The 230686-nt window shown below is 45.7% G+C and carries 200 protein-coding genes and 1 tRNA gene; 99 read left to right on the top strand and 102 right to left on the bottom strand.

Going from position 1 to position 230686, the window contains the following annotated elements:
- The first annotated feature begins 176 nt into the window (after positions 1-176).
- Positions 177-1109: a methylated-DNA--[protein]-cysteine S-methyltransferase gene (locus tag QUB77_RS02240; RefSeq protein WP_333173287.1), complete on the top strand. Its 933-nt coding sequence runs from the start codon at positions 177-179 to the stop codon at positions 1107-1109.
- Between the two features lie 335 nt (positions 1110-1444).
- On the opposite strand, the gene QUB77_RS02245 is transcribed toward QUB77_RS02240, so the two are convergent.
- Positions 1445-1669 carry a DUF433 domain-containing protein gene (locus QUB77_RS02245; protein ID WP_333041786.1) on the bottom strand — a complete coding sequence of 75 codons (225 nt, stop codon included), beginning with the start codon at positions 1667-1669 and terminating at the stop codon, positions 1445-1447.
- Positions 1670-1964: 295 nt separating this feature from the next.
- On the opposite strand from QUB77_RS02245, the gene QUB77_RS02250 reads away from it, so the two are divergent.
- Complete coding sequence (locus tag QUB77_RS02250) at positions 1965-3317, top strand: cytochrome P450 (RefSeq protein WP_333173289.1); 1353 nt, start codon at positions 1965-1967, stop codon at positions 3315-3317.
- A 226-nt stretch (positions 3318-3543) separates the two neighbouring features.
- Entirely contained in the window at positions 3544-4755 is a 1212-nt protein-coding gene (locus QUB77_RS02255; protein WP_333173292.1) for a transposase, read from the top strand.
- Between the two features lie 11 nt (positions 4756-4766).
- On the opposite strand, the gene QUB77_RS02260 is transcribed toward QUB77_RS02255, so the two are convergent.
- The gene (locus QUB77_RS02260) at positions 4767-5090 is read right to left on the bottom strand and encodes a hypothetical protein (RefSeq protein ID WP_333173295.1); all 324 of its coding nucleotides are present in this window, start codon (positions 5088-5090) and stop codon (positions 4767-4769) included.
- Between the two features lie 307 nt (positions 5091-5397).
- Positions 5398-6333: a class I SAM-dependent methyltransferase gene (locus QUB77_RS02265; protein WP_333173298.1), complete on the bottom strand. Its 936-nt coding sequence runs from the start codon at positions 6331-6333 to the stop codon at positions 5398-5400.
- A gap of 331 nt (positions 6334-6664) precedes the next feature.
- On the opposite strand from QUB77_RS02265, the gene QUB77_RS02270 reads away from it, so the two are divergent.
- Positions 6665-7567: a hypothetical protein gene (locus QUB77_RS02270; RefSeq protein ID WP_333173300.1), complete on the top strand. Its 903-nt coding sequence runs from the start codon at positions 6665-6667 to the stop codon at positions 7565-7567.
- A 419-nt stretch (positions 7568-7986) separates the two neighbouring features.
- A complete protein-coding gene (locus QUB77_RS02275; RefSeq protein WP_333173425.1) occupies positions 7987-8928 on the top strand; it encodes a glutathione S-transferase C-terminal domain-containing protein in 942 nt (313 codons plus the stop codon).
- 151 nt (positions 8929-9079) lie between these two features.
- Here QUB77_RS02275 and QUB77_RS02280 read toward each other — a convergent pair whose 3' ends face one another.
- Complete coding sequence (locus tag QUB77_RS02280; protein WP_333173303.1) at positions 9080-9649, bottom strand: transposase; 570 nt, start codon at positions 9647-9649, stop codon at positions 9080-9082.
- A 295-nt stretch (positions 9650-9944) separates the two neighbouring features.
- Entirely contained in the window at positions 9945-10871 is a 927-nt protein-coding gene (gene thyD / locus QUB77_RS02285; RefSeq protein WP_333173305.1) for a thylakoid membrane protein ThyD, read from the bottom strand.
- A 147-nt stretch (positions 10872-11018) separates the two neighbouring features.
- Between thyD and QUB77_RS02290 the strand changes: the two genes are divergently transcribed.
- Positions 11019-12650, top strand: coding sequence for a DUF3352 domain-containing protein (locus tag QUB77_RS02290; protein ID WP_333173308.1), 1632 nt, complete (start codon positions 11019-11021; stop codon positions 12648-12650).
- Between the two features lie 78 nt (positions 12651-12728).
- Here QUB77_RS02290 and QUB77_RS02295 read toward each other — a convergent pair whose 3' ends face one another.
- From QUB77_RS02295 to QUB77_RS02310, 4 genes are all read right to left on the bottom strand, one after another.
- Positions 12729-12908, bottom strand: coding sequence for a hypothetical protein (locus QUB77_RS02295; RefSeq protein ID WP_333322820.1), 180 nt, complete (start codon positions 12906-12908; stop codon positions 12729-12731).
- Between the two features lie 25 nt (positions 12909-12933).
- Positions 12934-13131, bottom strand: coding sequence for a hypothetical protein (locus QUB77_RS02300; RefSeq protein WP_006632682.1), 198 nt, complete (start codon positions 13129-13131; stop codon positions 12934-12936).
- Positions 13132-13327: 196 nt separating this feature from the next.
- Positions 13328-13744, bottom strand: coding sequence for a tetratricopeptide repeat protein (locus QUB77_RS02305; protein ID WP_006632681.1), 417 nt, complete (start codon positions 13742-13744; stop codon positions 13328-13330).
- A gap of 246 nt (positions 13745-13990) precedes the next feature.
- The gene (locus QUB77_RS02310) at positions 13991-14344 is read right to left on the bottom strand and encodes an iron-sulfur cluster assembly accessory protein (protein ID WP_333173311.1); all 354 of its coding nucleotides are present in this window, start codon (positions 14342-14344) and stop codon (positions 13991-13993) included.
- A gap of 245 nt (positions 14345-14589) precedes the next feature.
- On the opposite strand from QUB77_RS02310, the gene QUB77_RS02315 reads away from it, so the two are divergent.
- The 8 genes from QUB77_RS02315 to QUB77_RS02350 all read left to right on the top strand — a co-directional run bounded on the left by QUB77_RS02315 (position 14590) and on the right by QUB77_RS02350 (position 23889).
- Positions 14590-16242, top strand: a complete 1653-nt coding sequence (locus tag QUB77_RS02315; RefSeq protein WP_333173313.1) for a DUF6930 domain-containing protein — start codon at positions 14590-14592, stop codon at positions 16240-16242.
- 101 nt (positions 16243-16343) lie between these two features.
- Positions 16344-16598, top strand: coding sequence for a hypothetical protein (locus tag QUB77_RS02320; protein WP_333173316.1), 255 nt, complete (start codon positions 16344-16346; stop codon positions 16596-16598).
- Positions 16588-16959 carry a type II toxin-antitoxin system PemK/MazF family toxin gene (locus QUB77_RS02325; RefSeq protein ID WP_333173318.1) on the top strand — a complete coding sequence of 124 codons (372 nt, stop codon included), beginning with the start codon at positions 16588-16590 and terminating at the stop codon, positions 16957-16959. Before QUB77_RS02320 ends, QUB77_RS02325 begins: the two co-directional genes overlap by 11 nt.
- A 60-nt stretch (positions 16960-17019) precedes the next feature.
- Positions 17020-18456: a 9,9'-di-cis-zeta-carotene desaturase gene (zds, locus tag QUB77_RS02330; protein ID WP_333173427.1), complete on the top strand. Its 1437-nt coding sequence runs from the start codon at positions 17020-17022 to the stop codon at positions 18454-18456.
- Between the two features lie 102 nt (positions 18457-18558).
- Positions 18559-19005, top strand: a complete 447-nt coding sequence (locus tag QUB77_RS02335) for an SRPBCC family protein (protein ID WP_333173320.1) — start codon at positions 18559-18561, stop codon at positions 19003-19005.
- Positions 19006-19111: 106 nt separating this feature from the next.
- Entirely contained in the window at positions 19112-21112 is a 2001-nt protein-coding gene (locus tag QUB77_RS02340; RefSeq protein ID WP_333173322.1) for a serine/threonine-protein kinase, read from the top strand.
- Positions 21113-21199: 87 nt separating this feature from the next.
- Positions 21200-21273, top strand: a tRNA-Val gene (locus QUB77_RS02345).
- Positions 21274-22110: 837 nt separating this feature from the next.
- The gene (locus QUB77_RS02350; protein ID WP_333173324.1) at positions 22111-23889 is read left to right on the top strand and encodes an SWIM zinc finger family protein; all 1779 of its coding nucleotides are present in this window, start codon (positions 22111-22113) and stop codon (positions 23887-23889) included.
- A gap of 57 nt (positions 23890-23946) precedes the next feature.
- On the opposite strand, the gene QUB77_RS02355 is transcribed toward QUB77_RS02350, so the two are convergent.
- Entirely contained in the window at positions 23947-24558 is a 612-nt protein-coding gene (locus QUB77_RS02355; RefSeq protein WP_333173326.1) for a 2OG-Fe(II) oxygenase, read from the bottom strand.
- 411 nt (positions 24559-24969) lie between these two features.
- Positions 24970-27180 (bottom strand): ATP-binding protein, encoded by a 2211-nt coding sequence (locus QUB77_RS02360; protein WP_333173328.1) that lies wholly within the window; start codon positions 27178-27180, stop codon positions 24970-24972.
- 357 nt (positions 27181-27537) lie between these two features.
- Here QUB77_RS02360 and QUB77_RS02365 point away from each other — a divergent pair, with 357 nt between their 5' ends.
- The 6 genes from QUB77_RS02365 to QUB77_RS02390 all read left to right on the top strand — a co-directional run bounded on the left by QUB77_RS02365 (position 27538) and on the right by QUB77_RS02390 (position 35897).
- Positions 27538-27897 (top strand): group 1 truncated hemoglobin, encoded by a 360-nt coding sequence (locus QUB77_RS02365; RefSeq protein ID WP_333173329.1) that lies wholly within the window; start codon positions 27538-27540, stop codon positions 27895-27897.
- A gap of 575 nt (positions 27898-28472) precedes the next feature.
- Positions 28473-30809, top strand: coding sequence for a glycoside hydrolase family 31 protein (locus tag QUB77_RS02370; RefSeq protein ID WP_333173331.1), 2337 nt, complete (start codon positions 28473-28475; stop codon positions 30807-30809).
- Between the two features lie 288 nt (positions 30810-31097).
- A complete protein-coding gene (locus QUB77_RS02375; protein ID WP_333173333.1) occupies positions 31098-32246 on the top strand; it encodes an AAA family ATPase in 1149 nt (382 codons plus the stop codon).
- Entirely contained in the window at positions 32243-32854 is a 612-nt protein-coding gene (locus tag QUB77_RS02380; protein ID WP_333173336.1) for a hypothetical protein, read from the top strand. Before QUB77_RS02375 ends, QUB77_RS02380 begins: the two co-directional genes overlap by 4 nt.
- Positions 32855-32960: 106 nt before the next feature.
- A complete protein-coding gene (locus QUB77_RS02385) occupies positions 32961-34826 on the top strand; it encodes an ABC transporter ATP-binding protein (RefSeq protein WP_333173338.1) in 1866 nt (621 codons plus the stop codon).
- A gap of 474 nt (positions 34827-35300) precedes the next feature.
- The gene (locus QUB77_RS02390; RefSeq protein ID WP_333173340.1) at positions 35301-35897 is read left to right on the top strand and encodes a Uma2 family endonuclease; all 597 of its coding nucleotides are present in this window, start codon (positions 35301-35303) and stop codon (positions 35895-35897) included.
- A 130-nt stretch (positions 35898-36027) separates the two neighbouring features.
- Here the strand turns inward: QUB77_RS02390 and QUB77_RS02395 are convergent, their stop codons facing one another.
- The gene (locus QUB77_RS02395; protein ID WP_333173342.1) at positions 36028-36447 is read right to left on the bottom strand and encodes a hypothetical protein; all 420 of its coding nucleotides are present in this window, start codon (positions 36445-36447) and stop codon (positions 36028-36030) included.
- 293 nt (positions 36448-36740) lie between these two features.
- On the opposite strand from QUB77_RS02395, the gene gnd reads away from it, so the two are divergent.
- The 4 genes from gnd (at position 36741) to QUB77_RS02415 (ending at position 40373) form a co-directional block, all read left to right on the top strand.
- The gene (gene gnd / locus QUB77_RS02400) at positions 36741-38195 is read left to right on the top strand and encodes a decarboxylating NADP(+)-dependent phosphogluconate dehydrogenase (RefSeq protein ID WP_333173344.1); all 1455 of its coding nucleotides are present in this window, start codon (positions 36741-36743) and stop codon (positions 38193-38195) included.
- A gap of 236 nt (positions 38196-38431) precedes the next feature.
- Positions 38432-38902: a restriction endonuclease gene (locus tag QUB77_RS02405; protein WP_333173346.1), complete on the top strand. Its 471-nt coding sequence runs from the start codon at positions 38432-38434 to the stop codon at positions 38900-38902.
- A 75-nt stretch (positions 38903-38977) separates the two neighbouring features.
- Positions 38978-39391: an alternative ribosome rescue aminoacyl-tRNA hydrolase ArfB gene (arfB, locus tag QUB77_RS02410; protein ID WP_333038823.1), complete on the top strand. Its 414-nt coding sequence runs from the start codon at positions 38978-38980 to the stop codon at positions 39389-39391.
- A gap of 316 nt (positions 39392-39707) precedes the next feature.
- Complete coding sequence (locus QUB77_RS02415) at positions 39708-40373, top strand: sulfotransferase family protein (protein WP_333068930.1); 666 nt, start codon at positions 39708-39710, stop codon at positions 40371-40373.
- Positions 40374-40532: 159 nt separating this feature from the next.
- Here QUB77_RS02415 and QUB77_RS02420 read toward each other — a convergent pair whose 3' ends face one another.
- Both QUB77_RS02420 and QUB77_RS02425 read right to left on the bottom strand, forming a co-directional pair.
- The gene (locus QUB77_RS02420; RefSeq protein ID WP_333173348.1) at positions 40533-41123 is read right to left on the bottom strand and encodes a helix-turn-helix transcriptional regulator; all 591 of its coding nucleotides are present in this window, start codon (positions 41121-41123) and stop codon (positions 40533-40535) included.
- Positions 41124-41450: 327 nt separating this feature from the next.
- A complete protein-coding gene (locus tag QUB77_RS02425) occupies positions 41451-41732 on the bottom strand; it encodes a helix-turn-helix transcriptional regulator (RefSeq protein ID WP_333173350.1) in 282 nt (93 codons plus the stop codon).
- 7 nt (positions 41733-41739) lie between these two features.
- Here QUB77_RS02425 and QUB77_RS02430 point away from each other — a divergent pair, with 7 nt between their 5' ends.
- The 3 genes from QUB77_RS02430 to QUB77_RS02440 are packed head-to-tail and all read left to right on the top strand — an operon-like array spanning position 41740 to position 43136.
- Positions 41740-41985 carry a hypothetical protein gene (locus QUB77_RS02430; protein ID WP_333173352.1) on the top strand — a complete coding sequence of 82 codons (246 nt, stop codon included), beginning with the start codon at positions 41740-41742 and terminating at the stop codon, positions 41983-41985.
- The gene (locus QUB77_RS02435; protein ID WP_333173355.1) at positions 41969-42967 is read left to right on the top strand and encodes a hypothetical protein; all 999 of its coding nucleotides are present in this window, start codon (positions 41969-41971) and stop codon (positions 42965-42967) included. The genes QUB77_RS02430 and QUB77_RS02435 overlap by 17 nt, the downstream gene beginning before the upstream one ends.
- 7 nt (positions 42968-42974) lie before the next feature.
- Complete coding sequence (locus tag QUB77_RS02440) at positions 42975-43136, top strand: hypothetical protein (protein WP_246276752.1); 162 nt, start codon at positions 42975-42977, stop codon at positions 43134-43136.
- Positions 43137-43501: 365 nt separating this feature from the next.
- Here the strand turns inward: QUB77_RS02440 and QUB77_RS02445 are convergent, their stop codons facing one another.
- Positions 43502-47050, bottom strand: a complete 3549-nt coding sequence (locus QUB77_RS02445; protein ID WP_333173357.1) for a PAS domain S-box protein — start codon at positions 47048-47050, stop codon at positions 43502-43504.
- A gap of 417 nt (positions 47051-47467) precedes the next feature.
- Here QUB77_RS02445 and QUB77_RS02450 point away from each other — a divergent pair, with 417 nt between their 5' ends.
- Positions 47468-48718 (top strand): alpha/beta hydrolase, encoded by a 1251-nt coding sequence (locus tag QUB77_RS02450; protein WP_333173360.1) that lies wholly within the window; start codon positions 47468-47470, stop codon positions 48716-48718.
- Between the two features lie 86 nt (positions 48719-48804).
- Here the strand turns inward: QUB77_RS02450 and QUB77_RS02455 are convergent, their stop codons facing one another.
- The 4 genes from QUB77_RS02455 to QUB77_RS02470 all read right to left on the bottom strand — a co-directional run bounded on the left by QUB77_RS02455 (position 48805) and on the right by QUB77_RS02470 (position 55578).
- A complete protein-coding gene (locus QUB77_RS02455; RefSeq protein WP_333173362.1) occupies positions 48805-53736 on the bottom strand; it encodes a CHAT domain-containing tetratricopeptide repeat protein in 4932 nt (1643 codons plus the stop codon).
- Positions 53737-53794: 58 nt separating this feature from the next.
- Positions 53795-54556, bottom strand: a complete 762-nt coding sequence (locus QUB77_RS02460; protein WP_333173364.1) for a DUF1822 family protein — start codon at positions 54554-54556, stop codon at positions 53795-53797.
- Positions 54553-55248, bottom strand: coding sequence for a hypothetical protein (locus QUB77_RS02465; protein WP_333173367.1), 696 nt, complete (start codon positions 55246-55248; stop codon positions 54553-54555). The genes QUB77_RS02460 and QUB77_RS02465 overlap by 4 nt, the downstream gene beginning before the upstream one ends.
- A 66-nt stretch (positions 55249-55314) precedes the next feature.
- Positions 55315-55578: an HNH endonuclease gene (locus tag QUB77_RS02470; RefSeq protein WP_333173369.1), complete on the bottom strand. Its 264-nt coding sequence runs from the start codon at positions 55576-55578 to the stop codon at positions 55315-55317.
- A 1059-nt stretch (positions 55579-56637) separates the two neighbouring features.
- On the opposite strand from QUB77_RS02470, the gene QUB77_RS02475 reads away from it, so the two are divergent.
- The 3 genes from QUB77_RS02475 (at position 56638) to QUB77_RS02485 (ending at position 62894) form a co-directional block, all read left to right on the top strand.
- Entirely contained in the window at positions 56638-58812 is a 2175-nt protein-coding gene (locus QUB77_RS02475; protein ID WP_333173371.1) for a glutamine synthetase III, read from the top strand.
- 207 nt (positions 58813-59019) lie between these two features.
- Positions 59020-60021 carry a BMP family protein gene (locus QUB77_RS02480; RefSeq protein WP_333173373.1) on the top strand — a complete coding sequence of 334 codons (1002 nt, stop codon included), beginning with the start codon at positions 59020-59022 and terminating at the stop codon, positions 60019-60021.
- Between the two features lie 41 nt (positions 60022-60062).
- Entirely contained in the window at positions 60063-62894 is a 2832-nt protein-coding gene (locus QUB77_RS02485) for a PAS domain S-box protein (protein ID WP_333173376.1), read from the top strand.
- Positions 62895-63191: 297 nt separating this feature from the next.
- Here the strand turns inward: QUB77_RS02485 and QUB77_RS02490 are convergent, their stop codons facing one another.
- From QUB77_RS02490 to QUB77_RS02515, 6 genes are all read right to left on the bottom strand, one after another.
- Complete coding sequence (locus tag QUB77_RS02490; protein WP_333173377.1) at positions 63192-64562, bottom strand: cation:proton antiporter; 1371 nt, start codon at positions 64560-64562, stop codon at positions 63192-63194.
- Positions 64563-64727: 165 nt separating this feature from the next.
- Positions 64728-65501: a 1-(5-phosphoribosyl)-5-[(5-phosphoribosylamino)methylideneamino]imidazole-4-carboxamide isomerase gene (gene hisA / locus QUB77_RS02495; protein WP_333173380.1), complete on the bottom strand. Its 774-nt coding sequence runs from the start codon at positions 65499-65501 to the stop codon at positions 64728-64730.
- Positions 65502-65626: 125 nt separating this feature from the next.
- Positions 65627-66304, bottom strand: a complete 678-nt coding sequence (locus QUB77_RS02500) for a TIGR02117 family protein (RefSeq protein WP_333173382.1) — start codon at positions 66302-66304, stop codon at positions 65627-65629.
- Positions 66305-66318: 14 nt separating this feature from the next.
- Positions 66319-67521 (bottom strand): glycoside hydrolase family 10 protein, encoded by a 1203-nt coding sequence (locus tag QUB77_RS02505; RefSeq protein ID WP_333173384.1) that lies wholly within the window; start codon positions 67519-67521, stop codon positions 66319-66321.
- A 131-nt stretch (positions 67522-67652) separates the two neighbouring features.
- On the bottom strand, positions 67653-68915 hold the full coding sequence (locus QUB77_RS02510; protein ID WP_333173387.1) for a serpin family protein: 1263 nt from the start codon (positions 68913-68915) through the stop codon (positions 67653-67655).
- A gap of 302 nt (positions 68916-69217) precedes the next feature.
- Complete coding sequence (locus QUB77_RS02515) at positions 69218-70663, bottom strand: amidohydrolase (protein WP_333173392.1); 1446 nt, start codon at positions 70661-70663, stop codon at positions 69218-69220.
- Between the two features lie 210 nt (positions 70664-70873).
- Here QUB77_RS02515 and QUB77_RS02520 point away from each other — a divergent pair, with 210 nt between their 5' ends.
- The 5 genes from QUB77_RS02520 to QUB77_RS02540 all read left to right on the top strand — a co-directional run bounded on the left by QUB77_RS02520 (position 70874) and on the right by QUB77_RS02540 (position 75276).
- Positions 70874-71644: an isochorismatase family cysteine hydrolase gene (locus QUB77_RS02520; RefSeq protein WP_333173394.1), complete on the top strand. Its 771-nt coding sequence runs from the start codon at positions 70874-70876 to the stop codon at positions 71642-71644.
- A gap of 213 nt (positions 71645-71857) precedes the next feature.
- On the top strand, positions 71858-72310 hold the full coding sequence (locus QUB77_RS02525) for a cupin domain-containing protein (RefSeq protein WP_333173396.1): 453 nt from the start codon (positions 71858-71860) through the stop codon (positions 72308-72310).
- A gap of 361 nt (positions 72311-72671) precedes the next feature.
- Entirely contained in the window at positions 72672-74297 is a 1626-nt protein-coding gene (locus QUB77_RS02530; RefSeq protein ID WP_333173398.1) for a CocE/NonD family hydrolase, read from the top strand.
- Positions 74298-74316: 19 nt separating this feature from the next.
- Entirely contained in the window at positions 74317-74676 is a 360-nt protein-coding gene (locus QUB77_RS02535; RefSeq protein WP_333173400.1) for a DUF952 domain-containing protein, read from the top strand.
- A 6-nt stretch (positions 74677-74682) separates the two neighbouring features.
- Entirely contained in the window at positions 74683-75276 is a 594-nt protein-coding gene (locus QUB77_RS02540; protein ID WP_333173402.1) for a restriction endonuclease, read from the top strand.
- A gap of 11 nt (positions 75277-75287) precedes the next feature.
- Here QUB77_RS02540 and QUB77_RS02545 read toward each other — a convergent pair whose 3' ends face one another.
- On the bottom strand, positions 75288-76268 hold the full coding sequence (locus QUB77_RS02545) for a site-specific DNA-methyltransferase (protein ID WP_333173405.1): 981 nt from the start codon (positions 76266-76268) through the stop codon (positions 75288-75290).
- A gap of 104 nt (positions 76269-76372) precedes the next feature.
- Positions 76373-77626 (bottom strand): CCA tRNA nucleotidyltransferase, encoded by a 1254-nt coding sequence (locus QUB77_RS02550; RefSeq protein ID WP_333173408.1) that lies wholly within the window; start codon positions 77624-77626, stop codon positions 76373-76375.
- A gap of 108 nt (positions 77627-77734) precedes the next feature.
- On the opposite strand from QUB77_RS02550, the gene QUB77_RS02555 reads away from it, so the two are divergent.
- The 3 genes from QUB77_RS02555 to tsaB all read left to right on the top strand — a co-directional run bounded on the left by QUB77_RS02555 (position 77735) and on the right by tsaB (position 80615).
- Positions 77735-77983 carry a Ycf34 family protein gene (locus QUB77_RS02555; RefSeq protein ID WP_333055539.1) on the top strand — a complete coding sequence of 83 codons (249 nt, stop codon included), beginning with the start codon at positions 77735-77737 and terminating at the stop codon, positions 77981-77983.
- Between the two features lie 257 nt (positions 77984-78240).
- The gene (locus QUB77_RS02560; RefSeq protein ID WP_333173410.1) at positions 78241-79953 is read left to right on the top strand and encodes a serine/threonine-protein kinase; all 1713 of its coding nucleotides are present in this window, start codon (positions 78241-78243) and stop codon (positions 79951-79953) included.
- 2 nt (positions 79954-79955) lie between these two features.
- On the top strand, positions 79956-80615 hold the full coding sequence (gene tsaB, locus QUB77_RS02565) for a tRNA (adenosine(37)-N6)-threonylcarbamoyltransferase complex dimerization subunit type 1 TsaB (RefSeq protein ID WP_333173412.1): 660 nt from the start codon (positions 79956-79958) through the stop codon (positions 80613-80615).
- A 150-nt stretch (positions 80616-80765) separates the two neighbouring features.
- Here tsaB and QUB77_RS02570 read toward each other — a convergent pair whose 3' ends face one another.
- A complete protein-coding gene (locus tag QUB77_RS02570; protein ID WP_333173414.1) occupies positions 80766-81029 on the bottom strand; it encodes a hypothetical protein in 264 nt (87 codons plus the stop codon).
- A 114-nt stretch (positions 81030-81143) separates the two neighbouring features.
- Between QUB77_RS02570 and QUB77_RS02575 the strand changes: the two genes are divergently transcribed.
- Positions 81144-84959, top strand: coding sequence for a tetratricopeptide repeat protein (locus QUB77_RS02575; protein ID WP_445251888.1), 3816 nt, complete (start codon positions 81144-81146; stop codon positions 84957-84959).
- A gap of 726 nt (positions 84960-85685) precedes the next feature.
- Here QUB77_RS02575 and QUB77_RS02580 read toward each other — a convergent pair.
- Positions 85686-86507: an SDR family NAD(P)-dependent oxidoreductase gene (locus QUB77_RS02580; protein WP_333173113.1), complete on the bottom strand. Its 822-nt coding sequence runs from the start codon at positions 86505-86507 to the stop codon at positions 85686-85688.
- A gap of 771 nt (positions 86508-87278) precedes the next feature.
- Entirely contained in the window at positions 87279-88712 is a 1434-nt protein-coding gene (locus tag QUB77_RS02585) for a carotenoid oxygenase family protein (protein WP_333173111.1), read from the bottom strand.
- Between the two features lie 186 nt (positions 88713-88898).
- On the opposite strand from QUB77_RS02585, the gene QUB77_RS02590 reads away from it, so the two are divergent.
- The 7 genes from QUB77_RS02590 to QUB77_RS02620 all read left to right on the top strand — a co-directional run bounded on the left by QUB77_RS02590 (position 88899) and on the right by QUB77_RS02620 (position 96493).
- Positions 88899-89936, top strand: coding sequence for an LD-carboxypeptidase (locus tag QUB77_RS02590; protein WP_333173109.1), 1038 nt, complete (start codon positions 88899-88901; stop codon positions 89934-89936).
- A gap of 97 nt (positions 89937-90033) precedes the next feature.
- A complete protein-coding gene (locus QUB77_RS02595; RefSeq protein WP_333173130.1) occupies positions 90034-90792 on the top strand; it encodes a class I SAM-dependent methyltransferase in 759 nt (252 codons plus the stop codon).
- A gap of 221 nt (positions 90793-91013) precedes the next feature.
- Entirely contained in the window at positions 91014-92015 is a 1002-nt protein-coding gene (locus QUB77_RS02600; RefSeq protein ID WP_333173107.1) for a cytochrome c oxidase subunit II, read from the top strand.
- Between the two features lie 78 nt (positions 92016-92093).
- Complete coding sequence (ctaD, locus tag QUB77_RS02605) at positions 92094-93899, top strand: cytochrome c oxidase subunit I (protein WP_333173105.1); 1806 nt, start codon at positions 92094-92096, stop codon at positions 93897-93899.
- Positions 93900-94021: 122 nt separating this feature from the next.
- Positions 94022-94645 (top strand): heme-copper oxidase subunit III, encoded by a 624-nt coding sequence (locus QUB77_RS02610; protein WP_333173103.1) that lies wholly within the window; start codon positions 94022-94024, stop codon positions 94643-94645.
- Positions 94646-94735: 90 nt separating this feature from the next.
- Positions 94736-95089 carry an HNH endonuclease gene (locus QUB77_RS02615; RefSeq protein ID WP_333173101.1) on the top strand — a complete coding sequence of 118 codons (354 nt, stop codon included), beginning with the start codon at positions 94736-94738 and terminating at the stop codon, positions 95087-95089.
- A 171-nt stretch (positions 95090-95260) separates the two neighbouring features.
- The gene (locus QUB77_RS02620) at positions 95261-96493 is read left to right on the top strand and encodes a hypothetical protein (protein ID WP_333173099.1); all 1233 of its coding nucleotides are present in this window, start codon (positions 95261-95263) and stop codon (positions 96491-96493) included.
- Between the two features lie 11 nt (positions 96494-96504).
- Here QUB77_RS02620 and QUB77_RS02625 read toward each other — a convergent pair whose 3' ends face one another.
- From QUB77_RS02625 to QUB77_RS02640, 4 genes are all read right to left on the bottom strand, one after another.
- Entirely contained in the window at positions 96505-96804 is a 300-nt protein-coding gene (locus tag QUB77_RS02625) for a (2Fe-2S) ferredoxin domain-containing protein (RefSeq protein ID WP_333173096.1), read from the bottom strand.
- 135 nt (positions 96805-96939) lie between these two features.
- Positions 96940-97914 carry a cysteine synthase A gene (locus QUB77_RS02630; RefSeq protein WP_333028087.1) on the bottom strand — a complete coding sequence of 325 codons (975 nt, stop codon included), beginning with the start codon at positions 97912-97914 and terminating at the stop codon, positions 96940-96942.
- Positions 97915-97979: 65 nt separating this feature from the next.
- Positions 97980-98564, bottom strand: coding sequence for a Uma2 family endonuclease (locus QUB77_RS02635; protein WP_333173094.1), 585 nt, complete (start codon positions 98562-98564; stop codon positions 97980-97982).
- A gap of 185 nt (positions 98565-98749) precedes the next feature.
- A complete protein-coding gene (locus QUB77_RS02640) occupies positions 98750-99388 on the bottom strand; it encodes a peroxiredoxin (protein ID WP_190661218.1) in 639 nt (212 codons plus the stop codon).
- Positions 99389-99548: 160 nt separating this feature from the next.
- On the opposite strand from QUB77_RS02640, the gene QUB77_RS02645 reads away from it, so the two are divergent.
- The 4 genes from QUB77_RS02645 (at position 99549) to QUB77_RS02660 (ending at position 102340) form a co-directional block, all read left to right on the top strand.
- Entirely contained in the window at positions 99549-99824 is a 276-nt protein-coding gene (locus tag QUB77_RS02645; protein ID WP_333173128.1) for a hypothetical protein, read from the top strand.
- 95 nt (positions 99825-99919) lie between these two features.
- Positions 99920-100282, top strand: a complete 363-nt coding sequence (locus QUB77_RS02650) for a cupin domain-containing protein (RefSeq protein WP_333173127.1) — start codon at positions 99920-99922, stop codon at positions 100280-100282.
- Between the two features lie 556 nt (positions 100283-100838).
- A complete protein-coding gene (locus QUB77_RS02655; protein WP_333173090.1) occupies positions 100839-101720 on the top strand; it encodes a ChaN family lipoprotein in 882 nt (293 codons plus the stop codon).
- 38 nt (positions 101721-101758) lie between these two features.
- Positions 101759-102340 (top strand): NAD(P)H-dependent oxidoreductase, encoded by a 582-nt coding sequence (locus QUB77_RS02660; RefSeq protein WP_333173088.1) that lies wholly within the window; start codon positions 101759-101761, stop codon positions 102338-102340.
- Between the two features lie 508 nt (positions 102341-102848).
- Here QUB77_RS02660 and QUB77_RS02665 read toward each other — a convergent pair.
- Together QUB77_RS02665 and QUB77_RS02670 are read right to left on the bottom strand one after the other, a co-directional pair.
- Positions 102849-103679 (bottom strand): inositol monophosphatase family protein, encoded by an 831-nt coding sequence (locus tag QUB77_RS02665; RefSeq protein WP_333173086.1) that lies wholly within the window; start codon positions 103677-103679, stop codon positions 102849-102851.
- 80 nt (positions 103680-103759) lie between these two features.
- Entirely contained in the window at positions 103760-105193 is a 1434-nt protein-coding gene (locus QUB77_RS02670; RefSeq protein ID WP_333173083.1) for a BCD family MFS transporter, read from the bottom strand.
- 141 nt (positions 105194-105334) lie between these two features.
- Here QUB77_RS02670 and QUB77_RS02675 point away from each other — a divergent pair, with 141 nt between their 5' ends.
- Together QUB77_RS02675 and QUB77_RS02680 are read left to right on the top strand one after the other, a co-directional pair.
- On the top strand, positions 105335-106279 hold the full coding sequence (locus tag QUB77_RS02675; protein ID WP_333173125.1) for an aldo/keto reductase: 945 nt from the start codon (positions 105335-105337) through the stop codon (positions 106277-106279).
- Positions 106280-106512: 233 nt separating this feature from the next.
- Positions 106513-107028: an isoprenylcysteine carboxylmethyltransferase family protein gene (locus QUB77_RS02680; protein WP_333173081.1), complete on the top strand. Its 516-nt coding sequence runs from the start codon at positions 106513-106515 to the stop codon at positions 107026-107028.
- A 39-nt stretch (positions 107029-107067) separates the two neighbouring features.
- Here the strand turns inward: QUB77_RS02680 and QUB77_RS02685 are convergent, their stop codons facing one another.
- From QUB77_RS02685 to QUB77_RS02705, 5 genes are all read right to left on the bottom strand, one after another.
- Entirely contained in the window at positions 107068-109905 is a 2838-nt protein-coding gene (locus tag QUB77_RS02685) for a tetratricopeptide repeat protein (protein WP_333322823.1), read from the bottom strand.
- 234 nt (positions 109906-110139) lie between these two features.
- Positions 110140-110724: a hypothetical protein gene (locus QUB77_RS02690; RefSeq protein ID WP_333173077.1), complete on the bottom strand. Its 585-nt coding sequence runs from the start codon at positions 110722-110724 to the stop codon at positions 110140-110142.
- An 87-nt stretch (positions 110725-110811) separates the two neighbouring features.
- Positions 110812-111666: a tetratricopeptide repeat protein gene (locus QUB77_RS02695; RefSeq protein ID WP_333173074.1), complete on the bottom strand. Its 855-nt coding sequence runs from the start codon at positions 111664-111666 to the stop codon at positions 110812-110814.
- A 128-nt stretch (positions 111667-111794) separates the two neighbouring features.
- Complete coding sequence (locus QUB77_RS02700) at positions 111795-113429, bottom strand: protein kinase domain-containing protein (RefSeq protein ID WP_333173071.1); 1635 nt, start codon at positions 113427-113429, stop codon at positions 111795-111797.
- Positions 113426-115072, bottom strand: a complete 1647-nt coding sequence (locus QUB77_RS02705) for an NB-ARC domain-containing protein (RefSeq protein ID WP_333173067.1) — start codon at positions 115070-115072, stop codon at positions 113426-113428. The genes QUB77_RS02700 and QUB77_RS02705 overlap by 4 nt, the downstream gene beginning before the upstream one ends.
- A gap of 225 nt (positions 115073-115297) precedes the next feature.
- Between QUB77_RS02705 and QUB77_RS02710 the strand changes: the two genes are divergently transcribed.
- From QUB77_RS02710 to QUB77_RS02720, 3 genes are all read left to right on the top strand, one after another.
- Positions 115298-115888 carry a C39 family peptidase gene (locus tag QUB77_RS02710; RefSeq protein WP_333173065.1) on the top strand — a complete coding sequence of 197 codons (591 nt, stop codon included), beginning with the start codon at positions 115298-115300 and terminating at the stop codon, positions 115886-115888.
- A 206-nt stretch (positions 115889-116094) separates the two neighbouring features.
- On the top strand, positions 116095-116922 hold the full coding sequence (locus tag QUB77_RS02715) for an N-acetylmuramoyl-L-alanine amidase (protein WP_333173063.1): 828 nt from the start codon (positions 116095-116097) through the stop codon (positions 116920-116922).
- Between the two features lie 99 nt (positions 116923-117021).
- Positions 117022-117276: a hypothetical protein gene (locus tag QUB77_RS02720; protein WP_333173060.1), complete on the top strand. Its 255-nt coding sequence runs from the start codon at positions 117022-117024 to the stop codon at positions 117274-117276.
- Positions 117277-117578: 302 nt separating this feature from the next.
- Here QUB77_RS02720 and QUB77_RS02725 read toward each other — a convergent pair whose 3' ends face one another.
- A complete protein-coding gene (locus QUB77_RS02725; protein ID WP_333173058.1) occupies positions 117579-118193 on the bottom strand; it encodes a pentapeptide repeat-containing protein in 615 nt (204 codons plus the stop codon).
- Positions 118194-118266: 73 nt separating this feature from the next.
- Here QUB77_RS02725 and QUB77_RS02730 point away from each other — a divergent pair, with 73 nt between their 5' ends.
- From QUB77_RS02730 to QUB77_RS02755, 6 genes are all read left to right on the top strand, one after another.
- Complete coding sequence (locus tag QUB77_RS02730) at positions 118267-119700, top strand: hypothetical protein (RefSeq protein ID WP_333173055.1); 1434 nt, start codon at positions 118267-118269, stop codon at positions 119698-119700.
- Positions 119701-120096: 396 nt separating this feature from the next.
- On the top strand, positions 120097-121680 hold the full coding sequence (locus QUB77_RS02735; RefSeq protein ID WP_333173054.1) for a chloride channel protein: 1584 nt from the start codon (positions 120097-120099) through the stop codon (positions 121678-121680).
- A 62-nt stretch (positions 121681-121742) separates the two neighbouring features.
- Positions 121743-122642, top strand: coding sequence for an Rpn family recombination-promoting nuclease/putative transposase (locus QUB77_RS02740; protein WP_333173051.1), 900 nt, complete (start codon positions 121743-121745; stop codon positions 122640-122642).
- Positions 122643-122700: 58 nt separating this feature from the next.
- The gene (locus tag QUB77_RS02745) at positions 122701-123282 is read left to right on the top strand and encodes an HAD family hydrolase (protein ID WP_333173048.1); all 582 of its coding nucleotides are present in this window, start codon (positions 122701-122703) and stop codon (positions 123280-123282) included.
- Between the two features lie 217 nt (positions 123283-123499).
- Positions 123500-123937, top strand: a complete 438-nt coding sequence (locus tag QUB77_RS02750) for a J domain-containing protein (protein ID WP_333173046.1) — start codon at positions 123500-123502, stop codon at positions 123935-123937.
- Between the two features lie 90 nt (positions 123938-124027).
- Positions 124028-124300, top strand: coding sequence for a DUF3143 domain-containing protein (locus QUB77_RS02755; protein WP_333039717.1), 273 nt, complete (start codon positions 124028-124030; stop codon positions 124298-124300).
- A 145-nt stretch (positions 124301-124445) separates the two neighbouring features.
- Here the strand turns inward: QUB77_RS02755 and QUB77_RS02760 are convergent, their stop codons facing one another.
- The 3 genes from QUB77_RS02760 to lysA all read right to left on the bottom strand — a co-directional run bounded on the left by QUB77_RS02760 (position 124446) and on the right by lysA (position 127762).
- A complete protein-coding gene (locus QUB77_RS02760) occupies positions 124446-125192 on the bottom strand; it encodes an isoprenyl transferase (protein ID WP_333074010.1) in 747 nt (248 codons plus the stop codon).
- Positions 125193-125212: 20 nt separating this feature from the next.
- Complete coding sequence (gene cdaA, locus QUB77_RS02765) at positions 125213-126106, bottom strand: diadenylate cyclase CdaA (protein ID WP_333173043.1); 894 nt, start codon at positions 126104-126106, stop codon at positions 125213-125215.
- 237 nt (positions 126107-126343) lie between these two features.
- A complete protein-coding gene (gene lysA, locus QUB77_RS02770) occupies positions 126344-127762 on the bottom strand; it encodes a diaminopimelate decarboxylase (RefSeq protein ID WP_333173122.1) in 1419 nt (472 codons plus the stop codon).
- A 179-nt stretch (positions 127763-127941) separates the two neighbouring features.
- Between lysA and rimI the strand changes: the two genes are divergently transcribed.
- Positions 127942-128553 (top strand): ribosomal protein S18-alanine N-acetyltransferase, encoded by a 612-nt coding sequence (rimI, locus tag QUB77_RS02775; protein WP_333173041.1) that lies wholly within the window; start codon positions 127942-127944, stop codon positions 128551-128553.
- 365 nt (positions 128554-128918) lie between these two features.
- On the opposite strand, the gene QUB77_RS02780 is transcribed toward rimI, so the two are convergent.
- The 4 genes from QUB77_RS02780 to QUB77_RS02795 all read right to left on the bottom strand — a co-directional run bounded on the left by QUB77_RS02780 (position 128919) and on the right by QUB77_RS02795 (position 134051).
- Positions 128919-130838 (bottom strand): pentapeptide repeat-containing protein, encoded by a 1920-nt coding sequence (locus tag QUB77_RS02780; RefSeq protein WP_333173038.1) that lies wholly within the window; start codon positions 130836-130838, stop codon positions 128919-128921.
- 129 nt (positions 130839-130967) lie between these two features.
- Positions 130968-131285: a hypothetical protein gene (locus QUB77_RS02785; RefSeq protein ID WP_333173035.1), complete on the bottom strand. Its 318-nt coding sequence runs from the start codon at positions 131283-131285 to the stop codon at positions 130968-130970.
- Between the two features lie 162 nt (positions 131286-131447).
- On the bottom strand, positions 131448-131918 hold the full coding sequence (locus tag QUB77_RS02790) for a hypothetical protein (protein ID WP_333173032.1): 471 nt from the start codon (positions 131916-131918) through the stop codon (positions 131448-131450).
- A 69-nt stretch (positions 131919-131987) separates the two neighbouring features.
- Positions 131988-134051, bottom strand: a complete 2064-nt coding sequence (locus tag QUB77_RS02795) for a histidine phosphatase family protein (RefSeq protein WP_333173029.1) — start codon at positions 134049-134051, stop codon at positions 131988-131990.
- Positions 134052-134763: 712 nt separating this feature from the next.
- Here QUB77_RS02795 and QUB77_RS02800 point away from each other — a divergent pair.
- From QUB77_RS02800 to QUB77_RS02810, 3 genes are all read left to right on the top strand, one after another.
- Positions 134764-137241 (top strand): ATP-dependent Clp protease ATP-binding subunit, encoded by a 2478-nt coding sequence (locus QUB77_RS02800; RefSeq protein ID WP_333102280.1) that lies wholly within the window; start codon positions 134764-134766, stop codon positions 137239-137241.
- 407 nt (positions 137242-137648) lie between these two features.
- Complete coding sequence (gene lepB / locus QUB77_RS02805) at positions 137649-138242, top strand: signal peptidase I (RefSeq protein WP_333173025.1); 594 nt, start codon at positions 137649-137651, stop codon at positions 138240-138242.
- 246 nt (positions 138243-138488) lie between these two features.
- Positions 138489-138812: a DUF1825 family protein gene (locus tag QUB77_RS02810; RefSeq protein ID WP_190661255.1), complete on the top strand. Its 324-nt coding sequence runs from the start codon at positions 138489-138491 to the stop codon at positions 138810-138812.
- A 155-nt stretch (positions 138813-138967) separates the two neighbouring features.
- Here the strand turns inward: QUB77_RS02810 and QUB77_RS02815 are convergent, their stop codons facing one another.
- A complete protein-coding gene (locus tag QUB77_RS02815) occupies positions 138968-140887 on the bottom strand; it encodes a transglycosylase domain-containing protein (protein ID WP_333173022.1) in 1920 nt (639 codons plus the stop codon).
- A 308-nt stretch (positions 140888-141195) separates the two neighbouring features.
- Here QUB77_RS02815 and tyrS point away from each other — a divergent pair, with 308 nt between their 5' ends.
- The gene (gene tyrS / locus QUB77_RS02820; protein WP_333173018.1) at positions 141196-142428 is read left to right on the top strand and encodes a tyrosine--tRNA ligase; all 1233 of its coding nucleotides are present in this window, start codon (positions 141196-141198) and stop codon (positions 142426-142428) included.
- Positions 142429-142470: 42 nt separating this feature from the next.
- Entirely contained in the window at positions 142471-143181 is a 711-nt protein-coding gene (gene pyrF / locus QUB77_RS02825; protein ID WP_333173016.1) for an orotidine-5'-phosphate decarboxylase, read from the top strand.
- Positions 143182-143355: 174 nt separating this feature from the next.
- On the opposite strand, the gene QUB77_RS02830 is transcribed toward pyrF, so the two are convergent.
- The 3 genes from QUB77_RS02830 to QUB77_RS02840 all read right to left on the bottom strand — a co-directional run bounded on the left by QUB77_RS02830 (position 143356) and on the right by QUB77_RS02840 (position 145745).
- Positions 143356-143715: a transcriptional regulator gene (locus QUB77_RS02830; RefSeq protein WP_333173014.1), complete on the bottom strand. Its 360-nt coding sequence runs from the start codon at positions 143713-143715 to the stop codon at positions 143356-143358.
- Entirely contained in the window at positions 143708-144046 is a 339-nt protein-coding gene (locus tag QUB77_RS02835) for a type II toxin-antitoxin system RelE/ParE family toxin (protein WP_333173012.1), read from the bottom strand. Before QUB77_RS02835 ends, QUB77_RS02830 begins: the two co-directional genes overlap by 8 nt.
- 160 nt (positions 144047-144206) lie before the next feature.
- Positions 144207-145745, bottom strand: a complete 1539-nt coding sequence (locus tag QUB77_RS02840; RefSeq protein ID WP_333173010.1) for a serine/threonine-protein kinase — start codon at positions 145743-145745, stop codon at positions 144207-144209.
- A 271-nt stretch (positions 145746-146016) separates the two neighbouring features.
- Between QUB77_RS02840 and QUB77_RS02845 the strand changes: the two genes are divergently transcribed.
- Positions 146017-146544, top strand: a complete 528-nt coding sequence (locus tag QUB77_RS02845; protein ID WP_333173008.1) for a hypothetical protein — start codon at positions 146017-146019, stop codon at positions 146542-146544.
- A 62-nt stretch (positions 146545-146606) separates the two neighbouring features.
- Here QUB77_RS02845 and QUB77_RS02850 read toward each other — a convergent pair whose 3' ends face one another.
- A complete protein-coding gene (locus tag QUB77_RS02850) occupies positions 146607-147293 on the bottom strand; it encodes a uracil-DNA glycosylase (protein ID WP_333173006.1) in 687 nt (228 codons plus the stop codon).
- A 168-nt stretch (positions 147294-147461) separates the two neighbouring features.
- Here QUB77_RS02850 and QUB77_RS02855 point away from each other — a divergent pair, with 168 nt between their 5' ends.
- The gene (locus tag QUB77_RS02855) at positions 147462-148133 is read left to right on the top strand and encodes a phosphoribosyltransferase family protein (protein ID WP_333173003.1); all 672 of its coding nucleotides are present in this window, start codon (positions 147462-147464) and stop codon (positions 148131-148133) included.
- A 42-nt stretch (positions 148134-148175) separates the two neighbouring features.
- Positions 148176-148466, top strand: a complete 291-nt coding sequence (locus QUB77_RS02860) for a hypothetical protein (RefSeq protein ID WP_190661269.1) — start codon at positions 148176-148178, stop codon at positions 148464-148466.
- Between the two features lie 128 nt (positions 148467-148594).
- Here QUB77_RS02860 and QUB77_RS02865 read toward each other — a convergent pair whose 3' ends face one another.
- Both QUB77_RS02865 and QUB77_RS02870 read right to left on the bottom strand, forming a co-directional pair.
- The gene (locus tag QUB77_RS02865) at positions 148595-148966 is read right to left on the bottom strand and encodes a VOC family protein (protein WP_333173001.1); all 372 of its coding nucleotides are present in this window, start codon (positions 148964-148966) and stop codon (positions 148595-148597) included.
- 46 nt (positions 148967-149012) lie between these two features.
- On the bottom strand, positions 149013-149630 hold the full coding sequence (locus QUB77_RS02870; RefSeq protein WP_333172999.1) for a histidine phosphatase family protein: 618 nt from the start codon (positions 149628-149630) through the stop codon (positions 149013-149015).
- A gap of 55 nt (positions 149631-149685) precedes the next feature.
- Between QUB77_RS02870 and QUB77_RS02875 the strand changes: the two genes are divergently transcribed.
- A complete protein-coding gene (locus QUB77_RS02875; protein ID WP_333172997.1) occupies positions 149686-150156 on the top strand; it encodes a hypothetical protein in 471 nt (156 codons plus the stop codon).
- Between the two features lie 101 nt (positions 150157-150257).
- Here the strand turns inward: QUB77_RS02875 and QUB77_RS02880 are convergent, their stop codons facing one another.
- Positions 150258-150584, bottom strand: coding sequence for a hypothetical protein (locus QUB77_RS02880; protein WP_333172994.1), 327 nt, complete (start codon positions 150582-150584; stop codon positions 150258-150260).
- 417 nt (positions 150585-151001) lie between these two features.
- On the opposite strand from QUB77_RS02880, the gene QUB77_RS02885 reads away from it, so the two are divergent.
- From QUB77_RS02885 to QUB77_RS02900, 4 genes are all read left to right on the top strand, one after another.
- The gene (locus QUB77_RS02885) at positions 151002-151337 is read left to right on the top strand and encodes a hypothetical protein (protein WP_333322825.1); all 336 of its coding nucleotides are present in this window, start codon (positions 151002-151004) and stop codon (positions 151335-151337) included.
- 306 nt (positions 151338-151643) lie between these two features.
- The gene (locus tag QUB77_RS02890; protein WP_333172989.1) at positions 151644-152471 is read left to right on the top strand and encodes a PHP domain-containing protein; all 828 of its coding nucleotides are present in this window, start codon (positions 151644-151646) and stop codon (positions 152469-152471) included.
- 200 nt (positions 152472-152671) lie between these two features.
- Positions 152672-152881: a CsbD family protein gene (locus tag QUB77_RS02895; RefSeq protein ID WP_333068835.1), complete on the top strand. Its 210-nt coding sequence runs from the start codon at positions 152672-152674 to the stop codon at positions 152879-152881.
- Positions 152882-153252: 371 nt separating this feature from the next.
- A complete protein-coding gene (locus QUB77_RS02900) occupies positions 153253-153477 on the top strand; it encodes a DUF433 domain-containing protein (protein WP_333172985.1) in 225 nt (74 codons plus the stop codon).
- Between the two features lie 7 nt (positions 153478-153484).
- Here QUB77_RS02900 and xseB read toward each other — a convergent pair whose 3' ends face one another.
- Both xseB and xseA read right to left on the bottom strand, forming a co-directional pair.
- Positions 153485-153712 carry an exodeoxyribonuclease VII small subunit gene (gene xseB / locus QUB77_RS02905; protein WP_333172983.1) on the bottom strand — a complete coding sequence of 76 codons (228 nt, stop codon included), beginning with the start codon at positions 153710-153712 and terminating at the stop codon, positions 153485-153487.
- Positions 153709-154878 (bottom strand): exodeoxyribonuclease VII large subunit, encoded by a 1170-nt coding sequence (xseA, locus tag QUB77_RS02910; RefSeq protein ID WP_333172980.1) that lies wholly within the window; start codon positions 154876-154878, stop codon positions 153709-153711. Before xseA ends, xseB begins: the two co-directional genes overlap by 4 nt.
- A gap of 251 nt (positions 154879-155129) precedes the next feature.
- Here xseA and QUB77_RS02915 point away from each other — a divergent pair, with 251 nt between their 5' ends.
- On the top strand, positions 155130-155870 hold the full coding sequence (locus QUB77_RS02915) for a hypothetical protein (protein WP_333172977.1): 741 nt from the start codon (positions 155130-155132) through the stop codon (positions 155868-155870).
- Here the strand turns inward: QUB77_RS02915 and gmk are convergent.
- The 7 genes from gmk to QUB77_RS02950 all read right to left on the bottom strand — a co-directional run bounded on the left by gmk (position 155867) and on the right by QUB77_RS02950 (position 164477).
- On the bottom strand, positions 155867-156436 hold the full coding sequence (gmk, locus tag QUB77_RS02920; RefSeq protein ID WP_333172975.1) for a guanylate kinase: 570 nt from the start codon (positions 156434-156436) through the stop codon (positions 155867-155869). The two genes, QUB77_RS02915 and gmk, sit on opposite strands and share 4 nt — an antisense overlap.
- A gap of 78 nt (positions 156437-156514) precedes the next feature.
- Positions 156515-156781: an extracellular matrix/biofilm regulator RemA gene (gene remA / locus QUB77_RS02925; protein ID WP_333046047.1), complete on the bottom strand. Its 267-nt coding sequence runs from the start codon at positions 156779-156781 to the stop codon at positions 156515-156517.
- A gap of 1154 nt (positions 156782-157935) precedes the next feature.
- Positions 157936-160038, bottom strand: a complete 2103-nt coding sequence (locus QUB77_RS02930) for a M3 family metallopeptidase (protein ID WP_333172971.1) — start codon at positions 160036-160038, stop codon at positions 157936-157938.
- 207 nt (positions 160039-160245) lie between these two features.
- A complete protein-coding gene (locus tag QUB77_RS02935; protein ID WP_333172969.1) occupies positions 160246-161076 on the bottom strand; it encodes a hypothetical protein in 831 nt (276 codons plus the stop codon).
- A 979-nt stretch (positions 161077-162055) separates the two neighbouring features.
- Positions 162056-162499, bottom strand: coding sequence for a hypothetical protein (locus QUB77_RS02940; protein ID WP_333172967.1), 444 nt, complete (start codon positions 162497-162499; stop codon positions 162056-162058).
- A complete protein-coding gene (locus QUB77_RS02945; RefSeq protein WP_333172965.1) occupies positions 162480-162956 on the bottom strand; it encodes a type II toxin-antitoxin system antitoxin SocA domain-containing protein in 477 nt (158 codons plus the stop codon). The genes QUB77_RS02940 and QUB77_RS02945 overlap by 20 nt, the downstream gene beginning before the upstream one ends.
- A gap of 147 nt (positions 162957-163103) precedes the next feature.
- Positions 163104-164477: an NB-ARC domain-containing protein gene (locus QUB77_RS02950; protein WP_333173119.1), complete on the bottom strand. Its 1374-nt coding sequence runs from the start codon at positions 164475-164477 to the stop codon at positions 163104-163106.
- Between the two features lie 261 nt (positions 164478-164738).
- Here QUB77_RS02950 and QUB77_RS02955 point away from each other — a divergent pair, with 261 nt between their 5' ends.
- Entirely contained in the window at positions 164739-167906 is a 3168-nt protein-coding gene (locus tag QUB77_RS02955; RefSeq protein WP_333172962.1) for a DEAD/DEAH box helicase, read from the top strand.
- A 138-nt stretch (positions 167907-168044) separates the two neighbouring features.
- On the opposite strand, the gene QUB77_RS02960 is transcribed toward QUB77_RS02955, so the two are convergent.
- Entirely contained in the window at positions 168045-168488 is a 444-nt protein-coding gene (locus QUB77_RS02960) for a type II toxin-antitoxin system VapC family toxin (RefSeq protein ID WP_333172960.1), read from the bottom strand.
- Complete coding sequence (locus QUB77_RS02965; protein WP_333172959.1) at positions 168488-168751, bottom strand: hypothetical protein; 264 nt, start codon at positions 168749-168751, stop codon at positions 168488-168490. The genes QUB77_RS02960 and QUB77_RS02965 overlap by 1 nt, the downstream gene beginning before the upstream one ends.
- 287 nt (positions 168752-169038) lie before the next feature.
- Between QUB77_RS02965 and QUB77_RS02970 the strand changes: the two genes are divergently transcribed.
- Both QUB77_RS02970 and QUB77_RS02975 read left to right on the top strand, forming a co-directional pair.
- Complete coding sequence (locus QUB77_RS02970; protein WP_333172956.1) at positions 169039-169299, top strand: hypothetical protein; 261 nt, start codon at positions 169039-169041, stop codon at positions 169297-169299.
- Positions 169300-169354: 55 nt separating this feature from the next.
- Positions 169355-169711 (top strand): hypothetical protein, encoded by a 357-nt coding sequence (locus QUB77_RS02975; RefSeq protein ID WP_333172953.1) that lies wholly within the window; start codon positions 169355-169357, stop codon positions 169709-169711.
- A gap of 99 nt (positions 169712-169810) precedes the next feature.
- On the opposite strand, the gene QUB77_RS02980 is transcribed toward QUB77_RS02975, so the two are convergent.
- The 6 genes from QUB77_RS02980 to QUB77_RS03005 all read right to left on the bottom strand — a co-directional run bounded on the left by QUB77_RS02980 (position 169811) and on the right by QUB77_RS03005 (position 175784).
- Positions 169811-170104, bottom strand: coding sequence for a TIGR03792 family protein (locus tag QUB77_RS02980; protein WP_333172951.1), 294 nt, complete (start codon positions 170102-170104; stop codon positions 169811-169813).
- A gap of 26 nt (positions 170105-170130) precedes the next feature.
- Positions 170131-172338, bottom strand: coding sequence for a PAS domain S-box protein (locus QUB77_RS02985; RefSeq protein ID WP_333172949.1), 2208 nt, complete (start codon positions 172336-172338; stop codon positions 170131-170133).
- A gap of 423 nt (positions 172339-172761) precedes the next feature.
- On the bottom strand, positions 172762-172947 hold the full coding sequence (locus QUB77_RS02990; RefSeq protein WP_333172946.1) for a hypothetical protein: 186 nt from the start codon (positions 172945-172947) through the stop codon (positions 172762-172764).
- Positions 172922-174130, bottom strand: a complete 1209-nt coding sequence (locus QUB77_RS02995; protein ID WP_333172944.1) for an AAA family ATPase — start codon at positions 174128-174130, stop codon at positions 172922-172924. The genes QUB77_RS02990 and QUB77_RS02995 overlap by 26 nt, the downstream gene beginning before the upstream one ends.
- A gap of 70 nt (positions 174131-174200) precedes the next feature.
- Positions 174201-174746 (bottom strand): RNA 2'-phosphotransferase, encoded by a 546-nt coding sequence (locus tag QUB77_RS03000; protein WP_333172942.1) that lies wholly within the window; start codon positions 174744-174746, stop codon positions 174201-174203.
- A gap of 354 nt (positions 174747-175100) precedes the next feature.
- Positions 175101-175784: a methyltransferase domain-containing protein gene (locus QUB77_RS03005; RefSeq protein ID WP_333172941.1), complete on the bottom strand. Its 684-nt coding sequence runs from the start codon at positions 175782-175784 to the stop codon at positions 175101-175103.
- 515 nt (positions 175785-176299) lie between these two features.
- Here QUB77_RS03005 and QUB77_RS03010 point away from each other — a divergent pair.
- The 4 genes from QUB77_RS03010 (at position 176300) to QUB77_RS03025 (ending at position 181432) form a co-directional block, all read left to right on the top strand.
- The gene (locus QUB77_RS03010) at positions 176300-179170 is read left to right on the top strand and encodes a diguanylate cyclase domain-containing protein (protein ID WP_333172938.1); all 2871 of its coding nucleotides are present in this window, start codon (positions 176300-176302) and stop codon (positions 179168-179170) included.
- Positions 179171-179316: 146 nt separating this feature from the next.
- Positions 179317-179898, top strand: coding sequence for a Uma2 family endonuclease (locus QUB77_RS03015; protein ID WP_333172935.1), 582 nt, complete (start codon positions 179317-179319; stop codon positions 179896-179898).
- A gap of 117 nt (positions 179899-180015) precedes the next feature.
- Positions 180016-180309 carry a hypothetical protein gene (locus QUB77_RS03020; protein ID WP_006632553.1) on the top strand — a complete coding sequence of 98 codons (294 nt, stop codon included), beginning with the start codon at positions 180016-180018 and terminating at the stop codon, positions 180307-180309.
- Positions 180296-181432: a DUF6745 domain-containing protein gene (locus tag QUB77_RS03025; RefSeq protein ID WP_333172933.1), complete on the top strand. Its 1137-nt coding sequence runs from the start codon at positions 180296-180298 to the stop codon at positions 181430-181432. Before QUB77_RS03020 ends, QUB77_RS03025 begins: the two co-directional genes overlap by 14 nt.
- A 600-nt stretch (positions 181433-182032) precedes the next feature.
- On the opposite strand, the gene QUB77_RS03030 is transcribed toward QUB77_RS03025, so the two are convergent.
- The 5 genes from QUB77_RS03030 to QUB77_RS03050 form a co-directional block, all read right to left on the bottom strand.
- Positions 182033-182878, bottom strand: coding sequence for a nitrate ABC transporter ATP-binding protein (locus QUB77_RS03030; RefSeq protein WP_333172931.1), 846 nt, complete (start codon positions 182876-182878; stop codon positions 182033-182035).
- 174 nt (positions 182879-183052) lie between these two features.
- The gene (locus tag QUB77_RS03035) at positions 183053-185053 is read right to left on the bottom strand and encodes a nitrate ABC transporter ATP-binding protein (RefSeq protein WP_333172929.1); all 2001 of its coding nucleotides are present in this window, start codon (positions 185051-185053) and stop codon (positions 183053-183055) included.
- Positions 185054-185331: 278 nt separating this feature from the next.
- On the bottom strand, positions 185332-186177 hold the full coding sequence (gene ntrB / locus QUB77_RS03040; RefSeq protein WP_333172927.1) for a nitrate ABC transporter permease: 846 nt from the start codon (positions 186175-186177) through the stop codon (positions 185332-185334).
- Between the two features lie 64 nt (positions 186178-186241).
- Positions 186242-187645 carry a CmpA/NrtA family ABC transporter substrate-binding protein gene (locus tag QUB77_RS03045; protein WP_333172925.1) on the bottom strand — a complete coding sequence of 468 codons (1404 nt, stop codon included), beginning with the start codon at positions 187643-187645 and terminating at the stop codon, positions 186242-186244.
- 780 nt (positions 187646-188425) lie between these two features.
- A complete protein-coding gene (locus tag QUB77_RS03050) occupies positions 188426-191191 on the bottom strand; it encodes an HAD-IC family P-type ATPase (protein WP_333172923.1) in 2766 nt (921 codons plus the stop codon).
- 419 nt (positions 191192-191610) lie between these two features.
- Between QUB77_RS03050 and QUB77_RS03055 the strand changes: the two genes are divergently transcribed.
- Positions 191611-191793, top strand: coding sequence for a hypothetical protein (locus QUB77_RS03055; protein ID WP_333172920.1), 183 nt, complete (start codon positions 191611-191613; stop codon positions 191791-191793).
- A 78-nt stretch (positions 191794-191871) separates the two neighbouring features.
- On the opposite strand, the gene QUB77_RS03060 is transcribed toward QUB77_RS03055, so the two are convergent.
- Complete coding sequence (locus tag QUB77_RS03060) at positions 191872-193230, bottom strand: CHASE3 domain-containing protein (protein WP_333172919.1); 1359 nt, start codon at positions 193228-193230, stop codon at positions 191872-191874.
- A gap of 546 nt (positions 193231-193776) precedes the next feature.
- Between QUB77_RS03060 and QUB77_RS03065 the strand changes: the two genes are divergently transcribed.
- The gene (locus tag QUB77_RS03065) at positions 193777-194799 is read left to right on the top strand and encodes a cysteine peptidase family C39 domain-containing protein (protein WP_333172917.1); all 1023 of its coding nucleotides are present in this window, start codon (positions 193777-193779) and stop codon (positions 194797-194799) included.
- Between the two features lie 237 nt (positions 194800-195036).
- Here the strand turns inward: QUB77_RS03065 and QUB77_RS03070 are convergent, their stop codons facing one another.
- Positions 195037-195525 (bottom strand): hypothetical protein, encoded by a 489-nt coding sequence (locus QUB77_RS03070; RefSeq protein ID WP_333172914.1) that lies wholly within the window; start codon positions 195523-195525, stop codon positions 195037-195039.
- A gap of 270 nt (positions 195526-195795) precedes the next feature.
- Positions 195796-196824: an isochorismatase gene (locus tag QUB77_RS03075; protein ID WP_333172912.1), complete on the bottom strand. Its 1029-nt coding sequence runs from the start codon at positions 196822-196824 to the stop codon at positions 195796-195798.
- A 78-nt stretch (positions 196825-196902) separates the two neighbouring features.
- Here QUB77_RS03075 and QUB77_RS03080 point away from each other — a divergent pair, with 78 nt between their 5' ends.
- Both QUB77_RS03080 and QUB77_RS03085 read left to right on the top strand, forming a co-directional pair.
- A complete protein-coding gene (locus tag QUB77_RS03080; RefSeq protein WP_333172909.1) occupies positions 196903-197634 on the top strand; it encodes a TVP38/TMEM64 family protein in 732 nt (243 codons plus the stop codon).
- Between the two features lie 16 nt (positions 197635-197650).
- Positions 197651-199186, top strand: coding sequence for a mercuric reductase (locus tag QUB77_RS03085; protein WP_333172906.1), 1536 nt, complete (start codon positions 197651-197653; stop codon positions 199184-199186).
- A 347-nt stretch (positions 199187-199533) separates the two neighbouring features.
- Here the strand turns inward: QUB77_RS03085 and QUB77_RS03090 are convergent, their stop codons facing one another.
- The 3 genes from QUB77_RS03090 to QUB77_RS03100 form a co-directional block, all read right to left on the bottom strand.
- Positions 199534-200118, bottom strand: a complete 585-nt coding sequence (locus QUB77_RS03090; protein WP_333172904.1) for a Uma2 family endonuclease — start codon at positions 200116-200118, stop codon at positions 199534-199536.
- 91 nt (positions 200119-200209) lie between these two features.
- Positions 200210-201058 carry a phosphatase domain-containing protein gene (locus tag QUB77_RS03095; protein WP_333172901.1) on the bottom strand — a complete coding sequence of 283 codons (849 nt, stop codon included), beginning with the start codon at positions 201056-201058 and terminating at the stop codon, positions 200210-200212.
- Positions 201059-201282: 224 nt separating this feature from the next.
- Entirely contained in the window at positions 201283-202368 is a 1086-nt protein-coding gene (locus QUB77_RS03100; RefSeq protein ID WP_333172898.1) for a T4 RnlA family RNA ligase, read from the bottom strand.
- A gap of 190 nt (positions 202369-202558) precedes the next feature.
- On the opposite strand from QUB77_RS03100, the gene QUB77_RS03105 reads away from it, so the two are divergent.
- From QUB77_RS03105 to QUB77_RS03120, 4 genes are all read left to right on the top strand, one after another.
- Positions 202559-203119 (top strand): hypothetical protein, encoded by a 561-nt coding sequence (locus QUB77_RS03105; protein ID WP_333172896.1) that lies wholly within the window; start codon positions 202559-202561, stop codon positions 203117-203119.
- Positions 203120-203266: 147 nt separating this feature from the next.
- Positions 203267-204319, top strand: a complete 1053-nt coding sequence (locus QUB77_RS03110; RefSeq protein WP_333172894.1) for a hypothetical protein — start codon at positions 203267-203269, stop codon at positions 204317-204319.
- Between the two features lie 93 nt (positions 204320-204412).
- Positions 204413-204649: a type II toxin-antitoxin system prevent-host-death family antitoxin gene (locus tag QUB77_RS03115; protein ID WP_333127586.1), complete on the top strand. Its 237-nt coding sequence runs from the start codon at positions 204413-204415 to the stop codon at positions 204647-204649.
- A complete protein-coding gene (locus QUB77_RS03120) occupies positions 204646-205083 on the top strand; it encodes a type II toxin-antitoxin system VapC family toxin (RefSeq protein WP_333172890.1) in 438 nt (145 codons plus the stop codon). The genes QUB77_RS03115 and QUB77_RS03120 overlap by 4 nt, the downstream gene beginning before the upstream one ends.
- A 34-nt stretch (positions 205084-205117) precedes the next feature.
- Here the strand turns inward: QUB77_RS03120 and QUB77_RS03125 are convergent, their stop codons facing one another.
- Positions 205118-205573, bottom strand: a complete 456-nt coding sequence (locus QUB77_RS03125) for a type II toxin-antitoxin system antitoxin SocA domain-containing protein (RefSeq protein WP_333172887.1) — start codon at positions 205571-205573, stop codon at positions 205118-205120.
- Between the two features lie 164 nt (positions 205574-205737).
- Positions 205738-205863 carry a hypothetical protein gene (locus tag QUB77_RS03130; protein ID WP_333172884.1) on the bottom strand — a complete coding sequence of 42 codons (126 nt, stop codon included), beginning with the start codon at positions 205861-205863 and terminating at the stop codon, positions 205738-205740.
- A gap of 233 nt (positions 205864-206096) precedes the next feature.
- On the opposite strand from QUB77_RS03130, the gene hemC reads away from it, so the two are divergent.
- The gene (hemC, locus tag QUB77_RS03135) at positions 206097-207068 is read left to right on the top strand and encodes a hydroxymethylbilane synthase (RefSeq protein ID WP_333172881.1); all 972 of its coding nucleotides are present in this window, start codon (positions 206097-206099) and stop codon (positions 207066-207068) included.
- Between the two features lie 356 nt (positions 207069-207424).
- On the top strand, positions 207425-208252 hold the full coding sequence (locus QUB77_RS03140) for a trypsin-like peptidase domain-containing protein (RefSeq protein WP_333172878.1): 828 nt from the start codon (positions 207425-207427) through the stop codon (positions 208250-208252).
- A 321-nt stretch (positions 208253-208573) separates the two neighbouring features.
- On the opposite strand, the gene QUB77_RS03145 is transcribed toward QUB77_RS03140, so the two are convergent.
- A complete protein-coding gene (locus QUB77_RS03145; RefSeq protein WP_333172876.1) occupies positions 208574-208747 on the bottom strand; it encodes a hypothetical protein in 174 nt (57 codons plus the stop codon).
- A 45-nt stretch (positions 208748-208792) separates the two neighbouring features.
- Here QUB77_RS03145 and glgA point away from each other — a divergent pair, with 45 nt between their 5' ends.
- On the top strand, positions 208793-210220 hold the full coding sequence (gene glgA / locus QUB77_RS03150) for a glycogen synthase GlgA (RefSeq protein WP_333172874.1): 1428 nt from the start codon (positions 208793-208795) through the stop codon (positions 210218-210220).
- 253 nt (positions 210221-210473) lie between these two features.
- Here the strand turns inward: glgA and QUB77_RS03155 are convergent, their stop codons facing one another.
- The 3 genes from QUB77_RS03155 to rnc (QUB77_RS03165) all read right to left on the bottom strand — a co-directional run bounded on the left by QUB77_RS03155 (position 210474) and on the right by rnc (QUB77_RS03165) (position 213063).
- Positions 210474-210902, bottom strand: a complete 429-nt coding sequence (locus tag QUB77_RS03155; RefSeq protein ID WP_333172872.1) for a DUF1824 family protein — start codon at positions 210900-210902, stop codon at positions 210474-210476.
- A 219-nt stretch (positions 210903-211121) separates the two neighbouring features.
- Positions 211122-211814, bottom strand: a complete 693-nt coding sequence (gene rnc, locus QUB77_RS03160) for a ribonuclease III (RefSeq protein WP_333172869.1) — start codon at positions 211812-211814, stop codon at positions 211122-211124.
- 46 nt (positions 211815-211860) lie between these two features.
- Positions 211861-213063 carry a ribonuclease III gene (gene rnc, locus QUB77_RS03165; RefSeq protein ID WP_333172866.1) on the bottom strand — a complete coding sequence of 401 codons (1203 nt, stop codon included), beginning with the start codon at positions 213061-213063 and terminating at the stop codon, positions 211861-211863.
- A 274-nt stretch (positions 213064-213337) separates the two neighbouring features.
- Between rnc (QUB77_RS03165) and QUB77_RS03170 the strand changes: the two genes are divergently transcribed.
- Both QUB77_RS03170 and QUB77_RS03175 read left to right on the top strand, forming a co-directional pair.
- Entirely contained in the window at positions 213338-213697 is a 360-nt protein-coding gene (locus QUB77_RS03170; RefSeq protein ID WP_333172864.1) for a hypothetical protein, read from the top strand.
- A gap of 74 nt (positions 213698-213771) precedes the next feature.
- Entirely contained in the window at positions 213772-214026 is a 255-nt protein-coding gene (locus QUB77_RS03175; protein WP_333172862.1) for a hypothetical protein, read from the top strand.
- 109 nt (positions 214027-214135) lie between these two features.
- On the opposite strand, the gene QUB77_RS03180 is transcribed toward QUB77_RS03175, so the two are convergent.
- Entirely contained in the window at positions 214136-214345 is a 210-nt protein-coding gene (locus QUB77_RS03180) for a hypothetical protein (protein WP_333172860.1), read from the bottom strand.
- A gap of 61 nt (positions 214346-214406) precedes the next feature.
- Here QUB77_RS03180 and QUB77_RS03185 point away from each other — a divergent pair, with 61 nt between their 5' ends.
- A complete protein-coding gene (locus tag QUB77_RS03185) occupies positions 214407-214550 on the top strand; it encodes a chlorophyll a/b-binding protein (RefSeq protein ID WP_015176459.1) in 144 nt (47 codons plus the stop codon).
- A 192-nt stretch (positions 214551-214742) separates the two neighbouring features.
- Here QUB77_RS03185 and QUB77_RS03190 read toward each other — a convergent pair whose 3' ends face one another.
- From QUB77_RS03190 to QUB77_RS03225, 8 genes are all read right to left on the bottom strand, one after another.
- The gene (locus tag QUB77_RS03190; protein ID WP_333172855.1) at positions 214743-214955 is read right to left on the bottom strand and encodes a hypothetical protein; all 213 of its coding nucleotides are present in this window, start codon (positions 214953-214955) and stop codon (positions 214743-214745) included.
- Positions 214956-215061: 106 nt separating this feature from the next.
- A complete protein-coding gene (locus QUB77_RS03195) occupies positions 215062-215280 on the bottom strand; it encodes a hypothetical protein (RefSeq protein WP_333172851.1) in 219 nt (72 codons plus the stop codon).
- A 460-nt stretch (positions 215281-215740) separates the two neighbouring features.
- The gene (locus QUB77_RS03200) at positions 215741-216133 is read right to left on the bottom strand and encodes a response regulator (RefSeq protein ID WP_190655560.1); all 393 of its coding nucleotides are present in this window, start codon (positions 216131-216133) and stop codon (positions 215741-215743) included.
- Between the two features lie 359 nt (positions 216134-216492).
- Positions 216493-219060: a PAS domain S-box protein gene (locus QUB77_RS03205; RefSeq protein ID WP_333172849.1), complete on the bottom strand. Its 2568-nt coding sequence runs from the start codon at positions 219058-219060 to the stop codon at positions 216493-216495.
- Positions 219061-219428: 368 nt separating this feature from the next.
- On the bottom strand, positions 219429-221675 hold the full coding sequence (locus tag QUB77_RS03210) for a glycoside hydrolase (protein WP_333172846.1): 2247 nt from the start codon (positions 221673-221675) through the stop codon (positions 219429-219431).
- A 227-nt stretch (positions 221676-221902) separates the two neighbouring features.
- Complete coding sequence (locus tag QUB77_RS03215) at positions 221903-222139, bottom strand: NifU family protein (RefSeq protein ID WP_006632519.1); 237 nt, start codon at positions 222137-222139, stop codon at positions 221903-221905.
- 282 nt (positions 222140-222421) lie between these two features.
- The gene (locus QUB77_RS03220; RefSeq protein WP_333074135.1) at positions 222422-223072 is read right to left on the bottom strand and encodes a DUF3386 domain-containing protein; all 651 of its coding nucleotides are present in this window, start codon (positions 223070-223072) and stop codon (positions 222422-222424) included.
- A 225-nt stretch (positions 223073-223297) separates the two neighbouring features.
- A complete protein-coding gene (locus QUB77_RS03225; RefSeq protein WP_333172844.1) occupies positions 223298-224557 on the bottom strand; it encodes a transposase in 1260 nt (419 codons plus the stop codon).
- Between the two features lie 306 nt (positions 224558-224863).
- On the opposite strand from QUB77_RS03225, the gene QUB77_RS03230 reads away from it, so the two are divergent.
- Positions 224864-226414, top strand: a complete 1551-nt coding sequence (locus QUB77_RS03230; RefSeq protein WP_333172842.1) for a PAS domain S-box protein — start codon at positions 224864-224866, stop codon at positions 226412-226414.
- Positions 226415-226838: 424 nt separating this feature from the next.
- On the opposite strand, the gene QUB77_RS03235 is transcribed toward QUB77_RS03230, so the two are convergent.
- Together QUB77_RS03235 and QUB77_RS03240 are read right to left on the bottom strand one after the other, a co-directional pair.
- Positions 226839-227648: a GAF domain-containing protein gene (locus QUB77_RS03235; RefSeq protein WP_333172840.1), complete on the bottom strand. Its 810-nt coding sequence runs from the start codon at positions 227646-227648 to the stop codon at positions 226839-226841.
- A 1014-nt stretch (positions 227649-228662) separates the two neighbouring features.
- Positions 228663-230561 carry an ATP-binding protein gene (locus tag QUB77_RS03240; RefSeq protein WP_333173117.1) on the bottom strand — a complete coding sequence of 633 codons (1899 nt, stop codon included), beginning with the start codon at positions 230559-230561 and terminating at the stop codon, positions 228663-228665.
- Positions 230562-230686: the final 125 nt, after the last annotated feature.

Raw genomic sequence — 230686 nt, forward strand, 5'->3', positions numbered from 1 at the left:
TTTCTTCAATCTCTTCAATCTCTTCAATCTCTTCAATCTCTTCAATCTAAAATCTAAAATCTAAAATCTAAAATCGACTGATTGCATTCACCGCAAGAAACGGGTGGCTTTGAGCCTACTCTATGGCTAAAGTGAGGAAACATCAAAATTCCTTTGACTTACACTAGATGATTTCGATGCAGAATGCGAGTGTCTATGCTAGCGAAGATTATCACCGGATTGCTCGGGCGATCGCCTTTATGCGACAACACCACCTAAACCAGCCGAATCTGGCAACTGTGGCCCAGCACATAGGACTGAGTGAATATCATTTTCAACGGCTATTTACTCAATGGGCCGGCATTAGCCCCAAGCGGTTTTTGCAATATCTGACAGTTGAATATGCCAAGTCAAAAATCACTCAGACTAAAAGCCTTCTCGACCTAACATTGGACGTGAGACTATCGAGCCCCGGACGATTGCACGATTTATTTGTGAACTTAGAGGCAATGTCACCAGGGGAGTTCAAAGCAGGCGGAGCAGGTTTGCAAATTCGCTATGGCATTCATGATACCCCGTTTGGCACATCTCTAATCGCGACAACTACCCGCGGTATTTGTAATCTTTATTTCTTGGATACAACAGACGAAGAAACCGCCGCACAAAGACTGCGATTGGCCTGGAAAAATGCTGAAATTATCCGCGATGAGCAAACCACTCAATCATTGCGTGACCTGATTTTCAATTCAGAAACTCTCAGCGAGCAAAAACCACTAACGCTCTTGGTAAAAGGCACTAACTTTCAGATTCAAGTTTGGCGAGCACTTTTGAAATTGCCATTTGGTGCGATCGCCACCTATCAAACTATAGCTCAAATGGTAGCACGCCCAACTGCTGCTAGAGCTGTAGGAAATGCGATCGGTAAAAATGCGATCGGCTATCTAATTCCCTGTCACCGAGTCATTCGAGAATCTGGGGAACTCGGCGGCTTTGGCTGGGGAGTAGAGCGTAAAACAGTCATGTTAGGTTGGGAAGCTAGCCGTACAATCTGCGGAACCACCCTCGCAGGAATAGAGCGATCTAACGGTGTCAATCACCCGCCGCAGACTACCTCCGCTACCAACACATAACCTCTGTGCGATCGGGTGCATGGGCGTTATTGTGCTGCGTAGCCTAGAGAACTTTTAATAACCTCCGACTTCAATCACCGTTCTTTTTTCCCGACCGAAAGCATCCAGGATACAAGCCCCCGGATTCATTCCGAAAGCAGACTCAGGACCGGGGAAATAAAAAACCTGTATCCGATGAAACTTGCCCCCCGAATTTATCCGTGGGGTCAATGCTTCAATTCTTTAATCTAAAATCTAAAATCTAAAATCTAAAATCGATTGACCATCCCATCTCAACAACTGTGCGTATCTCGTAATCAGCAAGTTCACGCTTTAAAGGTCGTGGGGCACATTCATCAAGCAGGATTCGCATAGGCTGTCAGCATTTCCTTGGCTAATTCAAGAGCTGCAATTGTCTGTTCCCGACTAACACTAGGGAAATGGTCTAGAAATACCTCTAATGAATCACCAGCCTTAAGATAATCAAGTAGGGTTCTCATTGGTACACGAGTCCCAACAAAAACAGGGGTTCCCCCCAGAATATCGGGGTCGCTATGAACAACACGGGATGTTAATGTCATAACAAATTTAGCCAACTGGCTACCAGCTTTTACAACAATTGTATCCCAAAGTCATTTAATTTTCCTGAGCAGAATGCCCAAAGGAGCGCTAGCATCCATTTCATCTAAACCTACAACTGTTAGCAGTTTAGGCTGGGAAGCTAGCCATACAATCTGCGATCGATCCCGATAGCATTACTATTTTTGCTACTGGCCTTCGCAATCGATCGCAGATAAATTTCAGGGTGCAAGGTCGATCGAGGAATTCGCAATATGTCAAAATACACTAGAAACATTGTGTATCGCCAGTTTTTCAATGACGCTGCCTACCGGATCTCGTTCTCCTGCTTTGTTCCAAACGCTTTCGCTGGTAGCTGACCCGATCGCATTTTTCGATCGCTATTCTGCCAAATACGGCGATACATTTACCGCCCGCGTGTTGGGGCCCGCTTCGCCCCCCGTGGTGTTTCTGGGCAGTCCAGAAGCGATTCAGGCGGTGTTTACGACCTTAGCCGATGCCTTTGAGTTTGGCAAAGTGACCAACATATTTCGCCCGCTGGTGGGAAATGAATCCCTAATTATGAATGAAGGGCCGCGACATCTGCGACAGCGACAGCTATTAATGCCCGCCCTCCATCGGGAACAGTTGCACAGTCAAGGGCATTTGATTGTTGATTTGACGAAAAAGCAGACGATCGACTGGAAAGCCCCAGATGCGATCGCAGTGCGCGAAGAAATGTCAGAAATTTCGCTGCAAGTAATCTTGCAAGTCGTGTTTGGATTAGTGCCGGGAGAGCGCTACGAACGCCTGAAATACTTGCTCAGCAAGCTTTTAGAGGCGATTACCTCTGAACTCTACTCCATGCAATTTTTCTTTGAACCGTTGCAGCAAAATTTGGGACCTTGGAGCCCGTGGGGGCAGTTTTTGCAGCAGATGGCGCAGATTGACTCGCTGATTTATGCGGAAATTGCCGAGAGGCGATCGCATTCTCTCGATTCGTCTCGCACGGATATTCTGTCAGTGTTGATGATGGCCCGCGACGACACGGGCGAATCCCTCGGCGATCGAGAATTGCGCGATCAGTTGATGACGCTGTTGTTGTTGGGACATGAAACGACTGGATCGGCGTTGACTTGGGCGTTTTACTGGCTGCATCAGTTTCCCGAATGCCTTGCTAGGTTGCGGAAGGAATTGGATGAATTAGGCGAGAATCCCGATCCGATCGCGCTTTCGCAGTCGCCCTACTTAACAGCAGTCTGCAAGGAAGCGCTGCGCGTTTATCCAATTGCCTTAATTTCGCAGCCGCGCAAGGTGAAACGGACGATCGAACTCGAAGGCTATACATATCAACCGGGAACGATTTTAATCCCCTGTGTCTATTTGGCGCACCGTCGCCCTGAAACCTACGAAAATCCCGCTCAATTCAATCCCGATCGCTTTTTAGAACGCAAGTTTTCCGCCTCTGAATTTTTACCGTTTGGAGGCGGGAGTCGAAGCTGCATCGGGATGGCGTTATCGATGTTTGAAATGAAGCTGGTTTTAGCAACGGTGCTGTCTTCGCGTGAGTTTGTATCGAATCTCGATCTGCCAATTCGTCCGGCGCGCCGGGGAATCACCTTTGTGCCGCCCGATCGGTTTCGATTAAAGGTTGTGGGCGATCGGCGTTAGATTCATTGAAAAGCCGTGTCAAGCAAGATATGTTATAGAAATCGAACATGAAAACCCCCTGACTTTAGTCCGGGGATGAAAGGGAGAAGGAGGCTTTAGCCTCCCAGTATCTTTCATTAGATCTTAGGATTGCAACTTAGGATACAACTCTGTAAAGTCTTGTAAACACTTTGATGATATTAAGCTAGTGCTGTTAGCATAAGAATATCGTGATGAGGTCGAAGTCATGCTAGTTTTTGAATTCAAAGCATACGGAAAAAAGCAGCAATTCGATGCTGTAGATGAAGCAATTAGAACAGTGCAGTTCATCCGTAACAAAGCATTGCGCTTTTGGATGGAAAACCAAAAAGTCAACAAGTATGACTTAAATAAGTACAGTGCTGTTTTAGCTAAAGAATGGACGTTTTGCGATGAACTCAACAGCATGGCTCGACAATCAAGCGCAGAAAGAGCGTGGTCGGCAATCGCCCGATTCTACGACAACTGTAAAAAGAAAATCCCAGGAAAAAAGGGTTTTCCGCAGTTTCAGAAAGACAATCGGTCGGTCGAATATAAAACGACCGGGTGGCGGATGGCAACTGACCGAAAATCTATCACTTTTACCGATAAAAAAGGCATCGGAAAACTCAAGCTGAAAGGAACGCGAGACTTACATTTCTATCAGCTTAGTCAAATTAAGCGAGTGCGCTTAGTCAAACGAGCCGATGGATACTACATCCAGTTTTGCGTTCAAGTTGACCGTTCCGAGAAGATTGAAGTTACAGGTAATTCTATTGGATTAGACGTGGGGCTCAAAGAGTTCTACACAGACTCCTTAGGTGTTACAGTCGAAAATCCGCGTTTTCTGGGCAAAGGAGAGCGCCGACTAAAGAAAGCCCAAAGGCGCCTTTCAAAGCGAGTCAAGGGTTCAGAAAATAGAAAAAAAGCTAGGGTAATTATAGGGAAACGCCACCTCAAAATAAGTAGACAGCGTAAAGATTTTGCCGTGAAGTTAGCAAGATGCGTCATCCAGTCAAACGACTGTGTAGTCTATGAAGATTTGAGGATCAAAAACATGGTGAAGAATCACTGCTTAGCTAAATCGATTAACGACGCATCTTGGTATATGTTTCGAGTGTGGATGGAATATTTTGGTAAAGTATTCGGAAGAATTACAATTGCCGTACCAGCCCACGGGACGAGTCAAGAATGCTCTAGCTGCGGAACCATTGTTAAGAAAAGTCTATCAATGCGAACTCACGCTTGTCGGTGTGGATGTGTATTAGATCGCGATCGCAACGCAGCTAAAGTAATCCTAAGTCGGGGATTGAGTACGGCGGGGCACGTCGGAACTTGGATCTCAGATCCGAACGCTTGTGGAGAGTTGACCGCTACCGATGTTGAAGTAATTCTGCATCGGCAAGTCGATTCTGCGAATCAAGAATCCCCTCGGCTTTAGGCCCGGGAGTGTCAATCGATGAAAATCCCAGCAACTTTGTCTCCATTCATCGTCATGTGTACCACAAATTCATCTCCACCATTTTCAAAACTCAGCTTCCACAAATAAATCTGACAATTACCTTGTTTTAGCTCACCAAAATAATTAATTGAGTATCCCTTTTCCAGGCGGGAAGCGAGTTGCTCGCTAACATCGTCAAACATTTTTTGTGTAATGCTCGCTTTGTAGCCTGCATCGCCCACTGTTGTAAAAAGCTCGTAATTTTTCGATGCCGTGGCCTCCAAGATAACCTGCAAACAATCAATGACCTTTTGAGAGGGGGCTGTCAAGTTCATGATGATGTCCTTTAGTTAGGGTTTGATCAAAATCAGTAACAAATGGCGCTGTTAATAGTTCCTACGTCGGTCTAATATCAAATCCGGTGTGCATGGGAATTATTTATCCGTAGGGGGCGCGAGCGCAGAAATTTTAAAATCCACAGATTAGACTATTTACACTCATGCACCACCCCAAGAACTGAATAATATCGATGCAACTTTACTATTTATAGCAGTTTTCAATCGAATTAAATAAAGACAGCTTTAGACACGGCAGTGCCGTGTCCTACCCGATATCTTCTGTAGTGCACTATACTGAAAAGCGCTACATTGCCTCAGCAACAATAGTGCGGTGTCGGACTGTATTGCAAGTAATTGTCGGCTGGGCAAAACCAGAATCAACTAAAGCTTGCTCCATATCCAACCCAAAATACTGATCCAAATAAGGCTCCGTACTCTTGAGCAAAGTCAAAATATAAGGAGGCATTTTGGCATAAACTTCCGACTGAGGATTCATATCCATAATTGTCAAATGTCCGCCAACACGCAGCAAACGCCTAGCTTCCCGGAATATTTCTCTAGTAGCTTTCTGCGGCAATTCGTGACAAACTAAACACATAGAAACTAAATCAAAAGCCGCCGCCGGTAAACCAGTAGATTCAGCAGCAGCGTGAACCCAAGTCGGAGACTTTTGATTGGAAAATTCAGATTCTCGCTGTTGCGAACGGTATTTAGCAACTGCTAAAAAATAAGGCGACAACTCCACCCCAGTCATCTTCGCTTCCGGGTAAACCTCCCCAAGAGCAAAGGTACTCATTCCCACACTGCATCCCAAATCAACAATATCCTGCGGTGAAGAAGCAATTTGAGATTTGATGACTTCGTGATAGCTGGCGCGGAGTTTAGCATCGCCTTCTGCACCTGCTTCCGGCCAAATTCCCGCATGAACTGTACGGGCGGCAACTTCAAATTCTGTAGCAGCTTCCCAGCTCATATTACCTTTTTCATAAGCGTGAAATGAAGTTAGATAATATTTCGGGTAAACCAGATCGGGATTTTGGACGCTGAGCAATTCTGCATCCCAATTCCGGGACAAAAGTGCTTGGACTTCTTGTCGCCAATGCACTCCGATTTTTTCGGCTCTTTTCATCATCATTTCCCGCGCTTGGTGCTTGGCTAGATTAGCTAAAGGTTTGATGGAAAGGACGCCATTTACTAAACGCGAGGCTACTCCGGGACTTTTGTTAATTGCAACAGTCATCTTTTAGGTTTTTCTATTTTGCGCCCTCTATTTTAACACGTTTGGGCGATTTGGAGGTGGTCAATATAATGAAACTTAACTTGGTGCCGGCGAGTGAAATGCAAATGTTTGGTGAAAAAGATTTTTTTTATGAACCGCAGAGGGCGCAGAGAACGCAGAGGAGCGAGAAGAAAGAAAAGATCGGAGGATTGTAAAACTGGCTCTAGTCGTGTAATATTTATTTGCGCCTACCTACTTCGTTCTGGGGAATTTACCCGCAATCGGGAATCGGATTTGCCGAAGTTGGAGTATTTGGAAGAACACTTTAAATCGGGCTATTCAGGAGTTGGTGATGAGCAAATCTATTGTGGAATTGGTTGACAATTTGCCGTCGGGTGGCGTCACTGTGAAGATGTTAAAATCTCTCGATTTTGTGGTTCCGGGCGAGTGGAACAATCTAACGGGTTTTGATAATACTATTGAAGCGGTTACAGGGGAAACAAAGCGCAAATTAGTTGGGAAAATTCGCGATCGCGCGATCGAGCTTTACGCCAACCCCAACGAGCCATATCAAGGCGTAGTCAGGCTTTACCAGTTAGCAGACAGCGCCGACAGTGCGTTAGGTGCAACGGCTATGGCGAATAAAATCGGCGAAAACATCGGCTTTCTTTCCTTTCTCAACCGCCTCACTCCCAAAGCTGACACAACTCAAACGATCGACTTGTGCATCAAAGTGGCGATCGAGCTAATTGCCTTCTGCCAACTTAACAATATTTCCCTTGACAATGTAGGAAGCTTTGGTAATTATTTATCAAATTACAAAAGCGAATCTGTGATGCGGATGGCTGCTTTAGTGTGTGCTGACGGTTTAATTCCCCTTGGCCCGGACTTCATTAGAGTAGCACAAAATACCCTAGGCGGATTGAATCCTTCAACCTTGCAGCAAAACTCAACGTTCCAAAATATCAGCAACCTAATTCCGGGCGCAAATAATTCACAAAAGTTCGGATTTGTGACAGCAACTTTTGCCTCAGCGCAAGGTTGGATGAACAATTTAGTACAGTCTCGCGGCTTAACTCCCGCCCTAGTTATGGGCAATCTCAAGCAATACATTGATGTTGCCGATGACAAATTGGATTATGTGGCGGCGTTTTTAGACATGAGTACTAATTATTACGAACATACGGGTATTCAGACGGTTGCTCGCCGATTGATCGATCGAGCTTATGCTGAAATAGCCTCTGGCAGATTCTAGAAAAGTCGTCGATCATCATTCTCAAGAACAGGCTTTCCGGCCTGTTCCACAAAAATTAAATTTTATTGGGGGGTGGGCTTCTAGCCCGCCCTGAAGGGCATTATTGCAAATGATCCAAGATATAAAGGGAACAAACCTCGTCGCTCATCATTTTAAAAAACAGGCATCTTGCCTGTTCTACAAAAATTAAATTTATTGTGGGCCGTTGCTCCTAGCCCGCCCGGAAGGCGGGAGTGCATTATTAATTGCTGAAACCATTGCTTACTTTGCCTTCTTCCTTCTTCCTTCTTCCTTCTTGCTTCGGCTGTGAGTTAAAATAAGCAGATTATGTTTAGCAAACCTCTTTTAATCGCCTTGTGAAAAACAAATCGCTTCCTTCATCCGTAACAGTCAAGCTAGGGAAATTTGTCTGGACATCAATGTGGCAATTAATGATGTCAAAACTAGCGCCGCCCGATCGCACCGGAGCATACATTCGCCCCAGCAGCAGTTTCCGCAACTTTGTCAGCACTGCACCAGACAACCCTCACGGGCCCGCTGCGGGACGCTATCGCCTCTTCGTGGGTAAAGGGTGCCCTTGGGCGCACCGCACTCTGGTGACGAGAGCGCTCAAAGGGCTGGAAGATGCGATATCGGTGTCGATTGTCTATCCCTCTGAAGGGGGAATGTGGGTGATGGAGTCGGAGACTTTTGGCTGCAACACGATGCCGGAACTTTACCAGTTGGCTTTACCGGGCTATCAGGGGCGGTGTACGGTGCCGGTGCTGTGGGATGAGTCGAAAAAGACGATCGTCAATAACGAGAGTTCGGAAATTATTGTGATGCTAAACTCGGAGTTTAACGAGTTTGCTAATAATCCTCAAATGGATCTTTATCCTCTGGATTTGCGAGAACAAATTGACGAGTGGAATGAGAAGATTTACCAATCGGTGAATAACGGCGTTTATCGCTGCGGTTTCGCGCAATCTCAAGCTGCTTATGACTCGGCTTGCAGTGAATTGTTTGCTGTTTTAGACGAGATCGATCGCTCGCTCTTGAGGAGTCGCTACCTTTGTGGCGATCGGGTGACTTTAGCAGACGTGCGGCTTTTTACTACTCTATTCCGTTTTGATGCTGTTTATTACAGCTTGTTCAAATGCAATGTGCGCCGCATTCAGGATTACGAGCATTTGGGAGCTTATCTGCGCGATTTGTACCAGTTACCGGGAGTTGCTGGCACTTGCGATTTGGAGGCTGTGAAACGCGATTATTACGGCAATTTGTTCCCGCTGAATCCCGGCTGCATTATCCCCGCTGGGCCCGATCCGGCGAGTTTACTCAAAGCTCACCATCGCGCAGGGCTCAGAAACCGGGTTTCTTAACAAAATCCGGCGTGAAGATGCCAGAATTATCGCAGAAACCCGGTTTCTTGGATGGTTGGGCGATCGCGCAGGGAATCAGAAACCGGGTTTCTTCACTTAATCGGGCGTGAGGATACCAGAATTATCGCAGAAACCCGGTTTCTTCAACCTTTTATTCTTCAAAGGTTAAATACTGGATTAATTTATCGCTTTTGGAATGATATTTTAAAAATAAACGATAAGCATCTGCTGAGTGAAATTGCGATCGCATTCCATCTATTTTAGGTAAACTCCCTTGGCGCAAATCAATATATTCTTGATAGCTGGAAAACTCCCCATCGTCGGCTTTTTCAACTATATTAGCACAGACTAGATTTAAATGAATATAGCGAGTGAGGTTTAATAAATAGTCTTCTCTCTCTACATGAATCGCCTGAAACCTTCCCTGAAACAGTGAACCCACTCTTTGATAGCGTTTATTGATAGCCTTAGCATAAGACAGAGTAAATGACTGCATCAGCTTGGAAAAATCATTCGTTTGCAGGTAAACTAATAAATGATAGTCGTTCGGCATCAAACAATAAGCAATAATATCGACACCATGAGTAATCAGATGGTTTATTAATTGACGTAAAAAATAAATATAGTTTTCTCGCTCAAAAAAGATAAGCTGACGGTTATTACCTCGGTTATAAACATGGTAGTAATTACCCGCTTGGAAGATAATTTGGCGACGTGGCATATCAGAGGATAGGTGAGTGGCTAGCGGAAGGGGAGGGCTCAGAAACCGGGTTTCTTGCCCAAATCTTCGGCGAAGATGCCAAAATAATCGCAGAAACCCGGTTTCTTGGCTGAGGCTGAGGGGCGATCGCGTGGGGCTCAGAAACCGGGTTTCTTAACAAATCGGGCGTTATCATGCCAAAATAATCGCAGAAACCCGGTTTCTTGGATGGTTGGCAGGGACTCAGAAAAATCCGGCGTGAGGATGCCAGAATTATCGCAGAAACCCGGTTTCTTGGACAACGAAGATTCGACTTCTAACTTCCCGATAAAATCTCTTCGAGTGCTAATTTCAGCGTCGGGTATTGATATTGAAAACCACTAGCTAAAGTTTGTTTAGGCAACACTTTCTGCCCTTCCAAAACAAGTTTTGCCCCGTCTCCCAACAGCATTTCTAATGCAAAACCTGGCACCGGCAACCAAGAAGGTCGCTTTAAAACTTCCCCTAAAGTTTGACACAATTCATTCATCCGCACCGGATTCGGTGCTGTCGCATTCAAAACACCTTCAACTTGCGGATTTTGCAAAGCGTACAGAATTAAATCAACCACATCCTCGCGATGAATCCAAGAAAACCACTGTTTCCCAGTGCCGAGGGGGCCGCCTGCAAATAGTTTAAAAGGTGGCAGCATTTTTGCCAGCGCGCCTCCCATTCCCAAAACTATCCCCAGCCGCAAAATTGCTAGCCGCGTTCCCGCATTTTTGGCAGGTTGGGCGGCTGCTTCCCAGTCTTTGCAAACTGCAGCTAAAAAATCGTTTCCCGCAGGGCTCGTTTCGTCAAACTCAGCGGTTTCGCTGGTTCCGTAATAGCCGATCGCCGATGCGCTAACAAACACAGATGGTCTAGGATTAGCATTGACGATCGCCTCGACCAATTTTGCCGTCGTCAGTTTGCGACTGTCCAGAATCGCTTGCTGGCGCGCCTCCGTCCACCTTTCCTCTGCAATCGGCACTCCTGCTAAATTGACAACAGCGTCGCAGCCAGCGATCGACTTTTGCCAATCACCAGACTCCGCTGGAGTATACGCGACAACTTCCAAATTTGGATAAGCTGAAGCGGGAAAAACTCGGCCAGCCTTCGCCGCATCCCTGCTCAAAACCACCACTTGATGTCCCGCAGCTTGCAGTTTCTCCACCAGCCGGCTACCTACAAATCCCGTTGCTCCAGCGATCGCTACTTTCATCTTTTACCAATAATGCACAGTTCTAGCAGTTTAGACGATCGTCCAAACTTGTTTTGAATTATACAAAACTAGAGCGTCGGCCCGCTCGCCTCCCCACAAGCTTTCTGTATTTTGATTAAACTGATATGGACGCGAGGAACACAAACCATGCCAGCAAAAAAATCAAAGCTTCTAATTGCTGCCTCCACCGTCGCAGCAGGTAGCGCTGCGGTCTACTTTTACTTCCAGGGTTTGAGCCAACAAGTATCCAACCCTCAAGACAGCGCCAAAGTTGTGCCCGACGAAGCAATGATGGCCGCGTTTATCTCCCCCAATCCCCAAGCGTTGGCCCAGTTACAGCGATTTGGCACGCCAGGAGCTCAAAAGTTGATCGGTCAGGGTTTGCAGGGCTTTCAAGAACAAAGCTTGGCAGGCACTCAAATCGATTTTGACAGGGACTTAAAGCCTTGGCTGGGGGGGGTGATGGTTGCTTTGCTGCCCCCTGATGCTGCGACGAATACAGAGCCTCCAAAACTGCTGGTAGTAGTCAGTGTGAAAAATAAAATTAGCGCTTGGAATTTTGCTAATAAATTAAAATCTCAGCCCGGTGCAACTACTCAAGAAACCGAGTATAAAGGAGTTAAAATTTCTGAGATTGCAGAGCCAACTGGCAAGCGCTACAGTGTGGCTTTGCTGAACGACCAATTAGTGATGGCTCCTTTGAAAAAGCCTGTGGAATTGGCGATCGATACTTTTAAAGGAGAACCCTCCCTCGCTACGCAGCAGAGTACAACTAAGTTTTTTGCAGAGAGTGCTGGTGTCAAGAATCCGATCGCAACTGTTTATATTGCTCACTATCCGGTGGCTATTGAGCAATTGAAAGCTAATGTGCCCGCAGATATCCAGTTGCCTTGGACAGTGTTTTCGCAGTTCAAACAAGTTAAGTCTTTGGTAGCGGGAATTGGAGCAGATAGTGAGGGATTGAGGGTAAAAACTATTGCTCAGTTAGACCCTAAATTCGTGCAGCCAAATCCACAATTCGCATCGAAATTGTTGCCCAGATTTCCCGATGAAACTATTGCTTTAGTCGGCGGCAAGGGAATCGATAAAATTTGGTCGCAAGCAACCGCTGAGGCAAAAGATAGCCCGGAAGTTGACAGGGGAGTTCAGCAGGTGAGGGATAGTTTTAAGCGGTTGGATCTGGATGCGGATCGAGAGGTTTTTGGTTGGATGAACGGGGAATTTGCGATCGGGGCGATCGGTTCCAATCAAGGGATTCTGTCTCAGTTGGGGATGGGGGCGGCGATGATTTTTGAAACCAGCGATCGCCCTGCTGCAGAAGCAACTCTGAAAAAACTCGATGCGATCGCCAAAAGCAATCCTACAGTCAGCGTCGCCCCTAGAACCGTTGAGGGCAAAGAGGTTACGGAGTGGCAAATACCCCAGCAAGGAACTTTATTCGGACACGGTTGGCTGAATGAAAATTCTGTGTTTGTAGCTTTCGGCGGGCCTTTAGTTGATGTGATTACTTCGACGCCACCGCAACCGCTAAGCAGCAGTCCGAGTTTTCAGGCGATCGCTACTTCTTTACCGCGGGCAAACCAAGGTTACTTTTACATAGATATGGAAAAAACCATGTCTTGGGCTAACCAATATTTGCTCGCAGTACAGCCAAATTTAGTTTCGCCGCCTGCCGCTGAATTGCTGAATTCTCTCCGAGGAGTTAGCGTAGCCACAGCTTCTACGAAACCGACAACTGCTGAGTTGGAGATGCTTTTTGCCTTCAAATCTAACCGGTAATTTTTCCTTCTATCCTTCTATCCCTTAATATCGTTTCCGGTTGCATCGGAATAATCAAATCGAGTCAACAGTTAACACTCAACCATTCAGTTTTTCGACCCGCCCGTCAACGCCGTCAACGCCGTCAACGCCGTCAACAATTCCGCAGGAGTGCAACCGGAATTGATATAAATCCCGATTCACTGCGCGTGGCCGGAGTTTTTCCTGACCAAAAAAAGATGCTGCCCTCCACAGAGGGCAGCTACTCAAATAAAGCATCTTAAAGTCTCTCAAAACTTCAGAATTAACCTTCAGACATTCCCGATTTATTCGGCAATTGCAAGTCATCAGGATCTACATAGTGACAAACTGCTTTGTCCATGCAAATCAAGGCCCAGCCGGATTTATCGATGCTCATCAACTTGTAAGAAGCTGGCTGAATAAAGAAACCTTTGTGGTTGCGGGTTGCTGGTTTGATGTTAACGTGGCTGTCAGTGCTCATGTTTTTACAACTCCTAGTATTATGGTAGAAAAATCTGAAAACCGCTGAGCGGGTTTGTCAATCGTCTAAGTCTTCAAATACTAGCACTGACTTCCTGAGTTTTCCATAAAGTTATTTATTGATTTATTACGATATCGTAATAAACCGCAAAACCGATTTCTTCGATCCCCGCCCAAAAATCGACTTGTTTGCGTGGTTACGGCTCCAGAAGCCACTGTTTAACGCGGGCGAGACTCTTCCAGTCGGGTTTTCTCTTTAATCCTTCTTCAAAATTTTTTTTAACTTCGTCTAGCAACTCTTCGGAAGCCATCACTAATTGCTGAGCCACTTCTACGTGGGGGCGCACTCCTTTATCTTTGAGATCCAGGATCGCTACTGCTAGGTTGATGCGAGCTTGGGGGTCGTGAGGGTTCAATTTAACGGCTGTTTTCGCTGCCTTTTGAGCCGGTGCAGGTTTATTTTCCAACAGGTAGAGCCACGCGAGGCTAGCCCAGGCATTGCCATTTTTGGGAGCTTTTTCGCACACTTCTTTAAACACGGGGATCAGATTAGCCGGGGCTTCGCCAGCTTGGTAGCGATCGAAACCGTCTTTAAACAATTCTTCAGGGGTCATTCGATTTTAGATTTTGGATTTTAGATTTTAGATTGATTGAAAGCATCCGTGCGGGACACTCCTAAGTCAATCCGAGGTTCTGCAATTTGGGATTTTGGATTCAATAATTGCTTGAAAGCATTGGGTGCGGGACAAAGGAACCCAATCTGATGCTAATGGTCGATCGCCATTGTCGGTGAACGGTGAGCAATTAGCTTCAGACCAATTACCGATGCCCCATGCCCGTGCCCCAAGCAATTTTCCCCTTTAAGCTGAAAAAGAACTGCCACAACCGCAAGTTTGAGTAGCGTTGGGGTTGGTAAACTTAAAGCCGCCCCCGATCATAGCATCGCTGAAGTCGAGAACCAAACCGTAGAGATAAAGAATGCTTTTGCGATCGCAAACTACCTGAAAACCGTCGTAGTCGAACACTTCATCGTCGGATTTCACAGTGCTTGGATCTGCGAAATCCATCACGTAGGACATTCCAGAGCATCCGCCCTGGCGCACCCCTACCCGCAAGCAGAGGTCTTTACCTTGTTTTTCTCTCAGGGCTAAAACTTGACGGACAGCAGAGTCCGTCATTTGAATTCCCCGCTTTTGTGAAGTGGCTTGAGTCATAATGTGCCGAACTCCTGAGATTGTCTAATGCTAAGAGTTTAATCTTATGCCTCCATTGTACAGGCATTCGCCAGAAGGCATGGGGTTAGATGGTGAAGGCAGAATTTTTACCTTCTAATTTTTAATTCCCGTGGGGCCTAGTTCCCCAGCTTGATGTCCTCTCCCCCTATAGGGTTTATGATTGAGAAGCAGCGGTTGACCGGCTACCGGCACCGCAACAATGCTTCACCCAACGGGCTTACTCTATGGCAGCGCTGAATCGCTCTACTCTTCGTCGGCTACAAAACTTACCTCAAATTCCCAGCGTGTGGGAGGGCGATCGCCGACCCTTATCTAATGCTGACTCACACATGATGCTAGATGACGATGACGTTCTCGAAGCTGGTGGCGAGTGCATTCTCTGGGTGGACGGTTCTGAAGGCGTCGTGAGGGCTATGGACATGGTAGGCCCAGATGCCGGCCCAGAGGCGATCGTCCGGGCCCTGCTACGGGCAATGGAACATCCCCAAAGTCCGGCTCCCGCAGTCCGCCCCCAAAAAATAGTAGTTAAAAACCGAGAAATTCAATTTTATCTGCGGGGCGTACTTCAAGATTTAAGCATTTCCATTGACTACGTGCCGGAATTGCCCTTAATTGACGAAATATTTCGCGGCATGGAAGAGGTCGCAATCAACAGACCTCCTGACTTACCCCCCCAGTATGCTGAAGTTTTAATGGAAAAAGCGGCTCAAATTTGGCAGGACGCTCCGTGGCGGACTTTGAGCGAACACCAAATTATATCTATTGAAATCAATCAGTGGGATGTCGCCAGCCTCTACGTGTCCGTATTGGGGCAAGGCAGAATGGATTACGGAGTTTTACTTTACCGTTCTCTAGAATCCTTGAAACGGTTTCGAGAACGAGTCGTCAATAATGATGAATCTTTTGAAGATTTAGAACAGGCTTTTTTAGGGCAAGACTGTTTGTTTCTTACCTTTGAAAGTGCAGCAGATATTGATGAGGACGACGAGGACGAAATTGATTTAGCAGATTTGCCTCCATCGGAAATTGAACCAAATTTCGGCAACCTACATCCTTTAGAAGGATTGCGATCGATTCTTTACGAAGAAGAAGCCCTCACGATGTTAGTTGCTCTCGAAGCATTTCATCGCTTTTTCCGCAACGGTCGCCGGAAATTGGGATCAGACACTTTTCCCACTCTTAGCAGCCGCTACCGCATCCCAGTTCCGCAGGCTGACGGAGAAATTCAACAAGTATCCGTTAAAGTTTCGACCATGCCCGAAGTGTCAGACGAATTATTACAGATGCTCGGTGATGACGATGATGACGATGATGACGATGATGATGAATTTGACAAGCCACTGCTGCGGGACGATTTGGTGCCGCAAAATTCATTTTTGAGTCTCGGCGCCGTACCTTGGGAAACGGTAGAGTTCCTGCGCCAAAGTGTGCAGTTTCACCAAGGTGCAGAAATTGATATTAATACCGCCGGAGATGGTTTGCCGGTGGTGATGATCCAAACTTCTCATCCGAAGGCAAAAACTATGATTCAGGATTTGAAAGAAGCTGGAGGCGTGAAGGGGATTGGTTTTAATCCGGGCGAAAATCCTTTTCAGGATGAGCAATACGACTTGGGTATTTTGCAAACTAAAAATGGTGAACTGTATTTGTTTGGAGAGTTTAATGAAGACGATCCGGTGCATCAGGAGGCCCGCAAGAAGTGGGATCGCCGCTGTAAATTAACCAACGGTTGGTGCGGTTTGATTATTGCTAAAGGGTTGATGGGTGCTTCTCGCGGTCAGCCTCAGTTTAAGGATATGATCGCTTTGCTTGAGGTGCGTTGGGTGTCTGCTAAAGACTTGGGAATTGGGCCACTTCAGTTGATGCCGATGTTTTGAAGGAAGAAGGAAGAAGGAAGGAGGAAGAAGGAAGAAGGAAGAAGGAATATGTAAGGTGCGCAATGCGCACCCTACTTAGTGAATTATTAAGGATAATGATTATGTCAAATTCTACTCAAAAGCGAGAAGTGTTAGTCGCCCTTGATGCTGAATTCGCGGAGAAAATAGATCAGCTTACTGATGATTGGACGGAGGCGATCGAACAAGCTCTCCGTCTCTGGTACGCTAAGCAAATCGAAGATAAGTTGCGGAAGTTTTATCAAAACCGCAGCCAAGAAGATATTGAGGATGAAAAAGAATGGTTTAATTTGGTAGAGGAACAGATAGAAGAAACATGGAGCAGCGATGGACTCTAACTCAACAGCGAACACTTATCCTCGCCAAGGTGAGATTTACCTTTCAAGAGCTTTGCGTCAGTTAGGAGATACCAAAAAAAGACCTGTAGTTGTGGTTTCTCCCGATATCCGCAACGAGTTTACGGATTCTGTCATTGTTGTTCCTTTCACCAGTAACCTTGCAGGAGTAGAAAATCCTACTCGCGTCTTGATTCCTGCGGGTGAGGGAGGATTGCAAGCTGATTCTCTAGCTGTATGTGAAAACGTTTCTGCTTTGCGACAGACATTTCTAGAACAAGGCCCTTACGGTCAAATTAGTGCTGTGTCTTTGGTCAGAATTCAGAGGGCTATGCAAGTGTCGATCGGCATTTATGAACTTTGAATGTTTCGGAAATTCTAAAATTTGTTACAATCTGTAAAAATACTGGAAAGGATAGGTAAAATGCGGGTTGCGATCGCAGGTGCGGGACTAGCTGGAATGACCACAGCAGTCGATTTAGTGGAGGCCGGCCACCAAGTAGAAATTTTTGAATCCCGCCCCTTTGTCGGCGGAAAAGTCGGCAGTTGGGTAGATCCCGACGGCAATCACGTTGAAATGGGTTTGCACGTCTTCTTCGGCTGTTATTATAACTTATTTGCCCTGATGAAAAAAGTGGGAGCGTTTGACGATTTGCTCCTCAAAGAACACGTCCACACTTTTATCAATCGAGGTGGCGAAACTGGTTCTTTAGATTTTCGCTTTCCAGTGGGTGCTCCTTTGCACGGATTGAAGGCGTTTTTCACGACATCTCAGCTATCCGTACAAGACAAAATTCAAAATGCGATCGCCCTGGGAACTAGCCCCATCGTCCGAGGTTTGATAGACTTTGACGGGGCAATGAAAACTATCCGCGATTTGGATAAAATTAGCTTCGCTGACTGGTTCCGCAGTCAAGGTGGGAACCAAAACTCGCTCAAAAGAATGTGGAATCCGATCGCCTACGCACTGGGTTTTATCGACACTGAAAATATTTCTGCCCGGTGTATGTTGACAATATTTCAATTCTTTGCATCAAAAACAGAAGCCTCTGTCATGCGGATGCTGGCCGGTTCTCCCAACGAATATTTGCACAAACCAATTGTGGAATATTTGGAAAAGAAAGGAGCAAAAATTTACACGCGGCGCAGAGTCCGAGAAATTCAGTTTGAAGAAGGCGAAAAAACCCGCGTGACAGGCTTGGTGGTAGCTAACGGCGAAACAGAAGAAAATATTACCGCAGACGCTTACGTTTTCGCCTGCGACGTGCCGGGAATTCAGAAAATATTGCCCCCAGCTTGGCGCAAATGGTCAGAATTTGACAACATTTATAAGTTAGATGCGGTGCCGGTTGCTACAGTACAATTGCGGTTCGACGGTTGGGTAACGGAACTGGAAGACGAAGCCAAGCGCAAACAGTTGAGTCATGCTGTAGGAATCGATAATTTGCTATATTCAGCAGATGCAGATTTTTCTTGTTTTGCAGATTTGGCGCTGACAAGTCCCAAGGATTATTATCAAGAAGGACAAGGCTCGCTGCTGCAGTTGGTGCTGACACCGGGAGATCCGTTTATTAAACAAAGCAATGAGGCGATCGCCCAACACGTACTCAAACAAGTTCAGGATTTATTCCCCTCAGCGCGGGAATTAAACATGACTTGGTACAGTGTAGTTAAGCTCGCTCAATCTTTGTATCGCGAAGCACCGGGAATGGATGTTTTCCGCCCTGCTCAAAAAACTCCGATCGCCAATTTCTTTCTAGCAGGAAGTTACACTCAGCAAGACTACATTGATAGCATGGAAGGAGCGACACTTTCAGGCCATCAAGCGGCTAAGGCAATTCTCGAAGCTTACAGTCATTAGTCATTAGTCGTCTCTCGTTTTCTCTGGTTCCCAGGATCTGCCGGGGAACCAGAAAAAAACAATTCTTCAATCTAAAATCTAAAATCTAAAATCTAAAATCGCATGACTGATTGGTTAGAACACAGTGTCCAAGTAGAAGTGGCAATTCCCATCGAATTAGCGTGGCAACTCTGGTCAGATTTAGAGCAAATGCCGCGCTGGATGAAGTGGATAGAATCTGTTCATGTTCTCGAAGAAGATCCAGAATTGTCTCGCTGGAAACTCGCAACTGGCGGGTTAGAATTTAGCTGGCTTTCTCGGATTCTCAAAGTAGTACCGAATCAGATAATTCAGTGGGAATCGGTAGACGGTTTGCCAAATCGAGGTGCCGTAAGATTTTACGATCGCAAAGACAGCAGTATCGTCAAGCTGACAGTGGCTTACGGAATTCCCGGCTGGCTGGGAAAATTGATGGATAACCTATTTCTGGGCCGAGTGGTTGAATCGACAATTCAGGCTGACTTGGAAAGGTTTAAAGAGTATGCTCTGAAAGTGAAAGCGACATCTTAAATTCTGAGGACTAAAGTCGTTTGGTTTTTAATTGTAACGCGAGAGTCGATCGCCCCCCGGCCTCAGTATCATAAAGATGTGCTGCTGATTCCTTCTCGGTTCAGTTATGAGTTACTGCCTAAACCCCGCCTGTCAAAACCCGCAAAATGCCGATCGTACCCAATTCTGCCTGAATTGCGGCTCCAAACTGTTGCTGAGAGAGCGTTACCGCGCCATCAAACCCCTGGGGCGCGGCGGTTTTGGTCGCACTTTTTTAGCAATAGACCAAGACAAACCCTCAAAACCCCGCTGTGCAATTAAACAGTTTTTCCCCCTATCCCAAGGTACCAGCAGCAGCGAAAAAGCAGCAGAATTATTCAACCGAGAAGCGGTGCGGCTGGACGAGTTGGGGAAACATCCGCAAATTCCCGAACTGCTGGCGCACTTTCAGCAGGAACGCTATCAGTATTTGGTACAGGAATTTATAGAAGGTCAGAATTTACAGGAAGAGTTGGCGCGGACTGGGCCTTTTAGCGAAAGTCAGATTCTCAGTCTGCTGAAGGATTTATTGCCAGTATTGCAGTTTGTGCACGATCGCAGTGTAATTCACCGAGATATTAAACCGCCCAATATTATCCGCCGCCGCCTTTCTCAAACTCCCATCATTTATACTTACCCCACCTTAACCGGGGAATTAGTTTTAGTTGATTTTGGCGCTGCAAAACTTGTGGAGGGTTTGAGAGAAACCGGTACAGTCATCGGTTCTCCAGAATTTGTGGCGCCGGAACAAATTAGAGGTCAAGCGGTTTATGCCAGCGATTTGTACAGTTTGGGAGTAACTTGCATTTATTTGCTGACTCAAATATCTCCTTTTGATTTGTTCGATCTCAATCAAGATGCTTGGGTTTGGCGAGACTTTTTGAAAGTTCCAATCGATCCGAAATTAAGTCGCATCCTCGACAAAATGATCGAATCAAGTCTCAGTCGGCGCTACAAATCTGTAGCTGAGGTATTGAAAGATTTGCAGCCTCAGTCGGCGGGGGCGGGCACGGGGACACCGCCCCTACCACCGCCTAAAATTTCCGTGCCGCAGAGAACGCCGGCGGTGCAGAATGCAGTGCCGCCAACGGTTGCAGGCACAATCATACCTGTGCCGCCGATGCAGCGGGTTGTACCCGCACGCGCGCCTACTTGGAGGTGTGTTCATACTCTGGTAGGGCATTCTAATGCTGTTACGTCGGTAGCTTTCAGTCCTGATGGCGCGACTTTAGCTAGTGGCAGTGAGGATAAGACGATTGAGATGTGGAAGTTGGATTCGGGTAAGCGGTGGTACACTCTGACGGGTCATTCTGACTGGGTGACTTGTGTGGCGTTTAGTCCTGATGGCGCGAGTTTGGCTAGTGGCGGCCGGGACAAAATGATTCATATTTGGGATTTGAATAAGGGTAAGTGGTGGTATGCTTTGGCTGGTCATTCTGACAGGGTTTCTGCTGTGGCGTTTAGTCGAGATGGTCAGGTTTTGGCTAGCGGCAGTCGGGACAAAACTGTGCAGTTGTGGAATTTGAATAAGGGAAGGCGGATGTCGGCTTTGACTGGTCACGCTGGCGGGGTGGAGGCGGTGGCTTTTAGTGCTGGCGGGGAGTTTTTGGCCAGTGGGAGTCGGGACAAGACTGTGCAGTTGTGGGATTGGCAAAATAATCGATCGATTTGTACTCTGGCAGAGCACGGGGATTGGGTGCGGGCGATCGTTTTTGCTCCGAACTCCCCCAGCCCCCCCTTGGTAAGGGGGGGAGTAGGAGAAGGATTGATTTTGGCGACGGGGAGTCGGGATGGTACGGCGAAGCTGTGGCGGGTGGATGCACAGGGGCGAGGGGCGCTGTTGCGGAGTATGAGGGACAATTCTGGGGATGTTTTGTGTGTGGCGTTGAGTCCCGATGGTCTGGTTTTGGCGACGGGGAGTCGGGATGGCACGATTTATTTGTGGGATGCGGGCACGGGGGGTTTGCTGGAAATTCTGACGGGCCACGGGGGAGAGGTTTTGTCGGTGGCGTTTAGTGCTGATGGGGGGAGTTTGGCTAGCGGTGCGGGCGATCGAACTGTGAAGATTTGGCGGGGGATTGGGCATTAGGGGCGATGTCAAGAGTGCCCGCTTAAAAAATTCTCATATTTATGCTTGACAGGCGATCGAATGTTCTGCTACATTAGGAATTCGTGAGGACGCATAGCTCAGTTGGTTAGAGCACTACGTTGACATCGTAGGGGTCACTGGTTCGAGTCCAGTTGTGTCCATTAATTTCCCTGATTTATAAATCCAGAGTTTTAGGTTTGCCACCCTAGCAAAATTTTTGTTTTCCGCTCATCCTTCGCTCAGTCCGACTCTTCTAAGTAGCTGAGTATCTGCAAAACTGCTTCCATATCAGCCAAGTCTGCCCTCGACTTTTTGCGCCGCCCTTTCAACCCACATTCTGCAGATAGGAAAGCAGATTGAAGAATTAGAAAAATGAAGAACGGGCGTTGCTGGATTAAGGTATGATAAGCGCGCTCGCTCTTCATCTGACTCGATGGTAATGATTAATTTAATAGGAAACGGGAACACTATTAAACCAAAGAATAAGCTGTTGCGGGATTTAAATTGTCGGTCAAAAAACAATAAAAGTCTTGTGGGGTGGGCGTCCCGCCCGCCCAGAATATGCAATTTAAATGCGCGACAGCTTAAACCCAAACAACCCGGTTTCTCGTTGTCGCGATCGAGCTAAAATGGCCAAATTACGTGAAGAAATTGGGTTCTTGCGTCCTGGACTGTCAGCCTAACATTTCTCTAGCCATACCCCATTAAAAAGGATGCAAACACTACTAATTTCTCACAAATTCATTAGTTTTTTTAGAGGTATTTTCTATTATAGCGATCGCTAATTAGCTAGGTGCAAACCAATTTTACCTTGTCACAGAATGTAAAGCTATAATACACGATCGGTTGCTTCCTTAAGCTGCAAACGTTCTCAGTGCTTGCTTTACAGATTTTTGAAATAGATGGAAACCTCAAATCGAAACGCAATTAAATTCTAGAGCAAGTGTATTTCTCAGGTAAAATCGAGTCTAATCTTTTAATTGCTGAGGCATCGTCTCATGCCCATTCCCAAACTCAGTGAAACAACGATCGAGCTTCACACCTCTGCCCAATCCCTCAAGCGGGGTGAAGCTTACTATTTAGCTGGCAATGTTACTAGGGCAGTCCGGCGTGGCAATATGGTGCAAGCAGTAGTGGAGGGTTCCGAAGTAGAACCCTACCGTGTTACCCTGCCCTTTGATGATGCTGGATTAGCATCTACATTATTCTGCACTTGTCCTTACGAGAACGGTGGGTGGTGTAAACACATTGTGGCGACGCTGTTATTGTGTCTGCGGCAACCAGAAATAATTGAGCAGGGCCCGACATTGGAACAATTACTCGATCGCCTCAACGATGTACAAACCCAGCAATTAATACAGCATTTAGTAAAAAAAGAACCATCACTCATTGATGCGATCGAACAATACATTAACTTAAGTGCTATTCCTGCACCTTCAAACCAACCAACCAAAGCACCCCGCCACACCTCCATCGATCCTGCTCCATTGCGGCACCAAGTACGACGAATTTTGCGAGAGGCTGTGAGGTATTTGGAGGATGGATGGGAGGAAGACCCGATTACAGAAGAACTTTTAGATGTAATTCAGCGAGCCCAGGAATTTAGCGCACAGGGGGATGGCAACAACGCCTTAGTAATTTTAGAAGCCATCACCACAGCCTGCGTTGAAGATTGGAATGATGTAGAAGAGTTTGGCGCTGAAAATTATGAGATAGCTAACGCTTTGAATGAAGCTTGGACAGAAGCCATTTTGACGGCTCAACTAACTGCTGAAGAAGAAATCGATCTCCAGGTGATGTTAGAAGCTTGGCAAGATGAATGGAATTGTGATTTTAGCATGAGCTTGGAAGCTTTACGCCAAGGTTGGGACGACCCCCTACTCCAACAGGTACTTGAAGGAAACATTACTGGGTCAGGAGTTTGGGGTGGTGACGCACCAAAATGTGCTCGCGACTTAGCATTGATTCGCTTGCAAATCCTCGATCGCCAGGAACGCGATCGAGAATACTTATACTTAGCCCAAGCAGAAGGTTGTGCTCAACAATACTTGACGATGTTGACTCGTTTGGGGAGAGTAGAAGAAGCAGTGGAAGCTGCTGCTACCCAGATGCAATCAGCAGAAGATGCTTTTGCTCTGGTTCAAACTTTAAAGCAACAGGGAGCCTTAGAACAAGCTCTGAAAATTTGTCAAGCTGGGTTAAATTTGTCTGGTCATTGCCATTACGAACTGGCAATCTCGATGAGTGAGTTGGCTGTTGAGTTGGGGGACGACGAAGTTGCGTTAAATGCTCGAATCCAGATATTTAAAATCAAACCGTCTTTTAGAGATTATAGTTTAGTGAAGGAGTTAGCAAAAGATAATTGGCTAACTTTGAAATCTGACTTGTTAGCAACTCTGAAAAGTAAGGAAACTTGGAATTTTACTGACGCGCAGGTTGATATTTTTCTGGATGAGGGAATGATTGAAGATGCGATCGCCCTTGCTGATGACTTGGGTTATTACCACTCAGCACTGATTCACCGAGTAATGGGGGCTGCTATCAGCCACAGCCCCGATTGGGTAATCGCCAATGCTTGTCGGCGTGCTGCATCGATTATGGATCAAGGGAAATCAAGCGAGTACAATCTGGCGATTAAGTGGTTGGAAAAAGCCCGCGCTGCCTATTTACAAACTGGGCAAAATCTTCAGTGGTCTGCTTATCGTTCTCAACTGATGCAAGTACACAGTCGCAAGCGGAAGTTGATGGAAATGCTCAAAAGTCCCCATTTAGATTGAGCCTTAAGTTTACAGTAAACCCAAGTGAAAGCGACCCAACCCAGGAACGAATACACCTTACTTAATTTTTGCTTTCACCGCCCTAGATTCCACTGTGAATTCTGGAATATCTTGCAATTCTGTTTCGCTCAAACTGTACTGTTCGCAAACCAAACTCAAACGAGTTCCGGTACTTTTAACAGCGTTGACAGAGTGAGTCAAATCTCCTTGAAAATAGATCAGCGAGTTGGCTTGCGGCTTAATCTGCCCGACTTGCTGTTTGTTGCGCCGCAGTATCAATTCTCCCCCTTGCAAGTTGGGCGGTACTTGTACGTACAAAACGCTGACGGCTGCAGGAGGTTCAACTGTTTTGCAGTACGATCGCAAAGATCGATCGATATGCGGATCGACGCGGGAACCTTTACCCAGCAACAAAGGGTTGAGGTAAAAAGCATTGCATTCAGGCAGTAATGCTTGGTCTAGATAGGGTTTAAACAAGGGAAACCGCCGTTCTACTTCGGCGATTTCGGAACGTTGAAACACCACGGAAAACCCTTTTGTGCCAATGAAATCGCGGTTGAGGTTGTTGATTGCTAGATAGGGGGATGCTAGAATTGCTCCTCGCAAGTCGTTGAGGTAGTCGATCGAGAAAGCGTTAGGATGTTGGCTGTAGTATTTCAAGGCACTCAAAAATCATCAAAGTTTAAGGAAACAGCAGATAGAAATGCAGCAATTGCTCAGATTTGGGATTGCTTCGTTCCGCGCGGAGGACATCATAATGTTGATTTAAGTCCGCGTACTTAAATCAAAGGTTTTTCTTAACTGCGGGCGATCGCCCGGAAGTGTCGCAACCGACTAGCAACGGCAGAATATCAGTATACAGGCGATCGACCGTTAGTGCGATCGACCGATGGCCAAACTCAGACCAACAAATCCTTTAACCCGCTATAAGTAAGGGGGAGGTGCGCCTTACGCACCCTAGGAGGGGATGCGATCCGTCGGCGCCCAGAGGTTTTTGATTTATTAATGAACTAAAAACTTGTTAACTTTTTAATTTCACCCTCACAACTCACAAATCCAACTTAATAACTATTTTTAGTATTAGCTAGCGTGACCAATTTTCTGTCGAACAGGAATCTCGATCGCAAACTCTGTTCCCTCACCCAGAATAGAAAAACAATCCAGCTTGCCCCCATGTTTTTCAGTAACAATTTGATAGCTGATCGACATCCCCATTCCCGTTCCTTTGCCAATCGGTTTAGTTGTGAAGAAAGGATCGAAAATGCGCTGCTTAATCTCTTTCGATATACCCGAACCGTTATCGACGATCGCAATCTTCACCCACTCAGCATCGATTGCAGAGGTTCGGATGGTAATTTGACTGGGATTTTCTTTAATTTCCTGGTACTTCCGCCGCGCATTACTCTCTTCCAAGGCATCAATAGCATTGGAGAGAATATTCATAAACACTTGATTGAGCGGGCCTGCATAGCACTCCACCAGCGGTAGAGAAGCGTAGTTTTTAATCACCTGAATTTCCGGTCTTTCTGAGCCAGCTTTGAGGCGGTGTTGCAAAATCATCAGAGTGCTGTCGATCCCTTCATGAATGTTTACTGCTTTAATATCAGCTTCGTCGATGCGGGAGAAATTGCGGAGGGACAGCACAATGTTCCGAATGCGAGCGGTGCCGGTTTGCATGGATGACAGCATTTTTGGCAAATCCTCTTGAATAAATTCCAAATCAATCTCTCCGGCTTCGGCTTGAATTTCATCCACCGGATGTGGATAGTGTTGTTGGTAGAGTTGCAAAAAATCTAACAAATTCCGGGTGTATTCTTGGACGTGAGCCAGGTTTCCGTGAATAAAGCTGACTGGGTTGTTAATTTCGTGGGCAACTCCAGCCACCAGTTGTCCCAAACTAGACATTTTTTCACTTTGAATCATCTGTGCCTGGGTGCGCTGCAATTCCTTTAATGCGGTTTTGAGTTCAAGGGTACGTTCTTCTACTCGCGCTTCTAGTTCTGCATTGCTGTTTTCTAAAGCGATGAAAGATTCGCGCAATTGCCCTCCCATGTGGTTAAAAGAGCGGCCGAGAATGTTGAGTTCTGCGATGTTGCCTGGTTCTACGGTGTGTTCTAAATCACCGGATGCTATTGCTTGACTTGCCTGATTCAAGCGCCGGATGGGACGGGCAATCCAGCGGGAGGTGAAAATGCCGATCGCCGTTGCCACTGCCAGCGCCCCCAAACACAGGATAATCGTGGTTATGGTGTTGGCATGAATCTGTGCCATGAAACTGCTTTCCGGGATGCTAGTTACTACCAACCAGTCCAACCCATATTGGTCGCGCCAGGGCGCAATATGCGTGTGATATTTTTCTCCTTGAAAATCGACGTTCACTTCTTGATTATTGGTAATAGTCTGAAAGTCGGGAATCTGTTGCTGAAGCTGCTGGGCAATACTCCGTAAAACCGGGTTAGAACTGTCGGTAGCCTTGAGGCGCTTAATTTCTTTATTGGCTACGATAAAAGGCTGCTCTTGGGAGGAATTGGCAACCAACATCCCATTGCGCTCCATAATAAATACTTGCCCGGAGCGGCTGACATCTAAGTTTCGCAAAAATTCGCTCAGTTTTGATAGATGGATATCTGCCTCCACCACGGCAATGAGTTTTTTGTTGTCATCATAAACTGGACGACCTGCTGATGCCGCAATGTAGGGCAGATAACTGGGATTGTAAAAGGTATAAATCCCACTCCATATCGGTTTTCCTGCTTTCACAGGTTTAGTATACACAGGCTCGTTGAGGGTATCCCACGGACTTGTGTCCAAAATGCGAGTCCGGTTGCCATCGTTGTCGGTTGAGTAACTAGTCGTATTTTCGGGCAGGCTTGGGGTTTTGGTTCGTGAATCCTCGATGACAATATTACCATCGTAGCGACCCGCTCCTGCGGCTTCGCCGGTGGGAAGGTTTACGCTAATGTAGGTCAGGTCGTAGGCTTGCATTTGATGCCAGAAGTATTTGCCGAGGGTTTTGCGATCGCGCAAATCGAGCAATCCCATGCGAATTACATCAGCATTGATCTGGATAACTTGCTGCGGAATCGACAGATAGGCATCCAAATGGTGAGATACCTCGCTGCAGGTGCGCTTGATTAACTGCTCACCTAGATCGTGAACCGCTTTCTCACCATTTTTGAACGATATGTATCCCACCAGCCCCACAGCGCCAAAAACTTGCAGTAGGAAGGGAACAATCAAGACAAGCTGCAACGGCAATGCCCGGACTTTGCTGGATGAAGGCTTTTTCATGAGTTGTAAATCAGGGATCGAGAACTACAGCTACAACTCCAGCTTGCAACAATTTTTGCTGATCGTCCAAATTTCGATCTGCCCTCAACAGGATCATCAAACGTTTTTGATTGATGAGTTGGAGGATTGGCAGGTGCGATGAGGCTTTTGTTTGCTAATGCCCAAAGTGCGATCGGCTTAACAGGTTAAGACTTATAGGCGATCGTATAAGCTACTTTAAAAGAGTTATGCGTTTCTGATGTTAAAATATTTGCCAGATAGGAATTAGATAAAATTAATATTTCACAGCGTCAAGAAAACCAAAGCTGGTAGCTATAATTAAAGAGTAAGTGAAAAAAAACAACTCGCTCAAACGATATGGCAACAACATTGTACGAGAAAATGGGCGGAGAGCCAGCCATTAAAGAGATTGTGGATGATTTTTACCGCGATGTTTTGGCTGACGAGACAGTGAGCCACTTCTTCGATCATACAGATATGGAAAAGCAGCGCCGCCATCAAACTGCTTTTATCTCCTATGCCCTCGGCGGCATGAAGCAATACTCAGGCCGTTCAATGGAGAAAGCACACGCAGGCTTAAATTTACAGCCTGAACACTTTGATGCGATTGTGAAGCATTTGACCGATGCCATAATTGCCCACGGGGCCTCCCAAGAGGATCTCGATGAAGCGCTAGGTAAGGTCGCGGCTTTGAAAGAGGCTATTTTGTACAAGTAAGATCGAGTGAATGCAAGAGGGTTTTTGCAGCCACTAGAATAGTGATAAAAGTGGAGATTTCGTAATTTTGCAGCGAAAGCTCCACTTTGTTGTTGGCCGCATATATATAATGAACTGCGAAGACGCGAAGGAAGAGAAGAGTACACAATTGAGGCGAGCAGTCCTATAGTTATTTAATCGGTATCCCGTAGGAGTCGTGGGAAGCAATCGCGCGATCGATACAGTAGTAGATTTAAGTTATTTCTGACATCTTGTACCGTTATCAATAACAGGCAAGATGCCTGTTCCACAAAGACTAAATTTTCTTGTGGAACAGGCATCTTGCCTGTTCATAAAGCCTGATTGAGAAGGGTGCAAGGTGTCAGTTATTTTTGACTGGGTTTATTGATACCGGTTTTCTTTTTTATTGTAGCTTATGTGGCTAGCCACGGTATTGCTGAAGTAGATTTTACCGTATTTGTTCATTTACTTGAAATGCTGAGAAGTTATATTCATCCTTTAGCTAGATGACGGTAGTCAAGTGCGGCTTGCACGATCGGTTTACCAATTGCAAATTACCAATTACCAAATCGTATATGCCGCAATACTTCGGAAAACTTCAAAAAACCGAACAGCCTTGGTCAACAATCGGTTCGGTAGAATCCATAAATAAAACCGATCGCACCTTTCACTTTAATTGCGGTGAAACTTCCCTAAACCTCAGTATCCTCGCGCCGAATTTGATCCGAGTGCGAATGTCCCCGACAGGTGAATTCAAAAGCCGATCGCACTCAATAACTGTCCCTGACGAAGAGTGGGAAATTACACCATTTGAAGTGCGAGAAACAGACGAAAAGATAGAAATTGAAACATCACAAATATTGATTTCTGTCAAGCGATCTAGCTCTGCAATTGAATGCTTTGACAAATCGGGAAAACCCTTTGCTAGCGACTGCGATCCCAGTATGGGATGGCGCACGGGCGCAACCGCAGGCTGGAAACGCATCGAAGCAGACGAACACTTCTACGGTTTCGGACAACGCACCGGCTTCCTCGACAAACTCTCGGAAGTCAAGACAAATTGGACAATAGACGCGCTTGACTACAATTCCCTCAGCGATGAAATGTACCAGGCGATCCCATTTTACATCGCCCTGAATCCCGATCGCGCTTACGGCCTCTTTTTCAACACTACATTTTGGAGTCAGTTCGACATCGGCGCCCAACAACCGGGAGTTTTGCGGATGGAAACCAGAGGCCCGGAACTCGATTACTACATCATTTACGGCCCGGAACCCGCCCAAATTCTCGCTACCTACACGCAGTTAACCGGCCGGATGCCGCTTCCGCCAAAATGGGCGCTGGGATACCACCAATGCCGCTGGAGCTACGACTCCGAGGACGTTGTGCGGGAGTTGGCGAAGGAATTTCGCGATCGCGCCATTCCCTGCGATGTCATCCACCTCGACATCGACTATATGAACGGCTACCGCATTTTTACCTGGAGCCCGAAGCGTTTCCCCGATCCCGCGAAACTGATCGCAGACTTGAAAGCAGCCGGTTTTAAGGTTGTCACGATTGTCGATCCCGGTGTCAAGTACGAACCGGAAGGAGATTATGAAGTATTCGATGAGGGTGTGGAGAATGACTATTTCGTCCGCACCGCAGAGGGAAGGCTATTCCACGGTTACGTTTGGCCCGAAAAAGCGGTGTTTCCCGACTTCCTGCGGCCAGAGGTGCGCCAGTGGTGGGGCGACTTGCACAAAAACCTTACAGATATGGGCGTTGCGGGGATTTGGAACGACATGAACGAACCTTCGATCGCAGAACGGCCTTTTGGCGACGGCCACCAACACATCTGGTTTCCCCTGGATGCACCGCAAGGCCCGGAATCCGAGGGCGCCACCCACGCGGAAACGCACAATTTGTATGGGTTGATGATGGCGAAAGCTTGTTCGGAAGGGTTGCAAAAAGTGCGATCGAACGAGCGATCTTTTGTGCTGACGCGATCGGGTTTTGCGGGCATTCAGCGTTACTCCTCGGTATGGATGGGCGACAATCTATCGCAGTGGGAATACTTAGAAATGTCGCTACCGATGCTTTGCAATATGGGGCTTTCCGGCGTGGCGTTTGTCGGTTGCGACATCGGGGGTTTTGCGGAGAATGCAACCGCTGAATTGTTCGCGCGGTGGATGCAAATGGGAATGCTGTATCCCTTGATGCGCGGTCATTCTGCGATAAATACGGCCCAACACGAACCGTGGGTTTTTGGCGATCGCACTGAGAAGATTTGCCGCGAATACATGAATTTGCGCTATCAGTTGTTGCCTTATATTTACACGTTGTTTTGGGAAGCAGCGACGACGGGAACACCGATTTTGCGACCGTTACTATATCAATTTCCGCGCGATCGGGCAACTTACCACCTTTACGATCAAGTATTACTCGGCCCGTCGCTGATGGCTGCACCCGTTTACCGGCCAGGAGTTGAACACCGCGCTGTGTATTTGCCGGAGGGTACTTGGTTTGATTGGTGGACGGGCGAATGCTATCAGGGCCCGATGCACATTTTAGCTTATGCACCTTTGGAGAGAATGCCGCTTTACGTGCGGGGCGGGGGCATAATTGCGATGGAACCCGTGAGGCAATTTGTCAGCGAAGAACCGCTTGAGTCATTAAAAATGCGAATTTGGCCCGGAAGTGGTGAATGGACGCTTTATGAGGACGACGGACACAGTTTTGAACATGAAAAAGGTGTCTGGGCAACGACTAATTACAAAGTGTATTTGGAAGAGGAAAAAATCATCGTTGAAATTGCCGCGCGCGAGGGTCAATTTTCGATTTCTGAACGCGAAGTTATTGTGGAAGTTGTTGGCGTTGGCGAACAGCGATTTACAGATGACGGTACGGTGCTGCGTTTGACATTTGGATAACTTTGGCATAAAGCGGTTTATGCTATGGTGGGATTCATTCAGGGCGATCGCTCGATCTGGTAGAGTTTGAGAGGGAAAGGGCGATCGTCTGTGATTCCATTGTGGCTATATAAAATTCATTTCAAGGGTAGCAAAGATGTTAATGGGTTAGAGAAATCCCAAAAAAATATCCAAAAAATTCGGCAAAGGGGTTGGATAAATTGTAAAGTCAAGGTTTTGAGGATAGTGTTTCCCCTGAAGACCGAAATAATTTTAAAGTATTACAAGAACAATGGAAAATTTATCAGTATGATTATCTCCCATATAGCTCTGAAAAATTGGCGCAATTTTCAGTCAGTGGATGTTGATTTGCGCGATCGCGTTTTTGTGGTAGGCCCTAATGCTTGTGGTAAGTCAAACTTTCTCGATTCATTGCGCTTTTTGCGGGATCTGGCTAAAGCAGGAGGCGGATTGCAGAAAGCCGTGAGCGATCGACGTGGCGTATCAAAAATTCGCAGTCTTTATGCGCGCCGTTATTCAGATGTAGAAATAGAAATTCACCTTTCCGAATCTAATGCCCAACAGCCATTATGGAGGTATGGGCTGGGAATTAAACATAGAAAAGGCGGCAAAAATGAGCCGATTGTTGCCTACGAACGAGTTTGGAAAGGTGAGCGCCAAATTGTCAATCGGCCTACTCAAGAAGATGACAAAGATGAGCTACGTCTCACCCAGACTTATTTAGAGCAAATTAATGCCAATGCAGAATTTCGAGAAATTGCTAAGTTTTTAGAATCGATTTTATATTTACATTTAATTCCTCAGTTAGTTCGCCATCCCGAAGCTTTTGCTACCCCTGGACTTTCCGAAGATCCTTTTGGGAGAACTTTTTTAGAGCGAGTTGCTAAAACTACCGTAAAAACCCGAAAATCGCGATTAAAAAAAATTGAAGATGCTTTAAAGCTGGCTGTTCCACAATTGAAAAACCTCACAGATACCAAAGATGTGATGGGAGTTCCGCATTTGGAAGCTGTTTACGAACATTGGCGGCCCGGAGCAGGAAAACAACGGGAAGACCAATTTTCTGACGGAACGTTACGGTTAATTGGTTTGCTCTGGTCGCTGCTAGAATCCGATTCATTATTGTTACTAGAAGAACCAGAACTTTCCTTAAATTCGGCGATTGTTAGCAATTTACCGTCTCTGATTTATCGCCTTCAGCGCCCGAGAAAGCGACAGGTTATTCTTAGTACCCATAGTGCGGATTTGCTCTCAGACAAAGGCATTGGTGGCGAAGAGGTGCTGCTAATGACACCGACTCCTGAAGGAACTCAGGTAAAACTTGCTTCAAGTAATGAACAAATCAAAATGCTATTAGAAGGAGGTTTAAGCATAGCTGATGCTGCACTTCCTCTTACAGCACCGCCCGACATCGAACAAATGAGTTTATTCAAATGACGGATATTCCCATCAATTTAGTGTTTGAGGATGCACTGAGTGAAGCAGTTCTTAAACAAATGCTCAAACAGTCTCAACGTCCTTTTTCAGTGGGACAGTGCTTGAATCAGAGAGGATATGGCAAAATTAAAAAGATTATTTCTGGGTTAAATTATGCGGCCAAGGGAATGCCATACTTAGTATTAACTGATTTGGATAATGCAGAATGCCCGTTAGTAATTATTTCGGAGTGGTTCACTCAACCAAAACATCCTAATCTGCTGTTTCGGATTGCTGTTAAAGAAGTGGAAGCGTGGTTACTTGCACATCGAGAGGGCTTTGCCCAATTTCTGGGTATTTCAGTAGACTTGATTCCTGGCGACGCGGATCGAATTGCTGACCCCAAGCAGCTTTTAATCAATCTGGCTAAAAAGTCAAAGAAGCGAAATCTGCGGGATGCGATCGTCCCCAATCGCAATAGTACGGCAAAAATTGGTAAAGACTACAATGGTCAACTGATCCAGTTTGTCAATCAAAGTTGGCAGGTTGCGTCAGCACAGACTAATTCCCCCAGTTTGGAACGAGCTATGAATGCGATCGTAAATTTTCAACCAACTTGGGAAACTTGAGGAGAAAAACCAATCCTGTACCCTCTCAATGGTTGGCAAACAGTTAATAACTACTGTTACAATATACCGTCCGGGGATGAGTAGACCCGACACCTACCCACAAACTATGCAACCCATCCAAATTACCACCTTCCAAGCTTTGTGGCGCAGCCTGGGCCTGATAATCAAAGCCGCACCAATAGAACTCCGCAATTTAATAATACTCAACATCATCGGCGGTGCTGCCCCATCTGCCGTGCTTTTTTTAGATAAATTAATCATTGATGAAGTATCTAGGTTGCTGTCGCAAACCCAAACAGCACAGCCATTTGCTTTGATGCTTTCCCGGCCAATATTGCTGTGGAGTATTGCCGGAGTCTTAAGTCTCAGGTTAGTCGGCGATGCCCTAGACACAATGGGCTCTTTTGTCTCGACATCTTTGCGCGATCGCGTTCAAGGCTTTGTCGAAGGAAAAGTCATCGAAAAAGTCGCCAATTTCGACGATATTGCCCTGTTTGAAAACCCTGAACTATTAAATATAGTAGAACTAGCCAAAACTGGAGTATTCAAAATACAGCAACTAGCCTTTACCATCAGCATGACAGTCACGGGAATTTTTATATTTATTCCATCGATAGGTCTTGCTGCTGCGATAGCTTGGTGGGTGCCAGTGCTGATGTTGATTTCATCCTGCCCCTCAATTTACATCCAAAGAAAATATAGCAAAATCATCTGGAGAGTTCAAAGAAAGCAAGCTAAAATAACTCGTGAAATGAACTTATCCGCTAGAGTCTTGACGGGCGAAGAATATGCTAAAGAATTGCGTTTGTTTGGGTTGCAGGAACTTTGGCTCAAACGCTGGCAGGGTCAGTTTTTGCAGTTTTTTAGCGAGATGCAGCAAATCCGAAAAAAAGGAGCAATTGTTTTACTTTTGTGGTCAGTGTTTAGTAGAATCGGAGTAGCTTTGCCATTTGTTTATGTGGTAATGGGAGCTTTGGGTGGTCGCTATACTTTGGGAGATTTGGCGCTTTATTCGGGTTTGATTGTTCAGGTGGAGCAAAGTTTGCAATTACTTATAGGCAATTATGCTAATTTGTACGATATCTCTCTCGGTGTTAGTCCAATTTTTCAACTTTTGGAACTCAAGCCAGAATTGCAGTCTCCGCTTGGGGATGTAGTATCTCGCCTGCCTAATTTACCAGAAGGCGGGCAAGATTCGGGCTTGACAAAAGATAAAATTGGCATCGAGATTAAGGATTTATCTTTTTGCTATCCCGGTAGCAATAAAAGCACGGTTGAAGATATCAACTTAACGATTAATCCGGGTGAAATGCTAGTGCTTGTTGGTGAAAATGGCGCGGGTAAAACAACCCTTGGCAAACTCCTCGGCCGCCTGTACGACCCGACAAGTGGTACGATCGCCTGGAATGGCAAAGATTTGCGATCGTACTCTCTAGCATACGTGCGATCGCGCATCGCCGTCGTCATGCAAGATTACGCCCGTTTCCCCTCCACAGTCCGCGAAAACGTCGGTTTCGGCGACTTGCTTTCACTGTCAGATGACACCGCAATTAACGAAGCTATTTCCGAAGCAGGAATTAGCGCAAAAGTAAATAGTCTTTCCGCAGGTTTAGAGACTCCGTTGGGGAAACAATTAGAAGACGGCATAGACTTATCGGGGGGACAGTGGCAAAGAATTGCGATCGCCCGCGCCTTAATGCGGCTTTCTACAGCCGAAGTGCTCATTTTTGACGAACCAACCGCCGCCCTCGACCCCAAGACAGAACACGAAATTTACAGCATCTTCCGCCAAATAGCCGCCGGGAAAACAACCATAGTCATCAGTCACAGATTGGGATTGGCCAAAATTGCCGATCGTATCGCCGTCATGGAAAACGGTAAAATAGCAGAAATAGGAACTCACGACGAATTGATCGCATCAAACGGAATTTATTGTGCGATGTTCACCCGTCAAGCTAGCAGCTATATTTAGAGTCAAATCAACAGTCAGCCAGGGGTTTTAACCCCTGTCTCATAGCGAAATTCGGTTGAAACCGACTGGCGAGATATTGCAATGCTTGTTCAAAAATGTGTCTTTCAGTCCTCTTTGAGAGGACTTTTGCTATGAGACGGGGGTTTTCAACCCCCGGCGGACTTGTGGGTTAGCGTGGGGAATTTGGCGCGGGTGATTGTAATAAATTATCGCGGATTTGCGATCTAATTTCTCTCGTTAGGTGGCGAGAAACCGAGTTTCTGCGACAATTTTCAGTTTAGTACGAGAAATATCGGAAGAAACCCGGTTTCTGGGATTAGCTGCGTGGCGAGAAACCGGGTTTCTGCGACAATTTGCGCCTGAGCACGAGAAATATCGGAAGAAACCCGGTTTCTGAGCGTGCGATCTTTTTGGGAAAATTGTCGGAAACTGCGATCTATAATAAAACCAACCTAGTTGGCGATAATATCAACGATGGAAACTATAACTCTCAACCTACCTGCCGCCGTCGCTTTAACCGACGAACAATTTTATCAATTGTCCATCGCTAATGAAGAGTGGCGATTAGAACAAACCCCCGAAGGAGAACTAATTATTATGCCTCCAACAGGCGGCGAAAGCGGCATCAGAAATTCTGATCTCAACCTACGAGTCGGCTTGTGGAATGAACGGACTCAATTAGGAAAAGTCTTTGACTCTTCCACCGTCTTTCAATTACCCAACGGTGCGAAGCGTTCTCCCGATGTTTCTTGGGTACTCCGAGAACGCTGGGAAGCATTATCTGCAGAAGATAAGCGCAGGTTTCCTCCCCTGTGCCCGGATTTTGTAATAGAACTGCGATCGCAAAGTGATTCCCTAGAAACATTGCGGGCTAAAATGCGGTATTATCGAACTAACGGCTGTCGCTTAGGTTGGCTAATTGACCCCCAAACGCCTTTAGTAGAAATCTATCGGTTGTCTGAAGATGTAGCAGAAGTGATTAATTTCTCTTTTGACCAACCGCCTACACTTTCGGGTGAAGATGTACTTCCCGGATTTCTTCTAGATATTACACCTATTCTCAATCCTTGAATTTCAATCCATTTTCTTTAGTTAGCTGACGAGAAACCGGGTTTCGGCGAATAATTTGGGTTGAGTACGATAAATATAGGAAGAAACCCGGTTTCTGAGATGAGCCTCCATCCACAAAAATGATGAGCAATTATCTCCCCGTCAGCGTATCCGCATAAGGATCGGGCAAAGCTTGCTGCACTTCAAGCGACAAAGAATCTCCAGTCAACGGTTGGCTAATCAAATTTTTTTTTACCCCATCCCCCCGGCGATCGCGCTCTTGCAGCTTCAGCAATTCCTCTTGATAAACAGCAACAATTCGCCCTAAACTCAGCACTAAATCATCCCAATTATCATCTCCCACCAACTTCTCAGAAATTCCCTCAAATAACTCTCCCGCTTGCCTTTTTTGAACATAAGCTTTCAACAGCTTTCCCGACTTTTGCAAAACGGCCTGATAAATATCCCCATCAGACCACCACAGCCCCTGTTGACTCAGGAGCCAAGTCAAAATATACTCGCGAGCGTGTTGCTCCTTCACCCAAGCCGCGAGATACTGCAAATCTTCCATAGTTACAACAGTCTCCTAAATCTTCCTTAAAATGTCCGCTTGTTTGTATCTACCGTTACTGCGATCGACATAATACCTGCCTTATCATCACCTGCCCGCGTCATTAATATCGCTTAAATCTTAAAAAAACCCTACTGATTTACCAAACAGCAATTCTGAGAATATAAAAATAAACCTAAACCTCCTAGGTCTATTGTCCAATACTTTTAGTCCACCGGAAAGCGGTACACCCCGCCTCGCTTTCCTCTCTCGCAAACCTATCCTCAAGCGGGAACAACCAGCGGGTTATTAGCATGACAAAGCAAAATTTTGGTTTAATCGGTCTAGCCGTGATGGGCGAAAACCTCGCGCTCAACGTCGAAAGCAGAGGCTTCTCCGTGGCTGTGTACAACCGCACCGCTGCTAAAACCGACGACTTTATGGCACAACGCGCCCCCGGCAAGAATATTGTAGCCACCAAGACTCTGACAGAATTCGTCGATGCCCTAGAAACCCCGCGCCGAATCTTAGTCATGGTGCAAGCTGGGAAACCTGTAGATGCGGTCATCGACCAACTCAAACCCATGCTGTCACCGGGCGACATGATTATTGACGGCGGCAACTCGCTCTACGACGACACCGAACGCCGCACCAAAGATTTAGAATCGATGGGACTGGGATTTGTCGGCATGGGCATCAGCGGCGGCGAAGAAGGCGCGCTCAACGGTGCGAGTTTGATGCCCGGTGGCACCCGTACTGCTTACGGTCTACTAGAGCCAATTCTCACCAAAATTGCGGCTCAAGTAGATGACGGCCCCTGCGTCACATTCATCGGCCCCGGTGGCGCTGGCCACTACGTGAAGATGGTTCACAACGGCATTGAGTACGGTGATATGCAGCTCATTGCTGAAGCCTACGATTTGCTCAAAAACGTTGGTGGGTTGGACGGCAAGCAGTTGCAAGAAGTTTTTGCCGAATGGAATACCACAGACGAACTCAACTCGTTTTTGATTGAAATTACGGCTAACATTTTCAAGTACATTGACCCGGAAACTAAGCAACCCTTAGTTGAGGTAATTATGGACGCAGCCGGTCAAAAAGGCACCGGCCGCTGGACTGTTATGAGTGCTTTGGAATTGGGCGTGAGCATTCCCACAATTATCGCTGCTGTGAATGCCAGAATCATGTCTTCTTACAAAGACGAGCGCGTTAAAGCTTCCCAAGAACTGACCGGGCCTAGCGGCAAGTACGAAGGCGATACTAAAGAGTTTGTGAACAAAGTTCGGGATGCCCTTTACTGCTCGAAGATTTGCTCCTACGCGCAAGGCATGGCACTTTTGAGCGCGGCCTCTAAGTCTTACGGTTACGACTTGAGTTTGAGCGAAATTTCCAGAATTTGGAAAGGTGGCTGTATTATTCGGGCTGGCTTTTTGGACAAGATTAAAACAGCTTTCAAGGACGATCCCACGTTGCCGAATTTGCTGTTAGCGCCGGAGTTCAAACAGAGCATTCTCGATCGCCAATCGGCTTGGCGAGACGTGTTAGCTACTGCTTGCCAACTGGGGATTGCAGTGCCAGCATTTAGCGCCTCCCTGGACTATTTCGACAGCTACCGCCGTGCTCGATTGCCGCAAAACCTCACGCAAGCTCAGCGCGATTATTTTGGGGCTCACACCTACGAACGCACCGACAAACCGCGCGGCGAATTCTTCCACTCTGAGTGGACGCAGACTGCTAAAGAATCGCTGCAAACCGGTACTACCGATTAATTAATTTTTGTAGGGTGCGTTTCGGCGCACCTTACTAATTATTCTGGGGTTGCAAATTGTTTAGACGTTTGTTTTGGAGATAGGTTTTAATATATTCGTCGTTAAAGAGCGATCGCGTCGTTTATAGTAATCTATGTAATATCAATTCCGGTTGGATCGGAATGATTGTTGACTGTTGACTGTTGGCTGTTGACTCGATTTTATTATTCCGATGCAACCGGAAACGATATAATTTTATGAAACCTTTTATAGTCAGAGCTGCTGCCGTTCTAGGTGAAATTGCGATCTCAGTATTGGATACATTGAAAGAAGAAGAGTCAAGAAAACGTTTATTAGACAGTGGTATTCTGGAAGTAGATGAAATGACGGGAAAAGAGTTTGAAAATTTTCTCTATTTCCATTTTATAAACGGTGGCTATAGTGTTACTTTAACTCAAGATAGTCAAGATTATGGGGCGGATTTAATTTTATACAAAGATGGGTTAAAAACCGTGGTTCAAGCGAAAAGAAGCAAAAATCCAGTTGGGATTAAAGCAGTTCAAGAAGTAGCAGGAGCCGTCAGACATTACAAAGGAAATAAAGGCAGAGTCATCACCAACAACCGATTTACAGAAAATGCTTACAATCTTGCTAAATCTAACGACGTAGAGTTATGGGATAGAAAAAAACTCATCGAATTCATCTTGACAGCTAAGAATTGTAAATAATTTATATACTAAACTAAGTTATATATAAAAGATGCACTGCTTTCCCAGTATCTTTAATTTCACTGATGATGAATCATGCTACAAATTTCTAATACAGTGTTCATAGACGATCGCGAAATCGAGATTAGTGCCATTCGCTCTCAAGGCGCGGGGGGGCAAAATGTAAATAAGGTGGCCAGTGCGATTCACTTGCGCTTTGATATCCCAGCTTCTTCATTGCCCGATCGCTACAAGGAGCGTTTGTTGCAAATCAACGACCAGCGCATCACCTCCGAAGGTGTGATTGTGATTAAAGCGCAGGAACACCGCAGCCAGGAACAAAACCGGGAGGAGGCTTTGAGACGGCTGCAAGAACTGATTAAAAGTGCGATCGTCATACCGAAAAGGCGCAAACCCAGCAAAGCAACTCGTAGTTCCCAGCGCAAGCGTCTCGACAGCAAAACCAAGCGAGGGCAGATTAAAGCTTTGAGAGGGAAAGTCACGGATTGATCGATGAAAGATCCTTGTCACCCTCTAGACATCGATCGGTTGCAGTTAATTCCGGTCGAAATGGATGATTGCAGGCTCAGTTGCAGTTAGCCCTGGGTTTGTGTTGCAGTTAATCCTGGCTCAACAGTAATTTCAGTTGCAATTAATCCATCCTCAAAAATCGCAGCCTTGCAGGGACAGAGCGTTTAGTATTGCAGGTCGCTACACCTAGGGGGGAAAATCTATACCCTAGTACCAGAACTGTTGCGCGATCGCCCGATCTACAATTGAGGCAGTGGGCTTCGACTTTTAATGGAAGCAGAATATTGAGGAATTTATGGCAATTAAGGTGATTGGTGCAGGTTTTGGACGAACGGGAACGCTATCTATCAAAGCTGCTTTAGAAGAACTCGGTTTTAGTAAATGCTACCACATGGTAGAACTTCTAACACACCCTTCTGATGTAAAGTTCTGGGAGGATGCCAGCCAGGGAAAACCAGTCAATTGGGATGCTTTGTTTGATGGCTACCAAGCAATAGTAGATTACCCAGGTTATCGTTACTACAGTCAACTTATGCAGCACTATCCTGATGCTAAAGTTCTGTTGAGTATTCGAGATGCAGATAGTTGGTATGAGAGTACCTTGAAAACAATCTACCAAGCAGGGCCAAAAGGTTGGGAGAAGCTAAAGATGGCTTTATCGCTCCCATTTTCTCCAAAGCTGCGGAATCTAGTTCGCATCTTCCGCATGGCAGATAAAGATGTTTGGGGGAAGGATTTTCAAGGGAAATTTGAGGATAAACCCTACGCGATCGGAATTTTCAATCAACACATTGAAGAAGTCAAACGTTTGGTTCCACCAGAGCGCCTGTTAGTTTACCAAGTGAAGGAGGGTTGGGAACCCTTGTGTCACTTCCTTGGCGTATCTGTTCCTCCTGACAAGCCTTTTCCACATCTCAACGATCGCGCCACATTTCAACAGGCATCAAAAGAGCTTTACTAGCATTGAAGTTCCTGCCCAATTAAAAATTACTTATTATCACGATGTACCTTTCCCCCCCTTCCAGGGGTAGGTTCGATCTTGGTCGGGTTAAGGTCGATCGACCTCACAGCCTGACTCAAAATTGTATCAAATGTCAACACCATGATTTAGCTGTGCTTGTTAGTTGTCGTTCGGTGAGGGCTCACGACTTGGTAAGTCATCGGGAATTTTAGTTACGTCTAATCCTAAAACCTCAAACATAGTTTTTAGAGAAACCTGGTACAGGTTAGCCAGTGCAGCTACGTTTTCAACAGTTGGCATAGACTTTCCTGATTCCCAGTCAGCTTGCATCCGCTCAGAAACGCCGATATGTTGTTTGACTTGAGGGCGGGTTAGCCCAGCTTGTTCTCTGAGAAGCCTTAATGGAGACTTTTCCTTTTCTTGCGAATTTTCGGCCACAATACCTGAAGCTTGTTTCACGGCTTCTAGCTTCTTGACCTCCGCCGAAAGATGAAGTACACTTAATGCTTGTAGGTCATCGGGAATTTTGGCTACGTCTAATCCCATACATCTAGCAAGTGTTTTTAGAGGTACGCCTAGCTCGCGCGCCAGAGCAATGACGCGATCGAAGCGAGGAATGGATTCCCCTCGTTCCCAATCGCCAATAATGCGAATTCCTACCCCCATTCGACGACTAAGTTCGGGCTGGGTCAAATTTGCACTTTCTCTAAGGTTTTTCAAGGTTATCGTTTCTCGATCTTCAGCTTCCATTAATTATAGCAGTTAATTGCTAGCAAAATAGTGCTTGACATCCTTGGTATCTGGCACTAAACTGCTAGTAGATAGGAAAAGCAAGGGCGGCCGGGCGAGCCTCCTTTCGTCAAAATGCAGGTTTGAAGAACCGCCTGATTTTTCGTGTCTATCAATTGTGCTTGCATACCCAAGCGTATTTTCGGGGGTTGGGCGCATACCTCAAGCCCCTTTTTCTCAACGCCGAGGAGGTGGTGTTATGTAAAAGGTCGATCGACCTCACAGGACAACACAACTCAAAATTGTATCAGCAGTAAGAATTTTTTAACTGTTGGTTTAATTTAATTGCTAATTCGGCCCAAAGCTCTCTGGAAGTTCATCTATTTTTTCTATTTTTAGTTCTCGGCAAATAGCTTTCAACTGAAAGAGAGAAAATTTTGGTTCTGTGGCTCCAGATATCCATCTATGATACGTGGCCCTGGGAATCCCACATCTAAAAGCAAACTCATCTTGTGATAAGTCTGTTTTGTTGATTCTTAGGGCTTCCAATGGTGAATTGCCCTCCTGTCTTCGTTCTTTTCTTGATGACATTGTAACATAAATCTCAATTTGAGATGTCATACTTGACATAATTAAATTGACATCTCATAATGAGACAGAAGTAACAGAACAAAAGCTGGTCGGTCAGGCCGAACAGCCAAAACGTGCAGTTTTGAATAACCGCTTTGAGGTGATGCCATGTAAAAGGTCGATCGACCCACAGCACAACCCAACTCAAAATTGTACCAAAGATCCCGACCAAAACTTCAACTTTGCGATCGCACAACTTCCGTGCTATCGTGCCCTTTCTCGAACCATTCCAGATCATGTCCACATCAATTGACAACTTCTACCTAGGCGATGTCGCCTCCAACTTTCACTTTGCAGGCCCGCTGCTAGACTTTGAAGAAGAAATCCAGAATCAATCTCCCTTTCACGATTTAGACTACCTGACAGGCGAAATTAAAAGGGGATTTCTCGACTACGTGCGGCAAGGAATCATGCTGGACGCCATCCGAAAACTGCGATTGTACAAAGACAAGTTCAAAACTTTTAAAAGTTACTGCGAACAAGCATTAGGCAGGCAGTATTTTTACTGCACGCAAATTATCAAAGCTGCGAGTATTTGCCTGCGCTTAATTAAAGCTGGATTTGAGATTTTGCCTAGCTGCGTCGCTCAAGTTGTCCCTTTGTTCAAACACGCAATTACCGACCAATATGGCGACTGTCGTTTACAGGAAAAGTGGCAAGAAGTTGTCGATGTCATACCAAAAGAAAGGATTACCGCAGTAACTATTGCCGAAACAGTTGACAACAATCCCAACCTCCGGCTCAAACAAATTCGCATTAAAACCGACACCTACGCCATTTTAACGAAAAAAGCAGCCGCAGCCGGACTGTCAATTTCCGAATTTTTGGCAAGGTTGGTTGGCGAATACAATCCCAGAAATTTAGAGCAGCCAGCGGAACATACTCCCGAACAAGAGGAGATTTTAGACCAATTAGACGCGGAGTTTAAGAAGCCGGCAACGGAACAGACTTCAACTTCTGCCCCAGGAAAAGTTAAGTCTAAAGGTTTTGGAGTCAAAGTTGGCCCTAAAGGTGGTAAAAGGGAAGTTAAGGCGAAAACTTCGGAAAGGGAAGTTAAGGCAAAAACTTCGGAAGGTGAAGTTAAGTTCAAAAATCGGCAAAGTGAAATCAAAGCCGAGAAACAGTCGAATTCATTTAATGAGAAAAATCATGAAGTCATCTGCCCAAAATCCAATCATGCGTCAACTGAAATTAATGGAGGCTCAACTGAACGAAATTCAGTGCCACCTTATTAAAGCCACTGTGTTGAATTGGTGGCAAATAGTTTTGCCTGACGGACAAAAGATTGCGATCGAGCACGCGGGCGGCGGACACTGGATTTTTCGGGCTAACGGGCTGGAAAAATCTCATCCAGAAGTGCGGCTAGCGGTGTTAAGGGCGATCGCCGAGGGCTGTCGCCGATAAGTTACGGCTAAGGACACGGCGCAGTGCCGTGTCCTGAGATGGACTGGCGATCGGATTTGATATGATTTGGAGATGCTGGGGGCGATCGACATTAGTTGCGTTTACAGTCGGAATTTCCCAACTGTGGGGCCAAGTTTAAAGTTCCCGCGTTGTGGGCGGAGGGTTGGTGTCAACGATGTTTTGGGTTTTGGGGAGCAATGCCTTAGCAGAGCCTGTTCCTACATCGAGGCCAAGCAGCATTAGGCTAGCCCTCAATTCGTGACATTTTCCCAGACTATACTCAAAAGACTTCTCCAATAATCAACTTGAAATCCTTGTACCGAGGTAGCTGAAGCTTAATTTGCGGAGATGTTTAATGCTCTGCCTTACTCTATTCGATGAAGCATTTGCTCAATTGTCTCCACTAACGTTTCAGGCTCAACGGGCTTGGGAAGATGCTTTTGAAATCCGGCTGCTAGTGCTTGCTGTTGATTAGTCTCACCTGCATACGCTGTCAGAGCGATCGCGGGAATCTGCCCTCCATCATCTGTCGATAGTTGTCTGATTTGACGAATCAACTCATAGCCATCGATTTGTGGCATCCCAATATCAGCAATCAAAACATCTGGCTTAAATTTAGTCAGTTGTTGTAGCGCCTCTGTGGCTGAAGATACATAGATCACGGTGGCTCCCGCTTGCTCCAAAATACATTGAACTAACTCTAAATTGTCTACTTCGTCATCGACGGCCAGGATACATAATCTAGCCAAGGGTGAAGTGTGAGCATTGAGTGATAGATTGTCCTTGCGATCGCTGTTTGCATCATTGCTTCTGGCTAATAAGGGAAGTGTGACAGTAAATGTTGCTCCCTGTCCTTCTCCAAAACTTTCGGCTTTGACAGTCCCACCATGTAGCTCAACGACGTGACGCACGATCGCTAATCCCAGCCCTAACCCACCAAATGTTCTCGTAATACTGCTATCGGCTTGCCGAAATGTGTCAAATACATAGGGAATAAATTCTGGCTTAATCCCTTTTCCTGTATCCCTGACTTGAATTTGAGCAAAGGAATCAATCCTTTTTAGCTCAACTTCAACTCGACCTCCAGTTGGGGTGAACTTAATGGCATTGGTGAGCAAATTCCAGACAACCTGTTGCAATCTGGTAGCATCTCCTAACACATCGCCGACATTGGGTTCTAGGTGAGTTTGAATTTGAATGTTTTTCGCTTCGGCGGCTAAACGAACTGTTTCGATCGCAGCTTTAAGAGTTGTTTTCAAATTAATAGGAGTAGAGTCCAAACTCAGCTTGCCTTGCAGAATGCGAGAAATATCCAGCAAATCCTCAATCAGTTGAACTTGCAACTGGGTATTGCGTTCAATCGTTTCGAGAGCTAGCGCCGTCTTGCGAGAATCCAGGGTTCCCCTTCGCAGCAGTCGAGTCCAACCCAGAATCGGATTCAACGGAGTTCGCAATTCGTGCGACAAGACAGCTAAGAACTCATCTTTAATTCGGTTAGCTGCTTCTGCTTGTGTCCGTGCTTGCGATTCTGACTCGTAGAGACGTGCTCGGTCGATCGACTGCGCCGACTGCTGTGCCAGTGCCAAAACAAAAGCCCGATCGCTCTCGGAAAGTCGGGGAACAGTCGAAAAACTCAGCGATAGCCCACCAACGGCTTGTCCTTCAATCAACAATGGCACGGAAATCCAGGCTTCTGAGCCAGCCTTGGCATACGCTTCGGCTAAATGAGGATAACGGGCAATTCGGTTTTCAATAGTTTCTACCCAAACAGGTTGCCCACTTCGCACAGCTTCTGCGAGAGGATAGGGTGCATGAATTGAAAAACTACGCAGAAAGTCTTCTACGTGTTCATAGCCAATGGCTTGAATAATCTCCAGTTCGCTCGCATCCTGGTTTAATACCGCAACCAAACCACAACTTGCTCCGAGTGCGGACATTCCCTGTTCAATAATCACCTGAGCCACTTGAGCCGAAGTTAGGGATTCAGACAAAGCCGTCATCACCGCCAGCAGTCGAGCCGTCCGGTTAGCAGCGAGTTCGGCGGCTAATTTCGCTTGTTGTGTTTCATTATAGAGACGAGCGTTATCAATGGCGATCGCTGCCCGACGAGCCAAATCTTCAGCTAGGGCAATGTCTTCTAGGCGATAGCGGCGATCGGATTCAGTAAACACAAAGGTAATGCTACCCAACACGCGCCCGCGTGCTTGTAGGGGTGCAATGATGCAGGACTTTAACCCAACTCCACGTAAGATTTCCAGGTATTCAGCATTCGGCACTGCGGCAACTAACTGTTCATCTGTAATCTCAATCCCAATTTCAACCTGTCCTGTTTGCATCACTTTAGCAATGCCATACCCATCATTGAGATGTCTGGGAAAGCGTTGAGCCAACTCCCAGCCAAACTTGACTTTTTCGGGATCACAATGAGCCACCGCAACACGACCAATTGTGCGATCGTCATTCAGCAGATCGACACTACACCAATCTGCAAAATAAGGAACTGCCAGCTTTGCAACGCTTTGGAGAGTTTGTTCATACTCTAGTGAAGAGGAAAGGATAGCACTCACTTGGGCTAAAAATGCTGATTGTTGTTGAGAAACCTCTGCTAAAGCACGGGCTGCCTGTTCTTGAACAAGCTGTACTCGTTCGTCTTCGGTTTGCTTGCGTTCAGTAATGTCGCTGAAAGCAGCAATGATATTGATAATTTGTCCCTCCGCGTCAAACAAAGGGGAAGCATTGATCGAGAGAATCCTGCGAGTTCCATCGGCATGGCAAATACCATGTTCTATACCATAAACAGGCTCACCAGTTTCCATCACCCTCGCAAACGGCAGTTCATCTTCTGGGAAAGGATGACCATCCACAGTTGTAATGAACCAGGATGGATCGTTATAACCTCGCTCCACAATGTCGCTGCTAGTTAATCTTAAAATCCTCTCTGCTGTCCTATTTGCGGCAATAATCTGTCCGGTAGAATCTAGAATAATGATGCCATCAGGAATAGTTTGGAAGATGCTCGATAATTGCGCTTCACGCTCACGCAGAGCAGTTTCTGCCTGCTTGCGTTGTGTAATGTCGTGCATCACGACCACTGCACCCTGTTTTTCGCCATTGGCGGCAATAATCGCCTGTCCAGTTGCTAACAGCATTCGCGCAGTTCCCTGCTGCGGAACAATCATCATTTCCACATCACGAACGTTGTGCCCTTGCAATGCCTGGAACAGGGGAATATCCTCTGTATTCATCCGTGTTTTGCCGTCGGGCAAATACAAGTTATAATACTGGGCCCATTGCTCCGGTGGAACTGGCTGCTGAGGTACTCCATGAAAATCTTTAGCTGCTTGGTTAAATACCGTCAATATGCCCTCGGCATCGCACGCTACAATGCCAGCTTGAACGTTGTTTAAAATTGCCTTCAAAAAGTCCTGTTCTTTTTGAAGAGTGGCTTCCACCTGCTGGCACTTGGCGATTTCGGCTTTCAATTGTCGATCGAGTTGAGATGTTTGAGTTGTGTCTTGGAAGTAAATAAGTAAGCCATCTTCACTCTTGATGAGGCGAATTCTCAACCACTTGTTGACTGAGGGGTAATGTTCTTCAAACTCGATCTCTGTTGGCGTTACTATCGCTTGATGACAATACTTATATAGCTCAGAAGTAAGATCGATCGAAAATATAGTCCATATATTTTTGCCTATCAGGTATTGCCGCTTTTTGTTTAAAAGCTGCTCTGCTTTATGGTTGACATAGGTGCAGTGCCACTCTGAATTAATAGAAATAAAGGCCTCTGCCATGTGATCGACTATCACCGCAAATCGTCGTGCTTCGAGTGCTTGGCAGTCCGTACATAGCTCTTGAGAAAAATTTACAGTAAGCTCTTCTCGATCATTCAAGGAGTGTGTACGTTCTACATTCATTGCGGTTAGTCCTGCCTATTTACCTATTATACCGATCCTAAATCATTTGTGTAATTATTGTAGGGGCAAAACCCACGCCCGGTTGCCCCGCCTTGGCTGGCGTAGGCACTCTTAGCATTACCCGTACATCTTTTTACGACTCCTGCAAGGATTGCTATAGTATTTTTAGTCAGTTATGGTTCCGATTATTTTAGATTCTAGCAAGCGGTGAAATCACTGTTTAGAAATTTGAACCTCCTTAACACTATATAGTGTTTATGCGTAAATCCTGATAAAATTAGAACGCTACAAAGCCTTTTCGCAGCAGGATGTGATGGAGTCGAAGCTGCTGGTTTGGTAAGACCAGATGCGATCGACTTACCAATAAAAACCGCCAGATTAATTTAAACTGATTAAAAATTAGGCTGCGAAAATCCGATGATCCACAAGAAGAACCGCAAAAAGTTACCTTTATTCGCAGCATTCTTAGTCTCGCCATTTATTTCTTGGTTCCTGAGTGCGATCGCACTATTTCTCAGTCTCTGGGTCATCGTACCAGCACCCACGATGTCCCTTTACCCTTTGGCGGTGGGAGCACCCGAAATCAGTCCTTGGTTGGTCGGTATCAATACGATCGCCCTTGTGCTGAACTTGCTCAGACGGCATCAAGGCAAAGTCTACATTATTTTACTGATTTGTAACCTGTTCGCCCTCATCCTGAGCCTGCTACCCCTGATGCAGTTTCCCGCAGCCAATGCAGCCATAGCTACCCAAATGCAAGCAGTTTTAGGGGAAAACTATTTAGCAGCAATTCCTCAAGCCGATCGCGCGCAGCTACGCCCTCAACCGTTTATCCTCGCAGATGCGTTCCGAGGAATTCCCATCAGAGACGTTAGGATCGATCGCACTATTGGATTTGCCAACCCTGACGGAGTTTCACTGCAACTAAACCTTTACCGGCCGATGCAAATTGGCAAATATCCAACGATTATCACCATCTACGGAGGAGCTTGGCAAAGAGGCAATCCCGATTACAATGAGGAATTCAGCCGCTACATGGCCGCCCAAGGCTATTGTGTGGTTGCAATTGATTACCGCCACGCTCCAAAATATCGATTTCCTGCTCAGCTTGAGGACGTACAAGCCGCTCTTTCCTATATCAAAACTCATGCTGCTGATTGGGAAATCGATCTCGATCGCATTGCTTTGATGGGAAGGTCTGCAGGTGCCCATTTAGCAATGCTAACTGCTTATGATTCTAGTGTGCTTCCCATAAGAGCAGTGGTGAACTATTACGGGCCAAATGACCTGATCCGGGGATACAATGACCCACCTTTTCCTGATGCCATAAACGTTCGAGCCGTCTTGCGTGCTTTTCTGGGAGGGACGCCAGACGAACTCAATGAGCTTTACCGTCGGGCTTCTCCCATAAATTATATTAAACCGAATCTTCCCCCTTCTCTACTGGTTTATGCAGGTCGCGACCATATCGTTCAGGCTAAGTTTGGTCGATCGCTATACGAACGATTGCGAGCCACGGGCGAGCGGGCTATTTTGCTCGAAATTCCTTGGGCTGAACACGCCTTTGATGCAGTTTTTAATGGGCCGAGCAATCAATTAGCTTTGTACTACACAGAACGCTTTTTGGCTTATGCTCTGAAGTCTTCGGATTACCAACGAGTTAAATAAAAGTTGAAACTTTATCATTAATTATCGCACCAACCTTGTAAGGATGCGGGCATAACTTTTGTTGACTATTTAAATGTAATTTAATTTTACCGAATCCCAGTGCAGGTAAAAGGTGCCCAGTAAAAAGGGTGAGAAAAAGGCTTTGATTCTTGACAATATTTATCTAAATTTTTGAGAGAGCCATAAATTTGTGTACCAATTATCTTATAGTTTTCGTATTCTTCATCGTATTGCTGATAGTCTGAGGAACCGGATGAGCAAGCATCTCGTTCTGCCTGGGATATTTTGCGGAGCGCGTGGATTTCTATAAGTTTGTGTTTCAAAAGTTCTGTGAGTTGGGGTTTATAACTAGCAGCTAGGGTATCGCCAGTAAGCTCTCGCAATTTAACTTGAGCTTGTCTAATAGCTTCTGTGCGATTCTTTCCCTGCTGCCACTCTTGATAGTAAAAAATGGAGAAAAGCGCCGTAGCTAAATCATCGACAGCCCAAAGCGTACTGATAACACTTCTGGCTCCCGCTGACAAGAAACCCGTTGAAAAACTAAGGATATCGCCAGTAATGTCAGTCAATCCCAATCCTGTTTCGCAGCAGGAAAGAAATACATCCGACAACTGAGGGAAACGCCATCCAGGAGTCATTAGCTGACCTAAAGTAATGCAGCCATCTCCTAAAATTAATGTCGATTCTAAGGGATTGTCGAGGCGGGACTGGGCGTGGTGGCTAGAGTGGAGGATTTGGACGGTTTGCGCCAGTTCTCGATAGTTACTAACTGTAGCTTGATGGCGACCTTTTAAGCGTCGATCGTCTGGGATACTATAAAGAACTGCCAGTTGCTCTCCTTCAAAGCTGGCACAAGGCAAGTCGCCCGTCGCATCTTCAATAGTGCCGCAGTTCAGATTACTGGCTAATGAAGGGCGTTGCTGGCAGAATTGTAGGACTTGACAACTAGGTGCATAACGAATGAGAAATTTGTCTCCTAAATAGCGGTTATCTCCGATGGGTAGTGCAGCGAAGGGGATGTGATGAAGGGCATAATGAGGAACTATAATCAGTTCGGAAATTCCTTCTAAATGCCACAAAATTAGGTCATTAAAATTTAAATTTTTTGCCAGTTCAGTTAGCATCCCTACTAACTCTTTTTTCCAAGAATCTTTATCCTCAACATATTGTCCTAACCAATTTTGGAAAATCCATCCGTGCAAAGCATCCAATCCTAAATCGGTGCAATTGTGTAGGGTAATCTCATTTTGCCGCACGACGAAGATCAAGGTGTCGCTTTCAGTGGTATAAAAGCTAAGAATAGCTGTAGTGGGTTTGTCGATCAGCTTCTGAATGGATGGGAAGTTGAGAGGATTGACTCGAATTTGACCAGCCAGAACCGGATCGAGACGGCGAAGTTGTTCCCAAATTTGGAGTTTTTCAGTTTCAAGAAAGTCAATTGTTTGATTGTAAGCTGCTAGTGCTGCGCGACTGTTATCAAGTTTGCTGTTATCAAAGTCGTTGCTAGGTTGATTGCGCCCTCGTTCCTTGTCAATTTGCTGCTGTAGCCGTTCAAAATCCTGTAAATACTGTTGAATTTCAGCAGGAATTTCTGCACTTGAATAGAGATCATTGCTTGCCATTAAGTCTACAAGGCGTTTTGAGCGCGATCGCTCTACGTATTCAACAGCTTTATCTAACTGCTTATTATTGATGCAAGCTTGCACGATGTTTGCATAAATGTCGATCGCCTCTGACAAAATTTCTTGGCGGCGAAATTCAGAAGTTGCCCAAGTACGGCTGGTTTCTACGGCTTCGATCGCGATACCGTATCCCTCAATGGCTAACTGCCAATCTTTAATTACAAATGCTATGTTTCCAAGGGTTTCTCCAGCCTTCAAGCATTCAAATGGAAAAGCTGTTGGCGTACAAACTTTCAAAGCAGATTGATAAGATGCGATCGCTTTTTCGCGTGATTCCACCATTAAGTAACATTTACCCAGATTCATTTGAGCCATAGCCCACTCTCTAGGAAAATCATCGGGGTTAAAGACTTTTAAAGCAGCTTGATGGGCAGCAATAGCTATTTCTAAATTCTCATTTCGATCGCCGTTAAGTCGATGCACGTAAGCGTTGCCCAGATTCGTTTGCACTCCTGCCCAATCTGCGGGAAACTCGTCTTGAGTGTAAACTTGCAAAGCTTCTTTGTTAGCTGCGATCGCCTTTTCAACATTTTCTACCCGATCGCCATGAAGCCGGTGGCGGTAAGCAGAGGCAAGATTCATGTGAGTTTGCGCCCAAAGTTCCGGGGATTCTTCGCGGGTGCGGAATAACAGGGCATTTTCATAACAGGCGATCGCTTGTTCCAAGTTTTCTGCCCTGTCGCCACAAATGCGATCGCGGTAAATAATACCCAGATTGTTTTGGACTTGAGCCCATGATTTCGGATTTGCTTCGCGGGTGTAAACTTCCATTGCTGCCAAACAAGCGGTTCTTGCTAATTCGGCATTCTCTAATCTATCTCCGCGAATTCGATTGCCATAAGCAAGAGCCAAAGTATTTTGAATTGCTGCCCACATTTCTGGAAAGGATTCGCGGGTATATACTTGTAGGGCATTTTGGCAGCAGGCGATCGATCGTTCTTGATTTTGGGCCCAATCTCCTTTAAAACGGTGATGATAAGCACTGCCAAAAAACATCTGACAATTTGCCCATTCTTCTGGAGTAGATTCGCGGGTTAAGACAGTAGCAGCAATTTCATAACCTGCGATCGCAATCTCTAAATTATTAGCTTGATTTCCTTTTTTAAATTCATGGATGCACAGACTTAAACCTATAATGCCAGCAGCAATTTCTTTTTTCCGTTCTGGTGGCACTTCAGATAGCACAGCAAACGAGCGAGATCGCAACACCTTAATAAAGTGTTCATCAAGTCGATCTTGGTTAGCTTCAAGCACAATGTTAACTTTTGGCAGTCCCCTGAAAAAATGCTTGTCGAGTCTATCTGGGTTTGTTTCCACCAACCTGTCAAGGGTGTCGAGTCTATCTGGGTTTGTTTCCGCCAATCGATCGACAGTTGGGAAATTTCTTTGACTTTCGTTAAGAGCTTTGAATAATTGAAACAATAAACGAGCGCGAGTTTCCTTTTGGATGGAATCCCACTGTTCGGGAAATTTTTCTTGAGTAAAAACAGCGGCCGCAACTTCGTAGCCTGCCTTAGCAATCTTCCAGTTGTTCTCTTCATCGCCTTTATCAAAATGTTGAATCAGGCTGCTAAACTTGAGAATTGCCGCTGCTAGATTGATTTCTTCTGCTGGGCCTAATTCAGATAAGAGTAATTCTTCAGATAAGACTAATTGTATATGGTTTAATCTTTCTACTAAACTGTCGTTCAGTTGCTCTAGGTTATCTTCCAGAAGTTGGTAGAAGGCTTGCGGATTAGTCTCGCTTTCGATAGCTGTTTGCAAAGCTCGATCTAGAAACTGCCCTAATGAAGTTATTTGCTGGATTTGAACATTTTGCAGTAGGTCTAAAATAAAAGGAGAGCCTGAGCGAGCGGCATATTCTCTGGCTTTTTCGCGTTCTCCACAGGCGAGGCAAAGCGTTACTATTTGTAGGTAAGCATAATTTTTTAGGGAAATTTGTTGATGTAAAGATTCAGAATCACCCCAACGGCTGAGCATCTCTACAGCTTCAATTACAATCTCAAAACCTTCAAAAGCTTCTGCCTTTTTGCCAGTAGCCAATGCTACCTTTCCCAACTCAAGTCCGGTTTCGATGCACTCTCTAGGGAATGAAGCAGGTGTAAAGACTTTTAATGCCGCTTCAAAACAGGTTAAAGCATTAGCAGTTTGTGCCAATTTGCGGTAAGCAAAACCCAAATCTAACTGGGTTTTAGCCCATCTTTCTGGATAGGTTTCGAGAGTATAAATTTGTAAGGCTGCTTGGTAGGCTGCGATCGCCCGTTCCTGGTTCTGGATTTTGTCCCCTAAAATCCTTTCGCTATAGGCAAGACCAAGGTGAAATTGGCTACTAGCCCAATCAGAATCAGTGCGAACTTTTAAGGCAACTTGATAACAAGCGATCGCTTTCTCGAAATTTTGCGCTCGCTCTCCTTCAACTCGGCGAGTGTAAGCAAGTGCCAGGTTATTTTGTAGTGTTCCCCAAAGTTCAGGATCTCGATCGCGGCTAACAACTTGCAAGGCTGTTTCATAACAGGCGATCGCCTTTTCTAAATTCTCAGCTTTATCTCCGACGATTCTGTCACTGTAAACAAGACCGAGGTTATTTTGTACCATCGCCCACTCTTGGGGAGAAGTATCGCGAGTGAAAATTTGCAAAGCATTGGTGCAAGCGGTTAGGGCTTTTTCAATGTTTTCGGAGCGCTCGCCCCAAATCCGATTCCGGTAAGCAGGGGCTAAATCAAATTGGATTTGCGCCCATACTTGTAGGTAAGCCTCACGAGTAAAAATTTTGGCAGATCCTTCAAAACCTGCGATCGCAATTTCCAGGTTAATTGCCCTATTGCCCAGTGGAAACAGCCAGAGCATTTTGCAGAAAGATATCAGAAAAAGTGCGATCGCTTTTTTTAGTTTTGGCTCGCTTTTCAGGAGCGTGTAATTTATCCAAATACAAAAGTGTCGCAAAAAAACTTCATTGTTAGTTGCTAAAAGCTGGTAAACAGTTTGTTGGTCACTTGGGTTTAGCAGAATTGTCCGCAATACTTCCCACAAGAAAGCTGGAGCTTTAACAAAAGAGCCTGTTACTGGCGACCCATGTGTTTCTATGTAAGAACTGTATAAAAAATCAGCCAAATCAATTAAAAATTCAGCACTATAAAACTCCCTCTGTCCTACCAGAATTGTAGCGACCATTTCCATCATTTCGACCAAACCAACATCTACCAAATCCGCGTGCTTCCTTAAAATCTTGAGTTCCTTACCGCGAGGACATTTGAGAAGCGCTTGAATCAGCTTGAAATAAGCTGTCTGACGTTTTGTCGTTTGGGGAGCTTTCTTCGGGCCGAATCCTTTTGCCATATTCTTTACAGGTTACGAAGGGGAGACTACATATATACATCAGCCATCCGCTCCAAAATTACGCAGCATCTCTCCATATTTCTGCTAACTTCTCCAGCAGTGCTTCGGCTAAATCTTGTAAATCAGTGTCGGCGCTATCTGCACTTTCACGAGTAAACTCCCCTCCTGCGGTACTTCCAGCTAACATCTCTCCCGCTGCGTACCGCCACTCGTACTCCTCGCAAGTTCGATAAATACGCTCTAATTGGGCAACAATATTGCTCCGCGATTGAGTTTCTATCTGATCTCGCACTTGTACCGCCACCGGATCGTCTGTTTCTAAGAAGGCGATGGCTTCTTCTAAACGAGTAATCTGTTCAATTAAAGTGTCGATCGGCATTAATTCTGCTACCGCTAACTGTTGCGGTGGATTTGAGCTATCTAAGCTGGGAGCAAATCCCAATAGTTGTACGGAGTCTAAGCAATCGCTAAATTGTACTCCCACATATCCAATCCGATTTTCTATTACTTCTTCGGGTAAGAAGATGGTTTTTTCACCCGGTAAAACTGGGCGGCATTCTAAGGAGCCAATGCCAGGAATTACCAAGTCACCGACATTAGCTAGCGCCGTTTTTGCTGGATTGAAGCTATCGGAAGAATTCAAATCTGTTTCAATTAGCAGCCATTTTAAATAGCTGTGAACTGCGTAAACTGCCAGTGCATTCAAGTAAACTCGTTTTCCTTTTTGGACTGTACTTTGAACGGCTGCCAACTGTCGGGCCCTTTCGTGAGCTCTTAACTCTAGCGGTACTGTTAATAGAGGGATTTCTGCGATGTTCATGGTTGTGATTCCTGTTTATATCCTATAGAAAGGGCTATTTCTTGCAACAAAGGTTCGCATTTTCTCTTCCAGTGAGAATTAAGAGTGGTGTATTTGACATTTAACTCATTTGCTAAGTCTCGAAATGTGTCAGGCGGGTCTTTTAGCACTCTTCTTTTGCTGAGTAATTGGCAGTTGCACGTCGGGTAAGAACCAGGGCAGCTATTTCTTAGCTTCCCTTCTGGATCTTGCTCGATATATAGTTCTAGTTCGAGACCAATTCGCTGAGTGGTTTCTTTCTGAGCGTTTTCAATCATGCCATCCAACCCACTGAGCGTAAAATCTGGTAATAGTTCGAGCCGAGTTGTTTCCCCAATATCTGCTGCGAGCGGAGCATCTAAACTAAGAGGAGCATCTTTGTCAGGAGAATATAAATCTTGAATTCGCCAACGCAGGTAGCCGTTAATCCAGTTAACCAAACTTTTTGAAACAGAAGATTGGCGCGACTCAAATTTAGCAATCTCGCGACTGGCCCATTCCAAAGTAAGGTTGAGGGCAGCAGGATAATTTTGATGCTCTGATTTTTTGAGTCCTGGTAGTTGTTGAATTTCCAATAACAGCTTGTGCATGGTTGTTCGCCATTTTCTACTGTTAGCTGGGTTGTGGCGCACCTCTGCTATTAGAGCGCTTAACCGTCCATCTAGGTCATCCATGCGACTTTTTTGAGGAGCAAGTTAGTTTGTTTATTAGCTAGGAAAATTCGCGACGGTGCGAAAATCCTAAGCTATTTTCTCATGTGGTTGAGCTCTTTGTGTGCGTAAGTTCTTGCCGGGAGGAGGTTCGAGGCTATTTCCACGCGAATTATTGCAACTGAAGCAGGCTAAACGCAGGTTGGAGAGTGCGTTAGACCCGCCTCGGCTTTTCGGGAGTAAGTGTTCGATAGTTCTTTCTGATTTCTGCATCGACTTGTTGCACCAGTGGCAGCGGTTTCCGTACAGTTCCAGAAGTTGGCGTCTCTTGTTGCGTCTTGAAGCTGGGGACATAAAGCTTTGGGAGGCTCACGGCTGTTACGTGTTCATTTACGTATCAGCTACCTGCTAAAAATTTACGCAGCAGTTTCTAACAGAGGGATAACACTTTCCTTAAGTCTTTTCATCACATTGAAAGGAACTTAGGATTGAGAATTAAATAACTTAGAATTTTGATGGTTCTTGTGGGATGGGCGTCCCGCCCGTCCAGAAAGGGCGGGCGGGACGCCCAACCCCTACAGCCCACTTTCAAGAGTGTAAATTATTTAATTCGCGATCCTTAAATACGCAGTTATACGTCTGTCGCTTGTTGTATAAGAGAGTCGGTGATTTTGTGAGAAGTTAAATTTTTAGTCTGATGACGATTGCTCAAAAGTTTGAAAAAGCGAGATCCCTTTCTTCCCAAACTATATATAGTGTGCCTGGGTAAGTCCTGTAAATGTACGATCGCCCCCCTGTTTCAGCGCCCCGCCTCCTGTTACACTGGACTCCTGCGGTTGTGTGCGATCGGTGCGATCGACCTTTCTGAAAAAAAAACAGAATTCTGTAGTCTACGATACTTTTATTTCATTAATGATTGTTTAGACTCTCCAAGTGTAGATTGTGAACTCTCCATAATTCTCCAAAACCCCTAAACGAGTGCGTTGTTTGCTGGACTGCGATTTATCGATCGTCGAACCGTTAAAAACCATAAGTAGTTTTGACCTGAATTCATCGGAATTGATTCGCACAAAATTTTTGAGCTGACCAGAGTGAAGATTAGCTACTAAATCTGTGGCAGCGCAGGCATCTATCATTTTGACTCAAATTAGTACAGGCTCTTGTCATCTATTTTATTGCTGCTAATAACCGAAATCCAACCGCATCTCACACTGGATTGTCACGCCCGATGGACGGCGAAGTAATTCCGCCTCGCTCCTCCAATCTTTTAGAGCCTGCCAAAAAAGGCATCCTCCCAAAAGTTAGCCTTGACAAAAAATCTTGGGTAAATCCAACATATTCGTCAATCGTTAGACTTTGGCTAACATCTATTTTTTCTCAAATACTCGTCCCGCAATACCAATAAAAATAACCATGAGTGGAAACGAATCGCGCGTTCAAGCAATTTCTCAAATCGTCAACCGCAAACTGATGCCTAGTCGGCCTCCCAAGCGGCTAGAAGATATGTGGGCAACAGACGTTTTTACACTGAGCAAGATGCAAGAAAGTCTGCCCAAAAGCATTTTCAAATCAGTAAAAAACACCGTTCAAACCGGCCAAAAACTCGATGCTTCCGTAGCTGATGTAGTTGCAGTAGCAATGAAAGATTGGGCTATTTCCAAAGGAGCCCTGTACTACGCCCACGTATTCTACCCGCTAACCAACGGCACCGCCGAAAAGCACGACGGTTTCATCTCAGTACAAGGCGACGGCTCCGTCATCTCAGAATTTGCAGGCAAAGTTCTCGTACAAGGCGAACCCGATGGTTCCTCATTCCCCAACGGCGGCATCCGTTCCACCGCCGCCGCTCGCGGATATACAGCCTGGGATGTCACCAGCCCTGCTTATGTCATGGAAACAGACAACGGCATGACATTGTGCATTCCCACTGTTTTCATCTCCTGGACAGGTGAAGCCTTAGACAAGAAAACGCCGCTTTTGCGTTCCATTGCCGCCATGAACAAAGCAGCAACCCGAGTGTTAAAGCTATTAGGAAATACCGAAGTTGCTCCGGTCAATTCCAGTTGCGGTTCCGAACAAGAATACTTCCTAGTAGATGCCAATTTCACCAACAACCGCCCCGATTTACTGCTAGCAGGTCGCACCCTGTTTGGCAAACCTCCTGCGAAAGGTCAGCAATTTGACGACCACTATTTTGGAGCGATTCCAGAGCGCGTTCAAGTCTTCATGCAGGAAGTAGAAGAAAAAATGTACAGGCTGGGAATTCCTGCCAAAACCCGCCACAACGAAGTAGCTCCCGGTCAGTTTGAAATTGCACCAGTTTTTGAAGCTGCAAACGTCGCTAGCGACCACCAACAATTAACCATGACAATTCTCCGCAACACAGCGAAGAAACACGGTTTTATGTGTTTGCTGCACGAGAAGCCTTTCGCCGGCATTAACGGTTCCGGCAAACACGTCAACTGGTCGGTTGGCAATGCCACCCAAGGTAACTTGTTAGACCCAGGCGATACACCGCACTCGAACATACAATTTCTAGTTTTCTGCGGCGCTGTGATTCGCGGAGTTCACAAATACGGGCCGCTATTGCGCGCGGTAGTTGCTACTGCCAGCAACGACCACCGATTGGGTGCAAATGAGGCTCCACCAGCAATTATCTCTGTCTATTTGGGTTCGCAATTAGAAGATATCTTCGGGCAAATTAGCCGGGGAGAAGTTAAGGACTCTAAAGGTCGGGGAATTATGAACTTAGGTGTAGAAACACTGCCTACTTTCATGAAGGATGCTGGAGACAGAAACCGGACTTCGCCCTTTGCCTTTACTGGCAACCGATTTGAATTCCGGGCAGTAGGTTCCGGTCAGTCTGTTTCCGGGCCACTGGTGGCGATGAATACAATTCTTGCAGACTCTTTGGACTGGATTGCTAACAAATTAGAAAGCGATTTGGCTAACGGAACTGAACTGAATGCTGCCATCCAAACCATTCTCAAAGAAGTGATGGACGAGCACGGTGCGGTTGTATTTGGTGGCGACGGCTATTCGGAAGAATGGCACAAAATGGCTGTTGAGGAACGGGGTTTAGCTAACTTGCGGACTACGGCCGATGCTTTGCCCGTGCTGAAGGAAGGATACATTGAAGACTTGTTTGAAAAGACAGGTGTTCTGACTCCCGTTGAATTGGAAAGCCGTTACGATGTTTATGCAGAGCAGTATTTGCTGGCAATTGAAGTCGAAGCAAAACTGGTAATAAGCATGGCAAAAACCATTATTTACCCCGCAGCGGTGAGGTATTTAGCTGAAATTTCCGGCACGGTTTCTAAGTTGAAAGAAATTGGGATTGAACTGGAAAAGGAAACTGCCGAAAAAGTAGCGGTGCTGGTTAAGTCAATGATGGATACTGCGAGCAAATTGAGTGCTGCTTTGAGCAAGCACGATTTTGCTTCGACAGAAGACCATATGCAGTATGCTTCGCAAACAATTCGTCCTTTGATGGATGAGGTTCGCAAGTATGCCGATGCTCTGGAAGGTGAAGTGGCTGATGATTTGTGGCCTCTGCCTACTTATCAGGAAATGCTGTTTGTTAAGTAATAGCAAACAAATTCGGTTAATTGCAGGTTAGAGTTGTAAGGACACGGCAGTGCCGTGTCCTTACTTGTTTTTGAGCTTAAATGAGTGTGACGCTGCATCTGTCAGAGTTATTAAATGCGAGCGAGAGTAAGAGTTGTGAAGAGTGTTGAGATACCGTTCAACAAATTTATAGGCGTAGAAAAAGTAATATTGCAGCGAAAAGCTATTATGCGAATTCAATCTCTCTTGAAACAAATGACTCTGGCGGCTCTAGCTCTAATTTTTGCGATAAGTTGCAGTCAAGAGACTCCGAACGTAAACTCTTCCCCTGAAGCAAGTACCTCTAGCAGCTTTAAAGTGGGGTTGGTCGTCACAGGACCTAAAGACGACAACAGTTGGGCTCAAGCCTGCTTTGAAGGGTTAAACCTAATCAAAGATAAATTTAATGCTCAGGTAGACTTTACTGGCATTGACGGTGAAGATAGTGAAGCTACCCTTCGCAAATATGCCCAGTCAGGCTATGACCTCGTAATTGCAGCCAGTGGTGGCTATATCAAAGCTGCCGAAAAAGTCGCTAAAGAATTTCCGCGCACGAAATTTGCCCTGATTACGACGCATCCAGGGAATAACAGAAATTTGGGGGCTGTTGCCTTTCGATCGGGTGAGGTGGGGTACCTCACAGGCGCTTTGGCTGCCATGAAGACCAAGAGCAATAAAGTTGGCTATATTGTGGGTGCACCTTATCCGGTTTACAAAGAAGAAGAAGCCTTGTTTAGGCGCGGAGTGAAGGCAACGAATCCCTCTGTTCAAGCTTCGACTGCTTTTCTCAACAGTTGGATTGATACGGACAAAGCCACCAAAGTCGCAACGGATATGGTTGCCTCTGGAGTAGATGTTTTGGCAATCAACGCGGATGAGGCAGGGTTAGCCGCGCTACAAGCCGTTACGCAAAAGCCAGGAGTCCTTGTGATTGGTTGGGGAAAGGATCAGTACAAACTGGCTCCCGGCAAAGTCCTAACTAGCGTTCTGGAGGACATTCCCAATCTGGTGCTCAATGCGGCCGTGTTAACTCAGAAAGGTCGCTGGGAAGGAAAACTTTACAAGTTTGGGCTCAAGGAAAAGATCTATGACTTTGCCCCTTTCCGTGGCACTCTCACCTCTCAGGAAGAGGACACTTTCAAGAGCCTTCGAGAAGCTGTGACGACTGGCAAAATCGATGTTTCTCCTTAGTGCGCCGATTAATTGATTTACCAATATTGAGCCTAAATCCGATGAAAAATCAACGCCAAGATCGCACTCAGCAGATTGCCACAAGCTCCCGTTCTCATCCCTGGCAACGCTTCTTCTCTATTGCAAATCAGCTCCGCTATAATTTGATATTTTTGGTTCTCCTGAGCATACTGCCCACAGGTGGCTTGCTGATCTACCTCAGCTTTCAGGCGCAGATCCAGCAATCGCGATCGCTCCAACAAGAGCGTAGTCAGATAGCAGCAGGGCAGATTGATAATTATCTAGATGACTTGACACAAAAACTGAGCTATTTAGCTAGGGTCAAAGGACTCACCAACTTTCAACATCAAGTGCAGCAGAGCCTGTTGGAAGGGTTGACTCGTCATAATGATGCTTATGAAGCCGTTGCCATTTTGAACCAGAAGGGACAAGTTGTCACGTCAGTTTCACCCTACGAACCGCTCAAGTTAGAAAATCCAGCCAATTCGCCACTGTTTATTCGTGCCTTTAAACAACAGGAAGATTATGTCAGTTATGTAGAAATTGATCCTAAAACTCACCAACCAACCACCATTCTGGCGGTTCCGATTCGGAATGAGCGAGATGAGGTGGATGGGGTGCTATTAGCAAAGATAAATCTCAACTTTCTCTGGTTTGTTGTTTCCCAAACGGAGGTGGGCAAAACGGGTTATGTTTATGTAGTCGATGAGCGTAATTTTATGATTGCTCAAAAGGGTAGTAAGCCAGAAACTTTTCAACTTCAAGATATTTCTCAGCGCCCCTTCTTTCAATTCTTGAAAGCATCCGAAGATACTAAGCGCCTTAACGTTTATCAGGGTCTAAAGCAGGTAAAAGTATTGGGAGCCAGTACCTTAATTCCGAGCGTGAATTGGAATGTGGTTGTAGAACTGCCAACGGCTGAGGCCTATGCTCCCGTTTACCAAATGCTCTCAATTATGGGAGGCTCATTGGCGGTGGTGACGATCCTTGCTGTTGGCATTGGCTTTCTATTTATTCGGCAAATTGTGGTGCCGCTACAGCGCTTAACTACGGCAGCTACTCAACTCAGTGCGGGGCAATTAGAGACGCGGGTCAACATCGACAGCCAAAACGAATTGGGGACATTGGCGATCGCATTTAACAATATGGCAACCCAGTTAGAGGAACTGATTACAGCAGTTGAAGTGGAACGGAATTTTGTTTCAGCTATTCTTGAAATTGCAGGTGCCCTGGTAGTTGTACTCGACCCGCAGGGACAAATCGTTCGCTTTAACCGAGCTTGCGAACAAATGACTCATTACTCGTTTAGTGAAGTGAAAGGGCGCTACATTTGGGAATTGTTCCCGAACTCAGACTTAGCAGGACTTGCCAAAACTACTTTTGAGTCTTTACAATCTGGTAATTTTCCCCAGCAGTATGAAGGCAGTTGGGTGAGCAAAGATCAACAACTCACAGTGATTGCCTGGTCAGATACTGCTTTAGTGGATAATCGAGGTGAAATTGGGTACATCATCAAAACAGGGATTGACATTACTCAACGGAAACAGGCAGAAGAGGAACTCAAAGCGTCGGAACAGCGACTATCTTGTCTATTTCGCCAAAGTGCACTAGCAATTGTGGAATGGGATTTAAACTTTAAAGTCAGGGCCTGGAATCCAGCGGCAGAGCAGATTTTTGGTTACACGGCTCAAGAGGCGATCGGACACCATGTCACAGAATTAATTGTACCTGCGTCTGCCAGAGAGATAGTCGATCAAGTTATGAACGAGTTGTTGATTGAGACCGGAGGAATCTACAGCGTCAACGAAAATATTACGAAAAACGGCAAAACCATTATTTGCGAATGGTTCAATACGCCTTTAGTAGGGGAGGGTGGAAAGATTGTTGGAGTTGCATCTTTGGCACTGGATATTACTGAGCGCAAGCAAGCCGAAGCTGCGTTAAGGCAAGCAAAAGAGGAAGCTGAGGTTGCACTCAAAACCTTACAGCAAACTCAGGCACAGCTTATTCAGGCAGAGAAAATGTCAGGTTTGGGGCAACTGGTTGCTGGTGTTGCTCACGAAATTAATAATCCAGTCAACTTTATCTATGGCAACCTGAGCCATACTTCTGACTACACGCAAAATTTACTAGAGTTGATTCAGCTTTACCAGCAAACCTATCCAACTAATACCCAAATTCAGGAAAAAATTGAAGAGTTCGATCTGGACTACATTAGTGAAGATTTGCCCAAAATCCTGACTTCAATGAAGGTAGGAGCCGATCGCATTCGTCAAATTGTCCTGTCGCTACGAAACTTCTCGCGGCTCGATGAGGCAGACAAGAAGCCCGTTGATATCCACGAGGGAATTGACAGCACATTGATGATTTTGCAAAATCGACTGAAGGCAAAACCGGAGCATCCTGCTATTGAAATTTTTAAAGAGTACGGCGATTTACCGCTAGTAGAGTGCTATGCCGGACAGTTGAACCAAGTCTTTATGAATATTCTGGCAAATGCGATTGATGCTTTAGAAAACTACGACAATCAGCGTTGTCTAAAAGACATCCAAAAGAATCCCAGTCGCATCACTATTCGGACTAAGCTAGTTACAAACGAAACTCAGGCCGGTTATTCTAAAAACGTGGTGATTCAATTTCAAGATAATGGGCCTGGGATGACGGAAACTGTTAGACAACAGGTGTTCAATCCCTTCTTCACCACGAAACCAACTGGTAAAGGAACTGGATTAGGGCTATCCATCAGTTATCAAATTGTAGTTGATAAGCACGGTGGCTTAATCCAGTGCTTCTCTCAACCCGATCAAGGAACAGAGTTCCGCATTGAAATTCCTGTTTTGCAAAGCGGTGCTGTAGCACTTGTTGGTAAATAACTGCGATCGCATTCCTCATATAGAGCCTTTCTCAGAAAGATGAGGTACTATCCGGCATAGGGCATAGGGCATAGGGCATAGGGTATAGGGCATACCTCACTTTTTTGAGAACCGCTATAGCGTTTCTGATGATAGACACCTATGAACGGCATTGTGGGTTTTGAGAGGGATGTTATATCATTCGGGTGCAACGGGAATTGATATGAGTAGCAATGGAGACGATCGCCGGAAAGTGGTTCTATAATACCAGCCGATCGCCCCCAACCACCTCAAAACCGACTTAATATCATCGGCTAATCAAACGATTTGCTGGCTAGAAGGTTCCCCACTAGCAGGAGGCTCTACCGTATCGCCAAAGGCAATCCGCAGAAAAGGCGGAGCCAAAAAAGTCGTCAGAATCACCATAATAATAATCGACACTTCCAACGGTTTATCCAAAACCCCACTCGCCGAACCGATGCCGGCAAATACTAAGCCGACTTCGCCCCGAGGAATCATCCCCACTCCGATCGCCAATCGATTGATTCCTGGCAGACCAAACACCACCCAACCAGTCACCAGCTTGCCAAAAATCGCAACCACAATCAAGAATACGGCAATCAAAAGACCAGCCCGATTATCCGGCACTGTTGGGTTCAAAACCCCCAAATCCGCCCGAGCTCCCACGGTTACAAAAAAGATGGGAACCAGGAAATCCGCGATGGGTTTCACCAGTTCATCCAACTCGTTGCGGGCATCGCTTTCATCCAACACCAAACCAGCCGCAAACGCACCCAAAATCGCTTCGAGATGAATTGCGTTCCCCAGAAAAGCCATGAAGAAAGCAAAGATAAATGCCGGGATGACTATATTGCCGCGAGTTTTGAGTTTCTCCACGACCGCAGTGAAGGTTTTGTTGAAGATACCGCCCAACAGAATAGAACCCAACAGAAACGCAGTTGCACTGACAATCAAATAGATGACATTAACAACATCAATTTCACCGGTTTTCGCTAAACTGGCGACAACAGCCAGGACAATAATTCCTAGCACATCATCAATCACCGCTGCACCAACAATGATTTGACCTTCTTTAGATTTGAGTTGTCCTAATTCCGACAAAACTTTGGAGGTAATTCCGATGCTGGTTGCTGTCAAAGCAGCCCCCGCAAAAATCGCCGGAATCGCCGCCGTGTGGAAAATGAGCATCAAACCCGCAGTACCGGCAGCAAAGGGAACTGCCACGCCCACACAAGCGACAACGACAGCTTGAACGCCCACTTCCTTGAGTTGTCTGATATCCGACTCTAAGCCAATTTCAAACAGCAGAATAATTACGCCCAATTCAGCTAGCACTGAAATAACTTCACTCTGCGATTCAAACACACTGGTAAGCGCGGCAGGAGACAGATGATTAATCGATTGCAAAACTGTCATAATCCCTGAGTTGGATGCTGACAGCCCTGCTTCGGGAAAAACGACTAGGTGTAAAGCAGATACGCCAACAATTACCCCTGCTACAAGTTCACCCAAAACAGGTGGGAAATCGAAGTTTCTAGCCGCTTCTGCGCCTAATTTACTGGCGAGATAAATCACTACCAAAGTGAGCAAAACTCCGCTGAGGACGATCGGCGAATTTTCTGCCTCGACTGTTGCTAACAAAGGTATGGGAGCAACTAGGGATGCCATTCCAGAACTTAAAGCTGTAATTGTATTGTTCCAAAACATGGTTAAGATGATGGTAAGAAAGACGATTCTACGCTGACTGTTGACTGTTGACTGTCAACTGTTGACTGTGATTCGGAAAATTGATAACTGTTACATATTGGGTAGCCACTTAAGTCAACATGACTATTAAGCAAAACTTGAAGAACCCAAATCTGGCGGTACATCCTGCCAGCGCCCTTGTCCGACTGCTTGAATTGCTTCTTTTAGCAAGATATCGCCGGTATAAATTGCCCTACCGACGATCGCACTTTTGACACCAATTGGTTCCAAAGCCAGCAAACTTAACAAATCGGCGATCGAACTAACGCCACCGGAAGCAATCACCGGAATCGAAATAGCGTTAGCAATTTCGCGCAAAGATTCCAAATTCGGCCCTTCCATAGTACCGTCGCGGTGAATGTCGGTGTAAATAATTTCAGCCGCCCCTAACTCGGCCATTTTTTGTGCCAATTCTGTGGCTAAAACTTCCGAAGTTTCTAGCCAGCCTCTAGTAGCAACTTTACCATTTCTGGCGTCGATGCCGACCAGAATTTGAGTGGGAAATTCGGCGCACAATTCGCCGACTAATTGCGGTTGTTCGACGGCGACAGTGCCAAGAATGACGCGCCGGACGCCTAAATTGAGGATACCAGCAACAGAAGCGCGATCGCGCATTCCCCCACCTACTTGACAGGGAACGTCTACTGATCGGACGATCGCTTCAATGGCTGCTTGGTTGACTGGATGACCTGCTTTGGCGCCATCGAGGTCTACTAGATGCAGCATTGTCGCGCCTTCATTTACCCACTGTCTGGCGACTTCGACGGGGTTGTCGTTAAAAGTTTGAGACTTCCCGTAGTCTCCCTGATACAATCTGACGCATTTTCCCTCCAATAAGTCGATCGCGGGAATTACATTCATAATTTTTCCTCAAATTGGTAATTATACCAGCTAAAACTTGAGGCAAGCTCCCCACCCATACATAATCATTCATTATAAATTTTATAATCTAAAGGAAATATATTATTACGATTACCTAATACCATTTATTTGTGACATTCGCAAGCGCTATTAAGATGAAACATAATCGCCGAAGAAAGCGTTGACCATAAAGGAGTATTGACCTCGGCTTTTTGCAAAGCTTCTGCCGTCCAGTCGTTGCAAGTTCTCAAAACATAGTAACTGCCTTTTGCTTCATAAAAACTGTCGCTGTTACCGTAGCCGTAGCTAATTTTCATTTTCTTACCTACTGCGTCTAATTGAAATGAATTTTTAATAAAATTTACTATTCTCCAATAATTTTTGCCGCTAATTCTAACACATTTGGTTTCTATATCTGGGGGGACAATCCGATAACTTTGAACGTGTACGGTAGACGGAGTAGCGATAAATAGGGCTTTGAAAGCTGTAACTGGGTTAATACTTCCTGATGTGGAAGTTTCCAGCATAAAAGCTCTATCTCCCCACCCAAAAGACAAGTATTTATAATCAGAAGTGGCATCCCGCCCTATTTCAGTTAGCGGTAAAAATTGATTCCAGTCAAAATATTCATTTTTAACGGGAACGATGATTTCGGTGTGGATACCTTGGTTGGAAATGTATAGAGAGATTGTGCAATCTGCTTGCGAGTAATTTCCCCACTTTCTGGGAGTGAGATAGCCAATTGTTAAGAAAGCGCTCAAAAATAAGATGACAATTCCTAAGCGCTGTATGATTTTTCTCATTTTAACCGTGGGTTTCAAATTCTGGCTTTGGAGGGCGGGCGCTGCATCTTTGTGGGAAAGAATTCTTGCAAAGCAGAATTGCGCTGTTCGGGGGTTTCCCTCGCCCAATTCGACAAACTTTCGTAGAAAAAGAACGACACGCCAGCGAAATCTCTTTTTCGCACTTCTTGCACTTGTTCTTGAATTTGTTTGAGGGGGACTGAATTATTTTTAAGACCTGTTAAAATGCCGATCGCAGTTGGAATGTTAAATTTAGCCAATTTAACTTCTTCCCGTTCTAGTTCGGCACTAAAACGCTTGATATCGCTGCGATAAACCTGCAACACAATTTCTTGGATGTAGCCGCGTCTTTCCCAGGTAAACCAGTCCTGCAAGTGGGCGGGTAAAGAAAAGTGAAAAGGGTTCGGAGATAAGCTGACAATACATTTTTCTTTGCGGGATTTGATGGCGCGGGAAACTCGCCCCACGAAGTCGTTGATTTTGTCAGCGCGCCAGCGCACCCAGAAGGTTTCGCGGGGGTCGTCGGAGGGAGGACTTTTGATTTGTTCCTGATACATTGACACTGTTAACGACTCATAGCCAAACTCTACTGGCAAGCCGAAATGGTCGTCAAATTGAATGCCATCTATATCATAATTATCGACAATTTCTATGATTAAATCTAAGATAAATTGCTGAACTTCGGGATGAAAGGGATTCAGCCAAACTCGATCGTGTTTGCCTTCTTTCCAAATAGTTGAACCGTCGCGTCGCTGCGCCAGCCAATCGGGGTGAAGTGCGGCTAATTCCGATTCGGCCGGAGCCATGAAACCAAACTCAAACCAGGGGATTACTGCTATACCTTTTTGATGGGATTGTGCTATAATTTCTTTGAGAATGTCTCGGTCTTTCAATCCGGGCGATGGGTCGATCGACTGTCCGAATACTCGTTGGGCAGCAGCGCTCGGATAAAGCGTATAGCCTCCTTGCCAAACCGTGGGATAGATGGTATTGAAATTGAGTCGATCGAGTCGATTTACAGCGTCAATGATGTTGTTGCGGGAGAAAATAACGTCGCTGTCGATGTTAGTCAGCCAGACGCCGCGCAATTCGGTTGTTGGGGTTTGGGGGCGGGTTTGAGCCAACAGACGCGGGGATAATATGGCGGAGGAGGTAAGGGCGATCGTAAAAACAACTATTAAAGCCAGTATCCGCTGCCATTTGTGCAATTTAATCATCAATTTGTCGGAAATATGATTATTTTTAGACTGATATTTTACCGTATAATTAGCTTGTTAGGGTGCGTCAGCGAGGGTTATTTTATTAAAAGTCGATTGAACATTTCCTGACCCACCTACTACTTTTGATATTATTTCGGGTCAACGATTGTACCCATAAATAATATTGTTCCTGTAGTATTGTCTCGAATGGCACAAAAGAATGGACGGTTTACATTCATTTGAAAAGGCGATGCAGATCTGGTTAACTGGATAGAAGTGATGGCGGCTGCTTCTGTGCCTTCTTCGTTAACTTCGACAAATGTCTTATGTTTTACTGAGGCTACTGCTACGTTGTCATCAGTCATCGGAGAAAAATCGGCTTTTGAGATATCAAAAATTCCTGCCATGCCCAACGCTGTGAGTGTGTTTTGGAGTTCAACTTCATACTCTATTTGGAAGCGGGGTATTTCAATTGTAGCATTTATGTGTGTAAATTCTTGCATCCATTCATTCCAATTTTCTGCTGTTAGTTGCTGCAAGAAAGTTTCCAAGTTGCTATTTAATCGGGGCAAAAAAATATACATACTCAGAGAACCTTGTTTGCCGTAAGGTAAACTAACTGCTTCAAATTTGTCTGTTTCGTAGTACCAATAAAAGCCTTTCTGAGACATCATCGGATGCTGTTTTGAAATGCCATTGGGTAAAAAGAAAGTTTTGTTGGCAGTTTGAGATTTATCAAAGGGGGTTTTCCAGTTGCCTTTGAAATAGATAGCATTAATCAAAAATAAGACTTCACCGGGGGTAATTTTATCGACAATTTTATCAATTTTCCCTTGAGTTTTTTGGCTCACCCAGTTGTTAATGATGCTAAGAGCTTGCGGATTCATAAAGTCTAGTTCGGTAAGATTAGAATTGTAATATTGTTGATTTGTTTGCATAAATTCTGGTTTTAAGGAGAAGCCTTGTTGCGCCCAAAGCGAGTTAGCAATTAATACTTGGACATTGGAATCAACTTTCTGAAAACTATTTTGCAAAGCTTGATTGGCTGCGTTAATTTCTTGGGGAGTCATTCCCGTTAATTCGAGAACTTTTGTCATTTCTTGTTTGGTTTCTCCGCTAACTCCGTTGTATGCCATTGACAGGGCGAGGGCAACAGAAGTAGGGGAAATAAAGATATTTTGATTCGGCTGTTGTTTGGTGAGGGTGTTGAACAAGTTAAAACCAAATTTGGTATTAGCTGCAACAAGTCTGGCGTCTACATTTCTCTGGTTGTTAGGGGGTGTCATCGCTACAGCTTTTGAGTGATTAGGATTGGCGAGGTGGATGGGGTTAATTTTCAGTGACGGCGCTAATTCTGCGAAAATTGCTAATGTAATGATGGCGACAGTAGCCAGCCTGCTTTTCCATGACATAAGAGTTATCTTTGGTTGATATTTTGGGTGGTGTTGTTTCACATTTTTACCTCTTTATTTTGTGTGTATCGACTGAGAACTAAAATTTTTGAGAGTTTAATATAGTAAGGAGTGTAGGGGAGCATCTCATATTTGTAAAAACACTTCTTCTGGCTCCTTCCTTCTTCCTCTTTTCTCCTGGCTCCTGACTCCTGACTCCTAACTCCAATTTTGGGCTTGGCTGCTTTCATTGAGATGCTCCCGAGTGTAGTCCTTGCTATAAACAGTTTGCTAACTATTTTTAGGAATAGAGAGGATAGCTTTTAAGAGTAACCTGGCAGTTTCATCACTTGGCGGTAGTGCGCTTCAATCTCGCTCACCGTTTGCGATTGACGCTTCCCCGTCCACTCGCTGCGATCGAATAATTCCCGCCTCAAAGCATCAACATCGATCGTTTTCACCTTACCTTCGGCGACAATTTGCTTGCCGTTTACCCAAACGCTGTCTACCGCATTAGTCGGGCGTCCCAATATTAGTAAGCCAATCGGATCGGTGCGCGGCAGCAATGATAAACTTGTTAAATCATACAGCACAAAATCGGCTTTTTTACCGACAGTTATAGAACCCATTTCATCGGCAAGATTCAAGCCTTTTGCTCCTCCCATCGAGGCCATTTCTACTGACTGGCGCGGTGTAATCCATTGGCGGTAATCCAAATCCGTGATATTGTGCAAAATCGAACCAATTTTAATCGCTTCCAGCAAATCTTGAGAGTCATTGCTAGCAGCGCCGTCGCAGCCAAAAGATACGTTGACTCCCGCTTGACGGTATTTCAAAATTGGTGCAATCCCGCTTCCCAGGCGCAAGTTGCTGAGGGGATTGTGTACGACTGTCGCTCCAGTTTCTGCCATAATCGCAATGTCGGAATCGTCCAGCCAAACGCAGTGCGCTAAGGAAGTTCGCGGACTCAAATAACCAATTTTTTGCAGGTGTTCGACAGCGCTACAGCCGTATTTTTCGTAAGCTAGTTGTTTTTGAGCGGGGGTTTCCAAGAGGTGGGCGTGACGACAAAGATTGTAGCGATCGCTCAATTCGATGCAGCCTTCAAACAAAGCATCGGAACACAGTTGAATTCCCGTCGGCGCCAACAACATATTAACACCTTTTTCGGGATTGTGAAACTGTTTTATGGCTGTTTCCATTAATTCCAAAGTTGCCTTAGTCGATCGAAGGTAAGCGCTGTGTTCGAGGCCACTATCGCCCGCAGGCATTCCCGCTGTCAGGGATTCATCTTGAATTAACGGCCCGATAAAAGCGCGGATACCGATTTCTTGATAAGCGCGAACTGCGGCGGCGATTGTCTCTAATTCCTGCCCCGGAATCAAAACTAAATGATCGACTACGCTTGTACCGCCTGACAGCAATGTTTCTACCGCAGTTCCCAAGGCGCTCAAATAAATTTGTTCGGGTTCTAGAGGCGTAAAATCGTACAATTCGGCAATCCACAACTCCAGCGGCAGAGGGGGAATTATGCCTCGTTGCCACATTTCTGAAGAGTGAGTGTGCGCGTTGACAAAACCTGGCAGCAGCAGCTTATTTTTGCCGTTAATAACTGTTTCACCCCCCCTCTCCGTCCCTTGGTAAGCGGGGGAATGAGAGGGGAGGTTATTGGGCGCGATCGCACTTATGCAGTTATCCACCACTTGCACATCTGCGGTTTCATAACCGCTATCAACCGGAATTAAAGCATTTTGAATTGTAAAGCTCATAGATTTACCCTTTTTGTAAACTTATATTTATTTTTATTGTATGATTAGGCGCTAACATTGGCGAGTGACCAACGATAATAAAGTTAATAAATCCTAAACTTTATCAAAAAGTTACCCCGGATACTTAATTATAACAAAGATTTAAGATATGACAAGTTAGCAACCCTCAAATAGTTATAAGATTAAAATTGTTTTTGACTCACAATCTATATGAATCCTGATTCTCTCCGCACCTTGGGCGTACCCCCGAATGCTTGGAAAGTTGATGCCAAAATTGCCGATATCACCCGATCGCCGATCGCGCCTCAACCTGTTACCCTGGAAACTGAAACTAAAACTCTGCGTTTGGACTTAGCAAAAGCAGCAATGTTGGTGATAGATATGCAAAACGATTTCTGTCATCCCGACGGTTGGCTAGCACATATCGGCGTAGATGTAACGCCCGCCCGAACTCCAATTAATCCTTTAACAAATTTGCTGCCAAAATTGCGATCGCACGCAGTACCAATTATTTGGATAAACTGGGGAAACCGCCCGGATTTACTCAATATTAGTGCAGCTTCCCGTCACGTTTACAATCCCACAGGATCCGGCGTAGGTTTGGGAGATCCGCTGCCAAAAAACAACGCACCTGTACTGATGGCAGGGAGTTGGGCGGCGCAGGTTGTCGATGAATTAAAACCCAAACCGGAGGATATTTGCGTTGATAAATATCGGATGAGTGGCTTTTGGGATACTCCTTTAGATAGTATCTTGCGGAACATTGGCAGAACTACACTTTTCTTCGGAGGAGTAAACGCCGATCAGTGCGTCATGGCTACTCTGCAAGATGCTAATTTCCTCGGTTACGACTGTATTTTAGTCAAAGATTGTACAGCTACGACATCTCCAGAGTATTGCTGGCAAGCTACTCTTTATAACGTTAAACAATGTTTTGGCTTTTTGTCGGATTCTCAGGCTATGTTAGAAGCAATTAAATAGCAGTCATCAGGGGAGTATCCCTCTGGAGTATAAAAAGCGTTTTTTAGGAGTGCGAGAGTCCCGTACAGCAAAGCCTATATATCTCGCTTCCTGTTCTGATAGCGAACTCTCCTGTGAAATCAATAAACTTTGGAGGTTGAGCGGCGGACTAATGACTCTGGATTCTCACTAATGACAGCAGAAACATAACCACTGACAACTAACAATAAAAAAATGACAAACCAGTGCGTGATTCCTGTTATAAAGTCTCCCAAAGACTACCAAGCATTTCGCATCAGTCCCGGCGATAGTAATAGATTAGCTATCGTCTTCGATCCGGTAATAGCTAATGTTTCATTAACAGTTTGCGTGGAGATTTTCGATGTGGGGGGCAAAACTCCTCCCAACCGCCATCAATTCGCAGTAGAAATGTTTTTTGTACTCAAAGGAATAGGGCAAGCAACCTGCGACGGCAAAACAGTTAGTATTCAACCTGGAGATAGTTTGTTAGTGCCTGCAACAGGCACTCACGTAATTGAAAATACGGGCAGTGAACGTTTGTACACTTTGTGCATTATGGTGCCGAATGAGGATTTTGTGGAACTAATTCGCAGCGGTACACCAGTCGAACTCGATGAGGAGGATATGAGAGTTCTGGGGCGATCGGATGTACTCGTACCATGCTAGGTTTGTAGTATAGCAGTTTTTAATTGGATGAAATACAGAACACGGCAGTGCCCAAAGCGTGTCAACTTAAGCTATCAGTCCGCCAGTCCTTCCGCGCACCCGCTATTCCGCCAGGGACTGAAGTCCCTGTCTAATAGTTAAAGTCTTCTTGCATAGGACTAATGAGTTGAAAAGTGTTTTTCTTAGTCCTCTTGAGAGGACTTTAGCTTTGAGGCAGGGGTTTCAACCCCTGCCGGACTAGGGGTTGTACGTTAATTTTACACCAATGGGCAGTGCCGTGTCCCTACGAACAATCATCAGGTTTGTAGTAAGGACTTCAGTCCTTTATCTGAACTTTTTCAGTTGATGTTATTTAGGATTTATGCTGAAACTTCGCCCGAAAGAAACAGCGTCAATGCTAACTAAAGATGGGGTTCGTTTAGATGCTGACATCTACCGCCCCGATGCGGAGGACAAATTTCCGGTATTGTTAATGCGGCAACCTTACGGAAGAGCGATCGCCTCTACAGTAGTATATTCCCATCCCGCATGGTACGCCAAACACGGCTACATCGTTGTCATCCAAGACGTGCGGGGACGTGGCACTTCCGAAGGCGAATTTAACCCTTTTGTTAGCGAAACACAAGACGGTTTTGATAGCGTCAATTGGGCAGCTAATTTGCCGGGAAGTAACGGGAAAGTCGGAATGTACGGTTTTTCCTACCAAGGCATGACTCAACTCTACGCGGCGGCTGCTAAACCGAGGGCATTAATCACAATTTGTCCGGCAATGGTAGGCGGCAATTTATACGCAGATTGGGTCTATGAAGGCGGCGCGTTTTGTCTGCAATCAAATCTCGGCTGGGCTATTCAGCTAGCCGCAGAAACCGCTCGCTTAAAAGCGGATATTTCTGCCTATCAAACCTTTTATGCAGCTTCGAGAAATCTCCCGCTATACGATACCGTCCCCGCGCGTCCTGAGATTATTAAAAATCTGGCTCCAGACTCATATTATCACGATTGGTTGCATAATTATCGACCGAGCGAGTATTGGGAAAAGTTATCGCCAAACATCAAAGATGTAGACTTGCCAATGCTGCACGTTGGCGGTTGGTTTGATACTTATTTGCGGGGAACAATTCATCTTTACAAGGAAATGGCGAGCCGGAGTTCTTGTCCGCAGCATTTGATAATTGGCCCTTGGGCGCATTTACCTTGGGGGCGAAAAGTTGGAGAGTTGGATTATGGTTTTGCAGCTTCCAATCCTGTTGATGAGTTGCAAATTCGCTGGTTCGATCAATTCCTGAAAGGAGTTGATACAGGAATATTAAACGAGCGACAGATTTCGCTATTTGAGATGGGGAGGAATGATTGGAGAAAATTTGATAAATGGCCTAATAATAATCATAAATCTTATTTTTTAGCAAGTAATGGACTTGTCGCGATGAGAGAAGATGCGGGTATTTTAACAGAGAGTTGCGCGGATGTTTGCACGGATGATATATTCGTACATGACCCTTGGCGGCCGGTGCCATCCTTGGGAGGTCACGCTGGATTTCCTGCAGGTGCGATCGAGCGATCGGCTATTGACTGCCGCACCGATGTTTTAACATACACTTCGGCACCGATAACGGCAGATTTGCACGTTGCAGGAGATATAATTTTGGAAGTATTTTGTACTGCCGATGCGCCGACTTTTGATTTGTGTGCGATACTTTCTGAGGTAAAAGATAGTGGCAGTGTCTACAATTTTACTCAAGGTTACGTCCGGGTGAGTTCAGGTGAAACACCTGTAAGAATTGTGCTGCAAGCAACTTGTATGCAAATTGCCAAAGGTAATGCGTTGCGTCTGAGTTTGAGTGCGGCTTGTTTTCCCGCTTACGACGTGAATCTGGGAACGGGTGCGCCGGACGGTGAAGCGCGGGCGATCGATGCTAAAATTATCACGCTGACAGTAAGTTGTGGCGGGAATTGTCCGTCTCAAATTTTGCTGCCAATTGTCCATTAAACCTAGAATTTATTCAATTATGAGCATTATTTTTCACATCACCCGCAGCCAACAGTGGGAAGAAGCAAAACAAGTTCAATCCTATCGCGGCGATACGCTAGATACTGAAGGATTTATCCACTGTTCGACTCTGACACAAGTTCTTAGATCTGCTAATAAATTTTTTGTGGGACAAACAGGATTGCTGCTGCTTTGGATTGACTCGGACAAAGTGCAAGCTGAACTTAAGTATGAATATGCTGCCGGTGAGAATTACCCGCACATTTACGGGCCGCTGAATGTTGATGCTGTGTTGAAAGTTGTTGAATTTGAACCGGGTGTCGATGGCAAATTTGAATTACCAGAAGAACTAACAGCAAGTATAAATGACCAGGCTTAGTACGCTGTGAAGATAGTTCAAGAAGTATCACTTATTAGTCGCGGTAACTTTGAGGAGTCACAAGAATGGGGAGTTATTAAAAATGAAATACGGATTGCTATTGATGCGATCGCCTGGCCTGTAGGTGCATCAAACTTTACGATCAATCCCACCAGGCACGGAAACGGTGTCAAACCTATCAAAAATGCTTGTATGGCTGCTCTTCACGACAATTTTGGATGGCAGCTTGAAACTAAAATCAGATTTGCAACTAGAGCGCCTGGACGAGTAGATGCTACCAAAATCTTAGACAATCATTTATTTGCCTTTGAATGGGAAACAGGAAATATCTCATCAAGTCACCGTGCTGTTAATAAGCTGGTTCTCGGTATTTTACGAGGAATTTTTTTGGGGACGGCATTAGTTCTGCCCAGCCGTAAACTGTATCCTTATTTGACTGATAGAATTGGCAATTATGAGGAACTAGAGCCTTACTTTGATGTCTGGCGTGCTGTTAACATACAAGAAGGTTTTTTAGCCATATTTGTTATTGAACATGATGCCCTGGATAGCAGCGTACCTACAATTACTAAAGGCACAGATGGTCGCGCTTTAATATAAAATGTTAGTTGTCAAGAAAACAATTCTAGTTGGATTGACTCGTTTTGTTTAACTTTATTTTTGGTCTTTCCCCTGGCTGATTCCCAGTTTTCAACTTTTCCATTTGCCAAGTCTTGTAACCGCTTCACTGCTGGTTCAATATCGCCGATTTCTGTACCCAGCCAATACCTACCCAACTTCTCTGCTGCATAAAATGTAGTGCCCGAACCTCCAAAAGGATCGATTACAACTTGTCCCGGATTCGATGCCATAGCAATGATACGTTCCAGCATGATGGGAGCTAATTCGTTGGCTCCCCTTTTCTTGTGCTGTCGGTGTCTTACTGGCGGAATATCTGTCCACATTTCCTCAATTAAATTCCACAGATTTTCTTCTCGAATATCTTCAGAAGCATTTTCCCAGACATCTTCGGGAGCATCCCAAACATCCATTAAGTTAATACCTTGAGGATTTAATTTTTTGCGGTGTCCGCCGTAATCTTTAATCTCTCCTCCGCAATGCCGGCAGACTTGAATCGGCGTATAAACTTTATTGAAAACTGCTGGTTCGCCTTTTGTGTAGTAAAGCAATCCGTAGTGTGCGGGAGACATTTTTTTGCCGCGAGGAAAGGCTTTAGGCATTCTACAAGCTATCCAGTGACGAAAGTTCATTCCCTCTTGGTTTAAATATGCACCGTACTCAATGCACCATTTAGGTAAGTTAAAAATAAATAGACTTCCGCCCGGTTTAAGCACTCGAATACTTTCTTTAAGCCACTGTTTCGACCAACCAAGATAATCGCTGGAATTCAGCATATCGCTCGTACCGTTACCGTAATCTTTGCCGAGATTAAATGGCGGATCAGCAAAGACAATATCTGCACAGGAATCGGGAATAGCACCTAAAAACTTGAGACAGTCTTCTTGGTAGAGAATGCCGTATTTGCTTTGATAAACCTCTCGCAATCCCCGTTCGGCGGAAATCACAGGTGATATCAGACTCAAAGGTTGCATTTAATAATTTTTATTTGACAAGCATCACTTCAATAATAGTAATTGTAGCGACGATTGTCAAGAAAATATTTGAGCGATCGCACTGTTGCGATAGTTGCAAAATATCAATGAACATCAACCAACTCTGCCGCCAATTTCAGCGCATCTTCGCGAGTCGCAATTCTCCCCTCCACCCGCGCTAATTGAATCTCCATTAACACTTGACCGATGCGCGGACTTCTCGGCAATTTTAAATATTCCATTAAATCATTGCCGCTAACTAATGGTGTGGGATGAGCAATAATATCATCAGCATCCAGATAGCGATTAATTAACAGTGAAATATCCTCAACCGCAACTCCCGCCGCCACTGCCAAAACCGCTAAAACGGGAAATACTATTCCCACATCCCGAAACAAAAAATACTGTTCTCGCAAAGACATTTCCGCGATGGGTTTGGCTTGCAATTGTGGCAAGTATTTCAAAAGCCCGATCGCACTTTTAATCTCCGCATTGCTGTACTTCAACTGCTGCAACTGGGTTTCAGCAATTGTCGGGTCGGAATCTGCCAGAATAGCCAACTTCCCAACCGCCAACAACGGCGTTTTAATCGTATCTCGAATCGATCGCGAAAATTCTCTCCCAAAATCTGGATAAATTGCCGCTAATTTGTCAGCAGACGCATCAATTTTTGTCAAAATATTAAAACGGTCGATCGCACTTTCAAACCAAATCGAAAACAAACCGTCTTCGCAACCGCGACAAATCCAAGGAACACCGTCAGGATTGCTCAACAAATAACCCAATTCCGTCCGCACCCGTTCCACCGCTACCCGACTCAACAGCGGCGCTAATTCCCGAATGGCCGATTGAGTTTCAGGTTCGATCGCAAAACCTAACTGCGCCGCTTGGCGGTAAGCTCTTAATAACCTCAGCGGATCGTCCTCCAAATTTGACCGCGAAACCATCCGCAGCAAACCCAACCGCAAATCAGTTTGACCGTCCAAAGGATCGATGATTTCTCTTGTAAAAGGATTGTAGGCGATCGCATTTATCCGAAAATCTCGGCGCAGCAAATCCCCCTCCAGACTCCCCCCTTCCGCTTGCGCCAAATCCACCGTACCGCCCGCAAACACCACCCGCGCAATTTGGCGTTCCGCATCCAACAAGACAAATCCACCTTTCGTGCGATCGGCAATTTTTCGAGCAGTCTTCACGGCCCGTGTTAGCATGACAAAATCCAAATCAAAATAGTGCGATCGCCTCCCCAGCAACGCATCCCGTACCGCACCGCCCACCAGATAAGCAGGCGGTGTCAGCAGTTTCAAATCAAACGGCCAAGTATCAGGAGATAATAAAGAGGGCAAATTAATCGGCATTGCAACAAAAATCTACTTTCCTTACAAACAATTAAACTCTTGCTACGCTAGATTAACAGAAAGCTCAAATTTCACCAATCTTTTTGAAATGCACAGAGGATATCAAGAATGTGTATTTGTATTAACTGCCACTATGTAGACCGCTGCTTCACCTACCACGCCGTAGAAGAACAGCACGAACAGCTTCACCTCACCGAAACACCCGATTTCGACCCCGTAGAACCCACCATCAACGTCAACATCCGCCCCCGCCAAGACGAAATTGAAATGGAATGGGATGTAGTCGGCTGTCAGAGTTTCAAGCAAGAGACCGGCAAATGGGCCTCATTGCGGCCAGGCGAACTCGTCCCGACTTAAGGAAGAAGGAAGAAGGAAGAAGGAAGAGGGAAGAAGGAAGAAGGAAGAAGGAAGAAGGAAAAAAATAAAACGCTCTCTTTTTCTTGTTTCTTCTTTTTACCCAAGTTTAAATTTCCCATTTCCAATATTCAATTCCCAATTTTCAATTCCCGATGCCCGATGCCCTATTTGGCCGATGCCCGATGCCCAATCCCCCATTCCCCATTCCCCATTCCCAATCTAAAATCTAAAATCTAAAATCTAAAATCTAAAATCCAATGAGCTATTGCTTAAACCCAACTTGTCGCAATCCGCAAAACCCAGGTGATGCAGAATTGTGCCAAAGTTGCGGGTCAAAATTGTTGTTAACTCTTGACGCAGAAACGCCATCAGCATCTCGCTACCGAACCATAAAGCCGATCGGGCAAGGAGGCTTTGGCCGAACATTTCTAGCAGTTGATGAAACCAAACCCCTGATTTTTTCGCAGTGCGTAATCAAGCAATTTTTGCAGCAAAATACCGCAGCCGAAAAAGCCGCTCAACTATTTCACCAAGAAGCAGCCCAGCTAGAAACCTTGGGAAAACATCCCCAGATTCCAGAATTAATCGCGCATTTTGAACAAGACGGGAGACAGTATTTAGTACAAGAATTTATAGACGGCAAAAACCTAGCCAGAGAATTAGAACAAAAAGGAGCATTCACCGAAACTCAAATTCGGCAAATTCTCAACGATTTATTGCCAGTGCTCCACTTCGTCCACAAATCCAAAGTCATTCACCGCGATATCAAACCAGAAAATATCATTCGCCGCCGGCTATCTCCAACTCCTTTACCCGCCTTAGAAAATTCCTATCAACCCTCTCCTTTCCAAAAAGATATTGTTTTAGTAGACTTTGGTGCAGCTAAGAAAGTAACAGCAAACGGCTTGCAGCCAACTGGTACAATCATCGGCAGTGCTGCTTATACAGCCCCAGAACAATTGATGGGGAAAGCTGTTTTTGCCAGCGATATCTACAGTTTGGGCGTTACCTGCATTCACTTGCTGACAGAAATTCCTCCCTTCGATTTGTTCGACAGTACAGAGGATTCTTGGGCTTGGCGAAATTATTTGAAAACCGCTGTTAGCGACGATTTCGGCCGCATCCTCGACACCATGCTTCAAAGTGCCACCAATCGGCGCTACAGTTCAGCATCAGCAGTCATCCGGCACTTGAACCCCAAACCGGTTTATTTAGACGCAGAGCCTGTGCTAGACGCGCCGGAAACGCCCGCAGAACGGGTGCTTACACCTGCGCCCGGTGTGTCGCTTTTCACTCGCCAACAGCAAGCCGAAATTCAGCAAGCTTTGCAAGAGGATCTCGCCCCGTACAATGTTACAATCCAAGTCAGTCAAGCCAAGCAACAGCTCAATATCGTCATCAACAGAACCGAAGACAACCCCGTTTACTATCCGCACTTATCTCAAATAATTGCCACCAGACTCACCGATTTGCAGTTAAATAAAGTCGCAGCCGTGAAGCTGTTGGGAAGAGTCAACAATTCTCGCCGCCCCGAGTGGAAGCAAATATTGCAAATCGATCCCAAGATTAAATTGAGAAACAAACTCGTGCGGCTGCAACACAATCAATTACTCAAGAAAATCGCCCCTGTTACTACCCAAGAATTTTGGCTGCCGAAGTTGAAAACTCAGGATTTTTGGATAGATGCGCTAATGTTTGGCTTAGTTTGGTTTATCTTTGGCTCTCAAATAGTCATTTTTAATTCTTGGTTTGCGCTAATAGTTACGTCTGGTTTTATGACGGTCAAGCATCAAGTTTCCCAAAACAAAGAATTTGCCAATAAAAATTTATTTGCAAGTTTAGTAGTGCTGTTTTTGATGACTGGTGGCATGGGGAATTCCAGGATTTTAAATACGGGAATATTTGGCATTCTTTTGGGTTGCTTAGTTGTGGCTTTGCCTCTGTTTTTTGTTAAGGAAAATTATCAGTAATCGTGAATAGCAATCCCCAAGACGGAACATCTGTTAAAAAATACGGCTTAGCCCTGCACACAGCTAGTCGCGAACTCGGTTTAGCTATCAGCAATTTTGCCGGGGATTCTCGCTGCCAAACTTGGAATTTGGATCGCGATTTAGCCACTCATTTGCATCAGTATTTGGTCGAGTTTATTGGGCCGCAAACTTGGGCGGATTTGGCTTTTATTGCGGTGGCGAAGGGGCCCGGAGGTTTCACGGGGACTCGCATGGGTATGGTGACGGCGCGGACTTTGGCTCAACAGTTGGATATTCCGGTTTTTGCGGTTTCAACTTTGGCGGCTGTCGCTTGCAGTAGCAGTAAAAAATCTATCTCAAATCAGGATATGGCGCTGCAAATGCCTGCACAGCGGGGTCAATTGTTTGGGGCGGTTTATTCAGTTAACAAAGATTCGGGTTTAACTGAATTGTTTACCGATACGGTGATGACTCCTGAATCTTGGCAGGAAAAGTTGGATAACTGGGGGAATTCTTATCAGTTAATTGAAGTTGGTAGCGAGTTGGGTTGGTCGGTTTCTAATGTGTTGGAATTGGCTTATTTGGAGTGGCAAATGGGAAGTCGTCCTGATTGGTCGGATGCTTTGCCTTTTTACGGGCAACATCCGGTTAAGGGACACTGAATCTAGGGAATAGGGCATTGGGAATAGGGCATTGGGCATTATTTCGTTTCAGTTAAATCAACTTGTAGAGTGCGTTTTTTTTCCGACCATGCCCGATGCCCGATGCCCGTAAATGATTTATAAGCAATTAAGCAGACTTGATATCGTTGTTTATTTCAGGGCGATACAAAGTTCGAGGCAAAAAGTTAATGTTAGGGGGTCTGGGCTTTCGGTTCGCAATCGATCGATCTCAGCTCGATCGCAGCCGCGAGATTCCATAAAATCGAGCATCCAGTTCGTTATTGTAGCGAGATCGATGTATTTTGCTCCGAGACAAACAGGGCAAATTTCTGGGCTGAGGGTACCGGTGCCGCCGCATTCGGGGCAATCCCAGTGGGTTGTTACGGGCTCGGGGGTAGTTAGGATGTTGTTCATGCTGGGAAAAAGTACGCGCGGCGTAGCTATCGCGCAGGAAATCGCACTACTCGTTCACTCTAGCAAAAATGCCGATCGCCCTTACTTCTTCCTGACTTTACACTAAGCGAGCTAGTGAGTAAGATTGACAAAAATACAAAAGGGGTGGCTATGTTCGATCGCACTCAATGGTTTTTGGCTGGTATGTCGATCGCACTTTCGGTTCAGCTAAGTCAGCCAGTTGCAGCAGCCGTGCCCGTTGGTAAGGTCGTACAAACAGCACAAACTAACAGTAGCGAGGCTGCCCAAAAAGCTTTCCAAGAAGGAGCACAACTCTACAATCAAGGAACGGCCCAAGCAAAAAGAAGTGCGATCACTAAATTTGAAGAAGCATTAAAACTGTTTCGGGCAGTAGGCGATCGCTCTGGGGAAGCCAACACCCTCACCTGGCTCGGCGGTATTTACTCAGAATTGGGAGAACAACAGAAAGCGCTAGAGTATTACAGCCAGTCCCTTCCCCTTTTTCGAGCAACAGGCGATCGCGGCGGGGAAGCTACCACCCTCAACAACATCGGCTTAGTCTACTCAGATTTGGGAGAAAAACAGAAGGCGCTAGAGTATTACAGCCAGTCGCTTCCCCTGAGACGGGCAGTAGGCGATCGCTCAGGAGAAGCTGCCACCCTCAGCAACATCGGCAATGTCTACTCAGATTTGGGAGAAAAACAGAAAGCGCTAGAGTATTACAGCCAGTCGCTTCCCCTGAGACGGGCAACCGGCGATCGTCGTGGGGAAGCTACCACCCTCAGCAACATCGGCGCTGTCTACGATGGTTTGGGAGAAAAACAGAAGGCGCTAGAGTATTACAGCCAGTCGCTTCCCCTGAGTCAGGCCGTAGGCGATCGATCCCTTGAAGCTAGCATCCTCAACAATATCGGCAGTGTCTACAATGATTTGGGAGAAAAACAGAAGGCGCTAGAGTATTACAGGCAGTCGCTTCCCCTTAGTCGGGCAGTGGGCGATCGCGCCAAAGAAGCTACCACCCTCAACAACATCGGCTTAGTCTACTCAGATTTGGGAGAAAAACAGAAGGCGCTAGAGTATTACAGCCAGTCGCTTCCCCTGAGTCGGGCAGTAGGCCATCGCCGCGGGGAAGCTCTCACCCTCAACAACATCGGCAGTGTCTACTCAGATTTGGGAGAAAAACAGAAGGCGCTAGAGTATTACAGCCAGTCGCTTCCCCTGAGTCGGGCAACCGGCGATCGTGGCGGGGAAGCTCTCACCCTCACCAATATCGGCAATGTCTACTCAGATTTGGGAGAAAAACAGAAGGCGCTAGAGTATTACAGCCAGTCGCTTCCCCTATTGCGGGCAGTAGGCGCTCGCTCCCTTGAAGCTGTCACCCTCATCGGCATCGGCGGTGTCTACTCAGATTTGGGAGAAAAACAGAAAGCGCTAGAGTATTACAGCCAGTCGCTTCCCCTGAGTCGGGCAACCGGCGATCGCCGTGGGGAAGCTCGCATCCTCAACAGCATTGGCCAAGTCTACGATGATTTGGGAGAAAAACAGAAGGCGCTAGAGTATTACAGCCAGTCGCTTCCCCTGAGTCGGGCAACCGGCGATCGTGGCCGGGAAGCTACCACCCTCAACAACATCGGCGTTGTCTACTCAAAATTGGGAGAAAAACAGAAAGCGCTAGAGTATTACAGCCAATCCCTTCCCCTGTCTCGAGCAGTAGGCGATCGCATTGGGGAAGCGGGCACCCTCAACAACATCGGCTTAGTCTACTCAGATTTGGGAGAAAAACAGAAAGCGCTAGAGTATTACAGCCAGTCGCTTCCCCTGAGTCGGGCAGTCAGCGATCGTGGCCGGGAAGCTACCACCCTCAACAACATCGGCTTAGTCTACTCAGATTTGGGAGAAAAACAGAAAGCGCTAGAGTATTACAGCCAGTCTCTGCCGCTATTTCGAGCAGTAGGCGATCGCAGTGGAGAAGCTATGACCCTCAACAACATCGGCGCTGTCTACTCAGATTTGGGAGAAAAACAAAAAGCGCTAGAGTATTACAGTCAATCTCTGCCGCTATTTCGGGCAGTAGGCGATCGCCGCGGGGAAGCTATGATTCTCAACAACATCGGCGGTGTCTACTCACAATTGGGAGAAAAACAGAAAGCAAGAGAGTATTACAGCCAGTCGCTTCCCCTGAGTCGGGCAGTAGGCGATCGCAGTGGAGAAGCTGCTACCCTCTCTGGTATTGCCTATGCCAAACGCGACCAAAACAATCTTACCGAAGCCCTCAACGACATTGAATCCTCTCTCAAAATCATCGAAAACCTCCGCACCAAAATAGCCAGCCCAGAACTCCGCAGCTCATACTTTGCCACAGTACAAAACTACTACGAATTCTACATCGATTTGTTAATGCAACTGCACAAAACTCATCCTAAATCCGGTTATGATACAAAAGCCTTAGAAGCCAGCGAACGTTCCCGCGCCCGCAGCCTCCTCGAACTTCTCTTTGAAAGTAACGCCAACATTCGCGAAGGTATTGACCCCGATTTACTGCAACAAGAAAAGAGCTTGCAACAGCAACTCGATGCCATTGAAAAGCAGCGCATCGAAACAATCAGCAGCCCCAACCCCAATCAAACTAAAATCGCTGAAATCGACAAACAGCGCCTCGCACTTTTGGAACAATATCAGCAACTTCAAACCAAGATTCGTACCGCCAGCCCCCGCTACGCTGCCCTCACCCAACCCCAACCTTTAAAGCTGCCAGAAATTCAGAAACAGATTCTCGATGAAAACACGATTTTATTGCAGTATTCCCTCGGCCCAGACCGCAGTTATTTGTGGGTTGTGACATCAACAGGACTAACTAGCTATGAATTACCAAAACAGGTTGACATTGAAACAGCAGCCCGCAATTTCCGAGACGCAGCGACTAGCCCAATCCAAAGAGATATTCCCCAACAAGTTGCCGAAGCGAGTGCCAATCTGGGCAAATTAATTTTACAGCCCGCCGCAGCCCAATTAGGAAACAAACGCTTATTAATTATTCCCGACGGCGTGCTGCACTATACCCCTTTTCCCGCGTTAATTATTTCCCCAATCGCCGGACAAAATACCAATGTCCCCTTAATTGCCTCACATGAAATTATTACCCTGCCTTCCGCCTCAAGTCTCGCCATTTTACGGCAAAATTACGGAGATAGAAAACCGCCGGGCCAAACTTTAGCAATTTTAGCAGACCCTGTTTTCAGTCCTGAAGATGAAAGAGTTAAAGGACAAGTTACCCAAGCAACAACAGAAAAATTAGAAGCAAACAACCTCGGTTTAAATCGATCACTTCGTGCTTCTAATCGGGGATGGCCGCCAGAACGTCTACCATTTAGCCGCCAAGAAGCCCAAACAATATCCAGCTTATTCCCTTCAGCTTCTATCCGTCAAAAGATTGATTTTGATGCCAATCGCACTACTGCTACCGATGGCAGTTTAGCCAATTATCAAATTGTTCACTTCGCCACCCACGGCATGGCCAACAGCAAAAATCCCGAACTGTCAGGAATTGTGATGTCTACGGTAGATAACAAAGGCAATCTTGTCAATGGTTTTTTGCGCCTCACGGATATTTTTAACTTGAAACTGGCGGCAAATTTAGTGGTTTTAAGTGCTTGTCAGACGGGAATGGGACAGAATGTTAAAGGCGAAGGAATGGTGGGATTGACTAGGGGTTTTATGTATGCGGGGGCGCAGCGGGTGGCGGTGAGTTTGTGGAGTGTGGATGATGAAGGAACTGCTGTGTTAATGCAAAAGTTTTATCAAAAAATGCAGGAACAAAAGTTAGCACCTGCGGCAGCTTTGAGGGCGGCGCAGATGGAAATGATGCAGCAGGAAAAATGGAAATCTCCCTATTATTGGGCTGCTTTTACGTTGCAAGGGGAGTGGAAATGATATACAGCACTTTTGCTGGTAAGTAAGTACATAGCCCTTCTAGGGACAAGGCAATGCCCATTGGTGTCAACTTAAATTTAAATTGGTAGTCCGACAGTCCGACAGTCCGATAGTCCGACAGTCCGACAGTCCGATAGTCCGATAGTCCGACAGTCCGATAGTCCGATAGTCCGATAGTCCGATAGTCCGATAGTCCGATAGGGAATGAATTCCCTGTCTAATAGCTAAAGTCCTCTGAAGAGGACTAATAGAGCTCTTGCAAAAATCCTTTTCATCAATTGATGGGACGGGCAAGATGCCCCTCCCACAAGAGTTATTTTTTTTGTGGGAGGGACATCTTGCCCCTCCTAATTATTTTTGCAAGAGGACTCATGAGTTTAAAAATTCGGCGTTGCTGGGCGTTGCTGAATACAGGTAGGAATTCATATTTTCCAATTGCGATAAGACCACTAGGGTGAGTTTTGTAACATCAAGCAAAAAGTTGATTCCTACGCCAGAATCAGCAACGTCAAAATTCTTTTTCCCAGTCCTCTTCAGAGGACTTTAGCTATTAGACAGGGAATTCATTCCCTGGCGGACTGGCGGACTAACGGGTGGGCGGGCTGACAGCTTAAGTTGACACCAATGGCCGAAGAGCCCGGAACGGGCATCTTGCCCGTTCCACAAAAGAATGAGTTTTCTTGTGGGGAGTAGGGGTTGGGCCGAAGAGCCCGCCCAGAAAAGGGTTTATCGCCCGCTAGCTAAAGCCTCCCGCAATTTGCGGCCCCGCGATTTATCCCGAAGTTCGGGAGTCGCCATCCGCAACACAAAATCGAGCAACCAAGGCGCAATTCGGTGACACCAAACTGCTAGATGACTTTGCCATCCTACCAAGATTTCCGGTGCATCTTTGTGCAATCCCGCGACAAGTGCTAGGGCAACTTTTTCGGGAGTTGTGGGCACTACCCACCGGAATTGTTCCAAGTCTCGCACCATGTCGGTATCTGTTAGAGATGGCAGCAAAGCTGTGACTCGAACATTGTACTGAGTTAACTCGCTGCGTAAAGCTTGGGTGAATCCCAAAATGGCAAATTTGGTAGCAGAATAAGTCGCCATTGTGGGCGCGGCAATTTTTCCCATTAAGCTCGAAACATTGACGATTGTTCCTTCTTTTTGAGTCGCCATTCGCCGAGCTATCAAGCGGGTAATTGTGTAGGTTCCGAGCAGATTTAAGGCGATTTCTTCCTCGATTAATGGCAGCGGGGAACGCAAGAAAGATGCTTGGTGCGCGACGCCTGCACAGTTGACTAGCAGGTGAATCGGGCCGCTATCTCGCCAAGCTTGGGCGATCGCAATATTCACCGCTACTGACTGAGTTAAATCCAAAGCTAACGGCACTACTTCTGTGCCAAAAAGATCGATTTCCTCTGCCAGTTCAATTAATTGCCTGCGGTTGCGCGCCACAATCAACAAACGTTTGACTCCTTGTCTCGCTAATTCCAGGGCGATCGATCGCCCAATTCCGCGCGAAGCTCCTGTAACAAGAGCTGTTTTTCCTTGAAGTTGCATAGATTAAACCTTTTGGTAGATACTCACCGCGGCACGGAGTTATGAGTTGTGAGTTGTGAATTATTAGTTATGAGTTGAATGTTTTGGCGGTAACAACTCATAATTCATAATTGTTGAAAAGGCTATCTTGTTTCGATAGACTTCATTTACTTGTGGGGTTAACTCAAAACCCAAAACTTTTGAATCGCTAACGTGCGCGTGAGTTGAACTAAACTTGGGGTTTGCCAGGAATCAGTCAATTATCTGGTCATTTAACCTCATTCCAGCAGACAAAGCTGAGATGGGCAAACCTAGTCGGGAATCATGCCAAAGCGGGCTTTATTACCGCTTTTTCTTCAGTCCGCGAAGGCGGACTTTGCCTGTGTAGCCGCGAATTTATTCGCCGGGATTGGTTTGAGTCCGCGAAGGCGGACTTTGCCTGTGTAGCCGCCAATTTATTCGCCGGGATTGGTTTTCTTCACTCCGTGGCGGCGGACTTTGCCTGTGTAGCGGCGAATAAATGAACCGGGAATATTCGCCGGGATTGGTTATTCGCCAGGGCTTAATTACCCCTCTTTTTTTAGTCCGCAGAGGCAGACGATATCCTGTGCAACCGCGACTTAAAATCGCCGGGGATTCGTGCGAATTGGCACAGGATAATTGAGCAATGCAGATTATCAATTCCACACCTCCTAGATATGAGAATTTCCTATCTACACACACCTTAACAATTTGACAGAGAAGCGGCAACAATTTTTAATAAATCTTCCGCAACACTTCTTTACAATTTTCTCAGACAGCCGATTTCCAAGTGCCGTGAAAGCCCAAAGGTATGACACCGGGCAATTCTAGCTTGCAAACAGGTTCGCGGGAAAGTCCGTCGCTGTCAAATATCCAGACTTCGCTGCTGTCAGAATTGCCGTCATAAATAACTGTTACTATCCAACCTTTCTCCGACGAAGTATCTGGAACGTAGATGGGCTCTGCGGGATAGCGATTTTCGCCCAAGTCGGCAATTGTGAGATTGCGGCTTTGCGTGTCCAAACGGGCGATCGCACCGTAACGTTCGGCTACAATATCAACGTCAGGCCGATACATTGCCAGATAAATATATCGCGAGTCTTGCCCTATTTCTGAAGCAGGTACCGTCGGAAACTCGCAAGGTTGATCCAGCAATTCTTCGGCTGCTGTCACTTTGCCAGTTTGAGGATTGAGATGCACCCGCCACAGGGAACCCTCCGCATCGGTGAGAGTTTCGCCCGCCGCTACTTCTTTGAGCCGCTGATTAGTTTGAAAGTCACCGAAGCGCACAAAATCAACCGCTACCGAACCATCTTCCTTGACAAAACCGTTAGCAAAATGCCACTGAAACCAAGCATCGGTTTGGCCGCGACTAACTAAAGAGAGAGTTTCCGAGTCAATAACTAATATCTGGGTTCCTAACTCCGGTTTCCATTCAAAAGAGTCGCCGAAACTGCTAATTCCCGCTAACACTGGCAAAAATTTGAGTCGCACCGGCGGTACAAAAAATATGAGATACTTTCCAGCTAAAACAAAATCGTGGATCATGGGAATTCCATCTAAAGCAACAGTTGCTTGTTGCACAATTTTGCCTGTAGGATCGCTTTTATACAGATTCAACTTTGTACTGGCACCCGGTGTAGTTCCAAAGTTAAAAATATTGCCAGTAATCGGGTCACGCTTGCAGTGAGCGGAATAAGAAGATCCACTCTCTAAACTTCCTAAATCGTCCGTTCCGCGAGTTTCCAGAGTTTGCAAATCGAGGCTGTGAGGCCAGCCGCCTTCCCACAAAGCTAAAAGGCGATCGGGCAAAGCTAAAACTGAAGTATTGGCGGCATTTTTAACAGATTTAGTCCACCGCAACCACAGAGGCACCGGTGCTGTCATGCCATAATTACTGTAGAGAAATTTATCAGCTTTTTCCTCAGCTTGATATCCCGCTGTTTCCACGTAGCGATAGACAGCCGCAGCACCGACATCGGTAAAATGTACTGCCAAAATTGCACCATCGCCATCAAACCAGTGTCCCGCATTCATGCCACCGCGTTGCAAACGTGCGGGCCCGTTACGGTAGAGAGTGCCCCGCAATCCTGCGGGAATTTTACCGCTTTTAACGGATAACTGAGTCAGCGGAAATTCCGCAGCCGGACGGGCTAAAGCTTGAGCCCAAGATTTTTTAGATGAGATTTTAGTGTCTGTTTTCATTTGAAACTGGCAATTTTAAACTGATATGGCAGAAATTTTCCTTTACAATTATAGCAAAAATCATCTATAACAGTTTTCGCGTGATCCATTCATCAAGGAATTAACAATCCCCCAATCTAAAATCTAAAATCTAAAATCTAAAATCTCAACCTGTACCTCACTGAATCGAACAAGGGTATAACACCTATGACTCTCCGCCGCCGTGCTCTGCTGACAACTTTTGGGCTGACTGCTATTGGTACTCAGCTTGCGCCGTTAGCGAACCCCTCGAAGAGGATCGCCCAAACCAATTTATCTCCCAAAAGTGCGATCGTTAAGCCGCGCCGCCTGCAAGTTGGCGATACTATAGCTTTAATCAATCCTGCCGCTTTCAACTACAAAAAAGAAATAGAGGATTTTTTTAAAGTTATCGAAAAGCTGGGTTTAAAAGTTAAATTGGGAGAGCATTTTTACGAGCGCTACGGCTATTTAGCAGGCAAGGATGCCGATCGCGCCGCCGATGTCAACGCAGCCTTTGCAGATGACTCAGTGCGAGCTATTTTTACCGGGATGGGCGGCTGGGGCTGTGCTCGTATCTTGCCGCTCCTGGATTACAATATTATCGGCAACAATCCCAAAATTATTATGGGATTTAGCGATATTACTGCGCTGTTATTGGCGATTTATGCTAAAACTAATAGAGTTACTTTTCACGGCCCTTTAGGTGCGTCAACTTGGAGTCCCTTTACAGTGGATTACGTCAAAAAAGTTTTGTTTGACGGAGGTTCTGTGACGATGCAAAACTCCAAAAGCGTGCAAGTTCAAACAATCGGGCGGGGCACAGCTAGGGGAAAACTAATCGGCGGCAATTTATCAGTAATAGCAGCAATGGTGGGTTCTGCATATTTACCGCAGTGGGAAAATAGTATTTTATTTGTCGAGGAAGTTGGCGAAGAAGTTTATCGCATCGATAGAATGTTGACTCAGCTCAAATTAGCCGGCATTCTCGATAAAATATCCGGTTTTATTTTCGGACAGTGTACCAAGTGCGAAGCTGAAAAACCGCAAGAGTCCCTAACCTTACCTCAAGTATTGTCCGACCACATTCGCCCTTTGAAGATTCCTGCGTGGTACGGTTCAATGGTGGGACACATCCGGGAACAGTTCACTTTGCCGATCGGTCAAGAAGTCGAAATCGACGCTGACTCTGGTACAATCAGATTATTAGAATCCGCTGTCAGCTAAATCTTAAACTATTCTCGATATTCGCTCGCCTCTTCCTCTGGTTCTGCATTACCGCGCAGAGCCTGGTAATGAAAAAATTAAACATACAATTAGGACGATCGTGAAAAACCGACAATTCATCCAACCCCTAGCAGCAATTATCTTAGCAATAATTTGCCTGTTGCCCCTCAATGCCTGTGCAGCCGTAAGTAAAACCGCAAATGGCGTCCCAATTTATCAGCAGCGAACCGTCCACAATCCCGACGGCACCGGCAAATTTTACATGGGTCGAGAAATTGCCCAAGTCATGGGATATCAAGGCGCTGGTTGGCTGGAAAGACCGTCTCGCGGCATGGAAGAAAAATCAGCTAGATTAGTGAACAATCTCGATTTAAAACCAACCGATATTGTAGCAGACATTGGAGCGGGAACGGGATATTTTAGCTTCCGCATCGCTCCCTTAGTTCCAGAAGGAAAGGTTTTGGCAGTTGACGTGCAGCCGGAAATGATAGATTTTATTAAATTGAATAAACAAGAAAAAAATATTGCTAACGTTGAGCCAGTTTTGGGAAGTATCGACAATCCTAATTTGCCGGAAAATAGCGTGGATTTAGTTGTGATGGTCGATGCTTATCACGAATTTGCATATCCTAGAGAAATGATGCAAGGAATTGTGAAAGCACTCAAACCGGGAGGCCGCACGGTATCGATCGAGTATCGCGGCGAAAACCCGCTGATTCCCATTAAAGGTTTGCACAAAATGACGCAGAAGCAGGTGAAAAAAGAAATGGCCGCCGTCGGTTTAGTATGGAAAGAGACAAAAGATATGTTGCCCCAGCAGCATTTGATGGTGTTTGAGAAAAAATCTCAAATTTAGCAGCCAAACAGAGCGATTATTTACCATTTTTAATCAGTTTTGTCAAGGTACAAAAGACGTACTTGTGAGTCGCGCGGGCGATCGGTCAAACATACTAAGCCTTAAGTAACCCTTAAGATGGACATTTTACTAAAAATACCATTTACAATTAAAAATTGATAACCCAGAGGCGCTTCCTTCATTTTACAAGCGAAGAAGTGTCGCTATTAAGAAGTACCAGCGTGAACATTCCAAGTTCCATCCTCACCATGCTCGCCGGCATCGTAGTGACTCTGATCAGTCTCTGGTACGGGCAGAATCACGGTTTACTGCCGATCGCCGCCTCTGATGAAGCATCCGAGATCGACGCACTCTTCAATACAATGATGACCATTTCCACTGGATTATTTATCATGGTTCAGGGAGTGCTGATCTATGCTGCAATTAGATATCGCCGCCGTAAAGGAGACAACACAGACGGCCCGCCTTGGCATGACAACTTTCCCTTAGAAATTCTTTGGACAGCCGTGCCGGCGGTGATTATTTTAGGTATCGGAGTCTACAGTTTTGAGATTTACAACTCAATGGGAGGCCTCGATCCGATGGGGAATCACGATCACGGCACCATGCAAGCGCACTCTAAAATGCGCGGAAGTGCGATCGCAGCCACACTCTCAGATACACCCCAAAACGCCCCTCAAATTCCGTCTCAAAAATTCCTTGCTTTAGGCGTAGGCGCTTCCCCAGAAAATGAAGACAAACCAGCAGATTTAGTTGTAAATGTCATGGGTTTGCAGTACGCCTGGATTTTTAGCTATCCAGAAAGCGGCGTTAGTTCCGGCGAACTGCATATGCCAGCCAACCGCGACGTACAGCTAAATATCTCAGCCCAAGACGTGCTGCACGCATTTTGGCTGCCGGAATTTCGCCTCAAACAAGATGCAATTCCCGGGCGGCCGAGCGAACTGAGATTTACAGCAACTAAAACCGGCGAATACCGGGTTGTTTGTGCTGAATTGTGCGGCGCTTATCACGGAGCGATGAAAGCTTTAGCAGTCGTTCACACGCCCGAAGAATTCGACACTTGGCTGCAAAGCCAGCAAGTTGCTAGTAGTCAAAACTTAGAGCAAGCAGTTGCAGTCAATCCTGGGGAATTGTCAGACGGAGAATTTTTGGCTCCCTACGTCAGGGAAATAAAAATTAATTCCGAAGCCCTCGAACAACTTCACCCAACTCATCACTAAAAATAGTCATTAGTTCTGGCCACTGGGTATTTTATCCGGGGCTAATAACTAATGACTAATAACTAATGACTAATAACTATGACACAAGCACAGTTCCAAGAAAGTGCAAACACTGAGGCTCGCGGAACAGCGCCCGCCGATAGACATTGGCGCGACTACTTCACTTTTAATACCGACCACAAAGTCATCGGTATTCAATACCTGGTAACAACATTTATTTTCTATCTAATCGGCGGCGTGATGGCAACCTTGGTGCGAACAGAACTCGCCACCCCCGACGCCGATTTTGTCACCCCCGAACTCTACAACAGTTTATTTACTGTTCACGCCACGGTGATGATCTTCTTGTGGATCGTACCCGCCGGAGCCGGATTTGCTAACTTTTTGATCCCCTTAATGATTGGGGCCAAAGACATGGCATTTCCCCGACTGAATGCGATCGCCTTTTGGATGATTCCCGTAGGTGGCGTGCTGCTGTTGAGCAGTTTTTTGGTAGGAGCTCCACAGGCGGGTTGGACTTCCTATCCGCCTTTGAGCTTAGTTACTGCCCAAGCGGGAGAAGAAATTTGGATTCTCAGCGTTTTGATTCTGGGAACTTCTTCGATTTTGGGGGCGGTAAATTTTGCCGTTACCATCTTTACCATGCGCGTTCCTAGCATGAGTCTCAATGAAATGCCTTTGTTTTGCTGGGCGATGATTGCGACTTCAGCGCTGACTTTGATTGCTACTCCAGTGTTAGCCGCCGCTTTGATTTTGCTGTCGTTTGACTTGTTAGCGGGGACGGCATTTTTTAACCCGACCGGCAACGGCGATCCGATCGTCTACCAGCATTTATTCTGGTTTTATTCGCACCCGGCAGTTTACATTATGATTATGCCCTTTTTCGGGGTGATTTCAGAAGTTTTGCCAGTGCATTCCCGCAAGCCAATTTTTGGTTATTTGGCGATCGCATATTCCAGTCTCGCGATCAGCTTTTTGGGCTTGATCGTGTGGGCGCACCATATGTTTACCAGCGGCACTCCCGGCTGGCTGCGGATGTTTTTTATGATCACGACTATGATCATCGCCGTACCAACTGGGATTAAAATATTTAGCTGGTTGGCAACTATTTGGGGAGGCAAACTCCGGCTTGTCAGCGCGATGCTATTTGGGATGGGTTTTATCTCAACATTTGTGCTCGGCGGCATCACCGGAATCATGGTGGCTTCCGTACCTTTCGACATTCACGTTCACGACACTTATTTTGTCGTCGCTCACCTGCACTACGTGCTGTTTGGCGGCTCAGTGTTTGGCATTTACGCTGCTTTTTACCACTGGTTCCCCAAAATGACGGGGCGGATGATTAATGAATTTTGGGGTAGAGTTCACTTTGTTTTAACTTATGTTGGCTTTACTGTAACTTTCCTGCCGATGCACGCTTTGGGGATGCAAGGAATGCCCCGGCGGGTGGCAATGTACGACCCAAAATTTACCACAATTAATGTCATTTGTACTGTCGGTGCTTATATGCTGGCAGTGTCTACAATCCCCTTTATCATTAATGTGATTTGGAGCTGGATGTACGGCCCGAAAGCAGGTGACAATCCTTGGCAAGCTTTGAGTTTGGAATGGATGACGACTTCGCCGCCGCCGATCGAAAATTTTGAAGGAGTGCCGGTATTGGCAACTGGGCCTTACGATTACGGCATGGAAAAAATTCAGAATACAGGGGAACGTCTCAGGCTCAAGCTGAGGGAAAATGCCACCCGCAACGCCCAGAAAACAGGTATTCCTATTGCGGAGGCTCAAGCTTCAACTTTCTTTGGCGGTACTGCAACTTTGGTCGCTCCTGAATCAGAGGTAAATGCTGATTCTCCTGCTGATGAAAGTCAAGATGGCGAATAGCTATTAGTCATCAGTCATTGGGCATTGTTGACTGTTGACTGTTGACTGTTAACTAATGACTGATGACTAATGCCAACTGCCAACTGCCAACTGACAACTGACTTCTTCATTACCAATTTCTTATGCAAATTCCAGCGATCGATCCGACAAAAACAGCCCTAAATTACCACCACGAGGGCGAAGTAGAAGCGCACGGTGTCGAGCATCCCGACCACCGAATGTTAGGTGTAATTGTGTTCCTGTGCGCTGAAGGCATGATATTTTTCGGTATGTTTGCCGCGTATTTGATTTATCGGGCGATGGCCCCCGTGTGGCCTCCTGAAGGTACGCCGGGACGAGAGTTATTGCTGCCGGGAATCAATACGGTAATTCTGATTGCTAGCAGTTTCGTGATTCACAATGCGGATACTGCAATCAAAAAGAATGATGCCACCGGAATGCGGAATTGGTTGCTCGTAACTATTGCTATGGGCGCAGTTTTCTTGGCAGGTCAGGTTTACGAATACACTCATTTAGAGTTTGGCTTGACGACGAATTTGTATGCCAGTTGCTTTTACGTTTTGACGGCTTTTCACGGCTTGCACGTTACGTTTGGAGTGCTGCTGATGGCGGGGGTGGTGTGGCGATCGCGCGTGCAAGGTCACTATTCTAGCGAGCACCACTTCGGAATCGAAGCGACTGAGATTTACTGGCACTTTGTGGATGTGATTTGGATTGTTTTGTTTTTGCTGCTGTATATTTTGTGATCCCAGAGGCTTTTCAACCTCTGCCACAAGAGATTTGTATGACCCCCAATTGGGGGTTTTTTTATTGTGTGAAAAGTGCGATCGACTTTTATGCACATCCTCAAAGCCGATCGCGCTAAACTAAAAGTAGCAATTCTCTTATCCACCAGCATTGAGAAAATTATGCAGTGCGAATTGTGCGATCGACAAATGGAAGCATTAACCGCCCATCACCTCATCCCCAAACAAAACACCAAGCGGAAAAACGAAGATCCCAGCCCGACAATAGACATTTGCTCAGCCTGTCACCGCCAGATTCACTCTCTATTTGAGAACAAACACCTCGCCCAAGAGCTCAATACCCTGGAAAAGCTCAAAAATGACCCTGAACTCCAGAAATTTCTCTCTTGGATTAAGAAACAAAAAACCGACAAACGTATTCAAGTACGCGGCAAAAAAGCTTGATTGCAGAGCTCGAACTCAGATATATAGTCCTGGCCGCAGTTACTGTCTGCCGCCCGGTTTCTTCATTAATTTTTCGTTTTCTAACCCAAAATTTTATAGAGAAACCCGGTTTGTTTGCGTAAATCCTAGTATAGTGATTTACTTATTGGTAACAAGCTGCCAACTATTATCATGAACCTCACCTCCCTCGAACTCGCAAAAGACCGAGCGCGCATCTACAAAAACTACCTCCAAATGGAAATAGATGCCAAAGCGAACATAAACAAACTAGCCTTTTTAGATCGGGGCATTGAAAAATCTTCTTACCAACAACACATTAAAAACTATCCCGATTATCTCAAACAAAAACCCGACGGCTTAAAAGTAATTAGCTCTATTCCCGGACCCAATAATCCCCTCAAACTTACCCCGTTTCCCAGCCTGGGAGAACTACCTCAAATTAACTCTCAAGCTTTAACTTTTCTCCACGAAGACATCAAAGAAGCCTGCGTTTGCATTGGTACTTTTGTAGACGGCAAAATTCAGGCGCAGTGGCTGGGAAAAAACGCACTTACCAATGCTGAGCAGTGGAGTGCCACTAAAATTATCGCACTCCTTAATATCGTCAGTCAAGTAAATAGCAAATATCCCGACTGCGACATAGACAACTGCGTTGTTAGAGATGGCAACGGGCTAAAACACGATTTTTACTTTTACGATGTAGCCAAAGACATGATTAACTATGCCTCAAATATAGGAAGTTCAAACTCCTTAGCTGCGATGTTCAAACGCTTCGATACTCGCATAGGACTAGAGCAATGGCTGAAGAGCGCTACTGGCAATAATGACCTAATTTTTCGCGGCGATTACGGCGAAAATCCTTATCTCAACAACCCCAAAATCTTCGATCTCACCAAAAAACAAGTGTTGCTAAGTGCCGCAGTAAACAGCACCAAACAAAAAAATTCCGTATCTGCTTATGACTTGACCAGGCTGATTTCCATGTTAGGATGGCACTTCCACATCGAACAGCGAGCGCGCATGAAAGCATCTCAGTGGAACAGCTTAGAAAGCATTGTCAGAGCAATGGGACACGACACGGCTCGATATGTGGACGTAGCAATTAAAACTTTGGGGATGGATAGCCTTATCACTTCCCCAGTAATTATCTCAAAATTGGGTTACGGACTGAGCTCGATCAGGGGAACCCTAGAAACAGTTTATGTGGCTTTAGTGCGGTTTGTTGACGAACGGCCCAAAGCGGCGGGAAAGCCGGCAAAACTCAGAACCTTAGCCATGACTTTGCGGGCAGAAAAAGCTGTAGGCGGTTCCAGCAGTGTCGATCGCTTGGCGATCGAACTCGACGCCAGATTTTGCGCCGAAGTCACGGAAATTCTCCGCCGGTTGTTTGCGGAGGAATTTTAAAGGGCGATCGACTAATTAGAAAGTCGGTGAAACTTGCGGTAAAGCATCCTCTCCACCGGCTTTCCTCCCCGCAAATGTTGCTCAGTTATTGCCGCAACTTCTTCAGGGCAAACGCCGTTGTACCAAACCTCTTCTGGCAGCACCAACACCATCGGCCCGTTGCCGCACTGTCCCAAACAACTGCTAGCAACAACTTCAACTTCTGAGGGCGACAATTTCTGAAAAGCTGCCAGTACCTTTGCTGAATTTTGCTTGCGACAAGTGCGGTTTTGGCAAACAAGAACTTGCCTAGAAGATTCGATCATTTTCATATTTTTTTACTTGACATTCTGCTACATATATGCTATTTTTTTATCATGGGAATAGGTGCGGCCATATATAATCAGTTGGTAAGGTGCGCAATGCGCACCCTACGGTTAATTTGGTGATCGTTACGCACCATAGGATTAATCGGGTGACAAACCTTTTGAGGCCAACCATTGTCGATCGAACAAACGCGACTGATACCGAGCCCCGCCGTCGCAGAGTACCGTAACAATCGTATGTCCAGGCCCCATTTGCTTCGCTAAAGCCACGGCCGCCGCCACATTAATCCCCACAGAACCGCCCATAAACAGCCCTTCTTTCCTCAGCAGTTGGTAAATCACGCGGACAGCTTCAGTATCGTTAATTTGAATCGCGTCGTCTACCGGGGCATTCTCCATATTTGCAGTGACGCGGGTGGTGCCAATTCCCTCAGTAATCGAACTGCCTTCAGTCTTAATTTCCCCAGTTTTGAAATAACTGTAAAGCCCGCTGCCCATCGGGTCTGCCAAGACAATTCTCACAGCAGGATTTTTTTCTTTCAAAAACATTCCTACGCCAGCAAAAGTGCCACCGGTACCAGTAGCTGTTACCCAAGCATCAATTTTCCCGTTTGTTTGTTCCCAAATTTCCGGGCCAGTTGTCTCGTAATGAGCTCGGCGGTTGGCTAAATTGTCAAACTGATTTGCCCAGACTGCATTCTCCATTTCCTCCGCCAATCTTCCCGACAACTTGACATAATTATTCGGGTCTTTGTAAGGAACAGCAGGAACAGTCCGAACTTCAGCGCCCAAGGTTTTCAAAGCATCGATTTTTTCTTGAGATTGGTTATCGGGAATCACAATCAAACATTTATAACCTTTCGCGTTGCAAATGTGTGCCAAACCGATGCCAGTATTGCCCGCAGTGCCTTCAACAACGGTGCCGCCCGGTTTCAGCAAGCCTTTTTCTTCTGCGTCTTTGATGATGTATAAAGCGGCCCTATCTTTAACGGAACCGCCGGGATTTAGAAACTCTGCTTTGCCGAGAATTTCGCAGCCGGTTTCATCGCTGAAGCTGTTTAAGCGAATTAGTGGTGTGTTGCCGATTGTGCCTACAAAGCCGTTTTTAATATCCATATTTTTGGCGTGTGTGTATCCTATGATTAATTTTTACAATAAGTTGATATTTATTGCTAGCAGTTCTACCAAATTTTGCTCATATTGAGTATGAATCCCGGCAAAACGGGGTCGCCGCTGACTGTAGCCGGATTCTCCAAACATTCTTCTGACCAACCAGGACGGTAAATATAAACTCGCCGATTTTTGCGGTCAATTAACCAGCCTAACTGCACTCCTGGTTCTCTCATATATTCTTGCATTTTTTCTTGCAATGGCTTGAGATTGTCAGAAGCCGACCTCAGTTCTACTACAAAATCCGGGCAAATAGGTGCGAATTTATCTTGCTGTTCTTGAGATAAAGCATTCCACCGTTCCAGTTTAATCCAAGCAGCATCCGGCGATTTTTGTGCACCTGTTGACAGAGTAAATCCTGTACTCGAAGTAAACACTAAACCAGTACCATCTTGTTCTGCCCAAACCCACAGTGGCCCAAATATATTACCTTCTCGATTTCCAGTCTCCGAACCAGTAGGGGGCATAATTAGCAATTCTCCCGATTTGTTGCGTTCAATGCGTAATTCACTATTGATTTGACAGAACTCGAAAAACTCGTCGTCTGTCATTTGCAATTTGGGCGGGATTCGCAACACAATTGTTGATGACACCATTTTGCCTTTCCTCAAATCTAAAGTGTTTACACAAGATTGCCCAATTTCTTTGTTGGTAGTTAGGACTTTAATCCTCATTAGGATAAGGATTAAAGTCCTAACTACAAGCGGGTTTTAGGCGCTAATCATAGAGGTAAGGTGCGCAGTGCGCACCCTACATGGTTGTGCGTCCAGGAATGCTAAACCTATTTATTCGGCTGAGGAGTCATCCGCAAATAAGGCTTAATCGGCGTATAACCTTTAGGAAATTTCTCTTCCAACTCTTTCGGGTCGGTAATCGAAGGTACGATTACGCAATCGTCGCCATCTTTCCAATCAACTGGAGTCGCAACGCTGTATTTGTCGGTAAGTTGCAAGGAATCAATTACTCGCAAAATTTCATTAAAATTGCGACCAGTGCTCGCCGGATAAGTAATGCTCAAACGCAATTTCTTTTGCGGGTCAATCACAAAAACTGTGCGGATTGTTAAGTTGTTCAGCGAGTTGGGATGGATCATGTCGTAAATGTCGGAGACTTTACGATCGCCATCTGCTAAAATCGGATAATTGAGGGTGACATTTTGAGTTTCCTCAATATCTTTAATCCAGCCCATGTGAGAATCCACATCATCGACGCTGAGGGCAATGGTTTTGACGCCACGCTTTTCAAATTCAGACTTTAGACGGGCCACTGCACCGAGTTCTGTGGTGCACACTGGAGTGTAGTCTTTCGGGTGGGAAAACAACACGACCCAGCTATCGCCAGCCCAGTCGTAGAAATTGATTTCCCCTTCAGACGAAGCTTGGGTAAAGTTGGGAACTGTATCGCCTAATCGCAGAGTCATAACTGATTTCCTCTAATTTTATTTAAGGACTGTTCCTTATCATGCCATAATTGCCCGGTTTCTCGATCGAGCTGTAAAGGATTCTAAACTTTTTGGTCGATCGATCGGCAATTCCACTACTGTAATGTATGTGTGGCTTATACCGCTAAATTTTCTTGCTATGCTTTACTTTTTGCTGAAGGCAATACAGCCTATTTTAGTCCCGCTGTGTTTTGTGTCCGCCTGGGGTTTAGTTTTTTTGCTTTTTTTGAGTGTCGGGCGTGCTGTCACCGACTCCCTGCGTCGAGCTCAGCGGATGCACCAAATCCCTTGTGCTAACTGCGTATTTTTCACCGGCGACTACCACCTCAAGTGTCCCGTTCAGCCTACAATAGCTTTATCTGAAGATGCGATCGACTGTCCTGATTATCGAGGGCATTCGGGAATTTACGGTTAAAAAATCCGGCCGCCGCTTTACATATTTCTTAACATCTCTGGCTCTTTCAATTAAACTTAAGTTGTGGTAAAGAGATTTTCAGGAGTGTGGAAACAATGCTCATTCAAAAGCTAAATGCCTGCGACGAGTTTATTGCTGGTGACGGTACTCAACTGCGAGAATTACTGCATCCAGACAAACAAGCTGTGGATTTGCGTTACAGTTTAGCCCACGCCACTTTGCCACCGGGACAAACTTCTGCGCTGCACTCCCTGACAACTTCTGAAGTTTACTACATCATCAGCGGCGTTGGGGAGATGCACATCGACGACGAAAATCAATTCGTGGAAGCCGGAGATGCAGTTTACATTCCGCCAAACGCCAAGCAGTTTATTTACAACTGTGGCACAGAGCCGCTAATATTTATTTGTATCGTCGATCCCGCGTGGCGAAAGGAAGACGAGACAATTTTCCAGTAATTTTCTAGTTTTTATTCTCGTATACTCGTTACCCAGCTCTGCCCGGTAACGCATATCTAGAGGCTCTGCCTCTACTGAAAAAAACATCACAAGCCGAAAATCAAAAATCTCTTTTAACAACAACAGCACCCAGCCATATGTACCGAGTGATTTCCTCTTTTTTCAACTTCGATGTGGAGTTGCAATAATCCTCGGATTCAGTTGCATTGCTCCCCTCTAATTAGTTGAGGAAGTGTCAGCTTTGTTGGTGGGTGCTGCTATTGGTTTTTAATGAGACAGATGTGAGATTAAACAGCGTTTTTACTCCTTAGATTCTATTGTGAACTTCGCTGTGGTATCTAGAGGTTGTATCTGTCAGAGAAGCTTTTTGTTCGCTTCATATTATTAATTTAGCACCTTCTTCTAGAAGCGCAAGTACCTGCAACTAAACTTTACATTTTTAGAAGTAAGGGCGGATAATTATGAACTTAAATTAAGCATTGAGCTTTCTAGCTGCTCAGCTAAAATAGTAGAGTTCGCCTGTGCTTGCTGCTGCGAGAAACGGCATAATATTTGTATGAAAACAACCAAACTCATCAAACTGTGCGCCTTATCGATCGGCATCTTCCTGCTGTGCAGCAGTGCAGTAACAGCGCAAACGACGGCGAACCCTCAAGCGTGGCAAACTTACACTAACCAAGAGATTCTACAACAGTTGGTACAGGCGAAAGTCGTTTATCTGGGTGAAACCCACGATAGCGCAGAAGACCACCAAGCTCAACTAAAGATTATCCGAGAAATGCAGCGGCAAAATCGGAAAATTGCGATCGCGATGGAAATGTTTCAGCGTCCCTTTCAAAGCGCGATCGACAACTACTTAGCAGGTAAACTGACTGAACAGCAATTAGTCGAGCAAACAGAGTACGATCGCAGATGGCGCTTTCCCTGGGAATCTTACGCCCCCATTTTGCGGTTTGCCGCATTAAATCAACTACCAGTCCTCGCCTTAAATACACCATCCGAAGTAACGAGAAAAGTTGCGTCTCAAGGTTTAGAAAGCCTGACTGCAGAGGAAAAAAAGCACATTCCGCCAATATCGGAAATTCGCACCGACAACGCCGAATATCGGCAACTGCTGCTAGAAGTTTACCAGCAACACCAAAAGGCTGAACAGGGAAATAGTACGGGTTTTGAAAGATTCTTGCAAGCCCAAGTTTTGTGGGACGAAACTATGGCGGAAAAAATAGCCCAATTTATTCAAGCCAATCCCGACTATCAAGTTGTCGTGTTGGCGGGTAAAGGACACATTATGTACGGTTACGGCATTCCCAGTCGCGTCGAGAGGCGTTTGGGGGTCGGGAATGTAAAAGTGCGATCGGTTTTATTCAATTCCATTGAAAATCTTCCTTTGTCGGCCGATAGACCCATTGCTGACTTTGTTTGGAATCACTCGCAATAGTACAATTATACGCGGAAGCAATAATCAGGAAAAAATCAATGACAAACAGACCAAAAATACTTGCATTTGCCGGAAGTACCCGCGAAGCATCCTATAACAAACTGCTGGTAAAAGTTGCGGCGGCTGGGGCTACGGCGGCGGGTGCAGAAGTTACTTATGTAGATTTGCGCGATTTGCCGATGCCACTATTTGACGAAGATTTGGAAGCAAAAGAGGGAATGCCAGAAAATGCCCGCAAATTGAAGGAATTGATGGTAGCGCATGACGGGTTTTTGATAGCTTCCCCTGAGTATAACAGTTCAATTACGCCTGTGTTGAAAAATGCGATCGATTGGGTATCGCGCCCAGCACCGGGTGAACCGGGATTGGTGGCATTTACTGGCAAAGTAGCGGTAATTATGAGTGCTTCCCCAGGCGGAATGGGCGGTTTGCGGGGATTAGTGCATTTGCGATCGATCCTGGGGAATATTAACGTATTGGTACTCCCCGATCAGAAAGCAATTCCCCAAGCTTTTGAAGCATTTAATGCTGACGGTACTATGAAAGATGCCAAACAGCAGGACGCTGTGGAGAATCTCGGTGCTAAGTTGTCTAATGTGCTGTCGAAATTAATCGCCTGAAGCACTAAATTCATTTTGCAGTAGGGACACAGCAATGTTGTGTCCCAATCCCAGCATCTGTTATTTGGCTGGCTGCATCAAGTGCGATCGCAAACCGCAGACTTTTCCGAGTTTCTTCCAAAGTTTATTCTTGTATCTTCCCACAGGCTAACTCTTCGACCTAGCCAATATACCACTCATCTACTTTTTCCCACACCGCAGTAAATCTATTTACTCTTGTGCCTCTACTTGAAAACGGGTATAATTTTATTTCATAGAGATAATACGTAGTGGAAAACTTACCACAAATTGTACCGAAACCGCATCACCCGATCGACGTAAAATAAAACCACCCGATCGCAGATTGGCAGAAATAGACAAGAGTAGGCATACTTGAACCATCGGTCATCGGTCGGTATATTTCTTCCAAACAGCACGGCAGGCGTGGGAGACTCCTCCGTTACGCCTGCCCTGCAGTTTTATTTAATAATTGTTCGATTTCCTACGGGATAGCTTCGGTTCACACAAATCACCCCATTTTTTTCTTTTTCCAAGCCTCGACAAACGGCAAAAACACCGACACCAACTCCTGCCGATTCATCACCAAAGTCGGATAAGAAACCCTACCGTAATTCTTACCCACTTCCAGCGGAAAAATTGCCTGGGGTTCCAGCGGCAACCAAACCGCACCAGCAGCCTTCACAATTACCCAACTCCCCGCAATATCCCAAATTTTCGGCGTCGCTTCCACCCCTCCCAACACCGCACCCGAAGCCACCGTCAAAAAATTGTAACTAGCCATACCCAACATCCGAACTTTACTCGGAAGATGAGGCCCCATTCCCACACTCCGCGAACACAAATTAAAAAAATGATTCCCGCTCATTTTATCAGCACTCGGTCGAATTTTCTGCCCGTTTAAAAAAGCACCTTGAGGCATATTGTCAAACATGCCGCCCGCCAAATCAGGTGCAAAAAAACCGTGAAAAGACTGATTAATTGGTGGCAAATGCACGCAGCCAAAAACCGGAGTTCCGCGATACAACAAACCCAAAGAAATACCCCAAATCGGAATTCCCCTAGCAAAATTAGTTGTAGCATCGAGAGGATCGACAACCCAACACCATTCAGTATCGGGGAAAACGTGTTCTCCTTCCTCGCTCAAAATTCCGTGACTGGGAAAAGTAGATGCGATCGCACTTCTAATTTCTGCATCCGCCCAATTATCGGATTTCGTCACCAAACTCCCGTCATCCTTTTCATCCGCTTGCGCGGAACCGAAATCTTGCAACAACTGCTGTCCGACTCTCTCGACAGTAACCCGTGCAAAACTTAAAATAGAATCCCAAAAATTAGTCATTAGTTATTCGTTATTCGTTACTTCGTTATTGATTATTGGAACTAACAACTGCCACAAGCCACCGACTAACTGACAAAACCTTAGTCTAATTCATTTTCAAGAATAGTAGCGATCGCACTTTTAGCATTATCCTGAAACTCCCGAACATCCACCCTACCCAACAACCAAACAGCCAGAATCATACCCACCGCCGGCACCGCAAACACCAACCCATAAGCCAACATCGGCATCCCAAACACACTTCTGCCTAAATCCAAAATAGCACCGCCAGTAATCGTCGCCACACCCCGCGCCATCGCCTGCGACAAACCCCAAGCGCCAATAAAAGTCCCAGCAGTTTCCGCAGCAGTCAAATCCAACATCAAACTCAGTGCACCAGTCGTCGTAATTCCCGAAGCTAAACCAAACAACATTAAAGCCGACTTAAACACAATTGGATTTCCTGTAAATCCAGATAAAATAATTAAACCAAAACAAGCAGCCACCGACAAACAGCCCAACCTAATCGTATTTTGCTTGCCAATGCGCGGCACAATTAAAAAACCAGTAGTAGCCAAACCGATTAGAGTACCAGTACCGTAAATAGCATTCAACCGCGTAGTTTCCGAAATCGGCATCTTAAAAATTTCCCCGCCGTAAGGTTCCAAAACAGCATCCTGCATAAACAAGCAAATTGTCATAATCAGCAGGAAAGTAAAAAACAAACCAGTTTGACGGCTAGCAGTCAAAATCCGCAGCGCACTTCCCAGAGTAATTTTATCTTCTCGATTCATTGCGGACGATCGCACCCCGTACCGCGAATACTTTTTCTCAACGCCAAAAGTTGCAATACCCACCAACAGCAAAACCAGCGCCGGCACCTTCACAAACAAACCGTTAATCGAAGCCTGCAAAACTTCCCGTGGCACATCCCCATCAATTTGCTTCAGCAAACCGCTGCTAACAATCGCCCCGATAATAATACCAACCATCAGCATCGACCACACCACCCCCACCAACTTCGATCGATCTTCTTCATCCGAAACATCCACCAACAAAGCCGCAAAAGGAGTCGAACTCGAACAAATAGCAATACCGTAAAGTGCAAAAATCAAACCCAACAAACCCACCCAACCGTAAGTAGGAGTCGTCCACCCCACAGCCTCCAAACTGCTGCCTAAGCCCCACATCACCTGTACCGCTAAAAAAGCAGAAATCACAAACAAAACGCTTCCTACCCACACATAACCCGTGCGGTGATGGCCAAACAAAGGCTTAGCATCAGACATCTGTCCGAACCACACCCTAGCCGGGGCGACAAACTGGTGCATCGCCAGAGTGCCCGCCACCACAGTAGCCGGAATCGCCAACTCCTTAATCATGACGCGATTGAGTACCCCCAGCGTCAAAATCGACATCATGCCCAATCCCATCTGAAACAAACCCAACCGGAACATAGTCAGCAGGGTAACTCTCTTGATGGCAGGAGTCGCGGAATCTGTTAATCTTGAATCTGGCAAACGGTCGATCGACATAACTATTCAAATCAATACAGCATTTGGATTTATAGTAACTGAGATATCGCCACCAGCCGCCATTCCTCCCCAGGCTAGAAGCTCGATCGCGATTATTTATATAAAAATAATAGACAATAAAGAATTGTGGATTTACCAACCGTGACAACCATTACCCTAGGACAAAATGGCCCAGCCGTCATTCCCCTGTGCGTCGGAACTTGGGCTTGGGGCGACAAACTATTTTGGAACTACGGCAGCAACTACGGCGCCGCCGAAGTCGAAGCAGCATTCAAAACATCCCTAGACAGCGGAGTCAACTTTTTCGACACAGCCGAAGTCTACGGTAACGGCTTGTCAGAAGAATTACTGGGGCAGTTTCTCAAAAAAACCACCCAACCCGTGCAAATAGCCACCAAATTCGGCCCCGTACCTTGGCGGATTACAGGAAAATCAGTTTCCGACGCTTTGAGTGCCAGCTTAAAACGCTTGCAAGTAGAACAAATAGCCCTCTACCAAGTGCACTGGCCATTCACTTTTTTACTGAGTCAAGAAACCCTGATGAACGCCTTAGCGGATGAAGTAAAACAAGGCAGAATTCAAGCAGTAGGAGTCAGCAACTATTCAGTAGAACAGATGCGGCAAGCCCACAAAATACTAGCAGCCAGAGGCGTTCCCCTAGCAACAAATCAAGTCCGTTACTCCTTGCTGTCGCGACAAGTAGAAAAACAAGGAATTGTGAGCGCAGCGCGCGAATTGGGAGTCACAATTTTAGCGTACAGCCCCTTAGCCCAAGGATTGCTTACCGGCAAATACACAGCCCAAGAACCACCTACAGGAGCCCGCAAAATGGACTCCCGCTTCAGCAAAAGCGGTCTCGAAAAAATTGAATTAGTCATGTCTACCCTGCGGAAAATGGGCCGAAAGCGCGATCGCACGCCCGCCCAAGTTGCCCTAAACTGGTTAATATGCCAAAACGGAGTCATCCCCATTCCCGGCGCCAAAACCCCCAAACAAGCCCAAGAAAATGCAGGCGCGTTAGGTTGGAATTTGAGCCAAGATGAAGTCAACCAACTAGAACTAATGACTCGTCCCTGGCGAGAATAAATTTGTTAATTGTTGACTGTTGACTGTTGACTGTTCGCTGTTCGCTGTTCGCCGTAGGTTGGGTTTTACTTCACTCTACCCAACCTACAGTTCACATTCTTCTCCCCTCTTCCTTCTCCCTCCTTCCTTCTTCCCTCTCCCCTCTTCCCTCCTTCCTTCTTCCTGACATCCGTTACATCCGTTACATCCGTTACAGAATCCGTTGCCGAACTTCCCTCTTCCTTCGTCTTACTATGAAAATATTAACTGACTGGGGTTTCACACGCGAAGGCTGGCGCAACAACAGCCGCGGCGAATATTTAGTTTTGCTTCAAGGAGGATTGCTCACAGGATTTGTAATCTTACCAGTTTATCAACTGCCAGGATTAAAAATTCAATCAACCCACTTACTTTATATTATCTGGTTTCTAGCAAGTATTCTCGGCTTAACCGGATTAATTTTCATCATCAAAGGATTGATAGACTTAGGAAAAAACCTCACACCTTTACCATATCCCAGAGAAGACGGAGAATTAGTCCAAACAGGCATTTACGGAATTGTGCGGCACCCATTATACAGTGGCTTAATTTTAGTAGCCCTCGGCTGGACACTTTTTCAAATGAGCATATCCCACTTAATAGCCAGCGCACTATTAATAATACTTTTCGAGATCAAAGCCAACCGAGAAGAAGCCTGGTTAACCAAAAAATATCCAGACTATTCAGAGTACCGCCAGCGAGTAAAAAAACTAATTCCCGGAATCTATTAACAGTTCGATCTAAAAACCTCGCTGTCAACAGTCAACTATCTAAAGACCGTTACCAATTAGAATAAACGGTGCCCAGTAGTATGGATGATGCAAACGACTGGCCACTGACGGTTTCAAACCGCTGCGAGTTTGAGCTAAAATTGATAAATTGGCAGATCGACCGAACACCGAATCATCACCTGTAATTAAGGCAATTTGCGCTTTTTGCAAAGCTTCTGCCTTTTTATTTCCCGACAGCAACGCCGTATAAAAAGCTGTCATCAACGCTTGAGTGCCACCATCATCTACTTTCCATAAAGATGCGATCGCAGCTTTTGCCCCTGTTTCCTGTATCTGGTAGCCAAAACCTAAAATTTCTTCTCCATTACCTAGTTTACCACCTTTCCCCGTCTCGCAAGCACTCAATACTACCAAGTCTACATTTAGTAGGTTTAAAGTTTGAATATCGGGCAGGGTAATTACACCCCCATCACCTAGCAAAATAAACGAATCTTCTGGTTGTCCGGTAACAAACATAGCATGAGTTGCCAAATGAATAATGTTATAATCTGGCAAACGCGGAATCATTGTGGCACGATTGAATTCCCGATCGATTAATTTGGTAGTTCCCGGCACCATCGCAGCTAAATTTTCCACTTCCAGCCCCGCAAATTGCAAGCCAGAAAAAGCAAATCGAGTAGCTCCGCGATCAAAACTATGACGACGCGCACCAAAAGCACCAGCTAAAATGCGAGGTTTAGCAGCAGTTTCTCCATTGAATTTTGTGAGGCTCGTAGCAGTAATATTATTAATTGCAAACCGCTGCCCCAACCATTGTTTACCATCATATAAAGCTGCTAGGGGAATGTAGCGCAACTGTCCGTCAGGAGCATAAATAATGCTTTTAGCTTGTGCTTCAGTCAGATCGTCTTCTAGGGGTTTGATTAACCAATTATAAAGTTTATTAGCTGGGATTTTGGCATCGGATTTGGGATCTTCCAAAGCCATGCGAAATTCCAGAATTGCTTGATTGAGTTCTTGTTTTTTAACTGCTACAGTACGTCGGAATGGGGGAGAGTCAGCAGTTGTTATTACCAATTCTAAACGGTCTTCTAAAATTAAAGGCTGAATCAATACGGCTTTTTTTTCTAACCGCTGCAATAGGTCTCCCCGTATGGTATTTAGTTGAGCTAGATTCACAGTTTGTACTCTAGCATTAGGGCTAAATTGTTGGACAATAGCAACAATTTCAGGAGAATTAATAAATTCGTTGAATGTGCCGCGCATTTCCTGCTGCATTTGCCTGAGATTTGCAATTTCTTGTTGTTGCTCCGGTGTGCGATTAGCTGGAGTAATTTTTTCTAATTCAGCCAGCTTTCTGCCTACTTGAATCTCTCTATTTAAAATTTCATTGTGCCTATCTCGGATTTGCTGTTCTTGAGGAGTTAAGGGAATACCTTGTGCTGTTTGTTCGTTTCCCCGAACGGAACGGAGATAATCTTCTATTTCTTGAATTTTGAGTAAATCGAGGACTTTTTGTGCTTCTAAAACTCGGTCTTGTTGCAGTAATAAATCGGCGAGGAGGCGGTAGGTATCGGCGACAGTTGTTGTATAAGAAAGCTGTTGTTCGGGGGGGAGAGAGCGCAAATCGCTGCGAATTAATTCGGTAACATTAACGGATAATTTATAAAAGGCGATCGCTACTTCTGGTTGATTTTGTTTCGCCAATACTTCCCCTATGTTACTAAGAATGAGGCGTTCTGTTGAACGATCGCCAATTTCTCTAATAATTCCTAAAGCTTTCTGGTAAGAATTTAATGCTTGGTCAAATTGATTTAAACCTTGATAAACACTACCAATTCGATAGAGTGTTCTCCCAACCCAAGCCTTTTCTTCAAATTCGTGAGAAATTGATAATGCTTCTCTCAGCACTTCTAATGCTTGAACGTACTGTCCTTGCTCGGAATACACAGAACCTATATGATTTAAAGTACGACCAATACTTGCACGTTCGCTGAGTTGCCTCTGAATCAATAACGATTTTTCATAGAAATTCAGAGCTTTTGAGTATTCTTTGAGTTTTTCATAAACCGTCCCAATGTTCAGAATAGTTATTGCTTCGCCGGAGCGATCGTTCGCTTTTTGACGAGCAGCTAAAGATTGCTGAAAAACTACCAAGGCTTGAGAATGTTGTCCTAGATCACTGTAAACTAATCCAATATTATTTAAAAGGCGACCCATAGCCGATATATCGTTAATTTCTTGACTTATAGCCAGACTTCTTTGATAAAATTTAAGTGCCTGAGAATATTCAGCCAAACCTTTATATATTATCCCCATTCCATTGAGAGAGTTCGCAATATTGACTCGATCGCCAAGTTCTTCATGAATTACTAAAGCTCGTTGATAAAACTCAAGAGCTTGGTAATATTGTCCTTGTCGGAAATAAGTTGTGGCTATTACAATAAGAATTTCGCCAACTTTTACTTTGTTATTTAATTCCTGATTAATAGCTAAAGATACTTGCAAAAATTGGAGGGAGCGAGAATATAAATTTAGGTTAATGTAAATTATTCCAATTGCATAGCTAGCTTTGCCAATACCTTGGCGATCGCCAATTTCTTGGTAAATTGCTAAAACTTGTTTATAAATCTCTAATGCTTCTTGATATTGATTTTGGTCATATTTTTGCCTGCCCGTTTCAAATAGTTTTTTAACATCATTTTTTGGTTCCCCAGTTGTTGAGTTTTGTGTAAAATAAAAAAGTGCTGGTTTGCGATCGGAATTTATTATAACAGATTCATCCGATTTAGTTACTATCGGTACGCCTGACAATTGCCCGATTGATAAGTTTAGCGTCACTAATAAAAAACTTACATGACCAGATTTAAAAAACATATAAAAGCGTAATATCTACTTTTAAATAATACAAATGCTTCTCCTAAACTTGTCTAATTACAAATATTTGAGCAATGATTGTTTCACGATCGATAAGTTTTTTCATTCATCTAATACCAAATCCGCTTCGATTTTGCTTGATATTTTCCTAGGAACAAAGTGCTATCAAAACGGATTTGATATGACTCATTTTTTAAGGAGAAGGCGAGGGGGGTGAAGGAGGTTCAAGTTCCATTAACTATCAGGGGTTGGCGTTGGGGGTGGATGGTCTACTCCCTTTTTTGCTGCTTCTGCTCCTCTTCTCATTAGTCGAGCGATATCAGGGGTTGGCGTTGGGGGTGTATCGTCTACTCCCTTTACTGCTGCTTCTACTCCTGCTTCTGCTCCTCTTCTCATTAGTCGATCGCTCTCAATTATCAGACGAGAAGCTAGTGGTGGTTTTCCTAGGTCTGACAGTCCTTTTTCTATTGTTATTTTTAGTCTATTTGTATCCTTTTCAGGAGCAGGAGGTGGTGGCGGTTCAGCATCCGATCCTGAATCTGGTTCTAATAATAGTGAGAGGGGCTTTCGCGATTCTATATTTGGTCGAGAATCTGATTCTGATAATAGTGGCTCTAAGGACTCTAAGGATAGCCTACATATATCGGTAATAGTAGCTAGAGTGTATGCTAAACCGCTTAGATCGCCCATTTTCTGATAAATAGCTAAAGCAGCTTGGCAAAGTTGTAAAGCAGCACTATAGTTTTTTGCTTCAACCTCCTTGTAAGCTTCCTGAAATAATTCCTCAGCTACCTGACTGGCAGATTTGTCATCGCTCATTTTCGTTCTTGCCTCTCACCTCATGATTTCCAATTTCATACTCACTCTAAAAACTGTTCTCCGGAAAAAATCAAAATTTTCTATAAATTAACTCCCCAATCCTCCGGCAAAGCGTTGCGGTTTTGCCAAACTTGCCTTGAGTTTGGCAATCTGCGTTTCAATTTCCTTGACTCTTGGCGTATTTCCTAAAGCTTTGTGACTGTTTATGGCTTGCGTCAACCAGCGAACAGCTTCTTGCTTCTCGCCGATCGCCCCGTACAACTCCCCCAAAGCCTCCTCTAACTGCGCTTGCTCCCCGATGTCTTTGGCTGCACTAGCTAATTCCTGTGCTTTTAGATAATTGCTCTCTGCCAGCAATGTCACCCCTTCTTGCCAGTATAAATCGCCGAGCTTGCGATAGGCAATAGCTTCTTGAAAACCCGGTGCTACCAATGCTTCCAATGTCTCGATCGCCTCTGATTTCAAATCCGAACCGATGTAAAAATAAGCACCTTGCAAAGCTTTGGTTTTCTCGGCAATTGTTTGACTGTTAATTAGCTCGATCGCCCCTTTCACCAGTTGCTTTTGGGTCGTTGGTAGCATTCTGAAGCTGCGATCGCCCAGTTTTTCCTCCTCAGATGTCCTGCCGTTCTCAGCTTTTACCACCAGTAAATACACAAATCCCGGTTCCAGTTGTGGTGTTCCCGGATACACTACTTCATTTCCATTAACTTTTGTTTCCCAAATTGCCCGATCGCCCTTCACTAAACTCACAGTATAATTATTAACACCGGGAACTTTATTCCAACGCAATTTCGGGCGATCGTTCAGCAATAATGTACGCCGAGGACTGATAATATAAGGAATTAAGACATCAAGAGGCCCGCGAGGATCGGCAGTATAATCGTCACAATTAGCCAGGAAAATTTCTTGTTGAGGAGCCTCTGAAACTTGTGGAGTCAATCCATTAATTACAGGATAAACCTTTGATGCTGTTGTTATCAAGATTACAGGCAGTAACAAAAAACTCAAGAAATAAGTATTTTTTTTTATACCGATTAATGTAAACTTGGATAGAGGATTATTTTTCATTACTTATTACGTAAATTATTTACAGCCGGAGTTAACTGTAAGTCGTCAAATTTTTTGCTGAATTCTTGCAGCACCCATCTCTGTTCTTCAGGAAATTCATATGGCAATTTATCAGAGCATTTTTTCCAATTGGATATAGATGCTTGTTTATTGCCTTGACGTTCTAAAAGAACAGCTTCCAAACAGTAAGCAACAGAGCGCTCGCTAGCAATATTAATCGCTTTCGTCAGGTTATTGTTAGCCTCTTCATATCGCCCTAACTCCAACTGCGCCCAACCTAAATTTTTGTGTATAGTGTACGTTGTCTTAATATCTGTGGCAAGTGGTAAAGCTTTTTCTAACAGCGGTAGAGCTTTCGCATATTGTCGATCTAAAATTTCCAGCCGCGCCAAATTATTTAAAGCTTTATTAACACCTGCATTGAGCGCAATTTGATATGCAGCGCGAGCCTTTTCATACTCTTGTTTGTCTTCATAAATTACGCCTAAGTTATAGTTAACTCTTCCATCATTTGGTTGAAATAATAGAGCTGTTTTATAATATAATTCGGCAGTCTCTAAACGTTTATTTACGTAATTACTCAAACCTTTTTTGTTAAGATAAAATACTATTTTGGGTGATAAGATCCACCAACTACCTAGCAAAAACAAGCTAGCTAGAGCTAGTTTACCTACCCAGTTAAAACTTAGCTTATCTGCGTTCGCATTCGTTTTACTTCGCTCGATCGAGGAATGAATTTCTGGCAAGGATTTCGCCAAGCTTTCCAAGGGCGATCGCGAGTTTACCCCTGCCAAAATTTGCAATATTTCCTGGCAAGTTTGCGGTCGCTTTCCGGGAAAAATTGCCATCATTCGGTCGAGCGAATCTGCCAGATGCGGTGAAAGTTGCGTTGCTTTATCTCGCCATATCAATTCACCAGTGTCAGGATTTTTAGGTAAATCGATGGGCACTTTTCCTGTCAGTAAATAAACCAAAGTACGTCCTAAAGCAAAGAAATCAGATTGCGGTACTGCATGACCATCTGCTTGTTCGCTTGGCGTATAACCAGCGGAAATAATCGCCGTGCCTGTATAATTTTCTTTTTGTTGCCGCAAGTAAGTTTCTGTTACTTCTCGCACCGCACCAAAATCAACTAATAGCACTTTTCCATCCGGCTTTAACATGATATTGGACGGTTTAATATCTCGGTGAAAATACTGTTGATCGTGCAGTAAATTGAGAATTTTTGTTAGTTGAGTTAACCACTCAATGGCTGTTTCTGTAGTTATTGGTTGATTGGCTCTTGCTAACATCCACTCTTGTAAATTTTGACCTGGTATTTTCTCCATTACCAGACATGGTAACGCTTTGCTACTACCTTCAGGCCAAGTAAAATAGCCGTCTGTTTCTACACGAGGAATGCCAGGATGCCTTTGGCTCATTAAGAACTCTGCTTCTCGCTGAAATAAAATGGTGGCTTTTTGCTTAATATCTGGGTTATTAAACTTATCCAAATTCAAAACTTTTAATACTTTGGTAATACCACCATCATCTACTTCAAAAATATCGCCAAAGCCACCGCCACCAATCCGAGCGATCACTTGATAGCGACCTTGAAGTAAAAACCCTGGATAAATTAAGCTACTTGAAGTCATCTTTCTGTTTCTCCCAGCAGTTTTAAAATATTTTTTTCAGCGTACTTACCAGCTTGAGAAGGAGATTTACGCAATTTTAATAAAAGTTCTTCTAGCTGCTTTTGAAAAGGACTCCCCAGTGTCAAGTTCAAACGCTCTCTAATTATATTGAACATCGGGTTTTGCTGAGTAGTTTTAGCACCCTCTATTTCCGGCTTTTCATCTAAACCATGACTTCCGATTAAACCTAGGTTTTCGAGAGATTCCGCTTGCATTGCTTCTCGAAGATTTTGACATATTTGTTCAACCAGTTTATGAGTAACATATTTCATCATCACAGGTTCGAGAGTGAATTTGGATTCAGCACTAGAAGGGGAAAGCTCTTTTTCGATTAAGGAACGTCTTACCAAGGATTCTAATACTGTTAGTAATTCTGAACTAGAAACGCCGGCTGATAATTTTGCTTTCAATTGGTTCAAGGAAATCGGCTGCTGTTCTATTGCCAGCCAGTACATCACAGCTTTTCCTACATCTGATAACCGCTGAAAATGTTCGTTAAGTAAATTGCCAAAAATATCGCCAATAACTAAGGAGCTTTGAGCGATAAATTGACTAATATTGCCATTAAACAACTCTTGAATTGTGGTACCAGTAAATTTCAGTGCAGCAGGATGACCTCGGTATATTTGTATCAGTTCATCTAAGCCGTTTTCTGAGGCAGAAAACCCAATGGCCGCCAAAAGCATTTTTGCCTCTGTTTGTTTTAAGCCTTTAACTTGTAATGTACGCACAGGTAAGGTTTCGCCTGCTAAAGAGGATATCTCTACAGGTTTTTCTCGCGAGAGGAGTAACAAGCAACTTTGATGCCTTTCTTCTCCGATTCGCCGCAGTAGTTGACCGTACCCTTGATAACCGTCTCGGTAGTACCCAGCAATGTCTCCACTTCGCAAAATCATTTCCCAATCATCTAGGATTAGCAAACAACGGCGATCGCGCAAATTCTTGAGCAGGGAAGAAATTTGCTCGTCTACAGTGGTTGGAAGTTGCGTGTCTTGGGAACTGCTTGCAAATGCGTTCAACTCACTCAAGATTGTCAGCAAGGGAGGTGCTTGGCGGAGACTGCGCCAAATTAAATATTCAAATCCACCCTGAATTTGTTCTCCCAGTTTAGCAGTCAGAGCCGTTTTACCAATACCTCCCATACCCAACAGCGCCACCAAGCGGCACCGATCGCGGAGTATCCATTGACTGAGGGTGTTGAGTTCTACGGCGCGACCGACAAAATTTGAGGCATCCGGTGCTTCACCCCAATCTTGGCGTAAAGGAGTGCCTGTATCCTGTATTTCTGGTGCTAAGTCAGAGGTTATAGGTGCAGTTGGCTGTGCGACTGTCTCTGACTCCAAGAGCGATCGCCTTTCCAATGCCGCTTGAAAGTTTTTTTTACTGACCCTTTCCCCCAAAGCTTCAGAAAGCAGCTTCCATAACTTGGGGCCAACATCTTGCATCAGGTATTCGGCAGCATATCCGTAAGTCTCTGCAATCTTATGATACTCATGACCGTGCCAAGATCCTGTCAGAATTATTACTTCTATATCTTTTAAGTGTCTGTTTGTTTTGGCAAATACGGCGGTATCTGCGAGTTTCAGCCCTTCTTCAAAATTCATAAGGTTAAAAATTTTTCATTGGATCTTGAGTATAACCTGAAGTTTACTGAGGTTTACTTAGTTAGACTGAGGTTGCCTCAGTATTTTTATTTTTGTATTGAACTTTAACAACTTAAGTTATCTATATAGACCGTACAATAACAACTCGCTACTGTAGACATATCAGCTCAAACAAACGATAGGAAGCCAAATCAATCATTTACAACACTTACCTGGAGATAAATTATGACTGTTAATCATAACGTTCCGTATTTCAGTCAAGAAGATAACGAGATTCAGCCCTGGCGCACTTGCGGTGCTACAAGTGCGGCAATGTGTCTGAAATACTTTCAAGTTGCAGATTTAGGTTCCTTTCCACAGTACGAAGATGATGTGAAAAAACGTTTCGATCGGCTGGGAATAGCTCACGGTTCTCCTGATGGCATCAAAAGATTGTTAGAGGGTTTAGGGTTGAGAGATAATTTGACATTGAAAGGGAGTCTTTCAGACATCACTCGCTCTCTCGATTCTGGCGAGATCTGTATATTGCATGGCTATTGGACGAATTCGGGTCACATTCTAGTTATTCGCGGTTATAACGACAAGGGGGACTTTTTTGTGAACGATCCAGCCGGAGAGTGGTTCCACTCAGGCTATCGGAAAAATTCCCCATCTTCACCAGATAACAAGGGCGAAAACAAGTTATACAGTCGTAAATTGATATCCTCCGCTGGCAATGCTTTTAATTTGCGTGAAGCTTTATCTTTTTATGACAATTGGGACAGTAGCAAAATTGACTCTACTGCAACAATGTGGCTGCATCGAATTTCCAAATAACGCTAAATAGTTCCTGCGTTTGCGATTGATATCGCTTCCAGTGGATTACCCCTAAAAAAGATTTGTAGTGAAGACTTTAGTCCGCATTTTTACAAAATCTGCAACAAAGGACTTCAGTCCTTACTACAAACATTAGCATAAACGGAAGTTGCCCCCTCCGTGAGGTAACTTCCACCTAAAAATCAAACAATTCGGAGTCATTTTTTATGCCATTTACAGCAAAAATTGTAACAGCAGAAGCGTGGGGAGCCAGACCGCCAAAATCTGGAACGTTTCCTTTCCACAGGACTATTCCCCCCTATATCATCGTCCACCATACAGACAACCCAAACCCTCCCAACGATGCCTCAAAAGGCACGCTTGAAGGAGCCATTCAGTTAGCGCGAAACATTCAAAATTTTCATATGGATAAGCGTGGCTGGTCGGACTCAGGACACAATTTCTTAAATACAACTGGAGGGTTGATTTTAGAAGGTCGGCACGGTTCTGTAGAGGCTGTGAAAAAAGGATTTTGCATCCAATCAGCCCACGCGGCGCAAGATCCGGGAAAACTAGCCAACGGCAATCAATCTCCCGGCATTGAAAATGAAGGAAATTTCATGACTTTCCCAATGAGTCCAAAGCAATGGGAAAGCCTTGTAGAACTCTGCGTTTCATTGTGCGATTCTTGCAAGATTAGTCCGCTCAATATTAAAGGACACAGAGATTTCAGCAATACCGATTGTCCGGGCGATTGGCTGTACGGTCAACTGCCTCGTTTGAGAAAACAAGTTGCTGATAAACTAGGTATGCGATTCACTCCCGAACAACTCGAAAACGAGTCGCAATTTGTGGCTCTAAGCTTTGGCTCAACTGGTCCAGCGGTTATCAAAATACAACAGCGATTGCGCGATCTGGGATTTAATCCAGGAGCAGTTGATGGTCTATTTGGTGAAAATACAGAAGCGGCTGTAAAAGCTTTCCAGCGTTCTGTTGGACTTGAAGATGATGGAAGAGTTGGTATCAACACTCGAACTAAGTTAGGGCTGAGTTAACTTTTCTTGAATCCTTAAACTCAAAAACTCTTGCGGGCAGGCATTCTGTCTGCCCAAGACTTGCTTTTCACTTCTATGTTTCTTGAGGAGGTTAATCAAATGACACATTCTTCTAGCGCTGAGACTCAACTCAATGCTTCCGATCGCGGAAAAGATTTTGCACATATTTTGCAAGAGGATAATGGAAAATACTCGACAATGCGAGCCATGAGTGTTATTGCGCTGATTGCAGCGATTGTGTTTGGCGCAATAACACTAACTAGCAAAAATTCTGAGGGCCAATATATCACAACTGCTTTTTTAGTTGGTGCTTTCGCGCCAAAAGCTGTTCAAAGATTTGCAGAACGTCTGTAAGTAAAGTTGGTATGACTTACGCACAGGGGCTTAGAAACCGGGTTGTTTTACGAAAATACGCAGGTTGTGACCCGCAGATTCGGTAAAAAACCCGATTTCTGAAGTCGGAGTGCGTCCAAGACTGGCTAAGTTAGATAGATGATTAAAGCAGCCGACGCGCTTGTATAATCTGCTCTATTAGGATGACGATCGCACCTCACCTCTTCACTCCCTCACCCAATAACGGGAAATGAAGGTTGCAGGTGCGATCGCCATCTGCTCTGATTAATGACAACTGTCAACTGTCAACTGACAACTGACTTTCATTCATGCCGCGTACCATCAGGCATCACCGCACCCTTTAAATTCGCCCCTTCTAAATTAGTATCCAACAGCCAAGCATTTCTCAGATTAGCACCCTTCAAATTAGCATCTTCCAGATTTGCCATCCACAGATTAGCACCCTCCAAATTCGCCCCTTCCAAATCAGCGTTAACGAGAAAAATACCTTTCATAAAAGCACCTCTTAAGTTAACATTTCTCAAATTACTCTCTCCCCAATAAGCATCCTCTAAAAACGCATTTTCTAAATTGCTTCCCTCCAAATTTGCCCCAGCCAAATTGCTGCTGAGCAGGTAAACCCCAGCCAAATTTGCCTGTTTCAAGTTAGCATTTACCAAATGCGCGCTCCACAAATTGGCATCTTTCAGGTTGGCTTTTTCTAAATTGACGCCTTCCAGAAAAACTTCGCTCAAATTCGCCCCTGAAAGATTGCAACCTTGACATTCCCTCGCTGTCAGCAATTGCCGGACTTGATGCTTGACTGACGAACGGTTCGCTGCGAAAATGATTAAACCTGTAGCTGCTAAGGCAATAATACTAAAAGTCGCCATCCCGATCGCACTTAAAATCTTCCTTTGTCCCGCGCCTCGAAACATCCGCTTGCAGCCCCTAAAAATATTTCGATAATTGTTCGTATTTATAACCTAGTTCCTTCCTTCCCCTGCCCCTATGAAAAAACAGTTAAAATTTAAATTCCTGACGCTCGCACTTATTGCAAGCTTAGCAATAATCGGTGTCGGGTGCGATCGCCTTTTCAAAAAACCCTTTCAACTTCCCGCCTCAGCCAAACAAGAACCCTGGCCCATTCAAACAGGCCTCCGAGCAGCCATCCTCCGCGACAACATACCAACAGTCAACCGCGTAGTTTTAGTACCCGACGAAGCCACCTTCTTAGCAGCAATCCAAAAATGGAATCTCCAAGGAAACTGGCCTATTCTCATCGAAGACAAAAAATATACGCCCATGTTTTTGCAGCGCTTTAAACCCGAAGAAATAGTCCGTTTGCCAAGCATCAAACAGCAACTGCCAAAAAATCAAAAACTCCAACAATTAATGCTGAACGCCTCAGCAGCAGCTTGGAATGCCACCGATACTCAAACCTTAAAGGCAAAATGGAAGCAACTCGGCTGGGAACCCCCTGGAGTAGTAATCACATCAGAAAATGACCCCGCACGCTCAGCAGCAGTTGCCTTAGCAGCCGCTCACGGTCAACCTTTAGTATTTCTAGAAGGCAACTTCGGAAAACCCAACGATACCCTCAATAACACACAGTGGAAAAATCTGCAACTAGCAGTTACAAAAGCTGTCGAATCAACTGGATATTTTTACTCTCAACTCGCAGACGCGATCGACACAATAACCATTGTACGCCAACTAGCAGTCAAATATCAATCTCCTGAAAAACCAGACGAACAACTAGCCGTTACTGACGGTTTGGGAAGACACCCCAACGGCGAACGCTGGGCGGCTGTCGGCTGGATTTACGGTTCCGAGGTACGATCAATCTATCAAGCCATGTGTGCCATATTTCTCGATACCGAAACCGCCATGCTTTATGACACTTACCCCAAGGAAGGAAATTGGGCAAAATATGAAATGGAGGAAGCAGCTAGCGGACTAAAAAGCATAGGTTTAAATGTCGAAGTAGTGCATAAACCCGAATCTAACCTGGAAAAGTGGCGGAGTTTAGCCTCAAAACCGTGGACATTTGACTTAATATTAATGAATTCCAAAGGCTATCCAAAATCATTCCAAGTCGGCAACGGCGACGCTTCAGTTGAGGACATACCAAAACTCCAATTCCCCGCAGCAATCCACATGATCCACAGTTGGTCAGCAGCCGCCCCAGATGACACAAACACCGTTGCCGGAAGGTGGCTAGAAAATGGTGCTTACGCATATATTGGCAGCGTCAACGAACCTTTTTTATCTGCATTTATTCCACCTAAATTAATGGTCGATCGCCTAAAGCGAGGAGCACCCTTTTTAATCGCAGCACGCCAGCTAGAATCCCCTCCCTGGAAAGTCGCCACCATCGGCGATCCGCTAATGTCGATCGCCAAACCCAGACCAAGAATCCCGCCCAATCAACAACCGATGTGATATTATGCGCGAGCGAGGGATTTAAAATTGGAGATTTGAGATTTGTGGTTGTAAGGTAAAATCTCAAATCGCCAATTCTTTAATTTGAAAGTTGTTTTTTACTGAGTTATATGATATTACCCGTTCACTGATGCGATCGGCCTAACCACCCAAACTATAAATATAGTTAATTAGCATTATCGCCAGAGTATATCTAAGTTTGAATGTAACTGAGCATACAATCACGCCAAATCCGCCGCTCCTCAGAATCAGTCATTCCACCCCAGCGGCCCGCCCCAAAAATTTACCCTAAAATACGCCTTAATTAAGTTGTCAATTCCCCTAAAATCACTCAAAATGAAAATAAGAAATAAATTGTAATATTATATAACTTCTCACAGAAGAATTAACCGCTAAATGAGAGCCATCCCTCCTGTGGATCTGCCGCCACCCGGGCCAACCGCAGCAACTCCCCAAGCCTCCCGACTAAGCCCGCTATTCAACCGCCTGCACCCCAGCCCAGAAACCCTCCTGCTCATCCTCTCCCTAGTCATCGGGGGAGTTACGGGCGCAGGCGTCGTCACCTTTCACTACCTCATCCACTTCATCCACAGCGTGATGCTGGAAGACTTCATGGGGGCGATCGCGTCGAAAGGCTCTTGGACGCTAGCCTGCATTCCCACCCTCGGTGGAGTCATCATCGGGCTGATGCGGTGGCGGTTTCGGGACTTTGGCCCGAATATGTCTTCCTTAATTGCAGCCACCCGCGGCCTGCAAGAACTCTCCCCCCTCAAACCCATCACCAAAATGGTGGCAGCCTCAGTTTCCCTCGGCACCGGCGCCTCCCTCGGCCCGGAAGCCCCCAGCGTCGAAATCGGCGCTAATTTTGGAATGCTGCTGGCTCAAGTCTTGCAGCTCTCCCCAGAACGGCAGCGCTTGCTCCTCGGCGCCGGAGCTGCTGCAGGTTTATCTGCCGGGTTTAACTCTCCCATCGCCGGAGTGTTCTTTGCCTTAGAAGTCGTGCTCGGCAGCACCTTCGCCACTTCCTCAGTTAGCGTAGTCTTGCTCTCCGCCGTAGTTTCCGCGCTCATCGCTCAAATCTGCTTGGGATCTCAGCCGGCCTTTTCTTTGCCAGTCTACGATGTCCGCAGCCCCCTAGAACTGCCTCTGTACATGGGATTGGGACTTTTGGCGAGCGGAGTCTCCCTAGCCTACACAGAAGCAATTCAATTGGCCGATGGCTGTTTTCAAGGAAAAATCCGAGGATTTACTTGGCTCGGACGAATGCCCCGGCCGCTTCATCCCATCATCGGCGGGGCCTGCGTCGGCTTAGTCGCCCTGCAATTTCCTCAAATTTTGGGTGTCGGCTACGAAACAGTCCAAGCAATGCTCCAAGATGTTAAATTTTCCTTGCCTTTGCTGCTGCTGCTGCTGTTTGTCAAACTGGCGATGACCGCAATCAGCCTGGGCAGCGGTTTAGTGGGCGGCATCTTCGCTCCGGCGATGTTTTTGGGAGCTTCCCTGGGTTCGGCTTACGGCCTGTTTTTGGAAATGCTGCCGGCAATGAGCGATCGAGTCGCAGGCCCTGCCGCCTACGCAATGGTGGGAATGGCCGCCGTCCTCGCCGGCAGCGCCCGAGCACCGCTGACAGCCATCCTATTAATGTTTGAATTAACCCGCGATTACCGGATTGTCTTGCCTTTGATGGCAGCAGTCGGATTGAGCGTTTGGCTGGTGGAGTGGGTAAACCGTCGATCGACAGCCCACAGCCTCAACCTTCAGCAAATGGGCGTAGACGTGGCTGTCAATACACCGATCAAAGCCAGAGAACAGTTGCAAGATTGGGAAGATGTTCTGGGCGATCGTATCGTCACAGAACTGATTTCTTGCCAACTTCCCACCGACGGCGAACACAGGGACGATGAGCCTATGCTGGCGATCGCTAATGCACATTTGCCGGAAAATGTCAAACCATTACCTGAAACAAAATCAGCAGTTTGACCCCGGTCCAATCCCGTTGGTTCGTCACAAAACCAATAACTTCAAAGCTAAATCTGACAACTATGATATTTATCAACCCTAAAACCGATTACGCCTTCAAAAAAATATTCGGTTCCTCAGAAAGCAAAGACATTCTAATTAGCTTTCTCAACGCTCTAATTTATGAAGGCAATCCCACCATTGAAGACTTAGAAATTATCAACCCGAATCTGCCGCCCAAACTTGAAGGTTTGAAAGATAGTTATCTGGATGTGAAAGCCAAACTCAGCGATGGCACTTTAGTAATTATTGAAATGCAGGTGCTTAACGTACAGTCTTTTGGGAAACGAGTTTTGTACAATGCAGCGAAGACTTACGCTTTTCAATTGGAAGCAGCCCAAGGATATCGAATGCTGAAGCCAGTAATTGCTCTGACAATTACTGATTTTGAAATGTTTCCTAACAGCCCAGAATTTATTTCCCGATTTGTCTTCAAAGAAGTCAAGACAAATTTGACTTATCCCGAAAACGAGCTGGATTTAGTGTTTGTAGAGTTGCCCAAGTTTACCAAAGGACAGGAGGAACTTGAAACTTTAGCAGACAAATGGATTTATTTTATGAAAAATGCCAGAAGTCTGACATCGGTTCCAGAAACAATGGATAGCATACCAGAAATACATGAAGCTTTTAATATTGCGAATCAAGCCAGTTTGAGCAGAGAGGAAGTGGAAGATTTGGACAGAAGAGAACAGTTTATTTATGACCAACAGGGAGCAATTATTAAGGCTGTTCAGGACGGCATAGAAAAAGGCATAGAACAAGGACGAGAACAAGGCATAGAACAAGGACGAGAACAAGGAATGCGAGAAAAGGCGATCGCGATCGCCAGACAATTAATTTCACAGCTAGATAATGCAATGATTAGCCAACTTACCGGGCTTAGCCTTGAGGAGGTGCAAAATTTGCGATCGGGCGATTCATAGTTTAAAGTAATTGGGTACAGGGAGTAGACCTAGACATAGTGATGAACGATTTTTGATTGTGGATTCTCTAAAAAAACTATTGATACTCGATATTGATGAAACTTTAATTTATGCTACCGAAGCATCTCTACCTCGGCAAGCTGACTTTTTAGTGGGGCAATATCAGATTTACAAACGACCGTTTCTTGATGTCTTTTTGAAAAAATGCCTAGACTGGTTTGAGGTTGCAGTTTGGACATCTTCTACGCCGTCTTATGCGAGCGCAATTGTGTCAGCCATCTTTGAAAATCCTAAAACTTTATCCTTTGTGTGGGCAAGCGATCGCTGCACAGTTGCTTGCGATATTGAATGCTGGGAATATTACAATCGCAAAAATATAAAAAAGGTCAAGCGTAAAGGATATCGTCTAGAGTCAATCATTGCAGTAGATGATACGCCTCAAAAGTGGGAGCGCAGCTATGGCAATCTGGTGCGAGTAAATCCCTTTGAGGGGGATGAGACGGATGATGAATTGAAGTATTTGCTGCTTTACTTGGATAAACTCAGATATGAAGAAAATATCCGCAGTGTCGAGAAAAGGTTCTGGCGAAATCGGCTTACCCGATCAATCGGTGAGTCAGATATCTCAAACACGCAGTAAGTGGCATCACAAATCGATGAAGCGGACGGCCTGAATATCTTGGTGCTGAGTTTGAGGTTACTTGCCGTCGCTGATCACCCACCCTCAACCCCTCGACATCGCAGACAGTGGCGCTACCCTCAACTCTGAGCTAAAATAATCAAAAACTATTCACAACAAGCCCAGAGGCGCTGAGGTGACTCTTAACGAGGGAACTGCACAAAACCAAAGTCAGAAAATGCCAGGAAAAGCCCCCTTGGGTTCCACTCATTACAGCTTGTTAGGGCTGCATCCTTCAGCCTCAGCGATCGAAATTCGGCGATCGTACCGGGAACTGAGCAAACTCTACCATCCCGATACCACCAAGCTGCCTCCCGCAGTCGCCACCGCTAAATTTCAGCAGCTCAACAACGCCTACGCCACCCTCAGCAACCCAGAACGTCGCCTCGCCTACGACCTCAAAATAGGCTATTCTCGCCAGAACGTGATTGGGCCACCCCCAGGCTTCAATACTCCGGTTTCGGGATCGGGCAAAAAAACTTACAACTCCGCTTACCTAGATCCCACGGATCGACCTCTTTCCCCCGGAGAAATGTTCGCTCTGTTTATCATGGGAGCTAGCTTAATCGGATGTTTGGTACTGGCGATCGCGATCGGCTTAATTCGCGGCAATTAAAGCCTCAAATCCCAAATCTCCAATTTAAAATCGGAAATCCTCAATCCGAAATCCCCAATCTAAAATCTAAAATCTAAAATCTAAAATCCCATGACTCTTCCTTCCGCTGACACTCCTTTGTACAACCATCCACTCCCGGAAATCGAGCAGTGGCTAAAAAGCCGAGGCTGCCAGCAAGATCGGCGAGAACTCCACTGCTGGCAGATCGAGCAACTTACATGGAAAGCAGAACTCTCCCTCGATATTGACCAACTCACCGTCCGCTACATCGATGCTGGAGCCGACGGCCAAGACATTCAGCGAGCATTCAAATACTCGCTCTCACGTCAGGACATTGAAGCGGCCGTTTTCTCCGGCCCCTAATTTGATTTTAGATTTTAGATTTTAGATTTTAGATTGGAGGACAAATCTAAAATCTAAAATCGTTATGTTGAGCAGGAGATGACCTACTGGGAAACAGAAAAATCAACCAAAAAATCTAAAATCTAAAATCCCAAATCCAAAATCGTTAGACTTTGCCAAATCGGCGGTTGCGTTGCTGATAAGTAGACAAAGCGCGGTGAAACTCCGATCGATCAAAATCCGGCCACAGCGTCTCAGTAATGTAAATTTCCGAATAAGCCATTTGCCATAGTAGAAAATTGCTCAACCGCATTTCCCCACTTGTCCGGATCAGCAAATCCGGGTCACAAACATCAGCAGTATACAAATAGCGTTTAAATAAAACCTCATCAATCTCCTCCGGCTGCAACTTGCCCTCTTTCACCTGAGTGGCGATCGCCCGACAAGCTTGTACAATCTCCTGACGCCCCCCGTAATTCGTCGCCACCGTAAACAAAATCCCCTGATTGTGCTGAGTGGCCGTCACAGAACGCTCGATTTGGGCCTGCAAAGACTTCGGCAAAGCCTGCAAATTCCCCATAAATTGAATTTGCACGTCCTCGTCCACCATCTCGCGCAATTCTTGCCGCAACTTTCCCTCAAACAAACTCATTAAAAAATCCACCTCTCCGGCCGGCCGCCCCCAATTCTCCGTCGAAAAAGCATAGGCCGTTAAAGCTGGAATCCCCCAATCTTTGCAGCAGCGCAGCAGTTCCTTCAAAGTGCTAGCTCCTCGGCGGTGTCCCGCAATCCGCGGCAACCCCTTCTTCTGAGCCCAGCGCCCGTTCCCGTCCATAATCACTGCTATGTGCTTAGGCAGTAGTTCTTGTTGCAGATCCTCCGGCAACTTTTCCAAGCAAATTCCTTGACTCATGGTTTCTCCCGATTACCCGACTAACGGCGCAGTATCCGTTTTAATAGCGTCACTCCCTTCAATCCTATCTGGCGTCCGAGATTGCCGATCGGAATTGGAGCCACAGCTCTTTCTCCTTCGGACGGAAACAGCTTTGCTTCCAGCAATTCCTTAAGTTTGTTGCTAGTCAAAGGTCGATTTAAAGTTCCCATCTGGGCTAAAGAAATAGAACCAGTTTCCTCCGAGACTACCACGCACACGCAAGCTTGCACCCGTTCCGTAATTCCCATCGCCGCCCGGTGGCGGGTTCCCAACTGCCGCGACGCAGTGCGATCGGACAAAGGCAAAATTACCCCCGCCGACACGATCCGCGAACCTCGAATCAAAACAGCTCCGTCGTGCAGCAAAGTTTGCGGCTGAAAGATAGTCTGCAACAATTCTTTAGAAACTTCAGCATTTAGCTTTAATCCCGGCACTGAAAAATCCCGATCGTCGATCGGGGAATCTGTTTCTATAATTAGTAAAGCGCCCGTGCGGTTTTGCGAAAGTTCTTTTACTGCGTCCACAATTTCATCTATTACGCTGTCCGGTTCGGGAGTTGGTCGGCGATCGCGTCCAAACAATTGCCGAAATTCCCCCCGACCCAATTGTTCCAGAAATCGGCGAAACTCCGACTGCAATATTACCGCCATTGCCACAGCCGAACCAGTCACCAAGCTGTTGAGGGCAACGTGCAACAGCCTCAATCCAGCCCAGTTGCTCACCGCCGCCGCCAGCATCAAAATAATAAATCCCCGTACCATCCACAGCGTTCTGCGCTCGCCAACAATGACGAGCACCAAATACGCAAGCGCAAATACCAGTCCAATATCGATCCCTTGAATCAATAAGGACTGAACCAGGGCCAAGTCAAAGCCAGATTGTTGATTGTTCATGGTTCATCGAACGCTACCGCCTGTGAACCGCGAACCGTGATGCACTCGAACCCATGAACCATGAACAGTTGTTATAAGGAATATGCTGAAAATCCCCGTGTTTTTAGACCGGGGAGTGTCAATCCAATCGCGTGACTGAACAAGGCAAAAGTTAAAAGTGAAAAAGCAATCATCATTAAGTAAACATGGATTGTCTTTCTTTTAACTTTTAACTTTTAACTTTTAACTTTTAAGTTTTTACTTTTGAGATCCGAGTCGTTCAGGAAGGCGGTCAAGCCTCAGCAAATCCTGGTAAGTTTCCCGCTGTATAATCGTGTTAACTTCCCCATTTCTCACTAAAACCGCAGCCGGTCGGGGCACTCGGTTGTAGTTAGAAGCCATGCTGTAATTGTATGCCCCTGTAGCCGTAACCGCGAGGACATCTCCTGCCTGACACTCTGGCAATTTGGCATCTTTAATCAGAACATCGCCTGACTCGCAGTGTTTCCCAGCAATTGTCACTGTTTCCGTTAAGGGAGCAGACATTTTACCGGCTGCGAGGACTCGATAAACTGATTGATAGGTAATAGGACGCGGATTGTCCGACATCCCTCCATCCACAGCTAGATACGTCCGCATTTGGGGAATGACTTTTTTAGAGCCAACGGTGTAAGCTGTAACGCAAGCTGTACCGACGAGCGATCGACCCGGTTCGCATAGCAATTTCGGTAATGGCAATTTCTGCCGCTCGCAAGCTGCTACCACTGCAGAGCAAATTGTACGAGCCCAATCTTCTATGCTGGGAGGATCGTCCGCTTCAGTATAGCGAATGCCCAACCCGCCGCCAATATTAATTTCTGTCGCTGGCAAACCATAACTCTGTGCTTTTGTCAAGGCCTGAATTATGACTTCGGCTAAATCGTCATGGGGTTGCAGTTCAAAAATCTGAGAGCCGATGTGAGCGTGCACTCCCACGCAAAATAACGACGATTGTTGGCTGATGAATTTAAATACTCGATCGAGCGAATTAGGATCAAAGCCAAATTTACTATCGATTTGACCCGTTTGAATGTACTCGTGGGTGTGACACTCAATTCCAGGAGTAAACCGCACCATAACTCGTGTCGGCCCACCTGTGAGGCTGCTGACACCCAATTCTCCCAATTCTGCTAGAGTCTCTAAATCCCGCCAATTGTCGGCTACGGTAATGCAGCCGTTTTCGACAGCTAGCTGGAGTTCCTCGCGGGACTTGTTGTTACCGTGGAAGTAGATTTTGTCGGGACTGACGCCGGCTTGCAGTGCAGTATAGATTTCTCCGGCGGATACGACATCTATCCCTAAACCTTCCGAAGCTGCGATCGCGCAAACTGCCAAACAACTCCAAGCTTTAGAAGCATAGAGCACTTGAGATTCGCCCGGATAGTAACGCCCGAAAGCATCCCGGTACTGGGTGCAAGCAGCCCGCAGCGTTTCTTCGTCTAAAATGTACAACGGCGAGCCAAATTGCTCCACCAAAGCTGTCACCTCGCAGCCTCCGATTTCCAACCGATCGCTGCTGTTAACACTGGCTGTCAGCGGTAACAGTTCTTGATTGGGCGATCGAGTTTGCAGGGCTTGTTGAGACTCAGACAGATACTTAAGTCCCGATTCCACCCCGATAGATTGAGTTGATACCATCGCGCAATAACTATCCTTACGGTCTTTCCCAGTGTACAATTGACGGCAAGCAATTGGGTCAGTTGCCCCCAGATTCATTCCGCAAGCAGGCTGACTGACTGAGACGCGCTCGAACTCCGCATCCTTGCAGTGAGTAATGATCAAATCTAAAATCTCAAATCTCAAATTTAAAATCGGCTGTGCGTTTTCTACAAATTAAACATCTCGCGGCAGAACACCTCAACAGTGCAGTCGAACTCGATCGACTTTGTTTTGGCGGACTTTGGGCGATCGAAGGCTACAGGCGCGAGTTAGACAGTCCTAACAGCGATTTATTAGGTCTTTGGACATGGGAAACTGAGGACTGTGAATCAGATCAAAACCTGGCGGGCACGGGGACACCGCCCCTACAGATTCCGCAAACTCTCATTGGTATCGGTTGTTTGTGGGCGATTTTAGAAGAAGCTCACATTATAATGCTGGCAATTCATCCTCAGTTTCAAGGTCAGGGTTTGGGACAAGCTCTGCTTTTGGCTTTGCTAAAATCGGCTTGTGACAGGCAATTAGAGCGATCGACTTTAGAGGTGCGGGATTCTAATTTAGTGGCAGTTTACCTGTACAAAAAATTTGGTTTTAAAGAGGCTGGACGGCGCAAGCGATACTACGAAGACACCGGAGAAGATGCTCTGGTAATGTGGCGCAGCGGTCTGGAAAAACCAGATTTTCAGCGATATTTGGCGGATGAGAAAGTGCAGATGTGCGATCGGCTGCATCAGAAAAACTGGCATTTGGCGATCGATAGTGGCTCTTAATTACCTGTTATGCTTAACTTGTAATTAAGCATCATAACTTGGCTGTACAATAAAGGGTTCTAGCCGTGGGTCGCCCGTATTTTTAGCCTCAAACGCTAAGGATAATGACTACACTTATTACCTAGCAAAGCTTTTAGGCTAGCGGACAAGTCTGTTTAGGATACCAAGTAAGGAAGAAGCACATTTTAGCACAATTTGTATTTTTAGTAGGTTTTTATGTTAGCCCTTTTTGTAGATGTTTGCACTCATTGAGATGCACCCTTTCGCATATCGCATTTCCGTAAGCCAAAGCTTTTCTACTAAAAGGGTGACGACAATTTTAGTAGAAAAGCAGACAAAAATATCATCAAAAAGCTGGCGTCAACTTATTCGTTTTTGACCCCATCTTCCAGAGACTTATACTTTGAGCCATCAGGCATAACAGCACCTGTGAGCAAAGCACCACTCAGGTCAGAAATGCTAACTTTAGCACCTTTTAGATTTGCACCACTTAGGTAGGCACTATTCAGATTAGCACCACTCAAACTAGCATTCCTCAAATTGACGCCACTCATGTTTGCGTTACTCAAGTCCGCACAAATTAAATTAGCGTCACTGAGGTTGGCATTACTGAGATTAACCTGACTCAAGCGAGCAAAACCTAGCTTGGCATGGCTGAGATTAGCACCCGCAAGTTTAGCTTGACTGAGGTTAGCATTATCGAGGTTGGCATGGCTCAAATTTGCATTACTGAGATCGGTCTTACTCAAATTAGCTGCACTCAGATTTGCCCCAGAGAGATTAATAGCTATTAACTCTGCATCAGGAGAATCCAAACCTCTCAGAGAAACACCATCTGAGTTCAAATCTTGGAGTGCCAGAATTCTTGCATAGCTAACTTTTACGCTGTGTGCTGCATCGATCGTACTCCAAGCTTGGTAGTGAAATTGCTTCCGGCGATCGGGCGCTTCCTTAATGAATAAAATTAAAGCAACGACTATACTAAGAGCCTCAACACTCTGCAAAACCTCTCCAATCAGAGAGTTATCATCCGCCGCCACATAAATTATGATGAACACAACTGCTGAAACACTAGCCACTAACCACGTGGGTTGTGTCCAAAAATTATCAATGAATTTTTCTAAAATTCCTTTAAGAAATTCACCTAATTGCTGAACGAATGATTGACCCTGAAATTGCTGATAACTATCAGTTATTTTCGAGAGCGTTTTTTGGATAATTTCACCATCGAACTGAATTGATACTAAAGGCTTTTTCTGTTCCTCGGTTGGTGGCGCGATCGGCTTAGATTCGTTCAGTAATTGCGTTTCTAATTCTTTTGGCTGATGGTGGATGACATCTTTTTTATCTGCGACAACATTTGGTGAAGAATCTGCACCTGCGCCTTTTAACATCAAACCAGTAATTTTTCTGTAGGCATCTGTCCACGCCCGCTTTACTTCGGGAGTCCAATCTTCTTGGAGATACTGCTCAAAAGCCATCAGCAGTGCGTCTCCAACTGGCCCATAATATTTGGGAATTACCCCATAGCCGATGTGTCTGCCTCCCAAGGCGTTGAGAACAGGCCCTAAAGCTTCAGGAGAGCGGAGATTTTCTACTACCAATACCAAAGCATTTATGAGCTTTTTCTGTTGCTTTTCTATATCAATATTCGCAAAGAGCGGTTGAAATTCCGGGTGAGAGAGGAAGAGGTTTTCGTAGAAGCTAGCGGCAAATTCATCAGCACGAGGTTTGATTTTATCGAAACTGCTTTCCAGTACCTCTACGGCTAACTCTGGCTCTTTTTCGGGAATGGATTCTAGCTGGTGATTAGCTGCTATACTTACCTGTTTATCGGGAATAATCTCTGTTTCTAATTGAACTTCTTCAGGTGTAGTTTCTACACCTGCGCCTTTTAACATCAAAGCAGTAATCGCTCCGTAGGCATCGATCCATGCTTGTTTGACTTCAATAGTCCAATCTTCCTGAAGATACTCCTCAAAGGTCATTAGTAGCGCTTCTCCAACGGCCGGGTAAGAATTGGCGATCGCTCCATAACTGACGTGTCTGCCTCCCAGTGCGTTGAGAACTGGCCCTAAAGCCTCTGGAGAACGAAGATTTTCTACTACCAAAACCAGAGAGTTAAGCAGCTTTTTCTGTTGCTTTGCCATATCGGTATTGGCAAACAGAGGTTTTACTTGTGGATAAAGTTTAAACAGGTTTTCGTAGAAGCTAGCGGCAAATTCATCAGCACGAGGTTTGATTTTCTCGAAACTTTGCTCTAAAAGTTTAACATTTAAAGACATATTGTTGTTTCTCTCTTGAAATTTGACTATCCCTTGTCTTTAGACAGGTTTTTTAACCCAGATCTGATGAATGTTTTTGATAGAGTATGTGGAGCCTGAGAGTTTCTTTGCTGACGCTAGGGTCAGATATTACCAACTTAAATTTTCCAACTCTTGCCGCAGGGTAGCCATAAAGTCTTCTGCATCCTTGATGCCCATTTCTCCTAAAGCTTTCCACTCTTCACTGCTGTAATCTAAATCGAGTCCCATCACGTCTTGCGTCCAATAGGGCAAATTAGATGGGTTTTCCATTAACTCACAGGTTATTTTTAAGATTTCTGTTCCGGTTGTCTTTTGTCTAGCTTTTGTCGCCAAGCAAAAGGAGAGCAATTTAGCTAAATTACTTTGTGGTGGAATGGCTATTAGAAATGCCATGTTTTGTGCGAGTACAAACTTGTCTAATTTCATTGGATATTTTCCTCTTCCTAGTTTTAAGGTACTTACGCAAGTATTTTTTTTATTTCACTGAAAACCACAGGACTTACATCGTATAATTTTCTTAGTTTCAGAGTCTTTGTAGTTAACGCAGGTAGCCGAACATTCCGTAAGTATTGCACCATCCGCTGCTGTCTAACAGAGAATTTCTATGGAATCAGGCAGTTGTATCAGCCATGAGTGAGCGCTTTGAGCGATCGCGTACCGATAAGGAATAATTGCGTCATGAATACTGCGGTAAACCCAGTTGACAAACAGTATAGCTTCTTTGTTGACTTCATCCGAGTAAAAGATCGAAATTGATACTCTTGCCTCATATTGAATTGTGGTGTCAATCACGCCTTCATGGCTGTCGGCTGTGACATCATGGGCATGAATGAGTTTCCAAGGAATGCCCAACTTTGATTCATTCGGTGTAACAGCAAAATGCTCATTATTCCAACCAGTAGCGACGAGGCGTCCATCACGCTTTTTAACTTGGAGTGTCTTGCCCATTGCTTCGATGCGCTGGCAGACTTCTTGCAACGATTTGAGAGCTATTTTTGCCAGAGAGCGTTTCCTCGGTAGATGTAAATAAAAGGGTAGAGTTGGTTTTCGGTTGTGCAAATTTCCTAGGTTTTGTGCCTTGACTACCCCTACCCTAAGCAAAGATGTTATGGCTTATTGAGCCATAGTTTAGATTTGAGCAACGTTAAGGTTAGCAACCAACCCATAGGTGGATACATACTCTTCTAATTCTGCTAAATCAACTGTGCCATTTTTATCGGAGTCAAGAGTATTAAAAAGATAATCAGTGATATAGCTTCTGACTTCTTCAGAGCTACGTTCGCCTGTTGTCATATCTTCGATTAGCCCTAACAACTCCATAATCTCGGTTTTATCGAGCGACTTACTTCCATCCGTATCTAATTGCATGAAAAGCTTTTTGATATCTTCTGTTGCCACTCTCGAAGAACGCAGTGTTTCTCTCAGTATGTCATTACCAAATGAATTCATGAACAATATCTGTTCGATGAGTGGTATGCAGAAGAACCCCAGGGCTGCCCAAAAAATTGCATATCTTACGGCTGCGGGATTTGCAGTTGCACTAACTCCGATGAAAAGAGCCGCCCAAAGGAAAAAGTTTGGATTCACAAGCAAGATATAAGCATCCCGAGCTTCTGCCTTACTTAGCTTGCCCTTTGTAAATACTGAGGTTAATACAGCCAAAACGCGCATTGAGACAAAGACCAAAGTTCCCAATGCTAGCTGTTGCAGACAGGCTAGGGAGCGGTTCGGATCGGTTGAAGAAAATATATCCGAAATGAAGGTTGATGGAGTAAACTGAAACCCTGTTGCCAAGGCCATGAATGCGACAGCAAGCACTCCGATGAATTTCCAGTTTTTACTGTGGTGGTTTGATTCCACCGGGGATTTGTCGCGCCAAAACTGGGCGATCGCACCCGGTATTGCCAGACCTACAATTAGAATGATGCCGAAAAACATCAGGCTGTCAACATTAATGGGTAAATTGGCAACCTTCAATGTAGCCAGAAGCGCCAGTGGAGCAACGATTGATAACGTTCTTGACAATAAAGCCGACGGATAAAGATTGCCGCCCCAAAGCACGGATAAAACTGGGGAAGTAAGGGCTGGGGGAACCATCCAAAACAGCACCCACAAAACTTTGTACAAATCCGCTTCAGTCTGATACAAAAATCCAGAAAATATTAAAAATAGCCCAACTACCCATCGCACTGCCATCCACCCGTAAACTAGATACTTCACAGTAGAGGTTACTTTGCGTTTACTCGCGGCAAAGTCAATGTCTAGGTAGGTATAAAACGTTGAGGCGGCAAGACACGCAACGATTATCGATCGAAATAGGACTGACGGAATTCCTGCTTCTGAGGTGCTGATTGCCCTTGCTAAGCTTCCCAGCAAGAAGGCAGTGGCATAGATCAAAATCGCCCACATAATCGAAAGATCGTTGATCTCTTTCCGCACAGAAGCGGCACCACCAGATTCCTTGTCGCGAAACTTGACGAGATCCACACCGCTGAGAGCTTTACCATTGGGAAGTTTCAGGTGTTTATAAGCTGTCGGCGGCAGACCGCTTAAATAAAGTGCTAGAGGCTCCAATACATATTGGTGGCACACTACTAGAACTGTTTCACCGCGTTCCAAGTGCGGTACTATTTTGTCTTCGTAGAAACGGGCAGCGCGAGAATAAACTTGGGCAATCTTTTCGCCCGCCGGAGGTGCTTCGTTGTGCGAGTGCAACATTTCCTCAAAGCCTTCGTAGCCGAGTGCTAGACGCAGCAAATTTAGGTTGCGACCCGCAAAAATGCCAAAGGATTTCTCGCTAATTCGATGATCTATCTCAACGGGGGTATTTGGTGATTTTAGTGCTTGACTTTCAGCAAGGGCTATTTCACAGGTTTGCCTAGCGCGTCTCATGTGGGAGACATATACTGCGTCAAACTTTGTACCTTTTTTCTTCAGGTCAACACCAGCACGGCGTGCCTGCAATCGGCCAAAGGATGTGAGGTCAACATCCAGAACTCCTGCAAAAATGTTGCGTTCGTTACTGGTACTTTCACCGTGCCGAATAAAGTAGACACGTCCTAGGTGTTCTGCATTGAATTCTTTTGGTGAAGCTGCAGAAGTTGTTGTGGCTGCATCCTGGACTTTACTTGTAACTTCGATCGCTCCATTTTCGGTACTTTGTACCCCATCATCTAAGTTTCTAGTGTTCATTATTTACTTTCACTACGCCTTAAACAGGATTTAGATTCTTTTCCACGATTGAAGTTAGAGACTTTTAAGTCAGACGAGTTAACGACCCAAGCACTCTGCTACGAAAGCAATGTCTTGAACCGTGCAGAGTAGAGTATAGTCTGAGGCAAACTCCTCGGAGTGTAGCAACACTCACTAATTGCTCAGGAGCGAGCGCACAACTGACAACAGGAAGAATACCCAAATCTTCAACGAATCGGGGGCAAAATTTTAGATAAAGAAAGCCCAGCTCGCTGTCGCCATCCCAAACCAGCATATTCGGGAGATGGGCAACAGCTTAAGGGTGAGTTTAGGGGATCGATCGTGAATCTAACTAATAAGTTTTGTACAAAAGCCGTCCTGTACTTCGAGAATTATCACCTTTGCACCTGCAGGACAGCCAAAAAGATTGTGCTAGAATCCATCAATACGCAGTCGTAGGTTGGGCACGGGCCGAGAAGAGCAATCTTCTTGCAGTCTAGGGGAGGTTGTAGGTCAGCCACCATTTGGGTCTTCCCAGTTGAAAGCCACCCTGCAACATGAGCCTGGAATCTGCAACCGCAGCCGAGTGCGGCAGATAGGTTGGGAGTGTCGCGCTAGAATAAGCAGTACGAGTTAACACTCGAACACAAACGCTCGTTGTGCGAGCGTGACCTCGAAACGGGCACATAGCAGCAGGTGATGGGAATAAATCATGTTTGAACGCTTCACAGAAAAAGCAATAAAAGTAATCATGTTGGCCCAGGAAGAAGCTCGCCGCCTGGGTCACAACTTCGTAGGGACAGAACAGATCCTCCTGGGTCTGATCGGAGAAGGAACCGGGGTTGCAGCTAAAGTCCTCAAATCAATGGGCGTCAACCTGAAAGACGCGCGCATTGAAGTGGAAAAAATCATCGGGCGCGGTTCCGGCTTCGTAGCAGTCGAAATTCCGTTCACCCCCCGCGCCAAGCGGGTTCTAGAACTATCCCTAGAAGAAGCTCGCCAACTCGGACACAACTATATAGGTACTGAACACCTGCTGCTGGGCCTGATCCGCGAAGGTGAAGGAGTAGCGGCCAGAGTCTTAGAAAACCTGGGAGTAGACTTGTCGAAAGTCCGCACCCAAGTGATTCGGATGCTGGGAGAAACCGCAGAAGTCGCAGCCACTGGCGGCGGCGCTCGCACCAAAACCCCAACCCTGGATGAATTCGGCGCCAACCTGACTCAAATGGCGGTCGATGGCAAACTAGACCCAGTAGTCGGACGCCAAAAAGAAATCGAACGGGTAATTCAAATCCTCGGTCGCCGCACCAAAAATAACCCGGTGCTCATCGGGGAACCCGGAGTAGGCAAAACCGCGATCGCCGAAGGTTTGGCCCAGCGCATCGCTAACAACGACATCCCAGATATCCTTGAAGAAAAGCGCGTCGTTACCCTCGACATCGGCTTGCTGGTGGCCGGGACGAAATACCGGGGCGAATTTGAAGAACGCCTCAAAAAAATCATGGACGAAATCCGCACAGCGGGTAACGTGATTTTGGTGATTGACGAAGTGCACACTTTGATCGGTGCAGGTGCGGCTGAAGGGGCGATCGACGCGGCAAACATTCTCAAGCCGGCTTTGGCAAGAGGCGAACTCCAGTGTATCGGCGCTACTACCCTCGACGAGTACCGCAAGCACATCGAGCGCGATGCAGCCCTAGAACGGCGCTTCCAGCCCGTGATGGTCGGCGAACCGACCGTTGACGAGACGATCGAGATTCTCTTCGGTCTGCGGGAACGCTACGAACAGCACCACAAGCTGAAAATATTGGATACAGCCCTCGAAGCTGCAGCCAAACTCTCGCATCGGTACATCTCCGATCGCTTCCTACCAGACAAAGCAATTGACTTGGTAGACGAAGCAGGTTCTAGAGTCCGCCTGATCAACTCCCAACTGCCTCCCGCAGCCAAAGAACTTGACAAAGAACTCCGCCAAGTCCTCAAAGATAAAGACGAAGCGGTGCGTTCTCAAGACTTTGACAAAGCCGGCGAATTGCGCGATCGGGAAATGACCATCAAAGCCGAAATTCGCGCTATTTCCCAAGCCAAAAAAACCGACTCTGCCCGCACCGGCGAAACCGACCCATCGCCAGTAGTTACTGAAGAAGACATTGCTCAAATCGTGGCAAGCTGGACGGGCGTACCGGTTAACAAACTGACCGAATCCGAATCCGAAAAGCTCCTGCACATGGAAGATACCTTGCACCAGCGCTTGATCGGGCAGGAAGAAGCAGTGAAAGCCGTTTCCCGCGCCATCCGTCGCGCTCGCGTTGGCTTGAAAAATCCCAATCGCCCGATCGCCAGTTTCATCTTCTCTGGCCCCACAGGCGTCGGCAAAACCGAACTTACCAAAGCCCTAGCAGGCTACTTCTTCGGTTCCGAAGACGCGATGATTCGGTTGGATATGTCCGAATACATGGAACGGCACACCGTCTCCAAACTCATCGGTTCTCCGCCTGGGTACGTCGGCTACAACGAAGGCGGCCAACTCACAGAAGCAGTCCGCCGCCGTCCTTACACCGTCGTGCTGTTCGACGAAATCGAAAAAGCCCACCCCGATGTCTTCAATATGCTGCTGCAAATATTGGAAGACGGCCGCTTAACAGATGCCAAAGGTCGCACCGTAGACTTCAAAAATACGCTGCTGATTATGACCTCAAACATCGGTTCTAAGGTGATTGAAAAAGGCGGCGGCGGCCTCGGTTTCGAGTTCAGCGACAACCAAGCCGATGCTAATTACAACCGCATTCGTTCTTTGGTTAACGAAGAACTCAAAAACTACTTCCGCCCCGAATTCCTCAACCGACTCGACGAAATTATCGTCTTCCGCCAGTTGAACAAGGAAGAAGTCAAGGAAATCGCGGTCATCATGCTCAAAGAAGTGTTCAGTCGTTTGACAGAACAGGGAATCACCCTGGAAGTGACCGAAAAATTCAAAGAACGGCTGGTAGAAGAAGGCTACAACCCCAGCTACGGAGCCAGACCCCTGCGCCGCGCTATCATGCGGTTGTTGGAAGACAGTTTGGCTGAGGAAATCCTTTCTGGCCGCATCAAAGACGGTGACACCGCTGTTGTGGATGTGGGCGAGGACGGAATTGTTAAGGTGCTGCAAGGTCAAAAGCGGGAATTGCTGCCCCAAGGCGCTGAGTAAGTTTGAGTAAGTGCGATTTCGAGTTAAGTTTGGAAATAACCAATCTCGCAGTCGAAAACAACTCAAAATCTTCACATAGAAAAGGTAGAGAATTTAAATTCTCTGCCTTTTTTATGAGTTAATATCAAGGGTAGACATTATTGTAGAAATTTTTGATTGATAAGGAAACCGCAGATAAACGCAGATAAACGCAGATAATTTTAAGACTGTTTGCCAAGGGATGCACTTCAAGTCTAGTAATTAACAGCGAGATACTTCAACGGTAAGCTGTACAGCATTTAAATTGTATATTTTGGGCGGGTTCGCGTGTCCAGCCTGCTCGTGGTTTGATTATTTCTTGAGATGCAATTTAAATGCTGAGGAGCTTAATTAGATAATTAGTGGCAACTATATATCGGAGGACTTTCATGACATCTGAAAAAAACAATTTGGGTACAAAAGTAGCAGAAAATTCGCCTGAAACTTGGTGGCAGAAAGCGTGGAAGTCGCAGCGAGAAAATCTTCAGATAGTGATTATTGCTTTGAGTTTAGCAATAGTGATTCGAGCTTTGGTCGCCGAACCGCGCTACATACCCTCAGATTCTATGGTACCCACTTTGCACGTGGGCGATCGCGTCGTAGTCGAAAAAATCTCCTACTACCTCGAACCTCCCAAAACTGGCGACATCGTAGTATTTGCCCCGCCCGAAAAGTTGCAAGAACAAGGCTTTACCCAAGACCAAGCATTCATCAAGCGGGTAATTGGCTTACCTGGTCAAACCGTCGCCGTTAAACAAGGTTTAGTTTATCTCAACGACCAACCCCTCGTCGAAAAATATATTGCCGAACCTCCTCAATACCAGTGGGGGCCTTATCGCGTCCCAGAAAATGAATACTTTGTGATGGGAGACAACCGCAACAACAGCAACGACTCCAGCAGGTGGGGATTTTTACCTAAGCAGAATATCATCGGCCGCGCTGTAGTGCGGTTTTGGCCTCTAGAACGCATCGGGCAAGTTTGAAGTCAGTTGACTGTTGACAGTTGACTGTTGACAGTTGACTGTTGACAGTTGACTGTTGACATCGCAAGTCCAATGCTCTTCGGCCCAATGCCCAATGCCCACGCCTTATGCTGTACGGAAATTTCTACTTATTCTTGTACCTTGAGGGGTAGGGACTTCCTCCGGCAACTGATAAAATGGTACAAAAAGCAGCGGGGTTTCTCGCCTCGATCAAAATTAGTTGAATATTAAAAAATTAGGAAAGCTATGGGATTTTTTGATTCAGAAATTGTTCAGCAAGAAGCCAAGCTGTTGTTTGAAGACTATCAATCTCTCATCAAACTAGGTGGCAATTACGGCAAATTCGATCGCGAAGGCAAGAAAATGTTCATCGCTCAGATGGAATCAATGATGGAGCGCTACCGTATTTTTATGAAGCGCTTTGAGCTGTCTGAGGACTTCATGGCTCAGATGACGGTAGAGCAGTTAAAAACACAGCTCAATCAATTTGGCATCACGCCCCAGCAGATGTTCGATCAAATGAACTCAACGCTGGAGCGGATGAAATCTGAGCTGGAAAAACAATCCTAGTGAGCAGAAGGAAGAAGGAAGAAGGAACAAGGAAGAAGGAACAAGGAAGAAAAAGAAAGTATTCCCAATGCCCAATGCCCAAGGCCCAATGCCCAATGCCCAATACCCCATGCCCAATGCCTAATCCCTAATGATTAATGACTAATGACTGATAGTTAAGGCCGCTCAAAAGATGAAGCAGGTTTGAAACTTTCTGCGGGAACTCCCTGCAAAGCTTGGCTCATAAAATCACGCCAAACAGGGGCGACAATCCCACCGCCAGTAGCACCGTAGCTCATCGGTCTATAATTGTCGTTGCCCATCCAAACAGCCACCGACAACTGCGGCACGTAACCCACAAACCAGATATCCCGTTCTGAGGAAGTTGTACCAGTTTTCCCAGCAGCCGGCCGACCAAGTTGAGCCGCCCTTGCCGTTCCGCTGGTAATTACCCCTTGCAGGGCGCTGTTGACAGATGCCGCCGCCCAGGAATTGAGAACTAATTTGGGTTTGGGCGTATTGTCGAGCAAGACGTTGCCACTGCTGTCAGTGACTTGCACGATAAATGTGGTGTCAGAATGCCAGCCGTTGTTCGCGAAGGTAGCAAAAGCTCCGGCCATTTCTAAAGGAGTGAGGTCAACGGCACCCAAGGGCAAAGAAATCACCGGTTCCATCGGACTTCTGATGCCGAGCACGCGACAAATCTCAATCACTTTATTCAATCCGACTTCTTGACCAAGCTTGACGGCGGGAATGTTGAGAGAGACTTCCAAAGCTCTGCGGATGCTGACTGCACCGGAGAAGCCACCGCCGTAGTTTTGAGGGTAGTAGTAGCCGTCGCCGTCGCGGTAGCCGACAGGGGAGTCGTAGACAATTGAATCCGGGCCGTATTTGCCGCTAGCAAAGGCAGCGTAGTAGATAAAAGGCTTAAAAGAAGATCCGGGCTGGCGGCGTGCTTGAATGGCGCGGTTGAACTGGCTCTTTTCGTAATCGACGCCGCCCACCATTGCTTTGACGAAGTGGGTTCGGGGATCTACGGCGGCTAGGGCAATTTGCCCTTGCTCGCGATCGTAAAATAGCCCTTGGTAGTAAAGCCGATTGTGCCACGCTTTGACGGTTTCTTCGGCTATGCGCTGCATTTTGAGGTCGATCGTGGTTTGAACGCGCATTCCTCCCTTAACCACGGCATCTCGCCCGAAACGCCTTGTCAGTTCCTGGACTACGGCTTGTGTTACGTAAGGAACTTGAGAGCCGCCAAAAGAGGTAATTTTGCCTAGCTTAATTTTTTCTTGGCGGGCAGCAGTCTCTTGGGCGGGCGTAATCCATTTAAGATCCTTCATGCGGCCTAAAACGAGGGTTTGCCGCTCTTTTGCCAACTTGTAATTGACGAAAGGACTGTATTCTTCGGGGGCCGAAATTAAGCCGGCCAGCATCGCTGCTTCCGAAAGAGTCAAATTACTTGCTGATTTGTTGAAATAGCTTCGAGAGGCTGTCTCTACGCCGTACAAGTTGTGACCTAAGTAGATTTGATTCAGGTATAGTTGCAGAATTTGGTCTTTGTTGAGAATTTGCTCCAAGCGGATAGACATTACCGCTTCAGCTACCTTGCGACTAAATTTTGACTGGGGAGATAGAAACAAGTTTTTGACTAGCTGCATAGTCATAGTCGAGCCGCCTTCAACGGTTCGACCTTTCTCTAGGTTAACTAGGAGAGCTCGGGCTATCCCGCCGGGGTTGATGCCTTTGTGGGTAAAGAAGTTGCTATCTTCGATCGCCAGAACAGCTCGTTTCAGGTGCGGGGAGATTTGGTCAAGAGGTACGACATCCCGGTTGGCTTCGTCGTGGATGCTGGCTAGCGGCTTGCCGTTGATGTCGTAAATGTGGGTAGTTTCGGTGGGAGAGTAGGTTTGCAAGATCCGAACATCTGGCAAATTGCGGAAGCTGATCGCTAAGCCAACCAGTCCACCAGCGACTACGGAACTGGCAAGCATTGTCATGCTGAGTATGGTTCCGGCGGTCACTTTACTGACTGACTGAACAAACTCGAATACGGGGGCTGAGTTTTCCGTGTTATTGCGGACGGCGTTGGTTGACACGTGGATTTCACTTCCTCACTCGATTTGGGGTTTAAGACTTTTAATTTTAGATGCGAACCCTAGAGACTGTCAGTCGATTTTAGATTTTAGATTTTAGATTTTAGATTGATTCCACAGATGAATCTGGGAGTTTGAACAAGAGTCTAAAATTTGGGGATCTCCACGACTGTTGTCGGGGGCTGGTATCCGTTTTTGGGCGGGGTCAGCTAATGAAAGCCGGTCAGCTTTGGGATTATAGTAGCTTGATAGTTATGTTTTTATGCGTCAACCAGTGAGTGTAACTAATTCTGCTGCACTTTAGCAAAACTATGATGAACGATCGCTCCCCGATGATAACTCCTAACCTTTCAGCGCTTTACCGCGGCGTCAGCGAGATTTTTCCAGATCGACCTGATTCTAGCAACCCTGACGAAAATTTAGCCCAACTGCTGGCAAAAGTCGATCGACCTTTGCGCGTCAAACTCGGAATTGACGCCACAGGGGCGGACATTCACTTGGGACACAGCATTTGCTTCCGCAAGCTGCGGGCTTTTCAAGATGCCGGTCACACAGCGGTACTGGTCATCGGAGATTTTACCGCAAGAATTGGCGATCCGACAGGGAAGTCGGAGATGCGTAGCCAGTTGACGGCCGAACAAGTGGCGGAAAATGCCAAGACTTATTTAGACCAAGTGCGTCCGATTCTAGATTTTGACACACCAGGACGTTTGGAAATTCGCTATAACTCCGAGTGGTTGTCAAAATTGGACATGGCGAAGATTTTGGAACTGCTAGGCACGATGACGGTGCAGCAGATGCTCGCTAAAGAGGGATTTGATAACAGGATGCAGCAGGAAAATGCGATTTTCCTGCACGAGTTTCTGTATCCAGTAATGCAGGGTTACGATTCAGTAGTCTTGGAAGCGGATGTGGAGTTGGGCGGAACCGACCAAAAGTTTAATATTGCGGTGGGGAGAGATTTGCAGCGACATTTTGGGATGAAACCGCAGTTTGGTTTGCTGATGCCGATTTTGATCGGGACTGACGGGGCGCAGAAGATGTCGAAGTCTTTGAACAATTATGTGGGTTTGTCGGAAGACCCGCTGACTATGTATTCTAAGTTGGAGAAAATTGCTGATAGTTCGATCGCCCAATATTTTGAACTATTGACAGATTTGCCACTTGATGAATTGCCAGAAAATCCGCGAGAAAAACAGAAACTTTTGGCTGTGGATGTGGTGCGGCAGTATCGCGGTTCGGAAGCGGCGGATCGCGCACAACAAGATGCAATGGCGCTGGTTAAAGGTGCTGCGGGACAAGCTGATGCTGTGGCGGAGTTTTCTTTGGCAAGTGTGCAGTTTCCGGCTAAGTTGTTTTATATTCTGAGTGCTAGCGGGCTTTGTAAAAGTAGCGGTGAGGCGCGGAAGTTGATGCAGGGCGGCGGGGTGAAGTTGGAGGGCGATCGGGTTTCTGATGTTAATCTTACTTTTGAATCACCGACTGATTTAGGCGGTAAGGTTTTGCAGGTTGGGAAGAATAAGTTTGTGCGATTGGTGCCTTGAATCTCTTTTTTAACCGCAGATGAATACTGAAGATGAACGCTGATGAACGCTGATAATCGAATTATTGTTGCTTTGGATGTTTCGAGTCAAGAAGAGGCGATCGCACTTCTGGACAAACTGCCACAAGTATCTTTCTGGAAAGTGGGTTTGGAACTGTTTGTGAGCTCCGGGCCGGGGATTTTGGAAATTTTAAAACAGCGGGAAAAGCGGATTTTTCTCGATTTGAAGTTTCACGATATCCCGAATACTGTGGCTGGCGCTTGTCGGGTTGCTGCTAAGTATAATGTGGATTTATTGACTATCCATTCTACTTGTGGTAAAGATGCTTTGAAAGCGGCACAGTTGGCTTTGACTGAAGGGGCGGCCGCTGTGGATAAACCGAGTCCTAAGTTGATTGCAATTACTCTATTGACGAGTTTGAATTCGCGACAGTTGGCTTTTGAGTTGAAAATACCTTTGGAGTTGCCAGAATATGCTTTGCACATGGCATTGTTGGCTAAGGAAACGGGTTTAGCTGGGGCTGTTTGTTCTCCGCAAGAAGTGGAACAGTTAAGAATGAGTTGCGGGGATGATTTTTTGTTGGTTTGTCCGGGGGTGCGTCCGAAATGGGCGGATGGGGGCGATCAAAAACGATCGATGACTCCGAAGGCTGCTTTGAAAGCTGGTGCGGATTATCTGGTGATTGGGCGGCCGATTACTGCTGCGGATGATCCGGTGGCGGCTTTTACCCGTATTTGTGAAGAGTTGGGATAAAAATAGGAATGTGTTTTTTAACCGCAGATGAACGCCGATGAACGCCGATAGAATTTTATCTGCGTTCATCTGTGTTTATCTGCTGATATCTGCCGTTGGCGAAAAGAAATTAAGCTGCTATTACAGCCGATCGCAAAATAGCTAGTTTCTACTCTTTAGTAATTTGGTAAGATGTTAAAATTTACAACTCTCGACGCGAGATGGGGATTCTAGCATTGATGCGTCTGGAGGCTTAGCTTGACTAACTGCAATATCTGTCTTTAATCCTAAAGCCTTCAGCAAACCAATAAATCGGTAAATCTCTTCTCCCCCTGATGCTTTCAGCAATTCCTCAAGTTTCTCCCAATTCTGTTGTTCATCTTCAGTCATTATAGAAATTTTATCTTGAGCTTTAACTACGTCTTTGAGTACCGTCAGTAACAGTTCAGATTCCGGTTCTTTTTCTTCTAAGATTGCTTGAATATAAGCAGCAGCTTCTTCAATTTGTTGGAGGGATTTAATCAGATAGTCATGGTAGCTATGAGTTTTAGGCATCGTTTCTACTCCTAAATTCTATCCAGTATTCTTTGGCTTTGCGAATATCTCGATCTTGGGTACTTTTATCTCCACCGCAGAGAAGCAGTACAATAGTTGAGTCTCTTTCTCCAAAATAAACCCGGTAGCCTGGACCGCAGTCAATTTTTAACTCAAAAACACCCTCTCCTACTGATTTACAGTCTCCTAAATTACCAAGAGCAACTCGCTGAAGTCTACCTTTTATTTTAGCTTTCCCTTCGCGATCGCGCAAAGAATCAAGCCAGTCTTCAAAAGGGATTTTTCCCTCTAAGGTTTCATAGGTTTGAATTTCTCTCGGTTGGACTTCCATGATTTCATTTAATACAAACCTTAGCGTCAATCGATAAAATTTTAGCTCATTCCGGTCAGTGCCAGGTATCGCAAACTTAGACAGCGCATGGTTTCGTGGTTTTTAACGAAGCTTTTTTTATAAATCTTAATGAAAGCCAGAAATGCTTAGATGTTACAGTCTACAAGTCTCGACGCGAGAGAAGAGAACCCCACACCAGACCCCCCAGACCACACCGCACCCAACCGCCCCCCACCCCCCACCCCAACGACCCCACCGGGAGGTGAGCTTCTGGTGCTTTCTCTGAAAAAGTGACGTTGTTGTAGTACAGCCATTCGTTTTTATTTCTCCAACCTACGCGCTCGCCAAACGCTTCCCATATTTTTATATCATATTCCCTACTTCCCCCCAGGCTTTGATAGATACGCTTCTGCACCGAAAAGCCGAAGCGCCCGTTGCTGTATTTTACCCAAAGTTGGTCAATCATTCGCAAGTCTTCGCAGGGAAATTTATCTATTATTGATGAATCATTCAGGCATCCTTGTTGTTCCCTACCCGCCATTTTGATCATCACTCTCGCCGTTTCCTTGTCCGCCTCTTTCCACTTTCCTGCTGCTAATAAATCTCGCAATTTTCTATAATCGACCCGCACCGCAGAAACTAATTGTACCTCATTAGTCTGCTGTTTAGGCATCCCCTCATTAGCCACCTGTTTAAGCATGATCTCACTAGCTGCCTGTTTGGCTATCACCTGTATTTGATTAGATGCTACTGGTGAAGACTGAAAAGGTTTTGGTTGAGGTTTAGCTGATATTTGAGTAGGTGATACTGACACATGATTAAGAGCTTGCAATACTTCTGCTGCTGATTGATAACGCGAACCCACTGGAAACAGGAGCATTTTATCTAATACTTTACCCAAGTCATTGCTGAGATAAAGTGCTTTATTTCTCCACACCCATTGCATTTGCATCGGATCGAAAAGTTCGTCAGCCAAAGTTCCATTTTTCTCGTCCAGTAAACACCCGGTTAATAACCGAATGCACGTGACACCAAGACTGTACAGGTCACTCGCTGGAAAAACATGACCTTGCATTTGTTCCGGTGCCGCATAGCCAGGAGTTCCAGTCACAGTTCCCACTCTAGTCAAAACACTACCGCTCAATTCCTTAGCAACTCCAAAGTCAATCAAGACTAGAGAACCGTGAGAATTTCTAATAATGTTATCCGGCTTAATATCTCGGTGAATTACTTTTTGCTTGTGAACAAAATCTAATATCGGTAGCAATTCTGTCAGTAATTGCTTAATCTGTTTTTCGCTAAACTTTCCCTGCTGCTGTAATTCTTTTAATAAATCCTCACCGTCAATAAATTCTTGTACTAAATAGAACCGCTTATCTTGTTCAAAAAATGCCAATAAATCAGGGATTTGAGGATGTTTACCCAAATCTCGCAGTCTCACTGCTTCTTGTTTGAATAACTCCGTCGCTTTCTGAATAGTTGCACTCCCTTGTAGTTGCGGGAGAAATTGTTTAATCACACAGATTGTATCCAGTCGATGTTCGTCTACGGCTTTGAATGTACGGCCGAAACCACCTTCGGAAATGTATTGAACTGCACGGTATCTGTCTCCGAGTAGCAGTTTGTTTCCGCAGCGTTGGCAGAATTTGGTGAGGGATGGGTTTTGATGCAGGCAATCAGGATTAAGGCATTGACTCATAAAAAATTCTTAGTTTCACAATTTTAAGAGTAACACAATTTACAGGTTGTTACTGTTACAATGCGTAAGTTGTGTCCGTTATTAAATATTTGCCTTCGTGCAGTTGTTTTCCCGGTGCCCAGTGCTGCATATTGCTGTAGTATGGTGTGTAGATACAGGATATTGTAGCAGATGAGCCTTGCTTTGATAATTGGCGGAGGAAGATCGATGAGGAGTATTTTGGCGGTTGAATGTATTTCTGATAAGTAGGATTTTGGCTGCGATGGTTAGAATGCCAACTCTGGCAGTTAATTTTGTGACAAATCATACTAACAGTATTAATGCCAGTCGGTATGGTTTGTTAGTGCGATCGCCCTGTCCCGCTGATTTAGAAGCTTTGGTCGATCGCCTGTTGCAAGATTTGCCGAGTTATGCTAATCGCGTAATTGTGCGATCGCACTTTTCTTCTAACAAAAACACACCGTCCGGTTACGCGCTGCCTCAAATAATTTTAGCAGGCCGCCCGGAGTTTGAACCGTTACCTTTAAATTCTGGGGATGCAATTCCTGACAATGCTAGTCAAGTTTTCATTACTACTTTGGAACGCCAGTATCGCGGGGGAAAACCAGTCGAAATTCAGCAATATCATTGGTTATTTTTCACTAAAACCGAGAACGGCTGGGAGTTGGCAAAAATCGTTTCTCGGTTTGGTACTGCGGCGGATATTCGTCCTTTATTAGGTCAAGATAGTGACAGCGAAATTGCTGAGGCTATTCGTTTGTGGTTGCGCGATTGTCGTGCAAAGGGGGCGGGTTTTTGAGATTGTGGGTAAATAGCAGAGATTGTTGGTGAAACCCACCCCGACAAATCAACAACAATTGATTATAATTGTTCTTTGAATTCGTCTAGTTTAGCCTTGATTATTTGCATATCTTGCCACATATACCATTTCGGAGTTTCCGGTTCGCGGGAGGGGTTTCGCAGCAAGTACGACGGGTGAAAAATTGGCATACACAAACGATTTTCCCATTCAATCCATTGACCTCGGATTTTACTAATTGGTCGCTTGTCGCTCAACAAACCTTTGAGGGCTGTGGCACCGGTTAATAAAATGATTTTGGGGTCTAAGATACGAATTTGTTCGAGCAAGTATGGTTTGCAAGCTTCGATTTCTTTGGCTGTCGGAGGGCGGTTGTTGGGAGGGCGACATTTGATGACGTTGGCAATGAATACGTCGGTTTCTGCACTCAATCCCACGGATTCTAAAATCTTATCTAACAGTTTGCCCGATCGCCCGACGAAGGGCAATCCGGTTTCGTCTTCGTTTTGTCCGGGGGCTTCTCCCACAATCAAAATTGAGGCTTGAGGATTGCCGCGCCCGATGACGGCGTGAGTGCGGCTGTTGCCCAATTCGCAGCGGTAGCAGCGATTGCAGTGTTCGCCGATTTGTTCCATATTTTGATAAGTGCCGGGAGGGATGGGAATTTTGGCATTTGCTGGTATTGAGTCTGTTTGGAAACTGGCACTTTGATTGTTGTCAAAAAGGCTGAGTTGCAAGTCGCTGGACATACATTTTACAATTAGGGAGATATTTTGGAGTCTAGAGTTTATAGTTTAGATCGGGTTTGGTGATTTGAGATTGGCTAGAAGCTTGTGTGCGATGTTGTCAATCGCACAATCTCCAATTAAGACTGGCACAATCTCCAATTGTTTGGTTGAGCTCGTACAGGCAAAAATATGTTCTCTAACCCGTTTTTTGACGATCGCGCCGATGCAGGCGAAAAACTGGCCGAGGCAGTTGTGGACGAGTTCGGCAAGTTGAGTTTAATGACACAGAAGGCGGTGAAACCGATTGTTTACGCCTTGCCGCGCGGGGGTTTGCCCGTTGCTGTGCCGATTGCGCGCCGCTTGGGCTGTCCTTTGGATGTGGTTGTTGCCAAGAAAATTACTCGCCCAGATAATTTAGAATTGGCGATCGGGGCTGCAACTGCTGACGGTCACGTCCTCTGGGAAAAGCAAAAGCAGCACAATTTACGCTTGCAAAAATCAGCCCTGCCCCTAGCCCAAAATAATGCTCAATCTCTGCTGGCAGATTTGTCTCCGGGACGCCCAAATATCAGTGCGGCTGGGGCTTTGGCGATTTTGGTAGATGACGGCATTGCTACGGGGATGACGATGGCTGTGGCGGCTAAGGCTTTGGAGTCGCAGCAACCGCTGGCTTTGTGGATTTGCGCGCCTGTCGCCCCGGCAGATTTGATGGGATTTTTGGCGCAGATGGGCGATAAGTTGATCGTTCTGGAGACTCCTCACCCTTTTTACAGTGTCAGTCGCTTTTATGGGCAATTTCCGCAGGTTGAGACGGCGGAGGCTTTGGCGTGTTTGCAGCAACAAACTGAATGGCGATCTTAGGTTAAGCTAGAAGGCTAAATCTAAAAGCTCGAGCGCTAAAACATGAGACCTTGGCAATATTGGTTGGACACTTTGATTCTGTCTACTCAGCACAATCCGCCTCGCTTTGTTGAGTTGGTAATGTTGACTTTGGCGATGATTTTGCTCGGGCTGTGGAGTGTAACATTGCAGTGGCAGTATTTAACGCTGTCTCTGAGTTATATAATTGGTTCGTCTTTTTCAATTTTGGTGCGGGAATCCATCGGCCCACGACCTCAATTTCAGCTAACTCACCTGACAGCCTTGTTGTTATTAATTATCAGTTTTTATAGTTTTGCTGAACTGATTAGGTAGTTGATGTTTTTTTTGACGAACCGCGAAGACGGGAAGAACCACAGGCGGGACGCCTGTTCCACAAAGAAAGAGAAGAGGATAGAAGAGGAGATCGAGAGTTCACAAATCATTAGCCATCCTCCTACATTCTAATGGGATTGATGTAAAATTATGCGGTTGCCGGCAGGATCGAAGGCATAGATTTCTAGACCGTGAGAAGCTTTAATAATTTCTCCGGCGGGCGGATATCCTAAAGCCCAAATTCGGGCGATCGCAGTTTCGATATCGCTGACTTCCAAACACAGACTCATGCCTGTTTTGGCTCGATTTGCAAATTCCGATTTGTGGGAATCTTTGGGTTTGAATATGCCGATTCTTAAGCCGGGGAGTTGAAATTCAGCATAAGTATTGGGAATGTAAGGGTTTGGTTCTATGTCGAGAAATTTTGTGTAAAATTTAACGAGAACTTCCTTATCAATGTCTGCTAAAGTCACTAGGGCGGCGCTGTATTGGAAACTCATATAAATTGGGAATGGGTAATTGATAATATTATAACTTTTTATTTATTTAAAATCCTCCAATTCGTCCGACTATTTGGATTTTACCTTGTCGAGATCCTTTGAGAATTACAGCTTCGCCACTTTGCGGTACAATATCAGTAATCGCGGTAATATTTACTTGATGAGTTACCATAATAACCGCGCCTTTAGTGTTGCGGTTGTCAACAATCAACTTGCGGATTGCTGCTGTTTGTCTGGCTTCTTTGCTGCTGTCGCTAAAGAACGAGTTCAACGCTGGGAACGGTTCGACGCCTAAATTTATCAGTTTTGCTGTTTCCAAACACCGACACCACTGACTCGATAAAACTCTAGCCACTTTGATGTTGCGGTTGCGAAATTCGGCTGCAATTTGCTTGGCTTGGGTTCTTCCTTGTGCTGATAAATTGCGCTGGGTGGAACAGTCACCTAACTTAAAGTTAGCAGGATCGCCGGTGCCTGGGGCGATCGCGTGTCGCATTGCTACCACCAGCCCCGTCTCGCCCCGCTGCAACAATTGCCACCCTGCTTGAGTTTGCGCGTTGGTTGCTGCGTCAGAACTTGCTGTTGCAGTAATTAGGCCGATCGACAATACTAAAGCTAGCGATCCGAAAAACCATTTCCAGTTGAGGTAAATTCGCCCCGCCATTGTTCCAGAAGTTAGAAATTAACTTATCATATTATAATACAACAAATATTGCTCTATGGAACTCACCAATTTTATTGCTCTCTCTGTCATTATTGCCCTCGTGCTGGGGATTGGGTTTGGAACAATGACTTGGGCTTACTTCGGCAATGGCAGCATTTCTGTACTCTTTAAAGAACCAATTTTAACTTACCCAGAATTTCCAGATACCGACAGCGGCCGTAAAGCTTATGTTTATTTTCAACAAGGAATTGAGGCTTATCAGTCGGGAAATTACCGCAAAGCTAAAGATAAATTTACCAGCGCTGTAGAACAAGTTTCAACTTTGGCAGAAGCTTACCACAATCGCGGCTTAGCTTGTGCAAATTTGCGATCGGATGAGGAGGCTGTTCCAGATTTGATCCGTGCCAGCGAATTATACCAACAGCAAGGGGCTGGATTTGCGATCGACACGATTAAACAAAATCTTGCCGCCTTGAAGCAGCGCAAATTAGAACGAGAAAAACAAAAAGCAATACCCACAGGTTGAAACACTCCCACTATGCAGTTGTAAGGTGCGCAGTGCGCACCTACAAGTAGAGGCTGTGCGTAAGTCCTAAAAGAGTCAAAATTTAATATTCTCCCTTGATTTTAAACTTGTCTCTCATCTTCTATTTGATCGATTTTAGCAATCATCATTTCTCGGCTAGGTGCCACCACTCGATAATTAGTAATGGGATCGTAAGCTTCCCACTCTTGAGTCACTTCGCTGTCTTGCCACAAAAACCATTCCCGGTAAATTTCGCCGTCATCAATGTCGCCGCACAATGGCAGCCAATCATCTCCTCCCAAATTATCAAAATCTCCTCCTACTAAGTCAATCCAAGCTGTAAGGATACAAGAGTCAATAGCATTATTATTAACAGTGACTGCGTTAGAGTAAAGAGAAGTTTCGGGAAAACAAAGTGTGGATTTCATAACCTGTACCTGAATGTTATGTTATTAATTTATAAAAAAATCCTCTACGTCAGCGACAGCAGAATGCCACTATCCTAACCTCCACAGTTCCCACCTCGAAAAACCTTGACACCCAAAGCGCTCAAATTCTTCTGGTGTATGACTTAAGAGCGCTTTGAGTCAAGTCGCTAGACAGGCTAAATTGAGCCACTTTGCCAAGTGGCATACAAGAAAGCCCGATCGACAAAATATGGCTGGCGAAGGAGCTCGCGTATTGAGGATCGAAGACAGCGCGACTGCCAATTGTATACTTGGTAAGTTGCCGAGTTTCAGTACAGTTTTTGTGATAAAATTAGCAGTAACCTGACTTTCGTACCGACGACCTGGTTTGGTCAAAAGCTTTGCAACGAGCTTTCCAACAGTGGTGCGATCGCCAGTTTGGATTTATTGTTAATTTTGCCAAGTCGCGATCGACTGTTAGGGGAAAAAATTATGCAAGCAACCAACCAAGAAAGAAATATCGATCTGACAATCCACTATACCAACGGTAAACAGCAACACTTCCAGTTCATTGCGCCAGAGGGAACAGTAGGAGAGCAAGCAACTTTAGGCACTCGCCTGCACAGAATGTTGACTGCAGACCCGATAATTCTCGAATTGGCAGATAAACTGGTAGTTATCCCAGTTCACAACATACAAAGTATTGAAATATCGCCGGTTCCTCCCAAATTGCCAGAGGGTGTCATTCACCCAATGCGAGAAATCAAGAAATAGCTAAGGTGTTCTGCATCCAAATTCAACTGCAAAGGCGGACAGGATGCTCACCCTACGAAAATTTTTAATAAACAAAAAGGTACAAACTTAAAGCGGGACAACTTATTACAGCTCACAGATTTAAATCACCCAAAAAATTGTTACTTGCAGTGAAATTAGTTCCGCCAGGAAAAACCTAATAGTATACAAGATCCCACCCCTTATATCATTACTCATTCCCAATCTAAAATCTAAAATCTAAAATCTAAAATCGCATGAGTGAGGGGAATAATTGCAGGTTTCGCAGACTTTAACTTACCGAAAAAAATGCTAGAGCTCCACTGTCACACAACTTATTCCGACGGCACTCTCACCCCTGCCGCACTTGTAGCCGCCGCCACATCTTCGGGGGTTCGCGCCTTGGCAATCACCGATCACGATACGATGTCGGGTTGGGATGAAGCCTTCGCCGCCGCTGCTTTGTACGGTATCGAAATCGTGCCAGGACTCGAACTCAGTACAGTTCACAACGGCCGATCGCTGCACATTTTAGGTTTTTATCCCGATGCCAATAAGTTGCGCGTTCCTTTGAACGATCGCCTGCAAGGAAGGTTTCGCCGATCGCAGGAAATGGTCGAAAAATTAGCAGCAATGGGATACGCGATCGAACTGCCAAAAACATCCCCAGGAATGGCACCGGGAAGGCCTCATATTGCCTCTGCACTTGTAAAAGCCGGTCACGCGAAATCATCGCGGGAAGCATTCGATCGCTGGCTGGGAGATGACGGCCCGGCTTACGTGCATTACGAGAAATTCTCGATCGTCGAAGGGATTGATTTACTGAAAAGTTGTGGCGCAGTCCCAGTTTGGGCTCACCCTTATTTATTTCGCGGCGGCGCTGTTGAGGAAGTCTTAAAAGAATTAGTAGATGCGGGTTTAATGGGAGTTGAAGTATACCATCCCAGCCACAGTTCTAGCCAAATCCAAAAGTTGAAAGATTTGTGCCTTCATTACGGTTTGCTGGCAACGGGTGGCAGCGATTATCACGGCCCCGATCCGGAAAGGAAAGCAGCAGATAGCACCCAACTGAATATGCTGCATTTACCGTTAGAATTGCTGGAACCGATTAAAGTTGCTGCGGCGAGTTTGAAATAGTTGTTTAGCACGAATTTTGCCGATGTATACAGGTGTCAAAAAAAATAACCCTTCGCTTTTTGAGTGAGGAATTTGCACAAAGTAAATCATCAGCAGAAGACCGAGGTCAAGCAGAATATAAATTAATATGAAGCTAAAGGCAATTGCAGGTGAGTAGATTTTAGAATGTTACTAAAGCAACTTGCCAAACGGAGCTTATCATGACTACAGAAGACAGAGCGAAGGCGATCGGCAAAAATTTAGAAGGCAAAGCTCAGGAAATTTTCGGTAATATCACGGGCAACAGAAAAGACCAGGTTGAAGGCAAAGCCAAACAAGCGGAAGCCGCCGCCCGCCACGCAGCAGAAGATGCTAAAAATGCGGTGAGAAATCTGGCAGATAAAGCCAAAAGGTCGATCGACAAATTGTAGAAACCGCGTTATACCAAATCCTGGCTAATAGAATTCGCTTCATATCAAATCCTTTGCTATCAATAGGGTTTGATATGATTTATTTTTGGAATGTGCATAAACGGGGTGACAAGCGAATTTCAAAGGTGGTACCCGCCACGTGATTTATCCGTGGAATCAATCCCAAATCGAAAATCGAAAATCCTCAAGCCCCCGGATTTATCCGTGGGGTCGCCTCTAAAATCTAAAATCTAAAATCGCGCAATCGATTGACTCCTGCGATATCTCTTCAAAAGCGCAATGGAGAAGGCCCGATTGTAAACCCGCCCCCACCCAAGTCAACCCTAAAATTCATTACAATGAATCAATGGAAAATATCTAATTAAAAAGACTTGAATCAAAATAATTTACTGTCTCGCATCTCAATCGACTCGAATATCTGCTTTGGCAAACCCTGTATTCGCGGCCATCGCATTTGGGTTTCTCTGATTCTTGACTTTCTCGCTAGTGGAATGACTCTTAAAGAATTGCTTGAGGAATATCCGGGAATTGAACGAGAAGACGTTTTGGCTTGTATTGCTTATGGAAGAGATAGGAACGATCGTTCTCAATGTTAATCTCCGGTTAAAAATCGGGTTCTGCGACTAAAAGCTCGATCGACAAATCCATCTGTTCCTTCCCCCGCGCCAAAAACCTTTCGCACTCCTGCCAACACTCCACAGCCACCCCAAACTGCTCGAAAACCTCCTCTAGAGGCAACTCTCCCGATTCCACCCGATCGATAATTGCTTCAATTCGATCGACCGTTTCCTCATAATTCCAGTCAGACTGGCGCAACTGCGAATCAATCATAAATTTTCTTCTGCATCCAATACTTCTACAATCTTAACTTTCAGCACGCCCCGACTCAATCTCACAGTCAATTCCTCTCCCAATTCCAAACCGTCAGTTGTGCGGACGATGGTACCGTCACTTTGGATTACGGCCGCATAACCCCTTTGCAATACCGCCGCCGGATTCAGTGCGGATAACTTTTCTTGCAATACTTCCAGTTTACCAGTTGCTTGCCGCAAAGTTCGGGAGGTCGCAGGCAAGCGTTTTAATCGATTTTGTAACAGTTGCAAATGCTCTTCTTCTGTCTGAAATCTGGCCCGCACAGCACTTGCTAAATTGACCATTCGCTGCTTGTGTTCAAAGTAAATATCTGCTAAAATTGGTACAGCTTGAGCGGCAGCCGCAGTCGGAGTGTGGGCTCGTTTATCTGCTACTAAATCGGCGAGAGATTCGTCTCTTTCGTGCCCGATGCCTGTAATAATTGGAATCGCACAATTCGCGATCGCCCTGACAACTCTCTCATCATTAAAACAAGCCAAATCTTCCGCAGAACCGCCGCCGCGCCCTAAAATTATCACATCCGCCCTACCGTCCAATTCTACACGGGCGATCGCGCGGGCGATCGCAGCAGCAGCCAATTCTCCCTGCACTCCTGTCGGCGACAGCAACACCCGCAAACCCGGATATCTTTGGGCTAGAGTCCGCTGAATGTCTCCCCAAGCAGCGCCTGTATCGGATGTCACCACGGCCACAATTTGCGGGTGTGCGGGAATCGGGCGCTTTCTGGCGGGATCGAAGAAACCCTCAGCATCCAAGCGCGATCGCAATTGCTGCAACCGCAAAGCCTGCAATCCTTCCCCAGCCGGTAGCGATTGCACAACAGTCAACTGGTACTCGCCGCGATTTTTGTAAACCCGGATGCTTCCCAAAACCAGCAACTGTTCGCCTTTTTCCGGGATTTGCACCAATTTTTGCCGCTGAGAATTCCACACCACGCAGCGAATAGCAGCGCTTTTGTCGGTGTCGCACAAAGTGAAAAAGCAGCCGCTGGGGTGGTGCGAAACGTTCGACACCTCGCCTGTCAGCCAAACTGATTGCAGGTTGCGATCGCCCTCCAACAATTCTTGCAGGTATGATGTTAGTCCGGCAACAGATAAAGCTGTATCGGGAAGAATTGAAGTCATCCAATTTTAGATTTTAGATTTTAGATTTTAGATTTAGGCTACTATCAATGCTTCGGACAGTGTGCGATTGCCAAGCGTAAAATAAGGGTTTCAGGGCGATTGCCGAAGCGACTTGCTAACGAAAAATCAGGGGTTTCCGACTAGGATATCAAAATAGTCCGGACTATTGTAGTATATCTAAGGTAATTTATTTGTAGGCTGAGCGGGCGATCGTAATTTTAACTGCAAACAAACTAATGATATCAGATATAATGACTTCGATGAATGTGCTGCGCCAAGAGGCTGCGGCGATCGGCATTACTGAGGAAGAAGCCAGAAAATATGGCGACCTCCGACATAAAAGAACTTGGTCTTTGGCGATCGAACATCACCTCTCAATGCAAGATTTTGCCGTTGGCAAAGCCCTCGAAGAGGATCGCATAGAACAATCCTTCACAACTTCCGAAGCAGATTCCTCCAGCGCACTCAACCACTCTCAGACTGCGGAGTCGAAAGACTATGGTATTCAGCTAACTGCGAACCTAGGCGAATCTAGAGCAAGCAAGGAGAACCAAACAGCCTCTGTTGCTTCGCCACAACAGCAAGCAGTAGCAATCGGGCGATCGCACACACATTCCGACCACCGCAGCAACCAAAACCGAGGTTTTAAACAAGTAGTTCAAAATCATATTAAAGCATTAACAATTGCATCCGCCTCCCGCACAAATCTGCCCCATTCACAACTGGGCAATTGGGTTTGTCCTGAGTGTGGGCCGGAGGGCGAATTGGGCTGTTACCTCTGCGCCGGAGAAGGCACTGTAGGGGACATTTCAGCTATTGGCTGGACGCTAGCTTATATGGAAATGCTGGGCTGTTCTGCTCGCGAAATTGAACCGTTGAGAAAAATTTCGCCTTCATTGAATATTCTGGAATTGAATTTAAAAGTTTGTGTTGCTATCAAACAAAGTAGCGAAGTTTTAGCCAGGACGGAGAAATGGGTAATTAGTCATTAGTTACCTGAAAGCTCAACCAAATTAAGTATTGATTCTAGCTTTTTCAAAGCAACTTCCAATTCGTCATTAACCACTTGGAAATCGAATTCCCCTGCCGCTTCAATTTCCTCTTTAGCCCGCACTAACCGACGGGCGATCGCAGTTTCGGAATCTTGACCCCGACTCCGCAGCCGCCGCTCCAATTCTTCCCAAGAAGGAGGTAAAATAAAAATTCGCAGCGCCTGTGGAAAATTATTCCTAATTTGCCTAGCCCCTTCCAACTCAATTTCGAGGATTACCCATTTTCCCTCACCAATTCCTTGCTTGAGACCAAAATAAGGAGTACCGTAAAAATTACCGGCAAACTGGGCCCATTCCGCCAACTCTCCAGCCTCAACCATTTGTTCAAAGCGGCTGCGGCTGACAAAATAGTAGTGCTGTCCCTCAATTTCTCCCTCACGGGGCTCACGAGTTGTCACCGATACCGAAAGATACAATTCGGGATGGCGATTGAGGAGCGATCGTACTAAGGTGCCTTTCCCCACACCGCTAGGCCCCGTCAGAACAATTAATTTACCAGATTTCATCTTTAGAATAGAAACGTGTAACAATTTAAGTTTCTGCTTACTTTAGACTGTAAACGCTCAAATTGCAACTGAAAAACCTCAATCATCTCGACCTTGACCGTCTTTGCTCACCACAAAACGATTAGCAACCGTTTCCGGTTGAATCGCCGAGAGGATTACGTGACTCGAATCTGTAATAATTACCGCTCTCGTGCGGCGGCCGTAAGTCGCGTCAACCAGTTGTCCCCGCTCCCGCGCATCAGTAATAATCCGCTTAATTGGCGCTGACTCTGGACTGACAATGGCAATCACTCGATTAGCAGACACAATATTACCAAAACCGATATTAATTAATTGAATATCCATGAAAATCTTAATCTATGGGTGAACGACTAACTATCAATCCTTACTTTTTATCATATATACAAATATTTTGTATTACAATCCTAAAATTAATCTCAACTAATTTTTTTAGTTGAGATTAATTTTTTACCCTTTTGACGCCGAGTACCCCGTTCTTTATCAAAAATTTAAAAAAGACTCGGTGTTGCCGCTGTATCTTAAAGATTCGGTAAACTCCTCAATTTTTAGTTGCTAATAAAAGCATTACCTGTATCGAGACAAAAGCCGATAAATGTTGCGAAATATAAAGTTAATTTCCAGGAGAGGGAAACGTAAGTATAATCCGTGATTAATAACAGTAAATATTCCCAAATGCTGGTTTGATGAGCTTTCCAACCTAAACTAAAAGCCGCTGGCGATCCTCTTCGTTGGCGTAGCCCCCGTAGGGGCGGGCTTCGCTAACGCACTTTCGGCCCGATTTTTTACCAAAAGATTGGGGATGATGTGCCAAACTACAGATTTTTATTGCATGATGTTCGACACTAAAATGGGTTTGTAGTGAAAATTTTAGTTTTATTAATACCGATAAAAAAGTGTGGATACAATTATCAATTGTATAACAAATCTGAAAACTTGCAGAGTCTCGCGCCGGACACGGCAGTGCCGTTTCTCTACAGATGGTCGCAGGATTATATGTTGCAATAATTGTGGGAATTAGTAGAAAAATCTGAGCACTTTAGTTTTTACTACAAACATTTTGAAGTCAGCAAAAGTTAGGCATAAAGGGGTTTTACGCATGAGATGAATTCCTGTTGAATTAGAATTATTAAACCGCAGAGGACACAGAGAACACAGAGTCAATCGATTTTAGATTTTAGATTTTAGATTTTAGATGGAAGCCTTGACCCCACAGATAAATTCGGGCGCTTGTTTATCGGATCTACGTTTTTGAGTTTTCCGTAAATAAATTTCTTGGCTTGTATCCTGGATGCTTTCGGTCAGAGAACAGAGAGATGAATAATTCCGATTCTACGTGATTTGATATAAATTATAGCGGTAAGAATTCATGCACACCGCACCCTACACATACAGGATATGTATAAATCTTATTCAACAAAAAACTGGGATTAATGCAGATAAATTCACCCGCATTAATCCCCAGTTATTGCACACTTAAATTAAGCCGCAACTAAACCGCTGTGCCTCAACAAAGCTTTAGTGCTCGGTTCGCGTCCCCGGAAAGTTTTAAACACTTCCATCGGGGGCAAACTGCCGCCCAATCCTAACACTGTATCTCGGAAGCGCCTACCTGTAGAGGCGATCGCACTTTCATCTTCCAAACCCACTTCCTCAAAGGCCGCAAAAGCATCAGCGCTGAGCACTTCCGCCCATTTGTAACTGTAATACCCCGCCGCATACCCGCCCGCAAAAATATGTCCGAAAGCGCACAAAAATGCGTCTTCTTCCAGAGGAGGCAAAACTGTGGTAGTTTTAGCGATACGGTTGCGGACATCGGCCACAGTTTCGCTGCCGCCCGATCGATAGCGGTGGTGCAATTCGATGTCAACGCTGCTAAAATGTACTTGCCTGAGCATGACGCTGCCACTCATGTAGTGGCGGGCTGCTAACAGCTTTTGGTAATAGTGTTCCGGCAAAGTTTCCCCGGTTTCGTAATGCTTTGCCATCCCAAACAAAGTCGCGCGGTCGTAACACCAGTTTTCCATAAATTGACTGGGCAATTCCACCGCATCCCACTCAACATTATTGATGCCCGAAGCCCCCGGATAGTCTACCGTTGTCAGCATATGCTGCAAACCGTGACCGAATTCGTGAAACAAAGTTTCGACTTCCAAGAAAGTCATTAAACTCGGTTTGCCGTCAACCGGAGGACTTTGGTTGCACACCAAATAAGCCACCGGCAACCGTGTTGTTGTCTTTCCGGCTTCCACAAATTTAGCGCGCACCACGCACTCGTCCATCCAAGCACCGCCGCGCTTTTCCTCGGGGCGGCTGTAGGGGTCTAAATAGAAATTGGCGATCGTATTTCCTGCTTCATCATCTATTTGAAAATAGCGCACATCTTTGTGCCACACAGGAGTTTGACCGTCCGCCGCAGTTACTGTCACGCCGAACAGTCGCTTTACTAATCCAAATAACCCCTCTAATACCTGTGGCAAAGCAAAGTAAGGGCGCAATTCTTCGGCACTAAAAGCAAACTTTTCTTCCCTGCGCCGTTCCGACCAAAAACCTACATCCCAGTGCTTCAAATCTCCAGCTTCCGGCGCGCCTTTTTCTGCAGCAAAAGCTTTCAAATCTTCTAAATCTTTGACAGCCGCATCATAACTAGCCTGGCGCAATTCTTCTAACAAAGCTTCCACTGCTGTCACGTCAGGAGCCATTTTGCTCGCCAAGCTCAATTCGGCATAACTACTAAAGCCGAGTAAAGCAGCTTTTTCCTGGCGCTGAGCTAAAATGCGATCGGTCAACGGCCAGTTATTCAATTCTCCGCTACTTGCTTTGCTGATAAAAGCTTTGTACAACTTTTCGCGCAAGTCGCGGCGGGTGCTGTGCTGCATGAAAGGGCCGTAACTCGGAAAGTCTAAAGTAATCCGCCAAGGGCCGTTTTCGGCATCCGCATTTTCTTCGCCCGCGCTGCGAGCGGCTTGAGCTGCTAAACTCAACAAACTCGGCGGCAAACCGTCAATTTCGTCTTTATTTGTGAGGGTGATGCTGAATGCTTTGGTAGCGTCGAGGACGTGATTGGAAAATTGGGTACTAATTTCCGCCAATTCTAATTGAATGGCATTAAAACGCTCTTTTTGTTCGCCTTCTAAACCGACGCCGGAGAGTTGGGCGTCTCGGAGAGCGGCTTCGACAATTCGCTTTTGAGCTGACTCTAAGCTGTCCCAATTTTCGCTGGCCCGCAGCGCTTTAAAAGCTTCATAAAGCGGTTTGCTTTGACTGAGCTTGCTCCAAAATTTTACTACTTCCGGCTGCACTGTTTCGTGAGCCGATCGCAATTCCGGGCTATTTTTCACACCCATCAAATGTCCGACAATGCTCCAGCTCCAATTTAAACGCTCTCCGAGTCGCTGCAATGGTTCTACTAAGCCGCTCCAAGTCGGTTCTACAGACGATTCTAAGTCAGCTAGCGAAGCTTCTAGTTCGGTCAGCAGTTGGGTAACAGCGGGGACTACGTGTTCTGGTTCGATCGCGTCAAATGGAGGCAATCCTTGACCGATTAGTAACGGGTTATCAGCAATAGTTACGGTTGCAGTCATTTAATTTTCTTGTAACAGGTTGAAAACAGGTGAACTAGACAGATTAGCTTTTCATTTTGTAACACAGTTGTCGAAAAATTTGGGTTCGATCGGGCGCGAGTCGGAGAGTCGGAGACTGTCTCAGTGTCCGAAGGGAAAAGTATTCCTTCTGACTGATGACTGATGACTAATTACTAATCACCAATCACTAATGTCAACTGTCAACTGTCAACTATTTTGTGTGTGCTGCAACTCCTTGACAACCGAGATTAAGCGCTTGAGGTGAGGTTTGACAACTTCTTGCTGCTCGTGTTCCAAACGGTGGATTTGAGCTTGGACAATAGACAAATCCGCAGTCGATTGCTGTGCGGGAGCTTGCAGTTGGCTTTGCAAATTGGCCATGACTTTCTGGATTTCCAAAAATCGAGTATTTACTACTTCCCAGTCGTCTCTGGTGATAGAAGTTTCTGCCAAGCCTTGCGTGGCACTTTGCAGTTGCTCTATAGCCTGTTCCACAGCTTGGAGATTCGCCCGTTGGCCAACCGATAAATCTTGCAGTTGTTCGCTCACCTGCTGGCGGACATCGATCACAGCAGACGCCACAATTTCTTGCAAAGAAGCTACCGACTCTCCTAAACTCAGCAACTGCCGCTGAATATCGATAGAATCCTCAAAGCCCTCAGCCCTAGGCATTGCAGCCATTTGCTGGCGCAGCGCGGCAATATCTGCAGACAACTGCCTGCGTAATTTAACAATTACCGTCACGGCCGTTTTTTCGACTTTATTGACAGACTTTTGGACTTGAGCCATTTCCGAATTGTGATGCACCCGCACTTGCTGCTCGAACCGATACCGGTTAGCAACATTCAGTGACAAAGCCAAAGTTAGGGGAGCCACCCCGTAAAAAGCTTGACCCGACACAGCCACCGCCAGGGAACCCACACCAGAGGCCGCCAGAGAGGCGTACTCTGCCATCTCCAGCCAGTGCCTTTGAGGAAAACTTGGTCTCAAGTGGTTTGCAACAGAGGGTTTTGGCTTCCGCACGGCTCTTTGGGTCATAGTATTTGCTCGTTGTGGGTAAGGTTGCGAGACAGGGTGGAGCATCGATTTCTATCCTTATTTTCAGTTATATGTTTTAGATTATTTCTTGGCACTCTTCTATTTTTACCTTTGTGAGTAAGTTAAGGATGACTGCCATATTATTATGTATTTGAGAGCTTGTGACGATCGCGCCCAATTCCGGCTGTGAAAAGGTTCGCCCCAACGCGCCCTCTATTTTACAGGAGTTAGGGTCATCGGGTTCGGGCGATCGACAATAGCTGTCCAGGCTAACTGAAAAATGCCTAAGACTATTTTAGATTTTAGATTTTAGATTTTAGATTAAAAGTTAAAAAAATGCGACCTACTGAGGGCGATCGGGATTTGGAGCTTGTCTGGAGTTGCATTTTTGTTCGCCCATTGGTATAATCTACTCTTTCTCAATTGCCCCTCTCAAATTTACTGCCAAAATTAACCAATGAACTCAGAAAAACCCGGAATTGGCGATCGGCTAAAGTCTATTTTCAGTATCTCCATCTTTATCATTCTCGTACTAGGAGTAGGCTTTTTAAGCCTTAATTTTATATCAGCTCTCTATGCAAAATTTTCTTAAACAGGACTTACGCACGGGGCCCAGAAACCGGGTTTTTTGCGAAAATATTTTGTCGCAGCCACAGATTCGATGAAAAACCCGGTTTCTTTAGTCGGATCAAGGTCAGACACGGCAATGCTCATTGGTGTCAACTTAAGCTGTTAGCCCATCAAGTCCGCCAGTTTACCCGCCAGTCCGCCAGGGAATGAATTCCCTGTCTAATAGCGAAAGTCCTCTTAAGAGGACTAATGAGTTATTCAGTCCTCTTGAGAGGACTTTCGCTTTGAGGCAGGGGTTTCAACCCTTGCCGGACTATGCAATGAACCTGAAGTTGACACCAATCGGCACTGCCGTATCCTGACTTTGGGTAACATTAATTATCCCCACTAATCAATATTTCTAATCATTTCAACTATAAAGATTGTGGTCTGGGTCTAGCCAGACAATATAAAAAACATTTTCACTAAAAAAACCATGCACCCTGCCGTATTCATTAGCAGATATTTGAAACTGGTACGGAATATTTACTAGCTCGTCTTCATTGGGAATCCCAAAGCCATTAGGTTCAGTAGTATTTTTCCAAACTATACCATGACAGCGCAAACTTTTACTCTGATTATTGATAACTTCTTGAGCGTTCAATTGTGACAAATCGCGCAACCTTCTCAATAGAGATGCTAGATACTTAGCATCTCTACCGCCAATTGAAAACTGATATTTGTCATCCTGATAATACCTGAAAGAAAAACTAATTCCTTCCGGTATTTGTATTTTCACAACCTCTCTCGGTGCTGAAGATGGCTGACGACGAATATCTGTATCTTGTCTTTTTTTATGCTTCTTCGATGACACGGGTTTTGTAAAAAATTCTCATTGATTCCTTCGTAATAATAGCATGAGAAGGTTCATCTCTTGGCAACTCACCTCTAGCATTAATCCAAGGGTCTTCACGTCGAACCATCAATTCTAACTCATAAGCGTCCAGGAAAAAATAATCGTCAGCTAACTCGTCTAAAAACTCTTGTACTTCTTCGGGAAAATCTGGTTTTTCGACTTCTTTGAGAATTGGCTTCCAGTCAAATTGTTCTTTGTATTCATAAAATAAAGCCGGGATAGTCGGCCCGTGTACCCAAGCTTCAAAATCTTCATCAAACAGCGGTGTATCTTCAAAAGCTAGATACCATGCTTGGGCGTAGTACAAGAGTTTTTGTAGCTTGTGGTTGCTGAGATAGGAGCCTACGTCATTCGCAAACCAGATGTAGTAATCCGAGAGTTGGGAGGCTGTTGTGACTGTAGTTATTGTGGTCATATAACTCGACTTAATAAGTTTTGTATTCTATGATAGCACAGTCACTACTCTTTAGGATTGGGCGGTTGAAACCGCTCCTACACAAACAAAGTCTGCCTCCGCAGACTAAGAAATAAAAGGTTTATTCACAATGGTGCAATATCTCCGTTACAATCCTTTGATATATTGCTTCAGTACAGGTGACAAAGTGTAAAGACTTGCTTCTTTTTCAATCAAACAGCGCCGTGATAGAGATTGCAATGCGTTTAGCAAATCTGATGATGATATTTGTCCGTTTTGTAGCAATTTGGCGACGTTGACTGGCTGGTTTTCTGTCGCCAACAATGACATAACTTGTTTTTCTAGTTCGGAAGTGCGATCGTACTGCTGCTGTAAAACATCTTTCAAATCTTCCGGCAACAATATGGTATCATCTATTAATAACTCAGTCGCGCCGATTCCCAACTCTTGAATCAGAGTCGCCACGCTTTTTAACCAAAAGGGGTTGCCTTGGTAGCGGTGAATGAGTGCTTCGCAGTTATCAATTTCTGTTAATCCTTTATCTCTGAGGATTTCTCCGGCGGCTGCGGTGTCTAAACCAGTGAGTTGTAAAGTACGAATGGGAGTATTTTCGCTGGTGAGTTGAGGCACTTCTTTCGGTGGTTCCCAACCGACTAGCAGAAAGCAACTTTGATGGGATAATTTTTCTATTTGTTTGAATAAAGAGCGATATTCTTCGTAGTCTGGTTGATATTTTCCCGCCAATTCGCCGCTACAGAAAAGGTTGTGAACGTCATCTAAGACTACTAAACAGCGATGATTTTGCAAATACTTAATCAGCGGTAAACGTTTCTGGTTGGTTGGGGATGAATCTGGGTTTTCTGACTGGGAAAAAAGCTGTGTTAGGTTAGATTTAAATTTATCTATGGTGGGGAATTCGTCTAGTGTGAACCAAGCTGCGTATTCAAACTCGTCTTTGATTTGTTGTAGGAGTTTTACTGCTAGGGATGTTTTGCCGATGCCGCCGATACCGGTGAGGGTGATGAGACGGCAGTTTTGTTGTAGAATCCAGGTTGTGAGGGTTTGGAGTTCGAGGGTGCGATCGTAGAAATTACCCAACTCTGGCATTTCGCTTAAATCTTGATGTAGAGTTTTAGTTGGTTTTGAGTTAGATGTTTCGTCATTATGTGAGTTTGATATATCTGGCGGGTATCTAGCTTCTCCACAAAAATTAATATTCCTAATTTGCACAGAGTCTTGTGCCACATTGGATGAGAATAAGGAGACTTGCAACCTCTCCATTGCCGATCGTAAATTTGATTTACTAACATCTTCTCCCCACTCTTCTGAAAGTATCTCCCATAATTCTGCTCCCACTTTCCGAACGCTACTTTCAGAACAATCAAAGTCTTTGGCTATGTGCTTGTATGTCTCGCGTTGTAGAGTTCCCCGGAGTACCGCTTCTTGTAAATCATCCAGGTGTTGACCCGTTTTCTCGAAGACAATTTTATCCGCGATTTTTAAAGCTTCTTTTAGGTTCATCGGATAAGGGAGAGGTATTTTTTTTGTATTATAGCTCACATTTAAGAACATTTTAATACATTTTTCTACATTTTTGTACAAAACTAGATTAAAGAGAGTGAAAGCCGGGGAAACTTGTTGACAAATTGGAACATTTTTGTGCTAGACAAAAATTTGATTTCCACAAATAATAGGAGAAGTAGCGACTGGTTTGTTGTCATTACCTCAGTAAAATAGGCATTGGGAACTTAGCCATCATCAAAAACTTCACAGGACAGACGGATGACGTATAGGCTGTTTGAAATCCCATCTGAAAGCGGTAATCATGCAGATGTAGTCTGGGCTGATACCCGTAATACCGATCGCAATGCCTATACCCATTTAGCCTATACAATCGAAACAACTGACAGCGAAAACAGCGTACTCGATCGACGAGGTATCCGCTTCAAAAACTTACGCCACTGGAAAAAAATTAAGGAAAAATTCCCTGACTTATTGTTACGTTTCAAGGAAAACCATACATACTATGCAGGTGAAAGCGTCCTCGAAAAAAATGAATTAAAGCATCAGCATCATATTAAAACTGTTCTAAGGTTGGGTGCATTAGAGCTACTAGCAAATATCTATTCTGGGCGAATTACCTCTAGTGACAAAGATCCTTTTCCTCATCAATTAGCATTACAACAGTATGTTAAGAATCATGAGTCTCGCATTAAGCGAATTCTGATCGCCGACGAAGTTGGTTTAGGTAAAACAATTGAAGTAGGCTTAATATTAAGAGATAAACTGATTGCTCAAAAAGAGGATTTGCGTTGTCTTTATCTAACTTCTGGTGGCTTAACAGAAGATGTTAGAAATAAACTACGTAGTGTGATTAAAGATTCGGGTGATGTAAGCATTATTAGTGTTGTCGATTCTTTTAGAGAATATGGCGATAGCATTAGCCAAAACGGTATTCGAATTGCTAGTATGCACGCTGCTAGACGATATCTTCATGATAAGAATAAGAAAGAGCTACCTAAAGGAGTTAAACCAAATATCATCATCATTGATGAATGTCATCACTGTGCGAGCAATGCTAACCTCAATGGGGAATCAGTAGAATCTGCAATTGATACAACACAGGCTTATAAAACCGCATATCAGATGATCGCAGGTAAGTTTTGGCAAGAATCAGAACCACCAGAGCTAGTTATCTTAATGAGTGCTACACCTTTTCGCTCCGCCAATCAATTTACAAATTTATTGCGATTACTGGTACACCAAACAGCTTTTGAAAATGCCTATGCTGACGATATTGGCCAGGAAAAACTTTTACCAGCAATATCAAAAGATGATTCACCCGTAGCAGTCATTTGGCGGCAACAGGATGAGATTCGTAATTGGTCTGACCAGAGATTATTTCCGAAATTAATGATAGTTCGTCCCCACCGCGAAGGTGAGCCAAGTCTCGAAAAAACTGATGAAGAGTATCTGTCAACGCTAGAAAAAATCAAAAGGACAGTACAGCGTATTTATCGAGATCATAGGGGTAGTTTTGGAGGGTTTGCTACTGCACATCTTGAAACACGTTTAACCAGTAGTTCCCTTGCAGGTGCTTGTTGGCTATTTCGTTGGTGTGTCCGCCATCATCCAAAATGGCAAAATGAGCACAAGTATAAGACAGATAACTTCGATGATACTAAACAATTAAGAAAATTAATTCGCGAGATTTCCAAACACCTAGCGAAATTTGATACTGAGAGGGATACAGTTACAGGATATGCCAAAGAGGTTATATTTCCTTCTGACGGTAATTTTTCTTTTAACGCTCAAAAATTACGAGAAGGCAGCATACCTAGGATTTATGAGTTTCAAAAGGAAATACTGGATTGTAAGGTAAAGCTAAAAAGTGATGATGACGATGAAGATGCAGAGTTAGAAGCAACGATAGAGGAAATATTAGAACTGACAGAATTAGCCTTAAACTTGTTGGCATCAGGTAGAAGTGTTGAAAATGCCAAGCTAAACTGGCTAGGAGATATGCTTAAAGCACATCCAGATTCTCGTTTTCTAGTCTTTACTGAGGTATTACAAACTACTGCCATTATTACCGCAACTTTCGATAAACAAAGTCTTGCACTTACTGGGGGGATGAGTGCTGAGCATCGAAAGAATGTAGTTAAGGAATTTTACGATCACAACCAAAAATACCGCATCCTTGTCGCAACTTCTGCGGCGGACGAAGGATTAGATTTTCAAGTAGCCAATAAAGTTGTGCATTGGGATCTCAGTCCCGATCCTGCTGTTTTAATGCAACGTAATGGGAGGGTTGCTCGATTAGGTCAAATTTCTGATGTCACTGCCTACTATCTCATTTTAGAGGGTACATTAGCAGAAAAAAGAGATACAGCCTTACTAAAGCGTCTCGAAACAGCAGGAGTTACAGATCCGCGTATGCAATTGAAAATTTTGGGACAGCTTGATAATAACCAAGAGGGCAAAATTACAAGTGCTATTGAAAATGACAGTGGTGATGAAAAAACTGTAGACCAAATTCTAAAAGTAGCAAAGGAAAACAGTGAGCTCATGGAGACAGAGCTTCGTAAGTTAAATGAACAGCTAGAGCCTCAATGGGCTCTCGATCGCGAGAAGCTACGTAAACGCCTCAGAACTTGGTATAATTTGGAAGTTACTCAATACGATCCTTACAAACCTAGATTAGTTTTTGAATCCAAAGAATGGCAACGTCCTGTTTTTGGAGAAGAGAAAACAGAGATGGAGTCAGCAGTTTCTGAAGTTCTCGTAATCAAGCAGAAAAACAAAAAAGATAAAAAATTTAACTTTGACCCAGAATTTGCTCTTTTTAGCCAAGAAAAAAATCCCAATGGATTAGCAGGGTTGCTGCCTTGGCATCAAAAAGAAAGTGAGGGAACAAAACAACATCAACCTCTTCGTGTTCCTGGAGACAATCCAATTGATCCAATTGGAGACTTAACTCAGTCTCTTGCTAGACAAAGACAAGCAGATTTTATGGCTGTTTCTGCACAAAAGCTCTGCGAACATTTTCCCAATTTTAAAGGCTGCTCTTACTTGCTGTTTGCAACCCATCCATTACGAGAATTGGAGAAAAACAAATCATCAGACTCAGCTAAATACTTGACATACTACACTTTTACAACTGATTTTAGTCAGCCAGTCAATCCCGATGGTGCTTCTGCTATTGAAGTACATGACATGATTACTTTCTTGGAGGCGCAAATTGTTCAAGGTGTAGTCTCTCTATCACCCGAAGTAATCGAGCTGGCAAAATCAGCAGGGCGGGATATCTCTAAATGGGTTCAAGATTCTTTCAGCATGGGTGGTGATGATTTCTTAGATGAAGAGTCAAGTTATTTCGTGCCGATTCCTGTTGCTTTGGTAGCTATTGTTGATCCGATCGCAGAAGTTAAAGAAAATAACATCGCATAACATCGCCCTTTCTTGTTTCTGATGAGCGATCGCCTAAAATGAAAGAGCGATCGCCCCTCGCACCAAATACCCAACACTGCGATGATTGTACCCAGAGCGCTCGCCCATAAAATATTTAAATTCCTCTTGTCAGTTGCATTACGATCGATCCATCTCTGGCATTTCTCCACCCACAGCTACCAACCCCACACCGCAGCGAGTTGCCGCTTCCGCCAAGCGATTATCAAGAGTTGCGATCGGCAATTCCAATCGTAGAGCTAGCTCTAAATAAGCTGCATCATAAGCAGCTAAACCTTCTTGTCTGCCTAATACTATAGTTGACGACAGTGCGCTGCTATCCGTGGCTTCATCAACTTGAATTAAAAGTGATTGTAATAAAGCAATAGCCATCTCAGATTGCTCAGTCGTCATGCGGTTGCGTCGCTCCGCAACTAGGAGAGTATTAGCAACTTCTAGCGACCAAATGCCTGGTACAAATGCTTCGCAATCTGGCATCATCGCGAGTATAGCATTGGCATAATCGTTATCTTCATCGACTAAGCACCAACTGATTGCTACAGAACAATCCAATACAAACTGCATTAAAACCTGCGTCCTTCTTCAATCATGGAACGGATTGAGTTTTTATCCAAGGCAATTTCTTGCCGCAGTTGTAGCATTCTCGCAATTGCTGCTTGAATTGATTTTTTAGTAGTCTGTTTTCCCCAAGCGTTATACTTCGGTTTAATTTCCTCGGATGGTAGAGCCTGTACCACTACTACCACTTCAACAGAAGTATCTTTAAACTCAGTGGGCATTTGGAGAAGCAATATGCCATCAGTTCCAATATGCGAGATCAGTTTCATTGTTTCCATGTCAGACTCCAGAAACTTCGAGCAATTCTAGTTTACCTCAAAACTGTTCACCAAAGCAAATACTAAACAGTGCAATGCTTGCATAGATAGCGATAGCCCTTTCTTGTTTCTGATGACCGATCGCCCTTCACGCATCAAGATCGATCGCCCCTCGCACCAAATACCAAACACTGCGATGATTGTACCAAGATCGATCGCCCGATCGCGCATCAAGAGCGATCGCCATTAAAACGCGAGTTAAAGGCTAAAATAAATGTATGTAATCTTAAACAAGCGATATGCCACTCAGCGAGCTTTTACCCACCGTCGCTCAATTATCTCATCAAGATAAACTACGACTCATTCACTTTCTCCTACTTGCAGTTGCTAAGGAACAAGGATGCACCCTAGAACCTGCTGAAGATACTAATTCAGAAAATGTACTTCTGAATCAACTAGCATCAACCGGTGCAGTTGTATGGTCTCCACAGGCCGATCGGGAATCAGTTCAAGCATTATCAGAACTTCTACTTGCCGCCCAAGAATCAGCTCATGCTTAATAGTCAGCGATTTCCATTTATCGAGCGAATTGATAGCCTGGGGTGATCGAGTATCATGCCATATTTGCCCATCACTCTCTCCAACGGCAGCAAGTCCGTAGAAGTGATGGCATTGTTGGATACGGGTGCAAGTGTCAACGTTTTGCCTTATCAGATTGGTCTACAACTAGGGGCAACATGGGAACAGCAAACTGTTCCTATTCAATTGAGCGGGAATTTGGCTCACAGTGAGGCGCGGGGATTAGTGCTTTCGGGTAAAGTTACTCAGTTTTCACCGCTCTTGCTTGCATTCGCTTGGACTCGTTCCACAGATGCACCTGTAATCCTGGGACACCTCAACTTTTTCTCGGAGTTTAATGTCTGTTTTTTTCGTCACGAGTTAGCTTTTGAGGTTTCCCCAAGGGAAAAATGAATTGTTTAAGCAATATGCGATCGCCCTTTCTTGTTTCTGACAACCGATCGCCCTTCACACCAAATACCAAACACTGCGATGGTTGTACGAGTTGCGAAACTAATGCAAAAACTTGCGAACTTGATATTCGCGACTTTCGGCGATCGCAATTTGCAAATCGCCCATTTGAGCATCCAACTCCTCGATCGTGCTTTGCGGCACCGACTTCCACTTCTCCCTAGTTTCCCAGCGAATCACCATCACCACCTCATTTTCTACCGGATCTACCCAAACTTCTTTGCCTAAAAAACCGTCCCAACTTTTTAGTCCCTCAGTCCAAACTTCCTGATCTCGCTGAATAAACTGCTCCCACTTTTCTTGAGGTACTTTAAATTTGAGCCACTCAATTACCATATTATTTCCTATTTGTAAATAGCTAATTAATCCTTGCAGATCGCAATTTTAATTATCAACTCCGTTCCCTCTCCCGGACGCGAAACACAGTGCAACTTACCGCCGTGCTTTTCTACTAAATGCTGGGATATTGCTAGACCCAAACCAGTGCTCGTGTCTGGACATTTAGTGGTAAACAAAGGGTCAAAGATGCAGTCGAGGACTTCTTCAGTCATCCCAGGGCCATTGTCACTAATGGCAATCGCAACTTCGTTTTCCCCTACCACAGAAGTCCGAATCCGAATTTCGGGATTGAATACTTCAGAGCTCGACCTGCCTGAAGACAAGTAAGGCTGATTTTGAATTTTACCATACTTTTCGGCATTTCTCCCCCCTTCTTCCAAAGCGTCGATCGCATTTGTCAACAAGTGCATGAACACTTGGTTTAAGTGTCCCGCATAGCAGTGAACTCGCGGCAAATCCCCGTACTCTTTAATTAGAGAAATCCCCGGCCGTCCCCCTTTAGCTTGCAGGCGATTTTGCAAGATCAGCAAAGTGCTGTCCAAACCTTCGTGGATATCAGCAGGCTTCATTTGGGCTTCGTCGGTACGCGAGAACAAGCGGAGCGATCGCACGACATCGCGAATCCTTTCCGAACCCACTTTCATTGAATTTAGCAGTTTTGGCAAGTCTTTTTTGATGAAGTCTAAGTCTAATTCTTCCATCAAATCTTGAATTTCCGGCACGGGACGGGGATAATGCTTTTGGTAAAGGTCGATCGCTCGCAGCAGTTCTTGAATGTAGCCGGTGGCGTGACTGACATTGCCGGAAATAAAACTAACTGGATTGTTTATTTCGTGCGCTATTCCTGCTACCAACTGCCCCAGAGATGACATTTTTTCTGTTTGAATCAGTTGAGTTTGAGCTCGCTGCAAAATTAACAGTGTCTCCTCTAATCTAGCCGCTTGTTGTCGCAGGCGTTCTTCTGATTCTTGCAAAGCTAAAAGAGACTGTTTGCTTTCTGTAATATCCAATCCCACAAATACCGCCGCCGTACTATTCTGGTATTTTTGAGCGACAATTAGATAAGTTTTATTTTCTCCTCTGATGCTCGCTGTTACTTCTTGAGATGTCTTCTTTTTATGGTTGGCAAAGAAATCGTATACTAAATCGTTAAATTTGGGACTTGTATCTAAAAAACCTACTTTTTGACCGATAAATAGTTCGGCCGGCATTTTGTAAGCGCTAGCTAAATGTCGGTTTACTCCCAAATAGCGCAAATCGGAACTTACCCAAGAAACTAATCCGGGTACGGCGTCCAAAACGGCTTGAAGTTGCTCTTTTGCCTCTACGAGTGCTGATTCTGCTGCAAGGCGAGCGGAAATGTCGCGGGCGATCGCACAGCGGTATTCGCAGCCGCCGTATTCTAAATAATTGACTTTAACTTCGACGGAAAAACGGGCGCCATCTTTGGTTTTGTAACTGGTTTCAAAAGTGAGGTTGGTTTGCTGCTTCAGTTGAACCCAGTGTTCTCGCCAACCCGATGCTGGCAACTGCGAATCGATGTCGCTAACCCTCATGTTTAGCAGTTCCGATTCCGAGTAGCCGAAAAGATGGCAAGCGGCTTTGTTGGCGTAGCAAATTTGACCGTCTGATGTACTAAAAAATATTGTATCAGCAGCATTTTCGAGGGCAATTTGAGTTAGTTTTGGTATGGTTTCTAACTGCTTGCTTTTGACCTCGGACTGAAATTTATTAGAGCAATTGGTTTGAGCGGGAGCCTCACCTATCTTAGATGCAAACAACATCAAACCGCCGATCGCACCTTCGTTATTTTTCCAAGGCTGAAATACCCATCTTACCGACTCGCTGACAGAGCCGCTTGCGATTTTTCCTGATACAGATGCGATCGATCGCCCTGCCACAAACTCGCTGTATTCCAAAACTCCCGTCAAACAAGCCTGGGCATTTTGCTTCCAATATTCCGGGAGATTCGGGAACAGTTCCCAATGAGAGCGGCCGATCGCCTCCCCGTCGCCCAACCCGCAATCTGTTTCCCAGCGACGGGAAACCGACAGATAGCGCATTTCACAATCTACCATTGCCACGGCCTCGGCGGAGCGCTCCACAAACCGCCGAAATCTGTCTTTACTCTCCGACACGGCTGCCTCTGCGGGTTGTTGGGCGATAGGGACATTCCCGTCAACGTACCTTCCCAGTCCCTGACTTTTTTGCTGAACTGGCTTAGTTTGCACGGTTTGGGATTTCCTCCATAGCTGTCAAGTTTGAAAAACTCTGTTTGAGACCAAAAATGCTGTTTTCCCCTGATTTGCTCTCTCGGACAATACCCTTAGAGGGTATCACCCATCATTGATATCATTTTTGATGGGGATATGTCTATAGGCATTAGTGTCAACTTAAGGCTAAAGGTAGTGCCCGCCTGCTGTTTGACCATTAGGCATATATCGCGCCGGCGCCCCCGGAAGAGTCGGAGGAGACTGGAGTTATCTCTTGCCTGCTCCGACTCTTCCGGGCCGCAACATGGCAGCGACACTAGGCAAAAAACGAGAGAGACAAAGGGTTTTAGACGATTGGTGACACCAATGGTATATAGGTACTCAAGAAATGTTCCCCCACACTGTGAGAGTCAGAAGATTTCCTGATGATGGTTCGGTATTTTAGACAAGTTCCCAAAAGAATGCAACTGTCGGGCCGCGCTCCAAACCTTGAGCTTCATCAGTCATTCCCAATTCTTTAATTGAAAATTCCACATCAAACATGGTATGAGATTGTGTAGTCAGTGCGATCGCCAGATAGCTTGAGAATGCAAGAGAGCGCTCAAACAAATTTGTGCGTAAATTCACTGGTAAAATCCACTCTTCCTTTCCGTAACATTGCAGGATCTAATCTTTCAGTGGTGTTGCAAGTCATCAAAACTACGAGTTTTTGCTGAAATTGAATGCCGTGTTCGTCAATGACGCTTTGATACAAAGTTCCATCCAGCAAACTCAAAATGTGTTCAGTTTTGTTAGTGCGTTGGGCTTCTGCGGTCGATCGATCTTGAGCCAAATTATCAGCCTCGTTGATAATAATACAAATCCGCTCTAAATAACTCGGAGGCACAAAATTTTCCACAGCATCGTGGTCTAAGATAAAAATCACATAACCCAGCGGCACTAAAATTTCCTTTGCTACCGCTTGCGTCCAAGCCGTTTTGCCCGTCCCCGGTTCGCCACTAACCAAAACAGCCAACTGATTTTGATCTAAAATTGCCTGCTGAACTGTATCGGTAAAACTTTGAACCTCCGCAGAAAAAGTGCGAATTGGGAACTGGCTGTGAACCTGTCCGACGCGGCTTTTGTACCCGCCCAGAATCACCGCTAAATTATAAGTTGCCTTGCTAACGAGCGGCGCAATATCTTGGCAAATCAGAGTGTAGCAGCGTCTTCCCCTGTCGTAGCTGTCTATTTGCAGCCAGCAGCCGAATCGCGCCCAAGAAGCATAAACAGTACCCAAAACTTCCAAGCGTTCCCAGCTAATAAATCGCTCCGGGGGATAAGAAAAATGTCGCTCCATAAAAGACTGGGTAATCGCATCCGGTTTCCCTAGCAAAGCCAGAACTTTGAAAACAGTAATCTCTTGGAGTTTGTTGAGAACGTAGTCGATGGGAATGCTAGCGCGGCTGACCAATTGCACCACAGGCGTTTCGGTAACTAAAACGTCTTTGTAGCGGTAATCCGGGTAAACTGGCTGGGGAGTAATGTAATCCCAAAATTCATCAATTTCGTAGCGAGTATTTTCCGAGAATACATTTAAAATATTTGCCCACCACGTATATTGATGCCGTCCCATTGCGTCGGCAATGTCGCTAGCGGCGCCTAAAGTTTTTTGAGCTAGTTCTAAGGGATCGCTAGACGCTAAATGTACCAGGTGTTCCCAATCAAATTGACGGTAAAAAGGTCGCCAACCAGAGCCTAGCAGACCTCTATTTGGAGAATTGTTTTGATAAAAATTGTTGGCGCGATCACCCATATCTTCCGCACTCATTTTGCAAAAATCCTACTTACTCTTATTTTACAGTTTTCGTGGTACACATTCTACAAACCAGTGAAAATTCTCAACTTATGTTGAGATAAGCGGACGGCACAAAATCTACTAACCAAACTTTGTTTGCCGAGCAGTAAAATGTATGACCGTCGCGTTGCATTGCTGCGGCATTTACAGTAAAGACTGCCGGGATGCCATGTCTTGTACCTACTTGGCGCGCCGTCTGGATATTCACGGACAAATGAACATGATGCCGCGACATTTTCCTAATTCCTTGACTGAGAATAGACTCGACGGCAGTGCTACCTGTTCCGTGATATAAAATATCTGGGGGAACAGCGGGTTCTAACTGCAAGTCAACCTCTACGCTGTGTCCTTGGTTAGCACGAATTAGAGTGCCTGTGGAGTCAAATGAAAAGCGCTGCTTGTCGTTTTGCGCCACTACTTTTTTGAGGTCTGCAAGCTGAACCGGAAAGTTATTTTTTTGGCACGCATAGAGGAGTTCGCTAACAGGAACCCAGCCACCTGGAGCGAGTTCGATGCCGATGCGCGAGGGCGCGTGACGCAGATGTCGGCTGAGATATCGGCTGATTTTCACTAATCGAGAACCGTTCATAATTTTACTTTATTTATTGAGCTTTTAAATCACATTTAACAAAATGTCAGAAGCGAGTTATATCGTTTAGTGGGGGCGGGTTTATTGAATCTGTTGGTACTGCCAGAGAACGGTTGAGTGAACCCGCCCCGGAGCGGTTTGTTGAAAATCTGGACTAAGGCTAAAAGATAGTTTGACGCGCGAATTATAGCGGTAATGTGCGCATTGCGCACCCTACATATAGAGGCTCTGCGCAAGTCCTGTTTGTCTTTTGACGCGCGAATTATAGCGGTAATGTGCGCAATGGGCACCCTACATATAGAGGCTTTGCGCAAGTCTTGTTTGTCTTTTGATAATTATCAAAAACTCTGCCTTCTACCTGGGGATAACTCCGCCAAAAATAGCAAAATTTAGATAGCGCCAGTGACATCCAGCGTCGGCAAAACCAGATTCTGCAAGCCACTTTGTCTGCTCTTCCACAGAGGAGGGAATATCTTCTTCTCGATATTTTTTAAACCAGGCTGCATCGTCTTCTCCGTTAGCTTTCATGTACTGCCGCCACAACTGTTCGTATTGCTCAGTCAGCCGGGGAGTAGCACCTGTCACAATATCTCGAATTAGCAAGAGCCCCCCTGGATTCATCGAGTGGAAAAGTTTGTGAAATAGCTGTTGTTTGCCTGCGCTGTCGAGGTGGTGGATTGCCAAGCCTGAAACTACCAAATCGTAACCGCTGCCGAAATCATCTTCGGCAAAGTTTCCTTGCTGCAAGGTCAGCCGTTCTCGGAAAGCGGACAAGTTAGTTTGGCAAGTTTTGAGCATATTTTGGGCCATGTCAAAGGCTAGGACTTTTGCTTGAGGAAATGCTTGCAGAATCATAGCCGAGAGTATGCCAGTTCCCGCGCCTAAATCCAGAACTTTTATGTTACCATTAGTTTCAGAAGGGATTAACTGCAATATTACATCGTGTTGCTCGCGATAACGCGGAATGAGGCGGGGAATTAAGCCGTCATAATCAAATGCTCTTTGTTCAAATTGCTCGCGTACAGCGTCTAAATTCACAGAAAATTTTCCTCAAATTGTTAATAGTTGAGTGCGCCAATGCAGTCGGGCGGTTCTCTTATCTCAATGTATATTACATATATAATACAAATAATCTACAGACCTGTCAAGATGTAGAATAAAATAATTTAAAAGAAGTTACGGACGATCGCCAGACAGGGACTTTGTGCGCCCAAACCCGCCCGTGATTTGGGAACTGTCTAGCACTGCACATATATCTCCTTCAGTGGAGATGAGACAGAATGCCACAGACGCGAAAGCCAGCCGAAGACGAGACTTTGTGCCAGATACTAGGACTAATTGTGAGAAAAAAGTTGACGGTTATGATACCCGTTTCAAACAAAAATGCAACTGTCGCTGTGTGATCCACACCATAAATTTCTCAGTGATTCCCCCTAGTAAAATATAAAAGATAAAAGATTAAAAAAAATGAGCTAGCAGCCGATAATAGGCGAGATATGAAAAAATCAGTCCTCAGATTGACAAACTTTAGCCAACTATAAACAAAAATTGAGGTGACTCCCGATTGGAAGTGGTACCTGCCAATTTTTCAGGAAGATGAAGAGATACAAAATATTACACCCGCCGGCGCGGGAAAGAAAATTGTGATAATGAATCAGGATGCGAGTAGATTAGGTGTCAGCCGTCAGGGGAAAATAGAAGCAATGGAAATCCAACAACGGAGTAAGGATAAGCCCGATCGCCAGCAACAAAACGCGCCCGATCGGCTCGATCAATTTTATACGACAAAAGAACTAGATTCGTCGCTACAAGAATGTTTAGATTTTAAAATAGCGATCGACCGATCGGCACTTGCGGTGAGGACTGACGCGCGAGGAATTATCAACTATGTCAGCGATCAACTTTGCTGCATCTCCAACTATTCCCGCGCTGAACTAATCGGCCGCCACTTTGGCATCCTCCATTCGGAATATAAATCTTCGGAATTAATTAAAAATTTGCTGTCAACTGTTGCCAAAGGTGAAGTTTGGCAAGGAGACATTCAAAATAAAGCCAAGAATGGAACTGATTATTGGGTGTACGCCGCAGTAGTTCCGCTGTTGGAGTGTAAGGGAAAACCCTGTCAGTATTTGGCGATCGGATTCGACATCACCGATCGCAAAGCCGTTGAAGCAGCCCAAGCCGAAGCCAACCGGGCAAAAGACGAATTTCTGGCGATCGCCTCCCACGAACTGCGATCGCCCCTGAGTGCGATTTTGGGATGGGCGCAGGTAGCTCGATCTCGCAATTTCAACGAAGCCACCACCAGCCGCGCTTTGGAAATCATCGAGCGCAACGCCAAATTACAAAACCGTCAAATAGACAATCTCCTCGACCTGTCGCGGTTGCTGCGAGGGAAAGTGTGCCTGAACATCGGCCCAGTTCACCTCCCGTCTATCATAGAATCTGCGATCGACACCCTCCGTCCCACCGCCGATGCCAAAAACCTCCGCGTAGAAAAACATTTCGACCCCGCCGTCAGCTATGTTTTAGCAGATGCAGAACGCTTGCAGCAAGTAGTCTGGAACCTGCTGGCCAACGCCATCAAATTCACCCCAGAATCCACACCATACCCAGTTCAAGTGCGGATTGAGCCTAGTCCGTCCGGCGTCTTGATTCGGGTCAGCGACAGCGGTTGCGGCATCGATCCCAAATTTCTGCCGCACATCTTTAACTACTTCCGCCCCGCAGACAACTTCCAGACGAAAGAACAGCATCGCCTTGGCCTGGGGCTCTCAATTGTGCAGCAGTTGGTGGAACTGCACGGGGGAAGTGTTTGGGCTTCGAGTCCCGGTATCGATCAGGGGGCGACCTTTGGGGTGCTGCTACCGATTGCCAACAAAAATGCACCCGACGCTCGCACTGCTGCGATCGCCCAAAGTGAAAGCAGACCCGGATCGGTTTCCAAACCCCTAGCGGGAAAGCAAGTCCTGGTGGTGGAAAGCAGCGCCGAGATCCGGAAATTTCTCAAAACTGGCCTGGAAGCATTTGGAGCCAAGGTAACAGCGGTGGGTAGCGCCTGCGAAGCGATGGCCGAGTTGCAACAGTCGCGCCCCGACGTGTTGGTGAGCGATATGACGGTATCGGGAGCCGACGGCTGCGATTTGATCCGCCGCATCAGAGCAATGGAAATTTCCGAGCACAGGGAACTGCTGCCGGCCGTGGCGCTGACGGGAGGCATCCAGGAAGAAGATTCGGCCGAAGCGCTGGAGGCGGGGTTTCAGAGGCATTTGTCGAAGCCGGTGGAAGCGAATCAGTTGGTCAGTGCGATCGCCCAATTGGCTGGACTGACTGGATTCGGCTCTGGAGAGTGGGGTTCGGGAAATGTCCGGGCGATCGCACCCCAGGCAGTGCTACCGGAACCTAACAGTTTTGACGACCAAAATCATCTGGAACAATTAACAAGTGACAGCCGAGAATTACCGCTGTTGCTGGTAGTAGAAGACAACAATTTTCTGCTAGCTTACCTCCAAACTTTATTGAGTCCGTACTATCGAGTCGCCGTGGCGATGGACGGGGTTGAAGGTTTAGAAAAAGCCAAAAGTTTGCAGCCAAATTTGATTGTGAGCGACCAAATCATGCCCAGACAAAACGGACTGGATTTGCTCAAGGAGATTCGGAACACGCCAGAATTGAAATCTACTCCGGTAATCTTTTTGACAGCTCGATCGGGGATGGAAGCTCGGATCGAAAGTTTGGATGCGGGTGCTGACGATTATATTTCAAAGCCTTTTGACGAGAGGGAATTGCTCGCGAGGGTGAGAAATTTGTTGCGATCGCACTCAGCCGAACAGCAGTTGGCTGAGCTCAACCGTCAGTTGCAGCAGCAGAAACAGCAGTTAGAAACAGTGAATCGAGCCTTGCAGTATTTGGCAAATTACGACAGTTTGACTGAGGTAAGAAACCGCCACTCTTTTAATGAATACCTCGATACGGAATGGCGGCGTTTGGCGAGGGAAGAAGCACCGCTGTCTTTGATTATGTGCGACATTGATTATTTCAAACTTTACAACGACACTTACGGTCACCAAGCGGGCGATGAATGTTTGCGGCAAGTGGCGGCGGTGATCCAGCATTCGTTAAAGCGAGCTGCAGATTTAGTAGCGCGTTACGGTGGAGAAGAATTTGTAGTAGTTTTGCCGAATACGGATATTGAAGGTGCCACTTGCGTAGCTGAAATGATCGCACGACAGGTGCGGGGTTTGCACATACCTCATGCTAAGTCTGCTGTCAGCGAATATGTGACGCTGAGTTTGGGTGTAGCTTGCTGCATTCCGGCGCCGATGTCGCAGCCGGGGGCGCTAATTGCGATCGCCGACGAGTCGCTTTATCGGGCGAAAGAAGCAGGGCGCGATCGGGTTTCGGTTGCCGCATTTGAAGGATAATATAATAGTTTAATAAAATTGTATGGTGTGTCAGAGATCGCTCGTTTCGATTTAAACAGATTTTTTGGATCGGACGCACCATACCAATGTGCTTGCAAAATTGTGCGAATTAAAATTGCTATAAAATAGTTAAATGAGGTCGTGCCATGACAGCAACATTAGACAAACCAAAAGACCAGCGCCTAATCCATTCCGGGATTGATTGGGAACAATTCAAGCTAATCGAGCAGGGGTTTTCTGATTCCCCCGGTATCCGACTTTTTTATTTCAAAGGTGAAGTAGAAGTCTTGGCAGTTTCGCAAGAACATGAAGTCTTCAGCGGTGTGATTGCCCTGTTGCTGGGTACGTATTTTGTAGAAAAAGAAATCGATTTTACGCCCACAGGAAGCTTTACCCAGGAAAAAGAAGGAAAAGCCTCCGCACAAGCAGACCAATCTTACTTAATTGGCAAAGCATCGGGAGGCATTGCAGACCTCTCGATCGAAGTTGTATATACTAGCGGCAACGAAAGCAAGTTGAATCGTTACCAAGCCTTGGGAGTCCCTGAAGTTTGGTTTGGGGAGGATGGAGTATTTGGGCTGTATCATTTGCGATCGCACGGATATGAAAAAATTGACCAAAGCGAAGTTCTGCCCGGTTTAGACATCAACCTACTGTCTCGCTGCTTGCTGATGGCTTCTAGGGTTGAAGCAGTTAAGGAGTTTCGGCGCGGGATTACTGCGGTATAGAGAAAAAGTGGAATTTGGTTTGTGGTTCTTGACAGCCGTGTATTACAAATGTAGTATAAAGTTGCGGTAAAAAAGCTCGATCGACCGACACCAGCAAACAAAATTTAGAAAAAACCTATGCAACCCATCCGACAAGGCGACGTAATTCTCACCCCCGTACCGAAAATCGAAGGAGAAAAAAAACCTCACCTAACTCTCGCCGAAGGTGAAGTCACCGGACATTCTCACCAGATTATTGAGGGACAAGCTGAACTGTACGAAAAAGACGGCACTCTGTACTTGCGGGTGCTTTCACCGACAGCTTTATTGAGTCACGAAGAACACCATGCGATCGCAATTCCCGAAGGTAATTGGATGGTGCGAATTCAGCGGGAATATGAGCCACAAGGTTGGAGGTATGTCGCAGACTAAGGTTAAAAAACTAACGCCAGAACAAGCAGCTTTGATTCCAGTTTATCGCCAAAAGTGGAGAGCGCTCTCGCTTTCTACTGGCCCGATAAATCGCTCACAAGCTGCGGAAACAATTAAATCGGCTTACAGTGCGATCGGCCTCAAAGCACCGGAAATCATTTTTGTCGCTCGCCCCTACGAAGCTGCTGATATAATCCTCAGTCGATTTGACAATCCCAGCAGCGAACTGCGGAGTCAATTCGAGACAAAACTGCGAAGCCAGCTAGAAAAAAAACTGCGGGGTTATTTGGGAAGCCAACTAGAAACCGAACTGCAAAACCAACTGCCAACTCAACTGGAACAACGACTTTATACTCAACTGAAAACGCAATTGTGGGAGCCGGAGCGGAATTATTTAGCTGGCGAAATATCAAGCCAATTACCACCGCAACAGGTGATCGATGAGCGGAGTGGAGAAATCCGGCCAACATTAGGAAAACACCTCAGTAATTGCATTCAACCAGAATTGTGGGCTGCTTATGGGAGTTTGTTAGATTTCTGCATTTCGGTTCTAAATTTACCTCATTCTTACGGCAGAAATTGGATTATTTTTCAATCGATTGTCCGGGATTGCGGCTGGATTTATCCCTATGACAAAGTTTGCATTGTCTGCTCCAAGCCGATCGCACTTTCAGCAGACAGCAACCACCGCTTGCACGCCGAAGGAACACCAGCAGTACAATTGGCTGACGGTTTTTCGATTTACGCCTATCACGGCGTGATGTTGCCCGAATGGTACGGCAGCCTGCACCCGCACCAGTGGCAGTCTAAGTGGGTGTTGAAGGAACAGAATGCAGAAGTTCGGCGCGCGTTAATTCAGGGAATTACTTACGATCGCATTTGTCAAGAATTAGAGGTGACAGAATTAGATAGTTGGCAGGAATACACTTTATTAAGCATCGAGTTTGACGATGATTTTGATTGGGAGGGTAATGCAAAGCCAGTTTATTTGTTAAAAATGACTTGTCCGAGTACGGAATACATTCATGCGTTGCGAGTGCCGCCTGATGTGACATCTGCTAAAGAAGCAATTCGCTGGGTAAATTGGGATATTGACCCAGAGGAGTTTTCCGTGCAAACCTGAGTAATAGCAATTTAAAAAAGTGTTGCTACAATCATCAGTCTTATACCAATTGTTAAAAGTCACAGAACCCCGCGCCGGACTTAGGATCGGCCGTTTCCTTACCCGATCGTCTGTACTTTACTCCCCTGAAAACCGCTATATTGACAAAAGCCTTAATTCATGAAACACCGATCGAGGTTCCGGCAGTGTGCCAGTTCCAAGGGTGGAATGCACCAACCACTGATCGCCCAAAAACAGTTAATAACATGAAGAAGAAGCCCACCCTCGATCGAAGGTGGGCTCTGTTCATGCCAGCTTACCGACAGCTAGGCAATCGGGTCTCTTGGCTGGTAGACGTAAAATATCGGAAAAAGATCCGAACGTCCGAAAAAACTTATCGCCCACCATTAAGCTTCAGTTTACCCAACCGGATTGGGAAAATTGCGCCCGTAGCGATGTTCCCCGGAAATCGGGGAACACTGGGGCTTCAACTTTTCGATAGACTTCTGCAAAAAAGCTCGTCTTGGGCCGCCAGGATGCCCAAATCCTAGTCCGCACAAGAATTAAAATTTTTCGAGAAATCTCATAAATTCTCCTCTTTAACTTGGATTTCCCAACCGATTAAGCATCGTGATCGTGTGCAAAACGACGGAACAGGAAATCTAAAGCGTAGTTCCGCAAATTGTAGTATTCTGGATCTTCCATCATTTGAACCCGATCGCGCGGACGCGGAAAAGGAATCTCCAAAACTTCGCCAATTGTCGCCGACGGGCCATTAGTCATCATCACCAGTCGATCGGCCAAAAACAGCGCTTCGTCAATGTCGTGAGTAATCATCAACACCGTACAGCGGTGCTCGTTCCAGATTTTCAGCAATTCTTCCTGCAATTCCTCCTTAGTAATTGCGTCCAGAGCACCAAAAGGTTCGTCTAAAATCAGCACTTTCGGGCGAATTGCCAAAGCGCGGGCAATCGAAACCCGCTGCTTCATCCCCCCCGAAATTTGCGGCGGTCTTTTCTCAGCAGCTTCTGTCAATCCCACCATCGCCAAATGTTCTTTGACGATCGCACTTTTTTCCACCTTCGACTTATTCGGAAATACAGCATTAACCGCCAGATAAACATTTTCAAACACCGTCCGCCAAGGCAGCAAAGCGTAACCCTGAAACACCACCATGCGATCGGGGCCCGGCTTCGTAATCCGCTGCCCGTTAATAGACACGGTGCCCTGGCTGGGATGGCTAAAACCCGACACCATATTTAACAGTGTTGATTTGCCGCAGCCTGAGTGTCCAATCAGAGTAATAAACTCTCCTTCAGCTACATTCAGATTGACGTTTTCTAAAGCCCTGTAACCGTTTGGATATACTTTATAAACATTGTCCATCACCAAAAAAGGTTGGCGGCGACCTTTTCCCGCCTGGATTTGAGTTTTGGTGTTCGTCTGGTTTTTAGTGGTGTTGAGCATGGGTTTAGGAAATTGTGATTGGGTGATTTGCGAGGAAAGAAGGAAGAGGCAAGAGGGAAGAAGGAAGAGGGAATTACTAACTAGCAATTAGCAGTTAACAATTAACAACTAACAACCAACAACTAACAACTAACAATTAGTAATTACCCTGTTTTTATCGAACTAAAAACCTATCTAAGCAGCTCTGCGGCCGGAATCGAGTACAACTTCAGCCATCGTGAAATCGCGTTTAATCGCCAGATTGTTGAGATAGCCGATCGGATCGTCAGCATTAAACACCGAGCCGTCAAACAAGCTGAGAGAACCGCGAGTGTAAGTAATATCAGCCATCCCCAGCTCTCGCGCCGCCGTGCTGAACGCACCGACTCGCACCACCCGTTCCAGAATTTCCACCCAGTTGCGCGGGAACACAGTATCGCCCCAGCGCGCCATCTGCACCATGTGCCAGAGTTGTTCGGTGCGGCTTGGGCGATTCACCCCATCTCCAGAAAACAAGTGGTGGGCGTATTCCCGCATCGGAGTATCGAGGTTGCAAGCAAAAGAAGTTGGGTCGCCTAGTTGGATGTAACTCTTATCAGTAGCGACGTACTCCCTTCCCGCGACAATTTCCGAAACCTCTTGGGCGTGATTTGGATCGGCGCAATAGTGGCAAGCTTCCAGCAAAGCTTTGACTAGAGCAATGTGAGTGTTGGGATAAGCATTTGCCCAGTCTTCCCGAACTCCGAGAATTTTCCCGGGGTGTCCGGGCCACAGTTCCAAATCTGTCGCCACCGTAAAGCCGACTCCTTCCATCGATGCCCGCAAGTTCCAAGGTTCGCCGACGCAGAAACCGTCAATAGTGCCGCCCTGCAAGTCAACGATCATCTGAGCCGGTGGGATATTTTTCAGCAACACATCGCGATCCGGGTCAATGCCACCGGAAGCCAGCCAGTAACGCAGCAACAGGTTGTGCATCGAAGAAGGGTGAACGATGCCCATACGGTGCGTTTGCGCGGGCGTTCTCTGGAGCATTTTTTTAAAGTCGGCCAGAGTGTAGATCCCTTGGTCGTAAAACCGCCTCGCGAGGGTAATTCCGTTGCCATTCCGGCTCATGGTGAGGGCTGTAACCGTTGGAATCGGCTTCTCTTGGTGGCCTCCCAAGCTCAACCACACCGCCATTCCAGAGGGCATTTGAGCTGCGTCTAAGTAGCCTGCGGCGATGCCGTCTACGATGCCGCGCCAGCTTGTTTCCCGCACGAGGTGGACTTCATCGAGGCCGTGTTTGGCAAAAAAGCCTTTTTCTTTGGCGACAGCGAGGGGAGCGCAGGCTGCCAGCGGAATAAAGCCGAGTTCGAGGTTGACTTTTTCCAGGCCGTGGCGGGCGATCGCGGGTACTTTCCGTGCCCGCAGTTTTTTGACGCGCTTCTGCTGGTTGAGGAAGTAAATCATTTCGCTACGTAGAGCGTAGTAGCTGGGGTGCGTGACTACTTCCATCCGTTTGCGGGGGCGGGGGATGTCTACTTCCAGAATGCCGCCAATCTTTGATTCGGGGCCGTTGGTGAGCATGACGATGCGATCGCTCAGCAACACCGCCTCATCCACATCGTGAGTTACCATCAGGGCGCTGATTTCGTACTCTTGGCAAATTTCCATCAACTTTTCTTGCAAGTTGCCGCGAGTCAAAGCATCCAAAGCGCCGAAGGGCTCGTCTAAGAGTAACAGTTTGGGGCGCAGGGCCAGAGCACGGGCGATCGCCACGCGCTGTTTTTGTCCTCCTGACAGCAGTGCCGGTTGCTTCTCTGCGTGGGGCGTCAAGCCCACCATGTCAATGTGTTTTTGGATGATTTCGAGGCGTTCGGCTTTCGGTAAGCCGCTCATTACCGAGTCTACGGCTAGGGTAATATTTTCTCTGACAGTCCGCCAAGGTAGCAGCGAATAGTTTTGGAATACTACCATGCGATCGGGGCCGGGCTGGGTGATTCTTTGTCCGTCGATCGTCACCAATCCTTCTGTCGGCATATCCAAACCTGCGACCATATTGAGCAGCGTAGATTTGCCACAGCCGGAGTGTCCAATTAAGGAGATAAATTCGCCTTTTTTAATTTCTAAGTCGATGCCTTTGAGGGCTATGTATGTGCCGCCGTCTGTTAAATTAAATACTTTTCCGACTTGTTCTACTGCAATCAAAACAGACATGATTTTCTTGCCTTTTTTGTATGTTTGTTGTTTCGCTAGATATTGATTGTTGACTGTTGACTGTTGACTGTTCGCTGTTCGCTGTTTGCGGTGGACTGTTCGCTGTTGATATATAACAGCTAATAGTTAATACATTCCTGGATGCCTAAAACGGGTCTTTTAACTAACCCAAATACTTTGTTTAATCCCTCAACAATAGTTGAAAAAACAGGTTTCTGCGCCTCGGACTTCGTAATTACTGTAACAGTCAACAGTCAACCGTTAACCCATCGAACTCGCTACTTTCCTTGAGATGGAGCAATTTTTTGCTGCAACCAAGCCATCATGCGATCGAGGAACAAACCAACAGCCCCAATGTAGAACACCGCTAACAGAATTTCGCTGATGTAGTTTTGCTGGTAAGCGTTCCAAATAAAGAAGCCGATACCAACAATCCCCGACATCACAATTTCCGCTGCAATAATCGCCAGCCAAGCCAGCCCGATCGCAATTCTCAATCCCGTGAAGATATAAGGCAGCGCCGACGGGAACAAAATATTGAGATAATATTCCTTTCGAGAAAGTTGCAGCACTTTTGATACGTTGTTGTAATCGTCGGGAATTTGGCGAACACCTTCAGCCGTGTTGATCAAAATCGGCCAAACTGCGGTGATAAAAATCACGAACAAAGCAGCAGGTTCGTTTTGTTGCAGTGCAGCTAGGGCAATGGGCACCCAAGCCAGAGGCGCCACCATCCGCAAAAACTGAAAAATTGGGTCTAAAGCCTTGTTCAGAAGCGGATTTGTACCTACCAAAACACCCCCAGCAATTCCCACAGCAGCGGCTACAGTATAGCCTTTTGCCACCCGTTCCAAACTAGCCAAAGTTTGCCAAAACAAGCCGATTCCGTAGGTTTTGGAATTCATGAAAGGATACAGCAACAATACCCGCGTCCGTTCGTCAGTCCAAACGCTGATCGGTCCCGGCAGTTTGATCAGTCCCGTGCTCGACAGGAATTGCCAAACTAACATAAATCCCAAAATTCCTAAAATTGGGGGCAAAATATTTGGTGAATTCTTCTTCCACAACTCGCCCAGCGCTCCTTGGGCATCGACTCCCCTTCTCCGATTTGTGCTGACAGCCATCTTGTTAAACTCCTATGTTTCTGCTGTTTTTTTCGAGACTAAATTATGCGAAGCTAAGACCCCATCACACTTTTTTAATTGCCAAACTCTTGAGGTAATCTTCTGGCTTTTCCGGGTTAAATTCTTTGCCATCAAAGAACTTCTCAATGCCGCGAGATGTACTTTTGGGAATGTCAGCATCAGCAACTCCGGCCAATTTTGCTCCGGCTTTCCACAAATCTTCGCGGTTGACTTTATCGATCATTGCCTTAGAATCTGCCAAGGTGTTAGTTGGCAGGAAACCCCAGCGCACGCTTTCTGTTAAGAACCACAAATCGTGACTCTTATAAGGATAGGAAACGTTGCCGAGGCCGTCTTTCCAGTACAGCGGGCTCATTGTGAAATCGTCGATCTCTGGTTGACCGTCACCCATCATGTACTTGCCCTGGTAGGGAGGTGTCAAAACTGCCGGAGGTACGTCAAAGTAGTTTCTGCCAGAAGTAATGGCAACTAATTCGGGGCGATTTTCTGGTTTGTCGCACCACTGCTGCGCCTCAATTAGTCCTGCGAGTAAGGCTTCGGTGGCTTTCGGGTGTTTGTCTACCCAGTCGCCACGCATAGCTAGATACTCTTCGGGGTGATCTTTCCAGATTTGGGCCGTGAGGGCGGACATGAAGCCGATGTCCTCTGTGACGATCCGCAGGGGCCAGGGGTCGCCGGTACTGAAACCGTCCATGCTGCCAGTTTTCATGTTGGCTACGGTTTGGGCTGACGGTACTGTTAGCAACTCGGCTTCTGTGTCGGGATCGATGCCGTTAGCTGCTAGCCAGTAGCGAATCCAAAAGTCTTGGTTGACTTTGGGGAATGTGTAGGCTGCTTTGAAGGGCGTGCCTGCTTGTTTGAGGCCTTTGATGTAGTCTTGGGCCGCTTGATCTAGTTTAAGTCCGAGACCTTTGCCTTTGTGTTTTCCGGCGAGCGCAATTCCATTTCCGTGAGTGTTCAACTGGGCCAGAACATACATCGGGATTTGGACGCTGTTTTTGGTGATCAGACCTTTACTAATTTGATAAGGCATCGGCATTTGCCACTGGCCGCCGTCAATGCCGCCGCCTGCAGATCCGATTTCTACGTTATCTCTTGCAGAACCCCAGTTGGCTTGCTTAGCAACTGTTACCTCAGTCATGCCGTATTTGGCAAAAAAGCCTTTTTCTTGGGCAATAATTAAAGCGGCTGCTTCGACGATCGGGATATATCCCAGGCTAACTTTCGTAGTTTCGATGCCCTCTACTCTTTTTTCGTTGGCAACAGCAACTGCTGATGTGGCAACAGGGACTGCTGATGTGCCACCGACACCGCTACCACTGCCCGCAGTAGCACCGGGTTCGGGGGGATTGCCCAAACAGCCTTTGAGCAGTATTGAACTGACGGCAGATGCACCTGCTGTAACGATAAATTTACGCCGAGAAAATTGCTCTGAAAATTTTGTCATAGTCTAGCCTCGCTGCAATTCATAATCTTCTGTAACGACATCACTGAAGTTTATCAATGCGCTTTTTTTCTGTTCGTTAATGGAATTTAGCGAACTGTTTTGAGCGCTGCTTGGCAGGAGGGAGCAAAAGATTTATCGCTAGAATAACTCTTTAAACTATCCCTGCTGATTTTACACTTTTGATTAACTCAATATCTCGATCGGCCAAGTTGCGTTAACTCGCAAAAAGCGAGCTCCACATTTTTTTAGCTTGATTATTCAGTTTACCGTACTGTTGCGGAAATTATAAAACAATTATTAAATTTGATAGATAAGTAAATCTTTTAGGAGGACGCTATCGATAACGAAGCGTTGGGAAGAGCGATCGGGTTTGCTTATCAAAACTGGTTCAAACCAAGACTTGCTGGTTAAAGGTTGTAGCGAATGGCGATCGGGGGTCATTCAAATATATTGTCAATAAGCGAAAAATATCGCCACCAGCGCACATTTACTTTGTTAATATCTCTCTACTTTTTTAAGGGTTAATTGTAGTCTGTTATACAGAAATAATTAACATTGTACGAGTGTGGTGTTTTCAAAGGGTTAAGTGGTTTTCATTGGTGGACTAAAATTGGCGCTTAATCGTAAGTGATTTACCGGATATGATATGACGTGGGCTTTCAGGTTCGATTTCTGTAAAAAAGAGAAACCCGGTTTCTTCAAGAAACCGGGTTTCTGAACACCCGAAATTACTAATCGGTGGCAGTACCTACAAGTTCGATCGCCCTTTTGTGCAGCAGCTTAGTTGGGCGGGTCAAAGCGGTTGACCCAGAGAGCAACACCAATCATCGGTAGGGCTACGCCGAAGCAAATCAGCCACTGATCCAGATTCATCGGAGCAGTCTCAAATATGCGATTGACAAACGGAGAATTAGCAAAGATGATCTGCAAAATTATCGCCAGGACAATTCCCACACCGAGGGCGGGAGCGCCGCTAACTTTTTCCTTAGAACCGCTAAACTTAGCAATCAAAGAAGGCAACAACTGGCTGAGACTCAACAGGTAAAAAATTCTCCCCATTACCAAAGCTTGAATCGCCATCGTGCGGGCCAGTGCCAAAGTTCCCCAATCAGCTTGGCGCACCCATTCAAACATTCCGAAAATCAGAGTCCAGTTGTAAAGAGAAATAGCGATGATCCGCTTGATCCGATTTCCGGTGAGGAAAGGTTCGTTTACCGGTCGGGGCTGCTGTTTCATGACTCCCGCTGACTTGGGCTCGAAAGCCAGGGGCACAGTCATAGTGATCGAGTTGAGCATATTCAGCCAGAGAATTTGTAGCGACAAAATCGGCAATTCTCGACCGAGGAGCGTGCTGAGCAAAATTGTCATCGATTCTCCGCCGTTGACTGGGAGAATGAAACTGATTGCTTTGAGCAGATTTTTGTAAACCGATCGCCCTTCTTCGACAGCAGATTCGATCGACGCAAAGTTATCATCAGTCAAAATCATGTCGGCGGCTTCCTTAGAAACCTCAGTACCGCTACCCATCGCAATCCCGATATCCGCTTGTTTCAGCGCCGGCGCGTCGTTAACGCCGTCTCCCGTCATCGCCACAATTTCGCCTTTCTGCTGCAAAGCTTCTACGAGGCGGAGTTTTTGTTCTGGGGCGACACGGGCAAAAACTGAGCCGGCTTCTACAGCATCGCCGAGTTCCTGCTTGCTCATGGAGGCGAGCTCGGCGCCGGTGTAGGCTACAAGTTCTCTGTTATGTTTAGTTTTGCGGAATCCCATGCGGCGGGCGATCGCCTTGGCTGTAGCGATGTGGTCGCCGGTAATCATTTTGACTTGGATGCCGGCGGTTTGACAAGCTTGGACGGCTGCGATCGCTTCTGCCCGCGGCGGGTCAATCATGCCTTGCAGTCCCAAGAAAACCAGGCCTGACTCCAAATCCGCGTGATCGACGGAATTTTGGCTTTGGGGTACTGGCTTTTTCGCTAAAGCCAAGACGCGCAAGCCTTGCTTTGCCATTTCATCGACTTGATGGTGAATTTGTTCGCGATCGACTTTTACCGGATTTCCTTGGGTATCAAGACTGGAACCGCAGCGGCCAAGAATTGATTCTACGGAACCTTTGACGTACAAAATTTTGCCAGTGGGAGTTTGGTGCAAAGTTGCCATGTATTGAAACTGAGATTCAAAGGGAATTGAATCCAGTCGCGGCATTGACTTTTCTAAAGTTTGCTGGCTCAATTCTGCTTTTTTACCAACAGCAATTAACGCTCCTTCTGTCGGATCTCCAACGACTATCCAATCATCATCTTTAAATTCCAAGTGAGAGTCATTGCAAATCATTCCGGCTTGCAAACATTCTTGCAAAGTTGGAGCTTGACTGACAGTAATTGGTAGTTTGTTGAGTTGAATTTCACCTTCGGGGCTGTATCCGGTACCCGTAACGAAGTAGGATGCGCCACCAGAATAGATTTCTTGCACCGTCATTTGGTTTTCCGTCAAAGTTCCGGTTTTGTCGGAACAGATGACTGTAGCGCCGCCGAGGGTTTCGACTGCGGGCAATTTGCGGACGATCGCGTGGCGATTTGCCATCCGGGAAACGCCTACGGCTAGGGTGACGGTAATGACGGCGGGTAAGCCTTCGGGAATTGCGCCGACAATCAGGGCGACTGCGGGTTCGACTGCTTCTTTAAAGGCTGAAACCCCCGCAGGGACTGGCCGCCCCAATCTGACTGCGAAGGTCAAGGTTGCCATTCCCAACACGAATAACAGCCAGTTTTGACTGAATTGGTTGAATTTGCGGGTTAAGGGGGTAGTGAGGTCGAGGTGCCGATCTAATAGTTGCGAGATTTTGCCGGTTTCGGTTTTATTGGCGATCGCAATTACGATGCCGCTACCTTGGCCAAAAGTGACAAAACTGCCGGCATAGGCCATGTTATCCCGTTCTGCTAGTGGCGTTTCTTGTGGCAGAACCAAGTCTCCAGACTGTCCTAATTCTTTTTCGACAGCAACTGATTCCCCGGTGAGTCCCGATTCGTCGATTTGCAAGTCGCGCACTTTCACTAAGCGCAAGTCTGCCGGTACTTTGTCGCCGGAAGTCAGGATTACTAAGTCACCGACAACGAGTTCTTTGGAGGGAAGTCTTAATTTTTTGCCACCCCGAATGACTGTGGCTTCGGTGGTGACAGCTTGGGCTAGGGCTTCAATTTTTTTCTCGGCTCCAGCTTCTTGGATGAAACTAATAGTAGCGTTGGTAATTGTTACGCCCCAAATTACGCTAGCGTTGAGCCATTCTCCGATCACTGCTTTGATTAAACCTGCACTCAGCAAGATGATCAGGAGGGGTTGGTTAAATTGCAGGATAAATTTTAACCATGCCGGTTTCCCTGCTTTAACCGTTAGTTCGTTGGGCCCGAATTTCTGTTGGCGATGGTTGGCTTCTGTCGGTTCTAAACCGCTTTCCAGGTTGGTTCCTAAGATAGCTGCAACCTTTGAACTTTCTAGGTAGTGCCAATATTGCTCTGCTACGTCTACATCGTTGGCGGCTATTACTGGCATAATTATTCCTGAATATTTGGGGGTGTCAGACGAGATTTGAGCGCTCCTGAATGGCACGCTTAATAAAAATCATCGCTGGTTGGAGCGTGAATATATTGAGCGACCTAATTGTTTGTTGATTACTTTAACGGGCTGTGACTTAGATCCATTTTACAACGGATGTGGCCGTTTTTGGCAATAGATTTTGGGAATTTTTTCCGGTGCTAAATCTTGTTTAGGACTCGGTGGCTAAGGTGGGGGAAAGTCGATCGAGTCGCTTGACATTTGGCAAATTTTAGGTGTGGTTAAAGAAAGAGGGAAGGAGGTAGGAGGCAAAATAAAAATGCTCCCACTCCCCCTCTCTCCTCCTCCTCCGCTCCGCCACGGACGATCGCATAAATGTTAGTTACAACCTAGTTAAGCGACCATATTCTGAACTTATGGAAATAGTAGTGCCGCTGGTGTTGGATTGGGTGCTGTTAGTCTGGGGAATGCGTTTCGGGCGGGTGTTAGTTCGATCGTCCGTTACAGAAGAGGATTTGTTTAAGGGCAGAAATTTCCTCGCCCTGGCTTTGGCGATGCACTCGCGTGCGATCGTTTGGACTTGGATGTCGATTGTTTGACAACCTGCGAGGGCTGCCCGATCAATTCATGGCTCAAGGCTATCAATTGATCGGGCAGCCCAAAAGACTAAGCACCACTTAGACAATGGAATTGAGATTTTGGGCTGCATCGTTCAATTGTTGAGTGCCTAATTTGGTTTGAGTAATACCACTAGCGGTTTCTTTTGCCGATAGGTTGAGGCTATTCATCGCATCGACTACTTGTTGAATAGCAACTGCTTGTTGTTGAGCAGTTAGAGAAATTTGTTGATTGTTCAATACCACATTATTAACAGCATTTGCTACTTCCGAAAAAGCTGCTGCGGTTTCTTGACTGATTTTGGTTCCTTCTTCTACTGTTTTAGTACCTTCCTGTGTCACCGTTACGGTGGAATCGATCGCATTCTTGATATCATCGACTAGGCGGTTAATTTTCTCGGCTGATTTCTTACTTTTATCTGCTAGTTTGCGGATTTCTGTGGCTATGACAGTAAAACCTTTGGCGTTTTCGCCCGCCCGGACTGCTTCTACTGAGGCATTCAGTGCCAGCATATTCGTTTGATTGGCTAAATCTGTGACATCAGTAGAAATATTGCCAATCTGATGGGTTTGCTCGCTCAATCGCATAATTTGTGTCGCTATCGCCCCGACATTTTCTTTCAAAATTATCATCGATTCCAGTGTTTGCTCCACTGCTAGGGTTCCCTTTTCAGCGATCTTTAAAGCTTGCCGTGCAGATTCCGCACCAGCTTGGGCTTGCTGGGCTGATTGTTGGGAAGCCGCGCCCAACTCATCCATTGTGATTGTAGTTTGATTTACGGAACTAGATTGCTGTGCGGCTGTGCGTTCCTGCTGTTCAACTGTGGCCGCAATCTCTGTGGAAGAACTGGCGATCGTATTTGCTACCTGATTGATTGGTCGGATAATTTTAGCAAAAATAAATAATACAATAAATGAGCCAAATATTACAGCAACAACCGTACCTCCTATCGAAACAATCGACGCTAATTGCTCCGACTGTTTGGCTAATTTTGTTCGGTGAACCAGTAGATTATCTTCTACTTTAAGCATTTCTGCCAGCTTATCCCTGATTTCATCCATAAATATCTTGCCTTTACCTGAAATCACCAAGGCTCTTAGCTCTGGTTCTTTGCCAGCCCTTTTCAGGGATATAGTTTCCGCTAATTCATCTAGTTTTTGCTGACCCAACTTTTCAAGTTCCTCCAAATTTTTCACTTGCTCAGGGTTATCTTTTATTAACTCTTTTGTCTCATTTACTGTTTTATAAAAGGCGACTGTCCCCTTTGTGTAAGGTTCTAAAAATTCCTCCTTTCCAGCGAAGATAAATCCCCGCTGTCCTGTTTCAGCATCCACTAAATCTTTTTCTAGGGCTTGCAAATTTGTCTTGACTACATAAGTGTGCGTTTGCAACTCAATAGCTTCTGCTAAATTATCCATACTCAATTTAGTCGAAAATCCGATGCTAATCATTAACAAAAAAATGGAGCAGAATCCCAACGGGACTACTTTACTAAGCCGAATAATATTTTGGGACATTTCCCTTTTTACTCCTTGATTCGTTGTTGACTTTTGTGGGGGAAGTTGCAGCGTCAATAATTTACCGATGGTTTTCACCAAAGTAGTTATTTAATCCCTCATACTAATTCATAATTAATGCCAGTTTTTGAGTGGGAAAAACTTCCAGCGCTTTTTTTGGCTGTCCTTGCTTTACTAACTCAACCATTGACTCAGACTCATGAACAAAAATATAACCAAACTTAATGTCGAGCAAGCGATGCAGGTCAAGCCTTGAGGATTAAGGGTTGTTTTGCCTGCTTCGATTTGGGATAAATCCTGTTTATTCGATTGTAGCGAGAAATTGAGGTATGCAACCCAAACATCGTCAAATTCTCTCCCCCACTCTTCTTATCTCCCACTATTGATTGGAGTTCAAGTCGATCGCATAAATGTTACAACGTAGTTAAGCAACAAAATTTTGAGTTCATGGAAATAGTAGTGACGCTGGTGCTGGGTTCGGTGCTGTTTGTTTGGGGAATGCGGTTCGGGCGGGTGTTAGTTCGCTCTGGAGTGACGGCTAATGATTTGTTTAAGGGCAGAAATTCGATCGCCCTGCTGTTTTTGGGTTTTTATATTGCCTTGCTGCTACTGGCTCTAAATATGCCTCAAATGCCTGTTTTGCCGATCGAGTGGCGCTTTCACGGGATGCGGGTTACTTGGACTTTGCTACGAGTGATGTTGATGGGAGTCTGCGGTATTGGCTTTAGTATAAGTTGGTTGACAGCGCGATCGCAAGTAATCGCAGTAATTTTAATTTGCTTGTTGGGATTGGGAGGATTTACAGGCGCTGAAAACTATTTTATGGCGCCAATTTACGCAGATTTAATAGATAATTTGCAGCCCAACGGTGTATTTCGACAAACATCTAACAGCAGTTGCGCGCCGGCGGCGCTAGCAACAGTGTTAAGGCGTTGGGGAATCGACGCGACGGAATCGAGTGTAGCGCGTTTTGCCGGTACAAGTCGCTTGGGAACTTCCATGCCGCAGTTAATTGTGGCAGCAAGAGCTTTGGGCGTAAATGCGATCGAACTAACGCCAACTTGGGAGCAAATTCAGCAAATTAACCGCCCCGGAGTGCTAGCAGTTTGGCTGTTTGACGGCCCTCGGAAGCTACCCCACGCGGTCGCTTTGCTGGCAATGAATGACAGTGTAGCTGCCATTGGAGACCCGGCGCGGGGCAGGATTTTCTATTTAGATAGGCCAACTTTTGCCCAGATTTGGCGAGAGGAATACGTGCCAATTTTCAGGTCTGCGGATATCTTGTTAAGCAATCAGCAAGCTATTGACTATTTGAGTAAATTAGGATATAATTCTGGGAATCTGCAAGCAGATATTCAGCGCTTTCAAACAGATAAAAATTTAAAAGTAAGCGGCAGCTTAGATCGGATGACTGAGTTAATGCTGAGCGGCAGTTTTTTGGAAGGAGTACCCCGATTGGATGGGAAATAGTTATTACAAATCATCAAGCGCAGAGGCACTCTTGACCGACAGAAAATAGGAATCATGCGGGTTGTTTTCAGACAATCTCTGAGTTATTCGTTCACAGCGATCGCAAATATTTGATCGCTCCAGCAGATGATAGACGATCGCACCTTCGTAGCATAGCTGCATGAAATTACCGTAACCGTAGGCAGTTGCATCTAATTCCTCCTATATTTTTAAGGTCTATCGCACCTTGGCCACCCCTCACCGTTTTTGACAATTGGGAACAGTTGAATCGCCCATTTTAGGATCAGACAGCTTGACTTCCCATCCCGGTAACTTCCACCAATTAACTCGCTGATTCGGCTGAATCCAGAAGTTTAGTTGCACGATCTTGCCATCCTCAAATCTGAGTGTGGGAAAGTTAGGATAACTGGTATCATCGGTTTCGCGATAAGTACGTCCCAGGTAATTTAGGCAGGCCCTTAATCCATCACTAATTCCCAATTCTTCCACTCCCTTTCCCTTCAATTTGGCATCATCGTAGCTGAAAGAACCGTTGAATGAATTGCCCGCTAACCCGCCTTTGGTAACAGTGATGGTGAAATCGTAGGTTACGGGAACTGCGTAGGCTTGGGTTGCAGTCACAACTGTGCTCAGAAGAGTCGTGGCAATGGCCACCGAGAGTTTTGAAATTGCTTGCACACTCGCATCCCTAAAAAGAACAACACTATAAATTTCGCTTTCAGTCATCGGCAAACTCCTTGACTACGCTTCTCTCGTAAGTGATTTAAGCTGTTCTACATTTAAACTGTGTGTCAAAAATCAATAAAACTCTTGTGGGACGGGCTTCTAGCCTGTCCAGAATTTCCAATTTGAATGCGTAACAGCTTACCCGATATGATATCATACGTAATCAGTTAAATGCGATCGCAGCAGAGAGCCAAGCGAACAAAAATTACCGCCCTTGGTTAATCATGTATACTTTTTTTCACTGAAAATCCCAAGAGTAAACCCTCGTCTTTAATCGCCCAGAATTAACTCACTAGATTTAACCACATTCATTCCCGCCTCCGCAAATTTTTGAAAAGCTGCATCTGCTTGTTCCGTAAAATCAACAACACCCGGAACCACCACAGGCGAAGTGCAATCTTCCAGCAAATAAACCTTCTTTGCCAAATGCGGATCTCGCGCCCAAATTTCCGTTAACAAATCATCAATTGTCCAAGCAACGCAGTGACTTTTGGCTTGTCCGGCAATAATTACTGCATCAAAATCGAGTAATTTATCAATAAACTTAGCGTTCTTTTCCGCAATCGGATTGCCGTCGAATCCATCTAAAACTTCCGGCCGCAAAACCGAATAGTTTTCGGTCAGTGGATTCCCGCCTTTGATTTCAAAAAGTGCTTGGCTGTTGCGGGCGATGCTGTGGAAAAATATTGCTTCTTCCACCGCAGAAACCAGCGCGTGTCCAATGCCGCCCAGCATTGAGTGATAGGGCCAAATTGTCAGGGGATATTTCCCGTCGTGGCTGAGTTTTTTGACGTAGTGACAAGCCTGTTTTTCCAGTGCTGAAAAATTGCCGCCGCTGATGCTATCTGCGACGGCTGGATTGACTTTCCAAATGCCTTGCTGCACATCTTCTAAAGTAATTGATGTGGCGACGGGTAGGGGGTGTTCGCCTGCTTCGTTTATCCAAAAGATTGGATGAAAAATTTGCATCGCCGTGTGGGTGTCCATTGTAGGCGCAATGGTTGTAATTGCATTTAAATTGCGGTAAATAAATTCGCACAGCCGCAGGTTGTCATCAACTGCACCGCTACCGGAACGGCCGCCCACAAATAATTCAAATTCGGGCAAACAAAAGGTATTTTGGGCATCAATTATCAGCAAACAAATGCGGTTTTTGTCGCTGGATGCTGGGTGGATGCTGTGCTGCTTTGCCCAATCTTTCGCTTGGGCTGCGCGTTCTCCGTAGGGGACTCGCCAGACTTCGCCTACTTTTTTCTGGTCAAAATGTTCGGGGATTGGGAGTTGGGCTTTTAGTGTCATGACCTATCGCTTGTCGGGTAGTTTACAGTAATAATTTAAGTTTGCAGTATAATGCTGATAAATATTTGCGGGTGAATCATGGCAAAAGAAGGAATCCAAGATTATGCTAGGGTAAAATTTAAACGCATAGTGTTGTTTTTTTCGATCGCACTTTTGCTTGCTCTCTTGATTGTAGCAACTAGATCTGCCTACGTTCAAGATGTTTTGAGAACTCTGTTAATGGGGATTGAGGATTTAGGGTGGTGGGGGCCAGTGGCTTTTGTAGCTACTTACAACTTGGCTACTGTGCTGTTTGTACCGGGTTCGGTACTGACGCTGGGAGGGGGGGCGATTTTTGGTTTGTGGTGGGGTTCTGTTTACGTCTTTGCGGCTTCGACTTTAGGTGCTGTATTTGCTTTTGCGATCGGGCGATATTTGTGTCGCGATCGCGTGGTAAAATATATGGAATCTCACCCCAAGTTTAAAGCTCTCGATCGCGCAGTTTCCCAACAAGGATTAAAAATAGTTTTTTTAACTCGTCTTTGTCCTTTATTTCCTTTCAATTTATTGAATTACGCTCTGGGAATTACTCAGGTTTCTTTGAAAGATTACGTGCTGGGTTCCTTGGGCATGATACCGGGTACAATTATGTACGTTTACTCCGGTTCTTTGGTGGGAGAGGTTGCGGCGATAGGCACGGAAACTGTGAATGCAAGTCCTCAAGATGCCGCCGTAAAATGGTTGATTAATATTATCAGTTTTCTGGCTACAGTCGCTGTTACTGTCTCTATCACTCGTATGGCCAGCAAAGCTTTGGAAGAAAGTATTTAATTAGGAGGATGTGTGAATGCAGCAGCCAAAAGTCGATCGCGTAACTGTCCCCCCGATGGACGAACACAACCAGAAATTAGTCTCCTATTTGCACCCGCCCGATTGGGTAAATCCGCAGCCAGCTAGTTCTTATAATTTAGTAGTAATTGGCGCCGGGCCCGCCGGATTAATTGTGGCTGCAGGTGCCGCAGGTTTGGGCGCGAAAGTTGCTTTGATTGAAAAACATTTGATGGGTGGCGACTGTTTGAATGTCGGTTGTGTGCCCTCAAAAGCTTTAATTCGCTCGTCTCGCACTGTTGGCGATATTTGGGAAGCAAATAAATTTGGTGTTAATGTTTCTGACAGTGTAGAAGTGGATTTTGCCGCTGTGATGGAACGGCTGCGCCGCATCAGGGCAGGAATCAGCGATGTTGATTCTGTTCAACGCTACCAAGACAAATTAGGAGTCGATGTTTTCTTAGGTTCCGGTCGTTTTACTAGCAATTATACCATAGAAGTTGCAGGTCAAAGTCTCCGGTTTAAAAAAGCAGTAATTGCCACAGGTGCAAGGGCGCTACAACCACAAATTCCCGGTTTACAAGAAACAGGATATCTGACAAATGAAACTGTCTTTAACCTGACAGAAAGACCTCAACGTTTGGCCGTAATTGGCGCAGGGCCGATCGGCTGCGAATTGGCTCAAGCATTCCGGCGGCTGGGTTCGGAAGTCGTATTGCTGCACAAAAATGCTCAGATTTTAGACAAAGAAGATGCGGATGCTGCTAAAATCGTGCAGCAGGCTTTTGTACGCGAAGAAATTCAACTAATACTAGAATCCACAATAGAGCGCGTTGAGAAAACAAATGCAGGCAAAGTAATTTATTATAAATCTCAAGGTAAGGAAGCATCGGTAACAGTAGATGAAATTATTGTGAGTACAGGGCGATCGCCCAACGTCGAAGGATTGAATCTGGAGGCTGTGGGTGTCGAATACGATACACAAACAGGCGTATTTGTCAACGACAATTTGCAAACTACTAATCCCCGCATTTATGCCGCCGGCGATATTTGCATGAAACATAAATTTACTCACGCTGCTGATTTTGCCGCAAGGATGGTAATTCAAAATACTCTATTTTTCGGGCGCAAAAAGCTCAGCGCTTTGACAATACCTTGGTGTACTTACACAAACCCGGAAATTGCGCGCGTCGGAATTGGGGAACACGAGGCTAAGGAAAAAGGCATTGATATCGATACATTTTTAATTCCTTTCAGTCACGTCGATCGGGCAATTATTGACGGGGAAGAGGAAGGATTTGTGAAAATTCACGTCAAAAAAGGCAGCGATAAAATATTAGGTGCAACTATTGTAGCGCGACACGCTGGGGATATGATTAGCGAAATTACTTTAGCAATGGTTAACAATATTGGTTTAGGAAAAATTGCTAGCACAATTCACCCGTATCCAACACAAGCTGATGCAATTCGGAAAGCGGGAGATGCTTACAATCGCACTCGTTTGACGCCGTTTGTGAAAAATTTGTTTAATCGCTGGCTGGCTTGGACGCGGTAGTTTGAACGGTATTGAATCAACATTAGGTACAATGGAACCGTAGGGGCGGGTTCACCAACCATCTATGGAAAAAATTAATAATCTCCTAAACCCGCCCCCACTGTATTGAATCAACACCAGGTACAATTGAACCGTAGGGGCGGGTTCACCAACCATCTATGGAAAAAATTAATAATCTCCTGAACCCGCCCCCACCGATCGCAAATACAAATCTACCCTTAATTTATGGGATAAAATGTTGATGTAAAATCGGGCGGGGGCAGGGCGGGTTTATCAGATTGTTTGATTTGTGTTAAAGATTTCGGTGAACCCGCCCCTACAGAGATTGCGGTTTTCAATATTCCCATTTACGTTTCGGTTTCGGTTTCAAATCCAACACCTTCATACAAAAGTGCGATCGGCAAATCAAACCCAATACTTGATAAAGTTACAATCTCTCCAGCAGTGTAAGAATAGTACAGCCACATTCTCCCCTCTCCCCTACAGTAACGCTCAACAAAAATCTTTTCTGCGTCAATCAAGATATACTCTTGCAAAGTCGGGATTTTTAGGTAACAAGTGAATTTTTCATCCCGATCTTTAGCACTTGTACTGGGTGAAAGAACTTCCACAATTATTTTAGGATTCTGAATGAATGTGCGGGAATTGAGGTCTTGAGGGTCGCAACTGACTATCACATCAGGGTAGTAGTAACGGCTTTGAAAACTGACTTGCAATTTCACATCTGACACGTTCATGCGACAGCCTCTGGAACGCAGATGTGGGTACAAGTTCCTGTAAAAGTTGAGTGCAAGATCGTTATGAGGAATTGTACTGCCTGTCATGGCAAAAACTTCGCCGTTGACATATTCGTGGCGAATCTCTTGTTGAGCTTCCCATTCGAGATATTCCTCAACGGTCATTTTTTGGGGCGTTGGGGGAATGGATATCATAACAAAATTTTTTGCACTGTTACTTTGATTCTAGCATTCTGGGTAGGACAATGGTTGCAAGTTACGATCGCCCCCACCAACAAACCCTGCCTTAAAAATCCCCTTCATCTACTTGGAATACCGTCAATCCCAAGCCTCTCCACATATCAACAACTTGCTGGCGATCGTCCAACACAAACTTAACATTATATTTTCCTTCAATATGTCGCCTATAGAACTCCTCTTTAATAATCGAATCCTTCCTCATATCTCCGGTTTTCCGCATATAAAGACTGGCATAATTAACCTCGTACTGCAGCAACCATTTTTCCGTTTGAGGCTGACAGTCATCTGTGCGGCCCGACACTACAATAATATTAACGCTGGACTGCCACTTGCGAACGGTATCTAAGACGGGCTGATTGGGCAAATCGCGATCGCACGTCGAAGCATCAAAAGGATTTCTGCCATTGAGAAGTGCCAGCGTACCGTCCATATCAACAATAATTGCATCCGGCAAATCCGGGTTATATTCCGGCGGCAAAACGGGAACCCGCACGTACTTATTGTACATCTTCATGATCACATCTTTGCCCACAGAATTAAGCCTTTTCAAATCCCGTTTAATACATTCCTCAACCGGAACTTGCAAGAAAGAATCATTAACTTCGACAACAGCTTTACCTTTAACCAACTCCTTAATATGCTCAATGTGAGGGCCAAAATTAGTATCATCAACAATGACGTGCTTGCCGCTTTCCAAAGCCATCAAAATAATCGTATCTCTCAACTGCACAATAAACTTTTCATTCGCCGGCGACCAATGAGAAGCGTGAGCCATTTCTCTGAGCAAATCTTTATTGCTACGCACCCACTTTGCAGGTTCCGACAGCAGCAATTCCCTAGCAAATTGAGATTTTCCCGAAGCAGGTAAACCGACAAGTACAATAACTCTTTTCATGGTAATTGGTAATTGGTAATTGGTAATTGGGCATTGGGCATTGGACATTGGGCATTGTTTAAATACTTACCTCTTCATTCCATCCGTTACATCCGTTACATCCGTTACATCCCGTACATTGCTCGTTGCCGAACTTCCCTCTTCCCTCTTCCTTCAACATCTGCCTCACACTCGATAATTAATCCGTGTATCCGTGTCAAAATCCGTGTCGTGCCTTCCTTCTTCTACAAACCTAAATGGATGTAATCTAAACCCAATAACTCTTCTATTTTATGGATAGTAACATCACGGAGAGCTTCTTTCACCCCCGCAACTCTTCGGGCCCGCAAAGAAAACAAAATCCCGGAATACGGCAAATGTTTCACAGCTAAAGCAAAATCTTTCTGAACTTCGATATGTTCGTGCTGTCGGTAAGCTGCCTCGATTTCTTCAACCAAAGATTGATATTTGTCCTTAACTTGTTGATACAACTCACTCCACTCAGGAAAATAAGCTAAAAACTCTTCTCCTTCATTAGCTAAAACAATTTCTATCAGGCGGCGGGTCGAAAACCCTTCGCGGAGATGGGAAATAGCGACATATTGCGGCGACTTTACTTTAACTCTGTTGAAGTTAGCATCGCAGATAATATATCCTTCCGAATCCATCGGATCTAAATGTTGAGCCGCTTCGATAACTTCTTTCCAGCTAGTTAAAGGATAGGATGCGACCAATTCCCAGCCATATTTATTTGCCCAAATACTCGGGTCGGTTTCTAGCAGCGTTTGAGTGTTGCGAACCCCGTGCAGCACGATTTGATTGTTTTGTTGCTGGACAACTATTCTATTGTAAGGCGTCATCAACTCAAAGATAAAACACTGGTCGGTTTCTTGTGGCAATTGATATCCCAATTCTTGCCAGACTTTCCAAAAAAGTTGGGCAAAGCTGAACCCAAAACCATTAACTTCGCCGGCGGCGTCGGGAGTGCCGCTAGATTGCACTCTCCATTCTCCCTTGTAAAAATACAGTACAGTCAGAGAACCGTCTAGTTTTTGGTAAACTTTGGCATTTGTCCAATCAATTACAGCAGCGTGAATTTCTCCGTAATTAAAAAATTTGTTGTAGGGATAAGAAACTATCTGCCAATCTTGAGATGAATCTAAAATAATGCCTCGGCACTGCTGCACTATTTTTTCGCCCAGGGGAGATTCTATCTGCGAGTATTTCAGACAGACTAAATCGGGATATTGGCGGTGGCGGGTAACTTTAATATGATAAGTTTCGGACAAAGTTTCCAATCCGTGCTGGCGCAAATACTCTTGCAGTTCCACAATCGACTCCTAAATTGCTCGCCTTCTCTATATTATATATGACTTCATATTCTGGCAACCTTGTCAAGATAGTCAAAAAACACTTCTCCCGGAAAAGCGAGTGTTAATTTTGTATTTTGAATTATGGTTGTACATACGTGAATGCGGCTCGCCGCCCAACTAAACTTTTGGAATATTAAGGGAAAAGACCGTGAAGAAGAAATTATTAATGTTGGCGACTTCTACTTGTGTATTGACTGCTTTAGTACCTCCCTCGGTTGTTTTTGGCTCTTCGCAATTGTCGCAGCGACAATCGGGAACAACACAAATTGCTCAAGGAGGCACTGCGTTTCCGGTAAATGAAATTTTGCGAAAGTTAAAAGGCAAAACGCAAGTGCCTATTTTTATTCCCAGCAGGATTCCGGTTTCGCAAAAAATGTACTATCCAACTACAGCACAAGCAAACAGCTATAGTATTTCAATCGACTATAAACCCGATTGTGGCGGTACGACAGTTTGCACTTTTGGGTCAATTCAAGGTCAAAAAGGCGGGGAGTTTACTACAAAACTAGAAGGGGTAACTAAGACGTTAAAAAATGTGCAACTGGCGGGCGGAGTGAAAGGAGTTTTTCATAACGGTTGCGGGGCTTACTGCACAGCAACTCTTGAGTGGAAAACTCAGGGTTTTATGTATACCGTCGCCATTAAGAACGGACGGGAATCGGATTTAATTTTAATAGGAAATTCTGCTATTAAAGCTGGGAAGCGTTAAGTTTTGCAGTCGGGGACACACAACTTCTATATGTAGGGTGCGTAAGGGCGCACCTTACCGTTATTGTATGATATATCTTAACTCGCACTCGCCCCTTACAAGATGCTATTGTTTTTTTTGCGCTGACCTACTTCGGGGGAAATCAGGATGAGGAGAAGATGGCTATTTGCGGCGATTTTTGCTGGTGTGGTGACTGCTTTTACGATTCCCTACCCTTCGGGAACCCCTGCGGGAAACGGGATAGCTTCGCTTCACGCACCTTTGACACCAAACTCAGCGTTAGCAAGGACTGAACTCCCGATTACAGAAATCCGCTGGTTTAATTATTCCCCTGAAGATAGCTGGCAACCGATACAATTTATTGTACCCGATCGCAACACTGCAAAATCTGCCGACAGTCGCAAGTTGCGGTTGTACGATGTTCATATTGCCAAGATGTTTGAGATTTCTCATTTTCTGTGCGATCGCGATCGTGCTTCTGAGGGTTACAATTGGTCTTATCAAGCGGAAAATGGCAATATTGAGATGGGACGCTTCAAAATTAGCTGCAATCTCGCCCGTTCCATAGCCACAGCTTACGGGTTAGGCAAACCAGAAATTACAGTGATTCGCCGCAGCTTCAACCTGAAAAATGGTCGCCCTTCTTTTGCGCTAGAAAAATACTCTATTCCCACTTTTAATATTGCTAAAAATAGAGTTTTGCAGTGGAGGGATTTTGTGCAAAAGTTTCCCCCAATCCCCGATAATTCAGGTGCCAACCAAGCTAACAGTCGTTTTCCTGCGAGTGACATTTTTAGACAAATCAAAGGCAAAACGCGAGTGCCTGTTTTTCTTCCGAGTAGACTTCCTTTATCTGACATTCAGCAACTTGATTTTGATGTGCAAGCGGGGGTCCAAGGTTACATTGTGGGAATGTATTTAGGCAAAGGATGCCGTGCGGGAGCTTGTTATTTCGGCACAATCGAAGCTAAAAGAAATGAACCGTTTTCGCCTCCTTCGCAATTGCCGCAGGATACTTACAGAAGCGTTGAATTGGCAGGCGGATTCAGGGGGATTTATTTCAATAATTGCGGTGCTTACTGCACTGCTTTTGTGGAGTGGCAAAGACTGGGGGTGCTGTACCGAGTCACAAGGAAAAACGCACGGCAGCAAGAAGTTGTGCAGATAGCAAATTCTGCACTTCAAGCAGGGCAACGTTAAATTTTGGTGGGGAAGGGAAAGGGTACGCGCGACCTTTTTCGCATTAAATATCCCGTTGCTGTACAATGAAAAAGTACCTAAAAAACTAATGAGATGCCTGCGATTAGCGTTGAAGAAGCCAAGCAGAGTCTGCAAGCTATCTTGGAAAAGGTGGCTTTGGGAGAAGAAGTGACGATCGTACAGGAAGGCCAAGTAGTAGCTCGCGTAGTCCCGCCACTATCCAAGGAGCAGCGGTTAGCTAGGCGTAAAGCATTCCGAAACTCCATTAATGTCAAGGGCGAGCCAATGAGTGCAACAGTCATTAGGCTAAGGGAGGAAGCACGGTATTGATTTATATAGATACCAGCGTTCTTGTCCCCTTCTATTTACCAGAAGCTCTCAGCGATGCTGTTGATGAATTGCTGAGGATTGAAGACACACCTGCACTAAGTCAATTAGTTGAGGTGGAACTGTTTTCAGCAGTTGCCCGCAAATTGCGAATGAGGGAAATTTCTCCAGAAGAGGCAAGACAAATAGCCAACAATTTTCAAACTGACTTGGATGAAAATTTTTATACTCGCATCCCCTTAGAGCCAATTCATTACAATTTAGCTCGCGATTGGATTACCCGCTTTGAAGTAGCGTTGCGTACCTTAGATGCACTGCATTTAGCAGTAGCAAGTTCTAATCAGTTGCTTTTGGTGACTGGCGATGAAGCTTTGGCTCGCAGTGCTCGGACTTTAGGAATTGAAGTTCAGTTATTGATTGCCGTAGCTGAGGGCTAAAAGGTAGATCGACCTTTTGTCAAGGAAGCTGCAGTTACGCCTCCACCAAAGGTGCATAGCAGGATTTCATATCCTCGCGGGAGATGATTTTAGTTGATGTTTCCGCAGGTTTTAATCCCTGGCGGGCGTTGAGCCAAGGTGTCTCTGATTGCGTCAATTCTGCAAGATGTTTAGCACTTAATTCTCCATAAGCATTCCAAACTTCTTCGAGAACCTCGATTTCATCTTCCTCGAATTCTTCTTCAAAATTATCGGGAGCCGGAATATCGCTATATTTGTAAGCTTTGTACTCATGCCAAACATCGCGGACAACTGGGCCGGAAACCCAAGCTTCAATATCTTGATGAAATAGTGGCTGGCTTCTAAAGACTAAACTCCAAGCTTGTGCATAATACACCAGCTTTTGCAGTTTCAGCCCAGAAATGGTATCGCCTGCTTCTCGATCGACACGGCATAAAAAGTAACGAGCCACATCAAGAGCACTTTTCATAGTTTTAGGATTTGAGTAATTTGACAAATTCACTTTTGATGCTAAGCTATTTGGTGGCTTTAGAAGTACGATCGCCCTTTTCCCCTTCCCACTACATTTCTCTCTCCAAATCCCGCAACCTTTGAGCTAATTCTTTCTCTCTCCAGCTAAGCTAACTCCTCATGTCAACCAGGTTCATCCGGCTCGACCCTAGGTAAATCGTACATCGCCCGCAGCCTTTGCTTCGGAATGTCGATCGCCCCCGTGCCAGCAACGGGCAATGCTGGATGGGAAACATCATCAAGACTCACTGCTACTGGCGGTCATACGATTTTAGATTTTAGATTTTAGATTGGCAAGGGCTTATTATGTAAAGGTTTGGAGCTTGCCTACCGTTGCGTCCTTTTTTCAAACAGGCGGTCAAAATCTGGTATTTCTATTTTATCGCCCGAATTATCCCAACCAGCAATTAAAGTCCCCACCTGCGGTACGCTAGATCAGGTGAATATATTGGCTGATTTCAAGCTATCCTCCGATCGATCTTATGTCCCCAACCACATCTGCCCCTTCCCGAACCGTTCGCATCGGTTCCCGCAAAAGCCAACTCGCTCTCGTGCAAACCCACTGGGTGCAAGAACAGCTACAGAAACACTTCCCGGAACACACTTTTGAAGTCCACACCATGTCCACCCAAGGGGACATAATTCTTGATGTCGCCCTCGCTAAAATTGGCGATAAAGGACTTTTCACCAAAGAATTAGAAACGGGAATGCTGAACAATGAAACGGACTTTGCCGTTCATTCCCTCAAAGATTTGCCTACCAATTTGCCCGAAGGTTTAATTTTAGGATGCGTCACCGAACGGGAAAATCCCGCTGACGCCCTGGTAGTTCACTCCAAGCATAAAGACAAGCAACTAGATACCCTCCCAGAAGGTTCAGTAATCGGCACTTCTTCCCTACGGCGGCTGGCTCAACTTCGGCATCATTTCCCTCATTTTGAATTTAAAGATATTCGCGGCAATCTCAATACTCGACTCGCTAAATTAGATGAGGGCGGTTACGACGCGATTATTTTAGCAGTTGCCGGCCTCGAAAGATTGGGAATGGGCGATCGCATCCACCAAATTATCCCGGCTGATATCTCCCTTCACGCCGTCGGACAAGGTGCTTTGGGCATCGAATGCCGCGCCGGAGACACAGAAATCATGGCCGTGATTAAAGCTCTCGAACACTCGGAAACCGCCCAAAGATGTTATGCTGAACGCGCATTTCTGCGGGAATTAGAAGGTGGCTGTCAAGTGCCGATCGGCGTCAATACCAAAATAGAAAACGGTCAATTAACCTTAACCGGAATGGTATCGAGTCTCGACGGCAAGCGATTCGTCAAAGATACTGTTTCCGGCGCCGCCGACACTGCTGAAATGATCGGAATTGACCTCGCTCACCGCCTGCGCCAACAGGGTGCTAGTGAAATTTTGGAGGAAATATTTGCCCAAGTTCAACGCGATTCCTAAAACCGAGTGGCATCTCTTTGTCAATGCTTTTAGATGCGATATATCGCCTTTTGTACAATAATAAAAATACTAGGCGTTTCGCGGCAAAACAGATAGAGTAGCAGTCTGATTGTAGATTTTTGATGGGATTTTAGGTAGGAATTGCGCGATAGATTTCAAAAATATCGGACTAATTTAGGACGCTCCGCACGGGTGTTAAGCAACCCGGTTTCTGATGTAAGTCTAGCTGTATAGCCCAAGATTTATGGTAAAAACCGGTTTTTTTCCTAAGTCCTATAATTCTTAACCTACCCATCCACAATCTACAATCAAACATCCAAAATTAATCAGCAATTTATTTCAGGTAAAAGCCCAATATGAGCGCTAGAGAAATTCAATTAAAGCTGGAGTTGAAAAAGGTTCAGCAACTATATAGCAAAATGCAGGCCGACCAACAAGCTTTGCAGAAGCAATTGAAAGAGTTAAAAACTCAACCAGGAAATTTGTCGGATGTAGTCGAGCAAGTCTTGCCGTCGCTTGTGTCAATTTACGTCATGGATTGGGATACAGAAGAAGAGATTTCTTCAGGAAGCGGTTTTTTTGTATCGCCGGATATAATTGTCACGAACTATCACGTTGTAGAAGATATTGCAGATCAAGATTACTTCTATGAAGAAGATGAAATCGAACAGGTTTTAGTCGAAACTCACGACGGAAAATTGAGATTGGCAGAGGTGGTGTTTACAGGTAATGCTGAAGAAGATTTAGCATTACTCTTAATTAGCGATTTTACCTTCGACCCGAACACAGGGGAACAAGTGGATTCTCCCCAAGAATATCCTCCCCTAGAGTTGTCTTTTGATGTGAAAGTGGGAGATAGAGTAATTGCTGTGGGCAATCCTTTGGGGCAGTTTGCTTCAACTGTAACTCAAGGTATTGTGAGTGCAATTCGCGAACCCGAAGAATATGAAGAAACCGATGACGACGAAGATGATGTGGGCGAGGTGAAGGTGTTGCAAACTGATGCGGCGATTAATCCTGGAAATTCCGGTGGCCCACTGATTAATATGGCAGGTCAAGTGGTTGGGGTGAATACGTGGGGATGGGAAGATGCTGATAATATTAATTTGGCGATCGCCTCTGAAGCTTTGGATGATTTTCTAGCGGGATTTGAGGAGACTTTTGAGGACAATTCTCAGAATTAGTCAAGAGTTGTCCGGGGAGGAGCTCATATTTGTAAAAACTCTTCTTCTGGCTCCTTCCTTCTTCTCCTTTCCTCCTGCCTGAAAACTCCATTGGCTGCTTTCATTGAGATGCTCCCGTTGTCCGTAATATGTGATTCGGGCCTTGGCGAAGCTTGCAGAAGAGGATCGCTCTTTTTCTCAGAGGGGATGAAAAAGGCGATCGCTATTTCCTTAATTACATACTCATGGCTTTGGGGGCAGTTTTACTAATGCGTAAAGGTGAGCAGACTGCATACAATTTTTGATGTTTACCGTCCCTCAGAAAGTGACAGATAAATTTGATTAGATCGTGAAAATTATCGCGGGAGGAGAGTAGGGGCGATCGCTCTTTTTTCCACCGCACAGCGACGCCGATGGAAAAAGGGCGATCGCATTCTTGAGTAAACTGCGATCGCTACAGCAACTCAGATTTATACTTGTTTTTGGCAGGCGCGTTAATATTGTGCCACTCGCCATTTAAACTTAATCTAGACTAACAATCTCAAGGAACACAAAAAAATAATGCGTATTTTATTTGTATCCGCCGAAGCAGCACCCCTCGCCAAAGTGGGCGGTATGGGCGATGTCGTCGGCGCTTTGCCTAAATTTCTGCGGCGCATGGGACACGATGTCCGCATCTTCATGCCCTACTACGGTTTCGTTCCCGACAAAATGGACGTTCCCAAAAAACCTGTTTGGGATGGGGCTGCCATGTTTCAAAGCTTCTCGGTGTTTGAAACTGTTTTGCCGGGAACCGATGTACCTTTATACTTAATGCAACATCCATCTTTCTTGCCGCGCCGCGTTTACGGCGGTGTAGATGAAGATTGGAGGTTCACTTTCTTTGCCAATGCTGCGGCTGAATTTGCCTGGAATCATTGGAAGCCCCAAATTATCCACTGTCACGACTGGCATACGGGGATGATACCTGTTTGGATGAGCCAAGACCCCGATATCAGCACGGTTTTTACTATTCACAATTTAGCTTATCAAGGGCCGTGGCGCTGGCGTTTGGAGCAGATGACTTGGTGTCCTTGGTATATGCAAGGTCACAATACAATGGCTGCCGCAGTACAGTTTGCCGATCGAGTAAATACAGTTTCACCGACTTACGCCGAGCAAATCAAAACCCCAGCTTATGGGGAAACTTTGGAAGGTTTGCTGTCTTACATCGGTGGCAAAGTATCGGGGATTTTGAACGGAATTGATACAGAATCTTACAACCCAGCAACTGACAAGTACCTCCATCAGCAATTTAGTGTTGATACTATTGAAAAGCGCCCCGCTAATAAAATTGCGCTGCAAGAAGAAGTCGGTTTGGAAGTGAATAAAAATGCTTTTTTAATCGGCATGGTGACGCGGCTGGTAGAACAGAAGGGATTGGATTTGATAATTCAAATGCTCGATCTGTTCATGGCCTATACCGACTCTCAATTTATTGTACTTGGAACGGGCGATCGCTACTACGAAACCCAACTCTGGCAAATGACAGCCCGCTATCCCGGTCGGATGTCCACCCAACTACTTTACAACGAGGCCCTCTCCCGGCGCGTTTACGCAGGCTGCGACAGCTTCCTGATGCCCAGCCGTTTCGAGCCCTGCGGCATTAGCCAAATGCTCGCCCTCCGCTACGGGTGCGTGCCAATGGTTCGTCGCACCGGCGGTTTAGTCGATACCGTTTCCCACAACAACCCGATCGACAATACCGGTACAGGTTACTGTTTCGATCGCTACGAACCCCTCGATTTGTTCACCTGCATGATCAGAACTTGGGAAGGTTTCCGCTACAAAGATAAGTGGAGAGAACTGCAACAGCGCGGCATGAGAGAAGATTTTAGCTGGGATATTTCGGCCCGGAAATACGTCCACTTGTACAGCGATATTTTGGGACTGCCGCCGGAAGGAATCGCACCGGAACAAGAACCAGAATTGATCGTTGGTAAAGGTTAATTTTAGTAAGGTGCGTCAGTCGGTGTTTGATTCAACTGAATCGAAGGGCGGATCGACTGACGTAACTTACAGCTTAGTAAGGTGCATCAGTCAATCGATTTTAGATTTTAGATTTTAGATTTTAGATTGAAGCATTGACCCCACGGATGAATCCGGGGGCTTGTATCCTGGATGTTTTCAGTCGGTTTTTGATTCCATTTAATCGATCGACTGACTACTGACTACTGACTGCTGACTGCTGGCTACTGACAAATTAATCAACAAATAAATCGAGAGGTAAATGACCGTAAGTCCCAGTAACTCCACCTTCTGAGGCAGATTGACACGAAATCAAAACGCCCCGGTAAGTTCCGGGATAGCCGTCAACATAATACGAACCCTTCAAAGTATTGAACTTAATATAAACCGAACCAGCAAAGGTCGAGACAGCATTGGGATCTAAAACAGCTTGATATCCCAAAGCTTTCAAATAAGCTTCTAAAGCTAAAAACCCCTCATCCGTCGAAGAAGCGCACACTCCCAACATTTGATAATCCGACAAACTTGCTACCAGCAAAATTGCTTGACGGAGTGCCTTTTTTTCCAGGGGCGATGCTACAGATTGCATATCCAGACAAGTGAAATCTTTGAGGATTTGCTGTGCTTCTTCAACAGTTAGAGTAGTCGGGTTGTGAGTAGACATGAATTGCTCTGATATTTCCCAAAATTACGATCGACAATCGGGCACTCATCAACGAATTTCTGCCATTGCAACCCTCAATCGACGGCGGTAACACTTGCACAAGTCCTGATTATAGCCGATTGTGTGCTCTGGCAATCAATTCGGGCGATCGTCTTCGAGGGCTTAGCCAACGCCGGTATCGCACAAAAAAGCTAGTAGTTTTTACCCGCGTTTTCAAGTTTAGATCAGTCCGGGTTTTTTCAGTTTTGCTAGCGCATCTTCAGCAGCATTTTTCTCAGCATCTTGTTTGCGACGACCCCTGCCAACACCGTACATTTTACCGCTGACATACACTTCAGCAGTGAACTCTTTGGCATGATCCGGGCCTTCCTCATCAATGATTGAATATTCGGGGTTTTGACCGAATTTTGCCAGAACCCACTCTTGAAATCGATTTTTAGAGTCTACAAGGTTTTTTGGCCCTGCATCGGACTCAGGGTAAACCATACTCTCAGCAACTGGAATAAACAGCTTTTTAACAAAGGCGCGGACAGGTGTAATTGTTGAGTCGAGATAGTACGCACCAATAATCGCTTCAAAAGTATCGCAAAGCAAAGAGGGATTTTGGCGACCTTTATCTTTTTCAGCCCCTTTTCCCAGGCGCATTAACTTGCCTATACCTAGTTGCTCAGCAAACTTTGCTAGCTGATCCTGATCGACTAATCCAGAACGCAAGCGAGTTAATTGAGCTTCGCTAAAATCTTCATAGTGCTTGTACAAGATTTCGCCAACTAGATAACCTAGGAGGGCGTCGCCGAGGAATTCTAGTCGCTCATTGTGTTCGCCTGCTTCTGGGTGTTCGTTAACATAGGAACGGTGGGTTAAAGCGCGTTGCAATAGCGATTCATCTTTAAATTTTGGAAGTTTGTACATTTTGATGTCTGGACTTGCTGGGAAATTAATAGCATGGAAAACGTTTCTATATTAGCCTGAGTTTTCTCAGTGCGTCTTCAGCCGCACGTTTTTCACCTTCTTTTTTACTGCGACCACTTCCTTGACCGTATACTTGTCCATTTATACGCACTTCCACAGTAAATTCTTTAGCGTGATCTGGCCCGGCCTCCTGGATTGTGATGTATTGAGGGGTAATTGGCCCGATATTCTGGTGTACACATTCCTGAAGCTGATTTTTTGGGTCTACAAGAATGTTATAGTTCGGTTCTGGCCCCGAAGAAATAAGTTCTTCCACTACTGGCGTAAATAGCGGTTCTACAAAATCGCGGACTGCCTCAATGCCAGAATCGAGAAAATATGCGCCGATAATTGCTTCAAAAGTGTTGCTGAGCAACGACTCTTTAGCAGTACCTCCACTTGTTGCTTCACCCCTGCCTAGCAGCATCCACTGGCCGATATTCAAGGCGGCAGCAAACTTTGCCAATTGCTTGTCTTCCACCAACAAGGAACGCAGGCGAGTTAGATCGCCTTCATTTTTATTTGAGTAATGGCGGTAGAGATATTGGCCACTTAGAAAAGTCAGCAAGGCATCGCCTAGAAATTCTAATAGCTCGTTGTCTTTGCTGACTGCTTTAGGATTTTCGTAAAGGTAAGAGCGGTGAGTGAGTGCCTGATTTAGCAGATCGGCTTCCTGAAAAGGTAGCCGTTTTAGTAAATCGCTCAATCTTTCTCTAATGCCGTCTTCTTCAGCAGAAAAATGGCGATTTTCTTGACGAGTGTGTTCTTGAGACAGGAGTTGCAGGACTTCTTGCTGTTGCTTTTCTGCTTCTTTAATATCGGCTTGTGGTGCGGAGACAGCTTTTAGTAGTCGGGCAATACTATCCAGGGCGCGATAGGTGTTAGCGGTGGAAAATGGGACTTGGTGTGCCCAATCGTTGCGGACTTGGATAAGTTCAGTTACCAGGCCGTTTTCTGTAGAATTTAGCTTTTCGTTGAAAACTTTATCCCACTGCTTTGACATGACTAACAGCAGCATAGCAACATCTTCACTCAGAATACTGTCTGCTGATTTTTGTTTTAATGGTTTATGCTTAGGTAAGCAGGACTTAGCCTCTTTTTCCCAGCTATTGCTGTAAACTCCCTGCATTTCCTGTTTAAGATAAGGATATAATCCCTGACATAAGAGGTTTAAAGCTCTGTCAACTCGTTCGCGATTGCTAATAGCCATATGTTGTTTTTAGTTGCCTTTCTTATTGCTACATTCAGAGTTGTGAGTTTTTCGTAAAAGCGGATTTTTTCAATAAACCGGCTTATATTTAATTAGTTTATAATCTTTTGCCGATCGCCCCGAACGATCGACTGCTGCGGAGGAAGTCTGCCAAGTGCGAGCGGAACTTCATTCTGCACGATCGTCGCATCAATTGTCAGCTATAGTCTATTAGGGGAAATTTTACACCAAATGGGATGATACCATAATCCTAAAACAGTGTAATTTTTACCCTATGTTGCGAACTTGCAGAACGTCGCGACGCGACAAATGGTTTAGCTGGCTGAGTGAGTCAATGGAAGCTTGGGATTTTTGCCGTCGGTGGTTCCACGCCACACAAGAAGAAGAAAAAGCCAGAGGCTACAAAGCGCGTTGCAACCTGCTTCTGGTAAAGGTTTTAGGGGTTAATATTGATGCCGTCAAGCGGTGGGGGCCGAGTTTTGAAAAAATGCCAGACCACCACAAGCGTACCTTGTCATACGCTGACACGCTGCGAGAGATGATAGAGGTTGCTGGCAAAAATGAAGATTTTTTGGAGGAGGTACTAGAACGAATCAAAAACAAATCTAAAAAAATAGGGGAATATTTACACTAAATTTTTGGTGTCAAGCGGGCTTGGTGTTGTATTTTTTGGATGTAGCACTCAACTAGCAAAAGCCTTTAATCACTGTGACACAAAGTTTTTTATCCAATTCCAGCAGCGACGCCATTCAACTTCCCGCGTCAGAGCTAACTCCCGACGCAGCAAATCCTGAGAAAGAACCCCTCAAACATCTGCTGATAGGTTCTCCCCAAGCTGTCAGGAGTACAATTTACCTACTCCACGCGCGCGGGTACGCTGAGGTTGGTGTCTGGAGTCCCCTGCTACCAACTGCTAAAAGTGGTGAGGTGATGAGTATTTTTGTGAAATACCTTCGCATCTAATAGATTCAGATTGCATGGTGCCCCGGAATTATGCTGTGTGCGAAACAATTAGGGTTTGCTCTTCCGGGGCACCCCAGGCGGAGTGTCGCTACATTTTTGCTATTTTATATTAACTAAAAATTATTTTTCTGATATCCTTCGACCCACGCGCCCTGACCTCAGAAACCCGGTTTCTACGACATTTTACGACGAGTCGCGAAAAATACAAGAAGAAACCGGGTTTCTCGCCTCCGATGCGATCGCCCGATCGCCCCTCTCCCTGCGGGCCCATCCCGCTGATATCCGGCATTTGAACAGTAAATGTAAAAATATGTTGCAAACTTTGTACTGCTGTGTTAAGTTTAGTTACATAAGGTTGAAATTAAACGAGGTTTCTGGTTATGGAAAACAAAGACGCAAAAGTTGGCTTCACTGAGTTTGCTGAAACCTGGAACGGCCGTTTGGCAATGTTGGGCTTCGTTATCGGCTTAGCTACCGAATTCCTCACCGGTCAAGGCATTCTCTCTCAAATCGGTTTGATGTAATCAGCTCTTCTGCATACCATAGCTGAAATTTAGGCGATCGACCCCATCACAAGTGCAAAAGCCCCCCCGCTATTAAGTCCCCTTCACTTCACACGGAAGGGGCTTTTGCATTTTTTATCAACAAATCTAACAGATGGGACAATCAAAAATCTTTTCCGTCTCAATATTTATCGCGAGACTAACTCCAGCAAACTAAGCAATTTCTACAGACTCAAACATCCTCAATTTAGGAGTCAAAGTCGCCACCTTCACCAAACCGTCGCGTTTGTGAGTCCGCCCCCCGTTAAGTAAAATCATCTCCGACAGATCCGGCATTTCCTGCCAGCAGTGCGAGCAGAACCAATAAACGCGATTGTGGCGAGCGTGGCGGAGCAATTTAGAGGAGCAACAAGGGCAACTATTCATGATATTTTAAACCTTTTTTGAAGATGTGGAGCGATAACCAAATCATTAGAGAGATTCACGAATGCCTGCATATCTCAATTCCAGGCACAAAAATCAAAAATCTCTTTCACTCACAGCTTTGAGCCTCGCGCAAGTAGAACTTTTGGAGGCCTAACAGTAACACCACAATCAAAAGCTGAACGCTCCAAGGAGCCCAAGAGAAACCCCAAATAAAACAACCCAGACCGGCCCAAGCCACAAGAACAAAAATATCTTGAGAGGTTTGCCAGTAAACCCAGACTGCTGCCAGAGAAACTATTAGTAGCAAAATGTAAGCTGAGGGCATAGTCGTCTTCTCCCAATGTGTCTGCCAACAGTCAGGAGCGATCCCTGACGTTCTGCTTAAACATAAAACTAAAACCTGAAGAACTTATGAAGACGAGTGAGTTGTTACAAAAAGTAAAATACTCCTGCTAGCTTATATTTTTCCGATAAATCAGTAAGAATACTGAACTCATGGCTGAGGCCGAATTCGGTTAAATGAATGCTAGAAATAGCGACTTAGGCATCCCTAATTTGTATCAATTTCACCCCAAGACGGACAGGGTTGAAACTGATACCGGACTGAGGTTTTTAGTCTTAAGCGGACAGGACAAAAGGTACGGTGCCTAAGTCGCTACAAACATCCTGTGCTATCGACCGGATTCTAGCTGAGGCACAATACCAAAGAAACCAAGTTTTTTTAACTCTCTTTGCCTGCAAAACTAATGCTTGAAAAGCTGCACAATTCAATAAGGGCGATCGATCTATTCTTGCTCCCAGCCCAAAGCCTCAGCGACCTGAGCCGCCAAAAACATCGGTTCAAAAGGCTTGGCAATCACGCTCACCACCCCCAAATCCGCGAACATCCGCCTGTCCCCAGCCAGAGCCTTAGCTGTCAATAAAATTACCGGAATATGCTGCGTAGCCTTATTAGCTTGTAACTGTAGAAAAGTAGTAGGCCCGTCTTGGTCAGGCATCATCACGTCCAATAGAATAGCATCAGGCTGTTCGGCAAGAGCCTTAGCAACACCCTCGCGGCCCGAACTCGCTGTCAGGACTTCCCAGCCCCCCACCAGTTCAAGACTGACTTGAGCTACTTCCCGAATATCTTCCGCATCGTCAATAACCAAGATGCGCTTGGCAGTCAAAATTAACATTTTTTTAGAAATGAGAACTGATCACAGATTAGAGGGGAAATGTGAATATTTTGTAAAGCAAATTATTTTAGCCGATCGGACTTTACAGTAAATTTTCAAAACTGTATAGCAGATGTTGAAAAAAGAAGGAACAAGGAAGACCGAAGTTGCAATCGAGCGGCAGGATTTCAACTAACAACATCCTAACCGTCTGGCGCGGTTGCTGTAAAATATCCCACCCAAAAAAAGCCGCTTTTCGACCTCTAATCGCGCTTTTTGCCTGCTGTCCCCAAACTGCAGAAAAGGCTGAGATTGTTTGCTCTAGTCATCGACAAACAATCTGCACAAAATCAGTAACTTTGGGTACACCTGGGTAATAATTAACTTTCAGTTGCAACCCCCTCCCTGAGAAGTGGCAGACTTAAGAAAAAAGTGCTGCCCTCCCCCACAACACTCTCCACCCACATCCGCCCCCCGTGCTGCTGCACAATACTGCGACAAATAGCCAGCCCCAAACCAGTACCTCCCTTCTGGCGAGAATCAGAAGCATCAACCTGTTGAAAGCGTTCAAAGACCATCTCCAGTTTGTCTGGCGGAATGCCCCGCCCTTGGTCTTTCACAGCAATCACGATGTACCACGAACTCGGAACTGGCAAGTGCGGATGTGCAGCGGCAGGCTCAGGAGATAACAAAGACGGAGACGACACCGACTTGTGCGCTGCTTTTTCTGCCAAATCCAGATTGTGGCTCAACTCCCCGCTCAGCCAAACTGTAGCGCCGGAGGGAGAAAATTTTATAGCATTACTGAGTAAATTTGTCAAGGCTTGAATTAGCCGATCGGGAACAGCTTGCAATTGCGCCCCTACAGGCTTCACCGACAGAGTAATTCCCGCCTGCTGAGCCATTCCCTGCATCTCGTCAGCCGCCTGCAACATCAGCTCAGCCACATTGCAAGTTTGTTTGATAGCAGTGCTGTAACTCGACTCCATCCGCTCTAAATCTAGGATGTCGTTGACCAAGCGCACCAAACGGTCAGTGTTAGTGACAGCAATCTCCAGCATCCGCTTAGCTTTCTGGGGGTAAGCGTCCAGCAGGCCACTGTTGAGGAGGCCGAGGGCGCCGTGAATTGAGGTCATGGGCGTCCGCAGTTCGTGGCTGACAACAGAGATGAATTCATCTTTCATGCGCTCGACGGCAAGCCGATCGGTGATATCCTTAAAAGTCACCACAGCTCCAATAATTTCGCCTTGTTCTCGCATCGGAGCGACAACGTACTCAACCGGAAAACTGCTGCCGTCTCGCCGCCAAAAAATCTCATCGGTGACGCGCCGCGCCTCTCCGTCTTCCAAGGTGGCTAAAATTTGAGAACTTACCCGGTTCGGCAGCAGTTTGCCCGCCTGCGGTGCGGCGCAGTGTGGGATAGGTTCAGACCCTGAATTGATGTCTTTTACAGGTGAGAGTTGCTGGATCGCCTTTGAGCATTCTTCCTGTACACGGTGTAAGCTTTCATAGAGTGGTCGATCGATCAATTGCTTCGATTCACACCCGGCCATTCTCACCGCCGCAGGATTGACAAAAGTTACTTTTCCCTCTTTGTTCAACCCGCAAATTCCTTCTCCTGCGGAGAACAAAATCATTTCTGTTTGGTGGCGGAGTTGTTCAAAGGCTTTTTCGACTCGCTTGCTGTCGCTGATGTCGCGAGCGATTGTGGAAACGCCCGTTACCGCTCCAGTGGCGTCTTTAATCGGAGAAATCGTCAGGGACACATCTATTTGTTGACCGTCTTTCCGCAAGTGCACGGTTTCGTAATGGTCGATGCTGGCTCCAGCCCTAATATTTTCCAATATTTGAGGCATTTCCTTGGGGCGTTCGGGTATGGCTAAAATCTCGATCGACTGGCCCTTAATTTCCGCGGCACAGTAGCCGTAAATCTTCTCGGCTCCTGCGTTCCAGCTCTGAATAGTCCCGGCGAGGGTTTTGCCGACTATGCCGTCGTCGGAAGACTCGACAATCGACGCCAAGCGCACGAGTTCGTCTCTAGTTTGCTTGTGTTGAGTAATGTCGCGACCCAAAATCACTATACTTTTGCGTCTGCCGTCGGGGTGAAATACGGGTACCTTAATCACGTCGTAGATTTTCACAGTACCGTCCGATCGGGGAATTATTTCTTCCCCTCTAGAAAGGGTACCTTTTTCCCACGCTTCTCGATCGCTCACCTCGCACGCCTGTAGGGCCTCCCGGTAAAAACTGCTGAGTTCTCCTAGCTGAGAATCTTTGAGGCTGCGGTAGTCTATTTTTTCTAGCTCGAACACTTCCAATATCGCTCGATTTGCCTCCTGCCACCTGCCCTCGCCATCTTTGAAGCAGACAATATCTGGCATGGCATTCATCAGCAAGTCGAGATAGGAGTTTTCTCGCCGTGCAGCTTCTACCTCCGCCCGCTTGGCGATTTCCCGTTGCAGGTTTTCGTTTGCCGTTTGCAGCGAGTCCTTTAACAAACTTTCTGTAAAAGTCTGTTCTTTAATTACTTCCTGAAGTCTGTGGAGTTCTAGCGACAGTCGCCTGCGGGCCAACAAATTCTCTACCCGCAAGTGCAGTTGGGTGGGTTCGACGGGACTTACTATCAAATCGTCTATTCTGCGATCGAGTTGTTTTGCCTGCTGCGAAAATGGCTGCTCCAAAAGAGCAGGCGTTTGGGACTTACTAACAAGCAAAAACGGTAAAAATATCGGCTCGGCGGCAGCTTTTAATGATTCTACCAGCGGCCCGATGCGATCGAAATTTGCCTCGTCGAGAATGCACAAGTCAAAAGCGATTTGGGGAATGGGAAATTCAGAGTTGGGATCTAAAGCGCGATCGAGTACGATCACCTCATGCTCGGTGTTGAGGTGGGCGATCGGCAAATTAAGTTGTTGGTGGCGATCGACCAATAGTAAAATGCGGCTCATTAGTGTGTTAATTTCCCCATGACTAATGATATGATGTCCGGTAAATTAACCATTATATGTTTTGTAGTCAGGACTTAAGTCCTCTTTTTTATGAGGAATGAAACCCTCACTACAAACAAATTTTATAGCCCTCGATCGACCGGACGCGAGCGAAATGATCGAGGCATTAAGTAGCCAGAGTTGAAGCCCCAATTTAATATAATTGGATAATTATTTAATTGTTTGTTGGTTCAAAAAATGACTAATGACTAATGACTAATTACTAACTCAGGGGGCGGGTTTATATTTATTTGGGTTGTCAGTTCTATGAAAGCTGGTGCAACCCGCCCCTACAGCCTAATGACTAATGACCGATCACTAATGACTTTTTACGGCATTCCGATCGGAATCAAAGCATCTTCCGGCATACAGCTAGAGTAACGACTCCCTTCCGATAAAACCGCAATCAGCCTCACCTGCCAGTCGGGCATAATCTGCAAATCCGCCCAGGGTACTGCTACCTCCAAACATTTATCCACTCCCACTTGGGCGCGGCTAATGCGGGGCTGCCAGCGATCGCCGTCTTCTGCTTCCTGAAACCAAATCGATTTCGTCAGCAAATTAATCTCTAACTGATGGTGGTACCTATAGTTTAGCGGTGCTTCGTCAGGCAAACCCGACAGCGGAATCAGACTGTTGTGCATCGTGCGATCGGGATAAAACCAGAACAAATTTAACTGCTGCGGGCAATCAATTCCCGGCCGCACCCCTACCTTGAAGTCGGCACGAATGTAAAAATTCAAGTGGTCAACCCCATACCAAAGGCGCTGAATTGCCGAACTCCGGTGCATCGTACCCCTTGCTCCCCCAACTTCAATCCGGCCGGCTTTGTCCCAATCCTGTTCGTTGCCGATACCGTCAATCACCGGGTGAATAAAGCTCAGCGGCAGGTGGTCGCCTTGAACCTCGTGCGCCTCTACTTGCCGTCGCACTTCCGGGGGTACGGGTTCGCCGAGAGCTTCGTAAATTCCCGCTACGTGTTCGCGAAATAGCTGGTCGAACATGGCATCTTGGTTCGACGTGTGGCCTTCGCCAAACCACCAGAACCAGTCGGAACCTTCGGCAGCGTAAAGCGCTTCCCAAGCTTCTGGATTGCTTTCTTCTGTGGCCTCTGGATGGTTTGCCAGCATTTGTCTCGCGGGCCCTAACAAGTCCCAAGCGCGATTTTTCGCCGGATCGCCGATCCAAGTTGTGAGGGAACCGTCCACCCAGGAACCGGTGTGCAATTGGGCTGCGGGAATTGTTTCGGTTGCTGGGAATTTGTCGAGAAATTCCGAGACTGTGACTAATTTGATATCTGGATTGTCGCTGAGAGTTTGATAGAGGGATTCTAAGAACGGTTTGCCGTCTTGGGGATAGAATTCCCAGCAATTTTCGCCGTCTAGGGCGATCGTCACTAACCAGGGATTTTCTAAAGCTGTTTGACCCTCAGACTGTCGGTTTTTGAGAGTTCTGCCGATCGCTTCTAAGTGTCCCACTAAATCTGATGCTGCTTTTTCCGGTTCCATCGAACCGTAGGTAAACCCGATCAAGTCGGACAATCTGTGGTCTCTAAATACTATGGCTAAATCACCGTCAGAAGTTTCTAAACGGTAAGGGCGATATAAGAATTCGGGTTCGTAGACATTCCCTGTAGCGTCGCGGTTGAAAAAGTGTTTAATTGTCCACCCCAATACTGCTTCATCCGAGACTATCCATTTAAAGCCTTGTTTGGCAATGTAGGGCAAAATTTCCGGGCTGACTGCTTGTTCCGACGGCCACAAACCGCGCGGTTGGCAATCAAATCGGTCTTCATACATTTCCCAGGCTTTTCTCAGGTGTCGGGGAATATCTTCTGCCCACTGAAACCTGTGTTGTGGCAGCGTCATGTTTGGAATAGCTATGCGGCCGCCATTAGTGTCGGCAAGCAGTGGTAAAATCGGGTGCGTGTAGGGGGTTGTGGAGACTTCCAACTGCCCCTCAGCTTGCATTTTACGGTGCTGGGGAATGATGCGAGCGAGGATTTCTTTTTGTTTTGAGTAGATGTTTTTTCTGTCTACCAAACTAAAATTTTGTCCTTGTTTGAGCCACCCTGCAATCTGGGGGTCGTCCCAAAACAGCGGGTCAATCCAAGCTAAATTGTGCCAGGCCAGCAAGTCGCTAAAATCCTGCAATTTCCAGTTTGCCAAACACCACTGAATGCCTTTTTCCTGCCGCTGAGTGTAGAGTTGAGCATAGCGGGGGTGTGGCTGAATCAGGGTGTGGTAATTGGCGTCAAAGAAGTGTTCTAAAATGAACTCTTGGTCGGTGATGTTTAAAGTTTCTGTTTGCTTTAATGTCACCGCCAAGTAAGGGTCTAATGCTCTGTCTGCGATGCAGTCTTCTATCTGCAAAATCAAGGAAGGAACCAGGTTTACAGTTTGATGCAGTTTGGGATATTTTGCCAGCAGGAGAACTAAATCCAAGTAGTCTTTGACTCCGTGCAAGCGCACCCAAGGCAGTCGGTAATCGGCTGCTGCTGCGCTAGTTGATACTTTGGATTTGTAGAGCGGTTGGTGTTGGTGCCAAATGAAGGCTACATAAAGGGGGTGAGACATTGAATTTAGTAATTAGTAATTGGTAATTGAATTCGGTAATTGGTAATTGGTAATTAAATTTGGTAATTGGTAATTGGTAATTAAATTTGGTAATTGGTAACAGTCAACAGTCAACTGTCAACCGTCAACTGTCAACAGTTAACTGGTAATTGGTAACAGTCAAACGTCAACAGTCAACAGTCAACCGTCAACCGTCAACCGTCAACTGCCAACTGCCAACTGACTATTTACATTACCTGTTCGACTTCGGCAATTTCTGGGATAGCCTCGCGCAGGCGACGTTCAATGCCCATTCTCAGAGTCATTGTGGAACTCGGGCAAGACCCACAAGCTCCTTGCAGTCTCAGGTGTACCACTGGGCCGTCAATTTCTACGAGTTCGACGTTGCCGCCGTCGGATATCAGGTAGGGGCGCATTTCATCGAGAACTGTTTCGACGTTATCTCTGGTTAGTGCTAGTGTCATATTTCGCCTCTGTGATGATTTCTTGCAGTTGATGAAAGTTCGATTTGAGCCAAGGGCAGCATTCTCAACCGCGCGAGATTTAAGAAACCGGGTTTCTTGAAAAAAGACTTGCGTACTCAGATGAGCTGGCTGCCGGAAACCCGGTTTCTGTCACGCTGATGCTCGTCGATCTGAATTCGCTCTCTCGTTCGATCGTAGCGTTACTTGCCGCCAAATCAAGTTGATTCTGATACGTTAATCAAAAAAACCCGTTTTATTTAAGAAATCGGGTTTTCGATCGCGCTACACTACTGCTGGTTCTAGCAGTTTGACGTTGGAGTAGTTGAACTCGGTTGTTGTCAGTTGACCTTTTTCTTTTGCTCGAACTACTTGCTTGGTCATGACATAATAGTCGCCTATCTTCTCAAAGGTATCTTCAAATTCGAGTTCTCTGATGATTTCGTCTGTTTGGGGGTTGCGGAAAACGGCATCGTAGTGAGTGGCCAAAGAACCTTCGGGTGTCTCTAAGCTTTTGTGCGTGTCAATTACGAAAGCCATGCGGCCCATCACCCGGCTGACTTGACAAATTGAGAGACCTCGGATTTTATAATTCGAGCCCATTGAGTCGCCTTGCACCAAGATGTCCACAGCGTCGGTGCTGTCCTTCTCGCCCAGGGTAAAGCTATTTTTGCCGTGAGATTTTTCAAATGTCGAGCGTTTGCGGTGGGTGACAATATCGCGCATTTGGGTGTAGACACTTTGCTGCACTTCCTCATCTTCAATGCCGCTGACTTCCACGCTCATGTCGGGTTTGATGGAAACATGACCCGTATATACTTCGTCGCCCTGTTTGAGTTCAATATCGGCACTGTAACCGGGAAAATTGGCATCCCAGGTATAGCGGTGTTCGTAAGCAGCGCGAAACAAATCGCGAGCGTTGGCTTGCTCTGTCATAAATCCCTCTTTCTCTTGACACCCATCTAGTTTAGCTTAACCGCGAGAAGCCCCACATGCACTGGATAGGGGAGTTACCCGCACTCCTGGCGAGCACTTCTTGGGGGTGCGGTTGGGCTGGCAATTAGGGCGCAACAAGAATTTACTTTCTCTATCGGTTGCTATGATTTGAAAGTGACATCCTCCTACACCAAATCAAAGATTATGGTGTAGGCTTCCCAAGAATCACTTCTTAGGTTTCCTGGTTGTTCTCTTGCGAGATTTCGCCACTTGCCTAGACTGAGTTGCCTCAGTCCCCGGTAGATCGGCTGCACAGGCGCTTTCGATTCCCGTCTGTCCAAGGGTACTAATGAGGCATATCCCTCGGTTTCTGATATTCTGACCTGCTGCCACATCTCTATTCGTTGTGTATCCACAGTGAGGACAGCTATGAACTCTAACACTCAGGTCTTTTTTGACTTCCCCGCCACACTCAGGACATTCTTGAGAAGTCCCCCTAGCATCTACTTCGGCAAAGAATTTCCCACGCTTCCAGCACACATACTTAACGATGGTTCTGAATTGTCCAAAAGCAGCGTCAAGCATATGCTTCCCAAACATCCCTTTGGCACTGATGCGGTAATCCAAGTCTTCCATGAAAACCATATCACCAACATCACAAAGGGCATGGGCTTGCTTGAAGTGGAAGTCTTTCCTCGTGTTGTCAATTTGATGGTGAAGTCGGGCAACTTTAAGGCGTTGTTTTTCGTAGTTTTTAGACCGCTTACTTTTTCTCTTCAGTCTGCGTTGCAGCACTTTCAGCCTACCTTGCAGACGTTTAAAGAACTTTGGCGGTTTTACAAGAACACCGTCACTTGTTGCCAAGAATTTCTCCAACCCAATATCAACTCCAATGGGATGACCGTAGGGTGTTGGGTCGGGAACGTTGACATCACATTGCAGCGAAATAGATGCGTACCATTTATCGGCTTTCCTCAAGATTCGCACTTGTTTGACCACAAACCCTGTCGGGATAGGTCGATGCAAGTTGATGGGAATCGCCCCCCTCTTGGGCAGTTTAATGTGCAAATTCCTCACTGGATTCTCTTTAAATTGAGGAAACAGCAACGACTTAAACTGCCCATACTTCTTGAATCTGGGGAAGCCGAACCCTCTCTCCTGGAAATATTCCCACCCTCTATGCAACTGCTTAATAGCATGCGGTCGAACTTGAGAAGGAACCTCACTCAACTTGGGAAATTCTTTCTTAGCTTTCGGCAAGTTGTTAAGCTGTTGAATTTCGCCTGGGAACTTTAGCTCCGAAGAAATGATGTACTCTTTCTCCAGAGAGCATCTGTCAATCGGACACTTACGACTGTCACACCAATCTTTTATCTCTCTCAGTGCATAGTTAAATGCGCCTCGACAGATTTCCATCCACTCAATGAGTTGTTGCTCTTGAGCGGAGTCTGGATAGATTCGGTAGCGGTGTGTAAGTGTCAGCATTCCAGTATTATACAGTGTTTACTGGTGAGTAGTGTAGCGTTAAATGTTAATTTAAGGGACATGGAGTCCCATAAAATTAACTTGGGGGAGTCCATGTATCCCACATCAAATCAGAGATTATGGTGTGGGTCTTATAGCTCCCCCCAACCCCCACGAAAAGATAAAGTCACAAAATGCCTGGTTATTGAGAGCGCGATGGGTCGATCGCCACCTACCAGTCTTTGTTATGGGTTATGTTGAAAAAACTTGTGTCCGCTTTTTAGGGGTTGCACCCGCAGGCAACTATTAGATTCCCCCCTTAATAAAATGCTAGAAACTGTCTACAAACACTTAGAAACTTTGCAGGAACAAGCTAGGGAATTGCCACACCCCCAACAGGCAATTTTTACAAAACTTTTGGAAGATTTATCAAATTATCTACAAGAAATGGCAGGCAGCCGATTGTTTGAAAGCGCCACAAATAACGCTGCGAAGCTGGTTGAGCTTGAAAAAAATAATCGCCTTTTGGAACGCACTGTAGCCCAGCAAGTAGGGCAAATCAGACAGCTACGGGAGCAGTTGGAAAAACAAATCAGCCAGCATCGCAGGGACAATCAAGCATTAACTAAAAGTGAAGCAAAACTGCAAGCTATGCTGCGTAATTCTCCCGATCTAATTAGCATTGTTGGCTCCGACGGGCGAGTTCGATACCACAGCGGAGCCCTACAGCGGCTTTTGGGTTACAACCCAGAAGAAAGAATTGGTAAATTTCACGGCGAGTTAATTCATCCAGACGATTTGCTGGCCTGGCAGACGTATTTTGGTAAGTTGTTAGAATCTCCAGGAATTGGGGGGGCAATCGAATATCGGAAACGCCACGCTGACGGTTCTTGGATATACATGGAGTCGATAGGTAACAGTTTGCTTTACGATTCTAGCGTGCAGGGAATTATAATTAATTCGCGGGAAATAGGGGAACGAAAGCAAGCCGAAATCGCCGTCCGAGAGTCGGAGATCCACTACAGAGTTATGTCGCAAATTACTTCGGATTTTGCCTATTCTTTTAAGGGGCTGCCCGACGGCAAGTTCGCCTGCGAGTGGGCGACAGAAGCTTTTGAGCGCTGCACCGGGATCGTTCCTGAAGAATTAGAATCGTTTGGTTGGTGGAACTCCGAACTCGTTCATCCCGACGACAGGGAAATGTTAATTAAACAGTTAGAAGGCTGTACTTTCAGCCGCACTGGAGCAAATGAGTATCGCATTATTAATCAAAAAGGCGAGGTGCGCTGGGTGCGGGACTACTGGCAAGTGGTGTGGGACAAAACTGCTGAACGGGTTGTCCGTTTGTGGGGCGCTTGTCAGGAAATTACCGATCGCAAGCAAGTAGAATTGAAACTACAACTCGTTAACCAAGTTTTGCAAGCCCAGATAGCATCGGCGCCGCTAGCGATTAACTGTACCAGCAATGACGGCCATACCGTTGTTTGGAACCGCGCCGCCGAACAACTTTTTGGCTGGACTGCGGCTGAGGTTTTAGGGAAACCTTTACCGAATATTCCTGAAGGTCAAAAGCAGGATTTTTACGCGCTGCTAAAGTCTGCGTCTAATGGCAAACCGCAAAACGGTTTGGAAATATCTTTGTTGAAAAAAGACGGTAGTTCGATCGATGTTTGGCTTTGGGCGGCACGCGTGCGAGATGCGGGCGGTCAGACTGTCGGCAGTATCAACATATTTTCTAATCTTTCAGAACGCAAGCGCATAGAGGAAGAGCGCCAAAAACTAGCAGCGATGAAAGATATGGAGGAACCTTTTTGGGCGCGCTATGTCAGCCCTCCAAAAACTCCTAAAAAAAAGGGCAGTGGTTCAGTTGACAGTTGACAGTTGACTGGATGGGTAGCTACCTCTACCTGGAAGTCCGAGGATTGGAGTAATGAATAGTCTTCTTTTAATTTCTCCCGATCGGGCTTGGGGCTTTAAACCAATTTTTTCTCGTAATTCTATCAAGCACAAGTTAAAAGCATTAAAAGTGCAAAAGTGTAATCTTATGCTTGCAATATCCTTTGCGGTCAAATAACCTATTTGATGGGAGTTGTTCGAGCGGACATAATATGATAAATACACCGGGCTACTACCTGTAGTAGTTCCTCTGCTGTACTGTGTAAAACTATAATTCCCTAAAAATAATTGATGAACCAGCTACCGAATTGAGGGAGGGAATCTATCGATAAAGTGTCAGCTTTTTCGAGGGTAAAACTTGTTGGCACGGTAAATATTAGACTTGTTAAATACGCCATTAGAAGGTTTACTGATGCCCTGGTTTTTCCTGACTCCTGAAAGTGGCTAACTCTGCGTGAGTTTGGCAAGCTTCACTTAACTCAATATAATCTAAGATATTGGAAATTACTTGAGAAAGGTGGATAGCCGAACGGTGAGCTTCTTGGATAAAATCTCTCTCCTCTATAGGATCGTCAGCTTGATCGTCTATGGTTAGCTGTAGATAGCCGATGATGTGATTTAGGGGAGTGCGGAGTTCGTGGGACGCCTTCAACAAAAATTGCTTTTTGAGCTGGGATAGTCCTTGTACTCGCTTGCTGCGCTCTTGGTAGAGGGTGGCGAGGGCTATAGCACTTCCTACTTGCTCGGCAAGTTCTTGTGCGAATTCGATCTGGCATTGAGTCCAAGGTCGATCGGTCTTACCCTTCCCCGACGATCGACCTTTGCACTGATGCAAGCTAATTATGCCGTTAGGTTGCTCTTGGTAAGCGGTAGCCACGACTAGCAGCGACTGCGGCCCAAAAGGGTCATTAGCTGCAAAGGAGTCTACTACCACCGGTTCGAGGGTGGCTAAAGCTTGAAGGAAATGAGGTGCTGCTGTGAGCGAGATTTCCATTCCCAGCATCGGTAAAAATGGTTCTTGGCAGTATTCAGCAGCTACTTTGACTTGCAGGCTAGAACTTTCATAGGGACAAAGGATACAGCGGCTGACGCCTAGTGTTTCTCCCAGACTGTTAACTGTTTGCTGCCAGATGGTATGGAGATCCAATGTTCGACGAATATTTCTGCCAATTTGGAGTAAAAGTTTTTGCGATTGAGCTGATATTTGCTGATTCATAGCAACCCTTTTTCTACTACACTGGCAAAAGTTTACCACTCCGGCAACAGAGCAGGGAGTGACTGAATTTGCCAAGCTGCCACTGTCCGACTTATGGATTACGTAATTCTACTTAAATATTGCCACACGCTTTCAAAAATTACTAAGTAGTTGCGCTGTCTTTACAAGATCTTTACGATCTGCACATAGAACGGAGAGCGTCCTTTATGCAACACTTTTCTTAACAATCCTTTAGAGTAGGGGATTCGGAAGCTGAATCAGTCCTAAAAGTAGGCATTAAGTTCTTGTAAAATTGGCGGTTTGTGGGGGCTTATGAGGAGGTGTGAACTGCCAGCCGACAGATTAAAGATGAGCTGTTATCCGTATCCCCCGGATTTGATTTATGCCAATTCTGGGTGGGGATCGGAAGTGGCGTGGGTGATCGATAGGAGTCCAAAACTCCCAAGGAGGGAGCTTGGCGACGGATAAAAGTCAAAATTTATACGCTGGTGGGCGATCGAACTGTGGGGAGCATTTCACTGTTGCAGCCTAGCTAGAAATTGGAGTTTTGAGGCAGGAGCCAGGAGGAAAAAGTCAGAAGGAAGGAGCAAAAAGAAGTGTTTTTACAAATATGAGATGCTCCCGAACTGTGTTTATAGGATAATTACGAATTATCGATGACCTTTATTCACGCAACGGAACTCACGGATACACGAATATAGCAATTTTTAAGTGAGTAAGATACAGTTTGCTAATGGGTAATTGGTAATTGATATCCATTCCGGTTGTATCGGAATGATTAAACCGCAGAGGACGCAGAGGATACAGAGAAAGGGAAGAGAGATATGAATAATTCCGATGCCAACGGATTTGATATGATAAGAAAGCTGGCGAGTACCTCACGCAAGTTGAGAACCGCTCTAGCAGTAGCAGTCTTTTTTCGGCTTCCTGATTCCCTATTGCTTGTTAATTTTTGCTGATTCCTGATTCCTTCAACGTCCCGATGACCAATTACTGATGATCAATTACGGATGATTAATTTTTAAATAGTGGTTCTTGATAAAGCGGCACAGTAAAAGTAACAGTCGCGCCCAGCCCTTCGCCCATACTGTAAAAATTTACTGTACCCCCCATTGCTTCTACCAGTTTTTGAGAAATAGCCAATCCCAAACCGGTGCCGCCGTATTGTCTGGTACGATTGCCGTCTACCTGAAAAAACGACTCAAATAATTTATCCTGCTTGTCGAGAGAAACGCCAATGCCAGTATCAGCAACTCGGATTTTTACCATTCCGGGGAACTGCTGGTTGTCAACAGTCACCTTTTTCTTAATAACCTCGGCACTGATGCGAATTCCCCCTTCCCCGGTAAATTTAATTGCATTGCCCGTGAGGTTCAAGATTACTTGAAGCAGGCGTTGGTAGTTGCCGTACACAATAATGTCGTCCTCCACAGCGGGTTTTTGGATTTGAAATTGCAATCGCTTTTGCTCGACTTGAACCCGTGTAAAATTTTCAACTTGTTGCAACAGTTCACCGAGTTTGACGGGAGCGAGGTCTAACTCCATTTTGCCAGCTTCGATTTTAGCGATATCCAAAATATCGTTAATCACATTGAACAAATGTACTGCGGAGCGGTAAGCTTCTTCGATAAATTGGTGCGCTTCTTCGGGGTCATCTGCCATGCCGTCCACAAGCAGTTTTAGGAAGCCGAGGATGCCGTTGAGGGGGGTGCGGAGTTCGTGAGAAGTATTGGCAAGAAATTGACTTTTAAGTTGGGAAAGAGCTACGGCTTCGGCGCGGGCATGTTCTAATTCTTGGTAAAGTGTAGCGTGGGCGATCGCACTGCCCACTTGAGCGACTAACTCGCGGGCGAATTCGAGTTCGACGGGACTCCATTTCGGGGAACTGCCGCAGCGGTGCAAACATATCAGTGCATTGGGTTGGTCTTCATAGGAGGTAGCTGCTACGAGCACGGAATGGCGGTGGAAGGGATCGGTGGCGGGAGAGGCGTAATCGACTGCTACTGGTTTTAAGGTGGCTAAAGTTTGAATCCACCCTGGCTGTTCGGCGGCGCGCAGTTCTAATCCCAGCATAGAAGAGTAAGCTTCTTGGCGGTATTCAGCTACTACTTTAAAAGTTTTCGATTGGAGATTTTCGATTTGAGCAGGAGAAAGCGGGGGCGAGGAGTCGCTAGCTATTGACTGTTGTAATTCGGCTGCTGCTGCGGTCGAATTCTGCTGATTTTCGGAAGCAAGGAAGGGGAATGTTTCGAGATTTTCGCTGTCTTTTTTGTAGGAACAGATGATGCAGCGACTAGCGTTCAAAACTTGACCTAAGCTGTTCACAGTTTGCTGCCAAATTGTGTCTAAATCGAGGGTTTTGTGCAGGTTTTGAGCGATTTGGGAGATGATTTTACGGTCGATTTCCGAGTAGGGAGGGAGCGATCGACCGGGGATACGGCTTGCTGGAAGCGACATTTGTTGGCGGGCGTCCAAGGGGGATGGCAAACCTCGATAGAGCATGAATTCTGGGGAGTCGGGCCGTCTGTCTGTGGGTTTGTCAGACAGCAGCCTTCCCATAACTAAGACTTTTGCAGCTTTGCCGTTTGAGTCGATCGCCGGAGTGAGTGTCAAATCGAATATAAAATATTGTCCGGCGTGGCAAAATTGATAGCTGAACCGTTGCGGTACGAGGGTTTCGAGCGCCCGCCGCAGGATATCTAGATAAGGCGCAGGAGGGATGGGTTGCAGGGTTTCGCTGAGGGGGCGATCGACAATTTGTTCTGCTGTAAGGTTGTACTGTTCGGCTTTTTGCCAGTAAAAAGATAGATATCGACCAGAGGCGTCTTGGGTAAATACTAATTCTGCCCCTAACTCTTGAAAAAAAACTGTAGAGGCGAGGCTCGATCGCCGAAAATCTGTGTTAGAGTCCATCAGAGTAGGGGATGAAAGTAGTTCGGATTTTGGAGTATTGAGTTTATTAATAAAGAACTCAATACTTCCCATTGTTGGGGGCTGTTACTGTTAATTTTTGATTGATGTTTTAATTAAAAAGTTGT

It is taken from the genome of Microcoleus sp. AT9b-C3, from assembly GCF_036705485.1.
GTDB lineage: Bacteria > Cyanobacteriota > Cyanobacteriia > Cyanobacteriales > Microcoleaceae > Microcoleus.

What these genes read in the sequence shown, in the direction of transcription:
- QUB77_RS02240 (WP_333173287.1), top strand. Translation starts at nt 177, where the DNA reads ATGCAGAATGCGAGTGTCTATGCTAGCGAAGATTATCACCGGATTGCT.
- QUB77_RS02245 (WP_333041786.1), bottom strand. Translation starts at nt 1,669, where the DNA reads ATGACATTAACATCCCGTGTTGTTCATAGCGACCCCGATATTCTGGGG.
- QUB77_RS02250 (WP_333173289.1), top strand. Translation starts at nt 1,965, where the DNA reads ATGACGCTGCCTACCGGATCTCGTTCTCCTGCTTTGTTCCAAACGCTT.
- QUB77_RS02255 (WP_333173292.1), top strand. Translation starts at nt 3,544, where the DNA reads ATGCTAGTTTTTGAATTCAAAGCATACGGAAAAAAGCAGCAATTCGAT.
- QUB77_RS02260 (WP_333173295.1), bottom strand. Translation starts at nt 5,090, where the DNA reads ATGAACTTGACAGCCCCCTCTCAAAAGGTCATTGATTGTTTGCAGGTT.
- QUB77_RS02265 (WP_333173298.1), bottom strand. Translation starts at nt 6,333, where the DNA reads ATGACTGTTGCAATTAACAAAAGTCCCGGAGTAGCCTCGCGTTTAGTA.
- QUB77_RS02270 (WP_333173300.1), top strand. Translation starts at nt 6,665, where the DNA reads ATGAGCAAATCTATTGTGGAATTGGTTGACAATTTGCCGTCGGGTGGC.
- QUB77_RS02275 (WP_333173425.1), top strand. Translation starts at nt 7,987, where the DNA reads ATGTGGCAATTAATGATGTCAAAACTAGCGCCGCCCGATCGCACCGGA.
- QUB77_RS02280 (WP_333173303.1), bottom strand. Translation starts at nt 9,649, where the DNA reads ATGCCACGTCGCCAAATTATCTTCCAAGCGGGTAATTACTACCATGTT.
- thyD (WP_333173305.1), bottom strand. Translation starts at nt 10,871, where the DNA reads ATGAAAGTAGCGATCGCTGGAGCAACGGGATTTGTAGGTAGCCGGCTG.
- QUB77_RS02290 (WP_333173308.1), top strand. Translation starts at nt 11,019, where the DNA reads ATGCCAGCAAAAAAATCAAAGCTTCTAATTGCTGCCTCCACCGTCGCA.
- QUB77_RS02295 (WP_333322820.1), bottom strand. Translation starts at nt 12,908, where the DNA reads ATGCTTTATTTGAGTAGCTGCCCTCTGTGGAGGGCAGCATCTTTTTTT.
- QUB77_RS02300 (WP_006632682.1), bottom strand. Translation starts at nt 13,131, where the DNA reads ATGAGCACTGACAGCCACGTTAACATCAAACCAGCAACCCGCAACCAC.
- QUB77_RS02305 (WP_006632681.1), bottom strand. Translation starts at nt 13,744, where the DNA reads ATGACCCCTGAAGAATTGTTTAAAGACGGTTTCGATCGCTACCAAGCT.
- QUB77_RS02310 (WP_333173311.1), bottom strand. Translation starts at nt 14,344, where the DNA reads ATGACTCAAGCCACTTCACAAAAGCGGGGAATTCAAATGACGGACTCT.
- QUB77_RS02315 (WP_333173313.1), top strand. Translation starts at nt 14,590, where the DNA reads ATGGCAGCGCTGAATCGCTCTACTCTTCGTCGGCTACAAAACTTACCT.
- QUB77_RS02320 (WP_333173316.1), top strand. Translation starts at nt 16,344, where the DNA reads ATGTCAAATTCTACTCAAAAGCGAGAAGTGTTAGTCGCCCTTGATGCT.
- QUB77_RS02325 (WP_333173318.1), top strand. Translation starts at nt 16,588, where the DNA reads ATGGACTCTAACTCAACAGCGAACACTTATCCTCGCCAAGGTGAGATT.
- zds (WP_333173427.1), top strand. Translation starts at nt 17,020, where the DNA reads ATGCGGGTTGCGATCGCAGGTGCGGGACTAGCTGGAATGACCACAGCA.
- QUB77_RS02335 (WP_333173320.1), top strand. Translation starts at nt 18,559, where the DNA reads ATGACTGATTGGTTAGAACACAGTGTCCAAGTAGAAGTGGCAATTCCC.
- QUB77_RS02340 (WP_333173322.1), top strand. Translation starts at nt 19,112, where the DNA reads ATGAGTTACTGCCTAAACCCCGCCTGTCAAAACCCGCAAAATGCCGAT.
- QUB77_RS02350 (WP_333173324.1), top strand. Translation starts at nt 22,111, where the DNA reads ATGCCCATTCCCAAACTCAGTGAAACAACGATCGAGCTTCACACCTCT.
- QUB77_RS02360 (WP_333173328.1), bottom strand. Translation starts at nt 27,180, where the DNA reads ATGAAAAAGCCTTCATCCAGCAAAGTCCGGGCATTGCCGTTGCAGCTT.
- QUB77_RS02365 (WP_333173329.1), top strand. Translation starts at nt 27,538, where the DNA reads ATGGCAACAACATTGTACGAGAAAATGGGCGGAGAGCCAGCCATTAAA.
- QUB77_RS02370 (WP_333173331.1), top strand. Translation starts at nt 28,473, where the DNA reads ATGCCGCAATACTTCGGAAAACTTCAAAAAACCGAACAGCCTTGGTCA.
- QUB77_RS02375 (WP_333173333.1), top strand. Translation starts at nt 31,098, where the DNA reads ATGATTATCTCCCATATAGCTCTGAAAAATTGGCGCAATTTTCAGTCA.
- QUB77_RS02380 (WP_333173336.1), top strand. Translation starts at nt 32,243, where the DNA reads ATGACGGATATTCCCATCAATTTAGTGTTTGAGGATGCACTGAGTGAA.
- QUB77_RS02385 (WP_333173338.1), top strand. Translation starts at nt 32,961, where the DNA reads ATGCAACCCATCCAAATTACCACCTTCCAAGCTTTGTGGCGCAGCCTG.
- QUB77_RS02390 (WP_333173340.1), top strand. Translation starts at nt 35,301, where the DNA reads ATGGAAACTATAACTCTCAACCTACCTGCCGCCGTCGCTTTAACCGAC.
- QUB77_RS02395 (WP_333173342.1), bottom strand. Translation starts at nt 36,447, where the DNA reads ATGGAAGATTTGCAGTATCTCGCGGCTTGGGTGAAGGAGCAACACGCT.
- gnd (WP_333173344.1), top strand. Translation starts at nt 36,741, where the DNA reads ATGACAAAGCAAAATTTTGGTTTAATCGGTCTAGCCGTGATGGGCGAA.
- QUB77_RS02405 (WP_333173346.1), top strand. Translation starts at nt 38,432, where the DNA reads ATGAAACCTTTTATAGTCAGAGCTGCTGCCGTTCTAGGTGAAATTGCG.
- arfB (WP_333038823.1), top strand. Translation starts at nt 38,978, where the DNA reads ATGCTACAAATTTCTAATACAGTGTTCATAGACGATCGCGAAATCGAG.
- QUB77_RS02415 (WP_333068930.1), top strand. Translation starts at nt 39,708, where the DNA reads ATGGCAATTAAGGTGATTGGTGCAGGTTTTGGACGAACGGGAACGCTA.
- QUB77_RS02420 (WP_333173348.1), bottom strand. Translation starts at nt 41,123, where the DNA reads ATGGAAGCTGAAGATCGAGAAACGATAACCTTGAAAAACCTTAGAGAA.
- QUB77_RS02425 (WP_333173350.1), bottom strand. Translation starts at nt 41,732, where the DNA reads ATGTCAAGTATGACATCTCAAATTGAGATTTATGTTACAATGTCATCA.
- QUB77_RS02435 (WP_333173355.1), top strand. Translation starts at nt 41,969, where the DNA reads ATGTCCACATCAATTGACAACTTCTACCTAGGCGATGTCGCCTCCAAC.
- QUB77_RS02445 (WP_333173357.1), bottom strand. Translation starts at nt 47,050, where the DNA reads ATGAATGTAGAACGTACACACTCCTTGAATGATCGAGAAGAGCTTACT.
- QUB77_RS02450 (WP_333173360.1), top strand. Translation starts at nt 47,468, where the DNA reads ATGATCCACAAGAAGAACCGCAAAAAGTTACCTTTATTCGCAGCATTC.
- QUB77_RS02455 (WP_333173362.1), bottom strand. Translation starts at nt 53,736, where the DNA reads ATGGCAAAAGGATTCGGCCCGAAGAAAGCTCCCCAAACGACAAAACGT.
- QUB77_RS02460 (WP_333173364.1), bottom strand. Translation starts at nt 54,556, where the DNA reads ATGAACATCGCAGAAATCCCTCTATTAACAGTACCGCTAGAGTTAAGA.
- QUB77_RS02465 (WP_333173367.1), bottom strand. Translation starts at nt 55,248, where the DNA reads ATGGATGACCTAGATGGACGGTTAAGCGCTCTAATAGCAGAGGTGCGC.
- QUB77_RS02470 (WP_333173369.1), bottom strand. Translation starts at nt 55,578, where the DNA reads ATGTCCCCAGCTTCAAGACGCAACAAGAGACGCCAACTTCTGGAACTG.
- QUB77_RS02475 (WP_333173371.1), top strand. Translation starts at nt 56,638, where the DNA reads ATGAGTGGAAACGAATCGCGCGTTCAAGCAATTTCTCAAATCGTCAAC.
- QUB77_RS02480 (WP_333173373.1), top strand. Translation starts at nt 59,020, where the DNA reads ATGCGAATTCAATCTCTCTTGAAACAAATGACTCTGGCGGCTCTAGCT.
- QUB77_RS02485 (WP_333173376.1), top strand. Translation starts at nt 60,063, where the DNA reads ATGAAAAATCAACGCCAAGATCGCACTCAGCAGATTGCCACAAGCTCC.
- QUB77_RS02490 (WP_333173377.1), bottom strand. Translation starts at nt 64,562, where the DNA reads ATGGCATCCCTAGTTGCTCCCATACCTTTGTTAGCAACAGTCGAGGCA.
- hisA (WP_333173380.1), bottom strand. Translation starts at nt 65,501, where the DNA reads ATGAATGTAATTCCCGCGATCGACTTATTGGAGGGAAAATGCGTCAGA.
- QUB77_RS02500 (WP_333173382.1), bottom strand. Translation starts at nt 66,304, where the DNA reads ATGAGAAAAATCATACAGCGCTTAGGAATTGTCATCTTATTTTTGAGC.
- QUB77_RS02505 (WP_333173384.1), bottom strand. Translation starts at nt 67,521, where the DNA reads ATGATTAAATTGCACAAATGGCAGCGGATACTGGCTTTAATAGTTGTT.
- QUB77_RS02510 (WP_333173387.1), bottom strand. Translation starts at nt 68,915, where the DNA reads ATGTCATGGAAAAGCAGGCTGGCTACTGTCGCCATCATTACATTAGCA.
- QUB77_RS02515 (WP_333173392.1), bottom strand. Translation starts at nt 70,663, where the DNA reads ATGAGCTTTACAATTCAAAATGCTTTAATTCCGGTTGATAGCGGTTAT.
- QUB77_RS02520 (WP_333173394.1), top strand. Translation starts at nt 70,874, where the DNA reads ATGAATCCTGATTCTCTCCGCACCTTGGGCGTACCCCCGAATGCTTGG.
- QUB77_RS02525 (WP_333173396.1), top strand. Translation starts at nt 71,858, where the DNA reads ATGACAAACCAGTGCGTGATTCCTGTTATAAAGTCTCCCAAAGACTAC.
- QUB77_RS02530 (WP_333173398.1), top strand. Translation starts at nt 72,672, where the DNA reads ATGCTGAAACTTCGCCCGAAAGAAACAGCGTCAATGCTAACTAAAGAT.
- QUB77_RS02535 (WP_333173400.1), top strand. Translation starts at nt 74,317, where the DNA reads ATGAGCATTATTTTTCACATCACCCGCAGCCAACAGTGGGAAGAAGCA.
- QUB77_RS02545 (WP_333173405.1), bottom strand. Translation starts at nt 76,268, where the DNA reads ATGCAACCTTTGAGTCTGATATCACCTGTGATTTCCGCCGAACGGGGA.
- QUB77_RS02550 (WP_333173408.1), bottom strand. Translation starts at nt 77,626, where the DNA reads ATGCCGATTAATTTGCCCTCTTTATTATCTCCTGATACTTGGCCGTTT.
- QUB77_RS02555 (WP_333055539.1), top strand. Translation starts at nt 77,735, where the DNA reads ATGTGTATTTGTATTAACTGCCACTATGTAGACCGCTGCTTCACCTAC.
- QUB77_RS02560 (WP_333173410.1), top strand. Translation starts at nt 78,241, where the DNA reads ATGAGCTATTGCTTAAACCCAACTTGTCGCAATCCGCAAAACCCAGGT.
- QUB77_RS02570 (WP_333173414.1), bottom strand. Translation starts at nt 81,029, where the DNA reads ATGAACAACATCCTAACTACCCCCGAGCCCGTAACAACCCACTGGGAT.
- QUB77_RS02580 (WP_333173113.1), bottom strand. Translation starts at nt 86,507, where the DNA reads ATGCAACTTCAAGGAAAAACAGCTCTTGTTACAGGAGCTTCGCGCGGA.
- QUB77_RS02585 (WP_333173111.1), bottom strand. Translation starts at nt 88,712, where the DNA reads ATGAAAACAGACACTAAAATCTCATCTAAAAAATCTTGGGCTCAAGCT.
- QUB77_RS02590 (WP_333173109.1), top strand. Translation starts at nt 88,899, where the DNA reads ATGACTCTCCGCCGCCGTGCTCTGCTGACAACTTTTGGGCTGACTGCT.
- ctaD (WP_333173105.1), top strand. Translation starts at nt 92,094, where the DNA reads ATGACACAAGCACAGTTCCAAGAAAGTGCAAACACTGAGGCTCGCGGA.
- QUB77_RS02610 (WP_333173103.1), top strand. Translation starts at nt 94,022, where the DNA reads ATGCAAATTCCAGCGATCGATCCGACAAAAACAGCCCTAAATTACCAC.
- QUB77_RS02615 (WP_333173101.1), top strand. Translation starts at nt 94,736, where the DNA reads ATGCACATCCTCAAAGCCGATCGCGCTAAACTAAAAGTAGCAATTCTC.
- QUB77_RS02620 (WP_333173099.1), top strand. Translation starts at nt 95,261, where the DNA reads ATGAACCTCACCTCCCTCGAACTCGCAAAAGACCGAGCGCGCATCTAC.
- QUB77_RS02625 (WP_333173096.1), bottom strand. Translation starts at nt 96,804, where the DNA reads ATGAAAATGATCGAATCTTCTAGGCAAGTTCTTGTTTGCCAAAACCGC.
- QUB77_RS02630 (WP_333028087.1), bottom strand. Translation starts at nt 97,914, where the DNA reads ATGGATATTAAAAACGGCTTTGTAGGCACAATCGGCAACACACCACTA.
- QUB77_RS02635 (WP_333173094.1), bottom strand. Translation starts at nt 98,564, where the DNA reads ATGGTGTCATCAACAATTGTGTTGCGAATCCCGCCCAAATTGCAAATG.
- QUB77_RS02640 (WP_190661218.1), bottom strand. Translation starts at nt 99,388, where the DNA reads ATGACTCTGCGATTAGGCGATACAGTTCCCAACTTTACCCAAGCTTCG.
- QUB77_RS02645 (WP_333173128.1), top strand. Translation starts at nt 99,549, where the DNA reads ATGCTTTACTTTTTGCTGAAGGCAATACAGCCTATTTTAGTCCCGCTG.
- QUB77_RS02650 (WP_333173127.1), top strand. Translation starts at nt 99,920, where the DNA reads ATGCTCATTCAAAAGCTAAATGCCTGCGACGAGTTTATTGCTGGTGAC.
- QUB77_RS02655 (WP_333173090.1), top strand. Translation starts at nt 100,839, where the DNA reads ATGAAAACAACCAAACTCATCAAACTGTGCGCCTTATCGATCGGCATC.
- QUB77_RS02660 (WP_333173088.1), top strand. Translation starts at nt 101,759, where the DNA reads ATGACAAACAGACCAAAAATACTTGCATTTGCCGGAAGTACCCGCGAA.
- QUB77_RS02665 (WP_333173086.1), bottom strand. Translation starts at nt 103,679, where the DNA reads ATGACTAATTTTTGGGATTCTATTTTAAGTTTTGCACGGGTTACTGTC.
- QUB77_RS02670 (WP_333173083.1), bottom strand. Translation starts at nt 105,193, where the DNA reads ATGTCGATCGACCGTTTGCCAGATTCAAGATTAACAGATTCCGCGACT.
- QUB77_RS02680 (WP_333173081.1), top strand. Translation starts at nt 106,513, where the DNA reads ATGAAAATATTAACTGACTGGGGTTTCACACGCGAAGGCTGGCGCAAC.
- QUB77_RS02685 (WP_333322823.1), bottom strand. Translation starts at nt 109,905, where the DNA reads ATGTTTTTTAAATCTGGTCATGTAAGTTTTTTATTAGTGACGCTAAAC.
- QUB77_RS02690 (WP_333173077.1), bottom strand. Translation starts at nt 110,724, where the DNA reads ATGAGCGATGACAAATCTGCCAGTCAGGTAGCTGAGGAATTATTTCAG.
- QUB77_RS02700 (WP_333173071.1), bottom strand. Translation starts at nt 113,429, where the DNA reads ATGACTTCAAGTAGCTTAATTTATCCAGGGTTTTTACTTCAAGGTCGC.
- QUB77_RS02705 (WP_333173067.1), bottom strand. Translation starts at nt 115,072, where the DNA reads ATGAATTTTGAAGAAGGGCTGAAACTCGCAGATACCGCCGTATTTGCC.
- QUB77_RS02710 (WP_333173065.1), top strand. Translation starts at nt 115,298, where the DNA reads ATGACTGTTAATCATAACGTTCCGTATTTCAGTCAAGAAGATAACGAG.
- QUB77_RS02715 (WP_333173063.1), top strand. Translation starts at nt 116,095, where the DNA reads ATGCCATTTACAGCAAAAATTGTAACAGCAGAAGCGTGGGGAGCCAGA.
- QUB77_RS02720 (WP_333173060.1), top strand. Translation starts at nt 117,022, where the DNA reads ATGACACATTCTTCTAGCGCTGAGACTCAACTCAATGCTTCCGATCGC.
- QUB77_RS02725 (WP_333173058.1), bottom strand. Translation starts at nt 118,193, where the DNA reads ATGTTTCGAGGCGCGGGACAAAGGAAGATTTTAAGTGCGATCGGGATG.
- QUB77_RS02730 (WP_333173055.1), top strand. Translation starts at nt 118,267, where the DNA reads ATGAAAAAACAGTTAAAATTTAAATTCCTGACGCTCGCACTTATTGCA.
- QUB77_RS02735 (WP_333173054.1), top strand. Translation starts at nt 120,097, where the DNA reads ATGAGAGCCATCCCTCCTGTGGATCTGCCGCCACCCGGGCCAACCGCA.
- QUB77_RS02740 (WP_333173051.1), top strand. Translation starts at nt 121,743, where the DNA reads ATGATATTTATCAACCCTAAAACCGATTACGCCTTCAAAAAAATATTC.
- QUB77_RS02750 (WP_333173046.1), top strand. Translation starts at nt 123,500, where the DNA reads ATGCCAGGAAAAGCCCCCTTGGGTTCCACTCATTACAGCTTGTTAGGG.
- QUB77_RS02755 (WP_333039717.1), top strand. Translation starts at nt 124,028, where the DNA reads ATGACTCTTCCTTCCGCTGACACTCCTTTGTACAACCATCCACTCCCG.
- QUB77_RS02760 (WP_333074010.1), bottom strand. Translation starts at nt 125,192, where the DNA reads ATGAGTCAAGGAATTTGCTTGGAAAAGTTGCCGGAGGATCTGCAACAA.
- cdaA (WP_333173043.1), bottom strand. Translation starts at nt 126,106, where the DNA reads ATGAACAATCAACAATCTGGCTTTGACTTGGCCCTGGTTCAGTCCTTA.
- lysA (WP_333173122.1), bottom strand. Translation starts at nt 127,762, where the DNA reads ATGGTATCAACTCAATCTATCGGGGTGGAATCGGGACTTAAGTATCTG.
- QUB77_RS02780 (WP_333173038.1), bottom strand. Translation starts at nt 130,838, where the DNA reads ATGTCTTTAAATGTTAAACTTTTAGAGCAAAGTTTCGAGAAAATCAAA.
- QUB77_RS02785 (WP_333173035.1), bottom strand. Translation starts at nt 131,285, where the DNA reads ATGAAATTAGACAAGTTTGTACTCGCACAAAACATGGCATTTCTAATA.
- QUB77_RS02795 (WP_333173029.1), bottom strand. Translation starts at nt 134,051, where the DNA reads ATGAACACTAGAAACTTAGATGATGGGGTACAAAGTACCGAAAATGGA.
- QUB77_RS02800 (WP_333102280.1), top strand. Translation starts at nt 134,764, where the DNA reads ATGTTTGAACGCTTCACAGAAAAAGCAATAAAAGTAATCATGTTGGCC.
- lepB (WP_333173025.1), top strand. Translation starts at nt 137,649, where the DNA reads ATGACATCTGAAAAAAACAATTTGGGTACAAAAGTAGCAGAAAATTCG.
- QUB77_RS02810 (WP_190661255.1), top strand. Translation starts at nt 138,489, where the DNA reads ATGGGATTTTTTGATTCAGAAATTGTTCAGCAAGAAGCCAAGCTGTTG.
- tyrS (WP_333173018.1), top strand. Translation starts at nt 141,196, where the DNA reads ATGATGAACGATCGCTCCCCGATGATAACTCCTAACCTTTCAGCGCTT.
- pyrF (WP_333173016.1), top strand. Translation starts at nt 142,471, where the DNA reads ATGAACGCTGATAATCGAATTATTGTTGCTTTGGATGTTTCGAGTCAA.
- QUB77_RS02830 (WP_333173014.1), bottom strand. Translation starts at nt 143,715, where the DNA reads ATGCCTAAAACTCATAGCTACCATGACTATCTGATTAAATCCCTCCAA.
- QUB77_RS02835 (WP_333173012.1), bottom strand. Translation starts at nt 144,046, where the DNA reads ATGGAAGTCCAACCGAGAGAAATTCAAACCTATGAAACCTTAGAGGGA.
- QUB77_RS02840 (WP_333173010.1), bottom strand. Translation starts at nt 145,745, where the DNA reads ATGAGTCAATGCCTTAATCCTGATTGCCTGCATCAAAACCCATCCCTC.
- QUB77_RS02845 (WP_333173008.1), top strand. Translation starts at nt 146,017, where the DNA reads ATGCCAACTCTGGCAGTTAATTTTGTGACAAATCATACTAACAGTATT.
- QUB77_RS02850 (WP_333173006.1), bottom strand. Translation starts at nt 147,293, where the DNA reads ATGTCCAGCGACTTGCAACTCAGCCTTTTTGACAACAATCAAAGTGCC.
- QUB77_RS02855 (WP_333173003.1), top strand. Translation starts at nt 147,462, where the DNA reads ATGTTCTCTAACCCGTTTTTTGACGATCGCGCCGATGCAGGCGAAAAA.
- QUB77_RS02860 (WP_190661269.1), top strand. Translation starts at nt 148,176, where the DNA reads ATGAGACCTTGGCAATATTGGTTGGACACTTTGATTCTGTCTACTCAG.
- QUB77_RS02865 (WP_333173001.1), bottom strand. Translation starts at nt 148,966, where the DNA reads ATGAGTTTCCAATACAGCGCCGCCCTAGTGACTTTAGCAGACATTGAT.
- QUB77_RS02870 (WP_333172999.1), bottom strand. Translation starts at nt 149,630, where the DNA reads ATGGCGGGGCGAATTTACCTCAACTGGAAATGGTTTTTCGGATCGCTA.
- QUB77_RS02875 (WP_333172997.1), top strand. Translation starts at nt 149,686, where the DNA reads ATGGAACTCACCAATTTTATTGCTCTCTCTGTCATTATTGCCCTCGTG.
- QUB77_RS02880 (WP_333172994.1), bottom strand. Translation starts at nt 150,584, where the DNA reads ATGAAATCCACACTTTGTTTTCCCGAAACTTCTCTTTACTCTAACGCA.
- QUB77_RS02890 (WP_333172989.1), top strand. Translation starts at nt 151,644, where the DNA reads ATGCTAGAGCTCCACTGTCACACAACTTATTCCGACGGCACTCTCACC.
- QUB77_RS02895 (WP_333068835.1), top strand. Translation starts at nt 152,672, where the DNA reads ATGACTACAGAAGACAGAGCGAAGGCGATCGGCAAAAATTTAGAAGGC.
- xseB (WP_333172983.1), bottom strand. Translation starts at nt 153,712, where the DNA reads ATGATTGATTCGCAGTTGCGCCAGTCTGACTGGAATTATGAGGAAACG.
- xseA (WP_333172980.1), bottom strand. Translation starts at nt 154,878, where the DNA reads ATGACTTCAATTCTTCCCGATACAGCTTTATCTGTTGCCGGACTAACA.
- QUB77_RS02915 (WP_333172977.1), top strand. Translation starts at nt 155,130, where the DNA reads ATGACTTCGATGAATGTGCTGCGCCAAGAGGCTGCGGCGATCGGCATT.
- gmk (WP_333172975.1), bottom strand. Translation starts at nt 156,436, where the DNA reads ATGAAATCTGGTAAATTAATTGTTCTGACGGGGCCTAGCGGTGTGGGG.
- remA (WP_333046047.1), bottom strand. Translation starts at nt 156,781, where the DNA reads ATGGATATTCAATTAATTAATATCGGTTTTGGTAATATTGTGTCTGCT.
- QUB77_RS02930 (WP_333172971.1), bottom strand. Translation starts at nt 160,038, where the DNA reads ATGACTGCAACCGTAACTATTGCTGATAACCCGTTACTAATCGGTCAA.
- QUB77_RS02935 (WP_333172969.1), bottom strand. Translation starts at nt 161,076, where the DNA reads ATGACCCAAAGAGCCGTGCGGAAGCCAAAACCCTCTGTTGCAAACCAC.
- QUB77_RS02945 (WP_333172965.1), bottom strand. Translation starts at nt 162,956, where the DNA reads ATGACCACAATAACTACAGTCACAACAGCCTCCCAACTCTCGGATTAC.
- QUB77_RS02950 (WP_333173119.1), bottom strand. Translation starts at nt 164,477, where the DNA reads ATGAACCTAAAAGAAGCTTTAAAAATCGCGGATAAAATTGTCTTCGAG.
- QUB77_RS02955 (WP_333172962.1), top strand. Translation starts at nt 164,739, where the DNA reads ATGACGTATAGGCTGTTTGAAATCCCATCTGAAAGCGGTAATCATGCA.
- QUB77_RS02960 (WP_333172960.1), bottom strand. Translation starts at nt 168,488, where the DNA reads ATGCAGTTTGTATTGGATTGTTCTGTAGCAATCAGTTGGTGCTTAGTC.
- QUB77_RS02965 (WP_333172959.1), bottom strand. Translation starts at nt 168,751, where the DNA reads ATGAAACTGATCTCGCATATTGGAACTGATGGCATATTGCTTCTCCAA.
- QUB77_RS02970 (WP_333172956.1), top strand. Translation starts at nt 169,039, where the DNA reads ATGCCACTCAGCGAGCTTTTACCCACCGTCGCTCAATTATCTCATCAA.
- QUB77_RS02975 (WP_333172953.1), top strand. Translation starts at nt 169,355, where the DNA reads ATGCCATATTTGCCCATCACTCTCTCCAACGGCAGCAAGTCCGTAGAA.
- QUB77_RS02980 (WP_333172951.1), bottom strand. Translation starts at nt 170,104, where the DNA reads ATGGTAATTGAGTGGCTCAAATTTAAAGTACCTCAAGAAAAGTGGGAG.
- QUB77_RS02995 (WP_333172944.1), bottom strand. Translation starts at nt 174,130, where the DNA reads ATGAGTGCGGAAGATATGGGTGATCGCGCCAACAATTTTTATCAAAAC.
- QUB77_RS03000 (WP_333172942.1), bottom strand. Translation starts at nt 174,746, where the DNA reads ATGAACGGTTCTCGATTAGTGAAAATCAGCCGATATCTCAGCCGACAT.
- QUB77_RS03015 (WP_333172935.1), top strand. Translation starts at nt 179,317, where the DNA reads ATGACAGCAACATTAGACAAACCAAAAGACCAGCGCCTAATCCATTCC.
- QUB77_RS03020 (WP_006632553.1), top strand. Translation starts at nt 180,016, where the DNA reads ATGCAACCCATCCGACAAGGCGACGTAATTCTCACCCCCGTACCGAAA.
- QUB77_RS03025 (WP_333172933.1), top strand. Translation starts at nt 180,296, where the DNA reads ATGTCGCAGACTAAGGTTAAAAAACTAACGCCAGAACAAGCAGCTTTG.
- QUB77_RS03030 (WP_333172931.1), bottom strand. Translation starts at nt 182,878, where the DNA reads ATGCTCAACACCACTAAAAACCAGACGAACACCAAAACTCAAATCCAG.
- QUB77_RS03035 (WP_333172929.1), bottom strand. Translation starts at nt 185,053, where the DNA reads ATGTCTGTTTTGATTGCAGTAGAACAAGTCGGAAAAGTATTTAATTTA.
- ntrB (WP_333172927.1), bottom strand. Translation starts at nt 186,177, where the DNA reads ATGGCTGTCAGCACAAATCGGAGAAGGGGAGTCGATGCCCAAGGAGCG.
- QUB77_RS03045 (WP_333172925.1), bottom strand. Translation starts at nt 187,645, where the DNA reads ATGACAAAATTTTCAGAGCAATTTTCTCGGCGTAAATTTATCGTTACA.
- QUB77_RS03050 (WP_333172923.1), bottom strand. Translation starts at nt 191,191, where the DNA reads ATGCCAGTAATAGCCGCCAACGATGTAGACGTAGCAGAGCAATATTGG.
- QUB77_RS03055 (WP_333172920.1), top strand. Translation starts at nt 191,611, where the DNA reads ATGGAAATAGTAGTGCCGCTGGTGTTGGATTGGGTGCTGTTAGTCTGG.
- QUB77_RS03060 (WP_333172919.1), bottom strand. Translation starts at nt 193,230, where the DNA reads ATGGATAATTTAGCAGAAGCTATTGAGTTGCAAACGCACACTTATGTA.
- QUB77_RS03065 (WP_333172917.1), top strand. Translation starts at nt 193,777, where the DNA reads ATGGAAATAGTAGTGACGCTGGTGCTGGGTTCGGTGCTGTTTGTTTGG.
- QUB77_RS03070 (WP_333172914.1), bottom strand. Translation starts at nt 195,525, where the DNA reads ATGACTGAAAGCGAAATTTATAGTGTTGTTCTTTTTAGGGATGCGAGT.
- QUB77_RS03075 (WP_333172912.1), bottom strand. Translation starts at nt 196,824, where the DNA reads ATGACACTAAAAGCCCAACTCCCAATCCCCGAACATTTTGACCAGAAA.
- QUB77_RS03080 (WP_333172909.1), top strand. Translation starts at nt 196,903, where the DNA reads ATGGCAAAAGAAGGAATCCAAGATTATGCTAGGGTAAAATTTAAACGC.
- QUB77_RS03085 (WP_333172906.1), top strand. Translation starts at nt 197,651, where the DNA reads ATGCAGCAGCCAAAAGTCGATCGCGTAACTGTCCCCCCGATGGACGAA.
- QUB77_RS03090 (WP_333172904.1), bottom strand. Translation starts at nt 200,118, where the DNA reads ATGATATCCATTCCCCCAACGCCCCAAAAAATGACCGTTGAGGAATAT.
- QUB77_RS03095 (WP_333172901.1), bottom strand. Translation starts at nt 201,058, where the DNA reads ATGAAAAGAGTTATTGTACTTGTCGGTTTACCTGCTTCGGGAAAATCT.
- QUB77_RS03110 (WP_333172894.1), top strand. Translation starts at nt 203,267, where the DNA reads ATGAGGAGAAGATGGCTATTTGCGGCGATTTTTGCTGGTGTGGTGACT.
- QUB77_RS03115 (WP_333127586.1), top strand. Translation starts at nt 204,413, where the DNA reads ATGCCTGCGATTAGCGTTGAAGAAGCCAAGCAGAGTCTGCAAGCTATC.
- QUB77_RS03125 (WP_333172887.1), bottom strand. Translation starts at nt 205,573, where the DNA reads ATGAAAAGTGCTCTTGATGTGGCTCGTTACTTTTTATGCCGTGTCGAT.
- hemC (WP_333172881.1), top strand. Translation starts at nt 206,097, where the DNA reads ATGTCCCCAACCACATCTGCCCCTTCCCGAACCGTTCGCATCGGTTCC.
- QUB77_RS03140 (WP_333172878.1), top strand. Translation starts at nt 207,425, where the DNA reads ATGAGCGCTAGAGAAATTCAATTAAAGCTGGAGTTGAAAAAGGTTCAG.
- QUB77_RS03145 (WP_333172876.1), bottom strand. Translation starts at nt 208,747, where the DNA reads ATGGCGAGTGGCACAATATTAACGCGCCTGCCAAAAACAAGTATAAAT.
- glgA (WP_333172874.1), top strand. Translation starts at nt 208,793, where the DNA reads ATGCGTATTTTATTTGTATCCGCCGAAGCAGCACCCCTCGCCAAAGTG.
- QUB77_RS03155 (WP_333172872.1), bottom strand. Translation starts at nt 210,902, where the DNA reads ATGTCTACTCACAACCCGACTACTCTAACTGTTGAAGAAGCACAGCAA.
- rnc (WP_333172869.1), bottom strand. Translation starts at nt 211,814, where the DNA reads ATGTACAAACTTCCAAAATTTAAAGATGAATCGCTATTGCAACGCGCT.
- rnc (WP_333172866.1), bottom strand. Translation starts at nt 213,063, where the DNA reads ATGGCTATTAGCAATCGCGAACGAGTTGACAGAGCTTTAAACCTCTTA.
- QUB77_RS03170 (WP_333172864.1), top strand. Translation starts at nt 213,338, where the DNA reads ATGTTGCGAACTTGCAGAACGTCGCGACGCGACAAATGGTTTAGCTGG.
- QUB77_RS03185 (WP_015176459.1), top strand. Translation starts at nt 214,407, where the DNA reads ATGGAAAACAAAGACGCAAAAGTTGGCTTCACTGAGTTTGCTGAAACC.
- QUB77_RS03190 (WP_333172855.1), bottom strand. Translation starts at nt 214,955, where the DNA reads ATGAATAGTTGCCCTTGTTGCTCCTCTAAATTGCTCCGCCACGCTCGC.
- QUB77_RS03195 (WP_333172851.1), bottom strand. Translation starts at nt 215,280, where the DNA reads ATGCCCTCAGCTTACATTTTGCTACTAATAGTTTCTCTGGCAGCAGTC.
- QUB77_RS03200 (WP_190655560.1), bottom strand. Translation starts at nt 216,133, where the DNA reads ATGTTAATTTTGACTGCCAAGCGCATCTTGGTTATTGACGATGCGGAA.
- QUB77_RS03205 (WP_333172849.1), bottom strand. Translation starts at nt 219,060, where the DNA reads ATGAGCCGCATTTTACTATTGGTCGATCGCCACCAACAACTTAATTTG.
- QUB77_RS03210 (WP_333172846.1), bottom strand. Translation starts at nt 221,675, where the DNA reads ATGTCTCACCCCCTTTATGTAGCCTTCATTTGGCACCAACACCAACCG.
- QUB77_RS03215 (WP_006632519.1), bottom strand. Translation starts at nt 222,139, where the DNA reads ATGACACTAGCACTAACCAGAGATAACGTCGAAACAGTTCTCGATGAA.
- QUB77_RS03220 (WP_333074135.1), bottom strand. Translation starts at nt 223,072, where the DNA reads ATGACAGAGCAAGCCAACGCTCGCGATTTGTTTCGCGCTGCTTACGAA.
- QUB77_RS03225 (WP_333172844.1), bottom strand. Translation starts at nt 224,557, where the DNA reads ATGCTGACACTTACACACCGCTACCGAATCTATCCAGACTCCGCTCAA.
- QUB77_RS03230 (WP_333172842.1), top strand. Translation starts at nt 224,864, where the DNA reads ATGCTAGAAACTGTCTACAAACACTTAGAAACTTTGCAGGAACAAGCT.
- QUB77_RS03235 (WP_333172840.1), bottom strand. Translation starts at nt 227,648, where the DNA reads ATGAATCAGCAAATATCAGCTCAATCGCAAAAACTTTTACTCCAAATT.
- QUB77_RS03240 (WP_333173117.1), bottom strand. Translation starts at nt 230,561, where the DNA reads ATGGACTCTAACACAGATTTTCGGCGATCGAGCCTCGCCTCTACAGTT.